The sequence below is a fragment of the Brevundimonas bullata genome, from assembly GCF_014207965.1.
Lineage (GTDB): Bacteria > Pseudomonadota > Alphaproteobacteria > Caulobacterales > Caulobacteraceae > Brevundimonas > Brevundimonas bullata_A.
This window is the reverse complement of record NZ_JACHLM010000001.1, coordinates 330,935-553,506: the sequence shown is the minus strand read 5'-3', so window position 1 is coordinate 553,506 and position 222,572 is coordinate 330,935. Positions and strand designations below refer to the sequence as shown.

General features: G+C 68.2%; 213 protein-coding genes, 3 tRNA genes, 1 other RNA gene and 1 riboswitch (2 of these 218 running past the window's edge). Of the genes, 124 read left to right on the top strand and 93 right to left on the bottom strand.

The genetic code is table 11. The features are described from left to right. Positions 1–178, top strand: partial view of a phosphatidylglycerol lysyltransferase domain-containing protein gene (locus HNP51_RS02720; protein WP_184266814.1) — the final stretch only. 1,487 nt of this gene lie to the left of the window's left edge; only the last 178 of its 1,665 coding nucleotides appear in the window; its start codon lies off the left edge, out of view; its stop codon occupies positions 176–178. 141 nt (positions 179–319) lie between these two features. On the opposite strand, the gene typA is transcribed toward HNP51_RS02720, so the two are convergent. Together typA and HNP51_RS02710 are read right to left on the bottom strand one after the other, a co-directional pair. Then, positions 320–2,152: a translational GTPase TypA gene (gene typA, locus HNP51_RS02715; protein WP_184266812.1), complete on the bottom strand. Its 1,833-nt coding sequence runs from the start codon at positions 2,150–2,152 to the stop codon at positions 320–322. A gap of 128 nt (positions 2,153–2,280) precedes the next feature. Then, positions 2,281–3,339: a YeiH family protein gene (locus tag HNP51_RS02710; RefSeq protein WP_184266810.1), complete on the bottom strand. Its 1,059-nt coding sequence runs from the start codon at positions 3,337–3,339 to the stop codon at positions 2,281–2,283. An 83-nt stretch (positions 3,340–3,422) separates the two neighbouring features. Between HNP51_RS02710 and HNP51_RS02705 the strand changes: the two genes are divergently transcribed. Continuing rightward, entirely contained in the window at positions 3,423–4,292 is an 870-nt protein-coding gene (locus tag HNP51_RS02705; protein ID WP_184266808.1) for a LysR substrate-binding domain-containing protein, read from the top strand. Between the two features lie 5 nt (positions 4,293–4,297). Here the strand turns inward: HNP51_RS02705 and HNP51_RS02700 are convergent, their stop codons facing one another. Further along, complete coding sequence (locus HNP51_RS02700; protein ID WP_184266806.1) at positions 4,298–6,346, bottom strand: OPT family oligopeptide transporter; 2,049 nt, start codon at positions 6,344–6,346, stop codon at positions 4,298–4,300. A 119-nt stretch (positions 6,347–6,465) separates the two neighbouring features. Here HNP51_RS02700 and mutM point away from each other — a divergent pair, with 119 nt between their 5' ends. From mutM to HNP51_RS02650, 10 genes are all read left to right on the top strand, one after another. Further along, positions 6,466–7,329 carry a bifunctional DNA-formamidopyrimidine glycosylase/DNA-(apurinic or apyrimidinic site) lyase gene (gene mutM / locus HNP51_RS02695; protein WP_184266804.1) on the top strand — a complete coding sequence of 288 codons (864 nt, stop codon included), beginning with the start codon at positions 6,466–6,468 and terminating at the stop codon, positions 7,327–7,329. Between the two features lie 70 nt (positions 7,330–7,399). Continuing rightward, positions 7,400–8,185 carry an enoyl-CoA hydratase gene (locus HNP51_RS02690; protein ID WP_184266802.1) on the top strand — a complete coding sequence of 262 codons (786 nt, stop codon included), beginning with the start codon at positions 7,400–7,402 and terminating at the stop codon, positions 8,183–8,185. Between the two features lie 142 nt (positions 8,186–8,327). Then, positions 8,328–8,597: a 30S ribosomal protein S20 gene (rpsT, locus tag HNP51_RS02685; protein WP_114817932.1), complete on the top strand. Its 270-nt coding sequence runs from the start codon at positions 8,328–8,330 to the stop codon at positions 8,595–8,597. Positions 8,598–9,105: 508 nt separating this feature from the next. After that, on the top strand, positions 9,106–10,563 hold the full coding sequence (gene dnaA, locus HNP51_RS02680) for a chromosomal replication initiator protein DnaA (protein WP_184266800.1): 1,458 nt from the start codon (positions 9,106–9,108) through the stop codon (positions 10,561–10,563). Between the two features lie 176 nt (positions 10,564–10,739). Continuing rightward, positions 10,740–11,858 (top strand): DNA polymerase III subunit beta, encoded by a 1,119-nt coding sequence (dnaN, locus tag HNP51_RS02675; RefSeq protein ID WP_184266798.1) that lies wholly within the window; start codon positions 10,740–10,742, stop codon positions 11,856–11,858. 38 nt (positions 11,859–11,896) lie between these two features. After that, a complete protein-coding gene (locus tag HNP51_RS02670; RefSeq protein WP_184266796.1) occupies positions 11,897–12,181 on the top strand; it encodes a GIY-YIG nuclease family protein in 285 nt (94 codons plus the stop codon). Positions 12,182–12,350: 169 nt separating this feature from the next. Further along, complete coding sequence (gene recF, locus HNP51_RS02665) at positions 12,351–13,529, top strand: DNA replication/repair protein RecF (protein WP_184266794.1); 1,179 nt, start codon at positions 12,351–12,353, stop codon at positions 13,527–13,529. A gap of 245 nt (positions 13,530–13,774) precedes the next feature. Further along, on the top strand, positions 13,775–16,213 hold the full coding sequence (gene gyrB, locus HNP51_RS02660) for a DNA topoisomerase (ATP-hydrolyzing) subunit B (RefSeq protein ID WP_184266792.1): 2,439 nt from the start codon (positions 13,775–13,777) through the stop codon (positions 16,211–16,213). 227 nt (positions 16,214–16,440) lie between these two features. After that, a complete protein-coding gene (locus HNP51_RS02655; RefSeq protein ID WP_184266790.1) occupies positions 16,441–16,764 on the top strand; it encodes a hypothetical protein in 324 nt (107 codons plus the stop codon). An 11-nt stretch (positions 16,765–16,775) separates the two neighbouring features. Continuing rightward, complete coding sequence (locus HNP51_RS02650) at positions 16,776–18,395, top strand: methyl-accepting chemotaxis protein (RefSeq protein WP_184266788.1); 1,620 nt, start codon at positions 16,776–16,778, stop codon at positions 18,393–18,395. Positions 18,396–18,406: 11 nt separating this feature from the next. Here the strand turns inward: HNP51_RS02650 and HNP51_RS02645 are convergent, their stop codons facing one another. The 5 genes from HNP51_RS02645 to HNP51_RS02625 form a co-directional block, all read right to left on the bottom strand. After that, positions 18,407–18,715 (bottom strand): HPr family phosphocarrier protein, encoded by a 309-nt coding sequence (locus HNP51_RS02645; RefSeq protein WP_260398289.1) that lies wholly within the window; start codon positions 18,713–18,715, stop codon positions 18,407–18,409. Then, a complete protein-coding gene (locus HNP51_RS02640) occupies positions 18,712–19,116 on the bottom strand; it encodes a PTS sugar transporter subunit IIA (RefSeq protein ID WP_184266786.1) in 405 nt (134 codons plus the stop codon). Before HNP51_RS02640 ends, HNP51_RS02645 begins: the two co-directional genes overlap by 4 nt. 107 nt (positions 19,117–19,223) lie before the next feature. Further along, on the bottom strand, positions 19,224–19,655 hold the full coding sequence (locus HNP51_RS02635) for an HPr kinase/phosphorylase (protein ID WP_184266784.1): 432 nt from the start codon (positions 19,653–19,655) through the stop codon (positions 19,224–19,226). Further along, positions 19,652–21,262, bottom strand: coding sequence for a stimulus-sensing domain-containing protein (locus HNP51_RS02630; RefSeq protein ID WP_184266782.1), 1,611 nt, complete (start codon positions 21,260–21,262; stop codon positions 19,652–19,654). Before HNP51_RS02630 ends, HNP51_RS02635 begins: the two co-directional genes overlap by 4 nt. Then, on the bottom strand, positions 21,231–21,935 hold the full coding sequence (locus HNP51_RS02625; RefSeq protein ID WP_114818485.1) for a response regulator transcription factor: 705 nt from the start codon (positions 21,933–21,935) through the stop codon (positions 21,231–21,233). The genes HNP51_RS02630 and HNP51_RS02625 overlap by 32 nt, the downstream gene beginning before the upstream one ends. A gap of 222 nt (positions 21,936–22,157) precedes the next feature. Between HNP51_RS02625 and HNP51_RS02620 the strand changes: the two genes are divergently transcribed. After that, on the top strand, positions 22,158–23,870 hold the full coding sequence (locus HNP51_RS02620) for a hypothetical protein (protein ID WP_184266780.1): 1,713 nt from the start codon (positions 22,158–22,160) through the stop codon (positions 23,868–23,870). Positions 23,871–23,897: 27 nt separating this feature from the next. Here the strand turns inward: HNP51_RS02620 and HNP51_RS02615 are convergent, their stop codons facing one another. From HNP51_RS02615 to HNP51_RS02565, 11 genes are all read right to left on the bottom strand, one after another. Next, on the bottom strand, positions 23,898–24,257 hold the full coding sequence (locus HNP51_RS02615; protein ID WP_184266778.1) for a zf-TFIIB domain-containing protein: 360 nt from the start codon (positions 24,255–24,257) through the stop codon (positions 23,898–23,900). Between the two features lie 129 nt (positions 24,258–24,386). Beyond that, the gene (locus HNP51_RS02610; RefSeq protein WP_184266776.1) at positions 24,387–25,604 is read right to left on the bottom strand and encodes an NAD(P)/FAD-dependent oxidoreductase; all 1,218 of its coding nucleotides are present in this window, start codon (positions 25,602–25,604) and stop codon (positions 24,387–24,389) included. Between the two features lie 165 nt (positions 25,605–25,769). Then, positions 25,770–28,490, bottom strand: coding sequence for a TonB-dependent receptor domain-containing protein (locus HNP51_RS02605; protein WP_221415697.1), 2,721 nt, complete (start codon positions 28,488–28,490; stop codon positions 25,770–25,772). Positions 28,491–28,622: 132 nt separating this feature from the next. Continuing rightward, the gene (gene polA / locus HNP51_RS02600) at positions 28,623–31,538 is read right to left on the bottom strand and encodes a DNA polymerase I (RefSeq protein WP_184266774.1); all 2,916 of its coding nucleotides are present in this window, start codon (positions 31,536–31,538) and stop codon (positions 28,623–28,625) included. Positions 31,539–31,589: 51 nt separating this feature from the next. Continuing rightward, positions 31,590–32,645, bottom strand: coding sequence for a GTPase ObgE (gene obgE / locus HNP51_RS02595; RefSeq protein WP_184266772.1), 1,056 nt, complete (start codon positions 32,643–32,645; stop codon positions 31,590–31,592). 48 nt (positions 32,646–32,693) lie between these two features. Next, a complete protein-coding gene (locus HNP51_RS02590) occupies positions 32,694–33,026 on the bottom strand; it encodes a hypothetical protein (RefSeq protein WP_184266770.1) in 333 nt (110 codons plus the stop codon). 66 nt (positions 33,027–33,092) lie between these two features. Beyond that, on the bottom strand, positions 33,093–34,211 hold the full coding sequence (ald, locus tag HNP51_RS02585; RefSeq protein WP_184266768.1) for an alanine dehydrogenase: 1,119 nt from the start codon (positions 34,209–34,211) through the stop codon (positions 33,093–33,095). 141 nt (positions 34,212–34,352) lie between these two features. Next, the gene (locus HNP51_RS02580) at positions 34,353–34,490 is read right to left on the bottom strand and encodes an entericidin A/B family lipoprotein (RefSeq protein WP_178827108.1); all 138 of its coding nucleotides are present in this window, start codon (positions 34,488–34,490) and stop codon (positions 34,353–34,355) included. A gap of 89 nt (positions 34,491–34,579) precedes the next feature. Continuing rightward, positions 34,580–36,247, bottom strand: a complete 1,668-nt coding sequence (locus tag HNP51_RS02575; protein WP_311769890.1) for a sensor histidine kinase — start codon at positions 36,245–36,247, stop codon at positions 34,580–34,582. An 84-nt stretch (positions 36,248–36,331) separates the two neighbouring features. After that, positions 36,332–36,940 (bottom strand): sigma-70 family RNA polymerase sigma factor, encoded by a 609-nt coding sequence (locus tag HNP51_RS02570; RefSeq protein ID WP_184266766.1) that lies wholly within the window; start codon positions 36,938–36,940, stop codon positions 36,332–36,334. Further along, positions 36,937–37,143 carry a NepR family anti-sigma factor gene (locus HNP51_RS02565; RefSeq protein ID WP_184266764.1) on the bottom strand — a complete coding sequence of 69 codons (207 nt, stop codon included), beginning with the start codon at positions 37,141–37,143 and terminating at the stop codon, positions 36,937–36,939. The genes HNP51_RS02570 and HNP51_RS02565 overlap by 4 nt, the downstream gene beginning before the upstream one ends. Before the next feature lie 195 nt (positions 37,144–37,338). Here HNP51_RS02565 and HNP51_RS02560 point away from each other — a divergent pair, with 195 nt between their 5' ends. Beyond that, positions 37,339–38,133 (top strand): response regulator, encoded by a 795-nt coding sequence (locus tag HNP51_RS02560; RefSeq protein ID WP_184266762.1) that lies wholly within the window; start codon positions 37,339–37,341, stop codon positions 38,131–38,133. 64 nt (positions 38,134–38,197) lie between these two features. Here the strand turns inward: HNP51_RS02560 and HNP51_RS02555 are convergent, their stop codons facing one another. After that, positions 38,198–38,479, bottom strand: a complete 282-nt coding sequence (locus tag HNP51_RS02555; protein ID WP_184266760.1) for a hypothetical protein — start codon at positions 38,477–38,479, stop codon at positions 38,198–38,200. Positions 38,480–38,818: 339 nt separating this feature from the next. Here HNP51_RS02555 and HNP51_RS02550 point away from each other — a divergent pair, with 339 nt between their 5' ends. Continuing rightward, the gene (locus tag HNP51_RS02550; RefSeq protein WP_184266758.1) at positions 38,819–39,841 is read left to right on the top strand and encodes an NADP-dependent oxidoreductase; all 1,023 of its coding nucleotides are present in this window, start codon (positions 38,819–38,821) and stop codon (positions 39,839–39,841) included. Positions 39,842–39,855: 14 nt separating this feature from the next. Beyond that, positions 39,856–40,263 carry an acyl dehydratase gene (locus HNP51_RS02545; protein ID WP_184266756.1) on the top strand — a complete coding sequence of 136 codons (408 nt, stop codon included), beginning with the start codon at positions 39,856–39,858 and terminating at the stop codon, positions 40,261–40,263. Between the two features lie 105 nt (positions 40,264–40,368). On the opposite strand, the gene HNP51_RS02540 is transcribed toward HNP51_RS02545, so the two are convergent. Continuing rightward, a complete protein-coding gene (locus HNP51_RS02540; RefSeq protein WP_184266754.1) occupies positions 40,369–41,163 on the bottom strand; it encodes a SapC family protein in 795 nt (264 codons plus the stop codon). 159 nt (positions 41,164–41,322) lie between these two features. On the opposite strand from HNP51_RS02540, the gene HNP51_RS02535 reads away from it, so the two are divergent. Genes HNP51_RS02535 through HNP51_RS02525 form a run of 3 tightly spaced genes read left to right on the top strand, consistent with a single transcriptional unit; the run spans position 41,323 to position 43,248 of the window. Continuing rightward, positions 41,323–41,817, top strand: coding sequence for a Fur family transcriptional regulator (locus HNP51_RS02535; protein WP_184266751.1), 495 nt, complete (start codon positions 41,323–41,325; stop codon positions 41,815–41,817). Beyond that, positions 41,790–42,713: an alpha/beta fold hydrolase gene (locus tag HNP51_RS02530; RefSeq protein ID WP_260398288.1), complete on the top strand. Its 924-nt coding sequence runs from the start codon at positions 41,790–41,792 to the stop codon at positions 42,711–42,713. The genes HNP51_RS02535 and HNP51_RS02530 overlap by 28 nt, the downstream gene beginning before the upstream one ends. A 58-nt stretch (positions 42,714–42,771) precedes the next feature. Next, positions 42,772–43,248, top strand: a complete 477-nt coding sequence (locus HNP51_RS02525; RefSeq protein ID WP_184266748.1) for a hypothetical protein — start codon at positions 42,772–42,774, stop codon at positions 43,246–43,248. A 4-nt stretch (positions 43,249–43,252) separates the two neighbouring features. Here the strand turns inward: HNP51_RS02525 and HNP51_RS02520 are convergent, their stop codons facing one another. Next, complete coding sequence (locus tag HNP51_RS02520) at positions 43,253–44,416, bottom strand: aminotransferase class V-fold PLP-dependent enzyme (RefSeq protein ID WP_184266745.1); 1,164 nt, start codon at positions 44,414–44,416, stop codon at positions 43,253–43,255. 231 nt (positions 44,417–44,647) lie between these two features. Continuing rightward, positions 44,648–47,500, bottom strand: coding sequence for a preprotein translocase subunit SecA (gene secA / locus HNP51_RS02515; protein ID WP_184266743.1), 2,853 nt, complete (start codon positions 47,498–47,500; stop codon positions 44,648–44,650). A gap of 274 nt (positions 47,501–47,774) precedes the next feature. Here secA and HNP51_RS02510 point away from each other — a divergent pair, with 274 nt between their 5' ends. From HNP51_RS02510 to HNP51_RS02495, 4 genes are read left to right on the top strand one after another with little or no spacing between them, the layout of a single operon-like run. Beyond that, positions 47,775–48,731, top strand: a complete 957-nt coding sequence (locus HNP51_RS02510; protein ID WP_184266740.1) for a peptidylprolyl isomerase — start codon at positions 47,775–47,777, stop codon at positions 48,729–48,731. Continuing rightward, the gene (argJ, locus tag HNP51_RS02505; RefSeq protein WP_184266738.1) at positions 48,728–50,122 is read left to right on the top strand and encodes a bifunctional glutamate N-acetyltransferase/amino-acid acetyltransferase ArgJ; all 1,395 of its coding nucleotides are present in this window, start codon (positions 48,728–48,730) and stop codon (positions 50,120–50,122) included. The genes HNP51_RS02510 and argJ overlap by 4 nt, the downstream gene beginning before the upstream one ends. Beyond that, entirely contained in the window at positions 50,119–50,535 is a 417-nt protein-coding gene (locus HNP51_RS02500; protein ID WP_184266735.1) for a (deoxy)nucleoside triphosphate pyrophosphohydrolase, read from the top strand. The genes argJ and HNP51_RS02500 overlap by 4 nt, the downstream gene beginning before the upstream one ends. A 25-nt stretch (positions 50,536–50,560) precedes the next feature. Next, positions 50,561–50,743, top strand: a complete 183-nt coding sequence (locus HNP51_RS02495; protein ID WP_184266732.1) for a Flp family type IVb pilin — start codon at positions 50,561–50,563, stop codon at positions 50,741–50,743. A gap of 9 nt (positions 50,744–50,752) precedes the next feature. Here the strand turns inward: HNP51_RS02495 and HNP51_RS02490 are convergent, their stop codons facing one another. Beyond that, positions 50,753–51,640 carry a methyltransferase domain-containing protein gene (locus tag HNP51_RS02490; RefSeq protein WP_184266729.1) on the bottom strand — a complete coding sequence of 296 codons (888 nt, stop codon included), beginning with the start codon at positions 51,638–51,640 and terminating at the stop codon, positions 50,753–50,755. Here HNP51_RS02490 and HNP51_RS02485 point away from each other — a divergent pair. The 9 genes from HNP51_RS02485 (at position 51,639) to HNP51_RS02445 (ending at position 57,258) form a co-directional block, all read left to right on the top strand. Then, entirely contained in the window at positions 51,639–52,457 is an 819-nt protein-coding gene (locus HNP51_RS02485; protein ID WP_184266726.1) for a ComF family protein, read from the top strand. The genes HNP51_RS02490 and HNP51_RS02485 overlap by 2 nt on opposite strands. 30 nt (positions 52,458–52,487) lie before the next feature. Continuing rightward, positions 52,488–52,745, top strand: coding sequence for a glutaredoxin 3 (gene grxC / locus HNP51_RS02480; protein WP_184266723.1), 258 nt, complete (start codon positions 52,488–52,490; stop codon positions 52,743–52,745). Continuing rightward, positions 52,745–53,584 carry a carbon-nitrogen hydrolase family protein gene (locus tag HNP51_RS02475; protein WP_184266720.1) on the top strand — a complete coding sequence of 280 codons (840 nt, stop codon included), beginning with the start codon at positions 52,745–52,747 and terminating at the stop codon, positions 53,582–53,584. The genes grxC and HNP51_RS02475 overlap by 1 nt, the downstream gene beginning before the upstream one ends. Positions 53,585–53,594: 10 nt before the next feature. After that, a complete protein-coding gene (locus HNP51_RS02470; protein ID WP_184266717.1) occupies positions 53,595–54,026 on the top strand; it encodes a DUF1178 family protein in 432 nt (143 codons plus the stop codon). Positions 54,027–54,030: 4 nt separating this feature from the next. Continuing rightward, positions 54,031–54,840 (top strand): helix-turn-helix domain-containing protein, encoded by an 810-nt coding sequence (locus HNP51_RS02465; RefSeq protein ID WP_184266714.1) that lies wholly within the window; start codon positions 54,031–54,033, stop codon positions 54,838–54,840. A gap of 36 nt (positions 54,841–54,876) precedes the next feature. Next, positions 54,877–55,350, top strand: coding sequence for a DUF6265 family protein (locus tag HNP51_RS02460; RefSeq protein WP_184266711.1), 474 nt, complete (start codon positions 54,877–54,879; stop codon positions 55,348–55,350). Further along, on the top strand, positions 55,305–55,838 hold the full coding sequence (locus HNP51_RS02455) for a GNAT family N-acetyltransferase (protein ID WP_260398287.1): 534 nt from the start codon (positions 55,305–55,307) through the stop codon (positions 55,836–55,838). The genes HNP51_RS02460 and HNP51_RS02455 overlap by 46 nt, the downstream gene beginning before the upstream one ends. Positions 55,839–55,875: 37 nt before the next feature. Continuing rightward, positions 55,876–56,430, top strand: coding sequence for a lipocalin family protein (locus HNP51_RS02450; RefSeq protein ID WP_184266708.1), 555 nt, complete (start codon positions 55,876–55,878; stop codon positions 56,428–56,430). A gap of 70 nt (positions 56,431–56,500) precedes the next feature. Continuing rightward, a protein-coding gene (locus HNP51_RS02445) for an IS5 family transposase (RefSeq protein ID WP_184266705.1) occupies positions 56,501–57,258 on the top strand; the annotation gives its coding sequence in 2 pieces (ribosomal slippage) (positions 56,501–56,837 and positions 56,837–57,258; 759 coding nt in all). A gap of 30 nt (positions 57,259–57,288) precedes the next feature. Here the strand turns inward: HNP51_RS02445 and ubiG are convergent. Next, positions 57,289–58,107, bottom strand: coding sequence for a bifunctional 2-polyprenyl-6-hydroxyphenol methylase/3-demethylubiquinol 3-O-methyltransferase UbiG (gene ubiG, locus HNP51_RS02440; protein ID WP_184266702.1), 819 nt, complete (start codon positions 58,105–58,107; stop codon positions 57,289–57,291). Positions 58,108–58,163: 56 nt separating this feature from the next. Between ubiG and HNP51_RS02435 the strand changes: the two genes are divergently transcribed. The 5 genes from HNP51_RS02435 (at position 58,164) to HNP51_RS02415 (ending at position 64,736) form a co-directional block, all read left to right on the top strand. Then, entirely contained in the window at positions 58,164–59,438 is a 1,275-nt protein-coding gene (locus HNP51_RS02435) for an aspartate kinase (protein WP_184266699.1), read from the top strand. 59 nt (positions 59,439–59,497) lie between these two features. Next, positions 59,498–61,765, top strand: coding sequence for a phosphoenolpyruvate--protein phosphotransferase (gene ptsP, locus HNP51_RS02430; protein ID WP_184266695.1), 2,268 nt, complete (start codon positions 59,498–59,500; stop codon positions 61,763–61,765). Positions 61,766–61,859: 94 nt separating this feature from the next. Beyond that, on the top strand, positions 61,860–62,924 hold the full coding sequence (locus HNP51_RS02425; protein WP_184266692.1) for a helix-turn-helix domain-containing protein: 1,065 nt from the start codon (positions 61,860–61,862) through the stop codon (positions 62,922–62,924). 64 nt (positions 62,925–62,988) lie between these two features. Then, the gene (ispG, locus tag HNP51_RS02420) at positions 62,989–64,137 is read left to right on the top strand and encodes a flavodoxin-dependent (E)-4-hydroxy-3-methylbut-2-enyl-diphosphate synthase (protein WP_184266689.1); all 1,149 of its coding nucleotides are present in this window, start codon (positions 62,989–62,991) and stop codon (positions 64,135–64,137) included. Between the two features lie 2 nt (positions 64,138–64,139). After that, positions 64,140–64,736, top strand: coding sequence for a glutathione S-transferase N-terminal domain-containing protein (locus HNP51_RS02415; RefSeq protein ID WP_184266686.1), 597 nt, complete (start codon positions 64,140–64,142; stop codon positions 64,734–64,736). 165 nt (positions 64,737–64,901) lie between these two features. On the opposite strand, the gene HNP51_RS02410 is transcribed toward HNP51_RS02415, so the two are convergent. Continuing rightward, the gene (locus HNP51_RS02410; RefSeq protein ID WP_184266683.1) at positions 64,902–65,684 is read right to left on the bottom strand and encodes a sulfite exporter TauE/SafE family protein; all 783 of its coding nucleotides are present in this window, start codon (positions 65,682–65,684) and stop codon (positions 64,902–64,904) included. A gap of 59 nt (positions 65,685–65,743) precedes the next feature. Next, on the bottom strand, positions 65,744–66,352 hold the full coding sequence (locus HNP51_RS02405) for a response regulator (RefSeq protein WP_184266680.1): 609 nt from the start codon (positions 66,350–66,352) through the stop codon (positions 65,744–65,746). Between the two features lie 188 nt (positions 66,353–66,540). Between HNP51_RS02405 and prfA the strand changes: the two genes are divergently transcribed. After that, positions 66,541–67,608 (top strand): peptide chain release factor 1, encoded by a 1,068-nt coding sequence (gene prfA, locus HNP51_RS02400; protein ID WP_184266677.1) that lies wholly within the window; start codon positions 66,541–66,543, stop codon positions 67,606–67,608. Between the two features lie 3 nt (positions 67,609–67,611). Here the strand turns inward: prfA and HNP51_RS02395 are convergent, their stop codons facing one another. Then, positions 67,612–68,856, bottom strand: coding sequence for a YihY/virulence factor BrkB family protein (locus HNP51_RS02395; protein WP_260398286.1), 1,245 nt, complete (start codon positions 68,854–68,856; stop codon positions 67,612–67,614). 78 nt (positions 68,857–68,934) lie between these two features. On the opposite strand from HNP51_RS02395, the gene prmC reads away from it, so the two are divergent. From prmC to HNP51_RS02375, 4 genes are all read left to right on the top strand, one after another. Further along, complete coding sequence (gene prmC, locus HNP51_RS02390) at positions 68,935–69,831, top strand: peptide chain release factor N(5)-glutamine methyltransferase (RefSeq protein ID WP_184266674.1); 897 nt, start codon at positions 68,935–68,937, stop codon at positions 69,829–69,831. A 301-nt stretch (positions 69,832–70,132) separates the two neighbouring features. Then, on the top strand, positions 70,133–71,116 hold the full coding sequence (locus tag HNP51_RS02385) for a DUF4167 domain-containing protein (protein ID WP_260400757.1): 984 nt from the start codon (positions 70,133–70,135) through the stop codon (positions 71,114–71,116). An 82-nt stretch (positions 71,117–71,198) separates the two neighbouring features. After that, positions 71,199–72,542 (top strand): ATP-binding protein, encoded by a 1,344-nt coding sequence (locus tag HNP51_RS02380; protein WP_184266668.1) that lies wholly within the window; start codon positions 71,199–71,201, stop codon positions 72,540–72,542. 263 nt (positions 72,543–72,805) lie between these two features. Beyond that, complete coding sequence (locus HNP51_RS02375) at positions 72,806–73,360, top strand: DUF4893 domain-containing protein (RefSeq protein ID WP_409360095.1); 555 nt, start codon at positions 72,806–72,808, stop codon at positions 73,358–73,360. Here HNP51_RS02375 and HNP51_RS02370 read toward each other — a convergent pair. Beyond that, the gene (locus HNP51_RS02370; RefSeq protein WP_221415696.1) at positions 73,290–74,567 is read right to left on the bottom strand and encodes a hypothetical protein; all 1,278 of its coding nucleotides are present in this window, start codon (positions 74,565–74,567) and stop codon (positions 73,290–73,292) included. The genes HNP51_RS02375 and HNP51_RS02370 overlap by 71 nt on opposite strands. 157 nt (positions 74,568–74,724) lie before the next feature. On the opposite strand from HNP51_RS02370, the gene HNP51_RS02365 reads away from it, so the two are divergent. Further along, positions 74,725–75,129 carry a hypothetical protein gene (locus tag HNP51_RS02365; protein ID WP_184266658.1) on the top strand — a complete coding sequence of 135 codons (405 nt, stop codon included), beginning with the start codon at positions 74,725–74,727 and terminating at the stop codon, positions 75,127–75,129. A gap of 57 nt (positions 75,130–75,186) precedes the next feature. On the opposite strand, the gene HNP51_RS02360 is transcribed toward HNP51_RS02365, so the two are convergent. Both HNP51_RS02360 and HNP51_RS02355 read right to left on the bottom strand, forming a co-directional pair. Then, on the bottom strand, positions 75,187–76,839 hold the full coding sequence (locus tag HNP51_RS02360) for a serine hydrolase (protein WP_184266655.1): 1,653 nt from the start codon (positions 76,837–76,839) through the stop codon (positions 75,187–75,189). A 163-nt stretch (positions 76,840–77,002) separates the two neighbouring features. Beyond that, positions 77,003–78,913, bottom strand: a complete 1,911-nt coding sequence (locus HNP51_RS02355) for a BCCT family transporter (protein ID WP_184266652.1) — start codon at positions 78,911–78,913, stop codon at positions 77,003–77,005. A gap of 150 nt (positions 78,914–79,063) precedes the next feature. Between HNP51_RS02355 and HNP51_RS02350 the strand changes: the two genes are divergently transcribed. Then, complete coding sequence (locus HNP51_RS02350) at positions 79,064–81,343, top strand: outer membrane beta-barrel family protein (protein WP_184266649.1); 2,280 nt, start codon at positions 79,064–79,066, stop codon at positions 81,341–81,343. Positions 81,344–81,345: 2 nt separating this feature from the next. On the opposite strand, the gene HNP51_RS02345 is transcribed toward HNP51_RS02350, so the two are convergent. Continuing rightward, a complete protein-coding gene (locus tag HNP51_RS02345; RefSeq protein WP_184266645.1) occupies positions 81,346–81,990 on the bottom strand; it encodes a LysE family translocator in 645 nt (214 codons plus the stop codon). A gap of 169 nt (positions 81,991–82,159) precedes the next feature. Between HNP51_RS02345 and clpB the strand changes: the two genes are divergently transcribed. Next, the gene (gene clpB, locus HNP51_RS02340) at positions 82,160–84,748 is read left to right on the top strand and encodes an ATP-dependent chaperone ClpB (protein WP_184266642.1); all 2,589 of its coding nucleotides are present in this window, start codon (positions 82,160–82,162) and stop codon (positions 84,746–84,748) included. A 288-nt stretch (positions 84,749–85,036) separates the two neighbouring features. On the opposite strand, the gene HNP51_RS02335 is transcribed toward clpB, so the two are convergent. The 7 genes from HNP51_RS02335 to HNP51_RS02305 all read right to left on the bottom strand — a co-directional run bounded on the left by HNP51_RS02335 (position 85,037) and on the right by HNP51_RS02305 (position 92,499). Further along, the gene (locus HNP51_RS02335) at positions 85,037–86,134 is read right to left on the bottom strand and encodes a GTP pyrophosphokinase family protein (protein ID WP_184266638.1); all 1,098 of its coding nucleotides are present in this window, start codon (positions 86,132–86,134) and stop codon (positions 85,037–85,039) included. A gap of 67 nt (positions 86,135–86,201) precedes the next feature. Beyond that, a complete protein-coding gene (locus HNP51_RS02330) occupies positions 86,202–86,561 on the bottom strand; it encodes a YciI family protein (RefSeq protein ID WP_184266635.1) in 360 nt (119 codons plus the stop codon). Between the two features lie 134 nt (positions 86,562–86,695). Continuing rightward, positions 86,696–88,090 (bottom strand): dihydrolipoyl dehydrogenase, encoded by a 1,395-nt coding sequence (gene lpdA / locus HNP51_RS02325; RefSeq protein ID WP_221415695.1) that lies wholly within the window; start codon positions 88,088–88,090, stop codon positions 86,696–86,698. A gap of 189 nt (positions 88,091–88,279) precedes the next feature. Continuing rightward, complete coding sequence (locus HNP51_RS18795; RefSeq protein WP_311769889.1) at positions 88,280–88,429, bottom strand: GIY-YIG nuclease family protein; 150 nt, start codon at positions 88,427–88,429, stop codon at positions 88,280–88,282. A gap of 71 nt (positions 88,430–88,500) precedes the next feature. Then, the gene (locus tag HNP51_RS02315; RefSeq protein ID WP_184266631.1) at positions 88,501–90,141 is read right to left on the bottom strand and encodes a 2-oxo acid dehydrogenase subunit E2; all 1,641 of its coding nucleotides are present in this window, start codon (positions 90,139–90,141) and stop codon (positions 88,501–88,503) included. Position 90,142: 1 nt separating this feature from the next. Beyond that, positions 90,143–91,210, bottom strand: coding sequence for an alpha-ketoacid dehydrogenase subunit beta (locus HNP51_RS02310; protein WP_184267535.1), 1,068 nt, complete (start codon positions 91,208–91,210; stop codon positions 90,143–90,145). A 56-nt stretch (positions 91,211–91,266) separates the two neighbouring features. Further along, a complete protein-coding gene (locus tag HNP51_RS02305) occupies positions 91,267–92,499 on the bottom strand; it encodes a 3-methyl-2-oxobutanoate dehydrogenase (2-methylpropanoyl-transferring) subunit alpha (protein ID WP_260398284.1) in 1,233 nt (410 codons plus the stop codon). Between the two features lie 145 nt (positions 92,500–92,644). On the opposite strand from HNP51_RS02305, the gene HNP51_RS02300 reads away from it, so the two are divergent. The 3 genes from HNP51_RS02300 to HNP51_RS02290 are packed head-to-tail and all read left to right on the top strand — an operon-like array spanning position 92,645 to position 95,454. Then, on the top strand, positions 92,645–93,133 hold the full coding sequence (locus HNP51_RS02300) for an Lrp/AsnC family transcriptional regulator (RefSeq protein ID WP_184266628.1): 489 nt from the start codon (positions 92,645–92,647) through the stop codon (positions 93,131–93,133). Positions 93,134–93,179: 46 nt separating this feature from the next. Next, entirely contained in the window at positions 93,180–94,505 is a 1,326-nt protein-coding gene (locus HNP51_RS02295; RefSeq protein ID WP_184266625.1) for a hypothetical protein, read from the top strand. A gap of 10 nt (positions 94,506–94,515) precedes the next feature. Continuing rightward, positions 94,516–95,454 carry a pirin family protein gene (locus HNP51_RS02290; RefSeq protein WP_184266622.1) on the top strand — a complete coding sequence of 313 codons (939 nt, stop codon included), beginning with the start codon at positions 94,516–94,518 and terminating at the stop codon, positions 95,452–95,454. A gap of 111 nt (positions 95,455–95,565) precedes the next feature. On the opposite strand, the gene HNP51_RS02285 is transcribed toward HNP51_RS02290, so the two are convergent. Then, positions 95,566–95,823 (bottom strand): hypothetical protein, encoded by a 258-nt coding sequence (locus HNP51_RS02285; RefSeq protein ID WP_184266619.1) that lies wholly within the window; start codon positions 95,821–95,823, stop codon positions 95,566–95,568. Between the two features lie 254 nt (positions 95,824–96,077). Between HNP51_RS02285 and HNP51_RS18790 the strand changes: the two genes are divergently transcribed. Continuing rightward, the gene (locus HNP51_RS18790; RefSeq protein ID WP_184266616.1) at positions 96,078–97,079 is read left to right on the top strand and encodes an AraC family transcriptional regulator; all 1,002 of its coding nucleotides are present in this window, start codon (positions 96,078–96,080) and stop codon (positions 97,077–97,079) included. Between the two features lie 2 nt (positions 97,080–97,081). Here the strand turns inward: HNP51_RS18790 and HNP51_RS02275 are convergent, their stop codons facing one another. After that, a complete protein-coding gene (locus HNP51_RS02275; RefSeq protein ID WP_184266613.1) occupies positions 97,082–98,044 on the bottom strand; it encodes an alpha/beta fold hydrolase in 963 nt (320 codons plus the stop codon). A gap of 271 nt (positions 98,045–98,315) precedes the next feature. Here HNP51_RS02275 and HNP51_RS02270 point away from each other — a divergent pair, with 271 nt between their 5' ends. Together HNP51_RS02270 and ybaK are read left to right on the top strand one after the other, a co-directional pair. Continuing rightward, positions 98,316–100,991 (top strand): ATP-dependent DNA helicase, encoded by a 2,676-nt coding sequence (locus HNP51_RS02270; protein WP_260398315.1) that lies wholly within the window; start codon positions 98,316–98,318, stop codon positions 100,989–100,991. Between the two features lie 201 nt (positions 100,992–101,192). Further along, positions 101,193–101,666, top strand: coding sequence for a Cys-tRNA(Pro) deacylase (ybaK, locus tag HNP51_RS02265; protein WP_184266607.1), 474 nt, complete (start codon positions 101,193–101,195; stop codon positions 101,664–101,666). 2 nt (positions 101,667–101,668) lie between these two features. On the opposite strand, the gene HNP51_RS02260 is transcribed toward ybaK, so the two are convergent. Continuing rightward, positions 101,669–102,103 carry a VOC family protein gene (locus HNP51_RS02260; protein ID WP_184266604.1) on the bottom strand — a complete coding sequence of 145 codons (435 nt, stop codon included), beginning with the start codon at positions 102,101–102,103 and terminating at the stop codon, positions 101,669–101,671. A 102-nt stretch (positions 102,104–102,205) separates the two neighbouring features. Here HNP51_RS02260 and HNP51_RS02255 point away from each other — a divergent pair, with 102 nt between their 5' ends. Genes HNP51_RS02255 through hisC form a run of 3 tightly spaced genes read left to right on the top strand, consistent with a single transcriptional unit; the run spans position 102,206 to position 105,078 of the window. Beyond that, positions 102,206–103,270 (top strand): DUF2125 domain-containing protein, encoded by a 1,065-nt coding sequence (locus tag HNP51_RS02255; protein ID WP_184266601.1) that lies wholly within the window; start codon positions 102,206–102,208, stop codon positions 103,268–103,270. Then, a complete protein-coding gene (locus HNP51_RS02250; RefSeq protein WP_184266598.1) occupies positions 103,270–103,950 on the top strand; it encodes a hypothetical protein in 681 nt (226 codons plus the stop codon). Before HNP51_RS02255 ends, HNP51_RS02250 begins: the two co-directional genes overlap by 1 nt. Before the next feature lie 24 nt (positions 103,951–103,974). Continuing rightward, positions 103,975–105,078, top strand: a complete 1,104-nt coding sequence (hisC, locus tag HNP51_RS02245; RefSeq protein WP_260398283.1) for a histidinol-phosphate transaminase — start codon at positions 103,975–103,977, stop codon at positions 105,076–105,078. Positions 105,079–105,117: 39 nt separating this feature from the next. Here the strand turns inward: hisC and HNP51_RS02240 are convergent, their stop codons facing one another. From HNP51_RS02240 to HNP51_RS02225, 4 genes are read right to left on the bottom strand one after another with little or no spacing between them, the layout of a single operon-like run. Beyond that, positions 105,118–105,831, bottom strand: coding sequence for a 1-acyl-sn-glycerol-3-phosphate acyltransferase (locus tag HNP51_RS02240; RefSeq protein ID WP_184266591.1), 714 nt, complete (start codon positions 105,829–105,831; stop codon positions 105,118–105,120). 4 nt (positions 105,832–105,835) lie between these two features. Continuing rightward, complete coding sequence (locus HNP51_RS02235) at positions 105,836–106,465, bottom strand: YdcF family protein (RefSeq protein WP_184267531.1); 630 nt, start codon at positions 106,463–106,465, stop codon at positions 105,836–105,838. 9 nt (positions 106,466–106,474) lie between these two features. Then, complete coding sequence (locus HNP51_RS02230) at positions 106,475–107,356, bottom strand: ABC transporter permease (RefSeq protein WP_184266588.1); 882 nt, start codon at positions 107,354–107,356, stop codon at positions 106,475–106,477. Beyond that, positions 107,353–108,078 (bottom strand): cell division ATP-binding protein FtsE, encoded by a 726-nt coding sequence (locus tag HNP51_RS02225; protein WP_184266585.1) that lies wholly within the window; start codon positions 108,076–108,078, stop codon positions 107,353–107,355. The genes HNP51_RS02230 and HNP51_RS02225 overlap by 4 nt, the downstream gene beginning before the upstream one ends. A 74-nt stretch (positions 108,079–108,152) precedes the next feature. Between HNP51_RS02225 and HNP51_RS02220 the strand changes: the two genes are divergently transcribed. Both HNP51_RS02220 and HNP51_RS02215 read left to right on the top strand, forming a co-directional pair. Continuing rightward, positions 108,153–109,034, top strand: a complete 882-nt coding sequence (locus tag HNP51_RS02220) for a DUF3426 domain-containing protein (protein WP_184266580.1) — start codon at positions 108,153–108,155, stop codon at positions 109,032–109,034. Then, positions 109,027–109,566: a phosphoribosyltransferase gene (locus HNP51_RS02215; RefSeq protein WP_184266577.1), complete on the top strand. Its 540-nt coding sequence runs from the start codon at positions 109,027–109,029 to the stop codon at positions 109,564–109,566. The genes HNP51_RS02220 and HNP51_RS02215 overlap by 8 nt, the downstream gene beginning before the upstream one ends. Before the next feature lie 192 nt (positions 109,567–109,758). Here HNP51_RS02215 and lysA read toward each other — a convergent pair whose 3' ends face one another. Genes lysA through argH form a run of 3 tightly spaced genes read right to left on the bottom strand, consistent with a single transcriptional unit; the run spans position 109,759 to position 112,694 of the window. Next, a complete protein-coding gene (gene lysA / locus HNP51_RS02210) occupies positions 109,759–111,039 on the bottom strand; it encodes a diaminopimelate decarboxylase (protein WP_184266574.1) in 1,281 nt (426 codons plus the stop codon). A gap of 33 nt (positions 111,040–111,072) precedes the next feature. Further along, complete coding sequence (lptM, locus tag HNP51_RS02205; protein WP_184266571.1) at positions 111,073–111,294, bottom strand: LPS translocon maturation chaperone LptM; 222 nt, start codon at positions 111,292–111,294, stop codon at positions 111,073–111,075. Beyond that, complete coding sequence (argH, locus tag HNP51_RS02200) at positions 111,291–112,694, bottom strand: argininosuccinate lyase (RefSeq protein ID WP_184266568.1); 1,404 nt, start codon at positions 112,692–112,694, stop codon at positions 111,291–111,293. Before argH ends, lptM begins: the two co-directional genes overlap by 4 nt. Here argH and HNP51_RS02195 point away from each other — a divergent pair. Further along, positions 112,693–113,298 (top strand): TlpA disulfide reductase family protein, encoded by a 606-nt coding sequence (locus tag HNP51_RS02195; protein ID WP_184266565.1) that lies wholly within the window; start codon positions 112,693–112,695, stop codon positions 113,296–113,298. The two genes, argH and HNP51_RS02195, sit on opposite strands and share 2 nt — an antisense overlap. A gap of 238 nt (positions 113,299–113,536) precedes the next feature. Here the strand turns inward: HNP51_RS02195 and HNP51_RS02190 are convergent, their stop codons facing one another. Next, the gene (locus HNP51_RS02190; protein WP_184266562.1) at positions 113,537–114,571 is read right to left on the bottom strand and encodes a 2'-deoxycytidine 5'-triphosphate deaminase; all 1,035 of its coding nucleotides are present in this window, start codon (positions 114,569–114,571) and stop codon (positions 113,537–113,539) included. Between the two features lie 104 nt (positions 114,572–114,675). Between HNP51_RS02190 and apaG the strand changes: the two genes are divergently transcribed. Continuing rightward, a complete protein-coding gene (gene apaG / locus HNP51_RS02185; protein WP_184266557.1) occupies positions 114,676–115,083 on the top strand; it encodes a Co2+/Mg2+ efflux protein ApaG in 408 nt (135 codons plus the stop codon). A gap of 182 nt (positions 115,084–115,265) precedes the next feature. Here the strand turns inward: apaG and HNP51_RS02180 are convergent, their stop codons facing one another. Then, a complete protein-coding gene (locus tag HNP51_RS02180) occupies positions 115,266–115,808 on the bottom strand; it encodes a GcrA family cell cycle regulator (RefSeq protein ID WP_114816783.1) in 543 nt (180 codons plus the stop codon). Positions 115,809–116,039: 231 nt separating this feature from the next. Here HNP51_RS02180 and HNP51_RS02175 point away from each other — a divergent pair, with 231 nt between their 5' ends. The 4 genes from HNP51_RS02175 to argF all read left to right on the top strand — a co-directional run bounded on the left by HNP51_RS02175 (position 116,040) and on the right by argF (position 120,196). Further along, positions 116,040–116,864 carry an ABC transporter permease gene (locus HNP51_RS02175; RefSeq protein WP_184266554.1) on the top strand — a complete coding sequence of 275 codons (825 nt, stop codon included), beginning with the start codon at positions 116,040–116,042 and terminating at the stop codon, positions 116,862–116,864. 49 nt (positions 116,865–116,913) lie between these two features. Further along, positions 116,914–117,810 carry a M20/M25/M40 family metallo-hydrolase gene (locus HNP51_RS02170; protein WP_184266551.1) on the top strand — a complete coding sequence of 299 codons (897 nt, stop codon included), beginning with the start codon at positions 116,914–116,916 and terminating at the stop codon, positions 117,808–117,810. A 132-nt stretch (positions 117,811–117,942) separates the two neighbouring features. Next, the gene (locus HNP51_RS02165) at positions 117,943–119,118 is read left to right on the top strand and encodes an aspartate aminotransferase family protein (protein ID WP_184267529.1); all 1,176 of its coding nucleotides are present in this window, start codon (positions 117,943–117,945) and stop codon (positions 119,116–119,118) included. A gap of 160 nt (positions 119,119–119,278) precedes the next feature. Next, a complete protein-coding gene (argF, locus tag HNP51_RS02160; RefSeq protein WP_184266548.1) occupies positions 119,279–120,196 on the top strand; it encodes an ornithine carbamoyltransferase in 918 nt (305 codons plus the stop codon). Between the two features lie 82 nt (positions 120,197–120,278). On the opposite strand, the gene HNP51_RS02155 is transcribed toward argF, so the two are convergent. After that, positions 120,279–120,782, bottom strand: a complete 504-nt coding sequence (locus HNP51_RS02155; protein ID WP_184266545.1) for a pyridoxamine 5'-phosphate oxidase family protein — start codon at positions 120,780–120,782, stop codon at positions 120,279–120,281. A gap of 57 nt (positions 120,783–120,839) precedes the next feature. Beyond that, entirely contained in the window at positions 120,840–121,049 is a 210-nt protein-coding gene (locus HNP51_RS02150; protein WP_184266542.1) for a hypothetical protein, read from the bottom strand. Positions 121,050–121,271: 222 nt separating this feature from the next. Between HNP51_RS02150 and HNP51_RS02145 the strand changes: the two genes are divergently transcribed. From HNP51_RS02145 to HNP51_RS02135, 3 genes are all read left to right on the top strand, one after another. Beyond that, complete coding sequence (locus HNP51_RS02145) at positions 121,272–124,145, top strand: hypothetical protein (RefSeq protein ID WP_311769888.1); 2,874 nt, start codon at positions 121,272–121,274, stop codon at positions 124,143–124,145. A 117-nt stretch (positions 124,146–124,262) separates the two neighbouring features. Then, positions 124,263–125,186, top strand: coding sequence for a sulfite exporter TauE/SafE family protein (locus tag HNP51_RS02140; protein WP_114816777.1), 924 nt, complete (start codon positions 124,263–124,265; stop codon positions 125,184–125,186). Further along, positions 125,186–125,998 (top strand): TIGR02186 family protein, encoded by an 813-nt coding sequence (locus tag HNP51_RS02135; RefSeq protein WP_184266539.1) that lies wholly within the window; start codon positions 125,186–125,188, stop codon positions 125,996–125,998. The genes HNP51_RS02140 and HNP51_RS02135 overlap by 1 nt, the downstream gene beginning before the upstream one ends. A 209-nt stretch (positions 125,999–126,207) precedes the next feature. On the opposite strand, the gene HNP51_RS02130 is transcribed toward HNP51_RS02135, so the two are convergent. Both HNP51_RS02130 and HNP51_RS02125 read right to left on the bottom strand, forming a co-directional pair. Beyond that, a complete protein-coding gene (locus HNP51_RS02130) occupies positions 126,208–128,382 on the bottom strand; it encodes a 3-hydroxyacyl-CoA dehydrogenase NAD-binding domain-containing protein (RefSeq protein WP_184266537.1) in 2,175 nt (724 codons plus the stop codon). Between the two features lie 16 nt (positions 128,383–128,398). Beyond that, the gene (locus tag HNP51_RS02125; protein ID WP_184266534.1) at positions 128,399–129,604 is read right to left on the bottom strand and encodes an acetyl-CoA C-acetyltransferase; all 1,206 of its coding nucleotides are present in this window, start codon (positions 129,602–129,604) and stop codon (positions 128,399–128,401) included. Between the two features lie 275 nt (positions 129,605–129,879). Between HNP51_RS02125 and HNP51_RS02120 the strand changes: the two genes are divergently transcribed. Then, positions 129,880–130,482 carry a hemerythrin domain-containing protein gene (locus HNP51_RS02120; RefSeq protein ID WP_311769887.1) on the top strand — a complete coding sequence of 201 codons (603 nt, stop codon included), beginning with the start codon at positions 129,880–129,882 and terminating at the stop codon, positions 130,480–130,482. A 19-nt stretch (positions 130,483–130,501) separates the two neighbouring features. Here the strand turns inward: HNP51_RS02120 and HNP51_RS02115 are convergent, their stop codons facing one another. Next, positions 130,502–131,728: a PQQ-dependent sugar dehydrogenase gene (locus HNP51_RS02115; protein WP_184266531.1), complete on the bottom strand. Its 1,227-nt coding sequence runs from the start codon at positions 131,726–131,728 to the stop codon at positions 130,502–130,504. 194 nt (positions 131,729–131,922) lie between these two features. Here HNP51_RS02115 and HNP51_RS02110 point away from each other — a divergent pair. Then, positions 131,923–131,999 (top strand) — tRNA-Met (locus tag HNP51_RS02110). A gap of 24 nt (positions 132,000–132,023) precedes the next feature. On the opposite strand, the gene HNP51_RS02105 is transcribed toward HNP51_RS02110, so the two are convergent. Both HNP51_RS02105 and HNP51_RS02100 read right to left on the bottom strand, forming a co-directional pair. Beyond that, positions 132,024–132,248 (bottom strand): hypothetical protein, encoded by a 225-nt coding sequence (locus HNP51_RS02105; RefSeq protein ID WP_184266528.1) that lies wholly within the window; start codon positions 132,246–132,248, stop codon positions 132,024–132,026. A gap of 85 nt (positions 132,249–132,333) precedes the next feature. Then, a complete protein-coding gene (locus HNP51_RS02100) occupies positions 132,334–132,918 on the bottom strand; it encodes a manganese efflux pump MntP family protein (protein WP_184266525.1) in 585 nt (194 codons plus the stop codon). A gap of 81 nt (positions 132,919–132,999) precedes the next feature. Further along, positions 133,000–133,099: riboswitch (yybP-ykoY riboswitch) on the bottom strand. A 178-nt stretch (positions 133,100–133,277) separates the two neighbouring features. Between HNP51_RS02100 and rlmN the strand changes: the two genes are divergently transcribed. The 3 genes from rlmN to HNP51_RS02085 all read left to right on the top strand — a co-directional run bounded on the left by rlmN (position 133,278) and on the right by HNP51_RS02085 (position 135,859). Continuing rightward, positions 133,278–134,450 (top strand): 23S rRNA (adenine(2503)-C(2))-methyltransferase RlmN, encoded by a 1,173-nt coding sequence (gene rlmN / locus HNP51_RS02095; RefSeq protein ID WP_184266522.1) that lies wholly within the window; start codon positions 133,278–133,280, stop codon positions 134,448–134,450. 133 nt (positions 134,451–134,583) lie between these two features. Next, positions 134,584–135,027: a DUF350 domain-containing protein gene (locus tag HNP51_RS02090; RefSeq protein WP_184267523.1), complete on the top strand. Its 444-nt coding sequence runs from the start codon at positions 134,584–134,586 to the stop codon at positions 135,025–135,027. Positions 135,028–135,031: 4 nt separating this feature from the next. Next, entirely contained in the window at positions 135,032–135,859 is an 828-nt protein-coding gene (locus HNP51_RS02085) for a serine protease (protein WP_184266519.1), read from the top strand. Between the two features lie 248 nt (positions 135,860–136,107). Here HNP51_RS02085 and HNP51_RS02080 read toward each other — a convergent pair whose 3' ends face one another. Continuing rightward, a complete protein-coding gene (locus tag HNP51_RS02080) occupies positions 136,108–138,966 on the bottom strand; it encodes a pitrilysin family protein (RefSeq protein ID WP_184266516.1) in 2,859 nt (952 codons plus the stop codon). A gap of 254 nt (positions 138,967–139,220) precedes the next feature. Continuing rightward, the gene (locus HNP51_RS02075; RefSeq protein ID WP_184266513.1) at positions 139,221–140,096 is read right to left on the bottom strand and encodes an isoaspartyl peptidase/L-asparaginase family protein; all 876 of its coding nucleotides are present in this window, start codon (positions 140,094–140,096) and stop codon (positions 139,221–139,223) included. A gap of 109 nt (positions 140,097–140,205) precedes the next feature. Here HNP51_RS02075 and HNP51_RS02070 point away from each other — a divergent pair, with 109 nt between their 5' ends. After that, a complete protein-coding gene (locus HNP51_RS02070) occupies positions 140,206–141,207 on the top strand; it encodes an NADPH:quinone oxidoreductase family protein (protein ID WP_184266510.1) in 1,002 nt (333 codons plus the stop codon). After that, entirely contained in the window at positions 141,204–141,953 is a 750-nt protein-coding gene (locus HNP51_RS02065; protein ID WP_184266507.1) for a 2OG-Fe(II) oxygenase family protein, read from the top strand. Before HNP51_RS02070 ends, HNP51_RS02065 begins: the two co-directional genes overlap by 4 nt. On the opposite strand, the gene HNP51_RS02060 is transcribed toward HNP51_RS02065, so the two are convergent. Continuing rightward, on the bottom strand, positions 141,950–142,357 hold the full coding sequence (locus HNP51_RS02060; RefSeq protein ID WP_184266504.1) for a YkvA family protein: 408 nt from the start codon (positions 142,355–142,357) through the stop codon (positions 141,950–141,952). The genes HNP51_RS02065 and HNP51_RS02060 overlap by 4 nt on opposite strands. 55 nt (positions 142,358–142,412) lie before the next feature. Here HNP51_RS02060 and HNP51_RS02055 point away from each other — a divergent pair, with 55 nt between their 5' ends. The 4 genes from HNP51_RS02055 (at position 142,413) to lpdA (HNP51_RS02040) (ending at position 147,668) form a co-directional block, all read left to right on the top strand. Beyond that, entirely contained in the window at positions 142,413–143,195 is a 783-nt protein-coding gene (locus HNP51_RS02055) for an SDR family oxidoreductase (protein WP_184266502.1), read from the top strand. Positions 143,196–143,468: 273 nt separating this feature from the next. Beyond that, positions 143,469–143,543: transfer RNA gene (locus HNP51_RS02050), tRNA-Gly, on the top strand. Between the two features lie 226 nt (positions 143,544–143,769). Further along, positions 143,770–146,055: a TonB-dependent siderophore receptor gene (locus HNP51_RS02045; protein WP_184266500.1), complete on the top strand. Its 2,286-nt coding sequence runs from the start codon at positions 143,770–143,772 to the stop codon at positions 146,053–146,055. A gap of 200 nt (positions 146,056–146,255) precedes the next feature. Next, positions 146,256–147,668, top strand: coding sequence for a dihydrolipoyl dehydrogenase (gene lpdA, locus HNP51_RS02040; RefSeq protein WP_184266497.1), 1,413 nt, complete (start codon positions 146,256–146,258; stop codon positions 147,666–147,668). A gap of 77 nt (positions 147,669–147,745) precedes the next feature. Here the strand turns inward: lpdA (HNP51_RS02040) and HNP51_RS02035 are convergent, their stop codons facing one another. Further along, positions 147,746–148,885, bottom strand: a complete 1,140-nt coding sequence (locus tag HNP51_RS02035; RefSeq protein WP_184266494.1) for a hypothetical protein — start codon at positions 148,883–148,885, stop codon at positions 147,746–147,748. Positions 148,886–149,019: 134 nt separating this feature from the next. Between HNP51_RS02035 and HNP51_RS02030 the strand changes: the two genes are divergently transcribed. Continuing rightward, positions 149,020–149,811, top strand: a complete 792-nt coding sequence (locus HNP51_RS02030) for an SDR family oxidoreductase (protein ID WP_184266491.1) — start codon at positions 149,020–149,022, stop codon at positions 149,809–149,811. On the opposite strand, the gene HNP51_RS02025 is transcribed toward HNP51_RS02030, so the two are convergent. From HNP51_RS02025 to fsa, 3 genes are read right to left on the bottom strand one after another with little or no spacing between them, the layout of a single operon-like run. Further along, positions 149,808–150,737, bottom strand: coding sequence for a tyrosine recombinase XerC (locus tag HNP51_RS02025; RefSeq protein WP_184266488.1), 930 nt, complete (start codon positions 150,735–150,737; stop codon positions 149,808–149,810). The genes HNP51_RS02030 and HNP51_RS02025 overlap by 4 nt on opposite strands. Then, positions 150,719–151,420, bottom strand: a complete 702-nt coding sequence (locus HNP51_RS02020; protein WP_184266486.1) for a DUF484 family protein — start codon at positions 151,418–151,420, stop codon at positions 150,719–150,721. The genes HNP51_RS02025 and HNP51_RS02020 overlap by 19 nt, the downstream gene beginning before the upstream one ends. A gap of 24 nt (positions 151,421–151,444) precedes the next feature. Next, complete coding sequence (gene fsa / locus HNP51_RS02015; RefSeq protein WP_184266483.1) at positions 151,445–152,098, bottom strand: fructose-6-phosphate aldolase; 654 nt, start codon at positions 152,096–152,098, stop codon at positions 151,445–151,447. Positions 152,099–152,128: 30 nt separating this feature from the next. On the opposite strand from fsa, the gene HNP51_RS02010 reads away from it, so the two are divergent. Then, a complete protein-coding gene (locus tag HNP51_RS02010; RefSeq protein WP_184266481.1) occupies positions 152,129–154,291 on the top strand; it encodes a primosomal protein N' in 2,163 nt (720 codons plus the stop codon). Positions 154,292–154,496: 205 nt separating this feature from the next. Here HNP51_RS02010 and HNP51_RS02005 read toward each other — a convergent pair whose 3' ends face one another. From HNP51_RS02005 to HNP51_RS01995, 3 genes are read right to left on the bottom strand one after another with little or no spacing between them, the layout of a single operon-like run. Beyond that, positions 154,497–155,282, bottom strand: coding sequence for a glutaminyl-peptide cyclotransferase (locus tag HNP51_RS02005; RefSeq protein WP_184267521.1), 786 nt, complete (start codon positions 155,280–155,282; stop codon positions 154,497–154,499). A 26-nt stretch (positions 155,283–155,308) separates the two neighbouring features. Beyond that, a complete protein-coding gene (locus tag HNP51_RS02000; RefSeq protein WP_184266478.1) occupies positions 155,309–156,136 on the bottom strand; it encodes a TerC family protein in 828 nt (275 codons plus the stop codon). Positions 156,137–156,191: 55 nt separating this feature from the next. After that, positions 156,192–157,199: a cation diffusion facilitator family transporter gene (locus HNP51_RS01995; RefSeq protein WP_184266475.1), complete on the bottom strand. Its 1,008-nt coding sequence runs from the start codon at positions 157,197–157,199 to the stop codon at positions 156,192–156,194. Positions 157,200–157,427: 228 nt separating this feature from the next. Between HNP51_RS01995 and HNP51_RS01990 the strand changes: the two genes are divergently transcribed. The 5 genes from HNP51_RS01990 to HNP51_RS01970 all read left to right on the top strand — a co-directional run bounded on the left by HNP51_RS01990 (position 157,428) and on the right by HNP51_RS01970 (position 162,322). After that, positions 157,428–157,982, top strand: a complete 555-nt coding sequence (locus HNP51_RS01990) for a F0F1 ATP synthase subunit delta (RefSeq protein ID WP_184266472.1) — start codon at positions 157,428–157,430, stop codon at positions 157,980–157,982. 67 nt (positions 157,983–158,049) lie between these two features. Continuing rightward, entirely contained in the window at positions 158,050–159,582 is a 1,533-nt protein-coding gene (gene atpA / locus HNP51_RS01985) for a F0F1 ATP synthase subunit alpha (RefSeq protein ID WP_184266469.1), read from the top strand. A gap of 30 nt (positions 159,583–159,612) precedes the next feature. Beyond that, positions 159,613–160,482, top strand: coding sequence for a F0F1 ATP synthase subunit gamma (locus tag HNP51_RS01980; RefSeq protein ID WP_184266466.1), 870 nt, complete (start codon positions 159,613–159,615; stop codon positions 160,480–160,482). Positions 160,483–160,519: 37 nt separating this feature from the next. Continuing rightward, complete coding sequence (atpD, locus tag HNP51_RS01975; RefSeq protein ID WP_184266463.1) at positions 160,520–162,049, top strand: F0F1 ATP synthase subunit beta; 1,530 nt, start codon at positions 160,520–160,522, stop codon at positions 162,047–162,049. A gap of 3 nt (positions 162,050–162,052) precedes the next feature. Then, on the top strand, positions 162,053–162,322 hold the full coding sequence (locus HNP51_RS01970) for an ATP synthase F1 subunit epsilon (protein ID WP_114816749.1): 270 nt from the start codon (positions 162,053–162,055) through the stop codon (positions 162,320–162,322). Positions 162,323–162,503: 181 nt separating this feature from the next. On the opposite strand, the gene HNP51_RS01965 is transcribed toward HNP51_RS01970, so the two are convergent. Next, positions 162,504–162,986 (bottom strand): RNA pyrophosphohydrolase, encoded by a 483-nt coding sequence (locus tag HNP51_RS01965; protein WP_184266460.1) that lies wholly within the window; start codon positions 162,984–162,986, stop codon positions 162,504–162,506. 77 nt (positions 162,987–163,063) lie between these two features. On the opposite strand from HNP51_RS01965, the gene HNP51_RS01960 reads away from it, so the two are divergent. Beyond that, on the top strand, positions 163,064–163,468 hold the full coding sequence (locus tag HNP51_RS01960) for a Tat pathway signal protein (protein WP_184266457.1): 405 nt from the start codon (positions 163,064–163,066) through the stop codon (positions 163,466–163,468). Positions 163,469–163,604: 136 nt separating this feature from the next. On the opposite strand, the gene HNP51_RS01955 is transcribed toward HNP51_RS01960, so the two are convergent. Then, entirely contained in the window at positions 163,605–164,579 is a 975-nt protein-coding gene (locus HNP51_RS01955; RefSeq protein WP_184266454.1) for an ABC transporter ATP-binding protein, read from the bottom strand. Between the two features lie 186 nt (positions 164,580–164,765). On the opposite strand from HNP51_RS01955, the gene HNP51_RS01950 reads away from it, so the two are divergent. From HNP51_RS01950 to HNP51_RS01905, 10 genes are all read left to right on the top strand, one after another. Then, positions 164,766–165,059, top strand: a complete 294-nt coding sequence (locus HNP51_RS01950) for a hypothetical protein (protein ID WP_184266451.1) — start codon at positions 164,766–164,768, stop codon at positions 165,057–165,059. Between the two features lie 73 nt (positions 165,060–165,132). Beyond that, positions 165,133–165,369, top strand: a complete 237-nt coding sequence (locus tag HNP51_RS01945) for a zinc-finger domain-containing protein (protein ID WP_184266448.1) — start codon at positions 165,133–165,135, stop codon at positions 165,367–165,369. Between the two features lie 3 nt (positions 165,370–165,372). Beyond that, a complete protein-coding gene (locus HNP51_RS01940) occupies positions 165,373–165,813 on the top strand; it encodes a VOC family protein (RefSeq protein ID WP_184266445.1) in 441 nt (146 codons plus the stop codon). A gap of 1 nt (position 165,814) precedes the next feature. Continuing rightward, positions 165,815–166,432, top strand: coding sequence for a DUF6655 family protein (locus HNP51_RS01935; protein WP_184266442.1), 618 nt, complete (start codon positions 165,815–165,817; stop codon positions 166,430–166,432). Positions 166,433–166,534: 102 nt separating this feature from the next. Beyond that, entirely contained in the window at positions 166,535–167,209 is a 675-nt protein-coding gene (locus HNP51_RS01930; RefSeq protein WP_409360094.1) for a nicotinate-nucleotide adenylyltransferase, read from the top strand. Between the two features lie 117 nt (positions 167,210–167,326). After that, entirely contained in the window at positions 167,327–167,758 is a 432-nt protein-coding gene (gene rsfS / locus HNP51_RS01925) for a ribosome silencing factor (protein ID WP_184266438.1), read from the top strand. A 21-nt stretch (positions 167,759–167,779) separates the two neighbouring features. After that, complete coding sequence (rlmH, locus tag HNP51_RS01920) at positions 167,780–168,244, top strand: 23S rRNA (pseudouridine(1915)-N(3))-methyltransferase RlmH (protein WP_184266435.1); 465 nt, start codon at positions 167,780–167,782, stop codon at positions 168,242–168,244. A gap of 26 nt (positions 168,245–168,270) precedes the next feature. Continuing rightward, positions 168,271–169,335, top strand: coding sequence for a peptidoglycan DD-metalloendopeptidase family protein (locus HNP51_RS01915; protein WP_311769885.1), 1,065 nt, complete (start codon positions 168,271–168,273; stop codon positions 169,333–169,335). A gap of 145 nt (positions 169,336–169,480) precedes the next feature. Further along, positions 169,481–170,908: a S41 family peptidase gene (locus HNP51_RS01910; protein ID WP_184266428.1), complete on the top strand. Its 1,428-nt coding sequence runs from the start codon at positions 169,481–169,483 to the stop codon at positions 170,906–170,908. Positions 170,909–171,037: 129 nt separating this feature from the next. After that, positions 171,038–172,243 (top strand): divergent polysaccharide deacetylase family protein, encoded by a 1,206-nt coding sequence (locus tag HNP51_RS01905; RefSeq protein WP_184266426.1) that lies wholly within the window; start codon positions 171,038–171,040, stop codon positions 172,241–172,243. Positions 172,244–172,470: 227 nt separating this feature from the next. Here the strand turns inward: HNP51_RS01905 and HNP51_RS01900 are convergent, their stop codons facing one another. Further along, positions 172,471–173,955: a globin-coupled sensor protein gene (locus tag HNP51_RS01900; RefSeq protein ID WP_184266423.1), complete on the bottom strand. Its 1,485-nt coding sequence runs from the start codon at positions 173,953–173,955 to the stop codon at positions 172,471–172,473. 240 nt (positions 173,956–174,195) lie between these two features. Between HNP51_RS01900 and ahcY the strand changes: the two genes are divergently transcribed. Next, positions 174,196–175,587, top strand: a complete 1,392-nt coding sequence (gene ahcY / locus HNP51_RS01895) for an adenosylhomocysteinase (protein ID WP_184266420.1) — start codon at positions 174,196–174,198, stop codon at positions 175,585–175,587. Between the two features lie 200 nt (positions 175,588–175,787). Here ahcY and HNP51_RS01890 read toward each other — a convergent pair whose 3' ends face one another. Both HNP51_RS01890 and HNP51_RS01885 read right to left on the bottom strand, forming a co-directional pair. Then, the gene (locus HNP51_RS01890) at positions 175,788–176,909 is read right to left on the bottom strand and encodes a hypothetical protein (RefSeq protein ID WP_184266417.1); all 1,122 of its coding nucleotides are present in this window, start codon (positions 176,907–176,909) and stop codon (positions 175,788–175,790) included. Between the two features lie 102 nt (positions 176,910–177,011). Continuing rightward, positions 177,012–179,171: a TonB-dependent receptor domain-containing protein gene (locus HNP51_RS01885; RefSeq protein WP_184266414.1), complete on the bottom strand. Its 2,160-nt coding sequence runs from the start codon at positions 179,169–179,171 to the stop codon at positions 177,012–177,014. Between the two features lie 147 nt (positions 179,172–179,318). On the opposite strand from HNP51_RS01885, the gene HNP51_RS01880 reads away from it, so the two are divergent. Together HNP51_RS01880 and HNP51_RS01875 are read left to right on the top strand one after the other, a co-directional pair. Beyond that, positions 179,319–179,522 carry a twin transmembrane helix small protein gene (locus HNP51_RS01880; RefSeq protein ID WP_114818174.1) on the top strand — a complete coding sequence of 68 codons (204 nt, stop codon included), beginning with the start codon at positions 179,319–179,321 and terminating at the stop codon, positions 179,520–179,522. Positions 179,523–179,551: 29 nt separating this feature from the next. Then, positions 179,552–180,124: a cob(I)yrinic acid a,c-diamide adenosyltransferase gene (locus HNP51_RS01875; protein WP_114818175.1), complete on the top strand. Its 573-nt coding sequence runs from the start codon at positions 179,552–179,554 to the stop codon at positions 180,122–180,124. Positions 180,125–180,185: 61 nt separating this feature from the next. Here HNP51_RS01875 and HNP51_RS01870 read toward each other — a convergent pair whose 3' ends face one another. Next, positions 180,186–180,527: a hypothetical protein gene (locus tag HNP51_RS01870; RefSeq protein WP_184266412.1), complete on the bottom strand. Its 342-nt coding sequence runs from the start codon at positions 180,525–180,527 to the stop codon at positions 180,186–180,188. 124 nt (positions 180,528–180,651) lie between these two features. Here HNP51_RS01870 and HNP51_RS01865 point away from each other — a divergent pair, with 124 nt between their 5' ends. The 7 genes from HNP51_RS01865 (at position 180,652) to arfB (ending at position 186,962) form a co-directional block, all read left to right on the top strand. Further along, positions 180,652–181,416, top strand: a complete 765-nt coding sequence (locus tag HNP51_RS01865; RefSeq protein WP_178825243.1) for an electron transfer flavoprotein subunit beta/FixA family protein — start codon at positions 180,652–180,654, stop codon at positions 181,414–181,416. After that, positions 181,416–182,345, top strand: coding sequence for an electron transfer flavoprotein subunit alpha/FixB family protein (locus HNP51_RS01860; RefSeq protein WP_184266410.1), 930 nt, complete (start codon positions 181,416–181,418; stop codon positions 182,343–182,345). Before HNP51_RS01865 ends, HNP51_RS01860 begins: the two co-directional genes overlap by 1 nt. 245 nt (positions 182,346–182,590) lie before the next feature. Then, the gene (locus HNP51_RS01855) at positions 182,591–182,872 is read left to right on the top strand and encodes a DUF167 family protein (RefSeq protein ID WP_184266408.1); all 282 of its coding nucleotides are present in this window, start codon (positions 182,591–182,593) and stop codon (positions 182,870–182,872) included. Between the two features lie 101 nt (positions 182,873–182,973). Further along, positions 182,974–184,470: an amidohydrolase gene (locus HNP51_RS01850; RefSeq protein WP_184266406.1), complete on the top strand. Its 1,497-nt coding sequence runs from the start codon at positions 182,974–182,976 to the stop codon at positions 184,468–184,470. A 3-nt stretch (positions 184,471–184,473) separates the two neighbouring features. After that, entirely contained in the window at positions 184,474–185,817 is a 1,344-nt protein-coding gene (locus HNP51_RS01845; protein ID WP_184266404.1) for an amidohydrolase family protein, read from the top strand. Positions 185,818–186,105: 288 nt separating this feature from the next. After that, entirely contained in the window at positions 186,106–186,564 is a 459-nt protein-coding gene (locus HNP51_RS01840) for a YaiI/YqxD family protein (protein WP_184267517.1), read from the top strand. Further along, positions 186,561–186,962 (top strand): alternative ribosome rescue aminoacyl-tRNA hydrolase ArfB, encoded by a 402-nt coding sequence (arfB, locus tag HNP51_RS01835; RefSeq protein WP_184266402.1) that lies wholly within the window; start codon positions 186,561–186,563, stop codon positions 186,960–186,962. Before HNP51_RS01840 ends, arfB begins: the two co-directional genes overlap by 4 nt. Positions 186,963–186,965: 3 nt before the next feature. Here the strand turns inward: arfB and HNP51_RS01830 are convergent, their stop codons facing one another. The 3 genes from HNP51_RS01830 to HNP51_RS01820 are packed head-to-tail and all read right to left on the bottom strand — an operon-like array spanning position 186,966 to position 189,803. Further along, positions 186,966–187,427: a hypothetical protein gene (locus HNP51_RS01830; protein WP_184266399.1), complete on the bottom strand. Its 462-nt coding sequence runs from the start codon at positions 187,425–187,427 to the stop codon at positions 186,966–186,968. Between the two features lie 22 nt (positions 187,428–187,449). Next, a complete protein-coding gene (gene ubiB / locus HNP51_RS01825) occupies positions 187,450–189,033 on the bottom strand; it encodes a 2-polyprenylphenol 6-hydroxylase (RefSeq protein ID WP_184266398.1) in 1,584 nt (527 codons plus the stop codon). Then, the gene (locus HNP51_RS01820; protein WP_184266397.1) at positions 189,021–189,803 is read right to left on the bottom strand and encodes a class I SAM-dependent methyltransferase; all 783 of its coding nucleotides are present in this window, start codon (positions 189,801–189,803) and stop codon (positions 189,021–189,023) included. The genes ubiB and HNP51_RS01820 overlap by 13 nt, the downstream gene beginning before the upstream one ends. 280 nt (positions 189,804–190,083) lie before the next feature. On the opposite strand from HNP51_RS01820, the gene HNP51_RS01815 reads away from it, so the two are divergent. After that, positions 190,084–190,380, top strand: coding sequence for a 4a-hydroxytetrahydrobiopterin dehydratase (locus tag HNP51_RS01815; RefSeq protein ID WP_184266396.1), 297 nt, complete (start codon positions 190,084–190,086; stop codon positions 190,378–190,380). Next, entirely contained in the window at positions 190,377–191,159 is a 783-nt protein-coding gene (locus HNP51_RS01810; protein WP_184266395.1) for an SDR family oxidoreductase, read from the top strand. Before HNP51_RS01815 ends, HNP51_RS01810 begins: the two co-directional genes overlap by 4 nt. Before the next feature lie 196 nt (positions 191,160–191,355). Here the strand turns inward: HNP51_RS01810 and thrS are convergent, their stop codons facing one another. The 4 genes from thrS to HNP51_RS01790 form a co-directional block, all read right to left on the bottom strand. Further along, a complete protein-coding gene (gene thrS / locus HNP51_RS01805) occupies positions 191,356–193,296 on the bottom strand; it encodes a threonine--tRNA ligase (protein ID WP_184266393.1) in 1,941 nt (646 codons plus the stop codon). Beyond that, on the bottom strand, positions 193,293–193,541 hold the full coding sequence (gene yidD / locus HNP51_RS01800) for a membrane protein insertion efficiency factor YidD (RefSeq protein WP_105562548.1): 249 nt from the start codon (positions 193,539–193,541) through the stop codon (positions 193,293–193,295). The genes thrS and yidD overlap by 4 nt, the downstream gene beginning before the upstream one ends. An 80-nt stretch (positions 193,542–193,621) precedes the next feature. Next, positions 193,622–194,092, bottom strand: a complete 471-nt coding sequence (locus tag HNP51_RS01795) for an iron-sulfur cluster assembly scaffold protein (RefSeq protein WP_184266391.1) — start codon at positions 194,090–194,092, stop codon at positions 193,622–193,624. A gap of 210 nt (positions 194,093–194,302) precedes the next feature. Then, positions 194,303–195,133 carry a tetratricopeptide repeat protein gene (locus HNP51_RS01790; RefSeq protein ID WP_184266389.1) on the bottom strand — a complete coding sequence of 277 codons (831 nt, stop codon included), beginning with the start codon at positions 195,131–195,133 and terminating at the stop codon, positions 194,303–194,305. Between the two features lie 93 nt (positions 195,134–195,226). Between HNP51_RS01790 and HNP51_RS01785 the strand changes: the two genes are divergently transcribed. Together HNP51_RS01785 and HNP51_RS01780 are read left to right on the top strand one after the other, a co-directional pair. Next, the gene (locus tag HNP51_RS01785) at positions 195,227–196,612 is read left to right on the top strand and encodes a M17 family metallopeptidase (protein WP_184266386.1); all 1,386 of its coding nucleotides are present in this window, start codon (positions 195,227–195,229) and stop codon (positions 196,610–196,612) included. Positions 196,613–196,691: 79 nt separating this feature from the next. Continuing rightward, positions 196,692–197,495: a C40 family peptidase gene (locus HNP51_RS01780; protein ID WP_260398282.1), complete on the top strand. Its 804-nt coding sequence runs from the start codon at positions 196,692–196,694 to the stop codon at positions 197,493–197,495. Positions 197,496–197,695: 200 nt separating this feature from the next. Here the strand turns inward: HNP51_RS01780 and HNP51_RS01775 are convergent, their stop codons facing one another. Then, a complete protein-coding gene (locus HNP51_RS01775; protein WP_184266382.1) occupies positions 197,696–198,412 on the bottom strand; it encodes a cytochrome c family protein in 717 nt (238 codons plus the stop codon). Positions 198,413–198,557: 145 nt separating this feature from the next. Between HNP51_RS01775 and HNP51_RS01770 the strand changes: the two genes are divergently transcribed. Continuing rightward, a complete protein-coding gene (locus HNP51_RS01770) occupies positions 198,558–199,280 on the top strand; it encodes a 3-deoxy-manno-octulosonate cytidylyltransferase (protein ID WP_184266380.1) in 723 nt (240 codons plus the stop codon). Between the two features lie 164 nt (positions 199,281–199,444). Here the strand turns inward: HNP51_RS01770 and nudC are convergent, their stop codons facing one another. Next, complete coding sequence (gene nudC, locus HNP51_RS01765; RefSeq protein ID WP_184266378.1) at positions 199,445–200,365, bottom strand: NAD(+) diphosphatase; 921 nt, start codon at positions 200,363–200,365, stop codon at positions 199,445–199,447. A gap of 73 nt (positions 200,366–200,438) precedes the next feature. Between nudC and ffs the strand changes: the two genes are divergently transcribed. From ffs to HNP51_RS01750, 3 genes are all read left to right on the top strand, one after another. Beyond that, an RNA gene (ffs, locus tag HNP51_RS01760) (signal recognition particle sRNA small type) lies at positions 200,439–200,534 on the top strand. Between the two features lie 172 nt (positions 200,535–200,706). Further along, positions 200,707–201,108: a DUF3597 domain-containing protein gene (locus HNP51_RS01755; protein WP_184266376.1), complete on the top strand. Its 402-nt coding sequence runs from the start codon at positions 200,707–200,709 to the stop codon at positions 201,106–201,108. Between the two features lie 146 nt (positions 201,109–201,254). Next, positions 201,255–203,117 (top strand): DNA polymerase III subunit gamma/tau, encoded by a 1,863-nt coding sequence (locus HNP51_RS01750; protein WP_184266374.1) that lies wholly within the window; start codon positions 201,255–201,257, stop codon positions 203,115–203,117. Positions 203,118–203,222: 105 nt separating this feature from the next. On the opposite strand, the gene HNP51_RS01745 is transcribed toward HNP51_RS01750, so the two are convergent. After that, positions 203,223–203,837 carry a malonic semialdehyde reductase gene (locus HNP51_RS01745; protein ID WP_184266372.1) on the bottom strand — a complete coding sequence of 205 codons (615 nt, stop codon included), beginning with the start codon at positions 203,835–203,837 and terminating at the stop codon, positions 203,223–203,225. A 170-nt stretch (positions 203,838–204,007) separates the two neighbouring features. On the opposite strand from HNP51_RS01745, the gene HNP51_RS01740 reads away from it, so the two are divergent. The 8 genes from HNP51_RS01740 (at position 204,008) to HNP51_RS01705 (ending at position 209,646) form a co-directional block, all read left to right on the top strand. After that, positions 204,008–204,337, top strand: a complete 330-nt coding sequence (locus HNP51_RS01740; protein ID WP_184266370.1) for a YbaB/EbfC family nucleoid-associated protein — start codon at positions 204,008–204,010, stop codon at positions 204,335–204,337. Further along, entirely contained in the window at positions 204,337–204,954 is a 618-nt protein-coding gene (recR, locus tag HNP51_RS01735; RefSeq protein WP_184266367.1) for a recombination mediator RecR, read from the top strand. The genes HNP51_RS01740 and recR overlap by 1 nt, the downstream gene beginning before the upstream one ends. Before the next feature lie 245 nt (positions 204,955–205,199). Further along, positions 205,200–206,420 (top strand): DNA recombination protein RmuC, encoded by a 1,221-nt coding sequence (locus HNP51_RS01730; RefSeq protein ID WP_184266364.1) that lies wholly within the window; start codon positions 205,200–205,202, stop codon positions 206,418–206,420. Positions 206,421–206,486: 66 nt separating this feature from the next. Further along, positions 206,487–206,945: a hypothetical protein gene (locus tag HNP51_RS01725; protein ID WP_184266361.1), complete on the top strand. Its 459-nt coding sequence runs from the start codon at positions 206,487–206,489 to the stop codon at positions 206,943–206,945. A gap of 10 nt (positions 206,946–206,955) precedes the next feature. Then, positions 206,956–207,150, top strand: coding sequence for a helix-turn-helix transcriptional regulator (locus HNP51_RS01720; protein ID WP_114818203.1), 195 nt, complete (start codon positions 206,956–206,958; stop codon positions 207,148–207,150). A gap of 47 nt (positions 207,151–207,197) precedes the next feature. Beyond that, entirely contained in the window at positions 207,198–208,142 is a 945-nt protein-coding gene (locus HNP51_RS01715) for a TraB/GumN family protein (protein WP_221415691.1), read from the top strand. A gap of 87 nt (positions 208,143–208,229) precedes the next feature. Beyond that, positions 208,230–208,304 (top strand) — tRNA-Gly (locus tag HNP51_RS01710). A gap of 802 nt (positions 208,305–209,106) precedes the next feature. Further along, on the top strand, positions 209,107–209,646 hold the full coding sequence (locus HNP51_RS01705; protein WP_184266358.1) for a helix-turn-helix transcriptional regulator: 540 nt from the start codon (positions 209,107–209,109) through the stop codon (positions 209,644–209,646). An 11-nt stretch (positions 209,647–209,657) separates the two neighbouring features. Here HNP51_RS01705 and HNP51_RS01700 read toward each other — a convergent pair whose 3' ends face one another. Together HNP51_RS01700 and HNP51_RS01695 are read right to left on the bottom strand one after the other, a co-directional pair. After that, a complete protein-coding gene (locus HNP51_RS01700) occupies positions 209,658–209,921 on the bottom strand; it encodes a hypothetical protein (protein ID WP_184266355.1) in 264 nt (87 codons plus the stop codon). A 90-nt stretch (positions 209,922–210,011) separates the two neighbouring features. Continuing rightward, positions 210,012–210,533, bottom strand: coding sequence for a hypothetical protein (locus HNP51_RS01695; RefSeq protein ID WP_184266351.1), 522 nt, complete (start codon positions 210,531–210,533; stop codon positions 210,012–210,014). A gap of 146 nt (positions 210,534–210,679) precedes the next feature. Between HNP51_RS01695 and HNP51_RS01690 the strand changes: the two genes are divergently transcribed. Further along, positions 210,680–211,882, top strand: coding sequence for a threonine ammonia-lyase (locus tag HNP51_RS01690; protein WP_184266348.1), 1,203 nt, complete (start codon positions 210,680–210,682; stop codon positions 211,880–211,882). Further along, positions 211,863–212,405, top strand: coding sequence for an FKBP-type peptidyl-prolyl cis-trans isomerase (locus HNP51_RS01685; RefSeq protein ID WP_184266345.1), 543 nt, complete (start codon positions 211,863–211,865; stop codon positions 212,403–212,405). The genes HNP51_RS01690 and HNP51_RS01685 overlap by 20 nt, the downstream gene beginning before the upstream one ends. A 160-nt stretch (positions 212,406–212,565) precedes the next feature. On the opposite strand, the gene queG is transcribed toward HNP51_RS01685, so the two are convergent. From queG to HNP51_RS01670, 3 genes are read right to left on the bottom strand one after another with little or no spacing between them, the layout of a single operon-like run. Continuing rightward, complete coding sequence (gene queG / locus HNP51_RS01680; protein ID WP_184266342.1) at positions 212,566–213,696, bottom strand: tRNA epoxyqueuosine(34) reductase QueG; 1,131 nt, start codon at positions 213,694–213,696, stop codon at positions 212,566–212,568. Between the two features lie 25 nt (positions 213,697–213,721). Beyond that, positions 213,722–214,408, bottom strand: a complete 687-nt coding sequence (locus HNP51_RS01675) for a glutathione S-transferase family protein (RefSeq protein WP_184266339.1) — start codon at positions 214,406–214,408, stop codon at positions 213,722–213,724. 59 nt (positions 214,409–214,467) lie between these two features. After that, entirely contained in the window at positions 214,468–215,427 is a 960-nt protein-coding gene (locus tag HNP51_RS01670) for a cation diffusion facilitator family transporter (protein WP_184266336.1), read from the bottom strand. Positions 215,428–215,542: 115 nt separating this feature from the next. Between HNP51_RS01670 and HNP51_RS01665 the strand changes: the two genes are divergently transcribed. After that, positions 215,543–216,349 carry an undecaprenyl-diphosphate phosphatase gene (locus HNP51_RS01665; protein ID WP_184266333.1) on the top strand — a complete coding sequence of 269 codons (807 nt, stop codon included), beginning with the start codon at positions 215,543–215,545 and terminating at the stop codon, positions 216,347–216,349. A 72-nt stretch (positions 216,350–216,421) separates the two neighbouring features. Here HNP51_RS01665 and HNP51_RS01660 read toward each other — a convergent pair whose 3' ends face one another. Beyond that, a complete protein-coding gene (locus HNP51_RS01660; protein ID WP_184266330.1) occupies positions 216,422–217,396 on the bottom strand; it encodes a complex I NDUFA9 subunit family protein in 975 nt (324 codons plus the stop codon). A gap of 96 nt (positions 217,397–217,492) precedes the next feature. Beyond that, positions 217,493–219,160, bottom strand: a complete 1,668-nt coding sequence (locus HNP51_RS01655; RefSeq protein ID WP_260398281.1) for an amidohydrolase — start codon at positions 219,158–219,160, stop codon at positions 217,493–217,495. 75 nt (positions 219,161–219,235) lie between these two features. On the opposite strand from HNP51_RS01655, the gene HNP51_RS01650 reads away from it, so the two are divergent. Beyond that, on the top strand, positions 219,236–219,667 hold the full coding sequence (locus HNP51_RS01650; RefSeq protein ID WP_184266324.1) for a DUF488 family protein: 432 nt from the start codon (positions 219,236–219,238) through the stop codon (positions 219,665–219,667). A 198-nt stretch (positions 219,668–219,865) separates the two neighbouring features. Here the strand turns inward: HNP51_RS01650 and HNP51_RS01645 are convergent, their stop codons facing one another. Together HNP51_RS01645 and HNP51_RS01640 are read right to left on the bottom strand one after the other, a co-directional pair. Beyond that, positions 219,866–221,833, bottom strand: coding sequence for a M1 family metallopeptidase (locus HNP51_RS01645; RefSeq protein WP_184266321.1), 1,968 nt, complete (start codon positions 221,831–221,833; stop codon positions 219,866–219,868). Positions 221,834–221,897: 64 nt separating this feature from the next. Then, positions 221,898–222,572: the 3' portion of a multidrug effflux MFS transporter gene (locus HNP51_RS01640; RefSeq protein WP_114817617.1), read on the bottom strand. It continues 594 nt past the right edge of the window; 675 of the gene's 1,269 nt are visible here — the last part of the coding sequence; the start codon falls outside the window, past its right edge; the stop codon is at positions 221,898–221,900.

Genomic DNA, 222,572 nt, shown 5'->3' with positions numbered 1-222,572 from the left:
GGAAGGCGGGGCGGTCTACGGTTTCCAGGGACTGCGGTCCTACAAGGGCAAGTTCGGTCCGGCGTGGCGACCCAAGTTCATCGCCGCCTCCACCAGCACGCCGCTGGCCCTGGCCCTGCTGGACGTGGCCCTGCTGACCAGCGGCGGCTGGCTGGGGCTGCTGGGGCTGAAGAAGTAGGGCGTCTGAATTCCCTCTCCCATCGGGAGAGAGGGAGCTAGCGGGCTCAAGCAGCCCGAAGGGCGATAGGCCCAAGCAATATGCCCCAACAAAAAAGGCGGCCCTTGCGGACCGCCTTTTTCATTTTGGATTGCGCCAACCTTATTCCGGCTTGGAGCGCTTCTTGCGGAAGGACGGGTTCAGGATGGCCTTGCGCAGACGGATCGACTTGGGCGTCACTTCGACCAGTTCGTCGTCTTCGATGTAGGCGATGGCCTGTTCCAGCGACATCTGGCGCGGCGGGGTCAGGCGAACCGACTCGTCCTTGCCGGAGGCGCGGACGTTGGTCAGCTGCTTGCCCTTGATCGGGTTGACGTCCAGGTCGTCCCAACGGCTGTTCTCGCCGATGATCATGCCCTGGTAGGTCTTTTCGCCGGCGCCGACGAACATGACGCCGCGGTCTTCCAGGTTCCAAAGGGCGAAGGCGGCGGTTTCACCGTCCGAGTTCGAGATCAGCACGCCCTTCAGACGGCCCTCGATGGCGCCCTTGTGCGGCTCATAGTGCGAGAAGACGCGGTTCAGCACGCCCGAGCCGCGCGTGTCGGTCAGGAACTCGCCCTGATAGCCGATCAGCGAACGCGACGGGCATTTCAGCTGGATGCGGGTCTTGCCGGCGCCCGACGGGCCCATGTCGGTCATTTCAGCCTTACGGGCCGACAGCTTCTCGATGACGATGCCCGAGAACTCGTCGTCGACGTCGATCATGACGTCTTCGATCGGTTCCATCTTCTCGCCGTTCGGGCCGGTCTGGAAGACCACGCGGGGACGCGAGATCGAGACCTCGAAGCCTTCGCGACGCATGTTCTCGATCAGAACGCCCAGCTGCAGTTCGCCACGGCCGGCCACTTCATAGGCGTCGCCGCCCTCGGTGGTGGTGACGCGGATGGCGACGTTGGCTTCGGCTTCCTTCAGCAGGCGGTCACGGATGACGCGCGACTGAACCTTGTCGCCTTCGCGACCGGCCAGCGGGCTGTCGTTGACCGAGACGGTCATCGAGATGGTCGGGGGATCGATCGGCTGGGCCGGCAGGGCGTCCATGACTTCCATGGCGCACAGGGTGTCGGCCACGGTGGCCTTGGACATGCCGGCGATGGCGACGATGTCGCCGGCTTCCGAACCCTCGTCCAGGGCCTGACGCTTCAGGCCGCGGAAGGCCAGAACCTTGGTGATGCGGCCGCGCTCGATTTCCTTGCCGTCACGGTCCAGGGCGTGGATGGCCATGCCGGGGACGGCCTTGCCGCTCTGGATGCGGCCGGTCAGCAGACGGCCCAGGAAGGGGTCGCTTTCGATCAGGACGTTCAGCATCTGGAACGGCTTGTCGCGGTTTTCCTGAACCTTGGGCGCCGGGACGTGGTCGACGATCAGGTCAAACAGGGGGTGCAGGTTGTCGCTGGGGACGTTCAGGTCCAGCGTGGCCCAGCCCGAGCGGCCCGAGGCGTAGATGTGCGGGAAGTCCAGTTGCTCGTCCGTCGCGCCGATGGCGGCGAACAGGTCGAAGGTTTCGTTGTGGACGCGGTCGGGATCGGCGTGGGCGCGGTCGACCTTGTTGATGCAGAGGATGGGACGCAGGCCCATCTTCAGCGCCTTGGTCAGCACGAACTTGGTCTGGGGCATGACGCCCTCTTCGGCGTCCACCAGGATGACGCAGCCGTCCACCATGCCCAGGATGCGCTCGACTTCGCCGCCGAAGTCGGCGTGGCCGGGGGTGTCGATGATGTTGATGCGGGTTTCGCCAGCCTTGCCGTTCCACAGCACCGAGGTGCACTTGGCCAGGATGGTGATGCCGCGTTCTTTTTCCTGGTCGCCGGAGTCCATGGCGCGCTCGGTCGTCGCCTCGTTGGCTCGGAAGACGCCAGACTGAGCCAGCAGCTGGTCAACCATGGTGGTCTTGCCATGGTCGACGTGGGCGATGATAGCGACGTTACGAAGGTTCATTTCGGGCTCGGGCGGACTGTGTTCGGCCACGGAAGTCCGGGCCGCTGCAAGATGCGGAAAGCAGGAAGGAAGCGGCGCCTCTTACAGCCCTATCGGGGGAAAGGCCAGCGCGGCGGTGCGATTGTGCGTCAGGCGGGTAAAATGAGCACGATCGTCGCCAGCGCAAGGGCGCCGATCAGCAGGGCTGAAAGCGCCGCCACGGCGGCCACGCGCGGCCCGGCCCGGACCACGGCGCGCGGATCGACCATCAGGCCTAGCCCGGCCATGGCGATCAGGGTCATGGTGGTGACGGCGGCTTGCAGCGGGGGCAGGACGACCTCGGGGATCAGGTGGGCCGAGCGCAGACCCATCAGGATCAGGAAGACGACGATGAACCAGGGGGCCATGTGGTGCAGCTTGGGACCCTTGGCGCCTTCCACCTTGCCGGACCGCAACAGACCCAGGACCAGGCAGATCGGGCCCAGCATCAGGACGCGCACCAGCTTGACCACGGCGCCGGTCTGGACGGCCAGGAGCCCGGCGGGGGCGGCGGCGGCCAGGACCTGGGGCACGGCATAGACGGTCAGACCGGCCAGGACGCCGACGCGGGTGGCGTTGAAGCCCATCAGGGCGCCGACGACCGGGACCAGCAGGACCACGGCGATGCCGAGAACGGCGGTGAAGCCGATGGCGGCGGCCACGTCCTCGCCCTCGGCCTCGATCACCGGGGCGACGGCGGCGATGGCCGAGTTGCCGCAGATGGCGTTGCCGCAGGCGACCAGAAGCGCCATGGCGGGCGGCAGGCCGAAGGCCCGGCCCAGGGCGTAGCCGCCGACGATGGCCAGGACGACCACGCCGACAATGGCCAGCAGCAGGACAGGCCCGAGCGCCATGACGGCGGCGCCCGACACGGTTGCGCCCAGCAGGGCCACGGCGACTTCCAGCAGGGTCTTGGCGCTGAACTGGACGCCGGGCGTCCAGAGGTTCGACGGGGTCCAGAATAGCCGAATGCCTGCGCCCATCAGGATGGCGATGACCAGGCCCTCGACCCAGGGGTGGCCGAACAGCGAGGTCTCGATCAGCTGCAGGCCGAAGGCGAAAGCGCCGACGCTTGCGCTCAACAGGACGCCGGGTAGCAGCCGGACCAGGCCGCGCAGGGGGGCGGAGGGGCGGGCGTGAGCGTGAGCGGGGTGATGGGCGGTCGTCATGGCTCTGCATCATCTGCTCCCGCCTCTGATCGATCCAACGGATAGTTCTGGATTTAATGATCGATAAAAGCGATTAATTGCTCATGACGCTGGAACAACTCCGCATCTTTGTCGCCGTGGCTGAGCGTCTGCACATGACGCGGGCGGCCGAGGCGCTGAACCTGACCCAGTCGGCGGTCAGCGCGGCGGTGGCGGCGCTGGAGGCGCGGCACGGGACCCAGCTGTTCGACCGCGTGGGTCGCGGGTTGGCGCTGAACGCGGCGGGCGCGGCCTTTCTGCCTGAGGCGCGGGCCGTTCTGGCCCAGGCTGAGGCGGCGGAGCGGGTGCTGGACGACCTGGCGGGGCTGAAGCGGGGTTCGGTGCGGCTGTTCGCCAGCCAGACCATCGCCGCCTACTGGCTGCCGCCGCGCATGGCGGCCTTTGCGCGGCGCTATCCGGAAATCGATCTGCATCTGGACATAGGCAACACGCATCGGGTGATCGAGGCGGTGCTGGCGGGCGAGGCGGAGCTGGGCCTGATCGAGGGGGCGTTCGAGGCGTCGCGGGTCGAGAAGGTGCGCATCGACGCCGACCGGCTGGTGGTGGTGGCGGCGCCGGGGCATCCGGCGGCAGGGCGGGCCGAGGCCCTGTCGGCGGCGGAGCTGAAGGCGCTGGACTGGGCGCTACGGGAAGAGGGGTCGGGGACGCGCAGCGAGTTCGAGGCGGCCTTGCCGCGCGGCGTCGCGGGCAGCTTGCGGGCCGTTCTGACCCTGCCGTCCAACGAGGCCATTCTGTCGGCGGTGGCGGCGGGGGGGCTGGTCACGGCGATTTCGGAACTGGCCGCCCAACCTCTGATCGAGGCGGGGCGGCTGGTTCTTCTGCCGCTCGATCTGCCCGAGCGACCGTTTCATCTGCTGCGCCACCGCGAACGGCGGCCCAGTAGGGCGGCGGAAGCTTTCGCCTCCGCGCTTTAGTCAGTTCAGACCTTGGCCGAGCGGCTGCGGATCCACGCGTAGAGAGCGAAGGTCAGGGCGGCGAAGACGACGACGCCCGCCAGCATGGCCGGCCACATCGTGTCCTTGGGCAGAAGCGCGAAGGGGGCTTCGTTCTTCGTGCTGACGATGACGGCGGCGGTGAAGACGCCGAACAGGCTTTCGCCCACGATCAGGCCCGAGGCGAGCAGCACGCCCATGCGACGACCCACGTCGGCGAAGCGGGTCGTGGCGATCCACCTGTCATAGACCCAACCGCAGACGGCGCCGACGACCAGCATGGTGGTGACGGCGGCCGGCAGATAGACGCCGATGCCGGCGGCCAGCGGCGGCAGCTTGACCTTGTCCTTGGTCGCGCCGCGCAGGACGATGTCGAGGATGATGACGCCGACGCCGACCAGGGCGCCGATGCCGATCAGGTCCCAGCGCAGCTCGCCGCTGATGACGCCCTTGGCCAGGGCCGAGATCAGGGTGGCCTGCGGCGCGGCCAGGGTTTGCGCGCCCTCGACGATGGCGGGCGGGCCGCCTTCGAAGCCGAAGGCCTGGTTCATCATGTCCAGAACGAAGGGGATGACCAGGGCGCCGGCGACGACGCCGACCAGCAGGGCCGTCTGTTGACGCCAGGGCGTGGCCTCGACCAGCTGGCCGGTCTTCAGGTCCTGCAGGTTGTCGTTGGAGATGACGGCGACGGCGAAGACGATGGAGGTGACGATCAGGGCGAAGGCGATGATCGACGGGTCCGCCGGCACCTTGGCGATGGCCATGACGGCCAGCATCAGCAGGGAGGCGATGACGATGGCCAGGATGCCGACGCCCGAGACCGGGCTGTTGGATGAGCCGATCAGACCGGCCATGTAGCCGCAGATGGCGGCCACGGCGAAGCCGATGACCACGACATAGATCAGCCCGCCGATGACGAGGATGGGGGCCGAGGCGGCCAGGGTCGTGCCCTGGGTGAACAGGGCCAGAAGGACGCCGATGCCGACCAGGGCGGCGACGGACAGCAGGCCGACGATCTTGATCGGGATGTCCTGCTCGGTGCGGTCCAGAACCTCGCCGTGGGCGCGCTTGCTCTGGGCGGCCAGGGCCGAGGCGAGGCCGGCGATCAGGGGTTTGGCCAGCTTGAACAGGGTCCACAGGGCGGCGACGCCGATGACGCCGGCGCCGATGAAGCGGACTTCCTTGGCCCAGACCGTCATGGCCAGTTCTTCGGCCGGGGCGCCGGCCGGAAGCGAGGCGGCGATCGAGGGCACGCCGTGGGCCGCAGCCCAGGCCACGAACTCGGGCGAGGTCAGGATGGGGACGAAGATCAGCCAGGCCAGGACCAGGCCGAACAACTGGGTCAGGCCGACGGCCAGACCGATCAGGTGGCCCGCGCCCAGGAGCGCGAACTGCATGGAGAAGCCGACGCCCGTGGCGCCGCCGCCCAGCGCCGCGGGCAGGCGCAGGAAGGCGGTGGTTTCGGCGGCGAAGACGCGGGCCGAGGCCAGGAAGGCGAAGAAGGCCGAGGCGATGGCGCTGCCGACCACGACGACCAGACCCGAACGGTTCTCGCGCACGGCGCTTTCGGATTCATCGGCGCCGGGCGAGCCGACCTTCAGAACCTCGGCGGCGGCGACGCCCTCGGGGTAGGGAAGACCGCCCTGCACCACCAGGGTCCGGCGCAGCGGAATGGAGAAGGTCACCCCCAGGACGCCGCCGAGGATGCAGATCATCACCGACTCCCAGAAGGGGAAGTTCATCCACCAGCCGATCATGACCAGACCGGGCAGGACGAAGATGATCGAGCTCATGGCGCCGCCGACCGAGGCGACGGTCTGAACCGTCATATTCTCCCAGATGGTCGAGCCCTTGAAGGCGCGCAGCAGGGCCATGGAGATGACCGCCGCCGGAATGGCCGAGGCGAAGGTCAGGCCGACCTTCAGGCCCAGATAGGTGTTGGCCGCCGTAAACACCGCCGCCAGCAAGCAGCCCAGGATCAGGGCGCGGATGGTCAGTTCGATGCGTTTGCCGGTGCTGGGAGGACTGTCTGTCATTCGGGGCTCTTTCCGTTTGTCGCGCCGGAGGTAAGCCGGAAAGCGGCGCTGTGACAACGGGGCGCGGAGGATTGAAGCGGCCCCTTCTCTTGCGTCGCGTCAGGCTCTACCTCTGAGCCATGCCTGAATTGCCTGAAGTCGAAACCGTGCGGCGGGGTCTGGAGCCGGTGCTGGAGGGGGCGCGGTTGACGATGGCGCGTCAGAACCGGCCGGACCTGCGCTTTCCCTTTCCCGAGCGGTTCGTCGAGCGGCTGGACGGGGCGACGGTGCTGCGGCTGGATCGGCGGGCCAAGTATCTACTGTTCCCCCTATCGACCGGCGAGACCTGGGTGACGCATCTGGGCATGACCGGGCGGTTCACCCTGGAGGGCGTGGCGCCGGGACGTTTCGAGACCGACGCGCCGGTCGCGGGCAAGCACGAGCATATGAGCCTGACCGCCGAGCGGGCCGGGGTGCTGACGCGGCTGGGCTATGCCGATGCGCGGCGGTTCGGCTTCATGGGGCTGATCCCGACGGAAGCGGTCGAGGGCCATGCCTGGTTCTCAGGGCTGGGGCCGGAGCCGCTGGGCAACGGCTTTTCCGCCGCCCATCTGGCCGAGGTCTTTGACGGCAAGGCGCAGAACATCAAGGTCAGCCTGCTGGATCAGAGGAATGTGGCGGGGCTGGGCAATATCTATGTGTGCGAGGCGCTCTATCGGGCGCGCATCTCGCCGCTGACGCCGGCGGGCAAGGTCAGTCGGCCCCGGCTGGAGCGGCTGGCGACCGAGGTCAGGAATGTCCTGGCCGACGCCATCACGGCGGGCGGCTCGACGCTGAAGGACTTCGCCAATGTCGAGGGCGGGCAGGGCTATTTCCAGCATCGCTTCGACGTCTATGGCCGCGAGGGCGAGCCGTGCCGGACGGAGGGCTGCTCCGGCGTGGTGGCGAGGGTGGTGCAGGGCGGGCGCTCGACCTTCTTCTGTCCGGTCTGCCAGAAGCGTTAGAGCGCGGGTGTTCCAGTGGGAGGGCTGAGGCGCTAGACCTCCTGCGAACAGATATAGTGAGGAGCGCCTGATGGCCGACGCCTATTCCACCCTGCTGATCGAACGCCATGCCGACGGCTATGCCGTCGTCACCCTGAACCGGCCCGAGGCGCTGAACGCGCTGAACACCACCCTGACCGGCGAGCTGGGCGACTTCCTGGAGAGCGTGGCCGACGATGACGGCGTGCGCTGCATCGTCCTGACCGGCTCGGTCAAGGCCTTCGCCGCCGGCGCCGACATCAAGGAGATGGCGGACCAGGCCTATGCCGACATGTATCGCGGCAACTTCTTCGCCCGCGCCCATGACCGGGTGGCCAGCTTCAGGAAGCCGATCATCGCGGCTGTCTCGGGCTATGCCCTCGGCGGCGGCTGCGAGCTGGCCATGCTGTGCGACTTCATCATTGCGTCTGAGACGGCCAAGTTCGGCCAGCCCGAGATCAACCTGGGCGTGGCGCCCGGCATCGGCGGCTCGCAGCGCCTGACCCGCGCCGTGGGCAAGGCCAAGGCGATGGACATGTGCCTGACCGGGCGGATGATGGACGCGGCCGAGGCCGAGCGTTCGGGTCTGGTGTCGCGGGTGGTGGCGTCCGACGCCCTGCTGGACGAGGCGCGGGCCGCGGCGGCCAAGATCGCCGGCCAGTCGATCCTGGCGGTCATGGCCAACAAGGAGCTGGTCAACGCCGCCTTCGAGACGACCCTGACACAAGGGGTGGTGTTCGAACGCCGCCTGTTCCACTCCCTGTTCGCTTTCGAGGACCAGAAGGAGGGGATGGCGGCCTTTGTCGAGAAGCGGAAGCCTGCCTTCACGGGGCGCTAAGAACGGGCCCAAACCCAGGCCCTGATTCAATTCCGGCCGGGTCGCGTTGACCGGCCGGAGCCTTTCCGCTATAGCCGCCCGCTCTTGAGATTTCCTCGCCGTGGACCTGATCTGCGGCGTTTTCGTTCGAAGGTTTTACCCGATGGCCAACAATGCAGGCGCCCGCAAGGCGATCCGCAAGATCGAAGCGCGGACCGAAGTAAACAAGGCCCGCCGTACCCGCGTCCGTACTTACCTGCGTAAGTTCCAGGAAGCCCTGACGGGCGGCGACGCCGCCGCCGCCAAGGCCGCCTTCATCACGGCTCAGTCGGAACTGATGCGCGCCGTGTCCAAGGGCGTGGTTCACAAGAACACCGGCTCGCGCAAGGTTTCGCGCCTGGCCGCCCAGCTGAAGAAGCTGTCGGCCGCCTGATCTAGACGGCGTCGGGACGGGCTTTCACGCCTTTGTCAAACGACGTCATCTGAGGCGTTCGGACGACCCGTAACAGGGTTGTCGCAAGAAAGTCTAACGATTTCAACGGCGAGGAAGCGCAAGCTCCCTCGCCGTCTTGCTGTCTGGCGCTAAGCCTCTGAAGGAATCCAGCGTTCGAAATTGGGGGGTAACGGCCGTTTTCCCAAGCGCTGCCGAGGTTTGCCGGAGTCAAACAATTTAAGTGCGATTCGACTCTCGAATCAGCGTTGATCTCCGGCGTGCGGCGGGTAAGTTTTGGCCTCTAACGCACTTCCATCCCAATCCGGATGAAGACGGGGGAAATCAATGGTTTCCGCCGGCGGGAGACGTCTGTCCGTGAGTATGACCCCACCTGCAAAGCTTCGGCTTTTCGGGACAGGAGAAGTCGTCCCGGCAGTCGCCTTCGTTGTGTGTTCGTTCGGTGGTTCTAACTCTTGGCGGGTGTGTTTTGACGATTTTGGGGGGCGCGATGACGGGCATGACGGATCCTGACCGTATCTGGACTGAGGCGGCCGGCCGTCTGAAGACCGAGATCGGCGACGGGCCGTTCAGCAGCTACATCGCGCCGTCGGCCGTGCGGCTGGACGCTTCGGGCAATCTGATCCTGGTGACGCCGACCGCCTATGCGCGGGACTGGGTGCGCAAGAACGCCCTGCGTCGCATGAACGAGCTGTGGCTGGGCCTGGACGGCCTGTCGCGCCGTCTGGACGTCCGCTGCCGCGCCGAGGTGGGTTCGCCCGCCCCGGCGACCGCCTTCCCCGCCGGCGAGGCCCCGCGCCTGGCCTCGGTGGGCGGCGTGACTGCGCCTGTGCCAATGTCGGTCCAGGCCGCCGCCATGGCCGCCTCTTCCTTCGCCCCCGCCACCGATGGCGCTCGCGCCGTCCGCGCCGCCGGCCTGCAAGAGCGCCTGACCTTCGACAGCTTCGTCGAGGGCCAGGGCAACGCCTTTGCGCTGGCCATCGCCAAGCAGGTCGCCAGCTGGGCCGACGGCCACTTCAACCCGGTCTTCTTCTGCGGCCCCTATGGCTACGGCAAGACCCACCTGCTGAACGCCATCGCCTGGGAGGCGCAGCGCCTGCGCCCCGACGCCAAGGTGGTCTATCTGACCGCTGAACGCTTCCTCTCAACCTTCGTGCGCGCCATGCAGGACCGCTCGACGGCGGCCTTCAAGGAAAGCCTGCGCTCGGCCGACATGCTTCTGCTGGACGACGTGCAGTTCGTCGGCGGCAAGACGAGCACCCAGGAAGAGCTGCTCAGCACCCTGACCGCGCTGATCGAGGACGGCAAACGCATCGTCCTGTCGGCCGACCGCGCCCCGACCGCCCTGACCGACGTCGAGCCGCGCCTGCGCAGCCACCTGTCCGCCGGCCTGACCTGCCCGGTCGAAGCCGCCGACCGAAATCTGAAGATCGCCGTGGCCCAGTCGCGTCTGAACGCCCTGGCCCGGCTGGGCGTCGTCTCGGGCGAGGCCCGCACCGATGTTCTGGAACATCTGGTGGACCGCACCCCGGGCTCGATGCGTGAGCTGGAAGGCGCCGTTAACACCCTGGCCGCCGTCGCCGGCGCGCGTCTGTCGACCCTGGGCGTGGACGAGGCGCAAAGCCTGCTGGGCGTCGCCCTGCGCGGCGGACCCGAGCGCCGTATCACCGTGGATGAGATCCAGAAGACGGTCGCCGACCACTTCAACCTGAAGCAGGCCGATCTGCTGAGCGAGCGTCGCACCCGCGCCATCGCCCGCCCGCGCCAGATCGCCATGTACCTGTGCAAGCAGCACACGACCCGCTCCTATCCCGACATCGGCCGTCGCTTCGGCGGACGCGATCACACGACCGTCCTGCACGGCGTGCGCAAGATCGAAGAGCTGATGCCCAAGGAAGAGCAGATCGCCCGCGACGTGGAAGCCCTGACGCGCAAACTGCGCGGATAAAAGGGAAGTGCCCCGCAAGCTGCGCGGGTAAGGTTTCGTCCACGGCCAGCCTGTGGATAGCGGGGGCAGACGTCGTCGGATGTCGGCCCCCCGTTGCCCCCGCCGCTCAATGCGCTAGTGTTCCAGCCCATCCTTACGGCGACGCTGAAAAGGCGTCGCGGCCCGGGCGAGACCACATGCAGCTGACCATCGAACGTTCCGCGCTCTTGAAAGCCCTCGGGCACGTTCAGAGCGTGGTCGAGCGCCGCAACACCATTCCGATCCTGTCGAACGTGCTGCTGAGCGCCGGGCGCGACCGCCTGTCGTTCGCCGCCACGGATCTCGACATGGAGATGGTGGACGAGGCCGAGGCCCAGGTGAACGTCGAGGGCCAGATCACGGCCTCGGCCCACACCCTGTACGAAATCGTCAAGAAGCTGCCGGACGGCGCCGAGGTCTCGCTGACCTATTCGGGCGATGATCCGCGTCTGGTCATCTCGGCGGGCCGGTCCAAGTTCAACCTGCCGGTGCTGCCGGCCGGCGACTTCCCCATCATGTCGACGGAATCCTCGGGCGCGCGTTATTCCATGCCTAAGGCCGATCTGGCGCGGCTGATCGACAAGACCCGCTTCGCCGTCTCGACCGAAGAGACCCGCTACTATCTGAACGGCCTCTACCTGCATACGGTGGCCGAGGGCGGCGTGCCGCTGCTGCGCGCCGTGGCCACCGACGGCCACCGTCTGGCCCTGGCTGAGACCCCGGCGCCCGAAGGGGCTGCGGGCGGTCCCGGCGTCATCGTGCCGCGCAAGACCGTCGATCAGGTCCGCCGTCTGCTCGACGACGGCAATGGTCCGGTTGAGGTCCAGGTCTCGGCCCAGAAGATCCGCTTCGAGTTCGGTCACGCCAGCCTGACCTCCAAGGTCATCGACGGCGCCTTCCCCGACTATCTGCGCGTGATCCCCAAGGGCAACGACAAGCAGGCCGATATCGACAACACCCTGTTCTCCAAGGCGGTCGACCGCGTGGCCACCATCTCGGCGGAAAAGAGCCGCTCGGTGAAGCTGGCCTTCGACAACGACCGGGTGAAGCTGACCGTTCGCAACATGGAAGCCGGTCAGGCCGAGGAAGAAGTCGAGATCGGCTATTCCGAAGAGCCGTTCGAAATCGGCTTCAACGCCCGCTATCTGCTGGACGTCGCCGGCCAGATCACCGGCGAAACCGCCCACTTCAAATTCGCCGACCCGGCCAGCCCGACCCTGGTGCTCGATCCTGCCGATCCGGGCGTGCAGTACGTGTTGATGCCGCTGCGGGTGTAAGCGCCGCAGAAAAAGTGAGCGCCGGGCCGGGAGGTTGGATGTATTTCTACACCTACATCCTGGCTGGTCGTCGCAACGGCGTCCTCTATACCGGATCGACTGACGACCTGCTGAAGCGGGTCGTCGAGCATCGCGAGAAGCTACGTGGCGGGTTCACGGCCGGGTATGGGGTTTCGCGCCGGGTCTGGTTTGAATGCCGCGGGACGCGCGACGAGGCTTTTCGCCGTGAGCGCCAGATCAAGGAATGGCGGCGGGCGTGGAAGCTCGACCTGATCGAGCGGATGAATCCGGGTTGGGACGATCTGCTTCCGACATTGCTGTGAAGGTGTGGGTTGAACCAAATTCTCCGCTCATCCCGGCGGACGCCGGGATCCAGTCCTTTGGCTGCAAGCGCGGCGTGTCCGGCTCTCACTGGACCCCGGCGTCCGCCGGGGTGAGCGGGTTTCTTAGGGGGCGTTTAGCTTCCAAATCGGTGTATCTGCTGACCGACGCATGATCACCTCCCTCGCCCTCACCGACTTCCGTTCCTATGCGAGCGCCAGCCTGCCGGTTTCCGGCGGGGCCGTGGTGCTGCATGGGCCGAACGGGGCGGGCAAGACCAATCTGCTGGAGGCGATCAGCCTGCTGACCCCCGGCAAGGGTTTGCGCGGGGCGACGGCGCAGGAGATGGGGCGGCGCGAGCCGGGCGAGGCTGTGGGGCGGGCCTGGGCCGTCATGGTCACGCTGCATGAAGACGGCGAAGAGGTGCGTCTGGGCACCGGGGTGCAGACGCCGGGGGCGGCGCGGCGCATCGTTCGCATCGACGGCGAGACGGCCCCGCCGGGGCGGCTGCTGGATCACCTGCGTCCGGTCTGGGCCACGCCCGAGCAGGACCGGCTGTTTTCCGACGCGCGGGCGGCGCGGCTGCGGTTCTTTGACCGGCTGGTGTTTGCGGCTGACCCTGATCATGCGGCGACGGTTTCGGCCTATGAAAAGGCGTTGAGGGAGCGGTTGCGGCTGCTGACCGACGGGGCGGAAGGCAAGCCCGCTGATCCTCTGTGGCTGGACGCGCTGGAGGCGCGGCTGTCCGAGGCCGGGGCGCGGGCGGCGACGGCGCGGACGCGGGCTCTGGTCGCGCTGCAAGCCGGCATCGACGCGCGCGGCGACCGGCCCTTTCCCCAGGCCGATCTGGGTCTGACCGGCGCGGCCGAAGAAATGGCGGCGGCGGGGGCGGACGAGGCCGACGTGGTCGGCATGCTGGGCGAGGGCTTTGTGCGGGCGCGAGGGCGCGACGCCGCCGCCGGGCGCTCGCTGTTCGGGCCGCACCGCTCGGACCTGACGGCCATCCACCGCGAAAAGAACCGGCCCGCCGCGGAGGGGTCGTCGGGCGAGCAGAAGGCCCTGGTGCTCAACCTGATCCTGGCCCAGGTCGGGCGACTGGCGGGCCAGAAGGCGCAGCCGGTCCTGCTGCTGGACGAGGCTCCGGCCCACCTCGACGAGGTGCGGCGGGCGGCCCTGTTCGACGAGATCGAGGCCCTGGAGCTTCAGGCCTTCATGACCGGCACCGAGCGCAGCCTGTTCGCCGCGCTGGAGGGGCGGGCGCAGTTCGTGAGCGTGGAGGGTGGGGCGCTTTTCTCGCCTTCTCCCCTTGTGGGAGAAGGTGGCTCGCGCAGCGAGACGGATGAGGGGTGACGGCGGCGTGCTTGGCCGTTTGTCTCGGCTGTTTCGCCTGTCCTGAAACCTCGCCCTGAGACCCCTCATCCGAGCGCCTTCGGCGCCCACCTTCTCCCACAAGGGGAGAAGGGTTGAGAGGTGGCTTTTCCCGTCGAATTTCCTATATGTTATCGTCATCGGGGCGCGTTGAATTGCGACCTGATGCGGGCGGCTGAAAGGTCGTCTTTTCCCTGTCCGTCCGCGGACCCTGAGCCGACGTTTTCATGACCGACCAGACTGACGCCTCGCCGGAATACGGCGCTGATTCCATCAAGGTTCTCAAAGGCCTGGACGCCGTGCGCAAGCGCCCCGGCATGTATATCGGCGACACCGACGACGGCTCGGGCCTGCACCACATGGTCTATGAGGTGGTCGACAACGCCATCGACGAGGCCCTGGCCGGTCACGCCGACCTGGTTCAGGTCATCCTGAACGAGGACGGCAGCGTCACGGTCACCGATAATGGGCGCGGCATTCCCACCGGCATCCACGAGGGCGAAGGCGTCTCGGCGGCCGAGGTCATCATGACCCAGTTGCACGCCGGCGGAAAGTTCGACCAGAACTCCTACAAGGTCTCGGGCGGTCTGCACGGCGTGGGCGTGTCCGTGGTCAACGCCCTGTCGGACTATCTGGAACTGGTCATCTATCGCGACGGCAAGAAGCACCACATGCGCTTCGAGCGCGGCGATACGGTCAAGTCGCTGGAGGTCGTCGGCGACGCCCCGATCCGCACCGAGGGAGAGAAGGCCGGTCAGCCGCTGAGCGGCACCGAGGTCACCTTCTACCCTTCGGTCACCACCTTCAGCCACATCGACTTCGACCTGAAGACGCTGGAGCATCGCCTGCGCGAGCTGGCCTTCCTGAACTCGGGCGTGGTCATCAAACTGTCGGACCATCGCGGCGCCGAGCCGGTCGAGATCCTGCTGCACTATGAGGGCGGCGTCGAAGCCTTCGTGCGCCACCTCGACAAGTCCAAGACCCCGATCCTGAAGGACGTCATTGTCATTCGCGGCCAGAAGGAAGGCATCGAGCTGGACCTGGCCCTATGGTGGAACGACAGCTACCACGAGACCATGCTGTGCTTCACCAACAACATCCCGCAGCGGGATGGGGGCACCCACCTGTCGGCCTTCCGCGCCAGCCTGACCCGCGTCATGGGCGCCTATATCGAGAGCTCGGGCCTGGCCAAGAAGGAGAAGGTCGCGCCGACCGGCGAGGACGCCCGCGAAGGCCTGACCTGCGTTCTGTCGGTCAAGGTGCCGGACCCCAAGTTCAGCTCGCAGACCAAGGACAAGCTGGTCTCGTCCGAGGTGCGCCCCGCGGTGGAAAGCCTCTGCTCCGAGGGCCTGTCGCAATGGTTCGAGGAACACCCGGTCGAAGCCAAGCTGGTTGTTTCGAAGATCATCGAAGCCGCCTCGGCGCGTGAAGCCGCCCGCAAGGCGCGCGACCTGACGCGGCGCAAGTCGGCGCTGGAGATCAGCAGCTTGCCGGGCAAGCTGGCCGACTGTCAGGAACGCGACCCGGCCAAGTCAGAACTCTTCATCGTCGAGGGCGATTCCGCCGGCGGCTCGGCCAAGCAGGCGCGCAACCGCGAAAACCAGGCCGTCCTGCCCCTGCGCGGCAAGATCCTGAACGTCGAGCGCGCGCGCTTTGACCGGATGCTGTCGTCGGAGCTGATCGGCACGCTGATTTTGGCGCTGGGCACCGGCATCGGCCGCGACGACTTCAACGCCGACAAGCTGCGCTATCACAAGATCATCCTGATGGCCGACGCCGACGTCGACGGCGCCCACATCCGCACCCTGCTGCTGACCTTCTTCTATCGTCAGATGCCGGAGCTGATCGAACGCGGCCACGTCTATATCGCCCAGCCGCCGCTCTATAAGGTCTCCAAGGGCAAGCAGAGCCGCTACCTGAAGGATCAGACGGAGATGGACTCCTATCTGATCGAGGAGGGCTGTTCGGAGGCTGAGCTGGACCTGGCCGGCGGCGAGCGCCGCATGGGGCTGGACCTGCAGACCCTGGTCCGCGAGGCCAAGGCCTTCAAGGGTCTGGTCGACCGTCTGTCGCAGCGCGCCCCCGCCTTCGCCATCGAGCAGAGCGCCCTGGCCGGCCTGTTCACCGAGAATGGCGGCGAGCTGGAAAGCCGCGCGGGCAGCGCCGCCGAGCGCCTGAACCTCTATGCCGAAGAAGGCGACGGTCCGTGGTCGGGCGCACGCGCCGAACAGGGCGGGGTCCTTTTCAGCCGTGTCCGCCGCGCCGTCACCGAAACCATCGTGCTGGACGAGCAACTGGGCCGCTCGCTGGACGCGCGGCGTCTGGCCGAACGCGCGAGCGCCTTCGACGGCCTGTTCGACAAGCCTGCCGTCTATCGCCGCAAGGACAAGGCTACGACCGTTCGCGGTCCGCTGGACCTGCTGAACGCCGTGCTGGACGCGGGCAAGAAGGGCCTGGCCATCCAGCGCTACAAGGGTCTGGGCGAGATGAACCCGGAACAACTGTGGGAGACGACGCTGGACGTCAACGCCCGCACCCTGCTGCAGGTCAAGGTCGATCACGCCGACGACGCCGACGACCTGTTCGCCAAGCTGATGGGCGATGTGGTCGAGCCGCGCCGCGAGTTCATCCAGGAAAACGCCCTGGACGCCGCCGTCGACGTCTGACGACGCGACCGCCTCCTGATAAGAAGAAGCCAAAGGGCCAGCGCAAGCTGGCCCTTCTGGCATCTGTCGCGTCCTGATGTTTGCTGAGGTTCGAAACGCGGCCCGATGTCGAAACTGACGGCGGCTCTGGCGCGCCCAATCAGGGCGAAGGGCGGCGTTAATCCCCTACATACCCTTGGCGTTTAAACGGCAATGGAGGTCGGGGGACCTATCCAAAATGTGTCAGAATGCGCGCCGTCCGTTCATCCCATCCCGCCGTCATGGTCGCCGTGACGGTCGTCGTGATCATCGCCACGCTCTTGCCGGCGGCGCAGGCCGCGTCTCGCCCCGCCAATCCCTTTGAGGTCGCGGCGGTCTTCCCCCCATGGTGGAGCCGTCAGCGCATGGAGGCGGCCGTAGGTGATGCTGGGGCGATCAGCACCTATGGCGGCGTCGGCGCCATCGCCGTCGTCCATGGCGGAAACGATCTGCCGCAGAGGCTCAGGCGCGCCGGCGCCTGGCTGATCCTCGATCCTCAAGCCGCATTGTTCTGCGGCGCTGTTTCTTTCTGAAATCGTGCATCATGTTCCAAGCTGATAACCTGCAAAGCCAGCAGCGCGCGGGGGGGATGGTCGTCCTGGCCATCGCCTGGCTTTTGGTGCTGGCCACCGGCGCCGTATCCTTGGCCTCGGCCTCGAGCCTGACCGCGACCCTGGCGCCGGCCGTTGTTCTGGGCCTGGTCCAGACCCTGCTCTGGAAAGCCAGCGGCGAGCGTGACATCGGGCGCATCCTCTCGGGGGTTCTGCTCATGGCGCAGATGTCCCTTCTGGTCGCCTCGGCGCGGGGACATGCCTGGCAGACCGACCTGCACATGGCCTATTTCGCCCTGCTGGCCGTGCTGATCATCTTCTGCGACTGGCGGGTGATCCTGGCGGCGACCGCGACCGTCGCCGTCCACCATCTCGCCTTTTCCTATCTGCTTCCTGAAATGGTCTTCCCCGGCTCCGCCAGTCTGGGCCGGGTGGTCCTGCACGCCGGGGTGCTGCTGGTCGAGGCCGCGGTGCTGATCTGGGTCGCCGCCAGTGTGGTGAGAATGTTCGACGCTTCCGACAAGGCGCAACGCGAGTCCGAGATCATCATCGCCGAGGCCCTGGCCGCCAACGAGGCCGCTGCGGCGGCCCGGCGCGAGGTGGACGAGGAACGGCGGCGCGCGTCGGAGCGCGACCGCGAAATCCGCGCTGCCCAGGCCCTTGTGGTCGATGAGACCGGCCGCGCCCTCGCCGCCCTGGCCCAGGGGGATCTGACCCACAGGATCGCGGCGGCCTTCCCCGAGGACTATGGCCGCCTGAAAGACGACTTCAACGCGGCGATGGGCGAGCTTCAGGCGGCGATGCTCAGCCTCGGCGCTGGCGCGGCCTCCATCTGGGAAGGCGCCGGCCAGATCGCCACGGCGGCGGGCGCGCTGGCGCAGCGCACCGAGCGCCAGGCCGCCAGTCTGGAGGAGACGGCGGCGGCCCTGGATCAGGTCACGGCCACGGTCCGGCAATCCGCCGAAGGCGCCGATCAGGCGGGGTTGGTCGTCCGCGCCGCGCGCGATGGCGCTGAACGCAGCGGCGAAGTCGTGTCGCGGGCTATCGTGGCCATGGGCGAGATCGAACAATCGTCGGCTCAAATCAGTCAGATCATCGGCGTGATCGACGAGATCGCCTTCCAGACCAATCTGCTGGCGCTGAATGCGGGGGTCGAGGCGGCGCGCGCGGGCGACGCGGGGCGCGGCTTCGCCGTGGTGGCGGCCGAGGTTCGGGCTCTGGCTCAACGGTCGGCCGAGGCGGCCAAGGAGATCAAGATCCTGATCTCGGCCTCAAGCCGTCAGGTCACGGACGGGGTTGGCCTGGTCGGGCAGACGGGGGACGCGCTCGCCGGTTTCGCCGCGCAGGTGCTGGAGATCAACGCGCTGATGGGCGGGATCACCGCCTCGGCGCGAGAGCAGGCGGCGGCGCTGGCTCAGATCAATGACAGCATCAATCAGATCGATCAGATGACGCAGCAGAACGCCGCCATGGCGGGTGAATCCACGACCGCCAGCCAAGCCCTGAACCAGGAGGCCCGCGACCTGAGTCAACTCGTAGGACAATTCCGGGTGACCGGCGCCGGAGCAGCCGTTTCTGCACCCGTCTCCCAGCCGCCCTCCAAAGCGGCGTAGCGGGGTCGGACCTACTGGTCTTCGTCGAACTTGCGGGCGACCAGGTCGCTGAGGGCTTCGATGGCTTCGGCCGCATCGGGGCCCTCGGCTTCGATATCGACGCCGCAACCGATGCCGGCGCCCAGCATCAGCAGGCCCATGATCGACCGGGCGTCCACGGTGACGCCGTCGCGGGTGACCCGGATCTCGGACTCGAAGCTGGAGGCCAGTTTGACGAACTTGGCCGAGGCGCGGGCGTGCAGGCCGCGCTGGTTGCAGATGCCGACGGTGACCTGGATCGGTCCCTGAACGGTCCCTTGGTGCATGGGAGTGTCGGTCATTTCTCGCCCGCCAGAACCCACGACGCCACCGAGATGTATTTTCGCCCGGCGTCCTGAGCGTGGGCGACGCATGTCTCCAGCGTCTCGCGACCGCGCACGCTGGCCAGCTTGATCAGCATGGGCAGGTTCAGCCCGGCGATGACCTCGGCGTGGGTCTGCTCCATCACGGAAATGGCCAGGTTGGAGGGCGTGCCGCCGAACATGTCGGTCAGCAGGATGACGCCGTCCCCGTCGTTGACGGCGGCGGCGGCGTCGACGATGTCGCGGCGGCGCCGCTCCATGTCGTCTTCGGGCCCGATGCAGATGGCGGCCACGCCCCGTTGAGGGCCGACCACGTGCTCCATCGCCGCCAGGAATTCGGAGGCCAGGCCCCCGTGGGTGACGATCACCAGCCCGATCATGAAGGCTTCACCAAGACAATACGCCCCGCGCTTCTGCTCTCAGCGAACGCCCCTTGGGCGCCGGACTGATCTGCAAGCCGGCCTTCATAGGCCAATCACGCGCCGGTTCAAAGAGCGGCCAGCGCGGTTGCGACCACCTGACCCGCCGAAGCCGGGCGCGGGTCCAGCCGCAGCTGTGGAATTGAGATCCCGTCCCAGGTCCAGGCAGCGGCCTCCGGTAGGCGTTCTATGGCCTCGTGGGTGCAGGCGACGGCCAGCATGATCCGTGTCAGCGGCCACAGGGGCGCGGCGACAATGCCCAGGCCGCGCACCTCGATCTTGCCCGTAATCGTTGCAGGCGCGGCGGCGTAAAGGGCCCCGCCGGAGGCCCAGACATGGGTCCAGTCATCGGCGATCAACCGCCAGCCCTGACCGATCAGCTTCAGGGCCAGATCGCTCTTGCCGACCCCGGACGGACCTTGGATCAGCACGCCGCGCCAGCCGGCGGGCGTGTGGCGGGCCACGGCGGTGGCGTGCAGGGGCTGCATGGCGGCGGTCATGGGCGTCGTCCAGCCAGGGGCAGAAGGACTTCGAATCGGGCGCCGACGACGTTTCCGTGCTCGTCGATGCGGTTCTCGGCGTGGACCCGACCGCCATGGGCGTCGATGATCTGACGCACGATGGACAGGCCCAGGCCCGAGTTGGCGCCGAAGGCCGTGCCCTTGGGCCGCGAGGTGTAGAAGCGCTCGAACACGGTCTCGAGGTTTTCCGCCGGGATGCCGGGGCCATCGTCTTCGACGCGGATGCGCAGGGGCAGGTCGGCGCGGCTGTCGTCGCGTTCCAGACGGACGCGGACCTCGCCGTCCGCAGGGCTGAAGGAGCGGGCGTTGTCGATCAGGTTACGGAACACCTGGCCCAGCGGGATGTCGCGGCCCAGCACCCGCGCGGATTCGGCGGTCGAGGCGAAGCGGACCACCGCCTCGCCGGGCTTCTGGCCGCCCTCATAAACGGCGACGATGTCGCCCAGCAGCTCGTTGAGGTCGATCAGGCGTGGCCGGTCGCGCGACAATTCCGCGTCCAGACGCGAGGCGTTGGAGATGTCGGTGATCAGCCGGTCCAGACGCCGCACGTCCTGTTGCAGCAGATTGGTCAGCCGCGCCCTCTGCTCGTCGGTCTTGACCAGGGGCAGGGTCTCCAGCGCCGAGCGGATTGAGGTCAGGGGGTTCTTGATCTCGTGGCTGACGTCGGCGGCGAAACGTTCGATTGCGTCCATGCGCGTCGACAGGGTGTCCGTCATGGATTCCAGGGCGCGGGCCAGGTCGCCGATCTCGTCCTTGCGGTCCTCCAGGTCGGGGAGGGAGATGGCGCGGGCGCGTTGCAGACGCACCTGATCCGCCGCCGCCGACAGGCGCATCACGGGGCGGGCCACGAACAGGTGCAGCACCAGGGCCGACAGCAGGTTCACCGCCAGGGCCACCAGGGCGAAGGGGGTCAGGGCGCGGCGCTGCGCGGCCAGGGTTTCGTCGACGTCGCCGGCTTCCAGCGTCAGCACGCCCAGGACCTGCTGGACGTGGCGCACGGGCAGGGAGACCGAGACCACCCGGTCCCCGTTCTCGTTGCGGCGGATGTCGGCCTGGGGCTCGCCTTGCAGGGCGCGATCGACCTCGGCGGACAGTTCGGCGTTGGCGCGTTTCACCCGGCTCGTTTCGCGGGGCGAGGGGTCGGTGGGGGCGAGGGCGGTTCCGGCGGGGTTGGCCGGGGGCAGGGCCTGGCCGGGGATGGCGTCGGTGACGGCGAAGCTGTCCGAGACCAGCAGGCCGTCCTGATCATAGAGACGGGCGCGCTGGCCTTCGGGGATGAAGTTGTCGCGCAGCCACAGCCCCGCCGCGCCGGGGTCGAGCATGGGATAGGGCTCGCCCTGGGTGATGCCCAGTTCGCCCAGCACATTGGCCAGAAGCTTAGCCTGGACCGACAGGGATTCCTGACGCGCCTCGATCAGGCCGCGTTGCCATTCGTTCAGGGCCAGAGCCCCGCCGAACAGGATCAGCAGGCTGAGCAGATTGAGGGCGAGAATGAACCCGCCGAGGCGCGACCCGCCGAAGCGGAACCGGCGCCGCGTCGGGCCGTCCTCGATCTCAGCTTTCGCGGTAGCGGTAACCGACGCCATACAGGGTCTCGATCGCGTCGAACTCGGGATCGACCACCCGGAACTTCTTTCGCATCCGTTTGACGTGGCTGTCGATGGTGCGGTCGTCGACATAGACCTGATCGTCGTAGGCGGCGTCCATCAGGCTGTCGCGGCTCTTCACGAAGCCGGGGCGCTGGGCCAGGGCCTGAAGCAGCAGGAACTCGGTGACGGTCAGCTTGACCGGCTTGCCTTCCCAGGTGCTCTCGTGGCGGGCCGGGTCCATAGACAGCTTGCCGCGCTTGATGGCCTTGCCGGCGGCTTCGGCGGCGGTTTCGACCTCGCCGCCGTCGGCGCCGGTGCGGCGCAGCAGGGCCTTGACCCGCTCGATCAGCAGACGCTGGCTGAAGGGCTTGTGGATATAGTCGTCGGCGCCGAGGTTGAAGCCGAGGATCTCGTCGATCTCCTCGTCCTTGGATGTCAGCATGATGACCGGAATCTGCGAGGTCTGACGCAGGCGGCGCAGCACCTCCATGCCGTCCATGCGCGGCATCTTCACGTCCAGGATCGCCAGATCCGGGGGCGTGGTCTCCAGCGCCTCGAGACCCGAAGCGCCGTCATGATAGGCCGTGACCTTGTGGCCGTGGCTTTCCAGAGCCAGGGACACGGAGGCGACGATGTTCTCGTCGTCGTCGACCAGAGTGATGTTGGCCAAGGGCTTCTCCTGAGTGCGGGCGGCGGCAGTCGTTCGATCATCCGTCGCGTGTTGATGGCTCAACGCGCGACAAGCGTAACCGTTCTATCCCATCGGGGTGACATTACGGCCACAGCAAATGGTTCGCCAGAGCCTGTCTTTCAACCTTGGCCGGGAAATGGCGAAACCTCGCCTTAAAGCCTGATGGATCAGGGTGGCGGGCTGATACCCTCGAAAGACGCCATGGCCGGTCCGGTTCACTACGAAATCTACATCCGCAAGACGCCGCCGGCGTCCTGGTCGCTGTCGATGGCGACCGAGGACCGCAAGACCGCGGTCGAAACGGCCGAGGACCTGCTACGCGACGGCCAGGCCTGCGCCGTGCGCGTGACCAAGGAGACGCTGGACCCTGACACCATGGAGTTCGCCAGCGTCATCGTTTTGACGCGCGGCGCGCCGGAGATGAAGCACAAGCCCAAGGTCCGCGACGACCGGGTGGGGCCGGGCTGCCGCGGGATTCAGGACCTTTATACGCCCCATGCCCGCGACCTGCTCGGCCGGGTGCTGGAGGACTGGTTGACCCGCCAGGGCGCGACCGCCTTCGAGCTGCTGCACCGCCCCGATCTGGCCGAGCGGCTGGAGGCCTCGGGCGTCGAGCTGCAGCACGCGGTCCAGAAGGTCGCGGTGCCGGAAAGCCAGAACACCGGCCAGCCGGTGCATGACCTGGTGCGCCACTATCAGAAGCTGGCCGAACAGGCGATCGAGCGCCTGCTGCAGGCCGGGCGTCGCAACCAGTTCCCCGGACTGGCGGAACGCTCGGTCGCGGACGTGGCGCACCGGCTGAGCGGGTCGCCGGACCGGGCCTTCATCATGGGCGGGGTGGTCGCCGGGGCGCTGAAGGGCGTCAAGGGCGCCCGCGCCCGACTGGATCGGCTGATGGACCTTTGCGACCGCGCGCCGCCCGAGGGGCCGCCGCGGGCCCTGGTCTTCGTGCCGGTGGAGCAACTGCTGTGCGAACTGTTCGGGTCGCGCGCCAGCCTGGCCCAGATCGTCGGCCCGGCCCTGGACCAGGGCTCCAGCCTGGCGGCGGTGGTGCGGATGGTGGCCCCGCGCGAGATCGCCGCCCTGATCGCGCGCGATCCGAAGCTGGCCGTGCTGGTCCCGCCGGTCGAAGGCGGCCCGGCGCGTCTGGGCGAGCGGCTGGCGGCGGGCGAGTTCCCGCTGCTGTCGGCCTCGCTGGCGCGGATGGTGGTGCGCGAACTGATGAGCCAGCGGCGACTGCGGCCCGGCGACGCCGAGGGCGAGATCGACATCCTGCGCGCCCTGGCCATGACCCTGACCGCCACGGCCGGGCGGCTGCTGACGCTGGAGGAGGTGCAGACCGCCTTCAGCGAAAGGTCGAAAAGCCTGGTCACCGCCGACTTCGTCGCCGCCTATGTGCGCGGCTGTCCCACGGCGCTGCGGGAGGCCGAGCGGCTGGCGCGGCTGTGCGAGAACGTCACCGGCGGGGCCAACAAGCGGTCAGCGGCGCGGTGGCTGGACGCCTGCGTCACCTCGCTGCGCTTCGAGACAGAGATGCGGACCCTAAGCCAGACGACGGGCCAGAAGCTGATGGCGCTGAGCGCCCTGCAGCGCGCGGTCGCCAAGGCGGCCCTGTCGGACCGGGACCGCGACGCCATCGTCACGGCCCTGGGCGTCGTCGGCGGTTCGGTCGAGGCCGACGCCAAATTGACGGCCCAGATCGCCCGCGCGCCGGTCCCGGCGTTGCAAAAGCTGGCGGCCTTGCTGCGTCTGGCGGCGGGGGAGACGGGGCCGACCGGCCCTGTGGCCGACCGGGCCAAGGCCGAGGCGGTCAAGCTGTTCCGCGCGCCCGAACTGCGCGCCGCCCTAGGCGCGGCGCCGGAGGCGGTGCAGACCCTGCGGCCCCTGATGCAGGCGGTCGGCCTCGCGGCGTGAGTTTGGCCGCCCAAGCCGCGGCGCCGATCAGTCGAAGATGTCGAAGATGTCCATCCGCTTTTTCTTTTTGTAGTAGCCGCCGTCGCGGTGACGGTCGTCGTCCTTGTAGCGCGGCGGCTCGCGATAACCCTGAGGCTGGCCGCCGCCCCATGGCTGCTGATGGGGCTGCTGATGGGGCTGCTGCTGGATCGGCTGCTGATAGGTGGGCTGCGGCGCGGCTTGAGGGGCGGTGGCGCGGCCCTCTTCGGCGGCGCTCGCCATCAGCTTTTCCAGTTCGCCGCGATCCAGCCAGACGCCACGGCAGGTCGGGCACATGTCGAACTGGACGCCGTTGCGGTCCAGCGTCTGCATGGCCGCGTTGTCGTTGGGGCACATCAATAGGGGCATCGGAATCCTCAAGTGTCGAAAGATGCGGTCCGACATCGCGCCGCTTTCGCCGCGCCAGAGGGGCCCGTCCCGCTGAGGATGAAGCTAGGGATGCCCCGTCGGTCTCACAACGTGCGCAGACGCCGCAGGCTAGCAGTTCTGCCCGGCGGCCCAGCCCGACGACCAGGCCCACTGGAAATTATAGCCGCCCAGCCAGCCGGTGACATCGACCACCTCGCCGATGAAGAAGAGGCCGGGGACAGTCTTGGCCTCCATCGTCTGCTGGTCGAGAGCGGCGGTGTCGACCCCGCCCAGGGTCACTTCGGCGGTGCGATAGCCTTCCGAGCCGACCGGCTTGACGGTCCAGGCGTTGACCGCCTGATCCAGGGCCCGCAGCTTCTTGTCGCCGACCTCGGCCAGCTTGCCGGCCAGGCCCTCGCGGGCGCAAATGACCTCGGCCAGACGGCGCGGGATGATGTGGCCCAGGGCCGTATGCACCGCCTGCTTGCCGTTTTCGGTCTTGGCCGCCAGCATCCGGGCGGAGACGTCTTCGCTCGGCGCCATGTTGACGGTGATGGCTTCGCCCTCGCGCCAGTAGGAGCTGATCTGGAGGATCGACGGGCCGGATAGGCCCCGGTGCGTGAACAGCATGGCTTCGGTAAAGGAGACGTCCTTGAGCCGCTCGCCTTTCGGGTTGGTGGGGGTCGTCTTGACGACGGCGTCGACGGCCACGCCCGCCAGCGGGACCAGCTGCTCCAGCAGGGTCGGCTCGAAGGTCAGGGGGACGAGCGCTGGCCGCGTCTCGGTCAGCCGCAGGTCGAACTGGCGCGCGACGTCGTAGCCCCAGCCGGTCGCGCCCATCTTGGGGATGGACTTGCCGCCGGTGGCCACCACCAGCGAGGCCGCCGAGACGCGGGTTCCGTCGTCCAGCGCGACTTCGAACCGGTCGCCGCTGCGGGCGATGGAGGTGACGCCGAGGCCCAGCGACAGGGTCACGCCCGCCGCCTTCATCTCGTCCGTCAGCATGCGGATGATCTGTTTGGCGCTGTCGTCGCAAAACAGCTGGCCCAGGGTCTTTTCGTGCCAGGCGATGCCATGGCGCTCGACCATCTTGAGGAAGTCGTGCTGGGTGAACCGCTTCAGCGCCGACAGGGCGAAGCGCGGGTTCTCGCTCAGGAAATTCGCCCCGCTGGTCCCCAGATTGGTGAAGTTGCAGCGTCCCCCGCCCGAGATGCGGATCTTCTCGCCCGGCGCGCGGGCGTGGTCGATGACGCGCACGCGGCGACCGCGCTTGCCCGCCTCGATGGCGCACATCATGCCGGCCGCGCCGGCGCCGACGATCAGGACGTCGAGATCTGAAGACTTCATCGTCCCGCCCTAGCAGGCGCGGGCGTGGGATGCGACCTTGGAAGCCCCTGCTAGAGACCTTGGGCGCTGTCGTGGATGTCGGGAGGGGGTGAGGCTCATGCTGCCGGAAACCAAAGCCCGTCGTCTGGAAAAGGGGAGGGGGCGTGGCCGCCCCCTCCCGCCCCATCAGAAGCTGTAGTCCAGCTGGACCCAGGTCTGACGGCCGTAGATGTCGTACCAGCCGATCGAATAGTTCGGCCAGCCGCCGGTGCGGTCCTCGGGATAGCGGTCGGCGATGTTGTTCATGATCACCGAGACCGAGGCCTTGTCGTTGACGCGATAGCGAACGCTGGCGTTGAACACGGCGTAGGGATCGCGTTCCGAGGCATAGTCATTGGTCGGAATGGTCCCGTAGCGGACGCCGTAGAGGGTGGTCGTCCACGGTCCCGCCTCCCAGGTGACGCTGCCCGACATGCGGTCGCGCCAGTCCGACTGACGCGACAGGTCGCGCAGATAGTCGAAGGTCGGATCGCCCTCGAACTGCTGGTATTCGTGTTCCAGCACCTTGGTGTAGGTCAGGCTGCCGCTCAGCCGTCCGTAACGCTCGAAGTCGTGGCGGGCGTTGACGGTGGCGTCGAAGCCGCGCGTCGTCTCGCTGGCCGCGTTGATCGGGTTGACCGTGATGCGCGTGACCTGGTTCGGGTTGATCGCCGCGCTGGCCGGATTGCGCGCCACCCGCCCGACGTAGTTCAGGCAAAGGGCCGAGGTCGGATCGACCGTGCCGCCGCTGGGCGTGCGGCCGATGCGGCAGTCCGCCTCTGTGCGCAGGATGATGTCCTCGCTCAGCGACGTCACCTGCTGGCTGATCTCCAGATCATAATAGTCGAACTGGATGTCGAAGGCCTTGCTGGGCGTCCAGACGAAGCCGGCGGTGAAGGACTTGCCCTTCTCCGGCTGCAACTCGGCGTTGCCGCCGCGCGTGAAGTCCATGTTGTACTGGATGTCGCAGCTGGAATAGTCCTGCCCCTCCAGACGGCACTGATAATAGTCCGTCACGCCGGGATAGTAGCCGCGCGTCTCCGTGGCGAAGATGTAGTTCATGTCCGGGGCGCGGAAGCTAGTCGAGTAGCTGGAGCGCAGCATCAGGCTGGGGATCGGACGGTACTGCAGGCCCAGGCTGTAGGTCGGGCTGTCCACCGACTCGCCGCGGTATTCGTAGCGGTCATAACGACCGGCGACGGTGGCGGTCAGCTGCTCCAGGATCGGCACGCGCAGTTCCAGACCTGCGGCCTGACGCTTGCGGTCGCCGCCCGAGGGCTGCGACCCCGCGACGTTCCAGGCGACGCCGTTGTTGAGGCGCGCGTCGGGCTGGTTCCTGTAGCCCTGCTCGCCGATCTCGACCACGGCGGCGGCCTGCAAAGCCCCTGCCGGAAGCTGCCACAGATCGCCGTCGACCGAGAGGGTGAAGTCCTGCAGCCAGGAGGTGTTGTGGTCGGTGAAGCGGTCGGCCACGGCGCCGAACTCGCCCGGCGTCAGGGGCGTGTAGAGGCGATTGGCGGCGGGGGCGTAGACCGGCTGGGTCGTGCCGGCCACGTCGCGCACGCCCTGCCGGGCGCCCAGGAACAGGTCGTCGATCCTGGTCAGCAGGCGCACACGGCTCTGGTCGCTGACGTATTCCGAGCGGTTGAAGGCGGCTTCATAGCGCCAGTCGCCAATGTGGCCGCGCACGCCCAGGACCGCGTTCCAGTTCTCCTCGTCGTAGCGGTTGCCGACGCCGAAGGCGCCGCCGGTCTCCTCGGGCGTCAGCACCCGGTTCCAGGTCTCCAGCCGCCCAGCCGTGTCGTTCCAGAAGGTCTTGTTCCAGCTCAGCGAGCGCACGACGTTGTCGACCTGGGTCTTGCCGTACAGGAACTCGCCGAACACCTCGGTGTCGTCGTTCAGGTGATAGGTCAGGCCCAGATAGGCGTTGCCCGACTCCTTCTGCGTCTGAATCGTGCGGGTGCTGTAGAAGGCGTCGCTGCCGCAATAGGAGCCGCCGCTGGCCGCGACCACGCGCTCGACCGTGCCGCCCTGCAAGCCGCCCAGGCCCTCGCACAGGCCGGCGGGCGGATCATAATAGGCGCGGGTGATCGGGTTGCGGTTCGAGAACAGGGCCGGCGGAACCGCGCCCGGCTCGGCGTAGCGGGTGTAGGATTGGCTGATCTCCCGGTCGCCCCAGAAGATGGCGTCGCGCTGGCTGTATTCCAGGCTGCCGACCACATCCAGACGGTCCCAGCTGCGACCGCCCGACAACTGGGCGCGCCAGTTTTCGCCGCCGCCCTGTTCGGTGCCGCCATAGCGCAGCGAGGCGTCGAAGCCATCGGTCTTCTGCTTCAGCTTGATGTTGACCACCCCGGCGATGGCGTCCGAACCATAGATGGCGCCGGCGCCCCCTGTCAGGACCTCGATCCGGTCGACCACGGCGTTGGGCAGGTTGGCCAGGTTCACCGCATTGACTGAGCCGTTGTAGGCCGACGGATACTCCGCCACCCGCCGCCCATTCAGCAGCACCAGGGTGTGATTGGGGCCGAGGCCGCGCAGGGAGATGACGTTGGCCGCCGGGGTGAAGGTGGCGCCGAAGTCCTCGCCCTGGACCGAGCCGGTGTTCTGGGTCGCCTGGCTCAGGGCGTCGAAGACGCTGCGGAAGCCGCGCGTGTCGATGGCCTCGCCGGTCAGGACCGAGACGGGGGCGACGCCCTCCAGATCGACGCGGCGGATGCGCGAGCCGGTGACGACGATCTCATCCACCGTGGCGACGGCTTCGGGCTCGGGGGTCTCCGGCTGGATGGCGGCGGATTTGGCGAAGGCGGGGGCGGCCGCCGTCAGGGCGATGGCGGCGACCGACAGTCGCAGCAGACTCTTTTTCACAACTGAACCTTGTTCTTGGAGTGATGTTCCAATGAGTCAAGGTTTAGGCGAAATTTTCACCCCGAACAGCCATGATCGCTGCGCGTTTCTTTTAGAAGTTTGCAGCGATCAGAGAGAAACGCTCAACGCTGATCAGTGCGCCTGGTCCCAGTTGGCGGCGGCCTTGGCCTCGACCACCAGAGGCACGCTGAGGGCCACGGCGGGGTCGGCGGCGCCTTCCATGATCTTGCGCACCACGACCAGGGCGCGCTCGGCCTCGGCCTCGGGGGCCTCGAAGATCAGTTCGTCGTGGACCTGCAGCAGCATGCGGGTCTTCAGCCCGGCCTCGGCCAGGGCGGCGGGCATGCGGATCATGGCGCGGCGGATGATGTCGGCGGCGGCGCCCTGGATCGGGGCGTTGATGGCGGCGCGCTCGCCGAACTGACGCTCGGCGCCCGACTTGGAATGGATGGCCGGAATGTGGATGCGGCGACCGAAGACGGTGGTGACGAAGCCGTGCTCCTTCACGAAGGTCTTGGTCTTGTCCATGTAGGCGCGGATGCCGGGGAAGCGCTCGAAATAGGTCTTGATGTAGGCCGCCGCCTCGCCCTGATCGATGCCCAGCTGGGCGGCCAGACCGAAGGCCGAGATGCCGTAGACGATGCCGAAATTGATGGCCTTGGCGCGACGGCGGGTCTCGCTGGGCATGCCCTCGACCGGCACGCCGAACATCTCGGACGCCGTGGCGGCGTGAATGTCGAGGCCCGCCTTGAAGGCGCGCTTCAGCTCGGGGATGTCGCCGATATGGGCCAGCAGCCGCAGCTCGATCTGGCTGTAGTCGGCGCTGATCAACACATGGCCCGGCGAGGCGATGAAGGCCTGACGGATCAGGCGGCCGGTCTCGGTGCGGATCGGGATGTTCTGCAGGTTGGGATCGCTGGAGGCCAGACGCCCCGTCGTCGCCGCCGCCAGCTGATAGGAGGTATGCACCCGGTGCGTCGTCGGGTCCGAGGCCGCGACCAGGGCATCGGTATAGGTGCCCTTCAGCTTCGACAGCTGACGCCAGTCGAGGATGGCGCGCGGCAGGTCGTGGGTCAGGGCCAGTTCTTCCAGCACGCTGGCCTCGGTGCCCCACTGGCCGCTGGCGGTCTTCTTCCCGCCGGGCAGGTTCATCTCGCCAAATAGAATTTCGCCGATCTGGCGCGGACTGCCGACGTTGAAGGGACGGCCCGCCAACTTGTGCGCCTGCTCCTCCAGCTCGGCCATGCGCTGGCCGAAGGTCGAGGACAGCGAGCGCAGACGGTCGGGATCGACCCTCACCCCGTTCAGTTCCATGTCGGCCAGAACGGCAGGCATGCCGCGCTCCAGCGTCTCATAGACGGTGGTCAGGCGCTCGGTCGCCAGACGCGGCTTCAGCAGCCTGTAGAGCCGCAGGGTCACGTCCGCGTCCTCGGCGGCGTAGCAGGTCGCCGGCTTCAGCTCGACGTGCTTGAAGCTCTTCTGGCTCTTGCCTGTGCCCGCCACGCTCTTGAACGGGATGGTCTCGTGGCCGAGGTGCAGGCGCGCCAAGTCGTCCATGCCGTGGCCGTGCAGCCCGCCTTCGAGGACGTAGCTGATCAGCATGGTGTCTTCGATCGGGGACACGCGGATGCCGCGCCGGGCCATGACGGCGAGGTCGTATTTGATGTTCTGGCCGACCTTCAGCACCGCCGGGTCTTCCAGCAGGGTCTTGAGCCGTTCCAGCGCGGTGGGCTTGTCGATCTGGGTCAGCGGCTCGCGAACCTCGCCCTGGGCTGGTTCCAGACCGAAGTCGAAGCCGCCGCTCAACGAGGCGTCGCCGCTCGGCTCATGGTCGTGGGTCAGTGGAATATAGCAGGCCTCGTTCGGGCCGACTGCAATGGAGACGCCGCACAGGCCCGCATGGGTGGCCGACAGGGCGTCGGTCTCGGTGTCGAAGCCGATGACCCCGGCGGCGCGGGCGCGGGCGATCCAGCGGTCCAGATCCTCCAGCGTCTGCACGCACTCATACTTGTCGCGGTCGAAGTCGTGGACCTGATCCGGCGTCGCGACCTCGGTCTGACCATAGCGCGGCGTGGCGACCGGGGCCGAGGGCTGACGCGCAAAGGCCGAGCCCTCCTTTTGCGGCGCCTTGCCGTCGCCGACGCGGCGCAGCAGCGAGCGGAACTCCATCCGCTCCAGAAACTCGGACAGCACCGCGGGGTCGGGATCGCGGATCAGGAAGTCGTCGACGGGCTCGGGCGCCGGGGCGTCGCAGGTCAGCCTGACCAGCTCGCGCGACAGGCGGATCTGATCGGCGAAGGCGATCAGGGTCTCGCGGCGCTTGGGCTGCTTGATCTCGCCCGCGCGGGCCAGCAGGGTGTCGAGGTCGCCGTATTCGTGGATCAGCTGGGCCGCCGTCTTGGGCCCGATACCGGGGGCGCCGGGAACGTTGTCGACGCTGTCGCCGATCAGGGCCTGGACCTCGACCACCTTGTCGGGGGTGACGCCGAACTTCTCGAACACGGCCTCTTCGTCCAGCCGTTTGTCCTTCATCGGGTCGTACATGACGACGCCGTCGCCGATCAGCTGCATCAGGTCCTTGTCGGAGCTGACGATCACCGCCTCGCCGCCCATGTCGCGGACCTTGCAGGCATAGGTGGCGATCAGGTCGTCGGCCTCATAGCCGGCCAGTTCGACGCCGTGGACGCCGAAGGCGGCCGTCGCCTCACGCACCAGGGGGAACTGCGGCACCAGATCCTCGGGCGCCGGCGGACGGTGGGCCTTGTATTGATCGTAGAGGGTGTTGCGGAAGGTCTTTTCCGAGTGGTCGAAGACGGCGACCAGATGGGTCGGGCCGTCCTCACCCTTCATGTCGCGGATCAGCTTCCACAACATGTTGCAGTAGCCCTGCACCGCGCCGACGGGCAGGCCGTCCGACTTTCGGGTGAGGGGCGGCAGGGCGTGATAGGCGCGGAAGATATAGGCCGAGGCGTCGATCAGCCACAGCCGGGGCGGCGGTCCGTCCTGGCTCAGGGGGCGGGCGGCGGATTCGATGGGCGCGTCGGTCATGGCGCGAACATAGGGGGCACGAGGCCCCCCGTCATCCGGCCATGTGATTGATTACGGCTGCCAGCCGCCCGGCGTCTCGGGAACGACGTCGTCGCCCTCGACGACGATCTCGCCGCGGGTCTGGCGGACCTCGGCCCAGGCGGCGCGCAACAGCTCGGTCACGCCCTCGCCGGACACGCCCGACACCAGGAAGGGCGTCTTGCCCGAGGCTTCCTTCAGGGCGGCGACCTTTTCCTCGCGCTCCTCGGGCGACAGGGCGTCGACCTTGTTCAGCGCCAGCAGTTCGACCTTGTCGGCCAGGCCTTCGCCGTAGGCGTCCAGCTCGCCGCGAATGATGCGGTAGGCCTCAGCCACGTCTTCCTGCGTGCCGTCGATCAGGTGGATCAGGCTGGCCGAACGCTCGACGTGACCCAGGAAGCGGGTGCCCAGGCCTGCGCCCTCGTGCGCGCCCTCGATCAGGCCGGGGATGTCGGCGATGACGAAGCGTTCGGACGGGCTCAGGTCCACCACGCCGAGGTTGGGCGTGAGGGTGGTGAAGGGATAGTCCGCCACCTTGGGCTTGGCCGCCGAAACCGCCGCCAGGAAGGTCGACTTGCCGGCGTTGGGCAGGCCGCCCAGACCGATGTCGGCGATCAGCTTCAAGCGCAGCCAGACCCAGCGCTCCTGGAACTCCTGGCCGGGGTTGGCGTAGGCGGGCGCCTGATTGGTCGGGCCCTTGAAGCGGGTGTTGCCCCAGCCGCCGTTGCCGCCGCTCAACAGCTTCACCTTCTGACCTGGCTTGTCCATGTCGAGCAGGACGGTTTCCTTGTCCTCGTCCAGCACCTGGGTGCCGACCGGAACGCGCAGGACCACGTCGTCGCCCTTGCCGCCGTGCATCTGGCGGCCCTGGCCGTGATGGCCGGTCTGGGCCTTGAAATGCTGCTGGTAGCGATAGTCGATCAGGGTGTTCAGGCCTTCGACCGCCTCGACCCAGACGTCGCCGCCCTTGCCGCCGTCGCCGCCGTCAGGTCCGCCGTTGGGAATGAACTTTTCACGTCGGAACGAGACGGCGCCGGCGCCGCCGGCGCCCGAGCGAATGTAGATCTTGGCCTGGTCGAGGAACTTCATGAGCGCCTTATGACCGAAGAGAGCGGCGATTTACAGGCCGCCCCTCCATCAACGCGTTTCAAAGGCGAAGCTGAAGGTGCGATGGCCGTTGGTGGTCGCTTCTGCTCGGGCCGTGCGCATGGCGCGCAGGGCTTCGATGCCGAAGCCGTAGCCGACGGGAGCTTCCGCCACGATGACGCAATTCGTCGGCGTGCCGGCCGCGAAGTCGCAGCGAAGCGTGGCGCTGCCGCTTACATTGGCCTGAAGCGCCTTGCCGGGCATCTCGAGGCCGGGGGATCGGGTCCAGCGGATCGGCGCTACTTCTGCTGGCGGAGGAGCGGGCGTCGCAGGGACCCCGACCTCTTGTGCGGCCAGGGCTGCCATGAACGCGATCAGAAGCATCTGGAATCCTGTCGAAGCCAACCTGGCGGACGGTCAGGGATTCGCCGGTTCAGCGCAAGCGGCCTCTTATCCGCGCGCCCAGACGCCGAAGGGGTCGCTCCATGGCAGACCCAGGGCCTCGGCGACGGCGGGATAGGTGATCTCGCCCTTCAGCACGTTCAGGCCGCGCGCCAGATGCGGGTCCTGCTTCAGGGCCGCCAGACCCTTGTCCGCCAGGGCCAGGCCGAAGGGCAGGGTGGCGTTGGTCAGGGCCTCGGAACTGGTGCGCGGCGCGGCGCCGGGCATGTTGGCGACGCAGTAGTGGACCACGCCGTCGACGACATAGGTGGGGTCTTCGTGGGTGGTCGGTCGGGAGGTTTCGAAGCAGCCGCCCTGATCGATGGCCACGTCGATCAGGACGCTGCCGGGCTTCATGGATTTCAGCTGATCGCGGCGGACCAGGGTGGGAGCCTCGGCGCCGGGGACCAGGACCGCCCCGATCACCACGTCGGCCTTGACCAGTTCCTCCTCGATGGCCCCGATGGAGGAATAGCGGGTGATGACCCGGCCGCCGGTCAATTCGTCGATCTCGCGCATCCGGGGGATGGACCGTTCCAGCACGACCACCTCGGCGCCCAGGCCCATGGCCATGCGCGCGGCGTTCAGCCCCACGACCCCGCCGCCCAACACCAGCACCCGCGCAGGGGCCACGCCCGGCACGCCGCAGAACAGCAGCCCCATGCCGCCGTTGTGCTTCAACAGGGTCTCGGCGGCGGAGAAGACGGCGATGCGCCCGGCCACCTCCGACATGGGCGCCAGCAGTGGCAGGCCGCCGTTCCTGTCGGTCACCGTCTCATAGGCGATGGCGGCGCATTTGGAGGCCAGCAGGCCCTTGGTCTGCTCGGGATCGGGGGCCAGGTGCAGATAGGTGAAGAGGATGTGGTCTTCGCGCAGCCGCGCCCATTCGACGGGTTGCGGTTCCTTGACCTTCACGATCATGTCGCTGTCGTTGAAGACGGTTTCGGCGTCGGCGACGATGGTGGCGCCCGCCTTGACGTAGTCGGCGTCGGTAAAGCCCGCGCCCAGCCCGGCGCCGGTCTCGATGCGGATCTCATGGCCGTGGGCGATATATTCGCGCGCGGCGGTCGGGGTCAGGCCCACGCGATGTTCGTTGGTCTTGATTTCGCGCGGTACGCCGACACGCATGGGTCTGGTTCCTGATCCGTCCGCGCTGTGGCGGGTGCGGCGACGCTAAACCGGCGCCGGGGATGCCGCTAGACGAAACTGATGAAATCCGGACATAAAAAACCCTCGCAGCCCGGTGGGCGGCGAGGGTTCGGCATGGTTCTAGTTCTTGACGTCCTTGGCGGCGTCTTCAACAGCCCGGCCGGCGGCCTGGGTGTCCTTGCCGGCGCCGGCGACGGTGTTGCAGGCGGCGGTGGTCAGAAGGGCGGCGGCGGCGGCGAGTACGAACAGTTTGCGCATGGTCAGTTCCTGTAAAGGGTGGGCGCAGGCGGCGCCCTCGACCTATCAACGCCACGGTAGGCGGGGGGTTCCTGCCAAGCTGTCGCGGGTCAGGCCCGGGAATGGGGCGTGGAATGGCCGGCCGGGGAGGCTTCGGGCGTCGGGAAGGTCAGGCGGGCGATGGAGCCGCCGCCGGGCGCTTCGATCATTTCGGCCTGACCGCGCAACTGTTTGGCGAAGGCCCCCATCAGCGTGCGGCCCACGCCGGCGGTGTCGCGGTCGGCCATGCCGGGGCCGTCGTCCTGGACCTCAAGGACGCTCGTGTCGCCCATGACCTTGAAGCGGACCCTGAGGTCGCCGCCGCGCGCGGCGAAGGCGTGCTTCTGGGCGTTGGAAACAGCCTCGACCAGCCACAGGGCCACGGGGGCCAGCCGGTCCGGGTCGATGATGATGGCGTCGGCCTCGACCGAACTGGTCACCAGGGGGCCGCGCATGGCCTCGCCCGCGATCAGCTGTCCCACCAGTTCGGTCAGGAAGGTGCGCGAGTCCGCCTCGCGGATGTCCTCGCTCTGGTAGAGGGTGCGGTAGATCAGGGCCAGGGCCGTGATCCGCTGGCGCGTGTCGCCCAGGGCCGAGCGCGCAGCCGGGTCCGTCACCGCCCTCTGCTGCATCGACAGCAGGGACGAGATGATCTGCAGATTGTTCTTCACCCGGTGGTGGATCTCGCGCATCAGCGCGTCCTTCTCGTCCAGCGAGTCGAGCAGGGCCTTGTCGCGGGTCGTGATGCTGTCTCCGAGCGCGCCCAGGGTGCGGGCCAGGGAGCGGATCTCGGCGGGGGCGTGTTCGGCCTGGACCGGGCGCACCGAGAACCGTCCGCGCGCATAGATGGCGGCCACCCGCTCCAGATAGACCAGCCAGCGGATGACGATCCGTTCCGACAGCAGCATGACCGCCAGGAAGGCGACCAGCCAGGCGGCGAGCGGGAGGAGGAAGGAGCCGATCGGGTTCAGCCGCGCCCAGGACAGCAGACCGGACGCCGGGGCCGACAGCAGGACGTAGAGGTCGCGTCCGGCCAGGGCGGTGCCGGCATAGACGTGCTTTCGCCCCTCCGCGTCGCGGGCCTCGAACAAGGCACCCTGGCCTTGTCGCGCCTCCCTGACCCAGGTCGAATTCGAGCCGTCGATGGCGAAGGCGGTGGGATCGGTGGAGATCAGGATGCGACCGTCGGCGTCGGTCAGCGCCGACTGGGCGCCGGACGGCAGGGCGGGATCGTGAATGTCGGGCTGCAGGGCGGCCAAGGGGATCACGGCTGCGATCGCACCCTGGAACGCGCCCAGGGGGCGTTCGGAACGGACGGCGACGATCAGCGAGCCGGGCGCACCGGGGGCGCGCGCCATGACCACGTCCTCACCGTTCTTCAGGCGTTGATACCAGTCCTGGGTGCGAACATCGCTGGGGACGGCCATGCCGGCCGAGGCGTCGTCGCTGGGCCGCGAGGCGCAGACCGGCTCGCCCGTGGCGCTGTAGCGTTGCAGCGCCGACAGGGAGTCCAGCCGCGACACCAGAGCCGTCAGCCGAGGCTCGCAATAGAAGCCTGCGCCTTCAGGCGCCAGCGCCTGTAGCAGGACGACGGCGCCTTCGATCCGGGCCTTGGCGTCGGCGGCGCTGCGTTCGGCGGCCAGTTGCAGATCGACGCGGCGATCCTCGGTCTGGCGATGGAACTCGGCCTGGGTCTGGATGGCGCTGAGGGCGAGGATGGGCAGCAGGGCCGCCGCCATGGCCATCCCCATCCGGAAGCGGATGCCTTGTACGCTCGGGCGGCCGAGCTTGCGCGCCCATGGGCGGCCGAACCGCACCATACGTCAGCCTTGCCTGGCGCCGCTCAGGCGGTCAGCGTCGGCCAAAATCGAGCGCATGGCGTCGCCCGCCGCCTTGCCGTCGCGTCCGTAGCCGCCACGCTCCAGCGTGGCCGCCAGGGCCTTGCGGGCCCGAGAGACACGACTTTTCACCGTGCCCACGGCGCACTGGCAGATTTCAGCGGCTTCTTCGTAGGCGAAGCCGCCCGCGCCGACCAGGATCAGGGCTTCGCGCTGTTCCTCGGGCAGGGTCTTCAGGGCTTGACGCAGTTCGTCCAGGGCCACGGGCGCCTCAGGGTCGTCGACCGCCACCAGGGTCCGCTCGGCGGCTTCCTGATCGAGCTGGGTCTGGCGCCAGGACCGGCGTTTTTCCGAATAGAACTGGTTGCGCAGGATCATGAAGGTCCAGGCCTTCATGTTGGTGCCCATCTGATAGCTGGCCCGGGCGTCCCAGGCCTTCATCATGGCTTCCTGAGCCAGGTCGTCGGCTGCGGTGGGATCGCCCGTCAGGGTGCGTGCAAAGGCGCGCAGATGCGGGATCAGCGTCACCAGCTCCTTCTTGAAGCCGGCGTCATCGGCGGAGGCGGGCTTAGGCGGCGCGCTGGAGATGCTCACTGACCCTCCTTGGTCGACGACCGCTCGTCGGCCCGTCGCAGGATGTCCAGGAATTCGTCGGGAACGGGCTCGTTCACCACCTGATCGAACATGTGGCGCAGCTTCACGCCGATGGCCTGCTGGCGCAGGCGCACTTCTTCCAGACCCTGGTCCCTTGACGCTGGTGCGTCAGGACGCGGGTTGGTTTCCTTAGAGTTTATCATGGATTTCCGGCCGCCACCCAAGCCTAGAGGAGTCGTTCATGGAAGCCGAAAACGCCGCTTCTCTCCAAGAGTTCCTAGGCCTGTGCGTTTTTATGCTCAAGCTTCTGTTTCGGACGTGGAACCGTTGCCCCCTAGACACGTTCTGACAGACTGGCGCGTCCCCGCATCGGAGACGCCGACTGTCGGGGAATATGTATGAGTCTACTGGCCAGACTGGCGCCGCATCTGCCCTACGTCCGCCGCTATGCGCGCGCGTTGACGGGCGACCAGATCACGGGCGACAACTATGTGCGCGTCGCGCTGGAGGCGTTGGCCGCCGGCGAGCGGCAGCTGCCGGCGGAAATGACGCCGCGCGTCGCCCTTTATCATGTCTTCCACGCCATCTGGTCGTCCACCGGCGCCCAGCTTGAGGACGGCAGCGGCATGGAGGCCGGCGACGACGCCTCGCGCCGGTTGATGCGGATTGCGCCGCGCTCGCGCCAGGCCTTCCTGCTGACGGCCCTGGAAGGCTTCACGCCGTCCGAAGCGGCGCAGATCCTCAGCGTCGATCCGCGCACGGTCGAGCGACTGATCGCTGAGGCCCAGACCGACATCGACGCCGAACTGGCCACCGATGTCCTGATCATCGAGGACGAGGCCATCATCTCGGCTGATATCGAAAGCCTGGTGAAGGAACTGGGCCACCGCGTCACCGGAACCGCCACCACCCACGATGAGGCGGTGGACGCCGTGACGCGTCACCGTCCGGGTCTGGTGCTGGCTGATATCCAGTTGGCCGACGGCTCGTCGGGCATCGACGCCGTCAAGGACATCCTGAAACGCTTCGATGTGCCGGTCATCTTCATCACCGCCTTCCCCGAGCGACTGCTGACGGGCGAGCGGCCTGAGCCGACCTTCCTGATCACCAAGCCCTTCCAGCCGGAAACGGTGAAGGCGGCGATCAGCCAGGCGCTGTTCTTCCATCCGTCGCGACAGAAGCAGGCCGCCTGACGTTCTGACGAAGCAGATTGAAAGGCCCCGACGGTTGCGCCGTCGGGGCCTTTTTATTTCCGGGTCAGGCGGCGGGGGGCGCCGACGTCGGGGATGGCGTCGGGGGCGGGGCGTCAAAGGGAGCGACGTCCTCGCGCGTGCCGCCCGCATCTTGATTGACGGTCTGGAAGCCGCCGTTGCTGAGCAGCCACATGCCCAGCAGAAGGACGGCCGCCGCCCCGCCCGACACGATCAGCAGCCAAAGGATGCGTTTCCCGCCCCGGCCCTGACGAACGTACTGGGCCTCGATCGGCGCATGGTGCTCGACGGCGTCGGCGGAATGAGAGTGGGGATCCTGATGGGTCATCGCGTTCTCCGGTCTGGCCTGTTCCGCGGGCTTCCTCTTACGGTCTAGCAACGCGGCGGAGCCTGCCGTCGTTCCGGGCGATGAAGGGGGCGGCCTGTCGAGCGATAAACTTCGGGGGGCGAGGGAACCGGTTTGAGATGCCGTGGTTATGGAAGTGCGGAGGCGACAGAGCCCCCCCGACTTGACCGGTTCGCCGGTCGGTCGCCTCCGCTCCTCATTCTCGATGATGCCACCTTAGAGCGGACCCCACACGGTCCGCTTTTTCTTTGGCTGCCCCTCGACAGCGGCAGCGCATCCACGCCTAATGAGTTCTCAAAGAAAACGCATTGGAGACGCGCCATGAGCCTTCGCAATCGTCAGTGGGTTCTTCGCCAGAGGCCCCAGGGCCTGATCCAGGACGGCGATCTGGAATTGATCGAAACGCCCGTGCCGGACCTGAAGGACGCCGAGGTTCTGGTCCGCACCATCTATCTGTCGCTGGACCCGACCAACCGCACCTGGATGAACGACAGCCAGGGCTATCTGCCGCCCGTCGGCCTGGGCGAGGTCATGCGCGGCCTGACCCTGGGCGTGGTTGAACAGTCGAAGTCCGAGCGCTTCAAGGCGGGCGACATCGTCACCCCTCTGTCGGGCGGCTGGGCCGACTATGTGGTGGTGCATGAACAGGGGTTGCGCCCTGTGCACCGGGCGCCCGGCATGCCGCTGACCGCCAATCTGTCGGTGCTGGGGATGACCGGGCTGACCGCCTATTTCGGCGTGACCGACGTTCTGAAGGCCAAGGCGGGCGAGACCCTGGTGATCTCGGCGGCGGCGGGGGCGGTCGGCTCCATCGCCGGTCAGGTCGCCAAGCAGCGCGGCGCGCACGTCATCGGCATCGCCGGCGGACCTGAGAAATGCCGCTGGCTGACCGAGGACCTCGGCTTCGACGCCGCCATCGACTACAAGAACGAGGACGTGGGCGAGGCCCTGGATCGTCTGGCCCCTAACGGCGTCGACCTGAATTTCGAAAACGTCGGCGGCGACATCATGATCGCGGTGTGGAACCGGCTGAACGTCCATGCCCGCATGGCCGTCTGCGGCCTGATCTCGTCCTACAACGCGACGCGGATGCCGCCCTCGCCGAACTTCAGCCGCATCATCACCCATCGCCTGAACGTCCAGGGCTTCCTGGTGCTGGACTACGCCCCGCGCGCCCGGGAGATGGTCGAGGAGATGGGCCCCTGGCTGGCCGATGGCCGGATCAAGTGGAAGGTCCACGTCGATGACGGTCTGGAAGGGGCGGTCACCTCCTTGAACCGCTTGTTCACCGGCGACCATGACGGCAAGCTGCTGGTCCGGGTGTCGGAAGAGCCCGCCGCCTGAGGAGGCCTGACGGGATGACCGAACCGCTGCACGTCCATTTCGAGGACCTCGAGGTCGGCCAGGTCATTCCCCTGGGCGCCTGCGCGGTGGACGGGGGCGCGATGGATGTCTTCGTCGAACGGTTCGCGCCGGGCTGGGACGTCGCTTACGGCGCGCCCGACGCCCTGGTCTATGCCCTGTGGAGCCGACTGTCGGCCGAGAAGGCCGGACATTGGGCGGGGACCAAGACCCTGGCGGTCGATGGTCTGCGTTTCATGCGCAACCCGCCGCCCGGGGAACTTCTGCGCGGGCGGCTGACCATCATGGGCAAGGACCCGGTCGGCGACGACAAGGGCATCGTCATCGCCCAGCAGGACCTGCTGGACGAAGCGGGGCGGCTGGTCTTTTCCTGCCTGACCCGCGCCCTGGTCGCGCGACGCTAGACAGAAAAACGCCCCGCCAGTTTTCTGACGGGGCGTTTCCATTTTTTGTATTTTCAACGGGCCTCAAGCAGCGCGCTAGCGCGGTAGGCCCTTAAAGAAAGCCTATCAGGCGTTGGCGGCGACCGGCGTTTCAGCGGCGGCGCGGGCGAAGGCCATGGCGATCAGGCGGTCCCAGCCCAGCAGCGACACCAGGTGGGCGTAGATCTGGCCCAGGGCGCCGTTGTCGCGCAGTTCGACCAGCTTCTCGGCCGGCAGAGCCTTCAGCTTGTCTTCCGAGACGGCGAAGTACTCGGCCAGCTTCTGCACTTCGCCAGGCGTGCCGTCGGCGTTGCGTGGCGTGAAGTTGGCCTCGCGCGTTTCGAACAGGTCCAGGTCGGTCAGCAGCTTGACGAAGGATTCCGTACGCAGCCGCTCCTGCTCGAAGTTGTTGCAGAACTCCATCGCATTGTTGACGTAGGCGCTGGGCTGCTCGCCCTCGAAGAGGGGGATTTCGGCGTTTTCGCTGACGAAGGCCGCGCCGCGGTCGATGCACAGGATCATGCGGTTCTGCGTGTCGTCATTGGCGAAGACGAACGGATAGCGGCGGACATAGGCCGGGATATAGGCGTCGGCGCGGAAGTCGCCGTTGTCGATGAACAGGTTGTCGTTCTGGCGCAGGCCCATGGCCACGACAGGCTGTTTCAGGTCGCCGACGAAGATGATCGGGTAGGACAGGGCGGCGGGCGCGAACTCGGTCACGGTCAGCGGCACGATATTGGTCTGGGCGACGAAGGCGTAGGGCTTGTCGGCCGGCGTCACGCCCAGCTTGCCATGGGCCTCGAACGAGATCGGCTCCGGCTGGGTGTAAAACAGGACGTTGCCGGACAGGGGGCCGGACGCTTGGGACGTGGTGTCGGTCATGGTGTGTCGGATCGGCTCTGAACAGAAAGGTCGAGCCTTCTAGCCTATGGTCGGGCATGCCGCAAACGCGATGGTTCGGCGAACCCTGGGCGACGAGGTCGCGCCCATGCGGCGCCGGGGCTGGTTGCGATGCGGCCTGCGACCCCTTAGCTGTGGGGCATGGGCGTTGCTTGCGATCATGACCATGCCGACAGCCGACCCGGCGCCGCCGAGGTCGAAGAGGCCATAGTATCGGTAGAGGCGCGCTGCGCCGCCGAGGGTGAACGCATGACCGCGCCGCGCCGCCGGGTGCTCGAGCTGCTGCTGGCGGCGGGCGAACCGGTCAAGGCCTATGACCTGATTGCGCGCTATGGTCTGGACGGACAGGCGGCCAAGCCGCCGACGGTCTATCGCGCCCTCGAATTCCTGGAGCGGAGGGGCGTGGTGCACCGCATCGCCTCCATCAGCGCCTATGTGGCCTGCACCGCCGTGGCCGGGGACGCCCCCGCCCACGCCGCCGCCTTCCTGATCTGCGACTGCTGCGGCGCGACGGAAGAGGTCGCCGTGGCGGGGGGCGACGCCTTCGCCGATGCGGCGTCGGCCGCCGGCTATGCGATTGAGCGCACCACGATCGAGGGCCACGGTCGATGCCCCGCCTGCCGCGTGGCGGCCTGATCGAGATGGACGCCCTGGCCTTGTCGGCGCCGCGGCGTCTGAATGTCCCTATCGATAACCGCTGGGGCGGCGGCGAGATGGCGGTGCTGGATTTCGGCGATCCGGCCCGGCCTGTCGATCTGATCTTCGCTCACGCCAATGGTTTCAACGCCTATGCCTATCGCTCGCTTTTGCAGCCCTTGTCGGGCGCTCTGCGCATCTGGGCTCCTGACCTGCGCGGACATGGTCGAAGCCGGCTGCCGGCGCGGCCGGAGGGGCGCCGCAGTTGGAAAGACCATCGCGACGACCTGATCGCCCTGCTCGACGCCGTCGACGGCCCCTCGGTGGCCCTGGCCGGCCACTCCATCGGCGGGACCAGCGGTCTTCTGGCGGCGGCGGAGCGACCCGAGAGGGTGTCGCGCCTGCTGTTGCTGGACCCGGTGATCTGGCGACGCGAAATGGTGGTGATGATGAACCTGCCGCTGGTCTGGAGGCTGGCGGGCCGCAATCCCATTGTGGCCGGCACACGCAAGCGGCGCGCCCTGTTCGACAGTCGTGAGCAGGCTTTGCAGGCCTATCGCGGGCGGGGGGCTTTCAAGGGCTGGTCGGACCTGATGCTGGCCGACTATCTGGTCGATGGTCTGGCCGAGACGGATCGCGGCTTCGAGCTGACCTGCACGCCGGACTGGGAAGCGTCCAACTACGCCGCCCAGGCGCATAATCCGTGGCAAGCCCTGCGGCGTTATCCGCGCGCGGTGCGAATCCTGAAGGCCGAGAGCGGCGCCCTGTGCGCCGTGCCGACGACAACCCCTGACGTGGTGCGCTTGCAGGTTGAAAGCGTCGCGGGCGGCGGGCACCTGTTCCCCATGACCCATCCCGACATCGTGCGCGACGCCCTGCTCGACATCGCTGTCTGAGCCGCCGTCGAGACCGGGGTGGCCGGGGCCATCGGTTCGATGTTAGGCCTTGGGCGTCATGAGTTCGCCCGCCGCCAGTGATCTGAAGCGTCTCCTGCTGGGCTCGGCTATCGGCGCCGGGATCGGCCTGATCCTGCTGGCGCTCGGCGTGGCCATCCTTTGGAACGCCGCCGATCAGCGCCTGACGGAAGCCGCCCTGACGCCGCCTGAAGCCGCTCAAGGGGGGCCGACCTCGTCGCCCGCAGCGACGGCCTCGGCTGCCTCGGCGGAGGGGGAGGGGGCCATGACCTATCCGGCCTTGCCCGCTCCAGCGACGCCGCATCCCGCGCCGCTCCCCGAGGAGCCGACGGAGCCTTCCAGACCCTCGCTGTGGGGTTCGATCTTCGACACGGAGGACGAAGCGCCGCCGCCGCTTCGCGCCGGCCCGCCGGCCGCCGCGCCACGTCCCCCCGCGACGCGGCCCTCGACGTCCAGACCCTCCACGCCAAGGCGGGCGCCCGAGGCGCAGCGGCAGGAAGACAGCCTCTTCTTCTAGGCTGTCAGGTCAGGCGGGCGCAGGCGTGGATCAGCCGCTCCACGTCTTCTTCGGATTGATACAGGCCGAAACCGAAGCGGATGACGTCGTCGCGCACGTCGGTGACCACGTTCATGTGTTGCAGGTCGGCCTTCCAGCGCGCGGCCTCGTCCGAGCGCAGGGCCAGGAAGCGGGCGCGCGGGGCGTCGCCTTCGACCGGGTTGAGGATCTCGGCCTGGGACAAGGCCCCGGCCTCGCCCCCCTGTACCGCCGCCTGAAACCGCGCCTGAAGCCCGCGCGCGTGGGCGGCGACGGCGGCGGTGGTCAGGCCCTGTTCGTCCAGCATCCGGCGCACGGCGTTGAGGCGATAGAGGGCGCTGACGTCGAAGGTGGCGCCCCAGAAGCGGCCGCCGTCGGTGCGGTACTGGACCCCGCCGGGCGGGCCTTCCAGATGGCCGAACTCGGCGAACCAGCCGGTGATGACTGGACGCGGACAGAAGCCGGGCGGGGAATGCAGGAAGCAGGCCCCTTCGCCCGCCATGGCGTATTTATAGCCGCCCGCCAGATAGAAGATCTTGTCGGCCACCGCCGACAGGTCGGTCGGCATGGCCATGAAGCCGTGATAACCGTCGATGACCACCCAGGGGCCGGCGGGGTCGGCCAGAGCCGCCAGTTCGGCCACGGCGTCGAACACCTGGCCGGTGCGGAAGAAGACCTGGCTGACCAGGATCAGGTCATGCCCGCCCGCCCTGGCCGCCGCCACGAAGCGCTCTGCGAAGGTGGCGAAGGGATGCAGCGGCACCCGCGTGACCACGGCCTCGCCGGCCTCTTCCCAGCGTTCGGACTGGCGGCGGAAGGAATGGAACTCGCCGTCGGTGGACAGGATGCGCACCGGCTTTGTCTCCACGCCCGAGACGATGCGCAGCAGGATGTCGTGGGTGTTGGGCGCAAAGATCAGGCTGTCGGGCGAGGGCAGGTTCAGCTCCTTCGCCACATGCTTCTGCGCCTCGGGAATGACCTCGCCGAAGATCAGGTCCCACTTGCGGTCAGCGAAGCGGTTGGCCTCGGCCCAGGCTTGCACCTGGGCGTCGAAGCTGGCGTCGGGCCACAGGTGATGGCTGTGGGCGGCGAAATGCAGCCGCTCGGGATCGAGACCCAGGGCGCGCGAGAAGAGGGGCTTGTAGTTCATGCCTCGACCTTACCCGGATCGTGCATCCACCCAACAGAAAAGACGGACCCTCCTTCCACCGCTCATCCCCGCGGAGGCGGGGACCCAGTAAGAGCCTCACATGCTGAGGGTGGATTAGAGGGTGGTTCTTCCGCTCGAGCTTGCAGCCAAAGCACTGGGTCCCCGCCTCCGCGGGGATGAGCGGAAGTCATGAAAAAGGCGGGCCGCTTTCGCGAACCCGCCTCATGATTTCTAGATCAAACTACCGTGGCAGTGCTTGAACTTGCGGCCCGAGTGGCAGGGGCAGTCGGCGTTTCGGCTGGTGCGTTCCCAGCCGACGGGCAGGGCCTCGACCGGCAGCTTGGAGCGGTCGTCGCCGGTCAGCATGCCTTCCGGGTTCTGGGCCGACGGATTGGCCATTTCGTTCTCGCCGGTGCCGGGGTTCAGGTGGATTTCCTGGAACTCGGGCATCTCCATCGCCGGCGGGGCCTCGAAGCGGAACTCGACCGTCATCAGCCAGCGGGTGACGTTGTGGCGCAGGTCGTGCAGCAGCGTCTCGAACAGGTTGAAGGCTTCGGTCTTGTATTCGTTCAGCGGGTCGCGCTGGCCGTAACCGCGCAGGCCGATGACGCCGCGCAGGTGGTCCAGATGGACCAGATGCTCACGCCACTGCATGTCGATCATCTGCAGCATGAACTGCTTTTCCAGACCGCGGGTCTGGTCAGCGCCGATCATTTCCAGACGCTCGGCGGCGCGGGCCTCGGCGGCGGCCATCAGCCGCTCTTCGATTTCCTCGTTCGAGACGCCTTCCTCGGCGGCCCATTCCTTCAGCGGCAGCTCCAGGCCGAGGGTCGAACGGACCTTCTCGTCCAGACCGTCCATGTCCCACTGCTCGGCATAGGCCTTGGGCGGCATATAGCGTTCGACCAGGTCGTTGATCACGTCGCTGCGGAAGTCGGCGACCAGTTCGGACAGGTCCTCGGCGTCCATGAACTCCTGACGCTGTTCGAACACGGCCTTGCGCTGATCGTTCACGACGTCGTCGTATTTCAGCACGTTCTTGCGCATGTCGTAGTTGCGGGCTTCGACGCGCTTCTGGGCGGTCTCGACGGCGCGGTTCAGCCAGGGGTGGCTGATGGCTTCGCCCTCGGCCACGCCGAAGGACTTCATGATCGAATCCAGACGGTCGCCGGCGAAGATGCGCAGCAGGTCGTCCTCGCACGACAGGTAGAATTTCGAGGTGCCGGGATCGCCCTGACGGCCGGTGCGGCCGCGCAACTGGTTGTCGATGCGGCGGCTTTCGTGGCGCTCGGTGCCCAGCACGAACAGACCGCCGGCGGCCAGGGCCGCTTCGCGGTGAACGGCGATCTCGGCCTTGTATTGGGCTTCGATGGCGGCCAGGGCCTCGGGCGTGACCTCGACGGCCATGTTGCGCTGTTCCTGGGTCCAGCGCTGCAGGCGCATCTCCAGGTTGCCGCCCAGCTGAATGTCGGTGCCGCGACCGGCCATGTTGGTGGCGATGGTCACCGCGCCCGGCAGACCGGCGTCGGCGACGATATAGGCTTCCTGCTCGTGCTGGCGCGCGTTCAGGACGTTGTGCGGAATCCCGCGGCCGGTGGCGTAGGTGATGTCATAGGCGTCGTCGCCGACCTTTTGCGCTTCCTTCTCGCGGCCGGCGTAGGCGGCCTTGAGGGTGCGGCCGGTCTCGACCTTGTACTCATAGTTCTTGAGGACGTCGGACAGCTCCTCGGACTTCTCGATCGAGACGGTGCCGACCAGGATGGGCTGACCCTTGACGTGGCACTCGGCGATCTGGGCGGCGATGGCCGCGTTCTTTTCCCTGAAGGTGCGATAGACCTCGTCGTCATAGTCCTTGCGCAGGACCGGACGGTTGGTCGGCACTTCCAGGACGTCCATCTTGTAGATGTCGAGGAATTCCTGGGCCTCGGTCGCGGCGGTGCCGGTCATGCCGGACAGCTTTTCGTAGAGGCGGAAGTAGTTCTGGATGGTCACCGAGGCCAGGGTCTGGTTCTCGGGCATGATCTTGACGTCTTCCTTGGCCTCGATGGCCTGGTGAAGACCTTCGGACAGGCGACGGCCGGTCATCATGCGGCCGGTGTATTCGTCGATCAGGACGATCTCGCCGCCCTTGATGATGTAGTCCTTGTCGCGCGTGTACAGGGTGTTGGCGCGCAGGGCCTGGTTGGTGTGGTGGACCAGGCTGACGTTGGCCGGGTCATAGAGGTCGGTGGTGTCCTCGGCGAAGTGGCCGCCGGCCTCCAGCATTTCTTCCATCCGCTCCGAGCCCAGCTCGGTCAGCAGGGCCTGGCGCTGCTTCTCGTCCAGATCGTAGGTGGCCTTGTCCTTGATCAGCTCTTTCACGATCGCATCGACGATCTTGTAGAGGTCGGACCGGTCCTCGGTCGGGCCCGAGATGATCAGCGGCGTGCGCGCCTCGTCGATCAGGATGGAGTCGACTTCATCGACGATGGCGAAGTGGTGGCTGCGCTGCACCATCTCGCGACGGTCATAGACCAGGTTGTCGCGCAGGTAGTCGAAGCCGAATTCGTTGTTGGTGCCGTAGGTGATGTCGGCGTTGTAGGCCGCCTGGCGCTGGCCCTGCGACAGGCCGTTGACGATGACGCCGACCTCAAGGCCCAGGAAGCGATAGACCTTGCCCATGGTCTCGGCGTCGCGGCGCGCCAGATAGTCGTTGACGGTGATGACGTGGACGCCCTTGCCCGCCAGGGCGTTCAGATAGACCGGGGCCACGGCCACCAGGGTCTTGCCTTCGCCGGTGCGCATTTCGGCGATGCCGCCTTCATGCAGGATCATGCCGCCAGCCAACTGCACGTCGTACTGACGCTGGCCCAGGACCCGCTTGGACGCCTCGCGCACCACGGCGAAGGCTTCGTTCTGGATCTTGTCCAGGCTTTCGCCGGCCGCGATCCGATCCTTGAAGGTCTGCGTCATCATGCGCAGTTCGTCGTCCGAGAAGGCCTCGAACTTGGGTTCCAGGGCGTTGATCTTCTGCGCCTGGGCCTGGAAGGCCTTGACCTTGCGGTCGTTGGAGGAGCCGAGGATTTTCTTGGCGAAGCCGAGCATGGGCGATCCGGTAAAGGCGGTCGAGCGGCTGAAGGCTCGGAAACAGGAAGCGTCGTGATCAAGAAGGCCCGGATCGACGCCGGTCCCGGCGACCCCCGAAATCCGGGGCGCGCGCAGGGGCGGCGCAGACGATCGAAAACCCCTCGACTTGGGCGCAGCCGGGACTTAAGCACCGCCCTAACCCCTGTCAACGCGAGGGGCTTTCGACGGCTTGCTGCGACAGGCCTTCCGGTTCCTGTTTTTCGCCCCTTTCGCCTTTTGGCCGGAGCGCCTGATGCGGCTTTCGCGCCCCTCATTTCAAACCCTGCGGCCGGTGCTGGCGTCGGCTCTACTGGCCCTGGCCCTCACGGCCGCCTGCGGGCGCGGCGACGCGGAAGCGCCGCCGGAAAAGGACGATCTGATCGTGGCGCGGGTGCTGGACCGTTCGGTCTGGGCCTCGGACGTTCGCCGTGAAGCGGTGGCGCAGGGTCTGGTCGGCGAGGGCGAGCCGCTGGACGTCAAGTCCGAGCTGTTCCGCCGCGTGCTGGATGAGGTGGTCGATCAGAAACTTCTGGCCGCCGAGGCCCGTCGTCGCGGGCTGGACAAGAGCGCCCTGGCCCAGCGTCGGCTGGAGGCGGTGCATGAACGCATTCTCGGCGACATGCTGGTGGAATCCGTGGTCAGCGGCGCCGTGTCCGACCAGGCGGTCGAGCGCCTTTATCAGGAACAGCAGCGCCGGGCGCAGACGACCGAAGAGGTTCGCGTCCGTCTGATCCTGTCGCATACGAAGGAACAGGCCGACGCCGTGGTCGGCGTCCTGGGGCAGGGGGCCGCCTTCGAGGCCGTGGCCGCCCAGCGCTCGGTCGACGACGCCACCCGCTATTCCGGCGGCGACCTGGGCTATTCGACGCTGGAGGTCCTGCCCGCCGCCTACGCCGCCGCCCTGCGCGGTCAGGCCCCCGGCGCCGTGGTCGGCCCGGTCCAGGGCGAGGGCGGCTGGGCTGTCCTGCGCATCGAGGATCGGCGCCTGGAGACGCCGCCGACCCTGGATCAGGCCCGTCCCCTTATCGTCCGCTATCTGACCTATGAGGGCGTGCGCCAGCTGCTGGAGCAGCTGCGCGGCAAGGCCTCGGTCGAAGTCTTCCTCAATCCCGCCAAACCGGCGGCGCAAGCCCCCGCCCGACCTGGGCCCGTCAAGCCTGCGCCCGCCGTCCCCGTCGCCGCCTCTCCCGCCGGAACCGTCGCCTCATGAACCGTCCGCCCGCCTCCAAGTCCGGTTCGACCGGCCAGATGATCGAAAACGCCATCGAAAAGGCGCTGGACCCGTTGGCCTCCGCCCTGAAGCGCGCCACCCAGCCGTCGGCGGCCAAGACCGCGACGACCTCAGCTCCGGGCAAGCCCGGCCTGATGATCTCGCCCCTGGCCGTACCCTTCCCGATCATTCCGCCTATCGGCGGCGTCGAGATCGCCACCGCACGCGCCGGCTTCTACAAGCACGAGCGCGACGACCTCGTGGTCTTCCGCTTCCCCGAGGGCGCGTCGTGCGCCGGGGTCTTCACCCGGCATAAGGTGGGCTCGGCCCCGGTCGACTGGTGCAAGCGGCAGCTGGAGGCCGACAAGGGCGGCGGCGAGGGCGTCAAGGTCCTGGTCGTCAACGCCGGCTGCGCCAACGCCTTCACCGGCAAGGCCGGGGCCGATGCGGCCCGTCGCACCGCTTCCGAAGCAGCCAAACGCTTCGATTGCCGTCAACGCGACGTCATGCTGGCCTCGACCGGCGTCATCGGCGTGGTGCTGGACGAGACCAAGATCAAGGCGCGTCTGCCCGACATCGAGGCCGGGCTGAAGGCTGACGCCTGGGCCGAGGCCGGTCTGGGCATCATGACCACGGACACCTTCCCCAAGGGCTCTTACGCGGAATGTGAGATCGAGGGCGTCAAGGTGAAGATCGCCGGCATCGCCAAGGGCTCGGGCATGATCGCGCCCGACATGGCCACCATGCTGGCCTTCATCGTCACCGACGCCGACATCGCCCCGCCGGTGCTGAAGGCCCTGCTGAACCTGCACGTCCGCACCACCTTCAACTCGGTGACGGTGGACGGCGACACCTCGACCAATGACACGGCCCTGCTGTTCGCCACCGGGGCCTCGGGCGCGCCGCGCATCGGTCGGGTCGGCGACCGACGGCTCAAGGATTTCTCGGCGGCTCTGGACCGGGTCATGCTCGATCTGGCCCACCAGCTGGTCAAGGACGGCGAGGGCGCGACCAAGTTCGTCCGCATCACCGTGGACGGCGCGGCCAGCCCCGCCTCGGCCCGCAAGCTGGCCAAGTCGATCGCCGACAGCCCTCTGGTCAAGACCGCCATCGCCGGCGAGGACGCCAACTGGGGCCGCATCGTCATGGCCGTGGGCAAGACCGAGGAGGCCGTGGATCGCGACCGTCTGGCCATCCATTTTGGCCCCCATGTCGCCGCCGTGGACGGCGCCCCGTCGCCGACCTACGACGAGGCCCAGATGAGCGCCTATATGAAGAACGCCGAGATCGACATCACTGTCCATGTCGGCTCGGGTCGGGCCTCGGCGACGGTCTGGACCTGCGACCTGACCAAACGCTACATCGAGATCAACGGGGACTATCGTTCGTGAGCGAGGGCGCAGCGGTCCCTACCGTGCTCGTCGTCGCCGTCGCCCTGATCGACGCCGACGGCCGCGTGCTGATCGCCAAGCGGCCCGAGGGCAAGCAACTGGCGGGCCTGTGGGAATTTCCGGGCGGCAAGGTCGAGCCGGGCGAGCGGCCCGAACAGGCCCTGATCCGCGAACTGAACGAAGAACTGGGCATCGACGTGAACGAGGCCTGCCTGGCCCCCTTCGTGTTTACCAGTCACGCTTACGAATCCTTTCACTTGTTGATGCCACTCTACCTGTGCCGGCGTTGGTCCGGCGTGGTCGTGGCGCGCGAACATGCGGGCCTGGCCTGGGTGAAGCCGAACAAGCTGTCGGACTATCCCATGCCCCCGGCTGACGAACCCCTGGTCGCCTGGTTGCGCGACCTGCTCTGATCAGCCGCCGCAGGAGGGGGCCAGGATGCGACGTTTCATCGGCCGGTTTCTTCGCGACGACAGCGGCGCCACCGCCATCGAATACGGCCTGATCTGCGCCCTGATCTTTCTGGTCATCATCGGGGCGGTCGGCGCCTTCGCCAGCCAGACAGACGTGATGTATGACAAGATCAGCACCGCGATCGGCGCCGCCGTCGACGGCGGCTGACTCGAGGCTTCAGGGCTCGCCCGTCTGTTCCCTGACGCCCAGCGCATCCGCCAGCCGCATCTTGGCTGAGCCGCGCGGCAAGGGCTTTTGCTGATCCTCGTGCGGGGCCCAGCCGGCCAGATGCACCATCTCGAAGGTCGCGGGGATGCGGCCGTCCGCCCCGGCGTGGCGTTCGGCGTAAAGCTGGGCCGCGCGCGCCAGCACGGCCCGGCTCAGCGGCCGGATCGGCCCCGCCAGCACATTGGTCTCGCCCATGGCCCGCAGGTCGCGCATCAGGGCGAAGGGATCATTATAGCGCACCGTCACCCGATCCACGTCGGTCACCGGCAGGGCGAACCCGGCGCGCTGCAACAGGGCCGCGCCGTCAAACCCGTCGGCGAAGGGTGAGACGCGCGCCTGCGCCCCGCCGTTGACCTCCAACTCGGCCTCGGTCAGGACGCCGCGCAACTCCTTCAGCGTCGCGGCGCCGAACAGGCTGGCCACGAACAGGCCGTCGGGCTTCAGCGCGCGCCGGATCTGGCTCAGGGCGCCGGGCAGGTCGTTGGCCCAGTGCAGGCCCAATAGGTTGACGATCAGATCGGCCGATCCGTCCTCCAGTCCCAGAGGCCCGGCGCCCGGCGCGGCGCGCTCGGGCGTCGAGCCCGCGACGCGGACCTTGCCCACGCGATCGCGGGCCGTGCTGTCGGCCAGGACGCGGGCGAAGACGCCGGGATGGGGCGACAGGTCGACGGGGGCCTGAAACTCGCGCAGGATCACCTCCAGACTGTTCACCGCATTCTCGGCGGCGCGCAGGTGCAGGAAGTCGGCGTCGGGGAAACGTCGGACGGCGCGGCTCAGGCGCGCGGCGCGGCGGGCGGCGTCGAAGATGATCGGGGGACCGGAGGAGGGGGCGCTCATGTCCGTTCAGGATGGGGGTTGGCGGACCGGATTGAAAGACGCGACGGCCCATATATCGCTGGGCGCGCGCGGCCAGGTGCGAGAATGGGCGCGCGGACTGCTGGACCTTTTGTTGCCGCCGATGGCCCACGACAGCCGCGAGGCCACGGCCTCGGCCGGCCTGTCGCCCGACGCCTGGAGCCGGGTGGCGTTCCTTGAGGCGCCTGTCTGCGACGGCTGCGGCGCGGCGTTCGAGTATGACGGCGGGGACTTCGCCTCCGACCGCTGTGTGGCCTGTCAGGTCCAGCCCTACGCCTTCGCCCGCGCCCGCGCGGCTTGCGTCTATGACGAGGCCTCACGCGGTCTGATCCTCAAGTTCAAGCACGGCGACCAGCAGCAGTTCGCCCCCCTGTTCGCCCGCTGGATCGCCCGCTCCGCCGCCGATGTCCTGGCCGAGGCCGACGCCGTGGTCCCTGTGCCCCTGCACCGGTCTCGACTGCTGGCCCGGCGCTTCAATCAGGCCGCCGAGATCGCCCGGCCCCTGGCCCGCACCGCCGGGCTCGACTATCTGCCCGACGCCCTCATCCGGGCGACCCCGACCGATAGCCAGGGGGGCAAGTCGGCGCGCGGGCGGCGTCTGAACGTGAAAAAGGCCTTCGCCGTCACCGAGGCCGGGCGTCGTCGGATCAAGGGGCGGCGCGTCCTTCTGGTCGATGACGTCCTGACCACGGGGGCCACGGCCGAGGCCTGCGCCCGCGTCCTTTTGTCCGCCGGAGCCCGTGCGGTGGACCTGGCGGTCATCGCGAGGGTGCGAACCGCGCGCGAACCGCCTAAGTAGGGGGTTAATCTGAGTATTGGAGACTCTGAGTTGGCCGAAGTCGTTATCTACACCAAGCCCGGTTGCCCCTATTGCACCGCCGCCATGGCTCTGTTGAAGCGCAAGGGCGTCGAATTTACGGAAATCGTCGCCTCGCGTGATCCCGAGATCAAGGCCGAGATGGTCGCCCGCGCCAACGGCAAGTCGACCTTCCCGCAGATCTTTGTCGGCGACAAACACGTGGGTGGCTCCGACGACATCCACGCCCTGGATGCGCGCGGCGGTCTCGACGCCCTGCTGGCGGCCTGATGGACGAGCGGCTCGACGTTGCGCTGATCCAGACGCGGACGCCGGCGACGGCGAGCGCGGGCTTGGCCCATGTCGAGCCGCTGATCCGCGAAGCGGCGGCGGGCGGTGCGAAACTGATCCTGACGCCCGAGGGGACGAACGTCCTCGAACAGCGCCGGGGTCTGCGCGACGCCGCCCTGTCCACCGAGGACGCCGACCCCGCCGTCCTCGGCCTGCGCGCTCTGGCCGACGAGCTCGGCGTCTGGCTGCTGATCGGCTCGGCCATTGTGCGCTCGGATGCGCCCGGCGACGACCGCGCCGCCAACCGCTCCCTGCTGGTTGATCCGACCGGGGCGGTGGTCGCCCGCTATGACAAGCTGCACGTCTTCGACGTCGATCTGCCGGGGGGCGAGACCTATCGCGAGAGCGCCTCGGTCCGGCCCGGCGTCGGCGCGACCGTGGCCGAAACGCCCTGGGGCCGGCTGGGTCTCAGCATCTGCTACGACGTGCGCTTCCCGCATCTGTATCGCGCTCTGGCCAAGACTGGCGCGACGATGATCGCGGTGCCCGCCGCCTTCACCCGCCCGACCGGCGAGGCCCACTGGGAGACCCTGTTGCGGGCCCGCGCCATCGAGACCGGGGCCTTCGTCATGGCCCCGGCCCAGGGCGGCGCGCACGAGGACGGCCGCCAGACCTGGGGTCGCTCCACCATTGTCGGCCCCTGGGGCGAGATCATCGCCAAGGCCGACCATGACGACCCGTGCGTGCTGCCTGCGACCCTGGACCTGAGCGCCGTCCAGCGCGCGCGACAGGCGGTCCCCTCCCTGCTGCACGACCGCGATTTCGACTGGCCGCAATGATCGGGCCGTCATGATCCGCTACGCCCTGTCCTGCGACCACGACCACGGCTTCGAGGCCTGGTTCGCCTCATCCTCCGACTATGACGATCAGGCCGCGCGCGGTCTGGTCGAATGCCCCTTCTGCGGCTCCACCGGGGTGCGCAAGCAGGTGATGGCTCCGGCCGTGGCGGGTACGAAGAAGGCCGCGCCCGCGCCGGACATGGCGAAGATGCAGGCCATGATGATGCAGGCGGCGCGCCAGGTGCGCGACCACGTCGAGCAGAATTTCGACTATGTCGGCGACGCCTTCGCCCGCGAGGCCCGCGACATCCACGAAGGCCGATCCGAGAAGCGCGAGATCTACGGCGAGGCCACCCCCGCCGACATCAAGAAGCTGAAGGACGACGGCGTATCCTGCGCCGCCCTGCCCAGTCTGCCGCCCGACCCGAAGAAGGCCAACTGAGCGGATGGGGCAGGGGGAGAGATACGAAGAGTTCGCGCCGCCGCCGAGCCTGCGCCCCTTCGTCCGCACCCTTTGGACCTATGCGGCGCCGGAGCCCTCGGGCGCGGTGCAGCGCATCGCCCCCGACGGCTGCCCCGAACTGGTGATCGACCTGGCCGCCCCCTACGAGGAGGCGGGCGAGGACGGCGTCTTCGGGCCCCAGCCGCCGGTCATCTTCGCCGGCCAGATGACCCGGCCCATGGCCATCCGCCCCGTCGGGCCGGTCGAGATCGTCGCCGCCCGCTTCGAGCCGGATGGCGCGCGGGATTTCCTCGGGAGCCCTCTGATTGAAGCGACCGACCGGCGTCTCGATCTGGTGGCGCGGCTGGCGGGTTTTTCCGCCCCGTCCGGCGATCCGGCGGGTCAGGCGGCAGCCCTGTCCGACTGGCTGGAGGGCCAGCGCCGCGCCGGAGGCTGGCGCATCGACCCCGCCGTCCGCGCCGAGGTCTCCGCCGCCGAACGCGAGACGGAAGCGCCGGCCCTGTCGCCCGCCGACCGCCGCGCCCAGCAACGCCGCTTTCGCGACCGGGTCGGCGTGGCCCCGCGCACCCTGCGGTCGGTCTTTCGCTTCCGCCGCGTCTTCGACCACGCCATGGGCCAGGACGCCGCTCCCTGGTTGGAGGCCGGGCTGGCCGCCGGCTATTTCGACCAGCCGCAGATGGCCCGCGACTTCCGCCGCTTCCTCGGCTGCACCGCCACCGAATGGGCGCGCGAACAGATGGAACTGGCCCGGCAACTGGCGTCGCAAAGCTACAAGCCGGACGGGTCGGACTGATCTAGGCTTCTTACCCAACCGAGGAGGGAGACCTTGATGTCGCTGCTGACCGCCCTGATGTCCGCCGCTCTGATGCAGACCCCATCACCTGCGTCTGGGCCCGCGCCCGACCTGTCGTGGCTGGCCGGCTACTGGCTGGACTGCTCCGGCGGGCGCGAGGCGTCTGAGACCTGGAGCGATCCGCGCCTGGGCCTGATCGTCGGCTCCGCCGTCACCGTGCGCAATGGCCGCAGCGGCTTCGAATCCGCCCATATCGGACCGGCTCCGGAAGGCGGCCTGGCCTACTTCGCACGGCCCGAAGGGGCAGCCGCCGTCCCCTTCCGGCTGATCGAAAGCGGCCCGCAGCGCGTGGTTTTCGCCAACCCCGCCAACGACTTTCCGCACCGCATCCTCTATCAACGCACGGGGGATGTGCTGGCCGCCCGCATCGAAGGGGCGGATGATGATGAGACCCGGAGTGCGGAATGGACATTCAACAAGGCGGAACTGAACGCCCGCTGTCCCAGCTAGCCTGGCGGCCGATGACGCCTAGCGATATCGACGGGGTCGTCGCGGTCGCCCGTCTGTCCTTCCCCGACCATTTCGAGGCGCGCGAGTGTTTCGCCGAGCGTCAGGCCCTGGCCCCCGAGGGCTGCTTCGTCCTGTCTGACGAAGCGGGAACCGTCATGGGCTATCTGATGGCCTATCCCTGGCGTCGGAATTCGGCCCCGCCGCTGGACAGCCTGATCGGCGCGGTTCCGAGCGACGCCGAGGTCATCTATCTGCATGATCTGGCGGTCCATCCCGACACGCGCGGCGGCGGCTACACGCGGCCCATCGTCGAGCGTCTGGCGGAGCAGTCGAAGGCGGCGGGCTGGCAGGAGATCGCCCTGGTCGCCGTCAACGAGGCGACGGGCTTCTGGGAGCGCAACGGCTTCGTCGTCCAGACCCCGCCCGGCATGGCCGAAAAGCTGGCCAGCTACGGCGACGACGCCCGCTACATGATCCGGACGCTCTAAGCGGAACCTTAAGCGGGCCTCGAGTCTTTCGGACCCCATGAGCTTCAAACGCACCCTTCCCCTCGTCCTGCTGGCCGGCGCCGCCCTGGCCCTGGGCGCCTGCGCCACCTTGCAACGCGGGCCGGTCGGCAACGCCGCCGTGCCGCAGCCCGCCAAGCCGGTGGACCTGGATCGCTATCTCGGCCGCTGGTACGAGCTGGCCCGCTACGAGGCCGGCTTCCAGAAGGACTGCGAGGCGGTGACGGCTGATTACAGCCTGCGCGACGACGGCCTGATCGGCGTGCTGAACCGCTGCCGTCAGGGCGCGGTCGACGGCCCCGTGAAACAGGCCGAGGCCCGCGCCAAGATCGTCGAAGGCAGCGACAACGCCAAGCTGAAGGTCTCCTTCTTCGGCCCCTTCTATGTCGGCGACTACTGGGTTCTGGACCACGCCGACGACTACAGCTGGTCCATCGTCGGCGAGCCCTCGGGCCGCTATCTCTGGCTCCTCAGCCGCGAGGCTCGCCCTGCGGCGGAAACCCGCCAGGCCTTGCGCAACCGGGTCCAGGCCCTGGGTTACGACCTGTCGCTGCTGCGCGAGACGCAGCACTAGGCTCCGTACTCAATAAGTCCTGGTCGTCAGGGGCGTGCTCTGATTCAAGGTTTCTGGAAGGGGACCTTGAATGCGGAAGCTCTACTGGCTGGATGACGAGGCTTGGGCGCGGATCGAGCCACACCTGCCTCGCGGACGTCGCGGTGCGCGACGGGTCGATGATCACCGGGTGATCTCCGGCATCGTCTACATGCTCCAGTCGGGCGGGCGCTGGCGCGACTGCCCGGCCGAGTACGGGCCGTACACAACGGTCTACAATCGCTTCAACCGGTGGAGCCGCCAAGGCGTCTGGCACGACATCTTTAAAGCCCTGACCGGCCACAGCGGCGTCTACTCCAGCGCCGCCATCGACTCGACCTCGGTCAAGGCTCACCGGTCGGCGGCGGGCGCTAAAGGGGGGCCTTCTTCCAGAGCATAGGCCGCTCCAGAGGCGGGCGGACGACCAAGATCCACGGACTGGTGGACGACCGAGGCAGGCCCCGCGTGCTGCTGCTAAGCGCCGGCAACACCAATGACATCACCATGGCCCACGCCCTGATCGAGGCCGCCGGGCCGTTTCGAAAGCTGCTGGCTGATCGCGGCTACGACGCCGATCACCTCAGGAAGCGTCTGGCCGAGCGCAACGCCGAAGCCGTCATCCCGACCACGACGTCGCGAAAACGCCCCATCCCCTACGACGTCGTCGCCTATCGTCAGCGCAACACCGTCGAGCGCCTCTGGGCCAGGCTCAAGGACTATCGCCGCGTCGCCACCCGCTACGACAAGCTCGCGACCAACTACCTCTCCGGCGTGCTCATCGCCGCCACCGTCTGTTACTGGGCCAAATGAGTCCGGACCCTAGAGGCAAGGCGCGGGGCGTCAGGCGTCCCGCGTCGCCATCATCATGTAGTTGATGCCCACGTCGTCGCCCTCGCTCCAGCGGTCGTTGAGCGGGTCATAGGCCAGCCCATAGGGGCCGGTGACGGTCAGGGGCTCGCCGTCCAGCATGGCGCGCAGCTCCTCGGGCTTGAGGAACTGGCGCCAGTCGTGGGTGCCGGCGGGGACCCAGCGCAGCACATATTCGGCGGCGACCTTGCCCAGCAGCAGGCCCTTCAGCGTGCGGTTCAGGGTGGCGACGATCATCAAGCCGCCGGGCTTGATCAGTTTCGAGCAGGCGCGGACGAAGGCTTCCGGATCGGCCACGTGCTCGATCACCTCCATGGTCAGAACCACGTCGAAGGGCCCCGCGCCCGCTTCGACCATCTGTTCGACCGTGGCGGCGCGATAGGTGATGTCGAGGCCCACCTGTTCGGCGTGGGCGCGGGCCGTGCCTATATTCTCGGACGAGGCGTCCAGGGCCGTGACCTCAAAGCCCATGCGCCGCATCGGCTCGGCGATCAGGCCGCCGCCGCAGCCGATGTCGATCAAGCTGAGACCGGCAAAGGGCGCGCGCGTCCGAACGTCGCGACCGAAATGTTCGGCGGCGCGGTCGCGGACGAATTTCAGCCGCGCCGGATTGAAGCGGTGCAGGGGCGCGAACGGCCCTTTCGGGTCCCACCACTCGGCCGCCTGGGCCGAGAAACGGGCCACATCGGCAGGATCGATGCTGGGCCCCTCGGCACGATCGGTTGCAAAGGGTGAAAAACCCTCTTCGCTTTGGGGTTTGCGCGGCTCAAGGCTGTCGTTAGAAGCGGACATGGTCGCAGGCATGAACCGCCTTGGCCGCCCATGCAAGCAGGGGACGAAACGGCACGATGACGCGGCCCGAAACGACACGACTGGTGATGAAGTTCGGGGGGACCTCCATGGGAGACCTCGAGCGTATTCGTCGTGCGGCGCGAATTATCGCCGCCGAGGCCGCAAAGGGCAAACAGATCGCCGTGGTGGTGTCCGCCATGGCCGGCAAGACCAATGAGCTGGTGGCCTGGACCGACGGCGCCGGGCCGGCGGCTGCGGGCCTGCCCCTGTCGGATGACGAATACGATGTGGTGGTCGCCTCGGGCGAGCAGGTGACGTCGGGCCTTCTGGCGCTGACGTTGCGCAACATGGGCCTGAATGCGCGCAGCTGGATGGGTTGGCAGATCCCGATCATCACCGACGACGCCCACGGCCGCGCCCGCATCGAGGACGTGCCGGGCGATGTCCTCGGCGCCGCCATCGACACGGGCCAGATCGCCATTGTCCCCGGCTTCCAGGGCGTGACCCGCGACGGCCGCATCACGACCCTGGGGCGCGGCGGTTCCGACACCTCGGCGGTGGCGGTGGCCGCAGCCCTGGGCGCGCCGTGCGACATCTACACCGATGTGGACGGCGTCTATACGACCGACCCCCGCATCGAGAGCCGCGCGCGGCGCCTGAGCAAGGTCTCCTACGAGGAGATGCTGGAAATGGCTTCTCTGGGGGCCAAGGTGCTGCAGACGCGCTCGGTCGAACTGGCCATGGCCAAGCAGGTCCCCGTGCGGGTCCTGTCCAGCTTTATCGAGCCGGATGAGAATGGAAACCTGCCGGAAGCCTCCGGCACCCTGATTTGCGATGAGGATGAGATCGTGGAAAAGCGCATCGTTTCCGGTGTGACCATGAGCCGGGACGAAGCCCGGATCACGCTGCTGGGTCTGGCGGACCGCACCGACGCCCCCGCCGACGTCTTCACGCGTCTGGCCGAGGCCAACGTCAATGTGGACATGATCGTGCAGAGCCAGGCCCGCACCGAGGGCGCGGTCAACCTGACCTTCACCACGGGACGCCGCGACGCCCAGCGCGCCGCCGAGATGATGTCGGCCGCCAAGGCCGAGATCGGCTTTGAAGAACTGCGCATCGACGCCGACGTGGCCAAGATCTCGGTCATCGGCGTGGGCATGCGCAGCCATGCCGGCGTGGCCCAGACCATGTTCCGGGCTCTGGCCGACAAGGGCGTGAAGTTCCAGGCCATCTCGACATCCGAGATCAAGATCAGCGTGTTGATCGAGGACGCCTATTCCGAACTGGCCGTTCGGGCGCTGCATTCGGCCTACGGGCTGGACGCGTTATAGGAAAACAAGGACGCCGCCCTATCTGGTGAGGCCAGCGGGGCGGCAAGGCGGGAGGCGACATGGTGAAGGGCGGATTGACGACGAGGGGGCCTCGCAACCTCCTGCGCCAGATCCGCGAAGCCATGGCCGGCGGCGGCCCGGCGCAGGAACGGCTGGACATGGTGGTGCGCACCATCGCCCAGTCCATGGTGGCCGAAGTCTGCTCCATCTATCTGCGCCGCGCCTCGGGCGAGCTGGAGCTGTTCGCCACCCAGGGTCTGAACCCCGAGGCCGTTCACAACACCCGCCTGAGGCCCGGCGAAGGCCTGGTCGGCGAGGTGGCCCGGCTGGCCCAGCCGATCAGCCTGTCGGACGCCCCGTCCCACCCCAGCTTCTCCTATCGCCCGGAAACCGGCGAAGACCCCTTCCACGCCTTCCTGGGCGCGCCCCTGCTGCGCGGCGGCCGGGCCATCGGGGTTCTGGTCGTCCAGAACCGCGCCGCCCGTCGCTATGACGAGGAAGAGGTCGAGGACATCCAGACCATCGCCATGGTCCTGGCCGAGACGGTCGCCTCCGGCGAGCTGCTGGCCCAGGACGAACTGCGCGACGTCGAGGTGGCCCCCCATCGCCCCGAACGGCTGAAGGGTCAGAAGTTCGCCGAAGGCCTGGCCTACGGCGTGGTTGTCCAGCACGAGGCGCCCCTGGCGCCTGAGCAGCTGCTGTCCGACGATCCGGTCGCGGAGGAAAAACGTCTGGCCCAGGCCCTGTCGGCGCTCAAGGCCGGCATCGACGTCATGCTGGAAGGCGGCAAGACCAAGCTGGGCGGGACCTCGTTCGAGGTGCTGGAAACCTATCGCATGTTCGCCGACGACCGGGGCTGGAACCGGTCGCTGGAGGAGGCGGTGCGCTCGGGCCTGACCGCCGAGGCCGCCGTCGACCGCGTCCGCAACGAACACCGCGCCCGTTTCGCCAGTGCCCGCGACCCCTATATCCGCGAGCGCCTGCACGACTTCGAGGACCTGGCCAACCGTCTGCTGCGGGTGCTGGCGGGCGACAATCCCGGCCATCGCGACCTGCCCGACGACGCCATTCTGGTGGCCAGAAACCTCGGCCCCGCCGACCTGCTGGAATATCCGCGCCACAAGCTGCGCGGCCTGTTGCTGGAGGAAGGCTCTGCCGCCAGCCACGCCGCCATCGTCGCCCGCGCCCTGCAAATTCCCTGCGTCGGGCGTCTGCAAGGCCTGCGTGACCGCCTGTCCGAAGGCGATCAGGTCATCGTCGATGGCGAAACGGGCGAGGCCTATCTGCGCCCCCGCCCCGACATGCTGGCGGCGGTGCAGTCGCGCATGGTCGTGCGGGCGCAGCGCCGGGCCGAGTTCGACCTGCTGCGCGACACCCCCGCCGTCACCAAGGACGGCACGCGCATCACCGTCCTGACCAACGCCGGTCTGGCCGTGGATCTGGAAAATCTGGACACAACGGGGGCTGAGGGCATCGGCCTGTTCCGCACCGAGTTCCAGTTCATGGTCTCGGACGAGTTGCCGCGTCTGGACGCGCAGACCGCGCTCTACAAGCTGGTGCTGGACGCGGCGGGCGACCGGCCGGTCACCTTCCGCACCCTGGACATCGGCGGCGACAAGGTCCTGCCCTATCTGGACAATGAGCGGGAAGAGAACCCGGCCCTGGGGCGCCGCGCCATCCGTCTGGGCCTGGACCGTCCAGCCCTGCTTCGGATGCAGATCCGCGCCCTGTTGACCGCCGCCGCCGGGCGCGAGCTGCGCGTCATGTTCCCCATGATCGCCACGGTGGACGAGTTCCGCGCCGCGCGCGAACTGGTCGATGTCGAGTGCGACTGGGCGCGGCGTCGCGGGCGGCCCCTGCCGTCCCTGCTGCGCGTCGGGGCCATGGTCGAATGCCCCAGCCTGCTGTGGCACCTGGACGCCCTGCTGCCGCTGACCGACTTCGTGTCGATCGGCACCAACGACCTGTTGCAGTACATGTTCGCCGCCGACCGGACCAATCCCCTGGTCTCGGATCGCTATGATCCCCTGTCGCCCCCGGCCCTGCGCGCTCTGGCCGAGATCCAGCAGAAGTGCGCCGACAGCGCCACCCCGGTCTCGGTCTGCGGCGAACTGGCCGGGCGTCCGCTGGAAGCCTTCGCCCTGATCACCCTGGGCTACACCCGCCTGTCGGCGCCCGCCGGCGGGGTGGGGCCGGTCAAGCGGATGATCCTGTCGGCGGACCTGCCCGCCGCCCGTCGCGGCATGAATGTCCTGCTCGGCTCCTCGGCCGGATCAGTGCGCGGCGAGATCGAGTCCCTGGCGCGCAAGCTGAACGTCATCGTCTGATCCAAGCGGGGCCGCTTTCCCGCGTTGCCCGCAGCACAGCCCTCGTCTAAGCGAGGGGGAGGGCGTGTTCGCGCCCGCACCAACGGAACCCCGCATGGATCAGGATCGGCAAGACGCGCCGTCCCTCGAGGACGCCGAGACGCTGGGCGAGGCCCTGCGCGCGGCCCGTCTCGCCTCGGGCCGCTCCATGGCCCAGCTGTCGACCATGACGCGGGTGCATCCGCGCTATCTGACGGCGCTGGAGCAGAACGAGTTCTCGGTCCTGCCGTCGCGCATCTTCTCCATGGGCTATGTCCGCGCCTATGCCGGGGCGCTGGGTCTGGACGAACTGACCGCCGTCGAGCGCTTCAAGCGCGAGTTCCCGGACGCCGCCGTGCCGCTTCAGGCCCCGACCGGCGCCGCCCTGCAGCAGATGCGCGGCACCTCGCCCAAGGTCCTGGCCGCCCTGGGCGTGCTGATCCTGGCCGTGGTGGGCTGGAACGTCTTCCAGCGCGTCGTCCGCATCGAGCCGCCGCACCCGTCTGATCTGGTCGCCGTGCCCAAGGACTGGGCCAAGGCGGCCGACGCCGAGGTCGATAAGGCCCTGTATCTGGGCGCGCCGCGCGCCGCCCCGCCGGATCAAACCACCCCCGCCCTCTACATTACGCCGGGTCTGGAGGCTCAGCTGACGGGCGTCGACCCCGATGATCCCAACGCCGTGGTGGCGCCGGCGCCGCCGGTGCAGGCCGCCTTCAACCCGCGCGGCCCCGTCTATGGAGCCGCGGCCATTTCCTCGCAGGTCATTCTTCAGGCCAAGAAGCCGGCCACTTTGGTCGTGCGTCAGGGCGACGGTCGCATCCTGTTTGCGCGTCAGCTGGCGGCTGGCGAGGCCTGGCGCGCGCCGCCCAATGTCTCGGCCACGGTGGACGTGTCGGACCCTGCGGCCTTCGACGTCTATCTGAACGGCGAGCACAGCGGGGCCTTGCCGGCGCCCGCATCGCCGCTGGGTCAGCTGAACGCCCGCGCCCAGGCCGACGCCCGCCAGTCCGAGGCCCGCGCCGCCGCCGCCGCCGAGGTTCAGGCCCGCGCCCGCGCCGCCCAGGCCGCCGCCGCCCTCGCGGCTGCGCCGGCGCCGGTCGCCCCGCCGCCCGCCGCCCAGGCGCCGCCCCCCGCGGGATGAATCGTCGCGGACCCCGGCTGATGTCGTGGTTTTGCCGTCGTTCCTCGCCTATGTTCCGCGCGACATGAGCAGTTCCGAATTCGGCCACATCCGTCCCTGGCGCCACATCGAGCGCCGCAAGAGCCGCCAGATCATGGTCGGCTCCGTCGCTGTCGGCGGCGACGCCCCGATCAGCGTCCAGTCGATGACCAATACGCCGACGACCGATGCGGCGGCGACGCTGGAGCAGATCCGTCAGCTGGAAGAGGCCGGGGCCGACATCGTCCGCGTCTCCTGCCCCGATGAGGAGTCGACGGCGGCCTTCAGGACCATCGCGCGTGAGGCCCGCGTGCCGCTCGTGGCCGACATCCACTTCCACTACAAACGCGGCATCGAGGCGGCCCAGGCGGGCGCCGCCTGCCTGCGCATCAACCCCGGCAACATCGGCTCCATCGACCGGGTCAAGGAGGTCGTCCAGGCCGCCCGCGACCACGGCTGCTCCATGCGCATCGGCGTCAACGCCGGGTCTCTGGAAAAGGAGCTGCTGGAGAAGTACGGCGAGCCCTGTCCCGACGCTATGGTCGAGAGCGCCCTGAACCACGCCCGCATCCTGCAGGACTTGGACTTCCACGAGTTCAAGATCTCGGTGAAGGCGTCGGACCCCTTCCTGACGGTCGCCGCCTATCAGCAGCTGGCCGAGGCCATCGACTGCCCGCTGCACCTGGGCGTGACCGAGGCCGGGCCGCTTCGTACCGGCACGATCAAGTCGGCCATCGGCATGGGGAACATGCTGTGGGCCGGGATCGGCGACACCATCCGCGTCTCGCTGGCCGCCGATCCAGTGGAAGAGATCAAGGTCGGCTTCGACATCCTGAAATCCCTGGGTCTGCGCCACCGGGGGGTGAACATCATCGCCTGTCCGTCATGCGCCCGTCAGGGCTTCAACGTCATCGAGACGGTAGCCATTCTGGAAGAGAAGCTGGCCCACGTCTCGACGGCCATGTCGCTGTCGATCATCGGCTGCGTCGTCAACGGCCCGGGCGAGGCCCTCTATACCGACGTCGGCTTCACCGGCGGCGGCAAGGGCGCGGGCATGGTCTATATGAACGGCAAGATCGCCGGCAAACAGGCCAATGACGGCATGATCGACCACATCGTCGACCTGGTCGAAGCCAAGGCCGCCGAACTGGACGCCGCCCGCGCCGCAACCGCCGTCCTGAACGCCGCCGAGTAGCCATGAAGCTCTACAGCACCACCCCGTCGCCCTTCGCCCGCAAGGTCCGCATCGTCGCCCATGAGAAGGGGCTGTCCGACCGGATCGAGGAGATCGCGGTCGATCCCTACGCCAATGCGCCGGAACTGCTGGCGACCAATCCGGTGGTCCAGGCGCCGACCCTGATCGCCGAGGACGGCCTGCCGCTGACCGACAGTCCGGTCATCTGCCAGTACCTCGACGCCATCGGCTCCGGCCCGCGTCTGCTGCCCGCCGAGGGCGCGGAATGGCTGCGGGTCAAGCGTCTGGAGACCCTGGCCAACGCCACGCTGGAGATGGGCGTCAAGCTGGTGCTGGAGAAGCGCCGCCCCGAGGCCGAGCGCTCGCCGTCGTGGATGTCCCGCTGGACCTTCAACATGGGCCGAGCGCTGGACGCGCTCGAAGCCGCCGCGCCCGACGCCGGGGACTTCGACATGGGCGTGCTGAGCGCCGGGATCGCCGTCAGCTGGATCAGCTTCCGCCACCCCGACTATGACTGGAAGACGGGCCGACCCAACTTGGTCGCGCTTCAGGCCGCGCTGGAGCAGCGTCCCAGCTTCCAGGCGACTGTTCCCGTCTGAGCCGTTCAGCTTTTCAGGCGCCGCCCCGTTAATCCGCTCATCCCGGCGGACGCCGGGATCCAGTGAGAGCCCAAGGCTCCCCGAAGAAATGGTGCTTCGTTCCAGCGTCGAGGTCGGGGCCAAAGCACTGGGTCCCGGCGTCCGTCGGGATGAGCGGCATGGTGGTTATCGCCCGAACAGGCCCGCCAGTTGCGCGCCCTGGAAGGCGGCGAGGAAGAGCAGCAGACCGCCGACCGCATAGGCCAGGACCTTGCGCGGCACCTTCTTGACGATCAGCCCGGCGAAGGGCGCGGCGATCAGCCCGCCGACGACCAGTCCGCCGACCGCGGCGGCGTGGTTCTCCAGCGCACCGGCCTCTTCCCAGTGGCCCGTGACGATGGCCCAGACGAAGGTGGCGGATACGGCGACCGTCAAGAAGAACTCGGCGGTGTTGACCGTGCCGATGGCCTTGCGGGGGTCATGCCCGGCGCCGACCATGGTCGAGGACACCGTAGGACCCCAGCCGCCCCCGCCGATGGCGTCGAGGAAGCCGCCGACCACGCCGATGGGGGCGGTGATCCAGGCGGGCAGGTGGCGATGCGGCACGTCATGCCCGGCTCGCCACAGGATCCAGACCCCGATCAGGGCCAGATAGGCGATGATGAAGGGTTTGATGACATCGCCGTCGATCCCGGTCAGGACATAGGCCCCCAGCACCCCGCCGATGACGCCCGCGATGGCCAGCGGCAGAAAGAGGCGCCACTCGACATTCCTGTGCCAGGCGTGGCTGCCGGCTGAGGCGGCGGTGGTGAAGACTTCGGCGGCGTGGACGCTGGCCGAGGCCATGGCCGGGGGCACGCCCAGGGCCAGCAGCACCGAGGACGAGATGACGCCATAGGCCATGCCCAGGGCGCCATCGATCGCCTGGGCCAGAACGCCTACCAGCAGAAACAGGAAAAAGGTGTCCATTCAGCCCTCTGGCCGCATCAGGCGCATCCCCCGCTCGGCTTGGCAATGGCCTTGAAGCCTCAGCGTCTCGGCTCCAGTCGCGCGATGGCGTCCAGCACGTCGCGGCCGGTGTAGGGCTTGATGACCATGGCGGCGGCCAGTTCGGCGTTGGCGGCGGCGGCGCTGACATCACCGGACAGGAAGATGACCGGCACGCCCCAGCGCGCCTTCAGGCTGCGGGCCAGGTCGGCGCCGGTGGCCTCGCCCGACAGGTTGATGTCCAGCAGGGCCACGTCGATGGGGTGGAGCGCGGTCGCGGCCTCGGCGGCCTCGGCGCTGTGGAAGGGGCCGACGACGCGGTGTCCGGCGGCGTCCAGCGCCTCGGTCAGGGCGGCGGCGGCCTCGGCGTCATCCTCGACCAGCAGGACGGTCAGGGGCTCGACGGTCGGCGCGGCGGCGGGCGTTTCAGCCGGCGCCTGCCGCACCAGGACGGCGCGCACATAGGGCCATAGCTCGGCGGCTGGGCGGTCAGCGTCCAGGTCGAAAATCTTGGCCAGGGCCTTCAGTTCGGTCTCGGCCTCCGTAGAAATCGTGGCGTCCGAACGCTCCAGCAAGCCGTCGTAGAGGGCGCAAAGCCGCGCCACATTGGCGTCCGCGCCAGCGGTCGAATCCGCGTTTCCATCGAACATGCCCGTCTCCTGTCTTGTTTCAGCCCCGGTGGAGCTAGGGGTTTTGCACCTGCGAAGGAACCGGCCTGACGGGCTTGTGACGGCTGTTCACAATCGCTCCATCTGCGCGTGTTCCGGCCTTTTCATCGACAGGGGGCGGTCCGACGGGTAAGGCTCCGCGCTCGAATTTCCCTTCAAAGGACGCTCCCTTGCGACTGCCCCAGGCCCGGCTCGATCAGGTGCTCGACCGCTTCCACCAGGTGGAGGCGCGCATGGGCGCGGCCTCGGACGGCGCCGAGATCGTGCGCCTGTCGAAAGAATATGCCGAGCTGAAGCCGGTGGCCGAGGCGGTGCAGACCCTGGCCCGCGCCCGCGCCGAGGTCGAGGACCTGCAGGCCATGGCCTCGGACCCCGAAATGGCCGCCATGGCCGCCGACGAACTGGACGCCCTGAACGCGCGCCTGCCGGATCTGGAGCGCGAGGTCGCCCTGCTGCTGGCCCCTCGCGACGCCGACGAAAACGCCTCGGCGGTGCTGGAAGTGCGCGCCGGCACCGGCGGGGACGAGGCGGCCATATTCGCCGGCGACCTGTTCCGCATGTATTCACGCTACGCCCAGTCGCGCGGCTGGCGCGTCGAGGTCGACAGCCTGACCGAGGGCGACGCGGGCGGCTACAAGGAAATCATCGCCACCGTCACCGGCGAGGGCGTGTTCGGCCGACTGAAGTTCGAGAGCGGCGTCCACCGGGTGCAGCGCGTGCCGGCGACCGAGTCCCAGGGCCGCATCCACACCTCGGCGGCCACGGTGGCGGTCCTGCCCGAGGTCGAGGACGTCGAGATCGAGATCCACGACAAGGACATCCGCATCGACACCTATCGGTCGTCGGGCAGCGGCGGCCAGCACGTCAACACGACCGATTCCGCCGTGCGCATCACCCACCTGCCCACCGGCATCATGGTGACCTCGTCCGAGAAGTCTCAGCACGTCAATCGCGACAAGGCGATGAAGAACCTGCGCGTGCGCCTGTACGACATGCAGCGTCAGGCCAAGGACCTGGCCCGGTCCGATACGCGCAAGTCCCAGGTCGGCTCGGGCGACCGCTCCGAGCGCATCCGCACCTACAACTATCCGCAAGGCCGGGTCAGCGATCACCGCATCAACCTGACCCTGCACAGCCTGCCCCAGATCATGGAAGGCGACATCGACCCCCTGCTGAACGCCCTGATCGCCGAGGATCAGGCCGCCCGCCTCGCCGATCTGGAAGCCGAGTTCAGCTAGGCGTCAGCGACGCCGGATGCGCCGCTTCAGCAGGCGGTCGCCCAGGGCCTCGGCGTATTTCAGGGTGAAGGCCAGGGCCGCCGGATTGCCCCGGCGCGGCCCGACCGAATCCGCCATCACCGCCCCGCGCTCGCCGAGCGGCAGGGGCTCGCCCACGGTGGTGTCCAGCGCGGTCTGATGCTCGATCTCGGCGTTCAGCCGGGCGCCCATCAGGATCACCTGCACCGAAATCCATGTCCACAGCAGGAAGCCCATGGCCGCCGCCAGCGGACCATAGGAATCGGTGCGCACGAAGTTGCCCAGGAACCAGCTGAACAGGAAGGACACCAGCAGGCTCAGCGCCGCCGCGAACAGGGCCCCCGGCGTCAGCCAGCGCCAGCGCGCCCGCGCCCGGCACGGTCCCATGCGGTAGATCAACGCCAGGGCGGCGACATAGCCGAAGTAGAGCAGGGGCCAGCGCAGGGGCGCCAGGTGGGCCCATTCCTCTTCCAGCCCGAACACCGCCAGCACCACCGGCACGCCGACCACCAGACCCGAACTGATGAGAACCGCCAGCAGGCCGGAGACCGTAAAGCCCATGCACATCAGGTTGTAGGTGATGATGTTGCGCCGCTCGACCTCGTGATAGGCGAGGTTCAGGCCATAGAAGAGGGTCTTCACCCCGCCGTTGGCCGCCAGCAGCGACAAGGCCAGGGTCCAGACCAGGGTGAAGGTCAGCTCGCCGGTCGAACCGCTCGCCAGCCGCTGCATTTCCGCGCCCAGGAACTGGGCCACGTTCGACGGCAGCACCTCATAGAGGAAGCTCAGCTGGCTCCAGGCGTCGGCCGGATCGGCGAACAGGCCGTAGATGGTGACGAAGGCGCCGAGCGTCGGAAACAGGGCCAGCAGCATGAAGAAGGTCACGCCCCCGGCGACGAAGCCGACCCGGTCGCCGAAATAGCCCATGCCTGTGCGCCAGGCGATGTCGACCCAGCCCTTGCGCGGAATATGCAGCGGATGCGGGGCCAGCCGCCCGCGGCCGGGTTCATCGGCGTCGTAGTCCTCGGGCGCCGGATCGCGCGGGGGCAGGGGCTCGGGCCGTTTGGGCCTCAGTTCGACGCCGTACTTGTGGCCCTGGGTATAGAGCAGGTGCGCCGCCGTGGCCCCGGCGGCCAAGCCGCCCGCCGCCGCGCCCAGATAGCGCCAGATCGCGCCGCCGTTTCCGCGTCGCCCGCGCCGACGGGGCGTCCGTTTCAGAAGGTTGTGCATCCCCATCCGCTCCTCAACGGTCACGCTCGATCTGCGTTCCGTCTTGAAATCGCCCGCTGCAAGCGCCAATCAGCGATCATGTCCGAAAACGCCCCCGCCGCCCCGACCCTGCTCACCGCCTGGAAAGGCGCGCAAGCCCAGTTGAAAGCCGCCGGCATCGACAGCCCGTCGATCGACGCACGCCTGTTGCTGGAGGCGTCGACCGGCGTGGGCCGCGTCGACATTCTGAACGATCCCTATCGCGTTCTCGACGCCGACAAGTTCGCCGCCTTCGAGGCCATGGTCGAACGCCGCCTGAAGCGCGAGCCGGTGTCGCGCATCCTGGGCAAGAAGGGCTTCTGGAAGATCATGCTGAACGTCACCCCCGACGTGCTCAGCCCGCGCCCGGACACCGAGACCCTGCTGGACGTCATCGTCCGCGCCTTCCCGCCGCAGCGGGCCTTTGACTTCATCGACCTGGGCACCGGCTCGGGCGCCATCCTGCTGGCCACCCTGGTCGAGCGCCCCGGCGCGCGCGGCGTCGGCACCGACATTTCGACCGAGGCCATCGCCGTGGCGCGTGAGAACGCCGCCAACCTGGACCTGGACGGCCGCTGCACCTTCATGCGCACCGAATGGGCTGCCGGCTTTGCTGACGACAGCTTCGACCTGGTGGTGTCCAACCCGCCCTATATCCCGACGGGCGACATCGCTGGTCTGGACCCGGAGGTCCGCGACCACGACCCGCATCTGGCGCTGGACGGCGGTCCCGACGGGCTTCAGCCCTATCGCGACCTGGCCCCCGAGATCGCCCGCATCCTGCGCCCTGAAGGCGTCTTCGCCGTCGAGATCGGCTGGGATCAGGGGGCGGCGGTCAAGGCCCTGTTCGAGGCCGCCGGCTTCACCGGGGTCAAGGTGGTCAAGGACCTGGGCGACCGTGACCGCGTCGTCACCAATGGGCCCGACCCGCGCGTCGATCCCATCCCGGAAGCGTGACGGGAGGCCGCGCAGGCCCTGCAATAAAACCCTTGGAAACCGCTTCGCCGCGCGCTAAGTCGTTTCTTGTCTCCCACTCATACGCATCCTTTTCGAGCCGGTTTGCTCGCTCAAGCGCGTCTGGGCCAGTGACGGTCGGGCCGGGTTGGCCCGGCGGACCACGGGGCGACGATTAGTTTTCCGAGCACATCGATACGGGGATTGGCCCCGACCGAACGGAACGACGAACTGGGTCCTGCCCGTCCTTAACCGACGGCGGCCCGCACCAGCACGGTAAGCTCCGATGAGAGATTTCAAGGGCATGAAGCGTCAGCGCGGACGCAACCGGAAGCCCGGTAGCGGCGGCGGCAACAACGCCAACGCCACCAATCCGAACCGGTCGTGGGACTCGCAAGGCCCCGAGAACATCAAGGTCCGCGGCAACGCCCAGACCGTCTATGAACGCTATATGCAGCTGGCGCGCGACGCCTCGGCCGCCGGCGACCGGGTGCTCGCCGAAAACTACACCCAGCACGCCGAACACTATTTCCGCGTCCTGCGCGCCTTGCAGCCGCAGCGTCCGGTCAGCGAGATCGCCCAGCGCGAACTGGCTGGTCAGGGCTTCGACATCGACTTCGAAGACGAGTCGGGCGCCCAGGCCGCCGCCATCATCGCCGCCGCCCAGGCCGAACAGCAGAAGCTCGACGATGAGGCTCGCCGCCAGGCCGAGCGCGCCGAACGCGACGCCAACCGCGACCGGGACTACAACAACCGCGACAACCGTGATCGCGACAACCGAGACCGTGACAACAATCGCGACCGGGATCGTGAATCGCGCGAGCCCCGTGAAGCCCGCGAGCCGCGTGCTGACGACCGCGAACCCCGCGCCGAGGGCGAGAACCGCGAGGGCGGCCGCCGCGAGACCCGCCGCGAACGCTGGGAGCGTCGCCGCGAGGAACGCAACCGTCGCTTCGAGGCCGGCGAGGCCACGCCCGAGGACGAAGCCCGCGCTCTGTCCGAGGCTGAGTACGTCCCCGAGGCTGGTTCGGACGAAGCGGCTCCGGTCGCCGAGGCCGCAGAGGCCGACGCCCGTCCTGCTCGCGCCCCGCGCCGCCCGCGCGCCGAACGCGCGCCGGTCGCCGACGCTCCCGCCGATGCCGAAGTCAGCGACGGCATGGGCCTGCCCGGCTTCCTGACCCGCCCGACCGCTCCGTCCTCGGACGAGACGGACACGGCGGAAGAGGCTCCCGCGCCCAAGCGCCGCGCCCCGCGTCGCAAGGTCGAACCGGCGGCCGACGAAGGCTGATCGGGTGCGTGCAACTTTAGCGCGCATATTTACATAGCTGCAATCTATCCGCGTCATTCTCGAGTCATCGGGAGGACGCGCGATGGTACTCGTTCTGGTGGTGGTCGCCTTTGCCTTGTCGGGCTGTTGGGCAGGGTTGCGACTAGCGATGAAGGCCCGGCGCGAGGTTGCCCTCTTGCGGCGGGTCAACGCCACGCTCGAAGCCCGCGCCGAACAGCGGGCGCGTGATCTGGAAACCGCCCTGGCCGTCGCCGAAGGCCAGGCGGCCCAGGTCGAGGCGGCGCATCGCGCCAAGACCGAGTTCCTGGCCAGCATGAGCCACGAACTGCGCACCCCCCTCAACGCCGTCATCGGGTTTTCCGACCTGATGCGGATCAATGAGGCGCTGGAGCCGCTGAGCCACCGCCAGCATCAGGCCGTCGAACAGATCCGGGCCGCCGGCGCCCGGCTGCTGACCCTGGTCGACGAGGTGCTGAACCTGGCTGACATCGAGGGGGGGCGTCTGACGCTGGAGGTCGAGCGGGTCGATCCCCTGCTGATCGCGCGTCAGGTCTGCGAGACCTTGCGCCCCACGGCGCAGACGGCCGGGGTGGACCTGCGTGAGCCGCCGCCGGTGGCCGGTCTGGCCGCCCTCGCCGACCGCGAGCGCCTGCGTCAGGTGCTGACCGCCCTGATCGGCAACGCCGTCAAATACAACCGCCCCGGCGGCGCGGTCCTGATCGAGGCGCATCAGTCGTCCGAGGGCGTCAGTCTCAGCGTCCACGACACCGGCCCCGGCCTGCCGGCCGCCCGCATGGACGACCTGTTCCAACCCTTCAACCGTCTGGGCCGCGAAGCCTCCGATGTGGCGGGCGCGGGTCTCGGTCTGGCCGTGGCGCGGCGGCTGATCCAGGCCATGGGCGGCCGACTGGAGGCCGAGAGCCGAGAAGGCGAGGGCACCGTCTTCACCGTCCACCTGCCGCTCGCCGTGGCCCAGCCCCGCCTCGTCGCCGCTTCGCCAGTGCCGAAAATGGACCTGCCTGAGGCGACGCTGCTCTATGTCGAGGACAACCCCTCCAACATCGCCCTGATGCGGCATGTGATCACGGCTCTGGGGCGGATTCAGCTGCACGTGGCTGAGACGGGACCGGAAGGGCTGGCCCTGGCCCGCGACCTGAGGCCCGACGTCGTCATCCTCGACATCAATCTCCCGGGCATGGACGGGTTCGAGGTCAAGGCGCGGCTGGCCGAGGATCCCTTGACGCGCGGTTTGCCGGTCCTGGCCCTGTCAGCCAGGGCCACCCCCGCCGACATGCGGCGCGGACGCGAGGCGGGCTTTGCCGAATACCTGACCAAGCCCCTGCACATTCCCGCCCTGGTCGAGGCCCTGTCGCGGGCGCTGACGCCTGACATCGCGACCCGGACAGCCGGAGCCGGCGCCGCCTGACGCGCCTGGCGTAACGGCGAGCCTTCGCCTCGGGCTTGACGCGAGGCGTCGAGAGGGCTTCCTAGGCGGGGAGGGGCTTTGCGACCCTGTGCTAGGGAGAGCCCATGTCACGATCGTCGGCCGGCATTTTGCGTTTCAAGGCGAAGGTCTCCCGCGCCCTGATCCCAGGCGCGCTTTTATCAAGCATGCTGGCGGCCTGTGCGACCACGCCGCCTCCACCGCCTCCACCGCCTCCGCCGCCAGCCCCGAACGCCCCGAACGGCGTGGTTTTGAGCGACTGGCGCGGCGTCATCACCGCCGCCGACCGCGACCGCTATCAGCGTCGCGACGCCGCCTGGACCCTGGCGCTGCAACAGGCGAAGCGTCAGCTCGGGTCGGGCGACCTCAACAGCCTGGGCGACCTGATCGACCCGGACGCCGCGCGACCCTCGGTGACGCCGCCGGTCGGGAACTACCGTTGCCGCACCGTCAAGCTGGGCTCTCAGGGCGGCGAGGGCGGGCTAGGCTATGTGGTTTACGGCTGGTTCGCCTGCCGCATCGAACAGACCCCGGCGGGCCTGAAGTTCAGCAAGCTGACCGGGTCGCAGCGGCCCAGCGGCCTGCTCTTCCCCGAGAACGACCGTCAGATGGTCTTCCTCGGCTCCATGGCCCTGGCCTCTGAACCCGCCGCCCGCTCCTATGGTCTGCGGCCAGAGCGCGACATGGTCGCCGTGGTCGAACGCATCGGCGAACGCCGCTGGCGCATGGTCATCCCCTGGCCGGCGAACGAGTCCAATCTGGATCTGATCGAACTGGTCCCGGCGTCGGCGCGCCGCTGACCGGAACCCAGCCCGGCTGATACTCCGGGTGGCGACGCCACCGCTTGATCAGGATGTTGCTATAGGTTCCCAGGGCCGGCAGCGGATCCAGCGGATCAAAGATGGCGTGGGCGCATTGCAGCGCATCGATCCCGATCTGCGTCAGCCGCCGCAGGGCAGCGCCCGGCGCGACCTGAGCGCGTTTCACCTGATTGATCAGCAGGGTCAGGTCGCCCTTGGTCCAGACGTAGCGCACCCCGCGCCGATAGACAGCCCAGGGATCGGCGGGCGCGGCGACCGGCTGGCCTGTGGCCAGCTTCAGTCCCCAGACGCTGTGCGGCAGGCCCGCGCATTCCGAAATCCGCCCCAGGCTGACGCGCGGATTGATCTCCATGAAGGTCACCTCGCCCGTCGTCGGGCAGACGATGAACTGGGCGCAGCCGGTCGAGGAATAGGCCAGGTGCGCGACCAGCTTCTCCACCCCTTCGCGCACCAGGGGGGTCGGGTCGACCGTCACGCCATAGGTGGTGTAGCCGGTGCCGTCGTACTCATGGGTGCGCGCGGCCTTGATCTCGACGGCGCCCAGAAGCCGTCCGCGATCGGCGCTGAAGATGACGCTGTGGCGCGGGCCGGCGACGTACTTCTGCACGATCAGCTCGGGGTGGATGTCCGGCCAGTGCGGCATGGCGTCGGCCAGCTGCGCCGCGTCGGCGATGATCAGGGCCTTGCGCCCGAACAGCTCGGCGTCGACCACGGCGGGCTTGACGATCAGGGGGTAGCCGATGGTCGCCGCCGCGGCCTGCAGCCCGGCCATGTCCTGCACCCGCCGATGGGGCGCCAGGGCGACGCCCAGGGTCTCGCACAGCGCGAACATCGCCGTCTTGTTCATGCAGGTCTCGACCGTCTCGGCTTCGGGCATGATCAGCCGCGCCCGCGCCTCGAACGCCGCCCGGTGACGGGTGATGAAGCGCGACCCCGCCTCGCTGACGGGCTGGATGACGTCGACCGGGTGGCGGTCCAGCCAGTTCAGGATGACCGGCAGGGCTTCGTCCGTCCCCGGCTCCAGCGGCGAATGGCGGAAGGCGCCGCTCACATGGCGCGACCATTCCAGATAGTTGCTGGACGTCGACACCCCGGCGAAGACCCGGTGGCCGGCCTGATTCAGGGCCTTGGCGACAGGGAAGGCCATGCGCGCGTCGCCGATCAGCATCACGCGCAAGGATGTCATTGAAGAACGGCGTTCGCTGGTCATCGCGACTGACTAGGCCGGTCAAGCGCTGCCGTAAATCGGATACGCCTGTGGCGTGATGTCGCTGAACCGCGCTTGACCCACGCCTCTCCCGGCGTCCACCCTGATCGCCGTTCAGATTCAAGGGGAGGCGCGGATGCGCGGCGTGGGTTTCACTATCGGTTCGGTCATCGCGATCGGCGTGCTGGCGGCGATCTTCCTGATCGGCTTCCCCACCTACAACGTCTATTCCAAGCAGATGGCGGGCAAGGCGGCCTATGAGGAGGCGGTGCAGAACCGCCGCATCCGCGTGCTGGAGGCTCAGGCCGCGCTGGACTCGGCCAAGCTGACTGCCGCCGCCGAGATTGAGCGCGCCAAGGGCGCCAATGAGGCCAACCGCATCATGGCCGAGGCCCTCGGCGGCCCCGAGGCCTATCTGCGCTGGTCCTACATCAACATGCTGCAGGAGACCGCCGGCAAGGAAGGTCGCCAGACCATCTACATCCCCACCGAGGCGGGGATGCCCATCCTGGAAGCCGGCCAGCGCCCCGCAGCGCGCTGATCCCTTTGGCGAAATGAAGAAGGGGCGGTCCGTCGGGACCACCCCTTTTTGCTGGCCTCAGACCCGCGTTAGCCGCAGGTCCTGATAGTCGTAAGAGAAGTCGATGTCGGGCGAGACGCCCTTGACCGTGGCGGTCGCGGGCTTGGCCGTGGCGATGTTGAAGGTGATGAAGGCGTCCTCTTCGCGCTTGTCGGGGAAGCGGGTGCGGAAGGTCTCGCCGTCGTAGGGCTCCAGCCAGCCCTGTAGCGCCGGGGTGTGGGTGAAGCGCAGCCACAGGCCGGTCTTGCGGTTGCGGCCGCGCCCCTCGGTCTTCTGTTCAATGACGATGTCGCCGTACCAGGGATCGCGCCAGGTTCCGACATAGGCGTCCAGCGGCATGGACGGCGCCGCGCCCGCCGCCTGTTTGGCGTCGATCTCGACGGCGGCCTTCAGCGATTTCTCGGTCCCTTCGGCCTCGCGCTTCTTGGAATCGGCGATCCAGTCGACGTCGACCTGGTTCATGGCGATGTCCGACAGGCCTGAGCGCAGGGCGCGTAAGAGGAAGCTCTCCTCGGCGTTGGTGAAGACCGAGAAGCCGATCTTGCGGCCGGGGATCAGCACCGTGGCCGAGATGCCGCCGGGCGATCCGCCGCCGTGGGTGGCCAGCCGCTCGCCGCGATAGTCCTGCACCTGCAAGCCCATGGCGTAGGTCGAGGCCACGGCCCGGTTGGGCAACTCCGCCGTCGGCCCGTTGGACGACGAGACGATGATGTTGGGCTTGACCATCTCGCGCGCGGCGGCTTCGGAGAACAGCCGGGTTCCGTCGGCCAGCCTGCCGTCGTTCAGGCGCACGGCGATCCACTTGGCCCAGTCGTGGGCGCTGGTGCAGATGCCGCCCGCCGCCGCCGCCGAATCCCAGTTCCACACTTCGACGATGGAGTCGGCGATCTGGGTCATCGCGCCCTGGTAGCGCAGGGGCGGGCCGACGCGGCCGTGAGGCAGGGCGCTCTTCTTCGGGTCGGCCAGACGGGCCAGGGGCACGCTCTCGCTCATGCCGACCTTGTCGAAGATGCGAGTCTGGACGAAGTCCTCCCACGACAGGCCGGACATCTTCTCGATCACCGCGCCCGCCACCACGAACATCAGGTTGCAGTAGTGGTAGTCCTCGCGGAAGCCGTCCTCGATGGGCACGAAGGCGGCCTGGGCCAGGACCTCGGCGCGCGTCCGGTCGCTGTTGGGCCAGAATAGCAGGTCGCCGGCGCCCAGGCCGAAACCGGCGCGGTGGCTCAGCGTATCGCGCACGGTGATGCGCTCGCCCACCATCGGGTCCGACAGGGTGAAGCCGGGCAGGTAGGTCCTGATCGGCTCGTCCCACTTGACCTTGCCCTCGTCGACCAGGATTGCCAGGCAGGCGGCGGTGACGTTCTTGGAGTTGGAGGCGATGGCGAACAGGGTGTGTTCGTCGGCGGGTTCGGCCTTGCCCTGACGGCGCACGCCGTAACCCTTGGCCAGGACCGTCTTGCCGTCGCGCACCAGGGCCAGGGACACGGCGGGCTGTTCCGGCCAGGCCGCCATGCAGCGCTGCACCCAGGCGTCGGCGGCGGCGGCGATCTCCTCGTCGGTGCGCGTGTCGGCGCGGACCTGAGCCAGGGCCAGACCGGGCAGGGCGGCGCTCGAGGCGGCGACGGCGGAGGAAAACAGGGCCGCACGGCGCGACAGGCGGATGGACATAGGCGAAGCTCCCGACATGAGCGGCGACGCTACCGCCCCCCGCCTCTGCGGCCAAGACCTCACCCTGCTCGTCATCCCGGCCGAAGAGCCGGGACCGCTCAAGACGCCGCGTTTCCTGCGGTCCCGGATAGCGGCTGCGCCGCTTCCGGGATGACAGCCGACTTCAGGCCGCCAGCCGCCACCGTTGCAGATGCTCCAACACGTCGGCCACGATCTGCGCCCGCGTAAAGCCGGTGACGTCCCTGGCGCGCGTGCCGTCCCCGGTCTGGGCCGTCATCCGCCATTCGAGCGCCCGCCGCCCCTCCGGCGCCTCCAGCGCGGTCAGGGCCGGCAGAGGCCGCGACCGGGCGCCGATGCGATAGAGGAAGTCGCGCCCATTGGCGTGCTCGACCACCAGCCAGACGCCGGTCTCGTCCATCTCGACCCGGCTGTTCTCCAGCCCGCCCTCGACCAGGGCGTCGCGCACCTCGACCAGGGCGGGGGCGCCCTGACGCTCGATCTGGCGGGCGATGTCCTTGCGGCTGGCGGGGGCGAAGATGCGCTTCAGCCGTTCTCGGATCGGCGGAGCCTCGGTCTCGATCGCCTCGCCCTTGAGGTCGGCGTCCATCTGCCGCGCCAGTCCGAAGGCCAGCAGGATCATGATGACGGCGAACGGCAGGGCCGCCACCAGGGTCGCGGCCTGCAGCGCGCCCAGACCCCCTGCCAGCAGCAGCAGGGCCGCCGTCAGTCCCAGAAGCCCGCACCAGTAGATCCTCTGCCAGCGCGGCGTCTCCTCGGCGCCGCCCGAGGCCAGGGTGTCGATGACCAGCGAGCCGGAATCGGCCGAGGTGACGAAGAAGACCGCGACCAGGGCCACCGCCAGGGTCGAGGTGATGGCCGTGCCCGGCAGGTACTCCAGGAAGTGGAACAGGGCCGTCGACAGGTCGGCCTGCACCGCGTCCGAAATCGCGCCGCCCGCTATGCCGAGGTCCAGGCCCATGGCCGAGTTGCCGAAGACCGTCATCCACAGGAAGGTGAAGGCGGTCGGGACCAGCAGCACGCCGATGACGAACTCCCGCACCGTCCGCCCGCGCGAGATCCGGGCGATGAACATGCCCACGAACGGCGACCAGGCGATCCACCAGGCCCAGTAGAACAGGGTCCAGTCCGCCATCCAGGCCCGCGGCTCATAGGCGTAGAGGGTGAAGGTGCGGACGAAGAAGTGATCCAGATAGAGGCCGAAATTCTGCACATAGGCCCGCAGCAGGAACAGGGTCGGCCCCACCGCCAGCACGAACAGCATCAGGCAGACGGCCAGGATCAGGTTCAGCTCGGACAGCCGCCGCACCCCCTTGTCCACCCCGGTCAGGACCGAGATCGTCGCCGCCCCCATGACCACGACGATCAGCCCGACCTGCACTGTCACCGTATTGGGCACGCCCGCCACATAGTTCAGCCCCGAGGTGATCTGGGCCACGCCCAGCCCCAGGGAGGTGGCGATGCCGAACAGGGTGCCGCAGATGGCGAAGATGTCGACGGCGTCCCCGATCGGCCCGTTGATGCGCTTGCCCAGCAGCGGATAGAGTCCCGACCGCATGGTCAGCGGCAGGCCCTTGCGGTGGGCGAAATAGGCCAGGCTCAGCCCCACCACGGCATAGATGGCCCAGGCGTGGACGCCCCAGTGGGTATAGGTGATGACCATGGCCTCTCGCGCGGCGTCGATCGTACCGGGCGCGGCCTCGGGCGGGGCGATGTAGTGCTGCACCGGCTCGGCCACGGCGAAGTACATCAGGCCGATGCCCATGCCCGCGGCGAACAGCATGGCCAGCCAGGAGACATAGGGGAAGTCCGGCTCGGCGTCGTCCGGCCCCAGCTTCAGCCGCCCGGTCGGCCCCACGGCCAGAACGGTGACGAATAGCAGAAAGCCCGCGACTACGGCCACATAGAACCAGCCGAAGGTGTCGATAACCCAGGCCTGGGCCGCGCCGAAAATCAGGTCGGACGTCGAGGGCGCGATCAGGGCGAGGAGAAGCAGGGCGCCCGCGATGGCGCTGGCCCCCCAGAAGACACGGGGGTTCATCTTGGTCGTCAGCATGGGTCCCTAGCGCACAGCGACGCTTGGGGTTCCATGCCGCGTCACAGAGCGGCCATCGGCATGAAGAAGATGTAACTGTGGTCGGCGAGGTCCGGCTGATAGTCGCTCTGTTCGAGGGGGCGTCGAGGGGACGTCCGCAGGGACGCGACCATGTCGAAACTCAAACTTGCTCCGCTGCTGGGCGTTGTTCTGGCCTTGCCGGCGGGCGCCGTCCTGGCCGCCCAGACGCCGCCCCCCGCGGCCGGAACCCAGCAGGCCCAGACGCCCCCGGCCACGCCGAGCCCGCAGGAGCCTGAAGACAAGGATCAGCCGGCCGCCGTGGGCGACGTCGTCGTCACCGCCCGCGCCAACGACGTGCGGACCTCGATCGACTCCATCAGCTACAGCCTGGCCGACGACCTTCAGGCCGCGAACGGCACCCTGGCCGAAGCCCTGCGCAACGTGCCGTCGGTCGACGTCGACCCCCAGGGCAATGTCTCCCTTCGCGGCGACGGCAATGTCACCATTCTGGTGGACGGCCGCCCCTCGGCCATCCTGTCCGGGCCGAACCGCGCCGACGCCATCCTGCAGCTGCCCGGCAGCCGCTATGCGCGGATCGAGGTGATGACCAACCCCTCGGCCGCCTACAGCCCCGAGGGCTCGGGCGGGGTCATCAACCTGATCACCAAGCCGACGCCTCTGGCCGTCGCCGGAGCGCCCGGCGCGCCCGCGACGACGACCGCCACCGGCTCCGTGCGGGTCAATGTCGGCGACAACGGGCGCTGGAACCTCGGGGCCAGCGGCTCGCGCCAGCGCGGCAAGCTGACCCTGACCGGCGACCTCAACTATCGCTACGATGATCAGACCTTCGCTTTCGACCGGCTGCGCGAACAGCTCGACCCGGTCAGCGGCGGCGTCACCTCCACGACCACCACGGTCCAGAATAACGACACGGTCCAGAAGGGCGTTTTCGCCCGGTTCGCCGCCGAGTATCGCCTGACAGACAAGACGATGCTGACCGGCGAGCTGCGCGCCAACCGCTTCGAGGCCGACTCCGAGGCCTGGGGGCTGTTTGAAACGCGCGATGCGGCGGGGGCCCTGACCCGCGCCTACACGCGCGACGGCGTGGGCGGCTTCAGCATGGACGGCTGGGGCGCCACCGCCCGCGTCCTGCATCAGTTCGACACCTCGGGTCATGAATGGTCCAACGAGCTGCGCTATGACCGCAACGACCATGAGAACACGTCGCTGAACGCCAACGTCTTCTCGGTCCCCGTCGCGCCGACGCTGTATGAGCAGCAGAGAGGGCTAAGCGCCCAGGAAACGATCGGCTTCACCAGCGCCTACACGCGCCCGATGAACGACGACTCCAAGCTGCGCGCCGGCTATGAGCTGAGCCTCAGCCGTCCGGATCAGGACAATGTCCTTCGGCGCGGCCCGTCGGAGGCCGCCCTGGCCCCCGTGCCGAGCCTGAGCAACCGCTTCGAGGCCGAACAGACGGTCCACGCCCTCTACGCCACCTATGAGCGCCCTTTCGGCGAGAAGCTGTCGGCCCAGTTCGGCCTGCGTCTGGAACAGGCCGAGGTCGAGATCGAGGACGTCACCAACGCCGTGCGCGCCTCTCAGGACTATTTCCGCGCCTATCCGACCGGCCACGTCCAGTACAAGCTGACGGATGCCCAGACCCTGCGCGCCAGCTATTCGCGCCGCATCCAGCGGCCGCAGCCGACCCAGTTGAACCCGTTCGTCTCCTACAGCGACCCGCTGAACCTGCGCTCGGGCAATCCGAACCTGGAGCCGCAGGAGACGGACAGCTTCGAGGCCATGTGGCAGATGCGGCGCGGCCAGAGCTTCTATCAGGCCACCGCCTATTACCGCGACACGACCAAGGCCTTCACCGACGTGGCGACCGACGTCGGCGGCGGGGTCCTGCTGACCCGGCCCGAGAACCTCGGCGCCCGGCGCGATCTGGGCGTCGAGCTGACCGCCAGCGGCCGTCTGCACCCGACCCTGCGCTACAACGCCGGCATCAACGTCTTCCGCCAGGAACTCGACGCCGCCGGCATCCCGGGCGCGCGGGACCGCGAGGGCGACCTGGTGACGGGCCGCCTCAGCCTCAACTGGCAGGCCACGCCCAAGGACTTCGTCCAGGTCATGGGCTTCTGGCAGGGCGACCAGTTGCTGGCGCAAGGCACGCGCGAGAGCGGCGGAATGGTCAACCTGGGCTATCGCCGCAAGCTCAACGAGACCCTGTCGCTGCAGTTCACCGCGCGCGACATCCTCAACTCCTTCGGCGGGGCCACCACCTATGACACGCCCCTGTTCCGCGAGCGGGTCGATCAGGACATCAACCTGCGCGCCTTCTACCTGGGCCTGACCTGGTCGTTCGGCGGCGGGCCGCGCAAGCCCGAGCCGCAGTTCGACTTCTCGACCGGCCCGACCGGCGGCTGATTTCAGGCCCGCGTCTCCCAGGCGGTCCAGATGGCGATGGCGACCAGGCCCAGGGCCATGACGGCGCGCATCGCCGGCCCCTGGGTGCGGGTCAGAAGGGCGCCGCCCGCCCGCGCCGCCGTCAGCACGATGACCGAGTGGACGATGACGCTGACCACGACGTGCAGGCTGCCCAACGCCAGGGCCTGCGTCAGCGTCGAGCCGTGGGCGGGGCGGATGAAGCCGGGCAACAGGACCACATAGAGCAGGGCCGCCTTGGGGTTCAGCAGGTTGCCGATCAGGCCGCGCCGGAACAGGGCGCGCCGCCGCGTCTCGACCGGCGCCGCGTCCGCGCCGTCCCCGGTGCTGCGCCAGGCGTCCCAGGCCAGCCACAGCAGGAAGCCCACCCCGGCCCAGCGGATGGTCTGGTAGAGGGCGGGCCACAACAGCACCACCTCGGTCAGGCCGAAGGCGGCGGCGACCATCCACAGCGTCAACCCCAGGGTGATCCCGGCCACCGCCGCCAGCCCCGCCGTCCGCCCCTGCGACAGCGAGACGATCGCCAGCCAGCCCATGTTCGGCCCCGGCGTCAGCTCCATCAGCGCCACCGCCGCCAGGAAGGGCAGGACGACCGTCGGATCGACCGGCACGTGCGTCAGAAATTCCATCAGGGCCTCCTGCAGCCACGCTAGGCCGGGACGGCGGCGCGCATCAATCGCGCGTGACCGGTCTTGCGTGTCCCATCGGCCACACCCACCTCGGTTTGACACACCTCAAGGCGTCGCTTCGTCGAAGGGCGCGTTGTTGGTTTTCCGCCTTCCGAGGGGACTGCACCGAATGAATCTCGACCTCTATTCCGACCGCGCCAAACAGGCCGTCCAATCCGCCCAGTCGCTGGCTCTGGCTCGCCGGCACCAACAGTTCGCGCCCGAGCACCTGCTGAAGGTGCTGCTGGAGGAACGCGACGGTCTGGCCCGCAAGCTGATCGATCAGGCCGGCGGCGACCCGTCCGCCGTCGAACTCGTCACCGAAGGCCTGCTGAAGAAGCGGCCCCAGGTCGAGGGCGGCTCGGGCCAACTCTATCTGGACGGCGACACCGCCCGCGTCTTCAGCGCGGCAGAAGAGGCCTCGAAAAAGGCCGGCGACGCCTTTGTCACCACCGAACGCCTGCTGGCCGCCATCGCCAAGGAAGGCGGCGCCGCCGCCGAGGCGCTGAAGTCTGCCGGCGTCACGCCCAAGAAGCTGGATGAAGCCGTCGCCGAGATGCGCAAGGGCAAGACCGCCGACAGCGCCGGGGCCGAGGACTCTTACGACGCCCTGAAACGCTACGCCCGCGACCTGACCGAGGCCGCGCGCGACGGCAAGGTCGATCCCGTCATCGGCCGCGACGAGGAAATCCGCCGCACCATCCAGGTCCTGGCCCGTCGCACCAAGAACAACCCCGTCCTGATCGGCGAACCCGGCGTCGGCAAGACCGCCATCGTCGAAGGTCTGGCCCTGCGCATCGTCAACGGCGACGTGCCCGAAAGCCTGAAGGACAAGAAGGTCCTTTCGCTCGACATGGGCAGCCTGATCGCGGGCGCCAAATACCGCGGCGAGTTCGAGGAGCGGCTGAAGGCCGTGCTGAACGAGGTGGCCGCCGCCGAGGGCGGCATCGTCCTCTTCATCGACGAGATGCACACCCTGGTCGGCGCCGGCAAGGGCGACGGGGCCATGGACGCCTCCAACCTCTTGAAGCCCGCTCTGGCGCGCGGCGAACTGCACTGCGTCGGCGCCACCACGCTGGACGAGTACCGCAAGCACGTCGAGAAGGACGCGGCCCTGGCCCGTCGCTTCCAGCCGGTCTTCGTCGCCGAACCCACCGTCGAGGACACGGTGTCGATCCTCCGTGGCCTGAAAGAGAAGTACGAAGTCCACCACGGGGTCCGCATCTCGGACAGCGCCATCGTCGCCGCCGCCACCTTGTCGAACCGCTACATCACCGACCGCTTCCTGCCCGACAAGGCCATCGACCTGATCGACGAGGCCGCGTCGCGCGTGCGCATGGCCGTCGATTCCAAGCCCGAGGCCCTGGACGAAATCGACCGCCGCCTGGTCCAGCTCAAGATCGAGCGTGAGGCCCTGAAGAAGGAAAGCGACAGCGCCTCGCAGCAGCGTCTGGAGAAGCTGGAGGACGAGATCGCCGATCTGGAGGCCCAGTCCGACGACATGACCGCCCGCTGGAAGTCGGAGAAGGCCAAGGTCGGTCAGGGCGCCCAACTGCGCGAGACGCTGGACCGTCTGCGCGCCGAACTGGCCGCCGCCCAGCGCGCCGGCGACCTCGGCCGCGCCTCAGAGATCGCCTACGGCCAGATCCCGCAACTGGAACGCCAGCTGGCCGAGGCCGAGGCCGCCGAGAAACCGGCGGAAGGCCCCCTGACGCCCGAGGTCGTCGACGCCGAGCAGATCGCCGCCGTCGTCAGCCGCTGGACCGGCGTGCCCGTCGACAAGATGCTGGAAGGCGAGCGCGAGAAGCTGCTCAAGATGGAGGACGAACTGCGCCGCCGCGTCGTCGGTCAGGACGAGGCGCTGGAAGCCGTATCCGACGCCGTTCGCCGCGCCCGCGCCGGGCTCAACGACCCCAACAAGCCGCTGGGCAGCTTCCTCTTCCTCGGCCCGACGGGCGTGGGCAAGACCGAGCTGACCAAGGCGCTCGCCGGCTATCTGTTCGACGACGACAACGCCATCACCCGCATCGACATGTCCGAATACATGGAGAAGCACTCGGTCAGCCGCCTGATCGGCGCCCCTCCCGGCTATGTTGGCTATGACGAAGGCGGCGCCCTGACCGAGGCCGTGCGTCGTCGCCCCTATCAGGTCATCCTGTTCGACGAGGTCGAAAAGGCCCACCCCGACGTCTTCAACGTCCTGTTGCAGGTGCTGGACGACGGTCGCCTGACCGATGGTCAGGGCCGCACCATCGACTTCAAGAACACCCTGATCATCATGACCTCCAACCTGGGCAGCCAGTACCTGGCCGACCAGCCCGAGGGCGAGGATGTCGAGGCGGTGCGCCCGCTCGTTATGGAACAGGTCCGCGCCCACTTCCGGCCCGAGTTCCTGAACCGCATCGACGAGATCATCCTGTTCCACCGCCTCGGCCGCGAACAGATGGGCGGCATCGTCCGCATCCAGCTGGCGCGCCTCGAAAAGCTGATGGCCGACCGTCGCCTGACCCTGGCCCTGGACGACAGCGCCCTGACCTGGCTCGCCGACAAGGGCTACGACCCGGTGTACGGCGCAAGGCCGCTGAAGCGCGTCATCCAGAAGGAGCTGGTCGACCCTATGGCGAAGAAGCTGCTGGCCGGCGAGATCGAGGACGGCAGCGTGGTGGCCGTGTCAGCGGGCGCCGACGGGCTGGAGATCGGGAAGGCGCGGGTGCATTGATCTCAGGCGCCTGCTGACCTCATCTGAGAAAGGGGCCGCGATATCGCGACCCCTTTTTCCATGCACTCCCCCTCTTCCGTCATCCTCCGGCAAGCCGCGTTGGCGGCGCAGACCGGGGGACCCAGCGGCGCGTGGGAGCGTGAAGCAATGCTCGGCGCGTAGCAGCCTCCCTGTCGAGGGCGTGCGGGGTGAGCGGTTTCGCCTTAGGTGCCGCTGGGTCCCCCGGTCTCCGCTTCGCTTCGCCGGAGGATGACGACAGTGGGGGAGCGGGCTAGCACCGCGCCTAGTCTAGTCCTTATCCGGTGATCGTTTGGAATTTTCCTTTGCGTCCGCTCTCACTGAACTGGCGACTCTTATTACGCGTGCAGCGATCCCATCCTCGAAACCGTTTTGCACGAGGTCGGATTTTGTGATTTTTCCATCAGATGAGTAAATTAGAATAAGTAGCGCTATAAATTCTGGACTAGAATACCATTCTCCGCGACTCTCTGAGCACAACTGATCAAGGTATGCCTGGTCAATATTTGATAGAGCGCTTTCTAGGTCCTCAATGGACCTCATGCCTATCTTATTTGCAAAATTGGAAATTGTTCCTACGTAATTTGCATCATCATCGTATACATCATCATCTATGATGAATCCGGCGTTAGACGCTGAAGAAACTAAATCAGGTATTCCTTTCCAGGTAGCCAAGAGTGCGGATACGCTGTCAGCATTTATAGGTATATCAGTGTTCCCATCTGCAATATTGCTAATTGCAGATTCTTTTAGACTTTTCCTTTGATTTCTTATTGCAACGAATTCTTCGTCAGCTAATTCGAATAGGCCTGCTATGCGATGTAGGCGTCTTCTAAATGGAGATGGTATATCCATCTCTCTTTTATATTGAACAGTGTGGGATACGGCCGACCAGGCGTGCTGAACCACTGTTCTTATTTGTATTTCAGCTCTAAAATCCTTAAATTCCCTCCACTCTATGAGGTTATTTCGAATTTCGTTTAATTTTATAATTAGATGATAACTTAAGTAGCCAAACTGATCAACATTAAGCTTTTCTTGTTGGTGCGCTGTCTCTTCAGAGATTACTTGGAACTCATTTTTAATAATAGATACAATTTTTTCTAAATCATCAACAAAGTAACATATTATCCGCGATCCGCAAAGATCTTCAATTTGAGATAGGGGATCGGAGTAAGATTTGCTGGGTCGGTTTATTTTATCGGAAAATGAATCGACTGTTTTAGCTCTGGCTTCGACAACATGGTATTTCATGTCGTGAGCTATCACTAGGCTCTCTAGGAGGCCCCTTAGGCTGTCGCTAAACGCGACGTAGCGAGGTCTAATTTGGGCAAATTTTTCAACTTGCCTTGAGTTCCTGATGTCCACGATTGGCTCTCCCCCAATCTATGGATGTATGGGGTTGCACTGATCGAAGCACAACAGTCGATATCTTCTAGTCCCCCAGCACCGGCATCACCTCCACCCCGTCGCAGACGAAGATGCTCATGTGCGGGTGGTCTTCGAACAGGCGGGTCGCCGCCTCGTGGCTGTCGGCGCGCACCACCATGAAGACGGTCAGCAGGTTGACCATGTCCGTCACGGCGCCGTCGTCGCCGATGCGCTTGGTCGGGCCCAGCGGGCCGCCCTGAAAGACGATGGAGGCGCGGTGCGCCTCTTCCCAGGCGGCGACGGCGGCCACGCCGATGCGGGCCGTCTCGGCCTGCTGGGCCTCGCTCATGGAGCGCCAGGCCCGCCATTTGGGGCCGGTCTTGTCACTGGTGAAGATGGCCAGGTAGTGCGTCTCGGCGCTCATCGAAGCCTCCCGTTTGTGGAAGCCTCGCCCCTTTGCTCGTGCTGGGCAAGCGGCGCCGGATAGGGTGTTCGACGCGGCCTGCTCAACTGCGCTCAAGCAGCGAGCGACCGCGTCGCGAACGTAGCGCTCTTCGCTTAGATATGAATCGCGTGGCCCAGGGCCCGCAGGCTGGCCTCGTGGAAGGCCTCGCCCAGCGTCGGGTGGACATGGATAGTGCCCGCCACGTCTTCCAGCACGGCGCCCATTTCCAGCATCTGGGCGAAGCTGTTGGACATCTCCGAGACGTGCTGGCCGACGGCCTGGATGCCGAGGATGCGGTGGTCGGACTTGGAGGCGATGACGCGGACGAAGCCGCCGTCCTCGCCGGCCTCGATGGCCAGGGCGCGGCCGATGGCGGCGAAGGGGAAGACGGACTGGATCACGTCGTCGCGGCCCTCGACGTCCTGCGGACCCAGGCCCGCCGAGACGATTTCCGGCTCGGTGAAGCAGACGGCGGCGATGGTGACGGGATCGAAGACGCGATCATGGCCCGCAATGATCTCGGCCACGACCTCGCCCTGGGCCGAGCCCTTGTGCGCCAGCATGGGTTCGCCGGTCAGGTCGCCGACCGCCCAGACGTTCTTCATGCTGGTGGCGCAGCGCTTGTCGATCTTGACGAAGGCGCCGTCCATGGCCACGCCCATGGTCTCCAGACCCCAGCCCTTGGTGCGCGGACGGCGGCCGACGGTGACCAGCACCTTGTCGGCGTCCAGCTGCATCGGGTTTCCGTCCTTGTCGGTGACGTTCAGCTTGCCGTCTCCGAAGCCGCCGGCGCGGGCGCCGAGGAACAGCTCGACGCCGTGCTTCTCCAGCCACTTCTGCACCGGGTCGGTCAGGGCCTTGTCGTAGAGCGGCAGCAGGCGGTCGGCCATCTCGACGATAGCGACTTCGGCGCCCAGCTTGCGGAAGGCGATGCCCAGTTCCAGGCCGATATAGCCGCCGCCGACGACGACCAGCTTCTTGGGCACTTCGGACAGGCTCAGGGCCTCGGTCGAGGAAATCACGTCGCCGCCGAAGGGCAGGAAGGGCAGTTCTACCGGCTCCGACCCCGTAGCCAGGATGACGTGTTCGGCGGTGATCAGGATGGGGCCGTCGGCGGTCTCGACGCGGCAGGTCTTGGCGTCGGTGAACTCGGCCCAGCCCTTGATGACCTTGACCTTGGCCTTCTTCAGCAGGGCGGCGACGCCGGCGTTCAGCTTCTTGACGATGCCGTCCTTCCACTCGACCGTCTTGGACAGGTCGATGGCCGGGGCCGACGCGGTGATGCCCAGGGTCCCGTCGCCGGCGGCTTTCAGCACCGTCTCATACTTGCCCGCCGCGTGGATGATGGCCTTGGACGGAATGCAGCCGACGTTCAGGCAGGTCCCGCCCAGCCCATCGCCGCCGTCCACCAGCACGGTGTCCAGGCCCAGCTGGCCGCAACGGATGCCCGCGACATAGCCGCCGGTCCCGGCGCCGATGATCAGGACTTTGGTTTTCAGGGTCTGCATGATCCGAACAACTTCCGCTCATCCCCGCGGAGGCGGGGACCCAGGTTTTGGCTAGGCGCTCAACGTCTCGACGAGATCGCGCCAGCCGGGGTTCATTTCTTCAATCAGCCGCAGTTTCCACTGGCGGTTCTACTTCTTGATCTGCCGCTCCCGTCGAAACGCCGCCTCGCGGGTTTCGTGGGCCTCGAATCAGACCAGTCTCTCAACGCCGTGCTCGGCGGTGAACTTGGACCCCGCCGCTTCCTTGTGCTGCCAGGCGCGCAGACCGAGGTCGTCCGTCGAGCCCGTATAGAGCGTCCCATTCCGTCGGCTGGCCATGATGTAGGTGAAGAAGGCCAAGGGCGGGGTCCGAAGCTAAAGCCTTGGGTCCCCGCCTCCGCGGGGATGAGCGGAAGGAAGGTGCTGGGTTCTTAGTTCATCCAGAGCGTGGCCGGGTGCTCCAGCAACCCCTTGATGCGCTGCACGAAGACCGCGGCGTCATGGCCGTCGACGATGCGGTGATCGAAGGACGAGGACAGGTTCATCATCTTGCGCACGACCATCTGGCCGTCCTTGATCACCACGCGCTCGGCGATCTTGTTCGGGCCGACGATGGCGACCTCGGGGTGGTTGATGATGGGCGTGTGAACCACGCCGCCCAGCGTCCCCAGCGAGGTGATGGTGATGGTCGAGCCGGACAGCTCCTCGCGCTTGGCCGAGCCGTCCTTGGCCGCGCCCGAGACGCGGGCGATTTCAAGGGCGGTGGCGTAGGGGTCCAGCGCCTCGGCGTGGCGGACGACCGGCACCATCAGGCCGTTCGGCGTCTGGGCGGCGATGCCCAGGTGGACAGGGGCGTGCGTCGTCAGCACTCCGGCCTCGTCGTCATAGTGGCTGTTGATCGTCGGCTGGTCGCGCAGGGCCACGACGATGGCGCGGGCGATGAAGGGCAGGACGTTCAGCTTGGGCTGGTCCTTGGCCTTGGTGGCGTTGAGGTGGGCGCGCAGCTCCTCCACCGCCGTCATGTCGATTTCCTCGACATAGGTGATGTGCGGGATGCGACGCACGCTCTCGGCCATCTTCTCCGCGATCTTGCGGCGCAGGCCGATGATCTTGGTCTCGGTGGTTCCCTCGGCGCGGGCATAGGTCGAGGAGGCCGTTCCAACGGTCGTGGCGGGCAGCGAACCGCCGCGTGCGACGAAGGCGTCCAGGTCTTCATGCTGGATGCGGCCGGCGGGGCCGGAGCCCGGCACGAAGGCCAGGTCGATGCCCAGATCGCGAGCGCGGTTGCGCACGGCGGGCGAGGCCAGGGCGCGTTCGCCCGGCTGACGGCCGGTCATGGCCGGGACGGGCTTGGCTTCGGCCTTGGGGGCGGGGGCCGCAGCGGGCTTGGCGACTGGCGCGGGCTCGGCCTTGGCGACGGGAGCCGCGGCGGCAGCAGCCGGAGCCGCGGCGACATTGCCCTTGCCCTCGACCTTGAAGCTGACCAGAGGCCCGCCGACGGGCAGCTGTTGTCCAGCCTCGCCATGCAGGGCCACGACCACGCCGCTGACGGGCGAGGTCAGTTCGACGGTGGCCTTGTCGGTCATGATCTCGGCGACGATCTGGTCTTCCTCGACCGCATCGCCGACCTTGACGTGCCAGCCGACCAGTTCGGCCTCAGCCGTGCCCTCGCCCACATCGGGCAGCTTGAACACATAGTTCGCTCCGGCGGCGGCCGGGGCGCTGACCGGGGCGGCTTCTGCCTTCGGCGCTTCGACGGCGACCGGGGCAGGCTCGGGTTTGGCGGCGACGGGAGCCGGCGTCGGCTCGGCGTCGGCGGCATTGCCCGCGCCCTCGACCTCGAACTCGACCAGGGGGCCGCGCACCGGGATCATCTGGCCCGGCTCGCCGTGGATGGCCAGAACCTTGCCGCTGACCGGGGCGGTGATTTCCACCGTGGCCTTGTCGGTCATGATGTCGGCGACGATCTGGTCTTCCTCGACCCTGTCGCCGACCGCCACGTGCCAGGCGACCAGTTCGGCCTCGGCGGTGCCTTCGCCCACGTCGGGCAGCTTGAAGACGAAACGACCCATCTTAACGGCCTCCCGACATGACGGCTTTCAGGGCGTCGGCCACGCGTTGCGGGCCGGGGAAGTATTCCCACTCGAAGGCGTGCGGGTAGGGGGTGTCCCAGCCGGTCACGCGCACGATGGGCGCCTCCAGATTATAGAAGCAGCGTTCCTGAACCAGGGCCGACAGCTCGCCCCCGAAGCCCGAGGTCTTGGGCGCCTCATGCACGATGACGCAGCGGCCGGTCTTCTTGACGCTGGCTTCGATGGTCTCGATGTCCAGCGGCACGAGGGTGCGCAGGTCGATGACCTCGGCGTCCACGCCCGCGTGCTCGGCGCCGGCCAGAGCCACCCAGACCATGGTGCCATAGGCCAGGATGGTGACGTCCGAACCTTCGCGCATGACGCGGGCCTTGCCGATGGGCAGGGCGTATTTCTCGGTCGGGACCTGGGCCAGCTCCTGGGTCTTCCACGGCGAAACCGGCTTCTCGTGCCAGCCGTCGAAGGGGCCGTTGTAGAGGCGTTTGGGCTCGAAGAAGACGACCGGATCATCGTCCTCGATGGCGGCGATCAACAGGCCCTTGGCGTCATAGGGGTTGGACGGAATGACGACCTTCAGACCCGCGATGTGGGTGAACAGGGCTTCCGGCGACTGGCTGTGGGTCTGGCCGCCGAAGATGCCGCCGCCGTAGGGGCTGCGGATCGTGATCGGCGAGGTGAACTGACCGCCCGAGCGGTAGCGCATCTTGGCCGCTTCGGAGACGATCTGGTCATAGGCCGGATAGATGTAGTCGGCGAACTGGATCTCGACGACCGGGCGCAGGCCATAGGCGCCCATGCCGATGGCGGCGGCGACGATGCCGCACTCCGAAATCGGGGCGTCGAAGCTGCGGGTCAGGCCGTGCTTCTGCTGCAGCTGGTCGGTGACGCGGAAGACGCCGCCGAAATAGCCCGCGTCCTCGCCGAACGACAGGACGTTCGGGTCCTCGGTCATCTTGACGTCGATGGCCGAGTTCAGGGCCTGGATCATGTTCATCGGCACGACGCCCTTGGCGGGCGCCTCCGACTTCGGCGCATTGTTCTGATCGACCATGTCGGGCTCGAGGCCGTCGTTGCGGTCGGCGTCGGTGAAGGTTTGCTGGGTCATGGTCAGACTCCGACCTCGCGGCGCTGTTCGATCAGGCGCCAGTCCTCGGTCGCATAGACCTCCTCGAACATGGTCTTCACGCTCGGGCGCGACTGGCCCAGGGTGCCGATGGCCTCGGATTCCTTGCCGGCGGCGCGGACCTGCTCTACGGCGTCCTTCTCGGCCTCGACCTGCTGCTCGTCCGACCATTCGCCCAGCACGATCAGATGCTGCTTCAGGCGCTCGATCGGGTCGCCCAGCGGCCACTTCTCGGCCTCGTCGCCGGGGCGATAGCGGCTGGGGTCGTCAGAGGTCGAGTGCGGCGCGCCGCGATAGGTGAACAGCTCGATCACGGTCGCGCCCTGGTTGGTGCGCGCGCGTTCCTCGGCCCACTGGGTCGCGGCCCAGACGGCCAGGAAGTCGTTGCCGTCGACGCGCAGGGCCGGCAGGCCGTAGCCGATGGCCTTGGCGGCGAAGGTCGTGTCCAGACCCCCGGCGATGCCCATGAAGGAGGAGATGGCCCACTGGTTGTTGACCACGTTCAGGATGACCGGGGCGCGGTAGACCGAGGCGAAGGTCAGGGCGTTGTGGAAGTCGCCCTCGGCCGTGGCGCCGTCGCCGATCCAGCTGATGGCGATCTTGTCATCGCCCTTGTAGGCGCTGGCCATGGCCCAGCCCACAGCCTGCGGGACCTGGGTGCCGAGGTTGCCCGAAATGGTGAAGAAGCCATAGTCCTTGGCCGAATACATGATCGGCAGCTGGCGGCCTTTGATCGGGTCTTCGGCGTTGGAGTAGATCTGGTTCATCATGCTCGCCAGCGGATAGCCGCGCGCGATCAGAAGGCCCTGCTGGCGATAGGTGGGGAAGCCCATGTCCTCGCGGCTCAGGATCATGCCCTGGGCAACCGCGATGGCCTCTTCGCCGGTGCACTTCATGTAGAAGCTGGTCTTGCCCTGACGGTGGGCGCGGTGCATCCGCTCGTCAAAGGCGCGCGTCAGGATCATGGCCTTCAGGCCGCGACGCATCGTCTCGGGGTCGAGTTTCGGGTCCCACGGCCCGACGGCCTGACCTTCGTCGTCCAGGACGCGCACCAGCCGGAAGGCGTGATCGCGCATGTCATAGGGGGCGGTCGAAACCTCTGGCCGGGTGACGGCGCCGGCGGGATCGAACTGCAAGTGGCTGAAATCAGGCGCATCGCCGGGCCGGCCCGAAGGCTCCGGCACGCGCAGCGACAGCGTGGGCGTATTCTTCATCATGCGTCCCGTCCGGTTAATCCGACCGCGTTTCCTCTATGAAGAGGGCATAGCATGGCGCGTCTCTGTTGGCCTTCCTAAAAATACCCTTGCCAAATGGTGATTTGGGGTATTTTATTGCGTGAAATCCCCTTTTGGAGAAACGCCTTTGGCTGACGAACTTGATCCTATCGACGCCCGCATCCTCGATATCCTGCAACAGGACGCTGGATTGTCGGTCGCCGAGGTCGCCGATCGCGTCGGCCTCTCGGCCTCGCCCTGCTGGCGCCGGATCAAGAGACTGGAGGACTCTGGCCTGATACGCAAGCGGGTCACGCTGCTGGACGCCGGTCTGCTGGGTCTGGACTTCGAAGTCTACGCCATCGTCAAGCTGAGCCTGCCGTCGCGCGAGAACCTCGACATCTTCGAAGCCGCCGTCGCCAACTGGCCGGAAGTGGTCCAGTGCGCCACCATCACGGGCCGCGAGGACTATGTCCTGCGCATCATCACCTCGGACATGCACGCCTTCGACCAGTTCCTGCGCGACAAGCTGCTGACGCTCGGCATCGTCTCCGACTGCGCCAGCCACATCGTCACGCGCGGCGTGAAGAACGTCACCACCCTGCCGCTGGGCATCATCACCCCCCACGTCAGCTAGGCGGCGCCGAACGGCCTGAGAGAGGGCGCCTGTGGGGGAGGGTTTAATGGTCAAATCGTGCGCCCTCGCGATGGCCTTCGCCGCACTGGCGGCTGGGAGCGTCCTCGCGGCGGTCCCGCTGTCGGATCAGGCCCCGGCTGCGGCCGTCGCCGAATCCGATGTTGCGGCCTTTCGGCGGCTGCGGGCTGAGGCGATGACGGCGATCACCGCCGATGACCTGGACGCCGCCGCCGGGCTGCTTGCCCAGGCCGACGCGCGTATCCCCAATCATCCGGGTCTGATCCTGTTGCGGGCGCGCGTGGCCGCCGCGCGCGGAGACGCCGCGCAGGCCGTGGCCCAGTTGCACCGCTATGGCCGCGCCGGACTGTCCATGAACCTGGCGCGCGATCAGGCCCTGTCTTCGGTCGCAGGCGCTCCTGGCTTCGCCGAGGCCGCCGGGTGGCTTGAGGCCAATCGCGCCCCGATCGGCGCGGACCGGCTCTCCGTCGTCGCTGTTCTGAAGGGGGCGGGCCTTGTCGAGAGCCTGACCCGCGATCCGGCGGGCGGGGGCTGGCTGGTCTCGCGGGTGGCGGGGCGAGACATCGTCCGGCTGGCCGACGACGGCGCCGTCACGCCCTGGCTCAAGGCCGAGGGGCCGACAGAGGGCGTGCTGGGTCTGGCGCCGGACCCGTCACGCGACCTGTTGTGGGCCGCCGTCAGCCCCGCGCCCCCCGCCGCTCACGGGCGCGAGGATGTCGGCCCGGCTGCGCTTCTGGCGATCCATGCCGCGACAGGTCAGGTCCTCGCCGCCTATCCGCTGGCGGCCGACGGACGCGCACACGGTCTGGGCGACCTGGCGCTGGACGCCGAGGGCGCCGTCTATGTCTCGGATGGTCTGTCGGGCGAGATCTATCGCCTGCCGCCCTCGGGCGAGGCGCTCGAAGTCTTCGTGGCCGCGGGACGCCTGGGCTCGCCCCAGGGTCTGGCGCTGACGCCGGACGGCCAGGCCCTGGTCGTCGCCGACTATTCTTCGGGCCTGTGGCGCGTGGCGCGGGCGGGCGGCGAGCCTGTGCGAATGGCGGCGCCCGACGACGCCGTTCTGATCGGGATCGACGGCCTGGTCACGGACGGCCGCAGCCTCTACGCCTTGCAGAACGGGGTGTCGCCCCAGAGGGTGTTGAAGCTGACGCCCAACCCCGCCTGGACGCGCATCGACCAGGTTCAGGTCCTGGCCGCCAACCTGCCCCAGATCGCCGAACCGACCACGGGCCTGATCCTGGACGGCGATCTTGTCTTCGTCGCCCGATCCCAGTGGAGCGACTTCGGCGCCGATGGATCCTTGCGGACCCCGACGCCCGATCCGGCTATCATCGCCCGCTTGAGGCTGGACTGAGAGGACCGACATGATCGAACTGGTGATCGACGCGCGCAGAAAAGACCTCGGCGGGTTCGAGGTCGGGCGGGTCCTGCCCTTCCATTCTCACCGGATGGTCGGCCCCTTCATCTTCCTGGACCAGATGGGCCCGGCCGAGTTCGCGCCGGGCGCTGACGCCATCAATGTGCGGCCGCATCCGCACATCGGCCTGTCGACCCTGACCTATCTGTTCGAGGGCGAGATCATGCACCGGGACAATCTGGGCTACACCCAGGCCATCCGTCCCGGCGAGGTGAACTGGATGACCGCCGGGTCCGGCATCGTCCATTCCGAGCGCACCGATCCGCTGAAGAAGGCGCAGGGCGGCAAGATGCACGGCATGCAGGCCTGGGTCGCCCTGCCGCTGGAGAAGGAAGAGATCGCCCCCTCCTTCACCCACCTGGGCGAGGACGCCCAGCCCACCTATGCGAACAACGGCCTGTTCGCCCGTCTGGTGGCGGGCGAGGCCTTCGGGGAGAAGGCCGGCACGCCGGTCCAGTCGCCGCTCTTCTACGTCCACTGGGAAATGGCCGAGGGCGTCCGCGCCGCTCCGCCGCCGCCGAAGGCCAAGGGCGGGTACAGCGAACGCGCCCTGTTCGTGGCCAAGGGCCGGATCGAGGTCGACGGTCGGTCCTTCCATGAAGGCCAGATGGTCGTCCTCTCGGCCCACGCCGAACCGACCGTCACGGCGCTGGATCCTTCCAGCGTCATGGTTCTGGGCGGCGAGCCGGTGGGCGAGCGCCTGATCTGGTGGAACTTCGTCTCCTCGTCCCAGGATCGTCTCGATCAGGCCAAGGCCGACTGGAAGGCGGGCCGCATGAGCCTGCCCGCCGAAGACGCGCTGGAGTTCATCCCCCTGCCAGACGAACCTGCCCAGGCCACCCGCGCGCCCGACCCCGTCGAGCCGAAGCCGACCGATCCGGTCTAGGGGATTGCGCAGGGCGAGGTTGGTGGGGCGCTCGCTTCCCGCGCTACAAGAAGAGCTGCTGACTTCGCAGAGCGGACGCGCCGCCGTCAGCGGCCAGCCGAAAAACCGGATCTAGTCGCGGTCAAAGCCCCGGCGACGCTGGATATAGAAGGCGACGCCGGCAAAGGCGGCGCCGACCGCGATCATGGCCCAATGGATCGGGCCCGGAACCGTTTCCGGGGTGGGAGCCGCATCGCTTTGCGAGGGCTGGGCGAGGTCTGCGGATGTGGACGATGTGAGGCGGGCGTCGATCAGGGCCGCGGCGCTCGAGGCCGCCGGGGTGAAGATGATCGCTGTCGCCAGCAAGGCGACCCGCAAGCTTCTCGTCATGATGACCCCTGGGGCGCGGAATGCGTCCGATGCGCGCCTCCGAACGCACGGGGTCTTGATAGGGCTCAGGTCTCAGGCGGGGAATGTCTGGAAATCTCTGGATTTGGGACGCTCAGGCAAGGGCTGTCCAAGACTCCCAATTGGTTTTTCCTCAGGTCGTGAATATCGGCTAGGGTCGGTGCTCTGTTGTTCCGCCCAAGGGTTTTGGCGTCATGGCCTCGCGTTCGATTGCCTGGGAGATTTCAGCTCAGACCGTGCCTGACGCTTTTGAGCGCTATGTCTATGGAATGGCGGACTTCTACGAGGTCTCGGGCGTCAGCGATCATGACCGGCGGCGCTTCTTCAACAAAACCCGGACTACCGCCACCGACGGCGGCGTCATCGGCTATGGGCTTTCGGTTCGCCAGACTCTGTCGCGAACCCCGGCGACACTGCGCCGCTCGGAGGTGGACGGGCTCAACCTGTCGGTCAGTCGCGCGGCGATGGTCGGCGACGCCGATGGCCGGTCGGTCCGCGCCGCGCCCGGCGCCGTCCAGCTGCGCGATCTGTCGCTGCCGGCGGCGTCGCGGCTGGAGATGGTCGACCTCACCGCCTTGATCGCCCCGCGAGCGCTGGTGCCGGCCTGTCTGCTGGGGCGAGACGCCCATGGCGCGGTGATGGCGCCGGATGCGCCGGGCGCGCGCCTGCTGACCGCCCACCTGGTCGGCCTGGAAGAGCTTGCCGCCGACCTGACGGACGACGAGGTCGAGGCCTCGATCCAGGCGCTGCTGCTGCTGGCGGCGCGGATGACGGGGTTCGCGGTGAGGCTGGCCCCGACGGAGGTCGCGGCCCTGCAGCGCTCGGTCCGGCGTCAGGCCAAGGCGTTTATCGAAACCCGACTGGCGGCGGGCGAGGCGGGGATCGCCAATGACGAGGTGGCGAAGGCGGCGGGTGTGTCGCGCGCCACCCTCTATCGCGCCTTTGACGAGGAGGGCGGGGTCAATCGCTACATCCAGGATCGGCGGCTGCATCACGCCCGGCGCGCCTTGCGGCAAAGAAGCGGCCTCACGCCCACGATCGCCGACATCGCCTACGCCTACGGCTTCGCCTCGCCCTCGCATTTCAGCCGCCAGTTCCGGGCGCGCTTCGGCTATTCGCCGTCCGAGGTCGAGCCGCTGTCGCCGCCGCGCGACGTCTCCATGTCGGACGGGCCCATCCGCCACGAGATTCTGGTGCAATGGCTCAAGTCCCTGCCGGACGCGCCGGACGTGGCCTAGGTTCAGTCGAGGCTGCGCAGGAAGCGGATCAGGTTCGCGCTGACCTCCTCCGCCCGTTCCTGTTGCAGCCAGTGGCCGGCGCCGGGCAGGACGATCTGGCCGCGCAGGTCGGTCAACCAGTCCTTCTGCCCCGCCTCGTGGGGACCGGCGTAGTGGCGGACCGGATCGCGGTCGCCGACGAGGAAGAGGGCGGGCTGGGCGATCTTCCGGTCTTGCAGGAAGGCGGTCAGGCTCCAGTTGCGGTCCAGGCAGCGGTACCAGTCCAGCGGCCCCTTGAAGCCTGAACCGCTGAAGGCGGCGACGTACTCGGCGAAATGCGCCGCGCTCATCCAGGGCGGCAGGGCGGCGTGGTCGGAGATGCTGTCGAGCAGGCTGACGCCCTCGGGCATGAAGCCGGTCGACTGGTCCGCGGCGGCGGTGGCGCCGTCATAGGCCCAGAACATCTTACGCAAGGCCGTCGCCGGATCGACGTCCAGTTCGACATGGGCCTCGGGCGACTGGAAGCGGTTGATGTAGAGGTCGCCCAGCCCCGCCCGCTTGGTGATCGCCGCCATCGCCGCCGTCGGCGGTCCCTTGGGCCGGCGCGGCTGGAACGGCACGGACAGGCCGGCCACGGCTCGGAACACATCGGGGCGCATCAGCGCACAATGCCAGGCCACCGCCGCGCCCCAGTCGTGGCCGACGACGACAGCCTCCGACGCGCCCAGCGCCCGCACCAGATCGACCATGTCCCCGACCAGATGCAGGATGGTGTGTTCCTCTGCATCGGCCGGTTTGTCAGTCCCGCCATAGCCGCGCATGTCGGGGGCGACGGCGCGGAAGCCCGCCTCGGCCAGGGCCTGAACCTGCGCGCGCCAACTGATCCCCAGTTCGGGAAAGCCGTGCAGCAGCAGGACCAGCGGGCCTGTTCCGGCCTCCAACACCTGTTGCGTCAGGCCGTCGGTGGCGATGCGGCGGGTCTGCATGGGCGGTCCTCCGTTTGCAGCCAGCCTATCTCCTTTTCAGTCTCTGGCGAGAGGGGCGAACGTTCCCGTTCCGTTTCGCGACGCGGGGCGCTATGGATCGGGCGTGACCGACGTCTCCGCCCCTTCCATCGTCCAGTCTGCGGCTCCGGTCTCGGCCGAGCTGCCGCCCGCCCTGGCCACCCCGCCGGGCGCTGGGGCCGTGTGCGACGCGTCGGGGCCGAAGAAGATCGGACGCGGCGCGGCCGAGGGCGTCTTCCTGGGCGGTCCCGTCATGGTCGCCCACGCCAGCCTGACCGCCCGTCGTTTGGGTCTCAGCCCGCCGCCGCGCTCCGCCGACATGCTGGACGTGCTGGAGCTCTACGCCTTCGTGCGCCCCGCCAAGTTCTGCGCCCCCTCGCCGTCGGGGCTGGCGCTGGCCCTGGGCCGATCCGAGCCCAAGGGGGCCGAGGCTCAGGCCCAGGCTCTGCGCGACGCCGCCCTCGACCTGCTCAATGAACTGACCGATCCCGCCTATCCGGGCCGCGAGGACGCCTTCACCCTGGCCGGGACGCTGGACCGGGCGGGCTGGTCCTGGGGCGCGCGCGTGCTGGCCGCGCTTCAGGCCGGGCCTCTGCGGGATCGACGCGAGCGCGGCACCGGGCTGGACGTCTGGTCCCGGCTGGCCGAGTGGGAGGACGAGGCCCCGCGCGGCGAGGCCGGGTCGGCTCCCGTCGATTCGGAAAGCGCCCGCATCCGTCTTGACAAGCTGTTGCAGGCCTCGGGTCTGGACGAGACGCGGCCCGCCCAGTCCGACTACGCCGCCGAGGCCGCCTACGCCTTTTCGCCCCGCAACGAAGAGGGCCGTCCGCGCGTCCTGCTGGCCGAGGCCGGCACCGGCACCGGCAAGACCCTGGGCTATCTGGCCCCCGCCAGCCTGTGGGCCGAGCGCAATGCGGGCGCGGCCTGGGTCTCGACCTACACCCGCGCCCTGCAACGCCAGATCGACCGCGAAAGCCGCGCCCTGTGGCCCGACGAGGCCGAGCGCCGCAAGAAGACGGTGGTGCGCAAGGGCCGCGAAAACTACCTCTGCCTGCTGAACCTGCAGGACATGATGCAGGCCGCCCAGCTGGGCAACGGCGACCTGATCGGCATGGGGCTGGCCGCCCGCTGGGCCGCGCACAGCCGCGACGGGGACATGACCGGCGGCGACTATCCCGGCTGGCTGCCCGGCCTGTTCGCCGCCGCCCCCAGCCATCAGGCCAGCCCGGCCAATCTGGTCGACCGGCGTGGCGAATGCGTCCACGCCGCCTGTCCCCACTACCGCCTGTGCTTTGTCGAAAAGACCATCCGCGCCAGCCGCCGGGCCGATCTGGTCGTGGCCAACCACGCCCTGGTCATGACCCAGGCCGCCTTTGACGGCGCCCGCTCGGCGCGCGGCCAGAAGCAGGACGGCGAGACGGCGGCGCTGAAGCGCATCGTCTTCGACGAGGGCCACCACCTGTTCGACGCCGCCGACAGCGCCTTCTCCGCCGCCCTGTCGGGTCAGGAAGCCGCCGAGCTGCGCCGCTGGATCCGCGGTCCCGAGGGGCGCGGCCGTCGCGGGCGCGGGCTGGAACAGCGTCTGGGCGACCTGTGCGCCGACAACGAGGCGGCGGCCAAGGCCCTGAAGGACGCCATGATCGCCGCCGCCGCCCTGCCGGGCGAGGGGGTGTCGGGCCGCATCGCGCCAGCGTCCGGCGAGATCAATCCTATCGGCCCGATCGAGGCCTTCCTGGTCGCCGCTCTGGAACAGCTGCGCGCCCGCAGTCAGGAAACCGGCGGGACCGAGTTCGGGCTGGAGTGCGCCCTGCGTCCCGCCACCGAGCCGGTGCTGGAGGCTGCCCGCGCCGCCGCCCGCGCCATCGCCGCCGTCGAGGCCCCCCTGCTGGCCCTGTCGCGCCACCTCGAGGACATTCTGGACGAAGAAGCCGCCGAACTGGACGGCGCCGCCCGCGCCCGCATTGAAGGGGCGCTGCGCGGCATGGACCGGCGCGCGCGCATGACCCTGCCAGGCTGGCGCTCCATGCTGGCGGCGCTGGAGGAGGGCGGCGACGAACCCGATCCCGATTTCGTCGACTGGCTGAGCGCCGAGGCCGCCTTCGGCCGCATCCACGACGTGGCCCTGCGCCGCCACTGGATCGACCCCACCGTGCCGTTGGAAGCCGCCGTCATCATGCCCGCCCATGGCGTGCTCGTGACCTCCGCCACCCTGTCGGACCCTGCGGCCGAGGACCCGTTTTCTCTGGCCCGGATGCGCACCGGCGCGGCGCGCCTGATCGAACCGGCGCGGACGCTGAAGGTGGAGAGCCCCTTCGACTACGCCGCCAACAGCCGCATCATCGTCGTCAACGATCTGATGAAGGACGACCCGCGCCAGATCGCGGCGGCCATGCGCGAACTGTTCCTGGCGGCGGGCGGCGGGGGCCTGGGCCTTTTCACCGCCATCCGCCGGTTGAAGACCGTCTATGAGCGGCTGGGGCCGGATCTCGCCAAGGCCGGCGTCCCCCTCTACGCCCAGCACGTCGATCCGCTGGAGGTTGGCGCCCTGGTCGACGTGTTCCGCGCCGAACAGGACAGCTGCCTTCTGGGCACCGACGCCGTGCGCGACGGGGTTGACGTGCCGGGCCGATCCCTGCGCGTGCTGGCCTTCGACCGCGTGCCCTGGCCGCGTCCCGACCTGCTGCACAAGGCGCGGCGCGAACGCTTTGGCGGCAAGACCTATGACGACGCCCTGGCGCGCGGCCGCATCGCTCAGGCCTTCGGCCGCCTGATCCGCCGGGCCGACGACAAGGGGGTCTTCCTGATGCTGGACGCCGCCTGTCCGACCCGCCTGTTCGCCGGTCTGCCGCCCGGAACCGAGGTCCAGCGCATGGGGCTGGCCGAGGCGGTGGAGTTGACGAAGAGCTTCCTCGATCCCGACGCGACCTGAAGCCTCCGCTCGCTCTTTCTTCCGTCATCCTCCGGCAAGCCGCGTAGCGGCGCTGACCGGGGGACCCAGCGGCGCCCAGAGGGCGAAAAGCCCACGCGCCGCGCTTACAGTGAAGATCGCCTTCGGCGCCGCTGGGTCCCCCGGTCTCGCTCCGCTCGCCAGAGGATGACGAAAGAGAAGGGCGGGGCTATGCATCGAAACATGTCCAAGACCACCCCCGCGACCCTCGCCCTCACCCAGGCCGGCGTCGCCTTCGACCTCTTCCCCTACGCCTACGACCCCGACGCGCCGCGCGTGGGCTTGCAGGCGGCTGAGGCGCTCGGCTGGGCTCCGGAACAGGTGTTCAAGACCCTGATGACCCTGGTGGACGGCAAAGCCGCCTGCGTCATCGTGCCGTCCGACTGCGAGGTCAGCATGAAGAAGCTGGCGGCGGCGCTCGGGGCCAAGTCGGCGCAGATGATGAAGCCCGCCGACGCCGAACGTCTGACGGGCTACAAGGTCGGCGGCGTCAGCCCCTTCGGCCAGAGGAAGGCTGTGCCGACCGTGATGGACGAGACTGCCATCCTGTTCGACCGCATCCTGATCAACGGCGGGCAGCGCGGCCTGCTGCTGGGCTTGACGCCGGACGAAGCGGCGCGGGCGGCCAGTGCGAAACTGGCCGACCTGACGGCGTAAGCTTACTCTTCGAACGTCACCACCACGCTGTCGGCCGAGCGCACGGCCTCGCCGTGGAAGACCGCTTCGATATTGTTGCCGTCCGGGTCCAGCAGGAAGGCGGCGTAGTAGCCGGGGTGATAGGGCCGCTCCCCCGGCGCGCCGTTGTCGGTTCCGCCCGCCGCCAGTCCCGCCTTGTGGAAGGCCTCGACCATGGCCCGGTCCCGGGCCTGGAAGGCCAGATGGCAGCGCCCGGTCGGTCGTCCCGCTGCAGCAATGCTGTCCACCGCCGAGACGAACAGTTCGTCGGCCCAGAAGAAGCGTTCCGCCTCGCCGCCGATCGGCACGCCCAGGGCTTCGAGCACCGCGCCGTAGAAGCGGCGGCTGGCCTCAAGGTCGGGCGTCACCAGTTGCAGATGGTCGATCAGCCGGCCGCGGTGCAGCTGTTGCGTCTCCATGATCCTCGTCTCCTGTCAGTTTGCGATTCGAACGGAAAACAGGGTGGCCCGTTCCTGCTGACAGGGCGTGTCAGCAGCCGCGCGTCCTGCTAAACCGCGACCATGACCGACGCCCACGTTGAACCGATCCGCCACAGCCGCAAGGGGCTGATCATCCCCTTCGCCATCGTCTTCGTCGGCCTGGCCCTGTGGACCGGCTGGTGGTTCGTCCTGACGCAGCAGATCGAGAAGAAGCTGGAGGGCCGCATCGCCCGGCTGGAGCAGTCGGGCTGGACCGTGAAGCACGCCGGCCTCTCCACGACCGGCTGGCCTCTGCGGGCGCGGGTGGCGATGACGCACGTCGACGTCGTCGCCCCCTCGGGCCATGCCGTCGCCGCGCCCGAGATCGTGGCCGAGGCCAACGCCTACAACCCGACCAAATGGGTCATCGCCGCACCCGACGGCATGGTCCTGACGCGCGGGGCCAAGGGCAAGGTGGCGGTGCGCGCCGAGATGATCCGCATGAGCCTGCACGGCCTGACCCAGCGCTGGCCCAATGTGGTGGTGGAACTGGCCAAGCCGGTCTTCACCGCCCTGCCGAACGCTGAGCCCTTCCCCCTGGCCAAGGCGGGTCTGGTCCAGTTCTACATGCGCCCGCACGTGGCCGGGTCGAACACGCCGACCGAGGACGTCGATGTCCTGTTCCGTCTGGTGGACGGCGAGGGCCGTCCGAATGGTCCCGTCGAGGGCCTGACCCAGTCAGGCAAGCTGAACGCCCAGGTCGAGGCCGTGATCGAGAAGGCCGGCGCGCTGAAGGGCGCCGACGCGCAAGGCTTGCTGTCGGCCTGGACCGCCGCCGGGGGCCGCTTCGTCGCGGTCAAGGGCCAGTTGGAAGCGGGCGAAAGCCGCACCTTCCTGTCCAGCCCGGCCCTGTCGGCCGACGACAAGGGGCGTCTGGAGGGTGAAGTCTTCCTGCGCGCCGAGAAGCCGCTGGCCGCCATCGTCGGTCTGGCCGGGGCCCAGCAGGGCGGTGCGATGGACCGCGCCGCCGCCGCCCGCGCGGCTGCGGCCACGCCGCAGGGCGGGACGGGCGAGCAGGGCCAGGCGGTCGATCTGGTGCTGAACTTCAAGGGCGGGCGCACCTATTTGGGGCCCTTCGCGCTGGCCCCGGCGCCTCAGCTGTTCTGATGCTGGTCGAACCGCCCGAGGACCTTGAGCGTCTGGCGCTGGACCGCGCCCTGATCGCGGCGGCGCGGGCGCGCCTCGCCGCCGGGGCGCGCGGTTCCGCCGACGCCGACGCCATCGCCCTGCGCGAGATCCTGCACGACATTCCGTCGGCTGAGCGTCCGGCCCTGCGCGCCGTGCTGGGCCGCATCGAGGCCGCGACCGGCCCGGCCCTGGCCACCTGCGGGCCTTTGTCTCAGGCCCTGGCCGCCGACCGCTGGGGCCTGATTGGTCGTCCCGCCGCCGAGCCGGATCAGGCGCTTTTGACGGCCCGCCAGGGCGGGCGCGCCTTGATCGATCTCGGCGCCCGGCCCTGGTGGGGCAAACTTTTGGCCCTGCCCATGCTCAAGGTCATCGCCGCCCTGCCGGACGACGCCGCCGGGACGCCCCGCGCCCTGCTGGTCTCGACCGAGGCCCCCGGCCCGACCGGCGACGACCGCACCTTCTGGGTGACCGACAGCCCGGCTTCGGACGCCCGCATCGTGGCGGCCCTGGGTGAGGCGGGCCTGATCGCCGCGTCGCTGGCGGCGGGCGGCGGCTTGAAGCTGTTCGTTCTGACAGGCTATGTGCAGGCCGAGGACGGGCGGTTGAGCAACGCCCCCGGCCAGATGAGCGGCGTCATCGGCGCCGCCCCCGTTTACTGACCATTTACTTCGAGGATGACGCCCATGACCGACGCGCCGAACGCTGCGCCCGCCCCCAAGCCCGGCATCCTCGACATCGCCCCCTATGTCGGCGGCAAGGGCGCCATCGCCGGCTTCGCCGAGCCGATGAAGCTCTCCTCGAACGAGAACGCCCTGGGCGCCGGTGAAAAGGCGCGCGAGGCCTATGCCGCCGCCCTGAAGAACATCCACGTCTATCCCGACGGCCGGGCCACCAAGCTGCGCGAGGCCGTGGCCGCCCACCACGGACTGGAGCCCGAGCGCCTAATCTTCGGCAACGGCTCGGACGAGGTCTTCGCCCTGCTGAACCAGGCCTATCTGAGCGCGGGCGACAACATCGTCGCCGGCCAGTATGGCTTCCTCGCCTACCGCATCTCGGCCAAGGCCTGCGGCGCCGAGGTCAAGCTGGCGGCCGAGCCGAACATGAAGCTCGAAGTCGAGGCCATCCTCGATCAGGTCGATGAGCGGACGAAGATCGTTTACGTCTCCAACCCGTCCAACCCGACCGGCAGCTGGAACTCGGGCGAGGAGATCCGCCGCCTGCACGCCGCCTTGCCGGCCCACGTCATCCTGGTGGTGGACGAGGCCTATGCCGAGTTCGTGGTCGAGCCGGACTGGGAGACCAGCTTCGGTCTGGCCCGTGAGGCGTCCAACATCGTCGTCACCCGCACCTTCTCCAAGATCCACGGCCTGGGCGGCTTGCGCATCGGCTTCGGCTACGCCCCCCTGGCCATCGAGCAGGCGGTGGACCGCATCCGCCTGCCGTTCAACGTCTCGGTGCCGGGCCTCGACGCCGCCACCGCCGCCCTGTCGGACGAGGCGCACCAGAAGGCCTCGCGCGATCTGGTGCTGGACTGGCGTCCGCGCATGACCCAGGCCATCCGCGGCTTCGGCTTCGAGGTCTTCCCCTCGGCGGGCAACTTCATCCTGATCCGCTTTGCTGAGGGCAAGCGCAACGCCGCCGCCGCCAATGACTACCTGAACGCCAAGGGCATCATTGTGCGCCCGGTTGGCGGCTACGGCCTGCCCGACTGCCTGCGCGTCACCATCGGCACGGAAGATCAGAACCGCGCCGTGATCGACGCCCTCAGCGAGTTCGCCGCCAGCTGATCCGGCGGCGACCTGACGCCGGGCCGCCGCGTCTCGGCGTCAGGGGTTCGGTGTCAGCAGGGCGGTGGAGGCCGTTTCGATGCGGTTCTCCAGCTCGGCCATGAACTCGGCGCGCTTCAAGCCTGCTGGAATAGGCGGCAGGAATTCGAAGACGATGGTGCCGGGATAGCGGCGGAAACCATGGGCGGGCCAGTGGACGCCCGAGTTGGTGGCGATAGGCCAGCAGGGGCTGTTCAGGTCGCGGTACAGGGCGGCGATGCCGGGCTTGTAGTCGGGGGCGGCACCGACCTCGCCGCGCGTGCCCTCGGGGAAGATCAGGATCTGGCGGCCCTCGGCGTGACGCACGCGGGCCTGACGCACCATGTCCTTCAGCGCCTTGGAATGGGCCGAGCGGTCGACGGCGATCATCTTCGTCTTCCAGGCGAACCAGCCGAAGAAGGGCAGGACCATCAGCTCCTTCTTCATGATGAAGCAGGTGTCGTCGAGGAAGGAGAAGGGGGCGATGACGTCCAGCATGCCCTGATGCTTGCAAGCCAGCAGGGCCGGGCCGGTGGGGCGGTGCTCAAGCCCGCGCACCTCGACCTTGACCCCGGCGATCCAGCGCAGGCCGAACAGGACGAATTTCGACCAGGACTTGATGACCCAGACGGCGGCGCCGTGCGGCATCAGCAGCGCGGGCGACAGGCCTACGGCGAAGATCACCATCGACAGGTAGAGCCAGGCGACAAAGATCAGGGAACGGATGGTGGTCATGGGGTCAGGCGGCCTCGGGCTGGGTCTGCGGCGCCGATCGTTCCGGGTGATGGCCCTTCAGCCGATGCATCCCCTCGCGGCCCAGCACGGCCAGGTATTTCATGTATTCCAGCGTCATCCGCCGGGCGGTGACGGCGGCTCGCCACCAGCGCGAGTTGTCCAGCGACGGGGTCGAGACGGCGTAGGGCGTCAGCTTGACCCCGGGCGCGGCGCCGCGGATCTCCAGCAGGCTGCGCGGCATGTGGTAGTCGGAGGTGACGACGATCAGGCTGTCATAACCCTTGGACCGCGCCCAGGCGGCGATCTCCTGGGCGTTGCCGACCGTGTTCTCGGCCTCGAAGCCCAGGTCGACGCAGCAGTTGAACAGCTTGGTCGAGCCGGGCGTCAGGGCGCGCAGTTCCTGGCGGCGCACGTCGCGATTGACGCCGGAGATCAGCACCCGGCGGCCCTTGTCCAGTTCCAGCAGGCGGATGGCCGCGTTGACGCGTTCGGCCGAGGGGCCTGTCAGGGCGACGATGGCGTCGGCGCGCGCGGGCTCGGCCGCCGGCGTCAGGCCGCGCACGCGCTCGGCGAAGGCGAACAACCCCACCAGCCACATCAGCGCCACCACGGCGATCAGCGTCAAGAACTTCATCATGCTTAACTAGCTAGGTGCGCCCAGCTTCGCCAGCGCCGTGAAGCGGGCGGCGGCCAGAGCGACGCCAAAGGCCAGCAAGGGACAGGCGATCAGGATCAACAGGTCGGAGAAGGCGAGCGGCAAGGCGGGGGTCAGCCCGCCCTCTCCCCCGACCAGCCGCAGCATGGCCAGCAGGAGAGCGGCGACGCCCGCACCCATGGCCCCCGCCGTGGCCGCCAGTCCGCCGAAACGGCGCTGGAACAGGCCCGCGATGTAGCCGTCGGACGCCCCGTTCAGGCTCAGGGTCTCGATCACAGACGCCTGCGCGGCCATGCCCGCGCGGGTGGCGTAGGCGATGGCCGCCGCCGTGGCCGCCGCGATCAGCAGGAAGGCGGCGCCGGCCAGAGCCGTGATGACCCCCGCCGACCGCTCGACCTCGCCGCGCCACAGGCTGTGGTCATCGACGCTGGCGTCCAGCCCGGCCTCGGCCAGGGCGCGGCTCAGGGTCGGGGCGCTGGCCGGGTTCTTCGGGTCCAGGCGGACGGTGACCAGATAGGGCAGGGGCAGGTCGGGCAGGGCCGCTTCGCCGACCCAGGGCCGCAGCAGGGCCTCGGCGGCCTTGCGGTCCATGGCCTCGGCCTCGGCCACGCCCTTGACGCCCGCCAGAGTCTCGGCGGCGCGGGCGGCGGCGGTGGGGCCGGTCTCGTCCACGCGCGGGCGGACCTGAACCGTGGCCTCGGCCCGCAGCTGGCGCGCCCAGCCGTGGGCGGCCCGGTCGGCGGCCAGAGTCCCGACGGCGGTGATGGAGGCGAGGAAGCAGAGCACGGCGATGACCACGATCAGCCAACGCTCGCCGCCCGCTTCGCGTGACAGCAGGGCCGGGCCGCGTCGCAACAGGGCGCGGATCATGCGGCCTCTCCCGCAGGCGTCATCTGGCTCAGATGGCCGTTTTCCAACCGCAGGACGCTGGCCCCGACGCGTTCGGCCATGGCCTCGTCGTGGCTGGCGATCAGGACGGTGGCCCCGAGCTTGTTCAGGGACTGGAACAGCCGCATCAGCTTGTCGCCCATGGCGCGGTCGACGCTGCCGGTCGGCTCGTCGGCCAGGATCAGGCGGGGGCGGGTGATGACGGCGCGGGCGATGGCCAGCCTCTGCTTCTCGCCGCCCGACAGGGCCGGGGGCAGGGCGTCCATCCTCTGACCCAGACCGACCCAGCGCAGCATCTCGGCCACGTCGGCGGCGTGGTCGGCGGTCTTGCCGCCCGCCAGGGTCAGGGGCAGGGCGGCGTTTTCAAAGGCGGTCAGATGGTCCAGCAGGCGAAAATCCTGAAACACCACCCCCATCTGTCGCCGGAAAGCGGGCACGCCGCCGCGCGGCAGGTCGGTGACGTTGCGGCCGAACAGACTGATTCGCCCCGTCTGCGGCCGCTCGGCCAGGGTCAGCAGCCGCAAAAGCGAAGACTTGCCCGCGCCGGAGGGTCCGGTAAGGAAGTGGAAAGAGCCCTGCGTCAGACTAAGGTTAACGTCGCGCAGGACGTCGGGCCTGTCCGCATAGCCGAAACCCACGCCCCGCAGGCGGACGGTGTCGGGCGCGGAATCAGGGTCGGCGGCGCGTCGGGTCGAGTTTGGCATCAGATTTCGTATTTGGACCGGGGCGTTGCGGGCGCCTCGACAGGAGGGGGCGTCGAGCCTCGCAGTCAGCTGACATGATACTGACCTGCCCCGCCTGCGCCACCAGCTATTTTGTGCCCGATGAGGCGATCGGTCCGAACGGTCGTCGTGTGCGCTGCAAATCCTGCGGCCACGACTGGCGCGCGACCCTGGAGGACGAGCCTCTGGAGCTGTCCGCCGCCACCGAGGACGTCGCGGTCGAGACCGGCTTCGGCAAGCGCGACGAGACCCCCGAAAGCCTGGCCGAGACCCCAGCCCCGGAACTGCCGCGTGCCTTCCGCGCCAAGGCCGAGCAGCAGCGCAAGATGCGCCGCGCCGCCACGCAAGGCGCCGTCTGGGCCGGTCTGGCCGTGGTCTTCCTGGCCCTGATCGGCGCCGCCTACGCCTTCCGCCTGCCCATCGTCCAGGCCTGGCCCCAGGCCGCCGCTGTCTACAAGCTGGTCGGCGCCCCGGTGAACCTGGCCGGGCTGGAGTTCGAGGCCGTCGGCGCCAAGACGACGCCCTATGATCCGGGCAAGGTCGTGGTCTCGGGCGCCCTGCGCAATATTCGCGACAACGAGGTCGTGGCCCCGCCGGTGCGCATAGCCCTGCTGGACGCCAAGGGCGTCGAGGTGGCGCACCGCATCATCCGCCTGGAGACGGCGCCCGTCCTGCCGGGCAAGGTTCAGGGCTTCGCCGTCGTCATCCCCGATCCCGACCGCAAGGCCTCTGGTGTCGGCGTCGACTTCGTGATGACCCCGAAAGGCGAGCCCCGCACGGCGTCGGCCCAGAGCCGTGCTGCAAGACCCGCGACCCGGCGTCCGCCGCCGGCCGCCGAAGAGGGGCTGCGCCGCGACACCGCCGTCGATATGACGCCGCGCGACGCGCAGCCTATCGACAAAAGCCCCGCCCAGGGGGTATCCGCCGGGCATGGCTGATCAAGACCCAGCGCCCGCCCCCACGGTTCTCCTGCCGCAATCCGAGATCGAGGCGATTGTCGCCGATCTCGCGCGGCGCATCGCTCCCGTCATCGACGACGAGACGGTGGCCGCCGTCCTGCTGACTGGCGGGCTGTGGTTCGCCGCCGACCTGACCCGCGCCCTGTCGCGCGAGGGACGCAACGTCCGCTTCGACGCCCTGTGGCTGGCCTCCTACGGCGATGAAAAGACCAGCCGCGGCAAGATCGACGTCTATGCCCCCTATCAGCGCCCGATCGCCGGCAAGCGGGTGCTGATCCTCGACGACGTCTTCGACACCGGCCTGTCGCTGGCCGAGGCGGTGCGCATCACTCGAGAAGCCGGCGCGTCCGAAGTCCTGACCTGCGTCTTCGCCCGCAAGCCCTGGCCCGAGGCGCGCGCGCCCGAGCCGGACTTCGTCGGCTGGGAGGCCCCCAACCGCTTCCTCGTCGGCTACGGCCTGGACCACAGGGGCGGCCTGCGCGGCCTGCCCGACATCTGCGCGCTGGATTGATCGTCCCCTCTCCCCGCGGGAGAGGGCTTGAGCGCACGAGAGCGTTAGCGAGCGTTCTTGCGCGAAAGGGTGAGGGGCTGCTGCTTCCGTCGGCGTCAGCCGGAGCGTGACGGCTCACGCCGACGGTTAGGGACGACCCTCATCCGGCCCTTCGGGCCACCTTCTCCCATCGGGAGAAGGAACAAGGGTGGGCTACCCCTTCAACCACTCCGCCATCGGCTCGCGGGCGAACATCTGCTCATAGGTCGGGCGCGGGCGGATGACGGCGCAGCGCGCGCCGTCGACCAGAACCTCGGCGGCCAGGGGGCGGGTGTTGTATTCGCCGCTCATGACGGCCCCGTAGGCCCCGGCGCTCATGAAGACGACCAGATCGCCCGCCTCGAACGGCGGCAGGTCGCGGTCGCGGGCGAAGGTGTCGCCGGTCTCGCACACCGGGCCGACCACGTCGTAGGGGATGGCGTCGCCGTCGCGCGGACGCACGGCCTTCAGGTCGTGGAAGGCGTCGTAGAGGGCTGGGCGCATCAAGTCGTTCATGGCCGCGTCCAGCACCAGGAAGCGCCGCCCGTCAGTGCGCTCATTGACCTGAATGACCCGGCTCAGCAGCACGCCTGCATTGGCGGCCATCAGCCGGCCCGGTTCGAAGGCCGCCTCGACGTCCAGGCCGTCCAGCACCCGCGCCGCCATGGCCGCATAGTCGGCGGGCGAGGCGGTTTCGGCGTCGCCGTAGTAGGGCACGCCCAGACCGCCGCCGAGGTCGAGGCGGGTGACGCTGTAGCCATCGGCGCGCAGGGTCTCGGTCATGTCGCGCAGCACGCGGAAGGCGTTTTCCAGCGGGGTCAGGTCGGTGATCTGGCTGCCGATGTGGCAGGCCAGGCCCACGGGGGTGACGTGCGGCGAGGCGGAGGCGCGGGCGTAGAGGCTGAGCGCCTCCTCGACCGGCACGCCGAACTTGTCGCCGGCGCCGCCGGTGGTGATCTTGGCGTGGCCGCCGGCGCCGATCTTGGGATTAACGCGGATGGCGATGGCGGGGGAGGCGGACTTCTCGGCCGCCACCAGGATCAGCCGTTCAAGTTCGGCCGAGGATTCGACGTTGATCTGGCGCACGCCGACGTCGATGGCGAAGGCCAGTTCGGCGTCGGTCTTGCCCACGCCCGAGAAGATGATGCGCTCGCCCGGCACGCCCGCCGCCAGGGCGCGACGGATCTCGCCCTCGGACACCGTGTCTGCGCCGCAGCCCAGTTTCGCCAGGGTCGCCAGCACCGACAGGTTGGAGTTGGCCTTGACCGCAAAGGCGATCAGGGCGTCGCCCAGCGCGTCCTTGTGGGCGTCGCAGGCGTCGCGCAGCAGGCCGTAGTGACGGCGCAGGGTGGCCGAGGAATAGACATAGGTCGGGGTGCCGACCTCAGCCGCCAGCATCTCCAGAGAGACGCCCTCGGCGTGCAGAACGCCGTCCTTCAGGTCGAAATAATGCACGGCGGGGAGTCCGGTCTGGAGGAGGTGAGGCCGTCAGGCCATCGGCGGGCGACCGAAGGGGTCCGAGGCGCCGCTGTCGATGGGGTTCTGGCGGGGGGCGGTGTTGATCGTCGCCGGCTCCGGCAGGGTCTTGGCGTTCTTGTCGCGCGGGGCGCGTTCGGTCTGGACGGCGCCGGGCGCTTCCAGATCGGCCATGCGGCCGCAGCCCGACAGGAGCAGAGCGGCGGCGCCGATCAGGATCAGGGTCTTGTTCACAGGCGGGTTCTCCAGTCGGCGATACGGGCGCGGACCTGTTCCGGCGCCGTGCCGCCGAAGCTCTGGCGGCTGGCGCAGGAGGCTTCCGGCGTCAGGACTTCATACACGCCTTCGGTGATCCGGCCATCCAGAGCCTGCAGCTCGCTCAGCGGCAATTCGCCCAGTCCGACGCCGAGCGCCTCAGCCCGCTTCACGGCGGCGCCGGTGACGTGGTGGGCCTGACGGAAGGGCAGGTTCAGTTCACGCACCAGCCAGTCGGCCAGATCGGTGGCGGTCGAGAAGCCGGCCCCGGCGGCGGCGGCCATGCGCGGCGTGTTGGGGATGATGGCGGCGACCATGGCGGTCATGGCGGTCAGCGCCAGATCCAGGGCGTCGAAGGCCTCGAACACCGGCGGCTTGTCCTCCTGCATGTCCTTGGAATAGGCCAGAGGCAGGCCCTTCATCACGGTCGAGAGCGCGACCAGCGAGCCCATGATCCGGCCCGTCTTGGCGCGCACCAGCTCGGCGGCGTCGGGGTTGCGCTTCTGCGGCATGATGGACGAGCCGGTGGTCAGGTCGTCGGGCAGGGAGGCGAAGCCGAACATCGGCGTCATCCAGACCACGATCTCCTCGGCCAGACGCGACAGGTGGCCCGCCGCGATCGAGGCGGCGGCCAGGCTTTCCAGCGCGAAGTCGCGGTCCGAGACGGCGTCCAGGCTGTTGGCCATGGGGCGGTCAAAACCCAGCGCGGTCGCCGTCATGTGGCGGTCGATGGGGAAGGGCGAACCGGCCAGGGCGGCGGCGCCCAGCGGGTTCTCGTTCATGCGGGTGCGGGCGTCGGCAAAGCGGCTGGCGTCGCGCCCGAACATCTCGACATAGGCCATCAGGTGGTGGCCGAAGGTCACCGGCTGGGCCGTCTGCAGGTGGGTGAAGCCGGGCATCAGGTCGCCCGCGTGCTGTTCCGCCCGGTCCAGCAGAACGCCTTGCAGCGCCTTCAACTGTTCGACAGTGCGGTCGCAGGCGTCGCGGACCCAGAGGCGGAAGTCGGTCGCCACCTGATCGTTGCGGCTGCGCGCCGTGTGCAGACGCCCCGAGGGCTCGCCGATCAGCTCCGACAGGCGGGCCTCGACGTTCATGTGGATGTCTTCATAGGCGTCGCGGAAGGGGAAAGACCCGTCCCGGATCTCGCCCTCGATCACGTCCAGTCCGCCCAGAATGGCCTCGGCGTCGGCCTGCTGGATGATGCCCTGCTGGGCCAGCATGCGACAATGGGCCCGCGACCCGGCCAGGTCCTGCGCCCACAGGCGTTTATCGACGCCGATGGAGACGTTGATGGCCTGCATGATGTCGGCGGGCTTGGCGCTGAAGCGTCCGCCCCATAGAGACTGACCTTGAGGGGTGTTGGAAGGCGTGTCGGACATGAGCGGCTCTAAACGGACTTTGGCGGGCGTGGCGACGGCGGTGCTGCTGATCGGCGCGATCGGCGGCGTGGCGCTGCTATACGCCAATCGCGACGGCGGGGGCAAAGAGTCCGCGTCATCCTCGCTGGCGGTTCACGCCAAGGGCTCGCTGGCCAAGCTGCTGACCCCCGCCCCGACGCCCGCGCCCGACTATGTGTTCAAGGACGCCGAGGGCCGCGACGTGCGCTTTGCCGACTTCAAGGGCAAGGTGGCGGTGGTCAACCTGTGGGCCACCTGGTGCGCGCCCTGCAAGATCGAGATGCCGACCCTGGCGGCGCTGGCCGAGCATTATAAAGGGCGCGACGATTTCGCCGTCGTCACGATCAGCATGGATGTGGACAAGGCCGTGCCCGAGGCCCGCGCCTTCATCGCCGACCATGCGCCGCTGGCCTATTACGCCGATCCCAAGTTCCAGCTGCCGTTCGAATTTCCCGGCAAGGGGGCCATGCCCCAGACCATCCTGCTGGACCGTCAGGGCAATGTCCGCGCCGTCCTGACCGGCGAAGCCGATTGGGCCAGCGACGAAGCCAAGGCGCTGGTGGAGGCCTTGCTGGCGGAAGGGTGAGCCTTCTCCCCTTGCGGGAGAAGGTGGCAGGCGAAGCCTGACGGATGAGGGGTGTCGGCGCCGCCGCTTCTCGTTGGTCAGGCAAAAAGATAGCGCCGCGATCCTTCGACCGCGGCGCTCACACCCCTCATCCGAGCCCCTGCGGCGCCCACCTTCTCCCTCAAGGGGAGAAGGATGTTAGGGGCGCTAACGCCTTTGGCTGCTTGAGCGCATTCTCCCGCAAGGGGAGAAGGGCAAATCAGCCCCAGGGGCGGAAGTGTTTCGACAGCTTCAGGCCCTGGCTCTGATAGTGACTGCCGCCTTCGCCGTAGAGGCGGGTCGGGCGTTCCGTCAGCGGCTCATAGACCAGGCGGGCGACGATCTGGCCGTGTTCCAGCAGGAAGGGGGTGTCGTGGGTGCGAACCTCCAGCACGCCTTTCGATCCCGCGCCGTGAGCCTCGTCCGTGCCAAAGCCGGGGTCGAAGAAGCCGGCGTAGTGGACGCGGAACTCGCCGACCGAGGGGTCGATCGGGGTCATTTCGGCGGCCTGGTCGACCGGAATCTCCACATCGTCCGACGAGGCCAGGATGTAGAACTCGCCTGGATCGAGCAGCAGTTCGCCGCGACGCAGGGTCAGCGGCTCCCAGAAGTCGCGCGGGTCGTGGCCGTCGATGTGGTCCATGTTGACGACCCCGGCATGGCGACGGCCGCGGAAGCCGACGACGCCCTGCTCGCCCGCGCGCAGGTCGACGCCGACGCTGCGGGTTTCCAGCTTGGGCGGATCGCCGGCCTTGAGGCGCAGCTGGTTCAGCCTGGTGCCTGGCTTGACCAGGATGGAGAAGGTCTGGGGCGCGATCTCGAGATAGAGGGGGCCGTCATAGCCCTCGTCCACGTCGTCGAAGCTGCCGCCCTTGTCGGTCAGCAGGCGAACGAAGACGTCCACGCGACCGGTCGAGCTCTTGGGGTTGGCGCGGGCGTTCAGGCCCTTGGGCAGGCTGAGGCGTTCCTGCAGCCGGGCGATGTAGACGCAGCCCTTTTCCAGCACCACGCCGCCCGAGAGGTCGATGGCGTGCATCTCCACGTCGTTGATGCGGTCCTCGACCTTGCGCTGGCCCGGCAGGAAGGAGGCGCGCACGCGCCAGGCCTGGTTCGACAGGCGCAGGTCCAGGCTGGCCGGCTGCACCTGATCATGATCGAAGGGGGTGTCGGACTGGATCGCGCCGGTGGCGATCAGGGTCTCGATGCCCTGGAAGGGCAGAATGCCGGGCTGGGCGGGAATCTGGAAGATGCTCATGCCGTCCTGTCTCACACGGTTTTTTCCATCTGTCTCGCTTCGGAATGCGACATCCGAGGCACCAGACGGGTTGAACCCCGAGGTCGGCGGGCTGCATATAGCGCATGCACGCCCCTCCTGCCTATACCGCCGAAACCGAAGGCGTCGTCGTTCGCGTCCGCCCCTCCTATCTGGCGGCCCAGTCGGACCCGGCGGCGGGGCGCTGGGTCTGGGCCTATCAGATCGAGATCGTCAACCTGACTGGGGCGCCGGTGCAACTGGTGGCGCGCCGCTGGACCATCACCGACGCCTACGGCCATGTCGAAGAAGTGCGCGGTCAGGGCGTGGTCGGCGAGCAGCCGGTGATCGAGCCGGGCGACAGCTATTCCTACGCCTCGGGTTGTCCCCTGGGCGCCTCGTCCGGTTCGATGGTCGGGGCCTACTACCTGACCGACGTGGATGGGCGGATGTTCGAGGCGGTCATCCCGGCCTTCAGCTTGGACGTGCCGGATACGCGGCGGACGCTGAACTAGGGCGGCGACCTCCACCCAAAGAAAAACCCCCGCCGCGAGGCGAGGGCGATAGGGCTGCGTCAACCCGGATGAACCGCAGCCCCAGCCTTGTTCCCGTCCGGCGAACCGGACGGGAGAAGGTCAGATGCGCGACGCGCTCAAGCAGCGAGCGACCGCGTCGCGAGCGATAGCGTCCTCAACGCTTAGATATAACGCCGCAGGCTGCGGGCCAGCTCGGTGGCGCCGTCCTTGGACGCGCCGCGGCGGACCTGGGGCTGGTAGGCGACGCGGGCGTGTTCGCCGCAATAGACGTTTTCCGTGGCGCGGCGGCCGCAGAAGCTGAACTCGCGCGACGAGGGGTCGCCGATCGGCCATTTGCACATGTGGGCGCCCAGGGTCATCACCGTGGCCGTGCCGGGCAGTTCCGGCATGGGGGCGGGGGCCGAGGGCTGAACGGCCATGACCGGACGCGGGGCGGCGGCCTCGATGCGGCGCGGAGCCGACGGGGCCTGAACCGGCGCGGCCGGCGCGGCAGGGCGCGGACGGGCGGCGGCGCGGAAGGTGGTGCGGGCCGGTTGCGACGGCGCGGCGCGGCCCGACAGGCCCAGGCGGTGCACCTTGCCGATCACGGCGTTGCGGGTCACGCCGCCGCCGAGGGTCTTGGCGATCTGGCTTGCCGACTGGCCTTCCAGCCAGAGCTTCTTCAGCGCGCCGACGCGGTCTTCAGTCCAGCTAGCTGTGGTCATGGCCACCCTCCCGGGGATCGGATTCAATATCTTGGGTCGCCGACGAATTTCCCCGCCTCGACCTGCTACTAATCGTAAAGCAGCACTTAAAACACGCAAGATGTGGCAATTCAGCTGTCCACAGAAACCAGATGTAGTGTGGTTAACGTCCCGTTTTGAATCAGTTTTGCGTCCCTTCGTCGAACGTCGGGCGCCTTGCGAAACCAGCTTAGCGGGCGCATCTGGGCGCCTATGAAGACCGATCTCGCCTCTACTCGCCCCTCCGGCCTGCCTCAGCCCCGTCGCTACGACGGCATCAACTGGGTGGGTCTGCGCACGCTTTACCTGCGCGAAGTGCGCCGTTTCTGGAAGGTGGGCGCCCAGACGGTGGCGGCGCCGGTGGTGACGACCCTGCTCTACATGCTGGTCTTCGTGGTGGCGCTGAAGGGGGCGCGTCCGCCGCTGCACGGCACCCCCTTCGCCGAGTTCGTGGCCCCCGGCCTGATCATGATGGCCATTCTTCAGAACGCCTTCGCCAACGCCTCGTCCAGCCTGATCCAGGCCAAGATCATGGGCACGGCCACCGACTTCCTGACCCCGCCGCTCAGCCCGCTGGAACTGACCATCGGCTTCACCCTGGGCGCGGCGACGCGCGGGGTGGCCGTCGGTCTGGTGACGGCCCTGTGCGTCCTGCCGTTTGCGAAGCTGGGCGTGGCCAATGTCCTGCTGATCGTCTGGTTCGGCCTGATAGCCTCTCTGCTGATGGGGATGATGGGCGTGCTCGCCGGTCTGTGGTCCGAGAAGTTCGACCACCTGTCGGCGGTGCAGAACTTTGTCGTCATGCCGATGACCTTCCTGTCGGGGACCTTCTACTTGATTGACAGCCTGCCGGAGCCGTTCGCCAGCATCAGCCGCTTCAATCCCTTCTTCTACCTGATCGATGGCTTCCGGGCGGGCTTCATCGGCCACGCCGAGGGCAACCTGTGGGTCGGCGTCATCATGAGCGGGGTGCTGACCGTGCTGATGGGCGCGGCCTGCTGGCTGGTGTTCCGCTCGGGCTGGCGTCTGAAGAGCTGAGCCGTTAGGCAGGACCCAACGCCCCTGGGGAGGGGCTTGGGAGGTCCTCATGCTGTTTCGATCCGTTCTCGCGTCCGCTGTCGCCGCCGCCGCGTTGCTGTCCACACCGGCTTTCGCCCAAGACGCGGAAGCGCTGAAGGCCCAGGTCGGCGCCTATGTTCAGCCGTCCAATACGGAACGGATGAACGTCCTGGTGGCCCAGCTGCGCGCCGCCGGCTTCAACCCGACCGTCGAGACCTTCGAGGGCGGTGGTCGCGCCGGGCCGATGCAGGGCTCCAACGTCGTCGTCACCATCGGCGACGGGCCGAAGGAAATCCTGCTGACCGCCCACTATGACGCGGTCAAGTTGCGCGACGGGACCATGTCGCAAGGCGTGGTCGACAACGCCGGTTCGGTCGTGGCCCTGATCGAAGCGGCCAAGATTCTGCGCGACAAGCCGTTGAGCCACCGCGTCCGCGTCATCTTCTTCGACCAGGAAGAGCTGGGCCTGATCGGCGCGCGCAAGTGGATCGAGGCGCACGGCGTCGCCAATGTCGTCGCCGTGGTGAACTCGGATGTCGCCGCCTATGGCGACACGATGATGTACGGCCAGAACAACGGGGCGCAGTCGGCCTTCGTCACCCGCGCCACACAGGAACTGTGCGCCGAGCGCGCCCTGCAATGCGTCGGCTTCCCCGTCTATCCGCCGTCCGACGACCGCGCCTTCTCGGCCGCGGGCGCGCCGGTGGTGTCGTTGGGCTTCCAGGATGAGATCGGCGCCCACCAGATGTGGTTGGCCTTCAACGGCGGCGAGGACAAGGGTCTGGCCGAGGGCTTCACGCCCAAGGTCTTCCGCGTCATCCACACCAAGGACGACGCCATCGAGGCCGTCGAGGGCGCGACCATCGCCCTGGCCGGCGCCACCTACGCCGCCCTGGTGCAGAAGCTGGACGCGCAACTGCGCTGAAATCGCCACGCGCGCGGTGTTGACTAAGCCGGAATAGCGCCCGACAAGTTCGTCGCCTTTTTCAAAGCGGTCCCGCAGCCAAGGTTGCGGGACCGTCGCTCTTTATGGAGTCTGCCTGTGTCCGGTCATCTGATGGGTGTCTACAATCGCGCGCCGCTGGAAGTGGAGCGCGGCCAGGGCGTCCGCCTGTGGGCGACCGACGGGACCGAATATCTGGACTGCGTCTCCGGCATCTCGACCAACGCCCTCGGCCACGCCCACCCCAAGCTGGTGCAGGCGGTCAAGGATCAGGCCGAGAAGCTGTGGCACGTCTCCAATATCTTCAAGATTCCGGGTCAGGACGCCCTGGCTGACGCCCTGTGCGAAAAGTCGTTCGCGGACGTGGTCTTCTTCACCAACTCGGGCACGGAAGCCGTCGAGTGCGCGCTGAAGACGGCGCGCAAGTTCCACTCAGCCAACGGCCAGCCGGAACGCATCGACATCTACGGCTTTGACGGCTCCTTCCACGGCCGCACCTATGGCGCCATCAACGCCGCCGCCAACCCCAGCTACACCGAGGGCTTCGGGCCCAAGATGGAAGGCTTCCATCAGCTGAAGTGGGGCGACCACGACGCCATCAAGGCCGCCATCGCCAACCCGACCACCGCCGCCATCATCGTCGAGCCGGTGCAGGGCGAGGGCGGCTGCCGCGCCATGCCGGAACAGTGCCTGCGCGGTCTGCGCGAGCTGTGCGACGCCCACGGCGTGCTGATCATCTTCGACGAGGTCCAGTGCGGCATGGGGCGGACCGGCAAGCTGTGGGCCCACGAATGGGCCGGCATGGCGCCGGACATCATGGCCATCGCCAAGGCCCTGGGCGGCGGCTTCCCCATCGGCGCCTGCCTGTCGACGGCGGAAGCGGCCAAGGGCATGACGGTCGGGGCTCACGGCTCCACCTTCGGCGGCAACCCCCTGGCCATGGCCGTCGGTCAGGCCGCCTTCGCCGAGGTGTCGTCGGACGCCATCCTGGCCAACGTCAACGAGATCGCCGGCTATCTGAAGCAGCAGCTTCACGGCCTGGCCGAACGCTTCCCCGACGTGATCGTCGAGGTGCGCGGCAAGGGTCTGCTGGTCGGCGTCAAGTTGGTCCCCAACAACCGCGACTTCATGGGCTGGGCCCGCGACGAGGCCAGGCTGCTGGTCGCCGGCGGCGGCGACAACCTGGTCCGCATCCTGCCGCCGCTGAACATCACCCTCGAAGAGGCCCGCGAGGCCGTCGAGAAGTTCGAAACCGCTTGCGAGTTCGCCCGGACGAAGCTGGCGGCCTAAGTGCTCTCTCCCTCCCCTTCATGGGGAGGGTGGCCGAGCCTCCATCGGAGGTGAGGTCGGGTGGGGACGCTGTCCCTTCATTTCCAGGTTTCCGCAAGGCCGCCCCCACCCGGTCCCTGCGGGACCACCCTCCCCAGAGCGGGGAGGGAGAGGTTTCGCCATGGTCCGTCACTTCCTCGACATTCACCGGCTCGACGCCGCCGACCTGCGCGCCATCCTGGATGACGCCCACGCCCGCAAGCAGGCGCGCAAGGGCTGGCTGAAGGGGCGTCCCGACGCCGATGCGCCGGGCAAGGACCGCGTCTTGGCCATGATCTTCGAGAAGAACTCGACGCGCACCCGCTTCAGCTTCGACGCCGCCATCCGCCAGCTGGGCGGCTCGGCCATCATCGCCACCGCCGCCGACATGCAGTTGGGGCGCGGCGAGCCGGTCGAGGACACGGCCAAGGTCCTGTCGCGCATGGTCGACGCCGTGATGATCCGCGCCAACGACCATGAGGACGTCGAGCGTTTCGCCCGCGTCTCGACCGTGCCGGTGGTCAACGGCCTGACTGACCGCAGCCACCCGTGCCAGATCCTGGCTGACCTGCTGACGATCGAGGAGCATCTGGGGCCGGTGCGGGGCAAGACCATCGCCTGGGTCGGCGACGGCAACAATGTCTGCCACAGCTTCATGCACGCGGCGCCCAAGTTCGGCTTCCGCCTGAACGTGGCCTGTCCGGCGGAATACCACCCCGACCTGCGCGATCTGGAGAAGGGCGGCGCCCACGTCCACCTGACCAGCGATCCGCGCGAGGCGGTGGTCGGCGCCGACGTCGTCGTCACCGACACCTGGGTGTCGATGGGCGATCAGGATTATGAGGCCCGTCTGGCCGCCTTCGAGCCCTACACCGTCGACGCGGCCCTGATGGGCCTGGCCAACGACGACGCCGTCTTCCTGCACTGCCTGCCGGCGCACCGCGGCGAAGAGGTGACGGACGAAGTCATCGACGGCCCGCGCTCGCTGATCTGGGACGAGGCCGAGAACCGCATCCACGCCCAGAAGGCGGTGCTCGCTTGGTGTTTCGCAGGCGAGTGAAACTCGCCTGCGAAAGCGCCCTAACGCCTCGCCCGCGGGGCGAGGCTGCTTGAGGGCAAGGTGCGCGCTGTAGGCGGCTGAGTTATTGCAGATTGACGTCGGCCACGCCGCCGGCGTCGGGCAGGGTCTTGGTGACGTTGGCCTTGGCGATCTCATAGGCGAATTTGAACACCCCGCCGTCGCTGACCCAGACCCGGCCGTCGTCGGCGTCGAAGCGCAGCAGGGTCAGGTCGGGATCATCCTTGCCGCCCGGATACCAGGCCGCCAGCACCGGATTCCAGTAGCGGTCGATAATCGCCGGGTCGCGCCCTTGGGCCGACAACTCGCCGTGGATGCAGGCCCAGACCTTCTGGTCCTTCGATCCGTAGCTGAACATGGCCGACTGACCCGGCGCGGCGACATCGCGCGCCAGATCGGTGTCATTGCGGGTGAAGAACCAGATCGTCCCGGTCTCTTCCTCGCGGAAGGCGGTCATCGGCTGGCTGTGATAGCCGGGCCGGTCCAGGCCGAGCATGCCCGTGTTGCTGTGCTTCAGGCTGTTCCAGAATTCGGCTTCGGCCTCGGCGGGGGTCAGATCCTTGTTCATCCGGTGTTCCTTTCTGCAAGTGAGGCAGAAGAACCGTCGGCGGGCCGTCCCGTTCCGTCAGGTCGTGGGGAAGGTCCGGCCGCTCAGCACAGCGGCCAGGTGGATCAGCAGCAGGAAGGTCAGCGCCCCTGCGACCAGCATGATGAACCGCCACGGGATCATGCGCGGACCGCGCGACAGGTCCGGCGGACGGGCCCCGCGCCAGCCGGAAAAGACGGCGACGGCGGTCGAGACGGCCAGCAGGGTCAGGGTCAGGGAAGGGCTCATGGCGAGGGCAGTTGGCGTGTCAGGCCAGGCTTCGCAAGTCGAAATCCGACGCGAAGATTATCGTAAACGCGACATTAACCATATCGGAGCGATGAACGGCTCAGCTACAGGGTCGGGTTCCGCGATTCGTCTGGTCCAGGCGCCAGATATTGCGGTTAACGATAGATTTACACGCATGATCTGGAAGGTTAGCGTTCTCCAAATGGGTCGGGAGGCGAATCAGTGAGCGCAGCAGCGCCGTGGAGCGTGAAGGGGATAGACCCCAAGGCCCGCGAGATCGCCAAGGACCTGGCGCGTCGGTCTGGCATGACCTTGGGCGAATGGCTGAACTCCATGATCATGGACGAGCCGGACGAGGACGAGGGCGTCACGCCCCTGCCGCGCCGCACGCCTATTCCTGACCCCTATGACCGCCGCAGTCGCTCGCGCCGCCTGGACGACGTCTATGGCGCCGAGGACGACGGCATTCGCGTCGGCGCCTCGCTCGAAATCATCGCCGCCCGGCTGGAAGCCGTCGAGCGCCACTCGACCGTCGCCATTCAGGGCGTCGATCAGGCCGTGGCCGGCCTGGTGCGCCGTCTGGACAAGCAGGACGAGATCGGTCTGGGCTATGCCCGCCGCATTGATGACATCGCCGATGAACTGCGCGAGGGCCATAAGCGCCTGCGCCGCTTCGAACGGGAAATCGGCCCCCAGACCGAGGAAGGCTTCGCCAAGCTTGACGCGGCCCTGGGCGCCGTCTCCAGCCGGCTGTTCGATCTGGACGAGCGTCAGCGCACCACCATCAGCGAGCTTCGTGAACGGATGGAGGCGGTTGAGAAGGCCGCCGGTCCGGGGGCTGGAACCGACGTCCTGGCCCAGGTCGGCCAGCGTCTGGACGAGGCGCAGGAGCGCACGTCGGAAGCCCTGAAGGGACTGGAGCGGTCGTTCGCGGCGTTGGACCTGCGCCTGCGCGACGCCGAAGGCCGGGTCGAACCGGAACACGCCCGCGAAGCCGCGCGGTTCGAAAAACTAGCCGAGACCCTGGCGCGTCAGGTCGAGGGCAGCCGCGTCGAGATGATGCGTCGCCTCGACGTGGCCGAGACCGAAAACCGCGTGGATCGCATCGAGCGCGCCCTGGCCGCCGTCGGCGATCAGACCCGCGCCGCCGAGCAGCGGTCGGCCGACGCCGTCGAAGCCATGGGCCGTGAAGTCCTGCGCATCGCCCAGAACCTGAACGCCCGCGTCGAGAAGGTCGAAACGGGCGGCGCGACGTCGGACGTTGAGGCTCGCGTCGAGGTCCTGGGCCGTGAGCTGAATGACCGGCTGGATCGCGAGATGCAGCGTCACGTTCAGGCCGTGGATCAACGGATGACGCGGTCCGACGACCAGAACGCCCTGGCGCTGGAACGCTTGGGCGGCGAGATCACCCGCATCTCGGATCGTTTGTCCGAGCGCATCGCCCAGTCGGAACGTCGCTCCGCTCAGGCCCTGGACGACATCGGCCGCCGCCTGGCCGAGAACACCGACAAGATCGAGCAACGCTACGACCGCGCCTCGGGCGAACTGGGCGAGCGGATGCGTCAGAGCGAGGAGCGCACCGCGCGTCTGCTGGCCGAGGCCCGAGAGAGCATCGAGCAGCGCGGCGCACGCGCCGGTCGTCGCGAGACGCCGCTGGAAAGCCCCGAGCCGACGCCTTGGAGTCCGGCTGAAAGCCCGAGCGGGGACTGGCGCGCCGCCGCCTTCGCCGATCCGGCGGACGACATCTGGTCCGACGACACCTTGGGCGGCATTCTGGACGCTGCGCCCTTCCCCACGCCTATGGTGCGAGATCCTGAGCCGGTCTTCGCCGACCCTCTGGACGCCGAGTTGAATCCCTCGGCGCCGGTCGAGGAGGGGGAGACGACGCCCGCCGCCCTGTTCGGCTCCAGCCCCGAGCGGGCCCGCTTCGGCGCCGTTTCCACCGATCCTCTGGACGAGGCTGTCGAGCCCGCCTTCGCCGATGCGGCCTTGGCCGAGAGCGATTTTGTCACCGACGACTTTGGCGGCGCCGATGTGCGCGACGTCCTGGTCGACGACGCCTTCCTGGACGCCGTGGGCGGTCTGCCGCCGCTGGTGGACGGTCCGGGCGACGAGGTCGGCGACGACGGCTTCTCGGCCGAGATCGACTTCATTGATCCAGACGCGCTCAAGGCGGGCGCCGCGGCGGGCCGCGCTACGACGCGAGACGCCCTGGACGCGGCGCGCGCCGCCATGGCCAATACCGACGAGACCCCGCGCAAGGGCTTCGGTCTGAAGCGGGGCGGCAAGTCCAAGTTGCAGGAGCGTCTGGACAAACAGGCGACGCGTGAAGGTTCGACCATGCGCAAGGCGCTGGGCGCCTCGGCAGTGGCGGCGCTGGTCATGGGCGGCGGCTACGCCTCTCTGCAACTGGCCGAGGGCTCGGGCCTGATCCTGCCGGACATGGCGAGCCTCACCGGCGGCGCGGCGTCGACGGCTGATGCGGACCCGGCGCCGATCGCCGCTGTAGCGCTCAGCGCGACGCCGACGGAGGCCGTGCCGTCGCCGGACGTGGCGGCGACCGAGGGCGCGGCCCTCTATGCGCGCGGCGTGCAACTGATCGACAACGGCGACGACAGTGGTCTGGAGACTCTGAAGCGCGCGGCCAACCTGGGCTACGGTCCGGCGCAGATGCGTCTGGCGGGCCTCTATCAGGAGGGCGGCGCCGGTCTGACCCCCGATCCGGTCGAGGCCCGGGCCTGGGCCCGGCGCGCGGCCGAGGGCGGCGAGGCGCGGGCCATGCATTACTACGCCATGCAGTTGTACGACGGTGAGGGCGGATCACGGAACCGCGTCGAGGCCCTGAGCTGGCTTAAGAAGGCGGCTGAGGCCGGCCGCGTCGACAGCCAGTACAATGTCGCTCGCCTGTACGAGAAGGGCGACGAGGGCGTGGCCCCGAATGCGACCGAGGCCTTCAAGTGGTACATGATCGCGGCCCGACGCGGCGACCAGCAGGCGCTGGCGGCGGTGCAGCGGCTCACGCCGGTGACCTCGGCCGAGACGCGCCGCGTGGCGCGCGAGGCGGCGGACGCCTTTACGGTCGAGCCGGTGGCGTAGCGAAACGCGTCGAAGAGGCGGTAGGGGTGGCGGTTCGCCGCAGCCCTCGCTAAGACCAAGAGGCTAGTCGCCTTTCCGGCGCTGTTCTGCGTTCCCTTCCAGCCGAAGGCGCGTGCCGTGGATATTTACCTGCCGATCGCCGAGGTTTCGGTGAACTGGCCGTTCCTGGTTCTGCTGGGCGCGCTGGTCGGCTTTGTCTCGGGCCTGTTCGGCATCGGCGGCGGCTTCCTGATGGCGCCCGTCCTCGTCTTCATGGGCATTCCCCCGACCGTGGCCGTCGCCAGCCAGGCCAGCCACGTTGTCGCCTCCTCGACCTCGGGCGTCATCCGCTATTCAGGCATGAAGGCGGTCGACTACCGCATCGGCGGCATCATGGCCGTGGGCGGCGCGCTCGGCGCGCTCGCGGGCGTCGAGATGTTCCGCTACCTGCGGCTGCTGGGTCAGGCCGATCTGGTCGTGGCCGTCTCCTATCTGGTCTTCCTGGGCCTGATCGGCAGCATGATGCTGTACGAAAGCCTGACGCAGATCCTGCACCGGGTGCGGGGCGAGACCCCGCCGCGCAAGGAACGCCGTCGCCCCATGTGGCTTTACGGCCTGCCGTTCCGCATGCGTTTTCCGCGCTCGGGCCTCTATATCAGCGCCATTCCGCCCTTCGGCCTGGGCGTCTTCGCGGGCATTCTGTCGGCCATCATGGGGGTCGGCGGCGGCTTCATCCTGGTCCCGGCCATGCTCTATGTGCTGCGCATGCGGGCCAGCGTCGTGGTGGGCACCAGCCTGTTCCAGATCATCATCACCACGGCCGTCACCACCATCCTGCAGGCCGGGCGCAATCAGACGGTGGACATCGTCCTGTCGACCATCCTGCTGCTGGGCGGGGTGGTCGGGGCCCAGTTCGGGGCGAAGCTGTCGGGCCGGTTCCGGGCGGAGGAGATGCGCGCGGCCCTCGGCCTGATCGTGCTTCTGGTCGGCATCCAGATGGGGCTGGAGCTGTTTGTGCGGCCCAGTGATCTGTTCCTTCTGGCGCCGGGGGTGGGAGACTGATGTTCCAGGCCCTGCCGCCCGAACCGGCGCCCATGGTCGCGCCGGGAACCATCGAACGCTCGGTCGCCACCGAAGGCGAGGTGCGCGTCGCCGCCGCCCTGACCGACGCCCAGGTCGAGGTCGACTCCAGCTTCCGCGGCGCCTCCATCGTCCTCTATGGCGCGGTGTTCAATCCGACCGACATCCCCGCCGACGTGGTGGTGGTGGTGCGCGGGCCCGACGCCCCGGTGCGTCTGGTCAAGAAGACCCGCAACATGGGCGTCTGGCTGAACAGCCGTCCCGTCCTGTTCGAGGGCGCGCCTGGCTTCTACATGACCGCCTCGACCCGGCCCCTGTCGGACGTGGCCGACTTCGGTCAGCTGCGTCGCCTCGGCGTCGGCGTCGATCACCTGCGCATCGACGCCCCCGAGGAAAGCCGCACGGTCACCCGCTACGGCGTGCGCGACGTGGTGGTCAGCCGTTTGGGCGAGGATTACCTCGACTGGCGCCGCGCCGTGATCCGGCTGAAGGAGGCGGCGGCGCTTTACAACACCGATCCCGACGGGGTGCAGTTCGTCGACAAGGGCCTGTTCCGCGCCGAAGTCGAGCTGCCTACCGTGGCCCCGACGGGCAAGTACTACGCCGAGGTCTGGCTGTTTCAGGAGGGGGCGCCGGTGTCGGTGTCCAACCTGACCCTGACGGTCGAGAAGGTGGGGCTGGAGCGCGACATCTATGAGTTCGCCCACCGGCGGCCCTGGTCCTACGGCGTGCTGTGCGTGCTGCTGGCGGCGCTGACCGGCTATGCGGCCTCGCGGGTGTTCAGGAGCAGGTGATCGCCACATTCGTCATCCCGGAAAGCGCGCAGCGCTTATCCGGGACCGCAGGAAGCGCGGCGTATTGGGCGGTCCCGGCTCTCCGCTTCGCTGCGGCCGGGATGACGATGAGGCGCGCGCGCAACGAGCGACCGCGTCTCGAGCGATAGGGCAAAGAAAAAGGGCGGCTCCGAGGAGCCGCCCTTTCCGTTTTCAGCCTGTCGTGGATATCAGGCCGCCTTCTTCTCCGGGGCGAAGCGGCCGTAGAAGGTCTCGCCCTTGGCGGCCATGTCGCGCAGCAGTTGCGGGACCTGGAAGCGGTCGCCGTAGCGGGCGGCGTAGTCGTCGGCCTTGGCCACGAAGGCCTTGAGGCCGGTCTGGTCGATGAAGGTGATCGGGCCGCCGGTCCAGGGCGCGAAGCCCCAGGCCAGGATGGCGCCGACGTCGGCCTCGCGCGGGTCGTCGATGACGCCTTCTTCCCAGCAGCGGGCGACCTCGATGGCCTGACGATACAGCAGGCGGTGCTTCTGATCCTCGACCAGTTCGGGGGTCGAGTCCTTGATCGTGACCGGGGCCAGATCGGACAGGCCCGCCCACAGGGTCTTGGGCTTGGTATCGTAGTCGTAGAAGCCCTTGCCGTTCTTGCGGCCATAGCGGCCCAGGTCCTCGACCATCTTCTGCACGATATGGGCGCCGGGCAGCGGCACATAGGCGTCGCCCAGGTCGGCCTGGGTCTGCTTGGCGACCTTGACCGACAGGTCCAGCGCCACGTCGTCGTGCATTTCCAGCGGGCCGCGCGGCATGCCGGTCATGCGGCCGATGTTGTCGATCAGAGCCGGCGCATAGCCCTCCTCGAGCATGGCCAGGCCTTCGGCCACATAGGTGGCGAAGCAGCGCGAGGTGTAGAAACCGCGGCTGTCGTTGACGACGATCGGGGTCTTCTTGATCTTCAGCACATAGTCCAGCGCCTTGGCCAGCGCCGTCTGGCCGGTCTTCTCGCCCATGATGATCTCGACCAGCATCATCTTGTCGACAGGCGAGAAGAAGTGGATGCCGATGAAGTCCTCGGGGCGCACCGAGGCCTCGGCCAGGCCGGTGATCGGCAGGGTCGAGGTGTTGGAGCCGAAGACGGCGCCCTCAGCCAGCTGGGCCTCGGCGCGCTTGGTCACGTCGGCCTTGATCTCGCGGTTTTCGAACACGGCCTCGATGACCAGGTCCGAGCCCTTGATGTGATCATAGTCGGTGGTGGCGGTGACCAAGGCCAGGGCAGCGTCGAACTTCTCCTGGGTCATCTGGCCGCGCGACAGACGCTTCTTCAGCAGTTCCTCGACGTGGGCCTTGCCCTTGTCGGCGGCTTCCTGGGTCTGGTCGATCAGGACGGTCTCGATGCCGGCCATGACCTGCACATAGGCCACGCCCGCGCCCATCATGCCGGCGCCAAGAACAGAAACCTTGCGGGCGTCGGACTTGGGCACGCCCGCCGGACGCACGGCGCCCTTGTCCAGATCCTGCTTAGACAGGAAGAGGCTGCGGATCATGCCCTGGGCCTGCGGCGTCATCAGGGTCTTGATGAAGTAGCGGGTCTCGATGCGGAGCGCCGCGTCCATCGGCACCTGAACGCCTTCATAGACGGCCTTCATCAGGTTGGTGGCGGCCGGGTAGTTGCCGTAGGTCTGCTTGCGGATCATGGCGTTGCCGACCAGGAAGTTCTGGATGCCCGCCGGGTGGTAGGGGCCGCCGCCGGGCAGTTTGAAGCCCTTGTCGTCCCACGGCTGGACGGCTTTCCCGCCGTTCTTGATCCAGGTCTTGGCGGCCTCGACCGACTGACCCTTTTCGACCACCTCGTGGACGATGCCGGCGCCCTTGGCGTCGTTCGGACGGAAGGACTTGCCCTCGGTCATGGCCATCATGGCGGCCTGAACGCCGATCAGGCGCGTCAGGCGCTGAGTGCCGCCGCCGCCGGGGAAGAGGCCGACCTTGATCTCGGGCAGGCCCAGCTGGATCCTGTTGTCGTTCTCGACCACGCGATAGTGGCAAGCGAGGGTGAGTTCGAGGCCGCCGCCCAGCGCCAGGCCGTTGATGGCCGCAGCCACCGGCTTGCCGCAGGTTTCCAGCGCGCGCAGGGCGCCGTTCATCTTCCAGCCCGCGTCATAGGCGTCCTGCAGGCTGGCGCCGCCGATCATGCCGCCGGCGATGTCGCCCAGGTCGGCGCCGGCGCAGAAGCCCGACGCCTTGCCCGAGGTCAGGACCGCGCCCTTGACGGCGTCATCGGTCTTGATGCGTTCCACCAGTTGCGGAATCTCGGCCATGACGGACGAGGTCAGGGTGTTCATCGAACGTCCGGGGACGTCGAAGGTGATCAGGGCGATACCGTCGGCATCGACGTCGATCTTGAAGTTTTCCATGGTCAGTCGCTCCCGATCAGACGCGTTCGATGACGGTGGCGGTGCCCATGCCGCCGCCGATGCACAGGGTGATCAGGGCGGTTTCCTTGTCCGAGCGTTCCAGCTCGTCCAGCACCACGCCGGTGATCATGGCGCCCGTGGCGCCCAGGGGGTGGCCCATGGCGATGGCGCCGCCGCAGACGTTGATCTTGTCGTGCGGAATGTCGAGCGCCTGCATGTAGCGCAGGACCACGGCGGCGAAGGCCTCGTTCAGCTCATAGAGGTCGATGTCGGTGGACTTCATGCCCAGACGACCCAGCAGCTTGTTGGTCACGAACTCGGGGCCGGTCAGCATGATCGACGGCTCCGAGCCGATCGAGGCGGCGCCGCGGATCTTGGCGCGCGGCTTCAGGCCCAAGGCCTTGCCGGCTTCCAGCGAGCCGATCAGGACGCCCGCCGAACCATCGACGATGCCCGACGAGTTGCCGGGGGTGTGGACGTGGTTGACGCGCTCGACCTCGGGGTAGCGCTGGTTGATGACGCTGTCGAAGGCCATCTCGCCCATCATGGCGAAGGAGGGGTTCAGCGCGCCGAGCGTCTGCATGTCCGTGGTCGGACGAATGGTCTCGTCGCGGTCCAGGCGGACCAGACCCAGCTGGTCCAGCACCGGGATGACCGACTTGCTGAAGCGGCCCTCGGCCCAGGATTGAGCCGAACGCTTATGGCTTTCGACCGAATAGGCGTCCACGTCGGCGCGGCTGAAGCCCCACTTGGTGGCGATCATGTCGGCCGAGACGCCTTGGGGCACGAAATAGGTGGGGAAGGCGCTGGACGGATCGACCGGCCAGGCGCCGCCGTCCGAGCCCATCGGCACGCGGCTCATGGCCTCCACGCCGCCGCCGACGGCGAAGTCGGCCTCGCCGGACTTCACTTTCGCAGCGGCCATGTTCACGGCTTCCAGACCTGAGGCGCAGAAGCGGTTGACCTGAACGCCCGCCGTGGTCTGGGCCCAGCCGGCGTTCAGCACGGCGGTGCGGGCGATGTCGGCGCCCTGTTCGCCCACCGGCGAGACGCAGCCGAGGATGACGTCGTCGACCTTCGAGGTGTCCAGATCGTTGCGATCACGCAGAGCTTGCAGCACCTGGCTGGCCAGCGACAAGGCTGTGATCTCGTGCAGGGACCCGTCCTTCTTGCCCTTGCCGCGCGGGGTACGCACGGCGTCGTAGATGTAGGCGTCGGCCATGAATGTCTCTCTTTGTTGGGTCCCTACCGCTCGGCGCGCGGCGCCTCGCTGCTGGAGGGACAGATCGAACTTCTAGGGTCTCTGTCTCTCGGCGCCTCGCGGCTTGAGGGACGGGTCTGGAATTGAAACCTGGGGCGTAGAAACCCGACGTTTACGTCAACGTCAAGTAACAACGCGCGTGAGGCCTTGCCGCGAACGTTTCTCACCTAGCTCGGCTGTAGGAACGACTGTGCGGCGGCTTGTCTTCCTAGGGACCATCAACCGGGAGAACCGCCGTGACCCAGACCTATGAAGAGATGGACGCCGTCGCCATGCTGAAGGCCGACCACCGCAAGGTGGAGGAGATTTTCGCCAGTTTCGAGAAGGCGCGCGGCAAGGACCGCAAGAAGGCCCTGGCCGAGCAGGCCTGTCTGGAGCTGAAGGTCCACACCATTATCGAAGAGGAGATCTTCTATCCGGCCTGTCGCGGCCAGATCGAGGAGGACCTGCTCAACGAGGCCTATGTCGAGCATGACGCCGCCAAGGTGCTGATCAACGACATCGAGGCGGGCGGCCCCGACGAGGCCTTCTACGACGCCAAGGTCAAGGTGCTGTCGGAAATGATCGAGCACCACGTCAAGGAAGAGGAGATGCGCTCCGAAGGCATGTTCAGCCAGGCCCGCGCCGCCGGTCTGGACATGGACGCCCTGGCCGACAAGATGCGTGAGCGCAAGAGGAGCGCCATGGCCCAGTTGAAGGGTCACCCGGAAATTCTGGCCGAGACCCACACCTTCCACGGCGAGGACAACGCCTTCGCCATGGGTGACGAACCGATGACGCGCGACGGCGATGAGCCGGCGGCGGCGGCAGCGGCGGTGGAGATGCGGGAGGCGCGCTGACCTCCCGCATATCTAGAGCCTACTGAGAGACGGCAAGCCTGATCAGCTTGCCGTCTTCTTCGTCGGTGATGACCCAGACGGCGCCGTCGGCGGCGACCGCCACGTCGCGGATGCGTTCGTTCAGCCCGGTCAGCAGCCGCTCTTCGCCGACGACGCGGTTATTCTCCAGCACCAGTCGCGCCAGGTGCTTGCCGCCCAGACCCGTGACCATCAGGTTGCCGTTCCAGCCGGGGAACATGCGGCCGCTGTAGAAGGCCATGCCGCCCGGCGCGATGACGGGGTCCCAGTAATAGACCGGCTGTTCCGTGCCTTCCTTGGCCGTCACGGCGGGGATGGGCTGGCCGTTGTATTCGATGCCGTAGGCGACGCCCGGCCAGCCGTAGTTCTTGCCCGCCTGATCCAGGTTGATTTCGTCGCCGCCGCGCGTGCCGTGCTCCACGGTCCAGATCGCGCCCGTGCCGGGCTGAACGGCGATGCCCTGCATATTGCGGTGGCCCAGGGACCAGATCTCGGGTTTTGCGCCCGCCTGGCCGACGAAGGGGTTGTCGGCGGGGACGCTGCCGTCGGCGTTGATGCGGATGGTCTTGCCCATGTGCGAGCCCAGGTCCTGGGCCTGGGGCCGCATCGGCTTGTCGGAGCGTTCGCCGAGCGTGATGAACAGCTTGCCGTCCGGCGCGAAGGCCAGCGAGGAGCCGAAATGCTTGTCGCCGTCATAGACGGGCAGGGCGCGGAAGATGACCTGGACGTTTTCGACCTTCGTCAGGTCGTCCGACAGGCGGCCGCGCGCGACCGAGGTGGCGTTGCCGCCTTCCCGAGGCTCGGCATAGCTCCAGTAGATCATCCGGTCCTGAGCGAAGCTCGGCCCGACAATGACGTCCAGCAGCCCGCCCTGGCCGCGCGCATCGACGGCGGGCAGACCCGTGATCGGCGCGCCGACCTGCCCCTCGGCGCTGATCACGCGCATCCGGCCCGGCTTTTCCGTCACCAGCCACCGGCCGTCCGGCAGCAGGGCCAGACCCCAGGGATGGACCAGACCCGAGGCCACGACCGCATGGGCCATCGACACCACGGTTTGGACGCCGGGCGCGCGGGTCTGGCCCTCGAAGGCAGGCTTCTGATCGGGATTGTTGGCGGGACGGGTCTCGACGGGGGCGCCGGGAGCGGCGGGTGCGCTCTGCCCGTTGGCGCCGCAGGCGGCGGCGAGGACGAGAAGCGAGGCGGAAGCAGCGAAGGCGATCGGACGCATGAGGCTCTCCTGAACAGCAGATGTCGCCATCCAGAATGAAGCCTCGCCGTTCCATGCGCGAGCCGAAATCGCCCGCGACCGATCGCCCCGTGCGATTTCCGCACTTAAGCGGCTTGAACCCGAAGGAAGGCGGCGATATACGCACGCCTCTCGCGCTGCACGGTCGTCACGACCTTTCGCGAGATCCCGTAAGGGGTTGGGTAGCTCAGATGGTTAGAGCGGTGGATTCATAACCCACAGGTCGGCGGTTCGATCCCGCCTCCAACCACCACGGATTTCCCCGGTCAGATTCGATCTAGCCCTGCGGGATGCGCGTCGCGCCGCCGGTGATCTTGCAGATGTTGTCCGTCTGCGGCCGTCCCGTGCTGGCGCCGGACGGCGTCAGGATGCCGCCGCGCGCGACGCAGTCGGCGTTCAGCTTGTCGTACTCTTCCTGATAGGTCGGATAGGTCTTGCCCGTGGCGCAGGCGCCGAGGGCCAGGGGGGCGACGAGGGCGGCGAGGACGAGAACTGCACGCATGACGAGGGCTCCTTGCGACTGACGGCTTAACGGTTAGCCGAGGGCGGACGTTCCGCCAGTCGCGTCCGCGATGCAAGGTTAAGCTTCAGAATGTCAGCACGCCCAGGTGCTCCAGCAGGATCTTGAGGCCCAGCGCGATCAGGGCGACGCCGCCGACCAGTTCGACGATCTTGCCCAGCCGCGTGCCCGCCGCCTTGCCGATCAGCAGACCGAGCGTGGCCAGGGCGAAGGTGGTCAGGCCGATACAGGCCGCGATCAGCCAGATGTTTTCGCCCAGCAGGGCCAGGCCGACTCCGACCGCGCCTGCGTCGATCGAGGTGCCGACGGCGGTGGCGACCAGGGCGATCAGGCCGCGCGAGGCGGCCTTCTTGTCCTCGGCTTCTTCATCGGCGCCGTCGTCGGGCTTCAGCGCCTCCCAGATCATCTTGCCGCCGACCGCGCCCAGCAGGCCGAAAGCGATCCAGTGGTCGATGGCGGCGACAAACCCGGCCGCGGCGACGCCCAGGGCGAAGCCGATCAGCGGGGTGATGGCCTCGATCACGCCGAACACCAGACCCGAGCGCAGGGCCTGCGGCACGGTGGGACGGTGCTGGGCGCCCCGCCCGATGGCGGCGGCGAAGGCGTCGGCGGACATGCTGAGCGACAGGATGGCGATGGCGATGGGGGTCATGAAGTCGGGACTCAAGCCGGGCGCGTGACAGCACGTCCGGGCGCAGGCCGGCTCGGCCCCCGGATCGTGCTGGTCTCGCTAGGCGGATGGGTATCCGCTGATCGCGCCATGCCCCCCTGCAGGGGCAAGTATGTTGACGCGATCCCGGCTGACAGACGCCGGAAGCTACTCCCCAACGCGGCGGGCTTTAGCCGCCGTCCTCGTCGGGATCAACTGTTCGCGGAAGTTCCGGCCCGGAAAAGACCTTTCCTAAGCCCGCACAATCGAGGCGCATAATTCCTCTGAACGTGGCCGAAGGCGACAAAGGCCCCCCTTTGTGCTAGACACCGCCCTTAACCCCCGCCGCAGGATATCCAGCCTTGAGCATCACGCTCGACCTTTCGCGTGCTTCCGCCGCAGCCAAAGCCCCCGTCAACCTGGCCGGTTTGACGCGTACGGGCCTGCGCCAGGCCCTGATCGACGCGGACATCTGCCTGCCCGCCAAGGCCAAGATGCGCGCCACTCAGATCTGGCGCTGGATCCACCACTACGGCGTCACAGACTTCGCCCTGATGAGCGACATCGGCAAGGAGACCCGCGCGGCTCTGGCAGAGGTCTTCACCCTGGCCCGCCCCGAGATCGTCGAGCGTCAGGTGTCCAAGGACGGCACGCGCAAATACCTGATCCGCACCGCGCCGGGCATCGAGGTCGAGGCCGTCTATATTCCCGACGTGGGCCGGGCCGGCGCCCTGTGCGTCTCGTCCCAGGTCGGCTGCACCCTGAACTGCACCTTCTGCCACACCGGCACGCAGAAGCTGGTCCGCAACCTGACCGCCGCCGAGATCGTGGCCCAGGTCCAGGTGTGCCGCGATGATCTGAACGAATGGCCTTCGCCCAGCGAGGACCGGCGCCTGTCCAACATCGTCTTCATGGGCATGGGCGAGCCGCTCTACAATCTGGATCACGTGTCGGACGCCATCGACATCATCTCGGACCCCGAGGGCATCTCCCTGTCGCGGCGGCGGATGACGGTGTCGACCTCGGGCGTCGTGCCGCAACTGGACGCGCTCGGCACGCGCACCCAGGCTATGCTGGCGATCAGCCTGCACGCCACCAACGACGCCCTGCGCGATGTTCTGGTGCCGCTGAACAAGAAGTATCCGCTGGATCAGTTGATGGCGGGCATCCGCGCCTATCCGGGCCTCTCCAACGCGCGCCGGGTGACGTTCGAATACGTCATGCTGAAGGGCGTCAACGACAGCCCCGAGGAGGCCCGCACCCTGGTCAAGCTGATCGAGGGCATTCCGGCCAAGGTCAATCTGATCCCGTTCAACCCCTGGCCCGGCACGGACTATGAGTGCTCGGACTGGAAGACGATCGAACGCTTCGCCGCCATCCTGAACAAGGCCGGCTTCGCCTCGCCCATTCGCACCCCGCGCGGCCGCGACATCCTGGCCGCCTGCGGCCAGCTGAAGTCCGAGAGCGAGAAGCAGCGGGCCTCGGCGCGGATCAAGGCTGAGCGCGAGGATGCCGGCGAGGTCGCGGCGGCTTGATGTCGCCACCTTGCGGGTAACGCTGTTTTCCTTCCTGACTGTGGCTCCGCTGCTCTAGCGGAGGCGGGTCGGCTTGGGCATGGCTGTTTTGCTTTCGTTCCGTTTTCAGCAGGGGGCTGCGGGCTCGCACATCATGGACTCGTCGTCTCTGCCCAGCGTCCTGTCGAGCCCTGAGGTTCAGGCCTTCGCCACCGGCTTTCCCATCCTGATCCTGCATCTGGTCGTGACCTTCGGTCTGCTGGCCATGGGGGCGACGGTCTATGCCCTGCTGACGCCGTGGCGTGAGGTGGCGCTGATCCGTCAAGGCAATCCCGCCGCCGCCGTGGCCTTCGTCGGGGTGCTGGTGGGTCTGGCCATTCCTCTGGCGACCTCATTGTCGATCTCGACCTCGATCCGCGACATCGCCATCTGGGGCGTGGCGACGGTGGTGCTGCAACTGCTGGCCTTCCGCGTCGTCGACCTGCTGCTGACCGGTCTGCCGCAGAGGATCGAAAAGGGCGAGGTTTCCGCCGCCGTGGTGCTGGCGGGGGCCAAGCTGGCCACCGCCCTGATCCTGGCCGCGGCCCTGACGGGCTGAGGCCATGCGTTTCCCGCATCTTCCCGACTGGACCATCTATGCGGCGGTGATCGGCGCCTTGCTGATCGTCTCGCTGGGGCGGCGGGAAAAGGCGGACGCACCGCACGCGCCCGAGGACGACGAGGCTCACGGCGCCCTGCTGGGGCCGGTCACGCCGTTTGACCCGTCGGTCACGGTGTTCGCGCCCGATGCGCCTTTCCAGCCGTCGTCCGGCACCGCCTTCTCCATCGCCGGGGACGGCCGCTGGGTCACGGCTCGGCACGTGGTCGAGGGGTGCCGTCGTCCGGCCCTGGTGATCGGCGGCGGGCGCGCGCTGGCCGCCGACGTGCGACTGGCCGAACGCGCCGATGTGGCCTTGCTGCTGACCGAGGGCGGCCCGCCCGCCCTGCCGGTCGCCGCCCAGGCGCCGCTGCACAAGGGCCAGCGCGCCTTCCATCCGGGCTTCCCCCAGGGCCATCCCGGCGAGGTCGCTTCGCGCCTTCTGGGCCGCGAGACGTTGAAGGTCCGAGGGCGCGGCGAGCGCGACGAGCCGGTCCTGGCCTGGGCCGAATCGGGGCGCACCAAGGGGCTGAAGGGCACGCTTTCGGGCCTGTCCGGCGCGCCGGTGCTGGACGGGCGCGGCCGGGTGCTGGGCGTCACCATCGCCGAGGCGCCGCGCCGGGGCCTGATCTACACCACGGCGCCGGACACCTTCGTACCCGCCATCCGGGGCGAGCAGCGGGCGGATGAAAAGGCCCTGGGCGAGGCGGTCAACACCGCCAACTACGGCCAGGTCGCCGACCGGCTTCGGCGCGACCTTCGCGTGGCCCAGGTGGTCTGCCTGACGGCCTGATCTATGTGTCATCCCGGAAGCGGCGGAGCCGCTATCCGGGACCACAAGAAGCGCCCCTCTCACTCCGTCATCCTCCGGCTTGACCGGAGGACCCAGCGGCGCCCGTAGGGCGACAGATCCATGCGCTGCGTTTGAGGTGAAGATCGCCTTCGGCGCCGCTGGGTCCCCCGGTCTCCGCTGCGCTACGCCGGAGGATGACGGAAGAATGGGGCGAACCTCCCCGCCGGGCGACGGGGAGGTCTGTAACCCTAGCGCAGCGCCGCGCTGTTCAGGTTCAGGTCAGTCAGTGGGATGACCTCGACGTTCGGGTATTTGGCGCGCAGGGCGTCGATGAACTTCGACGCGTCGCCGACGATGACCAGGCTGGCGCGGTCGGTGGGCAGGTGTTCGGCGAAGGCGGCCTCGACCTGTTGCGGGGTGACCGAACGGACCTTGCCGGCATAGTCGGCCAGATCGCTCATCGGCAGGTCGTAGAGGGCCAGGTTGGCGACCAGGCCGCCCAGACCGTCCACCGTCTCCAGCGAGCGGCCGAAGCCGCCGATCAGCGCAGCGCGGCGCGGGGCCAGTTCGGCCTCGGTCGCCGGGGCGGTCCCCAGCTTGCCGACCTCGGCCAGGATCAGGTCGGCCACCTCGGTCGCCGTCTCGTTCTTGGTCTGGGTCGAGGCGGTGAAGACGCCGACGTCCTGCTGGGCGCCGACCGAGGAGCGGGCGCCGTAGCTGAGGCCGCGCTTGATGCGGATTTCCTGATTGAGGCGCGACGAGAAGCCGCCGCCCAGCAGGGTGTTGCCGAGCGTCAGCGGGAAGTAGTCGGCGTCGGCGCGCTTGATGCCGCGAATGGCGGCGGTGACGGCGGCCTGACCCGCGCCCGGCTGGTCTATGACGACGATGCGCGGCGGCAGGGCCGGTCCGGCCTTGGCGACGGGGCCGGGGGCGGCGGACGACGGGTCGCGCCAGTCGCCGAAGGCGGCTTGCGCCAGTTCACGCGCTTCGGCGGGCGTCACGGCGCCCGAGAAGACGATGGTGGCCTGCGACGGGCGATAGCGGGCGGCGTGGAAGGCGGCCACGTCCTCGCGGGTGATGGCCGGGACGCTGGTCAGGGTGCCGCCGCCGGGCGCGCCATAGGGGGCGTCGCCGTAGATGACGCGGCCGACCGACTGGGCGGCGATGGAGCCGGGCTGGCTGAGGGCCACGCGCAGACCGTCCAGGGTCTGCGACTGCTGACGCTCCAGTTCCTCGGCGGCGAAGGCCGGGTTGCGCACCAGATCGGCCATCAGGCTGAGCGAGCGGCCGAACACGTCCTTGGGCGCATTGGCGTAGATGTTGGTGAAGTCTGCGCCTGAGCCCGCGCCGATATTGGCGCCCAGTTGTTCGATGGCGGTGGCGATCTCGGGCGCCGACTTCGTCTTGGTGCCCTGGGTCAGCAGGCCGGCGGTCATGGCGGCGACGCCCGGCTTGCCCGCCGGGTCGTTGGCCGAACCCGCGTTGAAGTTGAGGCGGGCCGAGACCAGCGGCAGACCCTCGGTCGGGGCGACCAGAACCCGCATGCCGTTGGCCAGACGGAAGTCAGCCACGGCGGGCGTGGCGGGGGCGACTTCCGCGCCCGGCTGGGGCAGGCGGGCGCGCTCGGCTTCCGGCAGCAGGACGGCGACCGGACCGGCGGGGGCCAGTTCGGCCACGGTGACAGGGGCGTCCACGTTCATCTTCTGCACGCTGGCCGGATGTTCGTCGTCGGCGGGCAGGTAGTTGATGGTGATCTGGCGCTGCGGGGTCAGATAGCGGCGGGCCACGCGCTGGATGTCGGCGGCGGTGACGGCCTGAATCTCGGCGATCTCGCGGTCGGCGGCGGTCGCGTCGCCGGTCATGATCAGGGCCATGCCGAGCGTCGTGGCGCGGTCGTCGATGCTCTCGCGGCCGCGCAGCGCATTGGCGACCAGCTCGTTCTTGGCCTCGCTCAGTTCGGCCGAGGTGATCGGCGCATCGCGTAGGCGGGCGATCTCGGCCTCCAGCGCGGCCTTGCCGGCTTCGGGCGACTGGCCGTCGGCCATGATGGCGTAGGCGGTCAGGTTGCCGGCCTGCTGGGCGAAGTCGGGGTTGGAGCCGATCGAGGCGGCGATCTGCTTGTCATAGACCAGCGAGCGATAAAGGCGGCTGGATTCGCCGGTCGACAGCACCCCGTCCAGCACCGTCAGGGCGGCGCGGTCGGCGTCGCGATAGGCCACGGTGTTCCAGGCCAGGACCACGGCGGGCAGGGGCACGTTCGGGGCGTAGTAGGTGGCGGTGCGCGGGCCGGTCGGCTCGGGCTCTTTCAAATCGTTGACCGGCATGGGCGTCGCCGGGCGCTTCAGCGGGGCGAAGTATTCGTCGACCCAGGCGTCCAGCTGGGCCTGATCGAAGTTGCCGGCCACGATCAGCATGGCGTTGTCGGGCCGATAGTAGGTGGCGTGGAAGCGCAGAACGTCGTCCAGGGTCGAGGCGTTCAGCTCCTCGATCGAGCCGATACCCGGACGGCGATAGGGGTGGTCCTGATAGATGGTCTCGGGCGTGAACAGGCCGAACAGGCGGCCATAGGGGCTGGCCAGGATGCGCTGGCGGTACTCCTCCTTCACCACGTCGCGTTCGGAGACGAAGGTGGCCTCATCCACCACCAGCGAGCCCATGCGGTCGGCCTCGGCGAAGAGGATGCGCTGCAGATGGTTGGCGGGGACCACCTCGTAATAGGCGGTGACGTCGTCGGCGGTGAAGGCGTTGTTCATGCCGCCCACGTCCTCGGTCAGACGGTCGAACGTCTCGGACGGCATGTTCTTGGTGGCCTTGAACAGCAGGTGCTCGAACAGGTGAGCGAAGCCCGAACGGCCCGCCGGATCGTCCTTGGAGCCGACGCGATACCAGACCTGAACCGTGACGTTCGAGGTCGAGGCGTCGCGGGCGGTATAGACCTCCATGCCGTTGGCCAGGACGCGTTTGGTAAAGCCCAGCGGCGGCACGGCGACTCCGCCCTGTGCGGCGGCAGTGACGGTCGCGGGCGCCGCGCTCTCGGCGAAAGCAGCGGCGGGCAGGCCCAGCAGCAGGGCGGAGGCGCAGGCGGTCAGGATCAGGCGGGTCTTCATGGGAGTCAGGTTCCGGTCGCCCCGCAAGCTGCGCCGGGGGCAGATGACCGGACCCTATCAGCGTCAAATCCCGCCGCGCACCTTACGGTGCTGTAATGAAGCGCGGCGGGCCCGCATTCCCGCTCATCCCCGCGGAGGCGGGGACCCAGTAAGAACCTCACACGCCGAGCGTGAGTGAAGCTGCGATCAATTAGGCGGCAGCAAGTGATCCCAAAGCACTGGGTCCCCGCCTCCGCGGGGATAAGCGGGGAGAATTACTGGTCGAAAACCTGAACCCCGATCTCGCCGTCGGTGGTCAGCCAGGCGCGCTTCATGCCCTGGCTGTTGTAGGGTTGGGCGATGTTGCCCTCGCGGTCGAGGGCGATCAGGCCGCCGTCGCCGCCCAGACCGCCGATGCGGTCGATGGTCGCCTGCGCGGCTTCGGCCAGCGACTGACCGGCGGCCACGCCGAAGGCAGTGCGCGCGGCGGCGGCGACGCGGATGAAATACTCGCCCTGACCCGTGCAGGAGACGGCGGCGCTGTCGTCGGCCCAGGTGCCGGCGGCGGGGATGGGGGTGTCGCCGACGCGGCCCGGCATCTTGCCGAACACGCCCGCCGTCGAGGTGGCGGCGGCGAGGCGGCCTTCAGAGTCCAGCACGCAGCAGCCGACGGTGCCGTGGCTGAGGCCGCCGGGCGGATGGTTGTCCTCGCCCTTGCCGGCGCGGGTGAACCAGGCCTCTTCGTCGCCGATCGGCTCCAGCCCCTGATCGTGGGCGAACAGGGCGGCGCCTTCGCCGGCCAGCATGACGTGGGGGGTGCGGTCCATCACGGCGCGGGCGGCGACGACGGGGTTGCGGAAGCCTTGCAGGGCGGCGACGGCCCCGGCCTTGCCGCTCGCGCCGTCCATCAGGCTGGCGTCCAGTTCATAGGCCCCGGCCAGGTTGGGCGAGGCGCCGCGCCCGGCGACATAGAGACCGGAGTCTTCGAGCATGACCACGGCCTCGACCGCCACGTCCACGGCCGAGGCGCCGGCGTCCAGCCGCGCCTTCATCGCCTCGACCACCTGGCGCATGTGAACCACCTCGGCGTCGTAGTTGCGCTCGCGCCGGGCGCCGGCGCCGCCGTGGAGGATGAGGGCGGTTCGCGCCATGGTCGTCTCCTGAAAGTCCGTTCGGCCTCTTTGCATCGGGCCGCGCGCTGATTAGCGTCGCAATCGTGTCGGCGCCATGGCCCGACGGGGGATCACGGAAGAAACCAGCATGCGCGCAGTCCTGTCCAAGGCCGTCGGCGGCCCTGATAGCCTTGTCGTCGAGGAGGTCATGGACCCCACGCCCAAGCCGGGCGAGGTGGTGATCGAGGTCAAGGCCGTGGGGATCAACTATCCCGACACCCTGATCATTGAAGACAAGTACCAGTTCCGGCCCGAGCGGCCCTTCGCCCCTGGCGCCGAGGTGGCGGGCGTGGTCGATGCGGTGGGCGAGGGCGTCAAGGGCGTGTTCAAGGGCGACCGCGTCATCGCCGTGCCGGGCTGGGGCGGTCTGGTCGAGCGTCTGGCGGTCCCGGCGTCCAGCCTGATCCCCATGCCCGAGGGCATGAGCTTCGAGGAAGCCGCCGCCCTGACCATGACCTACGGCACCAGCTATTACGCCTTGAAGGACCGGGCGAAGCTGCAGCCGGGCGAGACCCTGCTGGTGCTGGGGGCCGCAGGCGGCGTGGGCGCGGCTGCGGTTGAACTGGGCAAGGCCATGGGCGCGCGCGTCGTCGCCGCCGCCTCGACCAACGACAAGGTCGAGTTCGCGCTCGAACTGGGGGCCGACAACGGCCTGATCTATCCCTCCGGCCCGATGGACAAGGCGGCGCAGAAAACCCTGTCGGGCGAGCTGAAGCTGGCCACGGGTCGCGACGGCGCCGACGTGGTCTATGACGCGGTCGGCGGCGACTACGCCGAGCCGGCGCTGCGGGCGATGGACTGGAACGGCCGCTATCTGGTGGTCGGCTTCCCGGCGGGCATTCCGTCCCTGCCGCTGAACCTGACCCTGCTGAAGTCGGTCTCGGTGATCGGGGTCTTCTGGGGCGCGGCGGTGGCGCGCGATCCCAATGCCCACGCCGCCAACATGGCCGAGCTGATGCAGCTGTGGAAGGATGGCAAGATCAAGCCGCGCGTCAGCCGCACCTATCCGCTGGAGGACGCCCACGACGCCATCAAGGCCCTGGGCGACCGGACGGCCATGGGCAAGATCGTCGTGACGACCGACGAATGAGCGCCGCCCTTCTCGATCCGGCTTTGAAACTGGCGGTGGGCGAGGCTGACTTCGCCGCCGCCGCCGAACGGCTGGCCCGCACCGGTCGCACCCGTGTCCCGGGCCTGTTCGGCGACGGGGCGGAGGCCCTGCACGCCGCCATCCTGGCCCCCGACCAGCCCTGGGTCCGCACCTTTCTCAACCCGCTGGGGGCCGACATCCCCGTGGCCACGCTGGACGCGTCTTCGCCGGAGGATCAGGCCCATGTGACGCAGCAGGCTTACGCCGGGGCGACCGAGGGGCTGCAGTTCCTGTTCGACCGCCTTCGGCTGGGGCCGGCGCGCGAGGCGGGGGCGGCGACGCCCCAGATCCTGTTCGACCTGCTGGACCTGTTCAACACCGAAGCCTTTCTGGATTTCGCGCGGCGTCTGACCGGCGACGACCGCATCGCCTTCTCCGACGGCCAGGTGACGCGCTACCTGCCCGGCCATTTCCTCAACCGGCACAGCGACGCCAATCCGAAGACGGAGCGGCTCTACGCCTATGTGCTGAACCTGTCGCCGGGCTGGCGGGCGGAGTGGGGCGGCCTGCTGCAATTCCTCGACGAGGGCGGCGACATCACCGAGACCTTCGTCCCCAGCTTCGGCGCCCTGAACGTCTTCGCGGTGCCGCAGATGCACGCGGTCTCGACCGTCGCGCCGTTCGCCGGCGGACCGCGCTATTCCGTCACCGGCTGGTGGCGGGCCAAGCCGCTGGAGCGGGGCTAGGCCTCCGCTTCGTCACGGACCTTTTTCAGCGCGGCCTCGGCCTGTTCATGGTGCTTGCGCTTCACGTGGGCGCCGAGGGTGGCCAGGACGGCGGCGATCACCGCCGCGTCGTCGGTGAAGCCGATGCCGGCGAAGACGTCGGGAATGGCGTCGATGGGCATGACGAAATAGGCCAGGGCGCCGAGCATGACCCCCTTGGCCGCCAGCGGCGTCTTGGGATCCTGGGTGGCGTACCAGGCGGCCAGGGCTTGCCCCGCGAAAGGTATGCGCGAGGCCGTGCTGCGCAGTTTGGGCCAGAAGCCCTTGCGGACACGCATCTCATTGACCCTTTGCACTGTGGGGACCAAGGCCTTTTCGGGGTCCATGGCGTCAGTGGGGGAAGCAGGTTTGGCTTTGGCGGTCATGGCCGCTAAATCCTCGCGCAGACACTCGGTTCATCAGAATATAGGGACGATCTCCATGAAACTCGACGGTTCGATTGCGGCGGTGGTGACGGGCGGGGCTTCGGGCCTGGGCGAGGGCACGGCGCGGGCGCTGGCGGCCAAGGGCGTCAAGGTCGCCCTGTTCGACCTGAACGAGGAGCGCGGCGAAGAGATCGCCAAGGAAATCGGCGGCGTCTTCTGCAAGGTGGACGTGACCTCGGACGAGAGCGTCGCCGCTGGCTTCGTCAAGGCCCGCGCCGCTCACGGCCAGGAGCGCCTGACGGTCAACTGCGCCGGCATCGCCACGGGCCAGAAGACCGTCAGCAGGAAGCGCGACACCGGAGAAGTCCGCGCCCACGACATGGCCTCGTTCGAGCGCACCGTCACGATCAACCTGTTCGGCACCTTCCGCGTCCTGTCGCAGTCGGCGCTCGGCATGGTCCAGGCCGAGCCGATGGCTGACGGCGAGCGTGGTCTGATCATCAACACCGCCAGCGTCGCGGCCCAGGACGGCCAGATCGGCCAGGCCGCCTACTCGGCCTCCAAGGGCGGCGTCTACGCCATGACTCTGCCGGTCGCGCGCGATCTGGCCCAGGACGGCGTTCGCGTGAACACCATCCTGCCTGGCATCATGTGGACCCCGATGATGGCCGGCATGGACCAGAAGGTTCAGGACAGCCTGGCCGCCGCCATTCCCTTCCCCAGCCGCCTCGGCACCCCGGCCGACTATGCCTCTCTGGCCCTGCATCTGGCCGAGAACGTCTACATCAACGGCGAGTGCATCCGTCTGGACGGCGCTATTCGCCTGGCGCCGCGCTGATCCTCAGCGTATGAGGCCGCTAACGCTCGCCGCGCGGCGGCTCGCTGCTTGAGCGGGTTGGCGCGGAGTGATCATCCGTAGCGGTCATTTTGGACGGCCCTCGCGGCGCTCCTTTCGGGGGTGTTGCGGGGGCCGTTTTCGTTTGAAATTTCAGAACTATTCGAAAAAATGCAGCGGATTGCAGGAAAATGAAAAAAGGGGGTTGCGCGTTCTGAGAAGGGAAGGCTAAAAGCCCCTCCTCGACGGGGAGCAGCACATCGCTCCCACGGGAATGCGGGCGTAGCTCAGTGGTAGAGCACAACCTTGCCAAGGTTGGGGTCGAGAGTTCGAATCTCTTCGCCCGCTCCAGTCGAGACTGGGAACACGGGGTCCGATCGCAAGATCGGGCCCCGTTTCGCATTTCAGGCCCCTGTCTCGAAAACGTTCAGCTTGCAGACTGATTGTCGCCGGACAGTCGGCAAATCGGCGAATCCTCTTCGCGAAATCGTCGCGTCCGCGTCGCCGCATCCCGTTAGCGACCGCCCCAGACAACCAGAGCCTGATCGCAGGCCGGTGTCGTCGGGGAACAAGACAAATGAAGCTGGGTCTTCTGTTGGGCGCCGCCGTCGCCCCTCTCGCCATTGCGGGCGCGGTCAGCGCCGAAGAAATCGTTCGGACGCCGGACTATAATGACGGGCCGGTCACGGCCCTGACGGAGGTCATCGTCACCGGGCGTCCTGTGCTGCGCAACCGCGCTGACGACGTCGTGCCGACCCTGTCCTACGACCTGGAGTATTTCCAGCGCTTCGAGCCGCTGACCGCAGGCGACGCCTTGAAACGCGTGCCCTCGGTCGCCTTCCTGTCCGATGTGCTGGAGTATGACGGTGTGCGTCTGCGCGGGCTGGACTCGGGATATACGCAGATCCTGATCAACGGCGACCGCGTGCCCGGCGCCGGCGTCGATCGCTCCTTCTTCGTCGACCGCATCCCCGCCGAGTTGATCGAGCGGGTCGAGGTGGTGCGTTCGAGCTCGGCCAATCGTTCGGGCGACGCGGTGGCTGGGGCCATCAACATCGTGCTGCGCGACGCCCTGTCGTTGGACGGCGGCTATGTCCGCGCCGGCGCCCTGATGTTCGACGATAGCGAGTACGGCCAGTGGGGGCAGACGCTCGGCGCCGTCTGGGGCGGCCAGGTCGGGCCAGGCCGTCTGCTGGTCGGCGCCAATATGCAGGACCGCCGCAACCCCAAGTTCAAGTTCAGCGAGCGCTATGACGAGCCGAACGGCGAACTGCAGAACGTCGAGGCCCAGACTGACGTTCGCGACGGCACCGACTATTCGTTCAACGCCGCCTATCAGGTCGATGTGGCCGGCGGCGAACTGGCCCTGTCGGGTCTGTTCGTCCGCACTGACCGCTTCCAGGACGAGGACTCGTTGGAATACGAAGGCGGCGTCCAGACCGAGGCCAACCTGGCGGTGGTCAACGACAACGACCTGGATATCCTGACCGACAACCTGTCGCTGGACGCCCGCTACAGCCGCGACATGTTCGGGGGCAAGACCAAGATCAAGCTCGGCTACGCCATGATCGACGACGATCAGTACGAGTTCGAGTACGAGTCGGAATACCTGCGCGACGGCACGCCCTATCCGGATGAGGACCGCTTCACCGCCGACGCTGCGGACACCCGGATCAAGGACGAGGAATGGTCGGGCGCTGTCGAGCACCAGCGCGACCTGTCCGGCGCGACGCTGGAGTTCGGCGTCCAGTGGGCCATGAAGGAGCGCGACAGCCTGATAGCCGAGGCCCCGCGCATCCGCTTCAACGTGCCGAACGCGCCGGGCGTGCGGCCGGTGGTTCCCCCCTTCGGCGCCTTTGAAGCCGTTCCCGGCGGCGACAGCCTGATCGAGGAAACCCGTGTCGACCCCTATGTCATGCTGTCGGGCGATCGCGGCGCGCTGAAATGGGAAGCGGGCCTGCGCTATGAGACCACGGACATCACCATCACCGACGAGACGGCGGACGCCGCCGACCGCGTGACCGAGACCGACTATGGCTTCCTGCTGCCCTCGGCCAGCGTGCGGTATCGCCTGAACGACACCGACCGCCTGACCGTCTCTGCGGCGCGCACCGTGCGTCGTCCCAGTTTCGACCGCCTGTCGCCCGCTGCTCTCGAGGAAGAATTCGGCGATAGCGACTTCATCGGCAATCCGAACCTGAAGCCGGAATCGGCCTGGGGCGTGGACGTCGGTTTCGAGCGCCAGCTTGGCCGTCGCGGGGTGATCGGCGTCAACGCCTTTTACCGCTCGATCTCGGACCTGGTGGAAGAGGTCAATACCGGCGCCGAAGGCAGCGCTGGCGAAGGGACCTTCATCTACACCGTCGACAACGTCGGCGACGGCAAGGTCTGGGGCGTCGAGTTCGACCTGTCGACGCCGCTGGACTTCATCGGCATGGAGACGACCGGCGTCTTCCTCAACTACTCGTGGCTGGACAGCGAGGTCGAGGACTTCATGGGGACCCGCCGGTTCAACAGCCAGTCGGACTATGTGCTGAACTTCGGCTTCACCCACGACATCCCGACCTGGGGCGCGGCCTTCGGCGCCACCTATCGGAAGCAGGGCGAGGCCGCAGCCCGCGTCCTGGCCGAAGAGGTCCGCACCTCCTACGGCGCCGACCTGGAGGTCTTCCTGGAGAAGCGCGTCGCCAGCAATATCGTGGTGCGCCTGACCGGGTCCAACCTGCTGGACGCCTCCAAGGACGAGGTCTTCGACAAGTTCGGCAACGTCGAGGATCAGATCGACCGCAAGTACGACGAATATGAGCTGGAAACTGAAAAGGGCGGACCCGTCTATCAACTGGTCGCCCGTATGGCCTTCTGAGGCTTCTGAAATCTGCGATGGAGGGCCGGGCGGCGACGCCCGGCCCTTTGGCGTTTCAGCCTATGGGGCGTCTTTGGCTTTCGTCGGCATGGCCCCCGCCGTGATCACGGCCTATATGGACCGTGGCGGTTGACCCCGCCGGGGTCGGCGCTAGTGTCCGCGCCGCTCCTTCCCAGCGCCAGACCGATCAGAGGATATCCATGGCCGACGCCGCTCCCCAGACCTACGACGTAGTGATCATCGGCGGCGGGCCGGGCGGCTACAACGCCGCCATTCGCGCCGGCCAGCTGGGTTTGAAGGTCGCCATCATCGAAATGCGCGCCACCCTGGGCGGCACCTGCCTGAACGTCGGCTGCATGCCGTCCAAGGCCCTGCTGCACGCCTCGGAGCTGTATGAGGCCGCCAACACCGAATTCGCCGGCATCGGCATCGAGGTGAAGCCCAAGCTGAACCTGGCCCAGATGCACAAGGCTAAGGACGACAGCGTCGAAGCCCTGACCAAGGGCATCGAGTTCCTGATGAAGAAGAACAAGGTCGTCTGGCTGAAGGGCCGCGGCCGTATCGCCGGGCCGAACAAGGTCGAGGTCGAGGCCGCCGACGGCGCCAAGACGACTTACGACGCCAAGAATATCGTCATCGCCACCGGCTCCGAGCCGACCCCGCTGCCGGGCGTGGCCTTCGAGGACGGCAAGGTCATCGACTCGACCGGCGCCCTCTTCCTGCCCAAGGTGCCCAAGCATCTGATCGTCATCGGCGCGGGCGTCATCGGTCTGGAGCTGGGCTCGGTCTGGCGCCGTCTGGGCGCGCAAGTGACCGTGGTCGAGTTCCTCGACAAGGTCGGCGCCGGCATGGACGCCGAGGTCGCCACCGCCTTCCAGCGCGGCCTGACCAAGCAGGGCATGACCTTCCGCATGGGCACGAAGGTGACCGGCGCGACCTCGACCAAGGACGGCGTCGAGCTGACGCTGGAGCCTTCGGCCGGTGGCGCGGCCGAAACCCTGAAGGGCGACGTGGTTCTGGTGGCCATCGGCCGCCGTCCCTACACTGCCGGTCTGGGTCTGGAGACGGTCGGCATCGAGACCGACAAGCGCGGCGTCATCCCCAACGACCACTTCAAGACCACGGCGCCCGGCGTCTGGGTCATCGGCGACGTCACCTACGGCCCCATGCTGGCGCACAAGGCCGAGGAAGACGCCGTGGCCGTGATCGAACTGATCGCGGGCAAGGCCGGTCACGTCGACTACGACCTGGTCCCCAGCGTCATCTACACCGGCCCGGAAGTGGCCTGGGTCGGCAAGAACGAAGAGCAGCTGAAGGCCGCGGGCGTCGCCTTCAAGAAGGGCAAGTTCCCCTTCGCCGCCAACAGCCGCGCCAAGATCAACCACGAGACCGAGGGCTTCGTGAAGGTCCTGGCCGACGCCACGACCGACAAGGTCCTGGGCGTCCACATCTATGGCCCCTCGGCCGGCGAACTGATCGGCGAGGCCTGCATCGCCATGGCCTTCGGCGGCTCGTCGGAAGACATCGCCCGCACCTGCCACTCCCACCCGACCCGCTCGGAAGCCGTCCGCCAGGCGGCCATGGCTGTCGAAGGCTGGGCCATGCAGGCCTAAGGCTCAGGCCCTCAGCCCGAACGCATCACGGCGCGCTCCGCAAGGGGCGCGCCGTTTTCGTTGGGGGGCTCCGCCGTTTAGAACAGCCAGCGCAATCGCGGCGTATAGCGCGTCGATTGAGGGGAAACGGACACTTCGGTATAGTTGATGAACACGCCCGATCCCGGGCCGCCCGCGCCGCTCACATAGGCCTCGACGGCTGACTGAGAAACCACCTCGCCGTCGCGGCAGACGGGTTCAACCTGACCGAGATTACAGCGGACAAAGACCAAGGGGCCACGTCCAGCAGCCCCCGGGGCGCCGCTTCCCCGGAAGGCGACCCCGGTTCCGTCGAATGGGTCGTAATGGAGCCAGCGGCCCTCGAACTTGACCCAAGTCAGAAGTGGGGTGTGTTCCGACAGATCAAGCAGTCCGAGGCGTCCCGTTTCGCCGTCAATCAAGGCCAGCCGATAGCCTGCGTGGCGGGATGAGACTCTTAGATCGGCCTTCGTCTGATGAATGCGTAGCGGCTCGGCATCGGTGGTGTGCAACTCCAGAGTATAGGCGGCGCCGCCGGGGACAGGCTGAATACGCGTCAAAAGCACGACGGGCCGTCCGTTGGGACCGATCAGGCACCGCGTGAAACCCAGCGTAAGGTGGCCGATGCTGCTGGCTTCGTTCCCCGTGACATCGATTTGAAGGTCAGGCGGTAGGTTGATTGCATCGCGAACAGGCCGCCCTCTCAGGTCATGAGCCGTGATCCTGTAGCCGTCATGTTGGGGGCGGTCGGAGCGCGCCGCCAGTAAGCAGTCACCGGCGGAGTTGACCTCGATGGCGTCGACATCTCCCGCGCCTTCGAGCTCCTCGACGGATACGGTTCCTGCCAGAAGATTGATCGACATGAGGGAGGCGGGCCTGCCATCCGATCCGGCGGATCGGAACCCGCCCACGTTCAGGCTGGACTCACTGTCCTCTATCGCTGCGGCGTCTAATAGAAAGGCCTCGGAAATCAGACTATCGGGCGATCCGAAGTGAAAGATCGGCAGACGACCGTCGTCGCACCCAAACGCGATCAGTCCATGGCGTTTCGAATAGGCTAGGGGAGCGGGACACTTGGTTTTCACGACGCCGAGCGGCGTCTGGACATTCGCCTCGTACGCAGGTTCGCTCTTGGCGCAGCCGGTAAGGCCAAGCGCGATGCTGAAGGCTGCGATGGCAAGAGGTGAAGGAGTACGCATAACGTCAAGCTACCAGCTTCGCATGTAGGGCTGTAGCTGATCTTGCACGGCGGCGTGCTCGCGAGGCCTCGCAATCTCGCCCTCGCGCAACCATGTCCTTTGCCGGATTTCTTTATCAGCACCGGATCGCCCCCATGGACCTTCAACTCACCGGCAGGCGCGCCCTGATCTGCGGCGGCTCCAGCGGCCTGGGACAGGCTGTGGCGAAGGCATTGGTGGCCGAGGGGGCGCATGTGGCCCTGTTGTCGCGCGATGCGGTCAAGCTGCAGGCCGTGGCCGATGAGCTGAACGCCATGGGGCCGGGCAAGGCGGTCATCGCCCCCGCCGATCTGGCGGATCATGAGGGTCTGTTGGCGGCGGTGGATGTGGCCGAAGCCGCCCTGGGCGGGCCGATCCAGATTCTGCTGAACAACACCGGCGGGCCGCCGCCGTCGGGGGTGAACGGGCTGGAGCCCTCGGTCTGGCGCGACCATTTCGAGTCCATGGTGCTGTCGGTGTTTCGCCTGACCGACCGGGTGCTGCCGGGGATGCGGGCCATGGGCTGGGGGCGCATCCTCAACGTCGCCTCCATCACCGTGATCGAGCCGGTCGGGACGCTGGGCGTGTCCAACACCCTGCGCGCCTCGGTGGCGGCCTGGGCCAAGACCCTGGCGGGCGAGGTCGCGGCCAATGGGGTGACGGTCAACACCCTGTTGCCGGGCCGTATCGACACCCCGCGCATCGAACGCCTGGACGCCGCTCGCGCCGCCGCCACGGGCGTCGAGCCCGCCGAGGCGCGCGCGGAATCCGTCAAGTCCATCCCGGCAGGCCGCATCGGCACGACCGAAGAGTTCGGCGCCGTCGTCGCCTTCCTGACCAGTCCGCTGGCGGGCTATGTCACCGGCTCGCTGATCCGTGTGGACGGCGGGGCGGTCAAGGCCGTCTAGCCGCGCGGGTGCGCGTCCGCATAGGCGGCCAGCAGGCGGGCGGCGTCGACCTGGGTGTATTTCTGGGTGGTTGAGAGACTGGCGTGGCCCAGCAGTTCCTGGATCGAACGCAGGTCGGCCCCGGCCCCCAGCAGGTGGGTGGCGAAGCTGTGGCGCAGCGCATGGGGCGTGGCCGAGGCGGGCAGGCCCAGACGCCCTCGCAGCCGCTGGACCGTGGCCTGGACGTGACGGGGGCTTAAGGGACCGCCGCGCTTGGCGCGGAACAGGGACTGGTCCGCTTCAAGGATGAAGGGCTGCAGCGCCAGATAGGCGTCCACCGCCTCGCGGACCTGGGGCAGGACCGGGGCCAGCCGCATCTTGTCGCCCTTGCCGGTGATGCGCAGGGCGTCGGGCAGGGGGGCGTCCGACCGCTTCAGCGTCAGGGCCTCGGAAATCCGCAGCCCGCAGCCGTAGAGCAGGGTCAGGACGGCGCGGTCGCGCGCGGCCTCCCACGGTTCGGCGTCGGGGTCGGCCTCGGGTTCGTGCAGCAGGCCCATGGCCTGATCCTCCGTGACCGGGCGGGGCAGGGACGGCTTGACGCGCGGGCCGCGCACCAAGGCCAGCTGCGGCGCAGGCGTGCCGCAGCGCCGGTCGAGGAAGACGTGAAAACCGCGAATGGCGGCCAGGGTCTGGCTGAGCGAGCGGGCGTTCAGCGGGCGGTCGCCGCTTCTGCGCTCGGCCAGATGGGCGCGGACCTCGGCGGCGGTGACGGCGCCGAGATCGGCCAGCCTCTGCGGCCCGCCGCGATGGCGCTCCAAAAAGGCCACGTAGTGACGGCCTATGTGGCCATAGGCCTCCAGCGTGCGCGGCGACAGGCGACGCTCGTGCGCCAGATGCTCGAGCCAGGCGAGGAGGGCCTGATCGGCTGTCAGGCCTGCGTCGGCCATCGCTCGGCCATGCGTTCCACCACGCGGGTGATGAAGGCCACCAGTTCGCAGCCCATGGCCGGGGTGAAACCGTCGTCCTCGTGCGAGCCGAAGGCACACAGGGCGGGGCGTGCGCCGTCTGCGCCGGGCAGGTGCAGGCTCATCCGCACCAGGGCCACGGACTTCACCTCGCCCTCGGCGGGGCCGAACAGGTCCAGACCGGTGAAGTTGGGACCGAGCCATTCCAGACCGTCGTCGCCCAGAAGCGCATCGACGCGGCCCGGCTCCAGCGGCTTCCAGCCGAAGGGCACGAGGCCGGGCTTTTCGATAGCGATGGCGCCGCCAGCCAGACCGAAGCGGGCTTGCGAGGTGGCGTCCAACTGACGCGACAGCTCGGCGTGGCTGGTCGCCTCCATCAGGTCCAGAGCCGAGACGTGGGTCTGGGTCTGGGCGGCGAAGTTGGCGCGGGCGATCTCTTCGATCTGTTTGCGGGCTCCGGCCTCGCGCTGGACCACGGCCTCCAGCCGGGTCAGGGCCGCGCGACCGAAATCGACCACGTTGCGGCCCGTGGCGCGCAGGCCGAGTTCTTCCAGCAGGGTGCGGTCGTCCAGCAGACGATCGGGATGGGCGTTCAGCCAGGCCCGCACCTCGGGCCAGTGAAGGCCCTCGGCGGCGTCAGAAGAGAGGTCCAGGGAAGTGCTCAAGCGGACCTCTTTTGCGGGTCGGGGTTACAGAATCGACTGACCGGTCTTGCCCCAGTCCGCCAGGAAGGCATCAAGCCCCTTGTCGGTTAACGGGTGCTTTACCAAGGCCTTGAAAGTGTCAGCCGGCAAGGTGGCGGCGTCGGCGCCGGCGAGGGCGGCGGCGGTGACGTGGTCAGGGTTGCGCAAGCTGGCGGCCAGGATTTCGGTGTCGAAATCATGGATGTCGTAGAGGGCGCGGATTTCCTCCAGCAGGCCCACGCCGTCGGCGCCGACGTCTTCCAGACGACCGACGAAGGGCGAGATGAAGGTGGCGCCCGCCTTGGCGGCCAGCATGGCCTGGGCGGCGGAGAAGCAGAGGGTGACGTTGGTCTTGATCCCCTTGTCCGCGAAGGCCCGCGTGGCGCGCAGCCCGTCCCAGGTCAGGGGCAGCTTGACGACCACGTTAGGGGCGATGGCGGCCAGCTTGTCGCCCTCCTTCACCATGGTCTCGAAATCGGTCGCCACGGCCTCGGCGGAAATCGGCCCCTCGACGAGGGCGCAAATCTCAGCGATGACCTCGGCGATGTTCCGACCCGACTTGGCGATCAGCGACGGATTGGTGGTGACGCCGTCCACCATCCCGGTGGGCAGCATGTCCTTGATGACGGCGACGTCGGCGGTGTCGAGAAAGAGTTTCATGCCTGGGATGCTAGCCCTTTGGGACGCGCGGTGAAAGTCGCCTCCGTCCTCATTCCCCTGCCGGTGCCCGAAGCCTTCGATTACGAGGTCCCGGAGGGGCTGACGGCTGTGCGCGGCGATCAGGTGACCGTGCCCCTGGGGCCGCGCCTGATCCGGGGCGTGGTGGCCGAGGTGTTCGAGACGACCGGCTCGAACCGGCGGCTCAAGGCGATCGATCAGGTAGTCAGCGAACACCGCCTGCCGGAGCGGACGCTGACATTCGTCGAATGGGCGGCGCGCTGGACGCTCAGCCCGCCGGGCGAGATGGCGGCGACGGCCTTGAAGGGCCTGCGCGCGCCCCGGCCTCGACCCGAGCGGCGGGTCAAGCGGGTCGAAGGCCGCAGCCCCGCCCGCCCCACGGCGACGCGGACGGCGGTGCTGGAGGCTCTGGGCCATCGGTCGATGACCGGCGCCGATCTGGCCCGCGCGGCCAATGTCTCGACCGGCGTGGTCAAGGGCCTGGTCGACGAGGGCGTGCTGACGGTCATCGAGATCGAGGCCGTCGCCGTCTTCGACGCCCCCGATCCCGACCATGCCCCCGCGACCCTGAACCCGGATCAGGCGGCCTCGGCGACGGCCATTGCGGAGGCCGTGGCCAAGGGCGGCTTCGCCCCCTTCCTGCTGGACGGCGTGACCGGCTCAGGCAAGACCGAGGCCTATCTGGAGGCGGCGGCGCGGGCGCTGCGGCATGATCCCACCGCCCAGGTGTTGATCCTGCTGCCCGAAATCGCCCTGACCCAGGCCCTGATCGAGCGGATCACCGCCCGCTTTGGCGCAGCCCCGGCGGAATGGCATTCTGGCGTGACCCCGCCGAAGCGCCGTCAGGTCTGGGAGGCGGTGGTCGCCGGGCGCTGCAACATCGTGGTCGGGGCGCGCTCGGCCCTGTTCCTGCCCTACGCCAACCTGAAGCTGGTGGTGGTGGACGAGGAGCACGACGGCTCGTTCAAGCAGGAAGAGGGTCTGGTCTATCACGGCCGCGACCTGGCCGTGGCGCGCGGGCGGATCGAGGGGGCGACCGTGGTCCTGGCCTCGGCCACGCCGTCGCTGGAGACCCTGTGGAACGCCCGGCAGGGCCGCTACGGCTGGCTGAAGCTGGCGGCGCGTCACGGGGCGGCGGTCCTGCCTGACATCGACCTGATCGACCTGCGCACCTGTCCGCCCGACCCGCAGACCTGGCTGTCGCAGCCGTTGCGCGACGCCATTGGCGAGACCTTTGCGCGGGGCGAACAGAGCCTGCTCTTCCTCAACCGGCGCGGCTACGCCCCCGTGGTCCTGTGCCGCGCCTGCGGTCACCGACTGACGGCGCCCGACACCGACAGCTGGCTGGTCGAGCATCGCTATACCGGGCGGCTGGTCTGTCATCTGACCGGCTTCTCGATGATGAAGCCCAAGCTCTGTCCCTCGTGCGGGGCCGAGGACTCCCTGGTGCCGGTGGGGCCGGGGGTCGAACGGGTCGAGGAGGAGGTGCGCCGGCTGTTCCCCGAGGCGCGGACCGCCATCTTCAGCTCCGACACCGTGCCGGACGGCGCCTCAGCCCGCGCCCTGATCCAGTCGATGGCCGAGGGCGAGATCGACATCCTGGTGGCCACTCAGGCCGCCGCCAAGGGCCACAACTTCCCGCGTCTGACGCTTGTGGGGGTGGTGGACGCGGACCTGGGCCTGCGCGGCGGCGACCTCCGAGCGGCGGAACGCACCTATCAGCTCCTGGCCCAGGCCACGGGGCGGGCGGGGCGGGCGGACAAGCCCGGCCGCGCCCTGTTGCAGACCTGGACGCCCGAGCATCCGGTGCTGATGGCCCTGGCGGCGGGCGACCGCGACGCCTTCGTCGAGGCCGAGATGGGCGAGCGCGAGGCGGCGTCCCTGCCGCCGCATGGGCGTCTGGCGGCGATCATCCTGTCCAGCGAGAACGCCATGGCGGTGGAAAAGGTCGCCCGCGATCTGGCCGAGGCCATTCCCAACGCCGAGCGGCTGGAGGTCTATGGCCCTGCCGATGCGCCCCTGGCCCTGGTGCGCGGGCGGCGGCGCAAGCGGCTGCTGGTCCGGGCCGATCGCGACGTGAACCTGCAGGCCTTCCTGCGCGCCTGGCTGGGCCGGGTGAAGGTGCCGGCGTCCGTGCGGCTGACGGTGGACGTGGACCCCTACAGTTTCCTCTGAGCGAAGGGCGCTATCGCTCGCGACGCGGTCGCTCGCTGCTTGAGCGCAGAACCGCTCCATAGCCGCCGTCATCCTCGGGCTTGACCCGAGGATCAGGTTGTCCGCCTGCGCAACATGGAAACAGTTGAGTGCGCCGCTTCGCCCGATCCTCGGGTCAAGCCCGAGGATGACGGAGAGGTAAGGGGGGGCGGTCAGCGGGGCCCGGTCAGCGGGGCCCGGTCAGCCTGATCTCGAACAGGCTGGGCCAGTTCTTGCCGGTGACGAACAGGCGGCGGTGCTTATCGTCCCAGGCGATGCCGTTCAGGACGTCGTCGTTCGGGTCCTTGATCGTTCCCGCAGGCAAGAGGCCGCTGAGGTCGATGATCCCGACCACGCGACCCGAGGCCGGGTCGATGCGGACGATGTAGTGGGTCTGCCAGACATTGGCCCAGACCTCGCCGTCGATCCATTCCAGCTCGTTCAGCTGGCGCACCGGGCGGCCGTTCACGGTGACGGCGACGCGGCCCGTCTCGGCGAAGGTCACGGGATCGAGGAAGCGCAAGGCGGCTGAGCCGTCCGACAGGATCAACCGCGATCCATCGTAGGTCAGGCCCCAGCCTTCGCCCGCATAGGTGAAGCGGGACATCTGGCTCAGGTCGGCGGTGTTCCAGACGAAGCCGACGCCGTTGTTCCAGGTCAGGGTGATGAGGCGGCCGTCGATCTCGGTCAGGCCTTCGCCGAAATATTCGGGGGCGAGTTCGTGCTTTTGCAGCACGACGCCGTCTTCCAGACGCACACGGCGAACGCTGGACGGGGCGCGGCCCGTGCTTTCCAGCAGCACGCCGTCGCGAATGACCAACCCTTGCGTGAAGGCGGTCGGGTCGTGGGGGAAGGTCCGCACCACCTCGTAGCCATATACCGGCGGTCGGGTGTCAGGCGCGGGGGAAGCAGAAGAGGCGGCCGGCCCCGACGATTGCGCCGCCGCCGACGCGGGAAGCGCCAGCAGAAGCATCGTCAGGACCGGCCAGAGACGCACGATCAGACGCCGGGCTCGGCGGTTTCAGCCTTGTTCAGCGCCGCCTGGGCGGCTTCTGCGGCCTTTTCCTTTTTGACCTGCGCATTGCGCGACCACATGTTCAGCACCTCGACCAGGGCCGAGAAGGCCATGGCGGCGTAGATGTAGCCCTTGGGCACGTGAACGCCGAAGCCGTCGGCGATCAGCACGGCGCCGATCATCAGCAGGAAGCCCAGGGCCAGCATGACGATGGTCGGGTTCTTGTCGATGAAGTTTGCCAGGGGGTCCGAGGCCAGCAGCATGACCAGGACGGCGATGACCACGGCCACCATCATGATGGGCACGTGATCCGTCATGCCGACGGCGGTCAGGATGGAGTCGATCGAGAAGACCAGGTCCAGCAGGATGATCTGGAAGATGGCCGAGCCGACGTTGTTGATGACGACGTCCTTCTTGTCCTTCTCCAGCATGTCGTTCGACGGGGTGACGTCGACGGCGTGGTGGATTTCCTTGGTGGCTTTCCACACCAGGAAGAGACCGCCGGCGATCAGGATCAGGTCGCGCCAGCTGAAGGCGGTGTCGAAGCTCTCGCCGTGGATGCCCAGGTCGAAGACGGGGGCCGTCAGGCCGACGATCCAGCCGATGGCGGCCAGAAGACCCAGGCGCATGACCAGGGCCAGCCCGATGCCGATGCGGCGGGTGCGCTGGCGATGCTCGGGCGGCAGCTTGTTCGACAGGATCGAGATGAAGATCAGGTTGTCGATGCCGAGCACGACCTCCATGACCACCAGGGTCACGAGGGCGGCCCAGGCGGCGGGGTCGCTCAGCAGGGGGGTTATGCTTTCAAGCATCGGGGTTCCTGAATGTGATGTAGGTCGTAAGCGGTAACGGGATCGTGAGGTTGCATCAAGCGGGCGCGGATGGCGACGTCGTCGCACCCGGCACGTCGGAGACCAGGGCGCCGGGGCCGCCGCCGGTCATGACCGCGTCGCGGACGGCGGCGTGATTGGCCAGGCTCTGGGCCTCGACATAGATGCGCCCCGCCTGCGGATAGGCGGCGCGGATGGTCTGCTCCAGTCGGGCGACCGTGGCCTCGACCTCGGCGGCGGTCAGGTCGTCCTGAAAATCGAGGCTGAGAGCGACCAGGATTTCGGTCGGTCCGAAATGCATGGTGCGCAGGTCGTTCAGGCCGACCACGCCCGGCTCGGCCTCGGCCAGGGCGGCGATGCCCTGCCGCGTGGCGGGATCGGCGCCTTCCCCGGTCAGCAGGCTCTGGCTCTCATAGGCCAGGAAGCCGGCGGTGATGGCCAGGACCACGCCGATGGCCACCGAGGCGACGCCGTCGATGATGGGAAGACTGAAGACCTGGCTGGCGACCACCCCGATCAGGGCGATGATCAGGCCGGTGAGGGCGGCGGTGTCCTCGAACAGGACGGTGAAGATGGTGGGGTCCTTGCTGTCCTGCACCGAGCGGAGCAGGGGGCGACCGGCTCTTTCCTTGTTGAAGGCCTTCAGCGCCACCCACCAGGACCCGCCTTCGAACAGGATGGCCAGGCCCAGGACCACATAGTTGACCCAGGGGTTCTCGATCGGCTCGGGCGCGCGGATGCGTTCGATCCCATGCTGGATGGAAATGACGGCGCCCAGGCCGAAGATCATCACCGAGACGACGAAGGTGTAGAAATAGAGCTGCAGCCCGTGGCCGAAGGGGTGGGTCTCATTGGCTGGGCGGGCCGATCGCTTTAGGCCGATCAGCAGCAGAATCTGATTGCCGGTGTCGACCGACGAATGGATGGCTTCACTCATCATCGCCGAGCTGCCGGTGAAGACGGCGGCGGCGAACTTGGTTACGGCAATGGCCGTATTGCCTGCCAGAGCGGCGAAGATGACGTTCTTTGAAGTCGAGGCGGCCATCGGAACCCCTTGCAGCGCGCAAAAAAGAGCGCTGGTGCGACCTTATCGTTCCGCCCGCGTACGTTGCGACCCGGGACCTTGCGTGCTATCAGCCGCCCGGCTTTAGCGAAGGATGCATCGAAAGATGTGTCCCAAGCGTGCTTTCTACAAGCAAATCAAGCCCTTGTCTGGCGCGAGAGATCGCGGCCGGACTCGACCCAAACGCTTCAAATCGCGGACCTTTATTACGTGGCGGACGATTTCAGAACGACGGCAGTCGGCGAACGGTATGCTCAGGCGCTGTTCGACCTCTCGCAAGAGACGGGGGCGCTCGACGCCGTGCGCGGCGATCTCGCCGTGTTGAAGGCGGCGTGGCTGGACAGCGCCGACCTGCGCCGTCTCGCCCAATCGCCGGTAATTTCCGCCGATGACCAGGGCAAGGGCCTGGCGGCCATCGCCGAGAAGGCGAAGCTCAACGGCGTGACCAAGAAGTTCCTGGGTCTGCTGGCTGAAAACGGCCGCGCTCGCGATCTGCCCGGCGTGATCGCCGGCTTCCAGGCGCTGTACGCCAGGGAGAGCGGCGTCGTGGCCGCCGAGGTCGTTTCGGCCCTGCCGTTGTCGGCGGCCCAGACCAAGAGCATTCAGTCGGCCCTGCGCGCGTCGCTGGGTCGCGATCCCGAACTGACCGCCCGCGTCGATCCGTCGATCCTGGGCGGCCTGAAGGTCAAGGTGGGCTCGAAACTGTTCGACGCCTCGCTGAAGACCAAGCTCGATCAGATGAAGTTCGCCCTCAAGCGCGCTTAAGCCCCGAATTCCAAGTTCAAGCCGGGCCAGCGGGCCCGCACCGAAGACGAAAGCCAGAGAGCCCACCATGGACATCCGCGCCGCCGAAATCTCGGCCATCCTCAAGTCGCAGATCGCCAACTTCGGCGTTGAAGCCGACGTTTCCGACGTCGGCCAAGTGCTGTCGGTCGGCGACGGCATCGCCCGCATCCACGGTCTGGACAATGTCCAGGCCGGTGAAATGGTCGAATTCCCCAAGGCCGGCGTGAAGGGCATGGCCCTGAACCTTGAGCGCGACAACGTCGGCGCCGTGATCTTCGGCGCCGATGCGCAGATCGCCGAGGGCGATGAAGTCCGCCGTCTGGGCGAGATCGTGGACGTGCCGGTCGGCAAGGGCCTGCTGGGCCGCGTCGTCAACCCGCTGGGCGAGCCGATCGACGGCAAGGGCCCGATCCAGTTCACCGAGCGTCGCCGCGTCGACGTCAAGGCGCCGGGCATCATCCCGCGTAAGTCGGTTCACGAGCCGATGCAGACCGGCCAGAAAGCGATCGACACCCTGATCCCCGTCGGCCGCGGCCAGCGCGAGCTGATCATTGGCGACCGTCAGGTCGGCAAGACCGCCATCGCCATCGACACCATCCTGAACCAGAAGAACGTCAACAAGTCGGACGACGAGTCGGCGAAGCTCTACTGCATCTACGTCGCCATCGGCCAGAAGCGCTCGACGGTGGCCCAGATCGTCAAGACCCTGGAAGAGTCCGGCGCTCTGGAATACACCATCGTCGTCGCCGCCACGGCTTCGGAGCCGGCCCCGCTGCAGTTCCTGGCCCCGTTCGCCGGCACCGCCATGGGCGAGTTCTTCCGCGACAACGGCATGCACGCCCTGATCGTCTATGACGACCTGTCGAAGCAGGCCGTGGCCTATCGTCAGATGTCGCTGCTGCTGCGCCGTCCGCCGGGCCGTGAAGCCTATCCGGGCGATGTCTTCTACCTGCACAGCCGCCTGCTGGAGCGTTCGGCCAAGCTGAACGAGGACTACGGCTCGGGTTCGATGACCGCTCTGCCGATCATCGAAACCCAGGCTAACGACGTCTCGGCCTACATCCCGACCAACGTGATCTCGATCACCGACGGCCAGATCTTCCTGGAATCGGACCTCTTCTACCAAGGCATCCGTCCGGCTGTGAACGTCGGCATCTCGGTGTCGCGCGTCGGTTCCTCGGCCCAGATCAAGGCCATGAAGCAGGTCGCCGGTTCGATTAAGGGCGAGCTGGCCCAGTATCGTGAAATGGCCGCCTTCGCCAAGTTCGGCTCGGACCTGGACGTCTCGACCCAGAAGCTGCTGGCGCGCGGCGCCCGCCTGACCGAGCTGTTGAAGCAGCCGCAGTACTCGCCGCTGGCCGTCGAAGAGCAGGTCGTGTCGATCTACGCCGGCACGCGCGGCTACCTGGACAACGTGGCCGTGTCGGACATCGGCCGCTTTGAAAGCGAGCTGCTGGCCCGCGTCCACTCCAACCACGCGTCGCTGCTCGAAGGCATCCGCACCAAGAAGGCCCTGACCCCGGAGCTCGAAGGCGAGCTCAAGGACATCCTGGCCGCCTTCGCCAAGACCTTCGCCTAAGCACTGACCAGAGAGCGAGAGTAGCGCCGGATGGCCAGCCTTAAGGAAATGCGCAATCGGATCGGAAGCGTCAAAGCGACGCAGAAGATCACGAAGGCCATGCAGATGGTCGCAGCGGCCAAGCTGAAGCGTGCGCAGGAGCAGGCGGAGAACGCTCGCCCCTACGCCACGCGGATGGCCTCGGTCATCGCCAACCTGGCGGCCGGCGTCGGCGACGACGGCCCGCGCCTGATGACCGGCACCGGCGCCGACCAGAAGCACCTGGTCGTCGTCGCCACGGCCGACAAGGGCCTGGCGGGCGGTTTCTCGACCAACGTCACCCGCGCCGCGCGGGACCACATCAACAGCCTGATCGCCAACGGCAAGACGGTCGAGATCGTGGCCGTCGGCCGCAAGTCGCGCGACCAGCTGAGCCGCCTGTTCGGCGACAAGGTCGTCAAGACCTTCGAGCTGAGCGAGCACAAGACGGTGGGTCTGCACTCGGCCCAGCCGATCGCTGAACTGCTGGCCGAGAAGTTCGAGGCGGGCGAGGCCGACACGGTCACCCTCTTCTACAGCCAGTTCAAGTCGGTGATCTCGCAGGTTCCGTCGTCACGCCAGCTGGCCCCGACCGAAGTCGAGGCCGAGGTCGCGGCCGATGCGGGGGCGCTCTACGAATACGAGCCGTCCGAGGAGGAAATCCTCGAGACCCTGCTGCCGCGCAACCTGACGACGCAGATCCTGGCCGCCCTGCTGGAGAACCAGGCTGGTTTCTTCGGCGCGCAGATGGCCGCAATGGACAACGCCACGCGCAATGCGGGCGACCTCATCAACAGCTTGACGCTCCAATACAACCGCAAACGCCAGGCCCAGATCACAACCGAGCTGATCGAGATCATCGCCGGCGCCGAAGCGCTCTGATCCCGACCTGCCAGACATTCCGATACGGACACGCACGATGACCGACACCACCGCCCCGAAGAAAACCGCAGCCAAGAAGCCGGCCGCTCCCAAGAAGGCAGCCGCCGTCGCCGCCGTCGCTGGCTCGGGCAAGATCGCCCAGGTCATCGGCGCCGTCGTCGACATCGAGTTCACCGGCGCTCTGCCGGCGATCCTGAACGCGCTGGAAACCCAGAACATCGACCAGAAGACGGGCCAGCCCTTCACCCTGGTTCTCGAAGTCGCCCAGCACCTGGGTGAGAACATGGTCCGCGCCATCGCCATGGACACCACCGAAGGCCTGACCCGCGGTCAGCCCGTCGTGGACACCGGCAAGTCGATCATGGCCCCGGTCGGCCCGGGCACGCTCGGCCGCATCATGAACGTCGTCGGCCAGCCGATCGACGAAGCCGGTCCGATCCAGACCACGGAATACCGTCCGATCCACCGCGAGGCTCCGAGCTTCGAGGAGCAATCGACCTCGTCGGAAATCCTGGTCACGGGCATCAAGGTCATCGACCTGATCTGCCCCTACACCAAGGGCGGCAAGACCGGCCTGTTCGGCGGCGCCGGCGTCGGCAAGACCGTGACCATGCAGGAACTGATCAACAACATCGCCAAGGCCTACGGCGGTTATTCGGTTCTGGCCGGCGTGGGTGAGCGCACCCGTGAAGGCAACGACCTGTATCACGAGATGATCGAGTCCAACGTGAACGTGGACCCGGCCAAGAACAACGGCTCGACCGAAGGCTCCAAGTGCGCCCTGGTTTACGGCCAGATGAACGAGCCCCCCGGCGCCCGCGCCCGCGTCGCCCTGACCGGCCTGTCGATCGCAGAATATTTCCGCGACGAAGAAGGCAAGGACGTTCTGCTGTTCGTCGACAACATCTTCCGCTTCACGCAGGCCGGTTCGGAAGTGTCGGCTCTGCTGGGCCGCATCCCGTCGGCCGTGGGTTATCAGCCGACGCTGGCCACCGAGATGGGCAACCTGCAAGAGCGCATCACCTCGACCAAGAAGGGCTCGATCACCTCGGTCCAGGCCATCTACGTTCCCGCCGACGACCTGACCGACCCGGCGCCCGCCGCCTCGTTCGCTCACTTGGACGCGACGACCGTTCTGAACCGCGACATCGCGGCCCAGGCCATCTTCCCGGCCGTGGACCCGCTCGACTCGACCTCGCGCATCATGGACCCGCTGGTCATCGGTGAAGAGCACTACACCGTCGCTCGCCGCGTTCAGGAAATCCTGCAGCAGTACAAGTCGCTGAAGGACATCATCGCCATCCTGGGCATGGACGAGCTGTCGGAAGACGACAAGCTGGTCGTGTCGCGCGCTCGCAAGATCAGCCGCTTCCTGTCGCAGCCCTTCTTCGTGGCCGAGCAGTTCACCAACTCGCCGGGCAAGTTCGTCGAGCTGAAGGACACCATCCGCTCGTTCAAGGGCATCGTCGACGGCGAGTACGACCACCTGCCGGAAGCCGCCTTCTACATGGTCGGCGCCATCGAAGAAGCCGTCGAAAAGGCGGCCAAGATGGCCGCGGAAGCCTAAACCATGGCCGGCAAGCTGAACTTCTCCCTGGTCGCCCCGGAACGCGAAATCTTCGCGGGCTCGGTCGATCAGGTCGACGCCCCGGGCGTCGAGGGCGATTTCGGCGTCCTGCCGGGCCACGCCCCCTTCATGACCACCCTGCGCGAAGGCGTGGTGACGGTCTATGACGGCGCCCAGCGTCGTCGCTTCGACGTCAAGGGCGGCTTCGCCGACGTCAACGGCGAGGGTCTGAGCATCCTGGCCGAAGAAGCCTCGGAAATCGTCGAGGGCTAAGCCCTCTGCGATGCCGACAAGATCAGGCCCCTCGCTTCGGCGGGGGGCCTTTTTCTTTGCTCCACAATTCATCGTCGCCCCGGCCGAGAGCCGGGGCCGCCAAAGGCGCCGTCGTTATGATGTGGCGTTTTGGGCGGTCCCGGACAGCGGCTGCGCCGCTTCCGGGATGACGGGTGTGTGGTCAGCTCTTCGGCAGGGTCTCGAAGGCCGCCGCCACTTGCTGATAGACCTGGCGTTTGAAGGGCACGATCAGGTCGGGCGTTTCCTCCAGCGCGCCCCAGCGCCAGGCGTCGAACTCCGGCTCGCCGTGGGCGGCCAGGTCGAACTCGCTGTCGTCGCCAGTGAAGCGGTAGGCGAACCAGACCTGTTTCTGGCCCTTGAAGCCCTTCCAGGCCTTCGGCCCGCCCATGCCTTCGGGGAAGTCATAGACGATCCAGTCCCCGGTGCGACCCAGCAGTTCGACGGAGCGCACGCCAGTCTCCTCCTGCAGTTCGCGCAGCGCAGCCGCTTCCAGATCCTCGCCCTCGTCGACGCCGCCCTGCGGGAACTGCCAGTTCCATGGCTCGGGCGTGTTCGCCCGACGGCCCAGCCAGACCTGCCCGGCGGTGTTGAACAGGACGACCCCGACATTGGGACGATAGGCGGAGAGATCGGTCTGGCTCATCCCTCCCGATTACGCCCCGGCGCGACGGCCCGCCAGCCGTAACCGGGCCTTAAGCGGGCGGGGACTAGGAGAAGGACATGGATCGTCGCGCATTGATCGGCCTCGCCGCCCTAAGCACTGCTGTCGTGGCCGAGGCCGCCGAGGCTTCCGGCAAGAGTGAAGGCGGGGGCGGGCCCGCCAACGCCTATATCCCTCTGCCCACGGCCACGGCCACCATCCTGCGCCGCGACGGGCGACGCGGGGTGATGACGGTCGAGGTCGGGGTCGACGTGGCCGACCAGGCCCTGCGCCTGCGCGCCGACCAGTCCAAGCCGCGCCTCAGCGCCGCCTACAACGAGGTGGTGCGGCTGGCCGGCGAACGCATCCTGCCGGGGGCCCCGCCGGACGTCGAATGGCTGAGCCGGGCCTTGCAGGCGGCCACGGATCGGGTGCTGGGCAAGCCGGGGGCGAAGCTGCTGCTCGGGACGGTGATGGTGGTTTAGGGGCGCCCCTACTTCGTCATCCCGGCCGAAGCCGCAGGCGAAGAGCCGGGACCGCCCAAGACGCCGACTTGTAGAATGGGCAGCGCTTCCTGCGGTCCCGGATAGCGGCTGCACCGCTTCCGGGATGACGTAAATATCAGTCCTGCGTCGGGCTGGGCCGGGTGGCGTCGCCGTAGGTCATGGCCAGGAAGACGTCTTCCAGGTCCGGGTCCTCGGTGGCGATGTCCTTGATGGTCACGCCCGCCGCGCGCACCGCCGCCAGCACCTGCTCGACGCTGGATTCGCCGGTGCGATAGGTGACGACGAAGGCCCCGTGCGGGCGCGGCGCGACGTGGAAGCCGTGCAGGTCGGGCAGGACGTCTTGCGGCGTTTCCGGGGTCACCACCACATTGCGAGTGTCCAGACGCTTCAACAGGGTCCGGGTCGGCTCACAGGCCACGACCTCGCCCCGGTTGATGATGGCGATGGTGTCGCACAGCTCCTGGGCTTCTTCGAGGTAGTGGGTGGTCAGGATGACGGTGACGCCTTCCTCGTTGATCTTGCGCACATAGTCCCACAGCTGGCGGCGCAGTTCGACGTCCACGCCGGCCGTCGGCTCGTCCAGGATCAGGACCGGCGGATTGTGCACCAAAGCCTTGGCCACCATCAGGCGGCGCTTCATGCCGCCGGACAGGGCGCGGACATAGGCGTTGGCCTTGTCCGACAGGCCCAAGGCGGCCAGCAGCTCGTCCGAGCGGCGCTCGTCGGCGGGCACGCCATAGAAGCCGGCCTGGACCTCCAGCGCCTCGCGCGGGGTGAAGAAGACGTCGGCGACGATTTCCTGCGGGACCACGCCCAGAGCGGCGCGGGCGTCGCGGGCTTCGTGATCGATGTCGCGGTCCCAGATGCGGACGCTGCCCTCGGACTTGTTGACCACCCCGGCGATGATGTTGATCAGGGTCGACTTGCCCGCGCCGTTGGGCCCCAGAAGCCCGAACATCGAGCCGCGCGGCACCGTCAGATCGACGCCGCGCAGGGCCGTCTTGGCCGGCGACTTCTTGTTGCCCGCATAGGTCTTCTTCAGGCCCCGCACCTCGATGGCGTTGACGGGCAGGGCAGGGGTGTCGGTCATGCGGGCATTCACTCGGACGGCGGAAGCGTGCGGCATAGGTAGGGGGCGCAGACGCATTCGCCAAGGCGCTGTTGCGCGATCGAGGGACAAGGTTTCGCGTCTTTATGTAAATGACGCTTGACGCACGATCGGGGCGTGTCTAGGTTGCTTGTCATAAAGACAACCTGCCTTGATGGAGAGACGCTCATGACCGCCCTGCAAGCCTCGACCAAGAAGCCCCTGACCCGCACCCGCCTGATCGGCTTCGCCGCCATGGGCGTCTGCGCCCTCGGCTACACCGGCATGGGGCTGGCCCTGCTGGCGGGCAAGTTCGAGCATATCGACATGACCCATGCGGCCCTGCTCGCCGCTGTCGCCGCCCTGATCGGCGAGATCGGCCTGTGGGTCGGCGCCGGCTGCCTGGGCCTGACCCTGTTCAAGAAGCGCAAGGCCATGCTGGACAAGCTGTTCCGCCGCCAGCCACGCCCTTCGGAAGTTTGACCCCCATTGTTTGACCAAAGGGTCCGCTCCTTCTAGGAACGGCGCAAGCCTTTCCAGACTGGACCGGACTCCAATGCCTCCCCGCCATACCGACGCCGTCATCCCCCCGCCCGAAGAGATCGTGGTCTCGTCCAAGCGCGTCGCCTGCGACGGCGGCGGCGTCCTCGGCCACCCCCTGGTCTATCTGGAGATGGGCGAGGACGACTTCGTCGAGTGCGGCTACTGCGACCGCCGCTTCGTCCTGTCGGCGCATGCGCACCCGGAAAACGAATACCTCGATCCGGCGGCCCGCCCGCCCGAGGCGCACTGAGCCATGCGCTATCTGCACACCATGGTCCGCGTGAAGGACCTGGAGGCGTCGCTGCACTTCTATCGTGACCTGCTGGGTCTGGTACAGACGCGCCGGATGGACTCTGAGGCCGGGCGCTTCAGCCTGATCTATCTGGCCGCGCCCCAGGACACGGCGCGCGCCGCGGCGGAGAAGTCGCCTGAGGTCGAGCTGACCTTCAACTGGGACCCGGAGGACTATCAGGGCGGCCGCAACTTCGGCCACCTGGCCTTCGAGGTCGAGGATATCTACGCCGCCTGCCAGCGTCTGATGGACGGCGGGGTCGTGATCAACCGCCCGCCGCGCGACGGCCACATGGCCTTCGTCCGCTCGCCCGACGGCATTTCGATCGAGCTGCTGCAAGGCGGCGAGCGTCTGGCCCCGGCCGAGCCCTGGGCCTCCATGCCCAACGTCGGAGCCTGGTGATTTGACCACGGCGCGTCTGATCGTCCTGCTGGCCGCGACCGCCGTCCTGTCCGGTTGCGCCTCGGTCACGGAGACCAATCCGGCGCGGACGGCCACCGACATGTTGCTGGTCAACCGCGCCGCTGATCGGGCGGTCGAGGGTCTGACCCTGCCGATCCCCCAGGGCGCGCGGGTCTTCATCGACGAGACCTATTTCCAGGCCGAGAACGCCCGCTATGCGCTGAGCGCCATCCGCGCCGCCCTGTCGGACGCGGGCTACGCCATCAGCCGCGACCGCGACAGCGCCGACGCCATCTTCGAGGTCCGCGCCGGCGCCCTGTCGCTGGAGCAGATGCGCCGGGTCTTCGGCATCCCCGACATGCGGGTGCCGATCAACGAGACGCTGAACGTTGTCTCCATCCCCGAGCTGTCGATCTATTCCAACCGCGACCGCATGGGCGTGGCCGAGTTTTCCGGCTTCCTCTACGACGGCCGCACGGGTCTGCCGCTGGGCGCCGTCACGCCGATGATCGGCCAGTACAAGATCCGCAGCCACAAGGCCCTGATGGTCGTGACTTGGGGCCAGCAGCTGGCCCAGCCGGGCGAGCGCGATCCAGGCTCCAGCTGGAAAGAGTTCTGAGGCTTTCGTCCGTCTGCTGAAGCGAGACAGGGGCGTCGCCGCGTGTTAGGGCGCGGGTGAGCATAAGTCCGCCCTCTCATCGACGCCGCCAAAGAGCCGCCCTTGTCCTTCTTCCACGCCGGTCCCGCGCCGAAAGGCTTCGGCCCTCGACCCGGCGCCCTGCGCGACGGGCTGGACCTGCATCCGGGCATGAAGGTCGGCCTGTTCGGCGGCTCGTTTAATCCGGCCCATGACGGCCACGCCCATGTGGCCGAGACGGCGATGCGGCGCCTGGGTCTGGACCGGGTGGTCTGGCTGGTCTCGCCGCAGAATCCGCTGAAATCCAGCCACGAGACCGCGCCGCTGTCCGAGCGCATGGCCTCGGCCCGCGCCGCCGCCGCCACGGTCGGACCCGCCATGATCGTCTCGGACTTCGAGACCCGCATCGGCACGCGCTGGACCGTCGACACCGTGAGGGCGCTGACCGCCCGCTATCCGGGGGTCAAGTTCGTCTGGCTGATGGGGTCGGACAATCTGGCCAGCTTCCATCGCTGGCGGGGCTGGACCGACATCATGCGGCTGATGCCCGTCGCCGTGGTCGCGCGACCGGGCAGTCAACTGGACAGCCGTACCGCGCCCGCCGCCGCCCGCTTCGCCCGTTTCCGCATTCCGGCGGCCCAGGCGGGGCTGCTGCCCAGCTTGCAGGCGCCGGCCTGGACCTATCTGACGGCGCCGCTGAATCCGCGCTCCTCGACGGCGATCCGACGGGGGGAGGCGATGAATCCCGGCGATGGGTGACCTTTTCGGCGGGACGTGCTAGGCTGTCGCCTTTAGTAATCTCCCCGGAGCCCTCCGCTGACCCCCTCGCCCGCGCACGATGCGCAAAACGCCGCCGTTTCCAACGCGGCCCATGAAATGGACCCGATCGATTCCGTCCATTCCGACGACGGTCAGGCAGAAGGCGGTCCCAGTAGCGGTGATCAGGCCCTTCCGGTCGGCCAATCCGATCTGGAACGCGCCATCCTCGCCAAGCTGGACGAAGACAAGGCCCTCGACATGGTCCTGATCGACCTGCGCGGCAAAAGCCCGATGTCCGACGCCATGATCGTGGCGTCCGGTCGGTCGAACCGCCACGTCGGCGCTCTGGCCGATCACCTGCTGCGAATGTTCAAGGAAATGGGCCTGGGCAAGGTCAAGGTCGAGGGACTGCCGCACTGTGACTGGGTGCTGCTGGATGCGGGCGACGTGATCGTCCACCTGTTCCGCCCTGAAGTGCGCACCTTCTATAATATCGAGAAGATCTGGGCCATCGACAGCGCCCACCGCGGCGGCGCGGGCGTCGCCTGATCCTCGGGCTGAGCTGACCCCATGAAGCTGGCGATCGCGGCCATCGGCAAGCCGGGCCGCGGTCCCGAGGCCGCTCTGGCCGACGACTATGCCCGGCGGGCGACCCTGGCGGGGCGTCCGTTGGGCCTCGGTCCGCTGGAGCTTGTCGATCTCGAACCCCGCAAATCCGGCAAGGCCCCCGAGGCCGAGCTGATCCTGGCCGCCGCCGAGGGCGCGCACCTGATCGCTTGCGACGAACGCGGCAAGACCTACTCTTCCCGCGCCTTCGCCGACCACATCGCCACCCTGCGTGATCAGGGCGAGCGGCGGCTGGTCTTCGCCATCGGCGGGGCCGACGGCCTGGACGAGAGCGTGCGCCGCGCCGCCCGTTCGACCCTGGCCTTCGGACCCCAGACCTGGCCCCACGCCCTGGCCCGCGCCATGCTGGCCGAACAGCTTTATCGCGCCGTGACCATCCTGTCCGGCTCGCCCTATCACCGCGACTGATGCGCCGGGGGGCGGGACTTCTTCTTGTGTCGGGGCTGGCCTTGATGCTGGCGGGCCCGGCGTCGAGCCAGCGCGCGGCAGCGCCCAATCCTGAACTGGCCCGTCTCCAGGCCGAGTACCGCGACGAGACCGCCCGCGCGCGGCGGCTGCGCGCCGAGGCCGCCGCCGCCGGCGACGAGGTGGTCGATCTGGACCGGCAACTGGCCGAGCTGCGCCGGGCTGAGGCCGAGGATGACGTGCAGATGGAGTCCCAGCGCGCCCGGCTCAAGGAACTGGGCGACCGCGAAGCCGCTCTGGTCGCCTCGCTGTCGCGCGAGCGGGCGGGGCAGGGGCGCCTGCTGTCAGCCCTGCAGATGATGAGCCGAAAACCCCCGCCGCCCCTGCTGATCCCGGCGGACAAGGCGGTTGATACGGTGCGCGCCTCCATCCTGATCCGCGCCATGACGCCCGAGCTGCAAGGCCGCGCCAAGTCTCTGATGGGGCGTCAGGCCGAGGTTATCCGCATCCGCCGCCTGGCCGCCCTGTCCAGCGAACGCCTGTTCACCGTCGAGAGCGCGCAGGGCGACCGCCGCGCCGAGATCGAGAGCCTGTCGGCCCGCAAGGTGGCCCTGCGCGCCGTCCTGCGCGCCGAGGCCGCCCGCGCCGAACGCGCCACCCGCGCCCTGGAGGCCCGCATCCGCGCACTGGGCGGCCAGACGCCGGTCATCGCCGAGGCCGCCGTCGAGGCCCCCGCCGCGCGTCTGCCCGCCGGGCGCAGCCGCCTGACCGCCCCGGTGCAGGGCGCGCCGTCGCAGCGTTTCGGCGGCGGCTCCAGCGGCTGGCGCTGGCGCTCCAGCCACGAGGTCATCGCCGCCCCGGCCTCCGCGCGCGTCGCCTACGCCGGCCCGCTGAAGGAGTGGGGCGAGGTGGTGATTCTGGACCTCGGCCCCGGCTGGCGCGTCGTCGTCGCCGGTCTGGACCAGCTGTCGGTGGACACCGGCCAGCGCGTCGCCGACGGCCAGGCCCTGGGCCGCACCGGCGAGGACGGCGAAGCCTATTTCGAGCTGCGCCGCGACGAGCGCCCCATCGACCCCGCGCCCTGGCTGCAATAGCGCTGCAATCGGTGGCGCCCTCGCGCGAAAGTCCTTTCAAATCCGCGCGGACGCTGATTGTATCGTCCTATCTGACGTCGGCGCCTGAACGCCTGCGCCTCCCTTGACGACCGGAGCCCCAGCGGGTCCGATGGAAAGACACCGAATGCGTAAACTGCTTCTGATCGGTTGCGCCGCCCTGGCCCTGGGCGGTTCGGCGGCGGCTGTCGCCAGCCAGACCCCGCGCAACGAGACCTTCCGCATGCTTCAGATGTTCGGCGACGTGCTGGGCATCGTCGAGCAGGCCTATGTGGTGCCGGTCGACAACAAGAAGCTGATCGAGGCGGCGCTGTCGGGGATGATGACGGCGCTGGACCCCCATTCCAACTATCTGCCGCCCAAGTCCTATGGCGACCTGCGCGAGCGCACGACCGGTGAGTATTCCGGCGTCGGCCTGACCATCACCTCCGAGGGCGGTCTGGTGAAGGTCATCTCGCCTATGGACGACAGCCCGGCGGGCCGCGCCGGCGTCCAGGCGGGCGACGTCATCAGCGCCATCGACGGCCAGAACGCCGCCGGCCTGACCGTGTCCGAGGTGTCCGAGAAGCTGCGCGGGGCCATCGGCGCCAGCGTCACCGTCACCTTCCTGCGGGACGGCGAGGAGCCGCGTGAGGTCAAGCTGACCCGCGAGGTGATCAAGGTTGAATCCGTCACCGGTCGTCTGGAAGGCGACTTCGGCTATCTGCGCGTCTCGACCTTCAACGAGAACACCGGCCGCGAACTGACCGAGACCATCGAGCGGCTGAAGCGCGAGAAGCCCGGCATCAAGGGCTATGTCCTGGACCTGCGCAACAACGGCGGCGGGCTGCTGACCGCCGCCATCGACGTGTCCGACGCCTTCATGGAGCGCGGCGAGATCGTCAGCCAGCGCGGCCGCAAGCCGGATCAGATCGAACGCTACGCCGCCAAGCCGGGCGACCTGACCGGCGGTCTGCCGGTCGTGGTTCTGATCAACTACGGCTCGGCTTCGGCGTCCGAGATCGTGGCCGGCGCCCTGAAGGACCAGGAGCGGGCGACGGTCGTCGGCCTGACCAGCTTCGGCAAGGGGTCGGTGCAGACGGTCATCCCGCTGCGCGGGGGCCAGGACGGCGCCCTGTCGATCACCACGGCGCGCTACTACACGCCCTCGGGCCGCTCGATCCAGAAAATCGGCATCGAGCCGGATCTGGAGGTCGCGCGCTCGGAGGCCGAGGCCCGCATCGTCTCGCGTTCCAGCTTCATCTATTCCGAGGCCGCCTACGCCACGGCGCTGGACTCCTCCATCGGGGCCGAGCGCAAGGGGCCGCACGTCCCGCTTGAGGCGCCCGGCAAGGACTTCGACAAGACCAAGGACTATCAGCTGCAACGCGCGCTGGACGTGCTGCGCGCTGGCGGCGACCTGGCCAAGTTGGCCGCCGCACCGGCTGACGTCGTGGTCACAGCCCCGGGCGCCAAGCCGGTCGAGACGGCCGAGGCCGACACGCCGGACACCTCTGGCGAGCGTCCTGCGCGAGGCCCGGAGATCACGCCTCGCAATGAGCCGAAGAAGGACTGATCCTTCTTTGACGTGGTGAACGCCGCGTTAGGGTTTCTTAACCGGCGCTGGGGATAAGTGAGGATCGAGGAGCGCCGCGTCGTGTGGTTCTCCAGTTCCCGCCCCTGTCGTTCGAGCGCCGCCCTGTCCATGTTCGCCAAACGCCAGTCCGCCCTCGCCGCCGCCGCCGGCCTGCCGCCGGAGGATCGGTCACGCGTCAGCCTCGATTCCCTCGTCGCCGTGTTGAAGAAGCCGCCGGTCGCCGTGGGCGCGGCAGGCGTCTTCGTCCTGGCCGCCGGGGCGCTGTTTGTCGCCGTCATGGGCGATCCACGCGCGGGTGCGCCCTCGGCCCGCGTGGCCCTGGAACGTCCCGCCGCCGCAGCCGACCCGGCGCCGACCGGCGCCGACGCCTTTTCCATGAGCGGCCTCGATCTCTATCAGGACATGGCCGGGGTCGATCCGTCCCTGCTGGACCCTAATGGCGCGGCCGGGGGCGAGGCCCTGATCACCCTGCCGGACGGCGCCAGCGTGGCGGGCGGTTCGGCCATCGCCGCCCCGGTGCGCGCCCCCTCGAACCCTTTGCCCAAGGCGCCGATCGCCGGGCTGTTCTCGCCCGGCCCTAACGGTCCCCTGCCGCGCATCGCCCCCGACGGCCGCGTTCCCGCCCAGGCCTACGCCCGGCCCTTCCGCGCCAACGGCAAGCCCATGGTGTCGCTGATTGTCGGCGGCCTGGGGCTGAACGCCGTCACCACCCGCGCCGCCATCGAGCGTCTGCCCGCCGAGGTGACGCTCAGCTTCGTCCCCTACGCCGAGGGTCTTCAGGCCTGGATCGACATGGCCCGGGCCCAGGGGCACGAGGTGATGATCGAGCTGCCGATGGAGCCGACCGGATATCCTGAGAACGATCCGGGCCCCTACACCCTTCTGTCCAGCGGCGGCGCCGACGACGTCGAGGCCAAGCTGGACTGGCTGCTGGGTCGCGCCACCGGCTATTTCGGCGTGACCAACTATCTGGGCGATCGCTTCGCTGCTTCGGACGAGGGCATGGGCGCCATGTTGGCCGTGCTGCGCCAGCGCGGGGTGGCCTTCCTCGACGACGGCTCCATGCGCAGAAAACCCGGCGCCTTCGCCCGCGCCAGCGCCGACCGCATCATCGACGAAACCCAGAGCCCCGCCGCCATCATGGGCCAGCTCAACGCCCTGGAAGCCGCCGCCAAGACGCGCGGCGCGGCGATGGGAACCGGCTTCTCCTATCCCGTCACCGTCGAAGCCGCCGCCCGTTGGACGGCGGGCCTGGACGCGCGCGGCCTTCAGCTGGCGCCGGCCTCGGCCATGACGCGCCGCCCGGGCAGGTAGCAGACGGCCTTGGGAGGCTGGATCAGGTCAACGGGTCGATCTGATTTGCTGATACGGCGGCCGAGACGCACCCACTGTCTCAGGGCGAAGCGGGTGTTGACCCTGCCGGCTGACGGACGGGGCCGGGGCGATTGCGCCGTTCAGATCGTCATCAAGCTTAACTCCGCCTCGAACGGGCGGAGCTAAGCTTGGACCTTGCGCGATGCTTCAGCCGGTAAGGCGTCGGATCAGCTGACGGCGCGCAGGTGCGAGGCGCCGGCGCCGCCGCGATCCAGTCGGAAGCGGCCGACCTGCTGATTCAGGCTGACGGCTTCGTTGGCCAGTTGGCGGGCGGCGGCGGTGGCTTCTTCGGTCATGGCCGCGTTCTGCTGGGTGATGTCGTCCATCTCGCCCATGGTGCGGCGGACGCGGGCCAGGCCTTCGGCCTGTTCCTGGGCCGAGCCGGCGATGCCGCTGGCCAGGCCGTCGATGGCCACCACGCGACCGCCGATCCGCTCCAGCGCCTCGCCTGTGCGTTCAACCAGATCGACGCCGCGCGCCACCTGGGCCGAGGAGGTCGAGATCAGGCTGCGGATCTCGCCGGAGGCTTCGGACGAGCGCTGCGCCAGGGCGCGCACTTCCTGAGCCACCACGGCGAAGCCGCGACCGGCGTCGCCGGCGCGCGCCGCCTCGACCCCGGCGTTCAGGGCCAGCAGGTTGGTCTGGAAGGCGATCTCGTCGATCAGGCTGGTGAAGCGGGCGATGCCGGTCGAGGATTCGGCGATGGCGTGGATGGCGGAAACGGCTTCGCCGACCACCTGGCTGCTGGCTTCGACGTCGACGCGGGCGGCGGCCAGGGCTTCGGCGGTCTGGCGGGCGTTGTCGGCGGTCGAGGCCACGGCGCGGGCGATGGCGTCGGCCTCGTTGACCGTGCGCTCTAGGTTGGCGGCCTGACGTTCGGTGCGGCTGGCCAGGTCTTCCGAGGCGGTGGCCAGCTGGTTGGAGCCGGCGCTCAGGCTCTGGACGCTGTCGGCCACGGCGCGGACGGCGGTGCGCAGGGCGCGGGTGGCGGCGTGGAAGTCGTTCTGCAGGCTGCGGTACTGTTCCGGGAAGACCCCGGGGATGGTCGCCGACAGGTCGTTCTCGGCCAGATCATGCAGGGCGGCGCCCAGGGCGCGGACCACCTCAGTCTGACGCGCCTCGGCCTCGTCGTGGGCGGCCTGAACCTTGTCGCGCTGCTCCTGCAGGACTTCGAGGTAGATGGAGATGGCCAGGTCCATGTCCAGCATGACGCGCTGGGTCAGTTCGGCGATCGCTTCGGCGGTGACGCGGTCATGCTCGCGCCTGTTGGCCCAGAACTTCCGGGGGCGGGCCGCGATGGCGCGGGTCAGGTGTGCCAGGATGACGCTGTAGCCGCCTATGTACCACCGCGGCTCCAGGCCGATGCGGGCGTGGACATGGCCGATGGTGCGCACAGACTTGGCGTAGTCCTCGTCGGCGCGGCCGTCGATGATGGCGTCCCAGTGGCGCTCCTGCGCCTTGCTGGCGGCGCTGATGTGGGCCTCTTCGCGGAAGAAACGGCGGGTGGTCGGCTCGGCGCGCACCCGGTCGTAGAAGGCGGCCAGGGCGACCGGCGCTTCTCTGCGCAACAGGGGGGCCATGGCCCGGTATCCTGCCGAGGCCTGACCCAGGCCCATAAATCTCATGCGATGTTCGATGTCTTCGCCCGCCATGTTCGAGGTTCTCTACGCAACGCTACTCAGGCGCAGGGGAGCGCGCCTGCTTATCCCTTTGAACCTTAGGGGTATTGCGGCCCTTAAGAGCGGGGTGCGTAGAATCCCTTAGGCGCCCGCAAGGCCTGTGGGCGGATCGCTGCTGACTGTCATATAAAGGTATCCTTATGGGTTGATTGCCCCGGCGCGCCGGGCGCGCTATAGCGACGCGTTGAAAAATCCCGCCGCGAGAGCTCCTTCATGACCGACTACATCGTTCGCGACATTTCCCTGGCCGACTTCGGCAACAAGGAAATCGCCATCGCCGAAACCGAAATGCCGGGCCTGATGGCGCTGCGCGACGAGTTCGGCGCCGCCCAGCCGCTGAAGGGCGCCCGCATCGCCGGCAGCCTGCACATGACCATCCAGACGGCTGTGCTGATCCAGACGCTGGAAGCTCTGGGCGCTGAAGTACGCTGGGCCTCGTGCAACATCTTCTCGACCCAGGACCACGCCGCCGCCGCCATCGCCGCCGCCGGCACGCCGGTCTTCGCCACCAAGGGCGAGACCCTGGAAGAATACTGGGACTACGCCCACAAGATCTTCGAATGGGCTGACGGCGGCTATCCGAACCTGATCCTCGACGACGGCGGCGACGCCACCCTGCTGTGCGTGCTTGGCCCGAAGGCCGAGAAGGACATCTCGGTCCTGTCGAACCCGCAGAACGAGGAAGAAGAAGCCCTCTACAAGGTGATGAAGCGCTACATCGCCGAGAAGCCCGGCTTCTACTCGGCCATTCGCGACGCCATCGGCGGCGTGTCGGAAGAGACGACCACGGGCGTTCACCGCCTGTATCAGATGGCCGAGCGCGGCGAGCTGCCGTTCCCGGCCATCAACGTCAACGACAGCGTCACCAAGTCCAAGTTCGACAACCTCTACGGCTGCCGTGAGAGCCTGGTCGACGCCATCCGTCGCGGCACCGACGTCATGCTGTCGGGCAAGGTCGCCGTGGTCTGCGGCTACGGCGACGTGGGCAAGGGGTCGGCGGCTTCGCTGCGCAACGGCGGCGCGCGCGTCATCGTCACCGAGATCGACCCGATCTGCGCCCTGCAGGCCGCCATGGAAGGCTATGAGGTCCAGACCCTGGAAGACGTCGCCGACAAGGCCGACATCTTCGTCACCACGACGGGCAACAAGGACGTCATCCGCCTCGAGCACATGCGCGCCATGCGCAACAACGCCATCGTCTGCAACATCGGCCACTTCGACTCGGAAATTCAGGTCGCCGCCCTGAAGAACTTCAAGTGGGACGAGATCAAGCCGCAGGTCCACCACATCGAGTTCCCGGACGGCAAGAAGATCATCCTGCTGTCGGAAGGCCGTCTGGTGAACCTGGGCAACGCCACGGGCCACCCGTCCTTCGTGATGTCCGCCTCGTTCACCAACCAGACCCTGGCCCAGATCGAGCTGTGGACCAACGCCAAGTCCTATCAGAACCAGGTCTATACCCTGCCCAAACATCTGGATGAGAAGGTCGCCTTCCTCCACCTGGCCAAGCTGGGCGCCAAGCTGACCACGCTGACCCAGGAACAGGCCGACTATATCTCGGTCCCGACCGAGGGTCCGTTCAAGCCGGAACACTACCGCTACTAGGACCTGCTGAAGGTCTGAATGCAGAAGCCCCGCGTCGTCGCCGACGCGGGGTTTTTCTTTGGTCGGAGAACGTTCAGTTCGTCATCCCGGAAGCGGCGCAGCCGCTATCCGGGACCACAAGAAGCGCAGACCTTCAGGCCGTCGCGTCCTTGGCGGTCCCGGCTCTCCGCTGCGCTTCGGCCGGGATGACGGTAGAGGGGCTAGGCGGCGTCGCGCGGGTCGTAGGCGTCGATCTCGCGCCCCATCAGACCCGTCTCGAAGTCCATGAAGATGTCGATCAGTTCGTCGACCCCGACCGGCGGGGCCTTGGGGCCGAAGCGGAAGCGCCAGAAGCTGACGATGTGCTGCACCGCGCCCAACTGGTCGCCCAGGCGCGCGAACAGGGCGGGGGCCTCGAGCAGGAAGTCGCGGAAGGCCAGCGGCTTGCCGTCCCGCGTCAGGCCCGCATAGGCGTCGTCATAATAGCGCAAGGTGCGGCTGACCTCTTCGCAGGTCTTCATGATGCGGCCCCGCAGAACCGACCGTCCACGATCGATATATTCCTTGGCCGCGCGGTCGCTGGGGCCGACCGGCTTGACCGTCCCCACCTCGTCGGCGACGTGGACGATGTCGGCCATCAGGCTGGCCAGGGTCCACTTGTAGTAGAGGAAGCCCTTCCAGCAGAAGACGCCCTCCTGATACTGCTCGGGCTCCAGCCTCAGGGTGGCGCGCAGCGCCTCCAGCCGGTCGCCGGGAGCGTTGGACAGGATCTTGGTGGCCATGCGGGCGGTCGAGCCTACCGCCGCCACGCCGCCGCCCATGCTGAGGGTGACCAGGGGCTCGATTTCGGCCTGGACGAAGGTCAGCATTTTTTCGAGGTCGGCCTCGCTGAGGGCGAAATAGCAGGGCGCCGCGTCCACCTCGCCGCGCCGCAGTTGCTCGCGCAGCAGGAAGGGGTCCAGCGACGGCAACTGATCCATCAGCCGCAGGGTCCTCAGGTCCGGGTGGTCGGCTTGAATTCCGAACGCCTCCTGCATGGCGCGTTCGAAGCCGATCTGGTTGACGAAGACGAAGCGCCCGCCGGTCTTCAGGTCGGCGCTGTCGATCGGGACCACCACCTTGGTCGCCACCTGGCGGCGGCCGGGGAAGGAGTCGGTCTCGTTGCGCCGCAGCCGGTGCTTGATGATCAGGGAGGTGTTCAGCGCCGGGGTGCGGAACATGGGGCGCTCGGCCCAGTCGTCGGTCTCGCCGTGTTCGTCATAGACCTTGAGCAGGTTCAATACGCGCGCGGTCGAGGCGCTGCGGCGCAGATGTTCCAGATTGCGGACGGCGCGATCAGTCATGGCCGCGACACTGCCCGGCAAAGATGACTAACGGCTTAGCTGGCAAAGAAAGAGGGCCGCCTCGGGGGAGGCGGCCCTGTCAGTTCGGGGAGGAAACGGGGCTCAGAAGGTCGTCGTCACCGACACCCACAGGCGGCGCGGCTCCTGGTTGTTGGCGTATTCCGGCGCATAGGCGACGGGCGCGCCGTAGGGCAGCAGGCTGACGAAGTCCTTGTTGAACAGGTTGTAGATGGTGGCGTTGACCGTGACCCGCTCGGTCACATCATACGACCCGCCCAGGTGGAACAGTTCATAGGCCTTGTAGTCGCCCCAGGCGTCGCGGGCGGCGCCCAGGCCGCGGAAGCGCTCGGACCGATACTCGCCGCGCAGCCACAGGTTCACCTTGTCCGTGGCGTTCCAGCGCAGGCTGGCGTTGACCATATGCTCGGGGGTGTCGGTCAGGGGCAGACCCTTGGCCGCGCCCGACTTCTGCTCGCTGTCGGTGTAGGTGTAGTTGCCCGACAGGGTCCAGTCGGGGGCGAAGCGCCAGCGCGCCGCCGTCTCGACGCCGCGCGTCACGGCCTCGTCCACATTCACCTGCTGGCTGAAGGTGGCGTAGTTGGCCCAGAAGCCGACGTCGGTGCAGCCGGTCTTGTTGTAGGTTCCGGCGTCATACTCGGCGCGCGTCAGGCCGAAGGTGCAGTTCGCGACCGGGGTTCCGGCGGCGATCTTGTCCTGGAACTCGTTGTTGAAGACCGTGACGTTGGCGCGGAAGGTCGAGCCGTTGTCATAGAAGACGGCGATCTCGCTGGAGGTCGAGGTCTCGGGCTTCAGGCCCGGCGAGCCCAGCAGGGGCAGGCGGCCCTGCGAGCCGAAGCCGTTGATGCCCTCGGCCAGTTGCTCCAGACGCGGGGTCTTGAAGCCCTGGCTGACGCCGCCCTTGATGGTCCACTCCGGCGAGGCGTTCCATACCAGATAGGCGCGCGGGCTGAAGTGGGCGCCGAATTTGGAATGGTCGTCGTGACGCGCGCCGAGCGTCAGGGCCAGGTTGTCGGTGAAGCGCCACTCGTCCTCGGCGAACAGGGCCCACTGGGTGTGCTCGAAGGTCGTCGGGGCCACGCCGTCGACCATTTCAGCGTCCCAGTACTGGCCGCCCACGGTGAAGGTGTGGTTGCGCCATTGCGAGAACAGCTTGGTGTCGAAGATGGTGTTTTCCGACACGAGGTCGCGCGCGCCGCCGGCCCCGGCCACCCCGTTGGGGATGATGCGGCCGATGGTCTCGGTCTTGCCGAACGACAGGTTGGATTCCAGCACGCCGAACGGCAGACGCCAGTTGTGCGCCAGGGCGTACTGGTCGCGGTTGAACTCCAGCGCGTTTCCGTAGCCGCCGGCGGTGGTGTTGGTGCCCATCTGACCCTTGGCGTTGTCGTACCACTGGCGCGAGACGTCCACGTCCAGCCACAGGTCGTGATCGACGTGCGGCGTCAGGGTCAGGCGGCCGCCCAGGGTCCAGATCTCGTTCTCGGTCGAGCTGCGGCCAAAGCCGGTGACCGGAGTCTCGACGCCGCCGACGTTCTCGAACTTCAGGTTGGACTGCTCGCGCGTCAGATAGGAGCCGCGCACCGCCAGACCCATCAGGTCCTTCACCAGCGGGCCATTGGCGTAGAAGTCGCCGCCCCAGAGGTCGCCGAAATCATCGTCGCCCTGCAGGGTGTAGTTGGCCGAGGCCGAGCCGCCCCAGACGTCGCCGACCTTGCGGGTGATGATGTTGACCACCCCGCCCATGGCGTCGGAGCCATAGAGGGTCGAGACCGGGCCGCGCACGACCTCGATGCGCTCGATGGCCGAAACCGGGGGCATGAAGCTGGAGGAGGTCTCGCCAAAGCCGTTCGGCGTGACGCTGCCGGCCGTGTTCTGACGGCGGCCGTCGATCAGGATCAGGGTGTAGTCCGAGCCCATGCCGCGGATGTTGATGGTCTGGCCGCCGGTCTTGCCGACGGCGGCGCCCACGTCGACGCCCTCGATGTTGGTCAGGATCTCGGCGACCGAGGTGGCGCGCATCTCCTCGATGTCCTGGCGCGGGACGACGCTGATCGAGGCCGGGGCCTGGGTGATGCGTTGTTCAAAGCCGGACGCCGTAACCACTACGTCGGCGATCCGGGTCGCGGACTGGCGCTGCTCCTCGGTCAGCTCCTCCGCGTTCGCGGTCTGACCCGTGGCGAGGGCGGCCAGGGCAGAGGCGGCCAGCAGGGTCGAACGGCGAGAGACGGCGAAGAAAGACATGAATGGCCCCGTTGTGTTGCGAGCGCTTCTCAACATCAGCGACCATGGCGTGGCAATGGGGGTGTGCGAATACGTCGCAATTGCGCGAGCCTTCATCAAGCATCGCGGACGCTGGCGCAGACGGGGCGCGGGGCCTAGAAAGCGGTCATGGAAATCTTCGACATCCTGATCCTCATCGCCATCGCGGCCGTCACCATCACCCTCGGCTTCGGCGTCTACACCCTGTATCGCGGCGGGGATTTCGCCCGCACCAACTCAAACAAGCTGATGCGGCTGCGCGTCGTGCTGCAGGCGGTCGCCGTGCTGCTGCTGATGGGCGGGATGTGGTGGAAATCCACGCACGGCGGCTGAGACTACAAGCAGGCTGAGGGGCGAAAAGCATGGTCACGCTGAACAAGATCTACACCCGGACCGGCGACGGCGGGCAGACCCGCCTGGCCTCGGGCGCGCCGGTGTCCAAGACCGATCTGCGGGTCGAGGCCTATGGGACAGTCGATGAACTGAACGCCGTCATCGGCGTGGCCCGTCTGAACAGCGGCCAGAACGATCGCATCGACGCCATGCTGGGGCGTATCCAGAACGAGCTGTTCGACCTCGGCGCCGATCTGGCCACGCCGCTGGATCCGGCCCCGAAATGGGAGGCCCTGCGCATCATCGCCTCGCAGGTCGAGCGCATCGAGACCGAAATCGACTGGATGAACGAGAGTCTGAAGCCGCTGGACAGCTTCATCCTGTCGGGCGGTTCCGCCCTGTCGGCCCACCTGCACCTGGCGCGCACGGTCTGCCGCCGGGCTGAGCGCGACGCCATTCGCCTGATGGAATCGGGCCAGCAGGTGAACCCGGAGGCCGTCCGCTACCTGAACCGCCTGTCGGACCACCTGTTCGTCGCCGCCCGCCGCGCCAACGCCAACGGCGCCGCCGACATTCTGTGGAAGCCCGGCGCGACGCGCTGAATCGCCTAAGAGCGAACGCGACCTAAAATCCTCCCCCGCTGCGCAGGGGAGGATCGAGGTTTTACCGCTGCTGCAAGGCCTCGACCCGCACCCGTTCGGCGGCGGTCGCGGCGTCGCGGGCGCGCTTCTCGGCGGTCAGCTGGGTCTCGATGACCACCAGTTCCTTGTTCTTCTCGGCCGAGGCCTCGGCGCGGGCGCCGGGAAGGGGGCGGCCCGTGATTTCGGCGATCGAGATGGGCTGGGCGCAGATGCGGCTTTCGATGTCGTACCACTTGCCCTCGGCCTCGCAGCGCTCGCCCGGCTCCATCCAGTAGTGCTGGAACACGAAGACGCCGGCCACCATGACGGCGAACAGGCTGAAGAACAGGATGCCCAGGCGGCGGTTGGTGAGAAAGCGTTTCATGCGGGTCTCATAGTTCAAAATTGGGCCGCGGACACGAACAGAGTTCACGTAGCGTTACGTTGACAGGCCGGTTTCGTCGGTCCAATCCCTGCACCGACATTTCGAAGACCAAGTGGATAGGCTCATGAAGGTACTCGTCCCGGTGAAACGGGTGATCGACTATAACGTCAAGGCCCGCGTCAAGGCGGACCAGACTGGCGTCGATCTGGCCAACGTCAAGATGAGCATGAACCCCTTCGACGAGATCGCCGTCGAAGAGGCCGTTCGGCTCAAGGAAGGCAAGGAGCATCACGCGGCGGGCACGGCGACGGAAATCGTCGTGGTCTCCATCGGCGTGACCCAGGCCCAGGAAACCCTGCGCACGGCCCTGGCCATGGGCGCCGATCGCGGCGTCCTGATCCAGTCGGACGCCGACCTGGAGCCGCTGGCCGTCGCCAAGCTGCTGAAGGCGGTGGTCGACGAGGAGAAGCCGGACCTGGTCCTGATGGGCAAGCAGTCGATCGACGGCGACAACAACGCCGTGGGTCAGATGCTGGCCGCCCTGCTGGACTGGCCGCAAGCCACCTTCGCCGGCAAGCTGGTGATCGGCGACGGCAAGGCGACCGTGACGCGTGAAGTCGATGGCGGTCTGCAGACCGTGGCGGCGACCCTGCCGGCCGTCGTGACCGTGGATCTGCGTCTGAACACGCCGCGCTACGCCAGCCTGCCCAACATCATGAAGGCCAAGAAGAAGGAGATCGCGGTCAAGGCGGTCGCCGACTACGGCGTCGATGTCGCGGATCGTCTGAAGGTCCTGAAGGTGACGGAGCCGCCGAAGCGTTCGGCGGGCGTCAAGGTCGCCGACGCGGCCGAACTGGTTTCCAAGCTCAAAGACGCAGGGGTTCTGTAATGGCCGTTCTCGTCATCGCCGACCACGACGGCGCGATCGTTCGCGACACCACCCACAAGACGGTGACGGCGGCTCTGGCCCTGTCGTCGGACGTGGATGTTCTGGTGCTCGGCAAGGGCGCTCAGGCCGTGGCCGACGCCGCCGCCAAGATCACTGGCGTGCGCAAGGTCCTGCTGGCCGAGGGCGACGCCGTGGCCCACGGCCTGGCCGAGGCCGTCGAAGCCACCGTCCTGCCGCTGGCCGCTGGCTACGACGCCATCCTGTCGCCCGCCACCACGGACGGCAAGAACTTCGCCCCGCGCCTGGCGGCCAAGCTGGACGTCGCGCCGATCTCGGACATCGTCGAGGTCGTCTCGGCTGATACCTTCGTGCGTCCGATCTACGCCGGCAACGCCCTGGAAACGGTGCAGTCGGCCGACGCCAAGAAGGTCATCACCGTGCGTCCGACGGCGTTCGCCGCCGCTGGCGAAGGCGGCTCGGCCTCGGTCGAGAGCGTCGCCGCCGGTGAAGCGCCCAAGACCGCCTTCGTCTCCGAGGAAATGGTCAAGTCGGACCGCCCCGAACTGGGCGCCGCCAAGATCATCGTCTCCGGCGGCCGCGCCCTGGGCTCGGCTGACGAGTTCCACGCCGTCATGGAGCCCCTGGCCGACAAGCTGGGCGCCGCCATCGGCGCCAGCCGCGCCGCCGTCGATGCGGGCTACGCCCCCAACGACTATCAGGTCGGCCAGACCGGCAAGGTCGTGGCCCCGGCCCTCTACATCGCCATCGGCATCTCGGGCGCCATCCAGCACCTGGCCGGCATGAAGGACTCCAAGGTCATCGTCGCCATCAACAAGGATGCCGACGCCCCGATCTTCCAGGTCGCCGACTACGGCCTGGTCGCCGACTACAAGACCGCCGTGCCGGAACTGATGGCCGCCCTGGGCTAAGGGCAGCTGTCACGCTGAACCTGAAGCGCGCCGGACGGGAGACCGTCCGGCGCGTTTTCAATTGGCTGTCTCCCTCCCCTTTGGGGGAGGGTGGCGCGCAGCGCCGGGTGGGGGCGGCCAGGCAAGTCAGCCGCGCCTCGGTATCGCCTCGCCCTCCCCACCCGGTCTTCGCTTCGCATCGACCACCCTCCCCGAACGGGGAGGGAGAGCTTGCACCGTTGAGCCTCGATGACGGACATAGGGGCATGACCGCCCGCCTTGCCATCAAGCTGACGCCCCGCGCCGCCGCCGACCGCATCGACGGCTGGGACGTGGACCCCGACGGGCGGCCCGTGCTCAAGATCCGCGTGCGCGCCCAGCCGGTCGAGGGCGAGGCCAACGCCGCCCTGACCGCCTTTCTGGCCAAGGCCCTAAGCGTGCCCAAGCGCGACGTGACCCTGGCGCGCGGCGGCCAGTCACGGCTGAAGATGATCGACATCGAGGGCCTGAGCGAGGGCGAGGTCCGCGACCGCTTGTCCCCCCACTGAACAAGATGGTCTGACATTTCCCCTTTACGGCGAGGCTGAACCTCCTTTGTATGCCGTCCCATTGTCTGCCCGTTGTCTGCGGGCGCGAGGGGGTCTCGCTCATGTTGCTTAACCGTCTGCGGGGCCCAAGCCTCGCTGTCCTTACCTGCGCGCTCGGCGCCCTGGCCCTGTCGGCCTGCGCCACGACCGGCGACGCCAAGCCCAAGACCGAGACGGCCTCGACCGCTCCTGCGTCCAAGGACCGCACCATGGCCCCCGGCCTGGACGGCTGGGCCAATGCGGATCCCTATCCCTCGACCTATCGCGGCCTGCCGCGTGAGAACCTGGCCCTGGTCGGGGCCACGGTCCTGACCGGCGCCGGTCAGAAGATCGAAGGCGGCGTGGTGATCATCACCGATGGCCGCATCGCCGCGGTCGGCGGGGCGAACACCCCGGTCCCGGCGGGCCACAAGGTGGTCGACGCGCGCGGCCGCTACGTCACGCCCGGCATCATCGACATCCACAGCCACCTCGGCGTCTATCCCTCGCCCGGCGTCATGGGCATGAGCGACGGCAACGAGGCCACCAATCCGAACACGGCCCAGGTCTGGGCCGAACATTCGATCTGGCCGCAGGATCCCGGCTTCAACACCGCCCGCGCCGGCGGGGTGACGACGCTCCAGATCCTGCCCGGCTCGGCCAACCTGTTCGGGGGGCGCGGCGTGACGGTGAGGAACGTGCCGTCTGTCACCATGCAGGGGATGAAGTTCCCGAACGCTCCCTATGGCCTGAAGATGGCCTGCGGCGAGAACCCGAGCCGCGTCTATGGCGGCCGCAACACCTCGCCGGCCACCGGCATGGGCAATGTCGCCGGCTATCGCGCCGCCTTCATCTCGGCTCGCGACTACAAGGACAAGTGGGACAAGTGGCGCGAGACGGGGCAGGGCACGCCCCCGACCCGCAACCTGCAGCTGGAGACGCTCGCCGGTGTTCTGGACGGCTCGATCCTGATCCAGAACCACTGCTACCGCGCCGACGAGATGGCGGTCATGCTCGATGTGGCCAAGGAGTTCGGTTACAAGGTCACCACCTTCCACCACGCGGTCGAGGCCTACAAGATTGCGCCGATGCTGGCGCGTGAGGGCGTCTGCGCCGCCATGTGGACCGGCTGGTGGGGCTTCAAGATGGAGGCCCTGGACGGCATCGAGGAGAACGCCGCCCTGACCGACGCGCCCGAGGGCTCCTGCGCCGTCATCCACTCCGACGACGCCGAACTGATCCAGCGCCTCAACCAGGAAGCCGCCGCCGCCCTGTCGGCGGGTCGCCGCGCCGGGATGAATATCTCGCAAGAGCACGCCATCCGCTGGATCACCCTGAACGCCGCCCGATCCATCGGCATCGACAAGGAGACGGGTTCGCTGGAGCCCGGCAAGCGCGCCGACGTGGTGATCTGGAGCGCCGATCCCTTCTCGGTCTACGCCCGCGCCGATCAGGTCTTCATCGACGGCGGTCTGGCCTTCGACCGGTCCAACCCCGCCTACCAGCCCGTATCCGATTTCGAACTGGGTCAGCCCGGCTTCGGCCAGGCCGCCGCCGGCGTCGCCCAGGGAGCTCGCTGAACCATGCGTATCCAAACTCTGCTTGCGGGCGCCGTCGCCGCGCTCGCCCTTGTCGGTCCCGCAGCGGCGCAGGACGTCGCCATCACCGGCGGCCGCGTCCTGACCGGCACCTCGGTGATCGAGAACGGCACCGTCGTCATCCGCAACGGCAAGGTCGTTTCCGTCGGGACCGGCGCGGCCCCGGCGGGCCTGCGCACCATCGACGCGCGCGGCCAGATCGTGGCCCCTGGCTTCGTCGCCGTGGACTCGGGTCTCGGCGGTTCGGAAGTCGGCTCGGTGCGCGGCTCCAACGACCTGTCGAACAACGCCAACACCCTGAGCGCGGCCTTCGACCTGTCCTACGGCCTGGACCCCTGGTCCTTCACCCTGCCGGTGGCCCGCCTCGGCGGCGTCACCCGCGCCGTGGTCACGCCCCAGCACGCAGGCTCGGGCGGCGGTCACAGCCATGACGACAGCGACTTCGCCGGGGCCGGTCACGGCGGCTATCAGTCGCCGGGTCTGTTCGCCGGCCAGGCCGCCGTCATCAAGCTGGGCGGCGCCGACATCCTGGTGAAGCCGCGCGTGGCCATGGTCGCCCCCTTCGGCGAAGCCGGCAAAGGCGTCGCCGGCGGCGCGCGCGGGGCCGAGTTCGTCCTGTTCAAGGAAACCCTGGCCGAGGTCCGCCTCTACGCCCGCAACAAGGCCGCCTATGACCGGGCCGCGCTGCGCGACCTGTCGCTGTCGCGCGCCGACCTTGAGGCCCTGATCCCGGTGGCCAACGGCGCCATGCCGCTGATCGTCAGCGTCAACCGCGCCTCGGACATCCAGCAGGTCCTTCGTCTGGCCCGCGAGGAAGGCGTCAAGGTCATCCTCGACGGCGCCGCCGAAGGCTGGCTGGTCGCGGATGAGATCGCGGCCGCCAAGGTCCCGGTCCTGCTGCACCCGATCACCAACCTGCCCGGCAATTTCGAAATGCGGGCGGCGCGGATGCAGAACGCGGCGGCGCTGAACGCGGCGGGCGTGGTCATCGCCATCAAGGGCAATGAGGGCTCGACCCACCGCGCCCGCGACATCCGCTACAACGCCGGCAACGCCGTCTCGCACGGCCTGCCGTTCGCGGCCGCCATCCAGGCCATCACGGTCAACCCGGCCCGCATCTTCGGCTTCGACGGCCAGTTCGGCGAGCTGAAGCCGGGCGCGGCGGGCGATGTCGTGGTCTGGTCGGGCGACCCGCTGGAACCCCTGAGTCAGCCTTCTGCGGTCTTCATCGACGGGGTGGAGCAGCCGCTGCAGGCCCGCAACCTGCTGCTGCGCGACCGCTACCGCACCGGCGGCGAGGGGGCCATGCCGGTGGCCTATCCGCAGTAAGCTCTTCGATTTTCTGCACCAGCATGAGCGCCGCGATCGAAAGGTCGCGGCGCTTTCTTCTTGTTTCCCTCTCCGGCGGGAGAGGGCTTGAGCCTCCCAGGGCGGAGCGATGGGTGAGGCGAAAGGGTGAGGGGCCAAGGCTTCAGTCGGCCGACCCCGTCGCGCGGCGGCTCACGCCGACTGAGAACGCCGACCCTCATCCGGCCCTTCGGGCCACCTTCTCCCATCGGGAGAAGGGACTGAAACGTGCGTCTTCTCCCCGTCGCCGCGACACGTCATAAGACGCCCATGCCCACCATCCTCTACATCGACGCTGACGCCTGCCCCGTGAAGGAAGAGGTCTATCGCGTAGGTCGCCGCTACGGCCTCAAGGTCTTCGTGGTCTCCAACGCCTGGATCAATGTCCCGCGCGAGCCGCTAATCGAACAGGTGGTGGTGGACGCCGGGCCTGACGTGGCCGACGACTGGATCGCCGAGCGGGCGGCGACCGGCGACATCGTCATCACCGCCGACATTCCCCTGGCTGACCGCTGCCTGAAATCCGGGGCCCAGGCGCTGAAGGCGAACGGTCAGCCCTTCACCCCCGATTCCATCGGCTCGGCCCTGGCCGGGCGCATGGTGGGCGAGCATCTGCGCTCCATGGGCGTCGCGACCAGCGGCCCGCCGCCCTTCTCCGCCGCCGACCGTTCGCGTTTCCTTCAGGCCCTGGACACGGCGGTCGTCCGTGCACGGAAAGCCGCTCCGTGAGCCGCATTCCCGAGGACGAGCTGGAGTTCCGCTTCTTCCGCTCGGGCGGTCCGGGCGGCCAGAACGTCAACAAGGTTTCGACCTCGGTCCAGATGCGCTTTGACGTGCGAAACTCGCCCAGCCTGACGGAGCCTGTCAAAGAACGCCTGATGAAGCTGGCGGGCAGCCGGCTGACGCTGGACGGGGTGATCGTCATCACCGCCGTGCGCTTTCGCACCCAGGAGCGCAACAAGGCCGACGCCGTCGCGCGGCTGGACGAAATGGTGGCCGAGGCCTCGATCAAGCCGGTCTATCGCGTGCCGACCCGGCCCACTCGGGCGTCCAAGGAGCGGCGGCTGAAGGGCAAGTCCACGCGCTCTGTCATCAAGAGCGGGCGCGGCAAGCCGTCGCTGGATTAGGGATCAGTCGCGCGCCGGGCGGAACAGCAGGCCGTTGATCAGGTCGTTGTCGTCGAAGGCGATGACCCAGTCGGTGGCCTGGTTGGCGAACACCACGCGGAACAGGTCGGCCCCGTCCTGCTGACCGACGAAATCGATGCTCTTCAGGGCGCCATAAGCTTTCACGCGCGGGGCCAATTCCGGCCCTTCGGCGCGAAACTGCGCCGCCAGGTTGGGGCTGAACACCGAATAGTCGACCTGACCGGACTGGAAGGCGACGATCGCAGCGCGCAGGGCCTCCTCCGACCGGGCTATGTCGGGCGCCACGGCGGGGGTGGTGGCGGGGGCGGCTGCGATCCGGGAGCCTTGCCCCGGCGTCGGCTCGTCAAAGGCGTTCGGCAGAGTGGCGGCCGCGGACTGCGCCGCAGCAGGCAGGGCGATCAGGGACGCGCCCAAGGCCGCCGCCGCAAGGATCGAACACTTCATCTGGGCAGGCTCCGAAGAAACGTCAGGTGACGATCATCGGCCAGAGTGTCAGGACCAAGGCGGCGACCGACGCACAGACGGCGACGGTGACGGCGGCGACCACCCAGGGCCGAGTTCCGGCCTTCTCGATCACAAACGCCTGAGATTGCGGCGGGTTCTGCACCAGACGCGACAAAGCCTTCAGGGCTGCGACAGCCTCTTCAATCGTCTCCTTCACCTGGGCCTGGGGGCCCAGTTCGCGCTTGATCCAGCGCTCGACCACAGGCTTGGCCGCCTCCCACAGGTCGTGGTCGGGATTGAGGCGCCGCGCCACGCCCTCGACCGAGACCATGGTCTTTTGCAGCAGCACCAGTTCCGGCCTCAGGTGCATGTCGAACAGGGCGGTGATCTCGAACAGCTGGCCCAGCAGGCGGCCCATCGACACCTGGCTGGCCTGGCGCCCGATCACCGGTTCTCCGACGGCGCGCAGGGCCTGGGCGAAGGTGTCGACCGAATGGTGCGGCGGCACGTATCCGGCCTCGAAGTGGACCCGGCTGATGCGGTCGTAGTCGCGGCTGATGAAGCCCCACAGGATCTCGGCCAGGTAGCGGCGCTCGGCCGGGCCCAGACGTCCGACGATGCCGAAGTCGATGGCGGTCAGCTGGGCCGGAGCGTCGGCGAACAGATTGCCCTCGTGCAGGTCGGCGTGGAAGACGCCGTGGTCCAGGGCCTGGATCAGGAAGGCGCGCACGACCTTGTCGGCCAGGGCGTCCTTGTCGAGGCCGGGCAGGGCCTCCAGCGCCGGGTCGGTCATCGGCAGGCCGGGGGCCCACTCCAGCGTCAGCACCCGCTTGCCCACGCCGTCCCAGACGATGGCGGGCGCCGACATATAGCCGTCCTTGGCCATGACCTCGGCCAGTTCCGAGGCGGCCGCCGCCTCCAGCCGCATGTCCAGTTCAAGCTGGAGCGAGCGGGCGATGATCTCGACAAAGGCCTGCGGCTCCAGCCGCCGGGCGGGCGCCACGAATTTCTGCACCAGCTTGGCGCCCAGACGCATGGAATCCAGACCGCGCGCCACGCGGCGCTCGACGCCGGGCCGCAGCACCTTGACCGCCACCTTGCGGCCGTCGGCCAGCCAGGCGGGGTGCGCCTGCGCCAGGGACGCAGCGGCGACGGGTTCGCCCAGATCGCGGAACAGGCTCTCGACGGGACGGCCCAGCGAACGCTCGATCTCGGCGCGGGCCTCCTCCAGCGGGAAGGGGGGCAGCTTGTCCTTCAGCCGGCCCAGATCCTTGGCGAACTGGATGCCGAAGATGTCGGCGCGGGTGGCCAGGACCTGACCCAGCTTGATGGCCACGGGGCCGAGATGCTCGAAGGCCTGACCGACGCGCTGGCCGGGGCGACCGGCGCGATGTTTCTTGCTGGCCAGCATCTGCACGGCGCCCGCGAACGGACGCGCCCAGACGGGCAGCAGGTGGGTCGCCTCGCGCGGGATCAGGGCGTCGTGACGCGCCAGCACCCAGCCCCAGCCGATCAGGCGGAGTGTCGCGCCCAGCGGATCGCGGACGGGTTCCGGCGTCGGGGCGGCGGGCGGGGTCTTGACGGACAGCCGGCTCAGATCGCCCACCCGTGGTGGATGGCCGCGATCCCGCCCGACAGGTTGGTGACGCTGACGCGGCTGAACCCGGCGTCCTCGATCATGCGCTTGAAGGTGGCTTGGTCGGGGAAGCGACGGATGCTCTCGACCAGATACTGATAGCTGTCACGATCCTTGGCCACCCATTCGCCGATGCGCGGAATGGCGTGGAAGGACCAGGCGTCATAGGCCTTGCGCAGGGCCTCGGTCGTGGGCCGCGAGAACTCCAGGCAGATGAAGCGTCCGCCCGGCTTCAGCGCGCGGCGCGCTTCCTTCAGGGCGCCCGCCACGTCGGACACATTGCGAATGCCGAAACTGATCGAATAGGCGTCCAGACAGGCGTCGGGGAAGGGCAGGTTCATGGCGTCGCCAACGCCCCAGGCCATCTCCGGCTCACCGCCCTTGGCCACGCCGTTCAGGATCATCTCGGCGTTGTAGTCCATGACGATGACGGTGGCGTCCTCGCCGCCGCGACGCTGCTGGGCCGCGCGCGCCATTTTGGAATAGCGCCGCGCCATGTCGCCGGTGCCGCCGGCCATGTCGAGGATGACCTCGCCGGGACGGGCGTTCAGCTTGGCCGCCGTGGCGTCCTTCCACAGCCGGTGCACGCCCGCGCTCATCAGGTCGTTCATCAGGTCATAGTTGGAGGCGACGGAGTTGAAGACGCCGCGCACCATCTGCACCTTTTCCTTGGCGTCCACGTCGCGGAAGCCGAAGGAGGAGGTCTTGCCGGAGGGGGATGAGGGATCGGCCTGGGTCATGACAGGGGGTGTAACGCCTCACGCGCGCGACGTCATCCGGGGAAGCGTCGCAGCCCTTTGAAAGCCCTCTCCCTCGAGGGGGGAGGGTTGGGTGGGGGTGAGGCCGCTGCCCTAGCCGGTCAGACACCGGAGACATCGCCCGCGTCGCCTCCCGCGCCATATCGTCGATCCTGGCGTCTACACCCCATCCCCGACCCTTCCCCCTCGAGGGGAAGGGAGAAGGCCGACTTGCCGCCAGTCGGGACGCGCGATACGCCTGAAGAAAATCAAGGAGACGCTCATGACCGCCGCCCTCGACGTGACCGAAGTTCTGTCGGGCCTGCCCGACTGGCGCCGCGCTGACGACCCGCGGCCGGCGATCGCGCGCTCGCTGAAGTTCGCCGACTTCAACGCCGCCTTCGGCTTCATGACCCGCGTCGCCCTGCTGGCCGACAAGGCGGACCACCATCCCGAATGGTCGAACGTCTACAACCGCGTCGAGGTCCTGCTGACCACCCATGACGCGGGCGGCGTGACCGAGCGCGATGTGGCCATGGCCCGCTTCATCGACGAGATCACCAAGGGCCAGATCGCATGACCGGCCGCGTCGCCGGCAAGACCGCCCTCATCACCGGGGCGGCGGGCGGTCTGGGTCAGGCCATGGCGCGGATGCTGGTGCGCGAAGGGGCCAGGGTCGCCGTCTCCGACCGCGACCTGAACGGCGCGCGGGCCCTGGCCGACAGCATCAACGCCGAGCATCCGGGTTCCGCCTTCGCCTATGAGCACGACGTGACGCGCGAGGACGACTGGGTCCGCGTGGTCGCCGCCGCCGCCGAGGACATGGGCGGCCTGTCCATCCTGGTGAACAACGCCGGCATCGGCGGCCAGCTGGCCTGGGCCGAGCAGGACACGCTGGAGAACTGGCGGTTGGTTCAGGCGGTCAACATCGAGTCCGTCATGCTGGGCTGCAAGCACGCCATGCCGCACCTGCGGGCTTGCGGCGCGGGCTCCATCGTCAACATCTCTTCCATCGCCGGACTGGCGGCGGCGCCGGGCATGGGCGCCTACAACGCCACCAAGGCGGCGGTCTGGCTCTATACCAAGACGGTGGCGCTGGAGGCGGCCAAGGCCGGCTGGAACGTGCGCGCCAACTCGGTCCACCCGGTCTTCATCAAGACGCCCATCCTCGACCCCTTCGTTGCCATGGCCGGCGGCGACGAGACGACGGCGCATGAAAAGCTGGCGCGCGGCATCCCTCTGAAGCGCATCGGCGAGCCCGACGACGTGGCCTACTGCGTCCTGTACCTGGCCTCGGACGAGTCCAAGTTCGTCACCGGCGCCGAGTTCAAGATCGACGGCGGCATGACGGCGCAGTGACTTAAAATCCCGCTCATCCCCGCGGAGGCGGGGACCCAGTAAGAGCTTCACACGCTGCAGTCTGGATAGGCTTTGTGATGATCGGCGACCGAAACGCTCGCAGCCAAAGTACTGGGTCCCCGCCTCCGCGGGGATGAGCGGATACATTGAACTCCAAGAAAAACGCCCCGGCCTTTCGACCGGGGCGTTCTCATGTTCAGGCCTCGCCGTCGCGGAGACGTTTCAGGTCCGGCGCCAGGGCCTCGTCCGTCAGCAGGGCGATGGCCTCCTCGACGGTGACGATGGTCTGGGCCTGGCTGCCCAGGCGGCGGATGGCGACCTTGCCCTCCTCGGCCTCCTTGCGGCCGACGACGGCGATGGCGGGCACCTTGCCGACCGAGTGCTCGCGGATCTTGTAGTTGATCTTCTCGTTGCGCAGGTCGGTCTCGACCCGCAGGCCGGCCGCCCGGAACTTGGCCGCCACCTCTTCGGCATAGCCGTCGGCGTCCGAGGTGATGGTCGCCACCACGGCCTGGGTCGGCGCCAGCCACAGCGGGAAGGCCCCGGCGTAGTTCTCGATCATGATGCCGATGAAGCGCTCGAACGACCCCAGGATCGCGCGGTGCAGCATGACCGGGCGGTGCTTCTGGCCGTCCTCGGCGATATAGGTCGCGTCCAGACGGTCGGGCAGGACATAGTCCAGCTGGATCGTGCCGCAGGTCCATTCGCGGCCGATGGCGTCCTTGACGATGAAGTCCAGCTTGGGCGCGTAGAAGGCGCCGTCGCCCTCGGCGATCACCACATCAACCCCGGCGTGGCGGGCGGCTTCGGCCATCTGGGCCTCGGCCTTGTCCCAGAACTCGTCCGAACCGGCGCGCACCTCGGGACGGGTGGCCAGGTTGATGTAGGCCGTCTCCATGCCGAGGTCGGCGTGGACCGACTGGGCCAGCTTGATGAACTCGGCCGTCTCGTCGACGATCTGGTCTTCGCGGCAGAAGATGTGGGCGTCGTCCTGGGTGAAGCCGCGCACGCGCATCAGGCCGTGCAGCGAACCCGACGGTTCATAGCGGTGGCAGGCGCCGAACTCGGCCATGCGCAGCGGAAGTTCGCGGTACGACCGCTGGCCCTGATCGAAGATCTGCACGTGGCCGGGGCAGTTCATCGGCTTCAGGGACAGGGTCTCGCCCTCCACCGTCTCGCAGACGAACATGTTGGGGCGGTACTTCTCCCAGTGGCCCGAGGCCTCCCAGAACTTGCGGTCCAGAACCTGCGGCGTTTTGACCTCGACATAGCCGGCGGCGTCCAGACGGCGGCGCATATAGGCCTCCAGCACGCGCCACAGGACCCAGCCCTTGGGGTGCCAGAAGACCATGCCGCGGCCCTCTTCCTGCATGTGGAAGAGCTCCATGGCGCGGCCCAGCTTGCGGTGGTCGCGCTTCTCGGCCTCTTCGATGCGCAGCAGATAGGCGTCCAGGTCCTCCTTGGTCGCCCAGGCGGTGCCGTAGATGCGCTGCAGCTGGGCGCGCGAGGAATCGCCGCGCCAGTAGGCGCCGGCCAGCTTGGTCAGCTTGAAGGCCTTGCCGACGAACTTGGTGGTCGGGAAGTGCGGTCCCCGGCACAGGTCGGCCCAGTCGCCCTGCTTGTAGACGGTGATGGTCTCCGTGCCCGGCAGGTCGCGGATCAGCTCGGCCTTGTAGGTCTCGCCCACCGACTCGAAATGCTTGATCGCCGTGTCGCGGTCCCAGACCTGACGCTCCAGCGGCGCGCCCCGGTCGATGATCTCGCCCATCTTCTTTTCGATCTTGGCGAAGTCGTCGGTCGAGAAGGGCTCGTCGCGGGCGAAGTCGTAATAGAAGCCATCCTCGATGGCCGGGCCGATGGTGACCTGGGTGCCGGGGAACAGCTCCTGCACGGCTTGCGCCAGCACGTGGGCCGCGTCGTGGCGGATGGTCTCCAGCGCCTCGGGATCGTCGCGCATCAACAGGCGGAAGTCGCCGTCTCCGTCGATGACGCGGTCCAGGTCGCGCTGCTCGCCGTTCCAGACGACCAGGGCCGCCTTCTTGGCCAGCGAGGGCGAGATGGCGGCGGCCACGTCGCGGCCCGTCGAGCCGGCCGGATACTGACGCACGGCGCCGTCGGGGAATTTCAGTTCGATCATGACGGTCGTTCTTTTTCGATCTTGGCGGGCGGCACGGGATCATAGCCCGAACCGCCGAAGGGATGGCATTTACAGAGACGGCGCACGGTGAGCCATCCCCCCCGAACCGGACCGTGCTGGAGCAGGGCGTCGCGCCCATAGTCCGAACAGGTCGGCAGAAACCGGCACGACTGGCCGAAGAAGGGGGACAGCGTCACCTTATAGCCCCGATGGGCCGCGCGGACGCTGCGTTCGTAGAGAGACATCTGTCCCTTCGCCGGGGGCTCTGTTTCGGGTTCGCGCCGCTTATCCCTCTTCATGGCAGGGGGATCAACCGGACGACGCCTCAGGCCGCGCCGGCGAGGCGAGTTCGCGTATCGCTGTGGTGTTTCTCGAGCGCCTGATTCACCGCATCCAGCGTGGCTTCCAGCGCCACCATGGTCGAGGCGTGGCGCGCCGGATAGTCAGCCACCTGCTTCAGCACACGCAGACCCTCGAACCGCCCGACCGGGCCCTCGCCGCCGGATTTCAGCATAGCCAACATGGCGTCTCTGGCCTCAAGAATCTCCGCCGCCGAGGCGCCGAGGATGCTCTCGCCCACCACGCCCGCCGCCGCTTGACCCAGGGCGCAAGCCTTCACCGTCTGGGCGAATTCCTTGATGCGGCCCTCGGCGTCCAGCGTCACGTCCACGATGGCCTTGGACCCGCACAGCTTGGCCACGCGCTCGGCGGTGCCATGCGGTTCCGCCAGCCGCCCGCTGTGCGGCAGGTTGGCCGCGAGCGACAGGATACGCGCGCTGTAGAGGTCGTCGATCATGGGGAGAAGATAGGGCTTTCGGAGCAGAGAGAGAAGAGCGCGACGCCTCTCCCTCCCCCTTGGGGGAGGGTGGTCGCGCAGCGACCGGATGGGGAGGGCGCGGTGATACGGAACGCAGCGGCTGATTTGCCTTGCCGCCCCCACCCGACTTCGGCCTGACGGCCTCAGCCACCCTCCCCCAAGTGGGAGGGAGAGGCGCGGCGTTTGTCTTCAGCCGCCCTGCACCGAGGACCAGGTGCGGGCCGATCCGGCGGTCTCGGCGACCGGAATGGATGCCCCCGCCGCCGCCGTCCGCTCGGCCAGCCAGCGCAGGTTGGCGTCGGCAGCCTCCGGCGGCAGGTCGCGGCGGAGGATCTGCTCCGCCTCGGCGGTCTTGCCCTGCAGGCCCAGAGCCAGAGCCAGGTTCTGGCGCACCTTCAGGGTCGCGTTCGGCTGGGCGGCGGCGCGGCGCAACAGGATTTCAGCCGACGGCGCATTGCCCTCGCCCATCTGGGCGATGGCGGCGTTGGTCAGGACGTCGGGATTGTCGGGGGACAGGCGCAGGGCCTCATTCCAGGCCGCCTTGGCGTCGTCGGGACGGCGCACCTGCTGATAGGCCACGCCCAGCAGCGACAGGGGCCGCCAGTCGCGCGGGGCGGCGGCGCGCGCCTGTTCCAGAGCGTTGATGCCATAGAAGGCCTGACCGCGCGCGATATGGGCGCGGCCGACCTCCAGCATGGCCTCGACGTTGGCGGGCTGGACGGTCAGGACGTTCTGCGCTGTTTCGGCGGCCTGATCGAACTGGCCCATTTCGCGCAGCGCCTGCGCCATGCGGACCCCGGCGATGGGGTCCATCGGATTGATCTGTTGCTCGTTGGACCAAAAGACCGAGCGGCTGAGGGCGTCGGCGCGGTCATAGCTGGCGCGCGTCGCGGCGTCGGCGGGTTTGCGGGCGGGCGCGGCTTGAGCCGTCGCGGGGGCAGGGGTTTGCGCCTGAACAGCGCCCGACAGACCCATAAGGGCCAGCGTCATGGTTGCGGCGGCGGCGGCGGTGCGCGACATGGAGAGGGTCCGGACGGTTTCCTGCGGCCCCAGCGTCGCGCCTCCGGGTCAAGGTTTGGTTAATCGGCCTTAACGGCCGGAAAGGCTCGCCCCATGTCCGTGGTTCACTCCGACCTGCTGATCGCCGCTTCCGATGCTGCGCGTCCTGTACGCGTGATCGCGCAAGGGCAGGGGCTGAGCGGCAAATCGGTCGCCTGGGCCGAGGCCAACGGCTTCACCGGCAAGGCGGGTCAGCTTCTGATCGTGCCCGGCGACGACGGCGCGCCGCTTGAGGCCCTGTTCGGCGCCGGCGACGTCTTCGAGCCGATGACCGCCCGGTCCCTGCCGACCCGTCTGCCCGCCGGCGACTGGCGCCTCGACGGTGTCGAGGGTGAAGCGGCCCAGCAGGCGGCTCTGGCCTTCGCCCTCGGCGGCTATCTGTTCGACCGCTACAAGGCCCGCCCCGAGCGCGGTCGTGCGCGTCTGGTGGCGCCCGTCGGCCTCGATCTGACCGAGGCGCTGAATATCGCCGCCGCCGCCGCCCTGGCCCGCGAGATGGTCGACACCCCCGCCGCCGACATGGGGCCGTTGCAGATCGAGACCATCGCCCGCGAGATCGCGCAAGGCTCGGGCGCGACCCTGACCGTCACGACCGGCGACGCCCTGCTGGAGGAAAACTACCCCGCCGTCCACGCCGTCGGCCGCGCCGCCGCTCCGCATCGCGCCCCGCGCGTGCTGGAGATCGGCTGGAAGCTGGACCGGACCGACCTGCCGCTGGTGGCCCTGGTCGGCAAGGGGGTGGTGTTCGACACCGGCGGTCTGGACCTCAAGCCCGCCGCCGGGATGCGCAACATGAAGAAGGACATGGGCGGTTCGGCCCATGCCCTGGCGCTCGGCCGTCTGATCATGCAGGCTGACCTGCCGGTGCGTCTGGTGGTCCTGGTCGCCGCCGTCGAGAACGCGGTCTCCGCCGACGCCTTCCGCCCCGGCGACATCCTGAACAGCCGAAAAGGCCTGACCATCGAGATCGGCAATACCGACGCCGAAGGCCGCCTGATTCTGGCCGATGTGTTGACGCGGGCGGGCGAGCATGAACCCGACCTGACGCTGGACTTCGCCACCCTGACCGGGGCGGCGCGCATGGCGCTCGGCCCCGAACTGCCGCCCCTCTATACCGACGACGAGGCCCTGGCCGAGGGCATCCTCAGCGCTGGCCGGGCGGTGGGCGATCCCCTGTGGCGGATGCCCTTGTGGGCTGGCTATCGCGCCGCGCTGGACAGCGAGATCGCGGATGTCCGCAATGATTCCGCCGCCTGGGCCCAGGCCGGGTCGGTGACGGCGGCCCTCTTCCTGCAGAAGTTCGCCCCGACGACGGGATCGTGGGCCCACATGGACATCTTCGCCTGGAACCCGCGCGCCCGTCCCGGACATCCTGAGGGCGGCGAGGCGCAAGGCTTGCGCGCCTGCTATCGCTATCTGCGCGACCGATTCGCGAAATAGTCGAGGCCGTTAACGCCCGATTTGGCTTCGGCGTTTACATATGGCGGTTCACCCGCGTGAACCGCCGCTGAGGCCCTGTTTGTCCGATCTTCTGGCCCTTATCCCGCCCGGCCCGCCTCTGATCCTTCGGGATGGAGACCGGATCGTGCTGGCCGAGCAGGCGCTGGAAGGCCTGATGCGGGCCGAGGCCTATCGCCGCACCGAGGCCATGCATTGCCGGGTTCCGGTGGCCGACATCCTGTCGGACGCGGATCACCGCATCGACCAGCTGCTGCACGGCGAGGCCTTCGACGTTCTGCATCGTCAGGGCGAGCGCGCCTGGGGTCGGGCGCGCCGCGACGGCGTGGTCGGCTGGGTGGCCCTCGATGTTTTGTCGCCCGGCGCGCCTCTGGCCAGCCGCCGCGTCGCCTCCGTCACCGCCGCCCTGCCGCTGAACGCCCTGGTGGGCGAGGCCGCCGAGGGCGTCGCCGACGCCGATCTGCAACCCGTTGGCGATTTTGAGCGCGAGCCGGTCGCCGTGGCCGAACGTCTGCTGGGCCGCCCCCATGCGCTGGGCGCCCGTTCGTCTTTCGAGACCGACTGTTCGGGTCTGGTGCAGCAGGCCCTGCTGGCCTGCGGTCTTCCCGGCCCGCGCCGTTCGGACGCCCAGGCCGATCTGGGCCGCTCCATCGCCCGAGACGCCGCCCAGCGCGGCGATCTGGTCGTCTGGATGGCCCCGAACCGCGACCAAGACTGGACCGGCCACTCGGCCATCATGGTCGATGCCGATCAGGTCATCCACGCAACCGGCGCCCACGGCGGCGTGGTCATCGAAGCCTTGGCCGAAGTCGAGGCCCGGCTGACCGGCGAAGGCTTCGCCTCGGCCGTGTTCCGGCGGATCTAAGCCACAATAATCCGCTCATCCCCGCGGAGGCGGGGACCAAGTCCTTTGGCTGCATCCGCTGCACCGAAGTCTTGTCGGTGTGTCCGTGGCTCTCACTGGGTCCCCGCCTCCGCGGGGATGAGCGGATAGGGGGACCTGACCACAAAACGCAGAAAAGGCGACCCGAAGGCCGCCTTTCCCGTCGTCTCGAATGTCTGAGCTTACGCCGTCGGGGCGCTGGTCGCGGCCGGCGGGGCGGCCGGGGTCGCCTGGGTCGTGGCCGGAGCCGCACCCTCGGCGGCCGGAGCGGCCTCCGTGGCGGCGGCGCCTTCAGCAGCCGGAGCCGCGCCGTCAGCGGCCGGAGCCGCAGCAGCGCCCGGTTGACGCGCCGGGTCAGAGGCCGGGATGGCGAAGCCGCCCGAGCCTTGCGTGCGCAGCCAGGCGATCAGGTTGATGCGGGTCTTCTCGTCGCGGATGCCGGCGAAGGACATCTTGGTGCCGGGGATGTAGCGGCCCGGCGCGGTCAGGAAGGCGTCGATCTGGTCATAGCCCCAGGTCGGGGCCTCGGCCTTGTGCTTGGCCATGGCGTCCGAATAGGCGAAGCCCGCACGGTGCATCACGGGACCGCCCATGACGCCGTTCAGGTTCGGGCCGATGCCGTCGGCGCCGCCCGCGTTGACCGTGTGGCAGGCCTGGCAGCGCGCGAAGGCGGCTTCACCGGCGGCCAGGTCGGCGGTCGGCAGAACCGTGCCCCAGTCGATCGGCAGGGCGGCCGGTTCGGCGCCTGCGGCTTCGTCCGGCGCGTCCACGAAGTAGCCCATCTTCTCAGGCTGCTTGGTGTGATAGACCATGCCAGACACTTGCTGGACCACCAGGATCACAAAGGCGGTGCCCAGGCACGCGCCCATAATCTTGTTCCACTTCAGATCGCCGCTCATGCGCGTCGTCGCTTCCCGTATCTAATGAGCCCCCCCACCACGGAAGCGGTGTCAGGCATATTCTTGCGTGGGCGTCTCTTACACGCTAGCGCGACCTTCGCAACCGGCCCGGGTGTTTCCGGGCGTCACAGGACGCGTCAAGTCGATGAATCCGCTGATATTGATACCCGCTCGCATGGCGGCGACCCGTTTGCCGGGCAAGCCGCTGGCCGATATCGGCGGCAAGCCGATGATCGTGCGCGCCTGGGAACAGGCGGCCCTGTCCGGGTTTCGCGTCGCCGTGGCGGCGGGCGATCCCGAAATCGTCGAGGCGGTCGAGGCGGCGGGCGGGCTGGCCGTGCTGACCGATCCTGACCTGCCCAGCGGCTCGGACCGCATCCGGGCGGCGGTCGAGGCAGTCGATCCCGACGCCGCCCACGATCTGGTCATCAACATCCAGGGCGACATGCCCTTCGCCTCGCCCGATCTGGCGCGGGCCTGCGCCGATCTGCTGGCGCGAGAATCGGCCTGCGACATCGCCACCCTGGTCGCGGCTGAAGCCGAGATCTCTGACCGCACCAATCCCGACGTGGTCAAGGCGGTCCTGGCCTTGCCGGAAGGGCAGACCAGCGGGCGGGCTCTCTACTTCACCCGCTCAACGCTTTACGGCGACGGCCCGATCTGGCGCCACGTCGGCGTCTACGGTTATCGCCGCGAAGCTCTGATGCGCTTCTGCGCCGCTCCCCCGTCGCCGCTGGAAAAGCGCGAAAAGCTGGAGCAGTTACGCGCCCTGGAAATGGGCCTGCAAATCTGGGCCTCGGTGATCGCGGACGCCCCGCTGTCGGTGGACAATCCGGCGGATCTGGAAGCGGCCAGAAGGCTGGCCTGAACCTGCTTTCTCCCTCCCCTTCATGGGGAGGGTGGTCGCGCAGCGACCGGGTGGGGAGGGCGCGGCGACACGGAACGCCGCGTCTGACTTGCTCAAGCGCCCCCACCCGTCTGCCGCTTCGCGTCAGCCACCCTCCCCATGAAGGGGAGGGAGAGGCGCGGCGCCTACTCCCCCTCCGCCCACGCCTCCAGCAACCGCCGCGCGATCGCGAACGGCGGCGGCGCATGGATCGTCCCATGCGTCCCGGCCAGCACCGCCCGCGCCTCGGCTCGCGTCAGCCAGGCCACGGCCTCCAGCTCGGTCTGATCCGGGGCGGCGTTGTCGTCCGTGACCTCGGCGATCAGGCCGATCATGAGCTGGGCCGGGAAGGGCCAGGGCTGGCTCGAATGATAGGCCACGCCCGACACCGTCAGCCCCGCCTCCTCCATCACCTCGCGGGCGCAGGCCTCCTCGATGGATTCGCCCGGCTCCATGAAGCCGGCCAGGGCCGACATCCGACCCTCGGGCCAGGCGGCCTGACGCCCCAGCAGGCAGCGCGGTTCGGCGCCGCCCTTATAGACCGGCAGCATGATGACGACCGGATCGACGCGCGGAAAATGCTCGACCCCGCAGGCCGCACAGACCCGCCGCCAGCCGCCCGAGGCCTGATCCGTGGCCTTGCCGCAGGCGGCGCAGAAGCCGTGACGACGGCGCCAGTCGAACAGGCTCTTGGCCGTGCCCGCGATGGCCACATCGGCTTCCGGCAGGGCCGCCGCCGCCGCGCGCATCTCGATGAACTGACCCAGGCCGCCGGCGGGACCGCTGGTCGGGTCGATGGAGCCCTCGAACTCGATGGCGAAGACCGGCGCCCCCTTCCACAGGCCCAGGAAGAGATCGCGGTCCGGGACCAGATCGCGCGCATGGCCCAGCGCCAACCAGACCAGGCGCTGTCCGCCCTCATGATCCTCGACCAGGGGCCGTCCCTCCCACAGCACCATGGCCAGGGCCTCGGGATTGGCTTCCTGCTCGCCCAGCCAGGCGATGTCGTTGCGAAGGTCGCCCGAGCGGTCGAGCGGATTGCCGGAGAAGACGTGGGTATGGGACATGGCCGCTTCATACCCCCGACAAGACGACGCGGGGAGGGGTCTTGATTCCCGCGTCGCCAACCGTCATATCCCTCCTCGGAGATCGCGGGCGAAGGCTTCGCCAACCTGGTCAGGGCCGGAAGGCAGCAGCCACAACGAATTCACCTTCGGGTCGCGGTCTCTACCTCCTTTTTTGCGCTACGCTCGCGACTCGGTCGCTCGCCGCTTGAGCGCGATTTTCAGACTATTCAGACGAATTGGACTCTGTTTTTTAGCAGGGCTCTTGGCGACGTCTCGCAAGCTTCACGGAACCGGAATCGCTCTGGCCCGCTGAAAGGACTTCACCTTTCAGGAGCAGGCGAATGAGCGTTCTCGGGTCCATCCTCGGCGGCATCTTCAAGAAAAAGAAGGCAGAGCCGGCCCCCGCCGCGCCGGTCGCGCCCGCGCCGACCGCAGCCCCCGTCCAGCCCCAGGTCACGGCCGCCGCCGCCACCGCGCCCCAGCCCGCGCCTGAGGTCGATGTCGCCGGCATCCTCGACTTCATGAACGACCAGAAGGCGCAAAAGCTGAACTGGCGCACCTCCATCGTCGACCTGATGAAGCTGGTCGGGCTGGAATCCTCGCTGGCCGAGCGCAAGGAACTGGCCGACGAGCTGGGCTATACCGGCGACAAGTCCGACAGCGCCGCGATGAATATCTGGCTGCACGCCCAGGTGATTCAGAAGATCCGCGACAACGGCGGCCGTCTGCCCACCGATCTGTAAGGCTACCCCTTCTGCCGTCATCCTCGGGCGCCCGCAGGGCGACCCGGGGACCCAGGCGTCAGCGCCGTGACGCGGCTGCGCGATTGACGGTGCATATCGGCCAAGCGGAGGATGCGCTGGCGGCTTGCGCGCGCTAAGACAGGATCATGAGCGACGTCGATCCGAGTCTTGATGGCCCTCCCTGGGAGGAGGACGTTCCCGAGCGGGACGAGAACACCGACGACATGTTCGGCGCGCCCCCGGCTGCGCCCGAGCCTGTAGCGACCCCGGGCGCCGAATCCGCCCCAACGCCCGCACCCGCTCCGGCCAAGGCCGAGCCCTTCGCGGACGAGCCCGCCGACGACGGCGCCTATAAGGTTCTGGCGCGCAAATACCGCCCGCGCACCTTCGAGGACCTGATCGGCCAGGAGGCCATGGTCAGGACGCTGACCAACGCCTTCGCCACCGGCCGTATCGCCCACGCCTTCATGCTGACCGGGGTGCGGGGCGTCGGCAAGACGACGACTGCCCGTCTGCTGGCCCGGGCCCTGAACAACGAAACCGACGTCATCGACAAGCCGTCGCTGAGCCTGACGGCGCACGGTCGCCACGACGCCTCCATCATGGCCGGCCAGCACATGGACGTCATGGAGATGGACGCCGCCAGCCACACCGGCGTCAACGACATCCGCGACATCCTGGAGAGCGTCCGCTACGCGCCGGTCGAGGCCCGCTACAAGGTCTATGTCCTCGACGAGGTTCACATGCTGTCGACGCAGGCGTTCAACGCCCTGCTGAAGACGCTGGAAGAGCCGCCGCCCCACGCCAAATTCATCTTCGCCACCACCGAAATCCGCAAGGTCCCGGTGACCATCCTGTCGCGCTGCCAGCGTTTCGACCTGCGCCGTGTCGAGCCCGAGGTCCTGGTCGGCCACCTGGGCCGCATCGCCGACCGCGAAGGCATGAAGATCGAGCAGGAGGCGCTGGCGCTGATTTCCCGCGCCGCCGAGGGTTCGGTCCGCGACGGCCTGTCCTTGCTGGATCAGGCTCTGGTTCAGGCCGAGAGCGGGGCGACGGTGCAGACGGCGACCGTGCGCGACATGCTGGGTCTGGCCGACCGCACCCAGACCATCGCCCTGTTCGAATCCGTCATGGCCGGGCGCACGGCCGAGGCGCTGGAAAACTTCCGCACCCTCTACGGCTATGGCGCCGATCCGGTGCAGGTGACGAACGACCTGCTGGAGCACTGCCACGCGGCGTCGGTCGCCAAGATGCTGGGCCCCAACGCCACCCGCCTGCCCAATGATCAGGCGCAGAAACTGACGGCGTTGGGGGCGGCCATCTCCGCCGGAACCCTGTCGCGGACCTGGCAGATGCTGTTGAAAGCCCTGGACGAGGTGCGGCGCGCGCCCAACCCCGCCGACGCCGTGGAAATGGCCATCGTCCGCCTGGCCTACGCCGCTGACCTGCCCGGCCCGGAAGAGGCGCTGAAGGCCATCCAGTCGGGCGGGACCCTGCCGGGCGGCGGCGGCGCGGGCGGTCCGCGCGGCGGCGGCGGAGGCGGCGGCGCCTCGGCCATGCTGGCGGCGCGGCCCATGGCCCAGCCGGCCCTGCCCGACCCGCAGACCTTCGAGGCGGTGGTCGCCCTGATCGGCGAGAAGCGTGAAATCACGCTGCAGATGGACGTGGAACGCTACGTCCGGCCGGTGTCGTTCAAGCCGGGCGCCATCGTCTATGAACCCGCACAGGGCTCGCCCGTCGATCTGGCGCGGCGTCTGGCCTCGCGGCTCAAGGAATGGACCGGCCGCACCTGGCTGATCGCCGCCAATGGTCAGGGCGGCGGCGAGACCCTGATCGAGGTCGAGAAAAAGGCCCGCTCCGCCCGCCGTGCGGCGGTCGAGGCGGACCCCTTCGTCGTCTCCATCATGCAGGCCTTCCCCGGCGCCGAGATCAAGGACATCAAGACCCTGGCGCCGGCGGTGGAAATGCCCGCCATCCCGGAAGACGACGAGGTCGGCGAAGAGGATTAGCCGTCAGCCCGGAAGCCCGCAGGGCTGTCCGGGACCGCGGGAAACGCGGCGTCTTGGGCGGTCCCGGATCGGCGCTGCGCGCCGTCCGGGATGACGATCACTGGCTTACAGAATCTGCGCGGCTTCCTCGAAGTCGAGGCGGGGCGAGCGCGGGAACAGGTTCTCGTCCGTGCCGTAGCCCAGGTTCATGATGAAGTTCGGCTCGACCTTGCTGTCCGGGAAGAAGTCGGCCTTCACGCCGGCCGCGTCAAAGCCCGACATCGGACCCACATCCAGACCCAGGGCGCGGGCCGCGATGGTCAGGTAACCGCCCTGCAGCGAGGCGTTGCGGAAGGCGGCCTCCCGACGACCGGCCTCGTCCAGGAACCAGTCGCGGGCGCCCGGCGCGTGCGGGAACAGCTTGGGCAGGGTGTCGTGGAAATCGATGTCCTGACCGATGATCAGGTTGACCGGCGCAGCCAGGGTCTTGGCGCGGTTGCCCTCGCTCATGTGGACGGACAGACGGGCCTTGGCCTCAGGCGAGGTGACGAAGACGAAGCGCGCCGGCGTGGCGTTCACCGCCGTCGGGCCGAACTTGGTCAGGTCGTAGAGCTTCCGGATGATGTCTTCGGACACCGGCCGGTCGCTCCAGCCGTTGCGCGTGCGCGCCTCGGTGAACAGCTGGGCCAGAACGGTGTCGGACACCGGAACGTCGCGGGCGGGAAGGGCGTCGAAAGCCATGGGAGAACCTCCTGAACAGGATTAGCAACTTGTATGGTTGCTATTTGGCTCATCCGTCGATCAGGTCAAGGGCAATCCATACAAAAACTGTTGCGGATGTCGGCCGGCGTTCTGGGGGCCTTCTGTCGCGGGGGCTGGAGCCGAGCCGCGGATCGCCCTATCTAGAGGGGATGAAAGACCTCAACGCCCTGATGCAACAGGCCCAGGCCATGCAGCAAAAGCTGCAGGACGCCCAGGCCAAGATGGCCGAAACCACTGCCGAGGGCACCTCTGGCGGCGGCCTTGTCACCATCGCCCTGAAAGGCCCCGGCGAGATCACCGCCGTGAAGATCGACGACAGCCTGATGACGCCCGGCGAGGGCGAGATCCTAGCCGACCTGATCGTCGCCGCTCACGCCGACGCCAAGCGCAAGCTGGACGAGGTCAACAGCGCCCTGATGCGCGAGGCCGCCGGCCCCATGGCCGGGATGAACATTCCCGGAATGCCGAAACTCTTCTGATGGCCGCTTCCGCCGGGCCGGAAATCGAACGGCTCATCAGCCTGCTGGCCAAGCTGCCGGGCATGGGCCCGCGCTCGGCCCGGCGCGCGGCCCTGGCCCTGTTGAAGCGGCGCGAGCAGCTTCTCGTGCCGCTGGCCGCCTCGTTGACCGAGACGGCGGCCAAGGTCGTCAACTGCTCGATCTGCGCCGCGCCCGACACGCGCGATCCCTGCTCGATCTGTTCCGACACCAGCCGCGACAACGCCCTGATCTGCGTGGTCGAGGAGGCCGGCGCCCTTTGGGCCATGGAGCGCTCCGGCGCTTTTCGCGGCAAGTATCATGTCCTGGGCGGCCTGCTGTCGGCCCTGGACGGCGTCGGTCCCGAACAGTTGCGTATCGCCGAACTGATTGGCCGCGTCAGGGGAGGCGAGATGGGGGGCGGCGAAGCGCGCGAGGTCGTCCTGGCCCTGCCCGCCACCGTCGACGGCCAGACCACGGCGCATTATCTGGCCGAACGCCTGTCAGCGGCGGGCGTGGAGGTCACCTCTCTGGCGCGCGGCGTCCCCGTCGGCGGCGAACTGGACTGGCTGGACGACGGCACCATCATCCAGGCCCTGCGGGCGAGGCGGCCCGCTTAACATTTCCCTCTCCCGATGGGAGAGGGCTTGAGCCTCGGAGAGCCGAAGGCGATCCGCCAGGCGAAAGGGTGAGGGCCGTCTCTGTCAGTCGGCGTAAGCCGTCGCGCAGCGGCCTTCGACCGACTTCACCCTTGAACCCTCACCCTTTCGCGCAAGAACGATCGCTGACGCTCTCGTGCGCTCAAGCCCTCTCCCATTGGGAGAGGGCGCTTTTAACGGGGTCCGACTCCGGCTAGGAACGGAGCATGAACACGCTCGAACTCATCCTGCTGGTCGTCGCTGTGGCCGCTGTCGCCGGCTTCTTCTGGGCCTTCATGGGCTGGCAGAAGACGAAAGGCGCGCTCGACGCCGCCGACGCCCGGCTGGAGCTGATGGAGGAGAGCCGCGATTCCATGGCGGAGTTCCTCAAGGCTCAGGCCTCGCAGTCGGCGGAGGCCGTGGCGACCAAGCTGGTGGCCCGCGCCACCGAGACCTTTCAGGCCCAGGACCGCGTCGCCCGTGAACGGATGGAGGCCCAGCTCAAGCCCGTCTCCGAAACCCTGGCCAAGTTTCAGGAGCACGTCGCCGCCCTGGAGAAGACCCGCGCCGAGGACACCGGCGGGCTGAAGGAGCAGTTGGCCGCCCTGATGACCGCCTCGACCGCCACCCGCGACGAGGCGCGCCGTCTGACCGAGGCCCTGAAGGGCAACACCGGGCGTCGCGGCCGCTGGGGCGAGCAGACCTGCCGCAATGTGCTGGAGGCCGCCGGCATGGCCGGGCGCTTCGACTTCGAGGAGCAGAACTCCTCGGCCAATGACGAGGGCCGTCAGCAGCGCCCCGACTTTATCGTCAAACTGCCCGGCGGCGGCATGTTCGTCATCGACGCCAAGGTCTCCTTGGCCTTCGCCGACGAGGCCGACGGCGACGAGGAAGCCCAAGGCAAGGCCATGTCGGCCCGCACCGCCGCCAGCATGAAGACCCACGTGCGCCAGCTGTCGTCCAAGGCCTATCAGGACCAGTTCAAGCCCAGTCCCGACTTCGTCGCCATGTTCGTGCCCGGCGACGCCTTCCTGTCCGCCGCCCTGGATCACGAGCCGGACCTGATGACCCAGGCCATGGCCTCGCGCGTCGTCATCGTCACCCCGACCACCCTGTTCGCCCTGTGCAAGGCCGTCGCCTACGGCTGGCGCGCCGAGGAGCAGGCCAAGAACGCCGAGGACGTCGCCAAGCTGGGCAAGGAGCTTTACAAGCGCCTGTCGGTCATGGGCGGCCACGCCGCCTCGGTCGGCCGGGCGCTGGAAACCGCCGTCGGCAAGTACAACCAGTTCGTCGGCTCGCTGGAGAGCCAGGTCATGGTCTCGGCCCGCCGCTTCGAGGACCTGCAGGTCGACCACGAGGGCAAGGAGCTGCCCGAACTGCCCGCCGTCGAGCAATCGCCGCGCACCCTCAGCCGTCCAGAACTGCTGAACGCGCCTGTCGCGGAGTAGGGCGCTGCCTCGCTTGACGGCAGCGGCCGACGGTGTAAAACGTCCTTGTCAGATCAAGGGGGCGTCGTGGCCGGCAAACGTAAACTCATCATCCAGTCCGTCATTGGCTGCGGATTGGTCATGCTGGCCGCCTTCATCATGGGCGGCGTCCTGGCCTATCTAGAGGTCAAGGGTCAGGACGTGACATCCAGCGCGGGCGCCCTGTGGGCGGTCGGGGGCTTCGCCGCGGTCACCATGCTGATCTCCCTGTGGGTCGGCTTCAAGTGGATGTCCTCCATCGACGAGGCGGCGCAGGAAGCGCACAAGTGGGCTTGGTACTGGGGCGGTTCGGGCGGCATGGCCGTGGGCGGGGTTCTGGTGATCATGGCGTCGCTGCCGCAGGCCGCCGCGATCCATATTCCCGCCTGGTATTCCGAACGTTCCGACCCTGCCGCCTACGCCGCCACGGGCGCCTTCGCCATGCTGACCCTGATGCTGATCGGCTATGGCGTCGCCTGGGCCTGGTGGTGGCTGGGGCGACGTTGAGGGGCGCGGCATGAACAACCGTCTCAAGGTCCTGCGCGCCGAGCGCGACTGGAGCCAGGCCCACTTGGCCACGGAGCTCGGCGTCTCGCGCCAGACCGTCAATGCGCTGGAGACCGGTCGCTACGACCCCTCCCTGCCGCTGGCCTTCAAGATCGCGCGCCTGTTCCAGATGCCGATCGAATCCATCTTCTCGGACGAGGAGTAGCGGCCGAGGCCGCTCGCTCGATCCCCTGCCTTGAAAGGACGTCCGCCATGCGTTTCGCTCAACTGACCGCCGGCCTTCGATCGACCTTGGCGGTCGGCGCCGCCCTGTCGGCCCTGCTGCTGGCGCCGTCCGCCATGGCCCAGGCGCCTGCAGCGCCCGTCGCCGTCACCGCAGCGCCGCAAGGTTCAGGCCCCGGCCTGTGGGTGGTGAAGGACGCGGATTCCACCATCTATCTGTTCGGCACGGTCCATGTTTTGAAGCCTGAGACGCCCTGGGGCACGGCCCGCGTGGACCAGGCCTTCGCCAGCGCCGACGAGTACTGGTTCGAGATCGCCGACCTCAACGACCAGACGGGCGTCATGCCGCTGATCCAGGCCAAGGGCGTCTCGCCCGACCGCCCCCTGTCCAGTCTGCTGACTGCCGAAGAGATGGCCGATCTCGACGCCGCCGCCCGCACCGTCGGCGCGACGGCGGCGCAACTGGACCCTCTGCGCCCCTGGCTGGCCAGCCTGCAACTGGCGCTCGCCTCGATCCAGAAGGCCGGCTACGTCGCGGCCAACGGCGGCGATCAGATCCTGCACGCCCGCGCCGCCGCCACCGGCAAGCCGATCAAGGGCTTCGAGACCGCACCCCAGCAGATCGGCTTCATCGCCGACATGTCCGAGGACGCCCAGTTGGCCATGCTGCGTTCGGGCCTCAAGGAATTTGACCAGGCCGACGCCTTCCTCGGCCGCATGGTCAGCGCCTGGGCGACCGGCGACCTTGATGGGCTGGATGTCTTGATCGGCCAGGAGATGAAGGCGGAATCTCCCGAAATGTACGCGGTCATGCTCACCCGCCGGAACGAGAACTGGGCCGATCAGATCCAGACCCTGTTGGCCGGGTCTGGCACGGCCTTCATCTCGGTCGGCGCCGGGCATCTGGCCGGAGACGACAGCGTCCAGGCCAAGCTTGAGCAGCGAGGCGTCAAGGTTGAACGCATCCGCAACTGAGACCCGGCCCCGAGCCGATTTTCCCAAGGCCCGGCCCCGCGCCGGGCCTTTTCTTTTCAGCCCCGCCCTCTATGGTTCGCCCCCAGCGCGGCCGTAGTTCAGAGGTAGAACGTCAGCTTCCCAAGCTGAATGTCGTGGGTTCGATTCCCATCGGCCGCTCCAGCACCTAGCTGATTTTCAGGTCAGCTTATTCCGCGTTTCCCGATTGTCATTCCCGCCATCTCATGGGCCGGTGCGCAGGCCTGGCGCTTCGGCGACGACTCCGGTCGTGCGGAACGCTGGGGGGCGTGCAATTCCGCGTGAGGCCGTCGCGCCGAAGCGCCTGTTTTTGAGCGGCGGCGACAAGTCGCCGGCGCCCGGCCCGCCCGTTGATGCGACAATCCCGCAGACGCGGTGGTGGCGATCGGCGCAGCAAGGTTCAGGGCGCGTCAGGCAGGGCTGAGCGCGCGAATTGTGACCGGCTAAAGTGAAATCTTCCTGTCGCCGCCGCGAAATGGGCCTCTGCCTGTAGGGCTGTCCCATGGTCGGGGCGAAGGCCGTTCTAATTGACAGTGGCTACTATTAACCTTTCATTAGTAATAAGGATTTCACTTAGCTTCGTTGATTCAAGCTTGCCTTGTTCTTTGTTGCTCTACGACTTTGAAGATAATTAAAGAAACGAGCGGGATAATTTCTGTAAACCTAAAGCCAAGATGTGGTCTTGGGTATCACCAATCTGTGGGGTGTTGTCAGGAATATTTTGAGGTATGGTGGAATTCGTCGAGATTGTGGCGTTGTGTGAAGCGGTGGTGCAACAACCGGTCGGACGGGGGCGGCCAGAACTTGGAGTTTCGGTGTGAGCCAGGGTTCTGTTGAAGTCGATCGCGCGTCCAGCGCGCCCCAGGAGCCTTTCTGGTTTTCGGTCGACCGTCGGTCGCGTGATCGACGCCGGCCGGCATCCACCGACGCGATGGATCCCGGGGCGGTGTGCGCGCGGGCTCTGGCCAACTGGGTCGACGGCGAACGTCGCGCGCGCCTGATCGTGACGCGCGATCTGGAGGTTCTGTGGATGAACGAGGCGGCGCGCGCCTTGCGTGATGACGGGGAGGCTTTCGACATCTGCGACGGACGACTGGCGCCGCGCTCGCCCATCATCAGCAGTCTGGTCGCTGCGGCCCGCCCCGAGGAGGCGGGTTGCGCGGTCGTGCCGGGCGAAGGCGGGCGCCACTGGGTGGCCTGGGCGCGCGAGGTCTGCGCGCCGCCGAACGCCCTGATCGGCCTGACCCTGCAGAGGGCCCGAAGCGAGATCCGCTTTCAGGCCCTGATCGAGAACCATCTTCTGACCCCGTCCGAGGGACGGATCATCGAGATGCTGCTGGCGGGCGCGGAGACGGGCCGGATCGCCCAGGCGCTCGACATCTCGATCGAGACCCTGCGCACCCATCTGAAGCACGCCTATCAGAAGCTGGGGGTGCGCAGCCGCGGCGAGTTGTTCGCCGAGGCGCTCAGCTTCGTCGGTCCCTAGGGACCCGGCGCTCAGGCGACCGGCGGTGTGGGGCCGGCGGGCGCTGACGTCGCGTCCGCCTGTGCTCCGGCGGCGGGATTCGCCTGAACCAGCAGGGGGCCGAGGGCGAACGCAGCCACAGCTGCGCCAGCCGACAGCGCCAGAACCGCCACGACGACATAGGTGGCGATTGAGCGCGAGCGACGCCGACGGAAACCGCCGGATTTGACGGCCCGAATGATGACGAAGGGGCCCTTGGTGAAGGCTTCGGAACCCGTGATATTATGTTGGGACAAGAACGCGCTCCCCGACTGTCCGAAAATGGATCAGTTCAGAGAGCGGTCCCATAAGGCCAAAGGATGGCGAACGCCGGTCCTCGGCGCCGTTCAACTTCCGAGGGTGACGCTGATCATCCGCCCGCCGCGCGTCTGGACGCGTTTCATCAGCACCACGATGTCGTCTCCGGCCTTGACCGGCGAGATCAGGAACCAACTGCCGTCGGGCAGGCCGGTGAAGCGGAAGGCGCCCCCGGCGCAGGGCTGGGCGCGCTCATAGGAGCGGTAGTCGGCGCCTTGTTCGCCGGCTGAGCGGGTGCGGACCACGGCGGCGGGCACGGCGGCGCGCTCGGTCGAGCCGTAGAGGCGCTGCATCCGGGCGCGGGTGTAGCCGGTGTCGGGGATCAGGCCGACGTTGCCGACGCAGTTGAAGGTCTTGCCGTCCTGGGCGAAGGCGACGCGGCCCTCGATCGAGGCCTGACCAGACCGGGTCGACCAGGCGAAGGCGTCGGCGCTAAACTCGGTCGAGCCGGCGCTGATCCCGCCGCCCATGGGCGTGGTGGCGCAGGCGCTGAGCGCCAGCCCGCCCGCGAGGACGGCGGCGAGGGCGAGGGAAGGGCGGCGGTTCGACATGAAGGGGCTCCGAAACTCGTTTCAAGCGCTACCGGCATGGCCCCCCATGATGCGATGAGTCAAGGTTGCCCGCCGTCGCGGCCTGCGCCACAAGAGCGCCGGAGACCGGGCGCAGAGACCGGCCGAGAAACGTTTTCAGGGACTTCATGACCGTCACCATCGACGACATCCGCGCGGCGCAGCAGCGTATCGCCGGTCAGGTCGACCGCACGCCCGTCCGCCATTCCCGTCGCCTGTCGCTGCTGACCGGCGCCGAGATCTGGATCAAGTTCGACAACCTGCACTTCACCGGCAGCTTCAAGGAGCGCGGCGCCCTGAACCGGCTGCTGCAATTGACGCCGGACGAGATGAAGCGCGGCGTGGTCGCCGCCTCGGCGGGCAACCACGCCCAGGCCCTGGCCTATCACGGCGGCCGCCTCGGCGTGCCGGTGACCATCGTCATGCCCGAGGGCACCCCCTTCGTGAAGGTGGACGGCACCCGCGCCCACGGCGCCAATGTCGTCATCCACGGCCTCGATTTTTCCGCCTCGACCGAGGAGGCCAAGCGGCTTCAGGTCGAGCATGGCTATGTCTTCGTCTCGGCCTTCGACGACGAGGGCATCGTCGCGGGCCAGGGGGTCTGCGGCCTGGAGTTCATCGAGGACGCGCCCGATCTGGACGCCCTGATCATCCCCATCGGCGGTGGCGGACTGATCGCCGGCAGCGCCATCGCCGCCAAGGCCATCAAGCCCGACATCAAGATCTTCGGCGTTGAGGCCGCCCGCTATCCCTCCTTCACCGCCCGTCGTCGCGGCGAGCCGGCCAAGTGCAGCGGGCAAACGATCGCCGAGGGCATCGCCATCAAGGCCGTGGGGGAAATCCCCTTCGCCCTGGCCGACAGCCTGATCGACGAGATCTTCGTCTGCGAGGAGGCCGACTTCGAGAAAGGCGTGGCCCTGCTGGCGACGCTGGAGAAGACGGTGGCCGAGGGCGCCGGGGCCGGCGGTCTGGCCGCCATCCTGGCCAATCCCGAACGCTTTAAGGGCATGAAGGTCGGCGTCGAGCTGACCGGCGGCAACATCGACGCGCGCATGCTGGCCGTGGTGCTGAACCGCGAAATGGTTCGCGAAAAGCGGCTGATCGTCTATCGCATCCTGGGCGACGACCGCCCGGGCATGCTGTCGGCCATGGCCGCCGTGATCGGCGGTCTGGGCGGCAACATCATCGACGTCGTGCACAACCGGCTGGCGCTGGACGTGCCGGCCAAGGGCGCGGAGTTCGACATCATGGTCGAGACCCGCGACGCCAGACATGCCGAGGAAATCGGCGAAGCGCTTAAGGAACGTGGCTATGAACTTCGCATGGGCTAAGCCCGTTTTGGTCGCGGCGTCCGCGGCCGCCCTGCTGGCTACGGCCGCCTGCAACCGCCAGCCCGCCATGTCTGGCGAGGACCTGGCCAAGAACGCCGAGGCCGCCGCCGCCTTCATGAAGACCAACGCCGCGGCGGAAGGGGTGCAGACCCTGCCGTCGGGCCTGCAATACAAGGTGGTCGCCAGCGGCCCGGCGGGCGGCGTCCGTCCCGACCGCAACGATCTGGCGCGCGTCGACTACGAAGGCAGCCTGACCGACGGCACGGTCTTCGACAGCTCGTTCAAACGCGGCTCGCCCGCCGTCTTCAGCCCCGAACAGGTCGTGCCCGGCTGGACCGAGGCCTTGCAACTGATGAAGCCCGGCGACGAGTGGCTGCTCTATGTCCCGCCGGAACTGGGTTACGGCGAGGCGGGCGGCCCGCCGGCGATCCCTGGCAACGCCGTCCTGGTCTTCCGGCTGAAGCTTTTGGACGTGGCCCCGGTCCCCGGCGGCGGTCGCGGCGTGGGCTCCGCCGACGTCTAAAGACCCTTCTCCCCTTGAGGGAGAAGGTGTCATGCGCAGCATAACGGATGAGGGGTGACGACGGCGCCGCTTGATAGTCAGGCTCAACGTCAGCGCCTCTCCTCCGTGAAGGCAGTGCTCACACCCCTCATCCGAGCGCCTTCGGCGCCCACCTTCTCCCTCAAGGGGAGAAGGACCATTCGGCTTTGACGCTTTCGTCTTCTTCCTCCGCCAGCCGCGCCTCGCGCAACGCCGCCCACCGTTCCCCATCCAGCCGCGACAGGGCCCAGACCGCCGCCCCGCGCACCACGGGCGCCGGGTCGCCCAGCAGAGCCTCGACCGGGGCGATCAGCGTCGCGTCCTCTGAGTTCCCCGCCGCATACAGCACGTTGCGGATGAATCGATCCCGCCCGATGCGCTTGACCGGGCTCTTGGTGAACAGGGCGCGGAACGCCGGATCGTCCAGCGCCAGCAGGTCGGCCAGCCTCGGCCCCTTCAGGCTGTCGCGGGCGTGCAGACGCGCCTCGGAGGCCCCTTGCGCGAACTTGTTCCACGGACAGGCGCCCAGACAGTCGTCGCAGCCGTAGATTCGCGGCCCCGCCGCGATGCGGAACTCGACCGGCCAAGGGTCGGCGAACTCGATGGTCAGATAGGACAGGCAGCGCCGCGCATCGATCTGGAAGGGCGCGGGGAAAGCGTTCGTGGGGCAGGCGTCCAGACAGGCGGTGCAGCGCCCACAATGCTCGGTCTCGGCCTCGTCCGGCGTGATCTCGGCGGCGGTCAGGATGACGCCGAGAAACAGCCAGTTGCCGTGGGTGCGGCTCAGCAGATTGGTGTGCTTGCCCTGCCAGCCCAGACCGGCGCGCTGGGCCAGGGGCTTTTCCATCAGGGGGGCGGTGTCGACGAAGACCTTGACCTCTTGCCCCAGACCTAATTGGGAAAGACGGGCCGCCATCTGACCGGCCAGGATCTTCAGCCGGCCCTTGATCACCTCGTGATAGTCGTCGCCGCGCGCATAGACGGAAATATAGCCCGCTGATTTGTCGGCCAACTCGGGCAGGGGATCGGCCTCGGGGCCGTAGTTCATGCCCAGGACGATGGCCGTCTTCGCCCCGTCCCACATGGCGGTCGGGTGGGCGCGGCGCTCCAGCGTCGTCTCCATCCAACCCATGTCGCCGTGGCGCCCGGCCTCGACGAAGTGGGCCAGCTTCTCGCCCGCGCTCCACGGCTCGCTGGCCGAGGCGAAGCGGCACACGCCGAAGCCCAGTTCGGCGGCGCGCTGTCGGATGAAGATGCGGGGATCGGCCGCCATGACGGGGCCTTTGCCCCTGTTAGCCTCAGAAGTCGAGGTCGGCGTACCAGGTCGCCGGATGCACGCCGGGGAAACGGTCGGTCAGCAGGGGCCGGAAACAGGGCCGCGACTTGAGCTTGGAATACCAGGTCTTCAGCGCCGGATAGGACGCCCAGGTGATCTCGCCGAAATAGTCGAGTACCGACAGGTGTCCCGCCGCGATCAGATCGGCCTGGCTGAGCCGACGCCCGGCCAGCCATTCACGCCCGGCGGCCAGGGCCTCGAACATGGCCAGATGGGTGCGCAGCGCATCGCGGCCTTCGCGCAGCATCCGCGCCTCGGGCGGGCCCAGGCGCAGCAGGGGCTTTTCCATCCGCTCGTGCAGCAGGACGGCGTCGACCTCGTCGATGAAGCGACGGTTGAACCAGGATGTCAGGCGCCGCGCCTCGGCCCGTTCGGCGATGTCGGCGGGCATCAGGACGTCGCCCTTGGAGCGATCCTCGATCCAGCCGAGGATGGCGTCGATCTCGCACAGGGTCAGGGTCTTGCCCTTTTCCGTCACGGTCAGGACCGGCGGCATCCCCGAGGGATTGAGGTCGATGACGGGGCAGTCGTCCTCCCACGGCTTGACCAATTCCTCGCCAAACTCGACGCGCGCTTCGCCCAGGGCCAGTCGCGCCGTGCGCGAGCCGGGGTGAAAGGCGAAATGATAGAGGACGGCGGGGGCGGACATTGCTCGATCCATAGGCCCCGCGCGTTAAGACCGCGTTTACCGCGACGGACGGTCGCGGCTCAGGACCAGGGGCCGGACTGGATCGTCAGAGGCTCGACGGCTTCCTCCGGGCGGGCGGCGTGGACCTCGGCCCGACCGCGCGGGTCGGCGTGGATCAGGATGTCGGCGTGGGGAAAGGCGGCCTGGATGCGCTGCTCGGCCTCGACGACAATGGCGTGGGCGGCCTCCAGAGTCAGGGTCGGGTCCAGATCGACGTGCATCTGCACCATCAGCACCTGCCCGGCCATCCGAGTGCGCAGCTGGTGCAGGCCCGAGATGCGCGGATCGGCCAGGACGGCGGCGGTGATGGCCACGCGCGCCTCTTCCGGCCCGGCGTGGTCCAGCAGGTGATCGGCGGACTCGCGCAGCAGGGTGATCGCGCCCCAGAACAGCCAGACCGCCACGACCAGACCCGCCGCCGCGTCCAGCCCCGGCGCGCCGAGGTAGGCGCCCGAGATCACGCCGATCAGCACCACCACATTGGCCGCCAGATCGGCGGCGTAGTGGGCGCGGTCGCCGGCCACGGCCAGAGACGCGGTCTTCTTCAGCGCCTGGGTCTGCATCCACACCAGCCACAGGGTGACGGCGATTGAGGCGACGACCACGCCGACCGCCCAGCCGCCCGCCGCGACGGGGCGAGGGTCGAAGATGCGCTGCACCGCCTCCCAGCCGATGAAGACGGCGGAGGCGAAGATCAGGCCCGCCTGCACCAGACCGGCCAGAGCCTCGGCCTTGCCATGACCATAGCGGTGCTCGGGATCGGCCGGAGCCGCGGCCCAGCGTACGGCGAAGAAGGTCGCCAGAGAGGCGATCAGGTCCAGCGTCGAATCCGCCAGGGTCGCCAGGATCGACACCGATCCCGAGGCGCCGAGCGCAAAGGCCTTCATCACGATCAGGATCGTCGCCGTCCCCACCGACAGGGTGGTGATCCGGCGGGTCGTGGCGTGGGCGTCGTCGAGAGCGGAGGAGGGGGCGGTCATCCCCGCCCTTGTCGCGCAAAACCGCGCATCCGCCAATGGCGGCGTCTTGTCCGGGGCGCTAAGGAAGGACCGTGCCCGGCGCGGACGAACCGCCGCCGGTCGAGACGGAGTTTCCATGGCGGACTGGCTGACGGCGATCCTTCTGGGTCTGGTCGAGGGATTGACCGAATTCATTCCGGTGTCGTCCACCGGCCACCTGCTGCTGCTGGGACATTTCCTCGGCTTCGAGAGCACCGGCAAGACCTTCGAGATCGTCATCCAGCTGGGCGCCCTGCTGGCCATCATCAGCGTCTATTTCAAGCGCCTGTGGACCCTGGCGACGCGCTGGCCCTTCGATCCCGAGGCGCGGCGCTTCCTGATCGGCCTGCTGGTCGCCTTCGCCCCCGCCGTGGTGATCGGCTTCCTGGCCTACGGCTTCATCAAGACGGTGCTGTTCGAGACGCCTCTGGTGGTCTGCGTCGCCCTGATCGTCGGCGGACTGCTGCTGCTGTGGCTGGACCGGCTGAAGAAGATGCCCACCTATCTGGACGCCGACCGCTATCCGTTCCGCGTCTATTTCCTGATCGGCCTGTTCCAGTGCCTGGCCATGGTTCCGGGCGTGTCGCGTTCGGGCGCCACCATCGCCGGCGGTCTGTTGCTGGGCACGGACAAGCGCTCGGCGGCGGAGTTCAGCTTCTTCCTGGCCCTGCCGACCATGGGGGCGGCGGTCTTCTACGACCTGTTCAAGAACCGCGACGTGCTGGACTTCAGCGACTTCGGCCTGATCGCGGTGGGCTTTATCGCCGCCTTCCTGACCGCTTTGGTGGTGGTGCGCTTCCTGCTCGACTTCGTCTCCAGGCGCGGCTTCGGCCCCTTCGCCTGGTGGCGGATCGTGGTCGGCCTGGCCGGCATCATCGGTCTGGCGGTGACCGGCGCCCTCTAGGGCGCGGGGCCAGCAGGCAAAGAAAAGCCCCTCGGGACGCGGTCCCGAGGGGCTTTTTCGTAAGCCGTCCGATCAGGCGTTGGTGGGGTTCTCGGCGTACTGGCCGCCGACGCGATAGCGCCACAGATAGGAGGGAGCGATGGCTTCCAGACCCGTGGGCTCGATCCCCAGTTCAGCCAGGCCCGCAGCCCCCGGCGACACGACATTGTCGCCTTGCAGCAGCAGCACCTGATCCTTGGTCAGGGCCGGGGTCAGGCCGATGGCGGCCGGAATCTGGGCCAGCGACCCGATCATGCGGGCCACGGCGAAGGGCAGGGGGATCAGGAAGGGCGTGCGCTTGGTCTCGCGCACGATGAACTTCAGAATGTCCTCGAAGGTCCAGACCGAGGGTCCGCCCAGTTCGAAGGTTTTGCCCTCGGCCTGCGGGGCCTCGACGGCGCGGGCGATGGCCTCGGCCACGTCGCCGACATAGACGGGCTGGAACTTGGTCACGCCGCCGCCGATCAGCGGCAGGGCGGGCGAGAAGGTCGCCATGGCGGCGAACTTGTTCAGGAAGTTGTCGCCGGCCCCGAAGACGACCGAGGGGCGGATGATCACGGCGCCGGGGAAGGCGTCGCGCACGGCGATCTCGGCCTGGCCCTTGGTGCGGGCGTAGGCGGCCTTGCCGTTCACGTCGGCGCCCAGGGCCGACATGTGCACCAGACGCTTGACGCCCGCCGCCTTGGCGGCCTGTGCGACATTGATCGCGCCCTCGACGTGCGAGGTCTCGAACTTGCGGCCCGCGCCTTCAAACAGGATGCCGACCAGATTGATGGCGGCGTCGGCGCCCTTCAGGGCGGCGGCTACGTCGGCGGGCTTGGTGATGTCGCACAGCACAGGCTGGATCTGGCCGACGTCGCCCAGCGGACGCAGGTCATAGGCCAGGGCGGGCTTGCGCACCGCCACCCGCACGCGCCAGCCGCGCTTGGCCAGCGCCCGCACCACCTGGGCTCCAATGAAGCCGGAGCCTCCGAAGACGGTGATCAGACCAGGACCGAAGTCAGCCATCATAAGCTCCACGCCAGAACACCGGCCGCACGCGCGTCCGGAGGAGAATTCAATGGGCGCGGCTTAGCCGATGCGCCGCCTCGCCGCAACGCGGGGCTAGTCCGCGCGGAACACGACCGCGCCATCGACGATGGTCAGCACAGCCCGCCCTTTGGGGATTTCGGCCGCCGGCACGGTCATCAGGTCGATGTTGAAGGCGGTGAAGTCCGCCCGCTTGCCGACCTCGATGGTGCCCAGCTCATCCTCGCGGAAGCTGGCGTAGGCGGGCCACAGGGTGAACATCTTCAGCGCCGTGACCCGGTCCACGGCCTCGTTCGGGCGCCAGTCCGGCCCCTGGAAGCCGTTGAGGTCGCGGCGCGCCACGGCGGCGTAGAACTCGATCAGGGGATCGCCCCGCTCGACCGGCGCGTCCGAGCCGCCGACCACGATCACGCCCCGGTCCACCAGGGTGTGCCAGGCATAGGCCCCGTCCAGCCGCGCGTCGCCCAGGCGGTCGGCGGCGAAATGCAGGTCGCCGATGGCGTGGCTAGGCTGCATCGAGGCGATGATCGGCAGGTCGTTGAAGTAGGGATAGTCGGCGGGCCGGATGATCTGGGCGTGCTCGATGCGCCAGCGCGGATCGGCCAGCTTCCACTCGGCGCGGGGGACCTCGCGCATGGCCTGTTCGTACCAGACGGCGACCTCGTGGTTGCCCCGGTCGCCGATGGCGTGTGTGGCCAACTGGATGCCCGAGCGCAGGGCTTCTTCATACAGAGGGACCATCTCGGCGCCCGAGGTCTGCATCAGGCCGGTGGTCCCCGGCTGATCGGCATAGGGCTCGAACAGGGCCGCGCCGCGCGAGCCCAGCGCCCCGTCAGCATAGAACTTGACCGCCCGCGTCACGATCCGGCCGTCGCCCGCCTCGCGCGGACCCGAGGCGTAGAGCGCCCGCGCCCCATCGGGGGTGACGCTGTTATAGACCCTCAAGGGCGCCTCGCCGTCGCGCGCCATCGCCTCCATCAGGGGCACGTCCTTCCACGGCGCGCTCATGAAGTGGACGCCGGTCCAGCCATAGCGGGCATAGACGCCGAACCCGGCGCGATAGGCCGCGCGGGTGGCGGCTTCGTCGGCTTGCGGCATCAGCTTGGACACCAGCTGTTCGGCGGCGTCCACCAGCAGGCCGGTGGGGCGGCCCTCGGCGTCCTTCAGGATCTCGCCGCCCGAGGGGGCTTTCGTCGTCGCATCAACCCCGGCGGCGGTCAGGGCCGCGCTGGAGGCTGCGACCGCGTGGCCGTCGGCCCGGCTCAGCAGCACCAGCCGGCCCGGCGCGGCGGTGTCCAGATCGGCGGCGGTCAGGAAGCGTTTCTCGGGCCAATGGGTCTCGATCCAGCCGCGCCCGACGATGACGCCCTCCGGGTGGGTCTTGGCCCAGTCGCTGAGCCGCTGCATGGCCTCGATCACCGAGGCCGAGCCTTCCAGGTTCAGCGTCATCTCGCGCCAGCCGATGCCGTCCAGATGGGCGTGGCCGTCGGTGAAGCGGGGGAACAGGGTGGCCCCCTTCAGGTTCACCACCTCCAGCCCTTCGGCCGAGGGGGCCCCGGCGGCGGCGCCGACATAGGCGATGCGTCCGTCCCGCACGGCCACCATCTCGGCGGTGGGCGCCGCCTCGACGCCGGTGTGGATGGTCCCGCCCCGGATCAGCAGGTTTTGAGCCAAGGCGGCGGGGGCGGCGGCCAACATCAGGGCGGCGGCCAGCGGCAGGGTCGTCTTCACGGTTCGGAACATCAGCGCCTCCAGGTCGAACGCAGGGGAGCCGCAGCCGCGCTTGGCGTCAAGCGATCCAGCGCGCATCATCGCCGGATGAAGCTGTTCACCATCGGCTATGAAGGCTCCACCCAGGCCGAGGTCATCGGGCGGCTGAAGACGGCTGGGGTCGAGGTTCTGGTGGATGTGCGGGCGGTGGCGGCCTCGCGTCGGGCCGGTTTTTCCAAGACTCTGCTGGGCCAGAGTTTGAAGGCAGAAGGCGTCGACTATCTTCATCTGCGGGCGCTCGGCACGCCGAAGGCCGGGCGCGACGCGGCGAGGAAGGGCGACGTGGCGACCATGCACGCCATCTTCAACGCCCATATGCAGGAGCCGGACGCCGAGGCCGCCTTCCAGCAGTTGCGCCATGTCGCGGGCGAGAAACGCGTCGCTCTGCTGTGTTTCGAGGCCGAGGCCTGCGGCTGCCACCGCGCCGTCCTCGCTGACCGACTGGCCCGCGAGGACGGGGCTGAGGTGGTGGATCTGTAAAAATCCTCCCCTGCGCAGCGGGGGAGCGGGACCATGCGAAGCATGGTGGAGGGGGCGAGATCTTGGCCCCACATCTTGGAATTTCGGCCCTCCGACCGCGGCGATCCAGGGGCTGAGGGCGACAGCTGTGGCCGCCCCCTCCACCGCTGCGCGGTCCCCCTCCCCCGCACGCGGGGGAGGATCGCCATTCTCGTGGCGTTACGGACGGCCCACCAACTGATCCACCGAGCCCGAGGTCACCGGGTGATAGAGCGGCCGCGCCTTGGCGTAGATGCGCGTGGCGATGGGGCGGCCCCAGTCGCCTTCGCCCCACAGGGTCTGGAACAGGGGCAGGACGAACTTGCGACGCCCCTGACTGGTCAGGAAGCGGTCGGCGGTGGCGACAGCCGGTTCATAACGGTGGGCCAGGGCGATCTGCAGCCAGGCGAAGGTCAGCTCGGCGTTGCCTTCTTCAGCCAGGTTCAGGGTCTTTTCCAGATCGGCCAGCTGCGCCGTGGTCAGCCAGTCGGCGCCGGCCTTCAGCCCTTCGGGACGCCAGGCCAGGAAGCGCTGACGCTGCTGCGTGTTCCAGTTCTTCCAGTCGATGGCCGAGGCCGGGCCCTTGTCGGCGAAGACCGCCTTGGCCTGGGCGTCCACGGCCTCGAAGGCGTGGGAGACCGGCGGGACCCAGTTCGACGGCATGCCGGGCTGGTAGATCCAGGTCTCCAGTTGCAGTTGGGCCTCCAGCGCCGCGTCGCCCTTGATCAGGTGCTCGCGGATGTCGGCCAGGAAGCCGACGTCGGTCATGGGCTGGAAGGCGTGGCGGTCGAAATAGCCGCGCAGCCAGGCGTCAAACGTCGCGCGCCCGACGATGCGCTCGATGGTGCGCAGCATGGCCGCGCCCTTCTCATAGGGGACGCCCGACAGGCCGTCGTCGGGGTCGCGTCCGGTCAGGTCGATGTGCAGTTTCGTATCGTCCGGCGCGGTGGTGGCCAGTTCCGCCGACAGCTCGCCCCAGCCCAGGACCTGCTCCTGCATGGCGCGCTCGCGGCCGTAGAGGGCCTCCATGATCCGGTTCTCGAAATAGACCGTGGTGCCTTCGTTCAGCCAGATGTCCGACCAGGTGGCGTTGGTCACCAGATTGCCCGACCAGCTATGCGCCAGCTCGTGCGCCACCAGCGAGACCAGCGACTGATCCCCGGCGATGATGGTCGGGGTGGCGAAGGTCAGGCGCGGGTTCTCCATCCCGCCGAAGGGGAAGCTGGGCGGCAGGACCAGCAGGTCGTAGCGGCCCCAGCGATAGGGGCCGTACAGGGCCTCGGCGGCGTCCACCATGCGCGGGGTCGATTGCAGCTCGGCGCGGGCGGCCTCCAGTCGGCTCGGCTCGGTCCAGACGCCGGTGCGGCCGTCGAACGAGGCGAAGGCGATGTCGCCGATGGCGATGGCCATCAGATAGGGCGGGATCGGCCGATCCATGTCGAAGCGCCAGGCCTTCTGACCGGCGGCGGCAGCTTCGCCTTGCGGCGTCAGGTGCTCGGCGGACATGACCACGGTCAGGTCGGCGGGGGCCGTGATGCGGGCCGAATAGGTCTGGCGGATGCCGGGGCTGTCCTGGGTCGGGACCCAGGTGCGGGTCAGGATGGCCTGCCCCTGGCTGAACAGATAGGGCTTCTGACCGCCCGCCGTCTGCTGCGGGGTCAGCCATTGCAGGGCCGCGGCGTCCGGGCGGGTGGCGTAGTCGACGACGATCTTCTGCGTCTCATCGCCGACAAAGGCGGGCAGGCGGACCGTCAGGGCCTGACCCTTGATGGCGTCCACGGCGCCCAGCTCATGGCGCAGAGGGCGCCCCTGCGCGTCGCGCACGCCGCGGATGTCCAAATTCTTGGTGTCCAGCACCACCTCGGTCGCGCCGACGCGGCCGGTGACGTCCAGCGTGGCCGAGCCCGACAGGGTCTTGGCCGCGAAGTCGGCGGTCAGGTCCAGCGCCACGTGGCCGACCCGCGCTTCGGCTGGGCGGGCGTTGGAGTGGATGTCGTCAGCATAGGCCAAGACCGGCTTTGCGGGCGCGGCGGGGACGAGAGGCGTCATCGGCACGCTTTCGGTCGCGGTGGCGCAGGCGCCAAGGGAAGAGGCCAGGGCGGCGGCGAGGGCCAGGGCGGAAACCCGCCCAACCAGCTTCAGGGTCATCGAACGCTCCGTATTCAGATGCGTGCGAAAAGGCTCCCTCGCGCCGTAAAGATCAAGCCTCGGTTCAGCTTGCCGTCACAGGACGGAGGTGATGCGCCTTGAACAGCCGCCCCTTCTCGGCGGTCAGCACCAGCAGCAGGGCGACGACGCCCAGGACCGCGAAGCCCACCGTCATCGGCACGGTGGAGCCGTCGAACTGCTGGCCGATCCAGAAGCCCAGCAGGGCCCCGCCTATGGTCGAGATGAAGCCCTGGGCCGAGGCCGCCGTGCCGGCGATATGGCCCATCGGCTCCATGGCCATCGAGCCGAAATTACCGGCGATGAAGCCGAAGCAGAACATCTTGCAGGCCTGCAGGACGGCGAACATCCACAGGCTGTCGTGGCCCATCCAGGCGATGACGGCGTGCAGCAGGCTAAAGCCGATGAAGCCGAACAGGGCCGTATGGGCGATCAGGCGCGTGCCCAGCCTTTCCACCAGGCGCGAGTTCAACACCGAGGCCAGGGCGATGCCGCCGGCCACCAGGGCGAAGACGGTGGTGAACAGGCCGGGCGACTTGAACACGTCGAAGAAGATCTGCTGCGACGAGTTGATGAAGGCGAACAGGGCGCCGCTGATGGCGGTCATGGCCAGGGTGTAGCCCATGCCCAGACGGCTGGTCAGGGCCTGGCCAAAGGCCCCGGCGATGCGCTTCACATTGATCGGCATCCGGTCTTCGGGGTGCAGGGTCTCGGGCAGGCG

Bases quoted from the DNA above. Each gene is read 5' to 3' on its own strand.
- HNP51_RS02275 (WP_184266613.1), bottom strand. From the start codon at position 98,044: ATGCAGACCCGCCGCATCGCCACCGACGGCCTGACGCAACAGGTGTTG.
- HNP51_RS02175 (WP_184266554.1), top strand. From the start codon at position 116,040: ATGAAGACCGATCTCGCCTCTACTCGCCCCTCCGGCCTGCCTCAGCCC.
- HNP51_RS02460 (WP_184266711.1), top strand. From the start codon at position 54,877: ATGTCGCTGCTGACCGCCCTGATGTCCGCCGCTCTGATGCAGACCCCA.
- HNP51_RS01850 (WP_184266406.1), top strand. From the start codon at position 182,974: ATGTTGCTTAACCGTCTGCGGGGCCCAAGCCTCGCTGTCCTTACCTGC.
- HNP51_RS02025 (WP_184266488.1), bottom strand. From the start codon at position 150,737: ATGGCCGACGCAGGCCTGACAGCCGATCAGGCCCTCCTCGCCTGGCTC.
- HNP51_RS02100 (WP_184266525.1), bottom strand. From the start codon at position 132,918: ATGACCCCCATCGCCATCGCCATCCTGTCGCTCAGCATGTCCGCCGAC.
- HNP51_RS02090 (WP_184267523.1), top strand. From the start codon at position 134,584: ATGGACTCGTCGTCTCTGCCCAGCGTCCTGTCGAGCCCTGAGGTTCAG.
- apaG (WP_184266557.1), top strand. From the start codon at position 114,676: ATGCACGCCCCTCCTGCCTATACCGCCGAAACCGAAGGCGTCGTCGTT.
- HNP51_RS01815 (WP_184266396.1), top strand. From the start codon at position 190,084: ATGACCGCCGCCCTCGACGTGACCGAAGTTCTGTCGGGCCTGCCCGAC.
- HNP51_RS02485 (WP_184266726.1), top strand. From the start codon at position 51,639: ATGTCCGTTCAGGATGGGGGTTGGCGGACCGGATTGAAAGACGCGACG.
- HNP51_RS02520 (WP_184266745.1), bottom strand. From the start codon at position 44,416: ATGAACTACAAGCCCCTCTTCTCGCGCGCCCTGGGTCTCGATCCCGAG.
- HNP51_RS01715 (WP_221415691.1), top strand. From the start codon at position 207,198: ATGCGTTTCGCTCAACTGACCGCCGGCCTTCGATCGACCTTGGCGGTC.
- HNP51_RS02630 (WP_184266782.1), bottom strand. From the start codon at position 21,262: ATGGCGTCGGTTACCGCTACCGCGAAAGCTGAGATCGAGGACGGCCCG.
- HNP51_RS02545 (WP_184266756.1), top strand. From the start codon at position 39,856: ATGACCGAACCGCTGCACGTCCATTTCGAGGACCTCGAGGTCGGCCAG.
- HNP51_RS02455 (WP_260398287.1), top strand. From the start codon at position 55,305: ATGGACATTCAACAAGGCGGAACTGAACGCCCGCTGTCCCAGCTAGCC.
- HNP51_RS02315 (WP_184266631.1), bottom strand. From the start codon at position 90,141: ATGGGTCGTTTCGTCTTCAAGCTGCCCGACGTGGGCGAAGGCACCGCC.
- HNP51_RS01855 (WP_184266408.1), top strand. From the start codon at position 182,591: ATGACCGCCCGCCTTGCCATCAAGCTGACGCCCCGCGCCGCCGCCGAC.
- HNP51_RS02070 (WP_184266510.1), top strand. From the start codon at position 140,206: ATGCGCGCAGTCCTGTCCAAGGCCGTCGGCGGCCCTGATAGCCTTGTC.
- HNP51_RS01865 (WP_178825243.1), top strand. From the start codon at position 180,652: ATGAAGGTACTCGTCCCGGTGAAACGGGTGATCGACTATAACGTCAAG.
- lpdA (WP_221415695.1), bottom strand. From the start codon at position 88,090: ATGCAGACCCTGAAAACCAAAGTCCTGATCATCGGCGCCGGGACCGGC.
- HNP51_RS02370 (WP_221415696.1), bottom strand. From the start codon at position 74,567: ATGACATCCTTGCGCGTGATGCTGATCGGCGACGCGCGCATGGCCTTC.
- ahcY (WP_184266420.1), top strand. From the start codon at position 174,196: ATGACCGACTACATCGTTCGCGACATTTCCCTGGCCGACTTCGGCAAC.
- typA (WP_184266812.1), bottom strand. From the start codon at position 2,152: ATGAACCTTCGTAACGTCGCTATCATCGCCCACGTCGACCATGGCAAG.
- ispG (WP_184266689.1), top strand. From the start codon at position 62,989: ATGAGCAGTTCCGAATTCGGCCACATCCGTCCCTGGCGCCACATCGAG.
- HNP51_RS02270 (WP_260398315.1), top strand. From the start codon at position 98,316: ATGGTCGCCCACGCCAGCCTGACCGCCCGTCGTTTGGGTCTCAGCCCG.
- HNP51_RS02610 (WP_184266776.1), bottom strand. From the start codon at position 25,604: ATGAAGTCTTCAGATCTCGACGTCCTGATCGTCGGCGCCGGCGCGGCC.
- HNP51_RS02550 (WP_184266758.1), top strand. From the start codon at position 38,819: ATGAGCCTTCGCAATCGTCAGTGGGTTCTTCGCCAGAGGCCCCAGGGC.
- HNP51_RS02165 (WP_184267529.1), top strand. From the start codon at position 117,943: ATGGGTGTCTACAATCGCGCGCCGCTGGAAGTGGAGCGCGGCCAGGGC.
- HNP51_RS02295 (WP_184266625.1), top strand. From the start codon at position 93,180: ATGGTCAAATCGTGCGCCCTCGCGATGGCCTTCGCCGCACTGGCGGCT.
- HNP51_RS02540 (WP_184266754.1), bottom strand. From the start codon at position 41,163: ATGACCGACACCACGTCCCAAGCGTCCGGCCCCCTGTCCGGCAACGTC.
- HNP51_RS02690 (WP_184266802.1), top strand. From the start codon at position 7,400: ATGGCCGACGCCTATTCCACCCTGCTGATCGAACGCCATGCCGACGGC.
- dnaA (WP_184266800.1), top strand. From the start codon at position 9,106: ATGACGGGCATGACGGATCCTGACCGTATCTGGACTGAGGCGGCCGGC.
- HNP51_RS02490 (WP_184266729.1), bottom strand. From the start codon at position 51,640: ATGAGCGCCCCCTCCTCCGGTCCCCCGATCATCTTCGACGCCGCCCGC.
- recR (WP_184266367.1), top strand. From the start codon at position 204,337: ATGGCCGCTTCCGCCGGGCCGGAAATCGAACGGCTCATCAGCCTGCTG.
- HNP51_RS02230 (WP_184266588.1), bottom strand. From the start codon at position 107,356: ATGATCCGCGCCCTGTTGCGACGCGGCCCGGCCCTGCTGTCACGCGAA.
- HNP51_RS02405 (WP_184266680.1), bottom strand. From the start codon at position 66,352: ATGTTCGATGGAAACGCGGATTCGACCGCTGGCGCGGACGCCAATGTG.
- HNP51_RS02635 (WP_184266784.1), bottom strand. From the start codon at position 19,655: ATGACCGCCGCCATGCAGCCCCTGCACGCCACCGCCGTGGCCCGCCAC.
- clpB (WP_184266642.1), top strand. From the start codon at position 82,160: ATGAATCTCGACCTCTATTCCGACCGCGCCAAACAGGCCGTCCAATCC.
- HNP51_RS02620 (WP_184266780.1), top strand. From the start codon at position 22,158: ATGGCCGGTCCGGTTCACTACGAAATCTACATCCGCAAGACGCCGCCG.
- HNP51_RS01670 (WP_184266336.1), bottom strand. From the start codon at position 215,427: ATGACCGCCCCCTCCTCCGCTCTCGACGACGCCCACGCCACGACCCGC.
- HNP51_RS02125 (WP_184266534.1), bottom strand. From the start codon at position 129,604: ATGGCCGACGCCTACATCTACGACGCCGTGCGTACCCCGCGCGGCAAG.
- HNP51_RS02640 (WP_184266786.1), bottom strand. From the start codon at position 19,116: ATGATCGGGCTGGTGATCGTCACCCACGGGGGCCTGGCCTCCGAATTC.
- HNP51_RS02030 (WP_184266491.1), top strand. From the start codon at position 149,020: ATGGACCTTCAACTCACCGGCAGGCGCGCCCTGATCTGCGGCGGCTCC.
- HNP51_RS02255 (WP_184266601.1), top strand. From the start codon at position 102,206: ATGACCGACGCCCACGTTGAACCGATCCGCCACAGCCGCAAGGGGCTG.
- HNP51_RS02510 (WP_184266740.1), top strand. From the start codon at position 47,775: ATGCGGCTTTCGCGCCCCTCATTTCAAACCCTGCGGCCGGTGCTGGCG.
- HNP51_RS02180 (WP_114816783.1), bottom strand. From the start codon at position 115,808: ATGACCACAGCTAGCTGGACTGAAGACCGCGTCGGCGCGCTGAAGAAG.
- HNP51_RS02575 (WP_311769890.1), bottom strand. From the start codon at position 36,247: ATGGCGGCGGCCCTGCTGCCCATCCTCGCCCTCAGCGCCATCCAGACC.
- HNP51_RS01910 (WP_184266428.1), top strand. From the start codon at position 169,481: ATGCGTAAACTGCTTCTGATCGGTTGCGCCGCCCTGGCCCTGGGCGGT.
- HNP51_RS01655 (WP_260398281.1), bottom strand. From the start codon at position 219,160: ATGTTCCGAACCGTGAAGACGACCCTGCCGCTGGCCGCCGCCCTGATG.
- HNP51_RS02645 (WP_260398289.1), bottom strand. From the start codon at position 18,715: ATGACCGACACTCCCATGCACCAAGGGACCGTTCAGGGACCGATCCAG.
- atpD (WP_184266463.1), top strand. From the start codon at position 160,520: ATGACCGACACCACCGCCCCGAAGAAAACCGCAGCCAAGAAGCCGGCC.
- recF (WP_184266794.1), top strand. From the start codon at position 12,351: ATGATCACCTCCCTCGCCCTCACCGACTTCCGTTCCTATGCGAGCGCC.
- rlmH (WP_184266435.1), top strand. From the start codon at position 167,780: ATGAAGCTGGCGATCGCGGCCATCGGCAAGCCGGGCCGCGGTCCCGAG.
- HNP51_RS02380 (WP_184266668.1), top strand. From the start codon at position 71,199: ATGGTACTCGTTCTGGTGGTGGTCGCCTTTGCCTTGTCGGGCTGTTGG.
- HNP51_RS02525 (WP_184266748.1), top strand. From the start codon at position 42,772: ATGAGTTCGCCCGCCGCCAGTGATCTGAAGCGTCTCCTGCTGGGCTCG.
- polA (WP_184266774.1), bottom strand. From the start codon at position 31,538: ATGACCGACGCGCCCATCGAATCCGCCGCCCGCCCCCTGAGCCAGGAC.
- HNP51_RS01810 (WP_184266395.1), top strand. From the start codon at position 190,377: ATGACCGGCCGCGTCGCCGGCAAGACCGCCCTCATCACCGGGGCGGCG.
- HNP51_RS02225 (WP_184266585.1), bottom strand. From the start codon at position 108,078: ATGCCAAACTCGACCCGACGCGCCGCCGACCCTGATTCCGCGCCCGAC.
- HNP51_RS02000 (WP_184266478.1), bottom strand. From the start codon at position 156,136: ATGCTTGAAAGCATAACCCCCCTGCTGAGCGACCCCGCCGCCTGGGCC.
- HNP51_RS02065 (WP_184266507.1), top strand. From the start codon at position 141,204: ATGAGCGCCGCCCTTCTCGATCCGGCTTTGAAACTGGCGGTGGGCGAG.
- rpsT (WP_114817932.1), top strand. From the start codon at position 8,328: ATGGCCAACAATGCAGGCGCCCGCAAGGCGATCCGCAAGATCGAAGCG.
- HNP51_RS01650 (WP_184266324.1), top strand. From the start codon at position 219,236: ATGAAGCTGTTCACCATCGGCTATGAAGGCTCCACCCAGGCCGAGGTC.
- HNP51_RS01965 (WP_184266460.1), bottom strand. From the start codon at position 162,986: ATGAGCCAGACCGATCTCTCCGCCTATCGTCCCAATGTCGGGGTCGTC.
- HNP51_RS02710 (WP_184266810.1), bottom strand. From the start codon at position 3,339: ATGACGACCGCCCATCACCCCGCTCACGCTCACGCCCGCCCCTCCGCC.
- HNP51_RS02215 (WP_184266577.1), top strand. From the start codon at position 109,027: ATGGCTGATCAAGACCCAGCGCCCGCCCCCACGGTTCTCCTGCCGCAA.
- HNP51_RS01995 (WP_184266475.1), bottom strand. From the start codon at position 157,199: ATGGCCGCCTCGACTTCAAAGAACGTCATCTTCGCCGCTCTGGCAGGC.
- HNP51_RS01790 (WP_184266389.1), bottom strand. From the start codon at position 195,133: ATGTCGCGCACCGCCGCCGCCGCCGCAACCATGACGCTGGCCCTTATG.
- HNP51_RS02700 (WP_184266806.1), bottom strand. From the start codon at position 6,346: ATGACAGACAGTCCTCCCAGCACCGGCAAACGCATCGAACTGACCATC.
- HNP51_RS02260 (WP_184266604.1), bottom strand. From the start codon at position 102,103: ATGGAGACGCAACAGCTGCACCGCGGCCGGCTGATCGACCATCTGCAA.
- HNP51_RS02355 (WP_184266652.1), bottom strand. From the start codon at position 78,913: ATGCTGACGACCAAGATGAACCCCCGTGTCTTCTGGGGGGCCAGCGCC.
- HNP51_RS02435 (WP_184266699.1), top strand. From the start codon at position 58,164: ATGACGCGGCCCGAAACGACACGACTGGTGATGAAGTTCGGGGGGACC.
- fsa (WP_184266483.1), bottom strand. From the start codon at position 152,098: ATGAAACTCTTTCTCGACACCGCCGACGTCGCCGTCATCAAGGACATG.
- mutM (WP_184266804.1), top strand. From the start codon at position 6,466: ATGCCTGAATTGCCTGAAGTCGAAACCGTGCGGCGGGGTCTGGAGCCG.
- HNP51_RS01905 (WP_184266426.1), top strand. From the start codon at position 171,038: ATGTTCGCCAAACGCCAGTCCGCCCTCGCCGCCGCCGCCGGCCTGCCG.
- HNP51_RS02005 (WP_184267521.1), bottom strand. From the start codon at position 155,282: ATGCTTCTGCTGGCGCTTCCCGCGTCGGCGGCGGCGCAATCGTCGGGG.
- argJ (WP_184266738.1), top strand. From the start codon at position 48,728: ATGAACCGTCCGCCCGCCTCCAAGTCCGGTTCGACCGGCCAGATGATC.
- HNP51_RS01940 (WP_184266445.1), top strand. From the start codon at position 165,373: ATGCGCTATCTGCACACCATGGTCCGCGTGAAGGACCTGGAGGCGTCG.
- HNP51_RS01740 (WP_184266370.1), top strand. From the start codon at position 204,008: ATGAAAGACCTCAACGCCCTGATGCAACAGGCCCAGGCCATGCAGCAA.
- HNP51_RS01775 (WP_184266382.1), bottom strand. From the start codon at position 198,412: ATGAGCGGCGATCTGAAGTGGAACAAGATTATGGGCGCGTGCCTGGGC.
- HNP51_RS02650 (WP_184266788.1), top strand. From the start codon at position 16,776: ATGTTCCAAGCTGATAACCTGCAAAGCCAGCAGCGCGCGGGGGGGATG.
- HNP51_RS01945 (WP_184266448.1), top strand. From the start codon at position 165,133: ATGCCTCCCCGCCATACCGACGCCGTCATCCCCCCGCCCGAAGAGATC.
- HNP51_RS02330 (WP_184266635.1), bottom strand. From the start codon at position 86,561: ATGAGCGCCGAGACGCACTACCTGGCCATCTTCACCAGTGACAAGACC.
- HNP51_RS02115 (WP_184266531.1), bottom strand. From the start codon at position 131,728: ATGCGTCCGATCGCCTTCGCTGCTTCCGCCTCGCTTCTCGTCCTCGCC.
- HNP51_RS02450 (WP_184266708.1), top strand. From the start codon at position 55,876: ATGAGCTTCAAACGCACCCTTCCCCTCGTCCTGCTGGCCGGCGCCGCC.
- HNP51_RS01750 (WP_184266374.1), top strand. From the start codon at position 201,255: ATGAGCGACGTCGATCCGAGTCTTGATGGCCCTCCCTGGGAGGAGGAC.
- HNP51_RS02345 (WP_184266645.1), bottom strand. From the start codon at position 81,990: ATGGAATTTCTGACGCACGTGCCGGTCGATCCGACGGTCGTCCTGCCC.
- HNP51_RS02130 (WP_184266537.1), bottom strand. From the start codon at position 128,382: ATGGAAAACTTCAAGATCGACGTCGATGCCGACGGTATCGCCCTGATC.
- HNP51_RS02035 (WP_184266494.1), bottom strand. From the start codon at position 148,885: ATGCGTACTCCTTCACCTCTTGCCATCGCAGCCTTCAGCATCGCGCTT.
- HNP51_RS02285 (WP_184266619.1), bottom strand. From the start codon at position 95,823: ATGACGAGAAGCTTGCGGGTCGCCTTGCTGGCGACAGCGATCATCTTC.
- HNP51_RS02080 (WP_184266516.1), bottom strand. From the start codon at position 138,966: ATGAAGACCCGCCTGATCCTGACCGCCTGCGCCTCCGCCCTGCTGCTG.
- HNP51_RS02305 (WP_260398284.1), bottom strand. From the start codon at position 92,499: ATGATGAAGAATACGCCCACGCTGTCGCTGCGCGTGCCGGAGCCTTCG.
- HNP51_RS01645 (WP_184266321.1), bottom strand. From the start codon at position 221,833: ATGACCCTGAAGCTGGTTGGGCGGGTTTCCGCCCTGGCCCTCGCCGCC.
- thrS (WP_184266393.1), bottom strand. From the start codon at position 193,296: ATGATCGAACTGAAATTCCCCGACGGCGCCGTGCGTCAGTATCCGGCC.
- HNP51_RS02190 (WP_184266562.1), bottom strand. From the start codon at position 114,571: ATGAGCATCTTCCAGATTCCCGCCCAGCCCGGCATTCTGCCCTTCCAG.
- HNP51_RS02250 (WP_184266598.1), top strand. From the start codon at position 103,270: ATGCTGGTCGAACCGCCCGAGGACCTTGAGCGTCTGGCGCTGGACCGC.
- HNP51_RS01840 (WP_184267517.1), top strand. From the start codon at position 186,106: ATGCCCACCATCCTCTACATCGACGCTGACGCCTGCCCCGTGAAGGAA.
- rsfS (WP_184266438.1), top strand. From the start codon at position 167,327: ATGGACCCGATCGATTCCGTCCATTCCGACGACGGTCAGGCAGAAGGC.
- HNP51_RS01955 (WP_184266454.1), bottom strand. From the start codon at position 164,579: ATGACCGACACCCCTGCCCTGCCCGTCAACGCCATCGAGGTGCGGGGC.
- secA (WP_184266743.1), bottom strand. From the start codon at position 47,500: ATGCTCGGCTTCGCCAAGAAAATCCTCGGCTCCTCCAACGACCGCAAG.
- HNP51_RS01685 (WP_184266345.1), top strand. From the start codon at position 211,863: ATGAACTTCGCATGGGCTAAGCCCGTTTTGGTCGCGGCGTCCGCGGCC.
- HNP51_RS01950 (WP_184266451.1), top strand. From the start codon at position 164,766: ATGACCGCCCTGCAAGCCTCGACCAAGAAGCCCCTGACCCGCACCCGC.
- ptsP (WP_184266695.1), top strand. From the start codon at position 59,498: ATGGTGAAGGGCGGATTGACGACGAGGGGGCCTCGCAACCTCCTGCGC.
- HNP51_RS01845 (WP_184266404.1), top strand. From the start codon at position 184,474: ATGCGTATCCAAACTCTGCTTGCGGGCGCCGTCGCCGCGCTCGCCCTT.
- HNP51_RS01860 (WP_184266410.1), top strand. From the start codon at position 181,416: ATGGCCGTTCTCGTCATCGCCGACCACGACGGCGCGATCGTTCGCGAC.
- HNP51_RS01875 (WP_114818175.1), top strand. From the start codon at position 179,552: ATGGTCACGCTGAACAAGATCTACACCCGGACCGGCGACGGCGGGCAG.
- HNP51_RS02410 (WP_184266683.1), bottom strand. From the start codon at position 65,684: ATGGACACCTTTTTCCTGTTTCTGCTGGTAGGCGTTCTGGCCCAGGCG.
- HNP51_RS01980 (WP_184266466.1), top strand. From the start codon at position 159,613: ATGGCCAGCCTTAAGGAAATGCGCAATCGGATCGGAAGCGTCAAAGCG.
- HNP51_RS02220 (WP_184266580.1), top strand. From the start codon at position 108,153: ATGATACTGACCTGCCCCGCCTGCGCCACCAGCTATTTTGTGCCCGAT.
- HNP51_RS01890 (WP_184266417.1), bottom strand. From the start codon at position 176,909: ATGACTGATCGCGCCGTCCGCAATCTGGAACATCTGCGCCGCAGCGCC.
- HNP51_RS01665 (WP_184266333.1), top strand. From the start codon at position 215,543: ATGGCGGACTGGCTGACGGCGATCCTTCTGGGTCTGGTCGAGGGATTG.
- HNP51_RS02290 (WP_184266622.1), top strand. From the start codon at position 94,516: ATGATCGAACTGGTGATCGACGCGCGCAGAAAAGACCTCGGCGGGTTC.
- HNP51_RS01960 (WP_184266457.1), top strand. From the start codon at position 163,064: ATGGATCGTCGCGCATTGATCGGCCTCGCCGCCCTAAGCACTGCTGTC.
- HNP51_RS02535 (WP_184266751.1), top strand. From the start codon at position 41,323: ATGGGCGTTGCTTGCGATCATGACCATGCCGACAGCCGACCCGGCGCC.
- HNP51_RS01880 (WP_114818174.1), top strand. From the start codon at position 179,319: ATGGAAATCTTCGACATCCTGATCCTCATCGCCATCGCGGCCGTCACC.
- dnaN (WP_184266798.1), top strand. From the start codon at position 10,740: ATGCAGCTGACCATCGAACGTTCCGCGCTCTTGAAAGCCCTCGGGCAC.
- HNP51_RS02085 (WP_184266519.1), top strand. From the start codon at position 135,032: ATGCGTTTCCCGCATCTTCCCGACTGGACCATCTATGCGGCGGTGATC.
- gyrB (WP_184266792.1), top strand. From the start codon at position 13,775: ATGACCGACCAGACTGACGCCTCGCCGGAATACGGCGCTGATTCCATC.
- argH (WP_184266568.1), bottom strand. From the start codon at position 112,694: ATGTCCGACACGCCTTCCAACACCCCTCAAGGTCAGTCTCTATGGGGC.
- ybaK (WP_184266607.1), top strand. From the start codon at position 101,193: ATGTCCAAGACCACCCCCGCGACCCTCGCCCTCACCCAGGCCGGCGTC.
- nudC (WP_184266378.1), bottom strand. From the start codon at position 200,365: ATGTCCCATACCCACGTCTTCTCCGGCAATCCGCTCGACCGCTCGGGC.
- HNP51_RS02495 (WP_184266732.1), top strand. From the start codon at position 50,561: ATGCGACGTTTCATCGGCCGGTTTCTTCGCGACGACAGCGGCGCCACC.
- HNP51_RS02425 (WP_184266692.1), top strand. From the start codon at position 61,860: ATGGATCAGGATCGGCAAGACGCGCCGTCCCTCGAGGACGCCGAGACG.
- HNP51_RS01755 (WP_184266376.1), top strand. From the start codon at position 200,707: ATGAGCGTTCTCGGGTCCATCCTCGGCGGCATCTTCAAGAAAAAGAAG.
- prmC (WP_184266674.1), top strand. From the start codon at position 68,935: ATGTCCGAAAACGCCCCCGCCGCCCCGACCCTGCTCACCGCCTGGAAA.
- queG (WP_184266342.1), bottom strand. From the start codon at position 213,696: ATGGCGGCCGATCCCCGCATCTTCATCCGACAGCGCGCCGCCGAACTG.
- HNP51_RS01820 (WP_184266397.1), bottom strand. From the start codon at position 189,803: ATGACCCAGGCCGATCCCTCATCCCCCTCCGGCAAGACCTCCTCCTTC.
- HNP51_RS01795 (WP_184266391.1), bottom strand. From the start codon at position 194,092: ATGATCGACGACCTCTACAGCGCGCGTATCCTGTCGCTCGCGGCCAAC.
- HNP51_RS02045 (WP_184266500.1), top strand. From the start codon at position 143,770: ATGAAGCTGGGTCTTCTGTTGGGCGCCGCCGTCGCCCCTCTCGCCATT.
- HNP51_RS02590 (WP_184266770.1), bottom strand. From the start codon at position 33,026: ATGCTTCTGATCGCGTTCATGGCAGCCCTGGCCGCACAAGAGGTCGGG.
- HNP51_RS02555 (WP_184266760.1), bottom strand. From the start codon at position 38,479: ATGACCCATCAGGATCCCCACTCTCATTCCGCCGACGCCGTCGAGCAC.
- HNP51_RS02135 (WP_184266539.1), top strand. From the start codon at position 125,186: ATGTTCCAGGCCCTGCCGCCCGAACCGGCGCCCATGGTCGCGCCGGGA.
- HNP51_RS02560 (WP_184266762.1), top strand. From the start codon at position 37,339: ATGAGTCTACTGGCCAGACTGGCGCCGCATCTGCCCTACGTCCGCCGC.
- HNP51_RS01690 (WP_184266348.1), top strand. From the start codon at position 210,680: ATGACCGTCACCATCGACGACATCCGCGCGGCGCAGCAGCGTATCGCC.
- HNP51_RS01885 (WP_184266414.1), bottom strand. From the start codon at position 179,171: ATGTCTTTCTTCGCCGTCTCTCGCCGTTCGACCCTGCTGGCCGCCTCT.
- ald (WP_184266768.1), bottom strand. From the start codon at position 34,211: ATGCGTGTCGGCGTACCGCGCGAAATCAAGACCAACGAACATCGCGTG.
- ubiG (WP_184266702.1), bottom strand. From the start codon at position 58,107: ATGTCCGCTTCTAACGACAGCCTTGAGCCGCGCAAACCCCAAAGCGAA.
- HNP51_RS02470 (WP_184266717.1), top strand. From the start codon at position 53,595: ATGATCCGCTACGCCCTGTCCTGCGACCACGACCACGGCTTCGAGGCC.
- HNP51_RS02465 (WP_184266714.1), top strand. From the start codon at position 54,031: ATGGGGCAGGGGGAGAGATACGAAGAGTTCGCGCCGCCGCCGAGCCTG.
- HNP51_RS02475 (WP_184266720.1), top strand. From the start codon at position 52,745: ATGGACGAGCGGCTCGACGTTGCGCTGATCCAGACGCGGACGCCGGCG.
- HNP51_RS01730 (WP_184266364.1), top strand. From the start codon at position 205,200: ATGAACACGCTCGAACTCATCCTGCTGGTCGTCGCTGTGGCCGCTGTC.
- HNP51_RS02055 (WP_184266502.1), top strand. From the start codon at position 142,413: ATGAAACTCGACGGTTCGATTGCGGCGGTGGTGACGGGCGGGGCTTCG.
- HNP51_RS02360 (WP_184266655.1), bottom strand. From the start codon at position 76,839: ATGTCCATCCGCCTGTCGCGCCGTGCGGCCCTGTTTTCCTCCGCCGTC.
- HNP51_RS01785 (WP_184266386.1), top strand. From the start codon at position 195,227: ATGTCCGTGGTTCACTCCGACCTGCTGATCGCCGCTTCCGATGCTGCG.
- lpdA (WP_184266497.1), top strand. From the start codon at position 146,256: ATGGCCGACGCCGCTCCCCAGACCTACGACGTAGTGATCATCGGCGGC.
- HNP51_RS01675 (WP_184266339.1), bottom strand. From the start codon at position 214,408: ATGTCCGCCCCCGCCGTCCTCTATCATTTCGCCTTTCACCCCGGCTCG.
- HNP51_RS02150 (WP_184266542.1), bottom strand. From the start codon at position 121,049: ATGAGCCCTTCCCTGACCCTGACCCTGCTGGCCGTCTCGACCGCCGTC.
- HNP51_RS02075 (WP_184266513.1), bottom strand. From the start codon at position 140,096: ATGGCGCGAACCGCCCTCATCCTCCACGGCGGCGCCGGCGCCCGGCGC.
- HNP51_RS01970 (WP_114816749.1), top strand. From the start codon at position 162,053: ATGGCCGGCAAGCTGAACTTCTCCCTGGTCGCCCCGGAACGCGAAATC.
- HNP51_RS01660 (WP_184266330.1), bottom strand. From the start codon at position 217,396: ATGGCTGACTTCGGTCCTGGTCTGATCACCGTCTTCGGAGGCTCCGGC.
- HNP51_RS02365 (WP_184266658.1), top strand. From the start codon at position 74,725: ATGCGCGGCGTGGGTTTCACTATCGGTTCGGTCATCGCGATCGGCGTG.
- HNP51_RS02580 (WP_178827108.1), bottom strand. From the start codon at position 34,490: ATGCGCAAACTGTTCGTACTCGCCGCCGCCGCCGCCCTTCTGACCACC.
- HNP51_RS02565 (WP_184266764.1), bottom strand. From the start codon at position 37,143: ATGATAAACTCTAAGGAAACCAACCCGCGTCCTGACGCACCAGCGTCA.
- HNP51_RS02705 (WP_184266808.1), top strand. From the start codon at position 3,423: ATGACGCTGGAACAACTCCGCATCTTTGTCGCCGTGGCTGAGCGTCTG.
- HNP51_RS02060 (WP_184266504.1), bottom strand. From the start codon at position 142,357: ATGACCGCCAAAGCCAAACCTGCTTCCCCCACTGACGCCATGGACCCC.
- HNP51_RS02350 (WP_184266649.1), top strand. From the start codon at position 79,064: ATGTCGAAACTCAAACTTGCTCCGCTGCTGGGCGTTGTTCTGGCCTTG.
- HNP51_RS02195 (WP_184266565.1), top strand. From the start codon at position 112,693: ATGAGCGGCTCTAAACGGACTTTGGCGGGCGTGGCGACGGCGGTGCTG.
- HNP51_RS02655 (WP_184266790.1), top strand. From the start codon at position 16,441: ATGCGCGCCGTCCGTTCATCCCATCCCGCCGTCATGGTCGCCGTGACG.
- argF (WP_184266548.1), top strand. From the start codon at position 119,279: ATGGTCCGTCACTTCCTCGACATTCACCGGCTCGACGCCGCCGACCTG.
- HNP51_RS02310 (WP_184267535.1), bottom strand. From the start codon at position 91,210: ATGGTCGATCAGAACAATGCGCCGAAGTCGGAGGCGCCCGCCAAGGGC.
- HNP51_RS02615 (WP_184266778.1), bottom strand. From the start codon at position 24,257: ATGCCCCTATTGATGTGCCCCAACGACAACGCGGCCATGCAGACGCTG.
- HNP51_RS02240 (WP_184266591.1), bottom strand. From the start codon at position 105,831: ATGACCACCATCCGTTCCCTGATCTTTGTCGCCTGGCTCTACCTGTCG.
- HNP51_RS02395 (WP_260398286.1), bottom strand. From the start codon at position 68,856: ATGCACAACCTTCTGAAACGGACGCCCCGTCGGCGCGGGCGACGCGGA.
- HNP51_RS02235 (WP_184267531.1), bottom strand. From the start codon at position 106,465: ATGAAGTTCTTGACGCTGATCGCCGTGGTGGCGCTGATGTGGCTGGTG.
- HNP51_RS02415 (WP_184266686.1), top strand. From the start codon at position 64,140: ATGAAGCTCTACAGCACCACCCCGTCGCCCTTCGCCCGCAAGGTCCGC.
- HNP51_RS01770 (WP_184266380.1), top strand. From the start codon at position 198,558: ATGAATCCGCTGATATTGATACCCGCTCGCATGGCGGCGACCCGTTTG.
- HNP51_RS01870 (WP_184266412.1), bottom strand. From the start codon at position 180,527: ATGAAACGCTTTCTCACCAACCGCCGCCTGGGCATCCTGTTCTTCAGC.
- yidD (WP_105562548.1), bottom strand. From the start codon at position 193,541: ATGTCTCTCTACGAACGCAGCGTCCGCGCGGCCCATCGGGGCTATAAG.
- HNP51_RS02155 (WP_184266545.1), bottom strand. From the start codon at position 120,782: ATGAACAAGGATCTGACCCCCGCCGAGGCCGAAGCCGAATTCTGGAAC.
- HNP51_RS01830 (WP_184266399.1), bottom strand. From the start codon at position 187,427: ATGAAGTGTTCGATCCTTGCGGCGGCGGCCTTGGGCGCGTCCCTGATC.
- obgE (WP_184266772.1), bottom strand. From the start codon at position 32,645: ATGAAGTTCCTCGACCAGGCCAAGATCTACATTCGCTCGGGCGCCGGC.
- HNP51_RS02105 (WP_184266528.1), bottom strand. From the start codon at position 132,248: ATGCGTGCAGTTCTCGTCCTCGCCGCCCTCGTCGCCCCCCTGGCCCTC.
- HNP51_RS01720 (WP_114818203.1), top strand. From the start codon at position 206,956: ATGAACAACCGTCTCAAGGTCCTGCGCGCCGAGCGCGACTGGAGCCAG.
- HNP51_RS02530 (WP_260398288.1), top strand. From the start codon at position 41,790: ATGCCCCGCCTGCCGCGTGGCGGCCTGATCGAGATGGACGCCCTGGCC.
- HNP51_RS01900 (WP_184266423.1), bottom strand. From the start codon at position 173,955: ATGGCGGGCGAAGACATCGAACATCGCATGAGATTTATGGGCCTGGGT.
- HNP51_RS02670 (WP_184266796.1), top strand. From the start codon at position 11,897: ATGTATTTCTACACCTACATCCTGGCTGGTCGTCGCAACGGCGTCCTC.
- HNP51_RS02170 (WP_184266551.1), top strand. From the start codon at position 116,914: ATGCTGTTTCGATCCGTTCTCGCGTCCGCTGTCGCCGCCGCCGCGTTG.
- HNP51_RS01745 (WP_184266372.1), bottom strand. From the start codon at position 203,837: ATGGCTTTCGACGCCCTTCCCGCCCGCGACGTTCCGGTGTCCGACACC.
- atpA (WP_184266469.1), top strand. From the start codon at position 158,050: ATGGACATCCGCGCCGCCGAAATCTCGGCCATCCTCAAGTCGCAGATC.
- HNP51_RS01695 (WP_184266351.1), bottom strand. From the start codon at position 210,533: ATGTCGAACCGCCGCCCTTCCCTCGCCCTCGCCGCCGTCCTCGCGGGC.
- hisC (WP_260398283.1), top strand. From the start codon at position 103,975: ATGACCGACGCGCCGAACGCTGCGCCCGCCCCCAAGCCCGGCATCCTC.
- HNP51_RS02385 (WP_260400757.1), top strand. From the start codon at position 70,133: ATGAAGCGTCAGCGCGGACGCAACCGGAAGCCCGGTAGCGGCGGCGGC.